Source organism: Actinoplanes sp. NPDC049548, from assembly GCF_040676695.1.
In the GTDB taxonomy this organism is placed as follows: Bacteria; Actinomycetota; Actinomycetes; order Mycobacteriales; family Micromonosporaceae; genus Actinoplanes.
The window spans coordinates 1-177,074 of the sequence record NZ_JBFAPM010000019.1 but is presented as its reverse complement, the minus strand read 5'-3'; the positions used below and the strand labels follow the sequence as shown (position 1 = coordinate 177,074).

Sequence of the window (177,074 nt, the reverse complement as noted above, 5' to 3'; positions counted from 1 at the left end):
CGGGAACACCGTGCGCAACGACTCATGCCGAGCCACCACGTCCTGCACCGCCGCCCGCAACGCCTCCCGATCCAGACGCCCGGACAGACGCAGCGTCCACGGGGAGTTGTAGGTCGCGGACGGACCCTCCAGCTTGTACAGGAACCACAGCCGGCGCTGCGCATACGACAACGGAACCATTAATGGTCACCCTTCTCGCCGTCCGGGCGGCAACCACTGATTTCCATTTTGGAAATGAGGGCATCGGAAGGCCCGAGTCAACACGTGCACGGCCGCGGCCGTCAAGGTGATCGACCGGTGTGCAACTGGCCGAAACGGCCGGTTGCACACCTGCGCACACCGCGTCTTGACGAGTAAAAAGCCCTGTGTTCTGCTGGCCGCCGGGTCGACCCGTAACGCCGGTCACCTCCGCGACTTTCCCTTTTATTTCTCGTGTGCCCGCCGGGTGAATGACGTCCGAGGAGAAAAGCATCCATGACGAACCAGCATCACGACACCGTCATCGTCGGAGCGGGGCCCGCCGGGCTTCAGCTCGCATACTTCCTGGAGAAGAGTGGTCGCGACTACCTTGTGGTGGATGCGGGCGAGCGGTCGGGAACGTACTTCGAGCAGTACCCTCGCCACCGCAAGCTGCTGTCGATCAACAAACAGTACACCGGGCGCGAAGCGACCGACTTCAATCTCCGGCACGACTGGAACTGCCTGCTCACCCATCCCGGCGAGGAGATGCCCTTCAAGGACTTCTCCACGGAATACTTCCCGTCCGCCGACGACCTGGTCGATTACCTGAACGCTTTCCGGGAGCGGTTCGACCTGAAGGTGCGCCACGGGTTCCGCGTGGCCCGCATTAGCAAGGACGCCGACGTCGACCAGTTCCAGCTCACGGGGGCGGACGGCGAAATGCTGACCTGCCGGCGGCTCGTCATGGCCGTCGGGGTCAGCACGCCGAACGTACCCGACATCCCCGGGATCGAGCACGCCCAGGGCTACGACTCGATGTCACTCGACCCCGAAGACTACCGCGGCAAGACGGTACTCATCCTGGGCAAGGGGAACTCGGCCCTGGAGACGGCCGAGTACCTCATGCCGTACGCCTCTTACATCCACCTCTCCAGCCGCCGGCCGGTTCAGTTCGCCTGGGACACGCACTTCGCCGGCAACGTCCGCTCGACCAACGCCACCTTCTTCGACAGCTACCTGTTGAAGTCGCAGAACGCCGTCCTGGACGGTCCCACCCAGCAGATCGAGCGGACGCCGTCCGGCCGGCTCCGGGTCCGCTGGGCCGCCACCCACCAGGACGTCGAGGAGGAGGTCGAGCACTTCGAGTACGACCACGTGCTGCACTGCTGCGGCTTCCGCCTGGACACCTCGATCTTCGACGACTCATGCGCCCAGGAGACGATCATCGAGGGCCGCTTCCCCGCGATGACGGGCGCGTGGGAGTCGAGCACGACGAGCGGCCTCTACTTCGCCGGCGTGCTCATGCAGGCCATCGACTACAAGCGCTCGCAGTCCTCCTTCATCCACGGGTTCCGGTACAACGTCCGCACCCTCTTCCATCTCCTGGAGAACCGGTACGAGGGCGTCGATCTGCCGGGCGAGGAGGTCAAGCTGACGCCGGCGGACATCGCGTCCAAGGTCATCGACCGCGCCAACAACTGCTCGGCGCTGTGGCAGATGGTCGGCTTCCTGTGCGACGTATTCGTCCTCCCCACGGACCGTTCCCAGCCCGGACGCTGGTACCACGACCTCAACGTCCGCTACGTGGCGGAGGAGTTCGGCGCCAAGCACCCCGAGCTCGAGTTCTACGTGTCCATGCTGACCTACGGGCCGGGCCCGACGAGCAAGGACTTCCCCGGAACGGCCTTCGACCACCCGCACGTGCACCCGCACACCTCCGAGCGCGCCTACGGCGACCTGACCACGGAGATCCACCCCGTCCTGCGCCGCTACCGCGGGTCGGAGCTGCAGGCCGAATACCACGTGAAGTCGGACGTCCTGACGGACTGGGACAGCCCGTACTACCGCGAGCCGCTGCAGGAGTTTCTCGACTGGGACCTGATGGACGGCCCGCGCCCGGAGTGGGCCAAGCCGCGCCGCCGGGATCTGATCCGGAACTCGGCCATGCGTCTGGTTGACTACCGGGCCACCGGCGAACTCGAGCCGGACAAGACGACTGCCACAACATCCGGGAAAGCTCAGCTCTGACGGTAAGGAGTCGTCATGGGGTCCAACTTCACCCTCACCGTCACCACGTTCGGCGCCCTGCTCGTCGTCCTGGCGGCCACCGCCCTGTGCGGCCGCCTGGCCCTGTCGGTCCGCCAGCCCCGGGTCGTCGGCGAGATGGTCGCGGGCGTGTTACTAGGCCCCACTCTGCTGGGAGCCGTGTGGCCGCACGGTCAGCACCTCCTCTTTCCCGAGTCGGTCAAAAGCGTGCTCTACGTGTTGAGCACCCTGGGACTCACCTTCTACATGTTCCTGGTCGGGGCGGAGATCGACCACAAGCTGATCAACCGGTCGACCGTGCGGCGCTCCAGCACTCTCGCGCTCTCGGGGATCATTCCGTCCTTCCTGATCGGTGCGGCGGTCGCCATCCCGCTGTACGGCACATACTCGACCGGGCACGTCGACCGGATGGGCTTCCTCGTCTTCGTCGGCGGGGCCCTGGCGATCACGGCCTTCCCGATGCTCGCCCGCATCCTGCAGGAGCGTGACATCGCGAGAACCGAGATCGGGACGATCACGTTGGTCGCCGCAGCCGTGGACGACGTGCTGGCCTGGATCCTGCTGGCCGTGATCATCGCCATGTCCCAGGCCGGTGACGCCGGCCACGCGCTGATCACGATCGCCGGCACGGCGGTGTTCGTCGTGGTGATGCTGACCGCCGGACGGCGCCTGCTGCGGGCGGTCGCGACGCGGGTCGAGCGGGTCGGGCGGATGGACCATCAGACGATCGTCGTCGTCCTCATGGTGGTGCTGGCGGCCGGCTGGTTCACCGACTACATCGGGGCATTCTCGGTCTTCGGTGGCTTCGTCACGGGCCTGGCGCTGCCGCACAGCCCGACGTTCCGGGAGCAGCTACGGGTCCGGCTCGCCGACTTCAACTCGATCCTGCTCCTGCCGGTCTTCTTCGCCTTCTCCGGGCTCAACACGGACCTCGGGCGGATTCTGTCGGCGGATCCCCTGCCGTTGATCACGCTTCTTGTGGCGGCCGTGGTCGGCAAGTACAGCGCGTGCACCGTCTCGGCGCGGCTGCAAGGTTTCGACTGGCGGGCGGCGTCCGCGATCGGCGGGCTGATGAACGCCCGGGGTCTGATGATCCTGGTGTTCATCAACGTCGGCCTGGCCTACGACATCATCTCGGTAGAGATCTTCTCCATGCTCGTGGTGGTGGCGATCGTCACGACGGCGCTGGCCATGCCGCTGTACTCGTGGAGTATCCCGGCCGTCCGCGAACGGGCGATGCAAGAGGCCGCCGCGAGATACCGCGACGCCCCGCCGGTGCCGGTCGCGGCTCAGGACGGCGCTGCCAGAGTCTGATGCCGGGTTGGGCCGACCGCTGAGGGTAACCGGCCGGGGCACTGATCGGCTCGCGACCAGTGCCCCGCCGGGTCTCGCCTTGCCGTACCACGGGGAGAATCGTGCTGGACTGCAAGATCTTGGGCACCGTCGAGGTGTCGACCGGCGGCGGGGCGGTTCGGCCCAGCGCCCCCAAGCAGCGCGCCCTGCTCGCTGCGCTGCTGCTCAACGCCAACCGGGTACTCACCATGGATCGCCTGATCGATGCCATGTGGGAGAGCGACCCACCCCGCTCGGCGATCGCCAACGTGCGGACGTACGCGATGTCCCTGCGCCGCGTCCTCACCGACGGTGAGCCCCGCCTGGTGACCTCGAAGGAGGGTTATCTGCTGCGGTTGTCGGCGGACGAGCTGGACGCGTCGCGGTTCGCGCGCCTGGCCAAGCTGGGTCGCACGGCGATCGCAAACGGCGATCCGCGCAGCGCGGTGGGACACCTGAGTGCGGCGCTCGCGCTGTGGCGCCATGACCATGCCGGGGTGGGCATCGCCCGGCACGGCGCGTTCACGCATTGGCTGACCGCACTGGACGAGCAACGCCGCGAGGCCCTCGACGACTACCTGGACGCACGCCTGGCGCTGGGCGTGGACGCGGATCTCATCGCGGAGATCCGCTGCTCGATCATCGAGGACCCGCTTCGCGAGCGGCGATGGGGCCAGTTGATGCTGGCCACCTATCGGGCCGGTGACGTCAGTGGCGCTCTGCGCTGTTACGCGCAGGCACACGAGGCCCTCGCGCGGGGGCTCGCCGTCGAGCCGGGCGCTGAGCTGCGGCGGATGCACCACGGCATCCTGAACCGCGACGCCGCCCTGCAAACCACCGAGGCGGCGCCGCGCGCCACGCCGCATCAGCTGCCGCCGGCACCGGCGGTGCTCGTCGGCCGGCAGGACGAACTGGCAGCGATCACGCGCGCGTTCGAGGACGCCGAATCCCCGCCGGTCGCGGTGATCTGTGGCCCGGTCGGCGCCGGCACTTCGGCCCTCGCCGTCGGCGCCGCCGCCGCGTTGGGGCCGAAGTACCCGGACGGCCAGCTCTACCTGGACCTGGCCGAGGCCCGCGACCCGGCCGCCACGCTGGTGCAGGAGCTCACCGGCCCGGGGCCCCACCGCGCTGCCCGGCTACGCTCGATCCTGGCCGATCGGCGCCTGCTGCTGTTGCTGGACAACGTCTCCAGCGCTGCCGACGTTCGCCATCTACTTCCCGCGACACCCGCGAGCGGTGTCATCATCGCAGCCCGCCGCCCGTTGACCACCCTGGACACGGCGGTGACGGTACGCGTGGCGCCGCTGTCCCACAACGACGCACTGGGCATGCTAGCCGCACTGGTGGGGACGGAGGAGGTGGCGACGTGTCGCGACGACGCCGCCCGCGTGGTCCGCGCCTGCGGCCATCTCCCCCTCGCCATCCGGATCGCCACCGCCCGCCTGCTGCGCCGCGCGGACTGGAATCTGGCGGACCTCGCCAACCAGCTGCTCAGCGGTGGCCTGGACGTGTTCGAGGCGGACGACCTGAGCCTGCGCACGCGCCTGCTGTCGGCCTTCCGTGCGCTGAACCCCCTTTCGGCAGCCACGCTCGAACTGTTCGGACGGCTCGGCAGGGCGGATGTCACCGCGTACGTGGCCGCGCAGGCGCTGGGAATCACGCCGATCGCGGCGGTGAGCGCTCTGGACGAGTTGACCGACATGCATTTCGTGACGGCCGCGCACGGCCGGTACCGGATTCTGCCGTTCCCCGCGGCGCTGGCGTCGGAGCTGGCGAACACGTCGCCCTTCGACTTGGTTAGCCGATGATCCGCGCCGCGGTGGCAGCCGCGCTGCTCACGGTGGCGACGCTGCCTCTGCTGTACCTCAGGCGCCGGATGGTGGTCATCGAAGTGTCCGGCCACAGCATGCACCCGACGTATCGCGACGGCGAGCGCGTCCTCGTGCGCCGGGCCTCGCTCCGCCACGTGCGAGCCGGTGAGGCCGTGGTCTTCGCCCTGCCACCGTCGGCTGGGAACGAGGAAGGGCCACCGCGGCGAGGTCGCCTCGGCGGCCACCGGTGGCTCATCAAGCGCGCTGCCGCGCTGCCCGGCCAGCAAGTTCCGGGACCGGTCCGGGAAGCCGCCAAGGCCGACACGGTTCCGGCCGGCCACCTGGTCGTGCTCGGCGACAACCCCGGCGCCAGCATCGACTCCCGCTCGTGGGGCCTGCTTCCCGAGCCGTACCTGCTGGGAATCGTGCGCCGGCGGATGGTGCGCTAGGGCCTGTCCTGCCCCGACCGCGAGAACCTTCGGTCACACGCCGGCGGGCTCGCGGAACAGGTCGAGCACGTCGTCGAGGACGACGACGACCAGCCCGGCCAGGGCGCCCGCGGCGCCGGCCACGAGGTACGCCGCCACCGTCGCGGTATCATCGTCAGCGCTCGCCGCGAGAGCGGCCACGGCCACCGCCATGAGGAAGACGTTGCGTGCCAGGTGCCGCGGTCCGAGGGGTGTCGTAGCCCGCCCGAAGCACTTGCACGGCGCGGCCGAGCCACGGCGCAGGGCGGCCGCGATGGCTACGCTGAACGCTGCGAGCAGCCCACCGGCGAGGACCGAACCGGCCGCCGCGACGGTCGCCTGGGGTACGGCGAGCAGCACGACGATCACCGCTTCCAGGGACATGACGACGCGCGCCACCACACGTGCGGGAAGCCGGGGCGCCAGCCGACGCACGGAGGTGGTGAAGTCTGGGAAATTCCGTGCCTTGCCGGCCACGGCGACCGCGAACACGACGATCAAGAGCGCCCGGCAGGCGACAGCGAACGTGAACAAGGATCCTCCTCGAGGGACGACGGACCCCGCGTGGGGGTCGCGGGGCCCGTCGAATCGCGGTTACGTCAGCACGCGCCCACGGGGATACACGGGCTGCACACCGTCTGGCCGAGAACCGTGCAACAGTTCTTCGCCGTCTTGATGTGCAGGCTGCTGCAACCACAGCTGAGCGCGATGCAGTCTGCGGCGTCGGCGGTGGCCTTCGGCACCAGCCGGCCGATCATTCGGTCACTTACCTTGTTGATGAGAGAACGCATCGACTGTCCTTCCTGGTTGGGGTTTCGTGCGCTCGACGCTACGGACGACGGCTACAAATCCGGTACTACCGCGGATACGGGCGGCCGATCGCGGTAGCCGTCGGCCTGAGTGGTGAACAGCCGGGCGTAGATGCCGCCTGCGGCCATCAGTTCGTCGTGCGTGCCGACGTCGCTGATCCGCCCGTCTTCCAGCACGGCGATGGTGTCGGCGTCACGGATGGCGCTGAACCGATGGGAGATCAGCAGACTCGTCCGCCCCGTCCGGTGCTGATGCAGTCGGTGGTGGAGCTCGTACTCCGCCTCGGCGTCGAGGCCGGCGGACGGCTCATCCAAGATCAATAGGTCTGGTTCGGCGCGCATGAGCGCACGCGCCAGCGCTACCCGCTGCCACTGCCCACCCGACAGCGGTACGCCCGAAGCCGGGTCCTCGTCGCCGAAGCCGCCCGGGAACGCACGCGTCAGCGGCGTGTCGTACCCGGACGGCAGCTCGCTGACCAACTCGTGGACACCCGCTCGGGCGGCAGCATCGACGACGGCCTGCCGGTCGTCGATGGCGTCCACGTCACCCAGTCCGATGTTGTCCGCCGCGCTCATCTCGTAGTGCACGAAGTCCTGGAAGACCGCGCCCAGCCGGCGACGCAGGTCGGTGACGGGCAGCTGCCGAATGTCGACTCCGTCCCACAGGATCTGTCCGCGCGTCGGGTCGTAGAAGCGGCACAGCAGCTTCACCAGCGTGCTCTTGCCGGCGCCGTTCTGCCCGACCAGCGCGACGGCCTGGCCGGCCGGAATGACGAGGTCGACGCCACGCAGCACCCACGGGTGCTCCTCCGAGTAGCGGAACCACACGTCCCGCAGCTCGATGCCCTCGCGCAACCGGTCCGGCGGCTGCTCGCCGCCCTCCGGGAGGTCCGGCTCGCCGTGCACCACGTCCAGGTAGTGCCGGAAGACGAGCAGTTGCTGATGGTTGAGGGCGAAGGTAGTGGTCAGTGCGCCCAGCGCCGCCTGCACGCCGGCCACGGCTGCGATGAACATCGCGATGTCGCCGACGGAGAGCCGGCCGTCCCGGGCAGCCGACACCGACCACAGCAGTCCGGCGCCGGCCACCGAGGAGGCCAGCAGACCGAGGCCTGCCTGCACGTACACGCTGCGCTGTTCCACGCGCCGGCGCGCCGAGTCGGCGGTGCGCCGGTCCGCCATCATCCGTCCGCGAAGGTAGGGTCCCGTGCCGTACAGGCGGATCTCCTTGGCGGCATCCACGTTGGACAACAGGCCACCGAAGAACATCTCGCGACGCTGGGTCGGCCCGATCTGCCAGATCGTCGCGGCCATCCGGCGCGACAGCGACACCTGCGCGATCAGCGCCGGGACGCCGGCCAGCACCACGATGAGGGCCATGACGGGGCTGATCACCAACAACGACGCGAGGAAGCCGCAGATGGCCAGGATGCTCGCGCCGATCGACAGCATGCCGGTGACCACGCTGCCCGGCGCCGAGCTGGACTGCTGGGCGAGCTGAATCCGGTCCAGGTATGCCGGATCCTCGAAGCGTGCCAGGCCACGGAGGCGCTCCACGGCCGCATACAGGCGGTCGAGCGCCTCGGCACCGACGAAGCGTTCGCAGTCGCTGCCGAGGAACGCGTTGACCTGCGGTAGCACCGCGGTCAGTAGCCCGCACGCCACCAGCCCGGCGACGAGCGGCGCCAGGCCCACCGCACCAGACCCGGCGAGGCGGTCGATGGTCGCCCTGGTCAGCCAGGCGGTGGCCACCGGTACGACCGCGGCACCGATCTGCCCGACCACCAGCAACGCCAGTCGGCCCGGCCCGGAGCCCCAAGCCAAGCCGAGGGCGCCGGCGGCGGCCGGCAGGACCCGCGCGCGACTCACGCCGCCGCGGTCGCCGGGTCGAGCTTGATCGTCGCGCCGGCCGCCGTCAGTACGCCGCCCGCCCCCACCATGGCCACGGCCGGGTAGCCGTTGACCTCGAAGGCCCGTGCCATGGGCCCGTGCTCGGCCTCCACCACCACCTGTGCCACCGGGCTCAGCACGTCGACGAACTTGCCGGCGTTCGATCGGTCGCCGACCACCACGGCGAGCACCTTGGGCCGCCCACCCGGAACCAGCTTGGCCATCGGCACGAACGTCTCGAGCGCGTCCACGCACCCTTCGCAGGAGGTGGAGAAGAAGCCGACCAACGAGTCGTCGATCTGCGTACGGGAAATGATCTTGCTGTCCACCGTGGTGGTGACGAAGTCGCCCACCACGGATCCCGTCGGCATCATCACCTCCCCCATCGCGCCTCGGTAGCCGGCCAGCAGGGTGCTCTGCGCGCGCAGTCGCCGGATGACGCCGACGGTGAGGAGCAGATCGAACAAGCACAGCAGACCGACGAGCACGACGGCGGCGACAAGATAGGGCATGAGCAGCCTCCCCTCAGGAGTATGAGGCCGCAGACGATATGCCGGCGACGTACAGGGTTCATACAAAAGTCCTTACACAACGCACGTCGCCGCAGCTCCACATGCGTGAACTTTTCCTATGCGCGTTGTATCGAGCACCTATGCAGACATTGACCAGAATCGTCACCGGATCTAGAACGGATCCACGGCGACACGGGGAGCAGTCACAATGGAGTTCGAGAAGCAACCGCACGATGTGGGGGAGGCGTTCGGCCTCCCGATCCCGATGAAGGCCGGCAGGCGAGAGGATCCCCACCAGGCACCTGTGGAGATCGTGCCGATCGACGCCCTGGTGGCCGACGGCTCGCCCCGGTCCCGGGGGGAGAGCCCCGAGCACGCGCACATGCTCGCCAGTAGCGGCGCTCAACTGCCACCCATTCTGGTACACCGGCAGACCATGCGGGTCATCGACGGCTTCCACCGACTGAGCGCGGCCCGGATCCGCGGCCGGGACACCATCGAGGCTCGCTTCTTCGACGGCTCGGCGAGCCAGGCGTTCGTGTTGGCGGTCCAGACGAACGTCACGCACGGCCTGCCGCTGTCGCTGTCCGACCGCGAAGCCGCCGCCGCCCGGATGATCACCGACTTCCCGGCCTGGTCGAATCGCGCCGTCGCCGCCGCGACCGGCCTCGCGGCGGGAACCGTCAGCGCCGTCCGGCAGCGCACCGACTCGGTCAAGCGTCCCCCGGTACGGCTGGGCCGGGACGGTCGCCTCCGGCCGGTCAACAGCGAGGAGGGTCGCCGCAAGGCGAGCGAAATCATCCAGGAGTACCCGGACGCCTCCCTGCGGGAGATCGCGCGCCGGGCGGGGATCTCACCCGCGACCGTACGCGACGTGCGTGCCCGGATGACCCGCGGCGACGACCCCATCGCCGTCCGCCGTTCCGCCAAGGGCGTTCATCGGCACGGCCAGAACCGGGACGCCCCGCCGTCCGTGCCCCCGCCGCCCAGGGTCGTGGATCATGGACGCGAGGACATCCAACTGTTCCTGGGCCGCCTGCACAGCGACCCGGCGCTGCGGTTCACCGACGGGGGCAAGGAACTGCTCCGGTGGGCCACCTCGGTGACCGCACCCTTGCCGGACTGGGAGAACATGACGGCGCTCGTGCCACCGCACTCGAGCTACCCGCTGGCCCGGCTGGCCCGCCGATGCGCCGACGAATGGCTGCGCTTCGCCGACCATCTGGAGCAGAACGTCCAGAAGATGGCCTGACCGAGGGCCGCCGACCTCAGGAGCCGGGCCCGGCACGATGCGGCAGGGGAATCCGCTGCGGCATGGCGTGCCGGGCCAGACGGTCCATCGCCGCCGCCCTCACGTGCTCGGGCTCCACCTCCTGCACCAGTTCCGCCGCATAGTCCAGCAGGAGGTCATGAAGGGTGTAGTGACCCAGCGACGGCTCATTGAACAGGTGCGACTCCACCAGTTCCCGCAGGACCATCCGGGCGCGTTCCGGCTTGCACTGCAACAGCTGGGCCGCCGTGTGCACCGAGATGACGCGACTCGACTGAAGCCCCACCAGGCGGAAGAGGCGCGCGGCGCCCTCGCTCAGCGCGTGGTAGGACTCGGCGAAGACCGTCCGTGGATCCGTCGCCGGGTCCTGGCTGGCGAAGGCGTCGAGCGTCACGTCTGACTTGCGCAGCTCGTCGGCGAGGTCGGCCAGCGGGAACTCCGGCCGGGCTGCCGCCCGGCTGGCGACGATCGCCAACGCCAGCGGCAGCCGCCGACACGCACGGACGATCTCCTCGACGGCGCCCGGTTCGGCGCTCGCGCGGGCCGCACCCAGTCGCCGAACCAGCATCTCCCGGGCCTCGTCGGCCGATGGCAGCCCCAGTGTGAGGCTCTCCGCCCCATCCGCGGCGACGAGGCCGGTGAGCTGCACCCGGCTGGTGACCACCACGAGGCTTCCGGCGTCACCGGGCAGGAAGGGCCGCACCTGAGCCGGGTCCGCGACGCTGTCCAGCAGCACCAGTACCCGACGCCCCGCGAGGAGGCTGCGATAGAGAGACGCCCTCCCGGCCAGGTCCGCCGGAATGCGTTCTGAATCCACACCGAGTGCCCGCAGGAATGAATACAGGACAGCGTCGGGCGCACTTCCGCGACCGAATGCCCGCAGATCTGCATACAATTGGCCATCCGGAAAGGATTCGCTCGCCCGGTGCGCCCAATGAGTTGTCAGTGCGGTTTTCCCGATTCCCGGTGCACCCACGACGGCCACCGCGGGAACGGTCGCCACTACGGTGTCGCCATGACGCACGAGAATTCGGTCGAGCATGTCGATGTATTCGGCACGGCCGACAAAGGCACGCAGGCGCGGCGGTAGCTGACGCGGAAGGATGGCCGCGGTCTCCGGCGCCCCGATCACGTCGCGGCCGGACGACAGGTTGCTCTGCCGCCCCAGGATGGCGACCTGCAACTCCTGCAGTTCCGAACCGGGCTCGACGCCGAGCTCGTCGACCATGGTGCGGCGGACCTGGACGTAGGTGTCGAGTGCACCCGCGACATCGCCCGCTTGGTAACGGGCCCGGATGAGGAGGGCCTGGATACGCTCCCGCAAGGGATAGCCGGCCGACAGCTCGGTGGCCTGGCTGACGGCACGGTCGGTGGCGCCGACGGCGAGCAGGCATTCGACCAGGCCTTCCAGGGCGGATATTCGCTCCTCGGCCAGGGCGGCGCACCACGCGGACAGCAGCGGCCCGTGACTCAGGTCACTCAGCGGGCCTCCCCGCCACAGCGCCAGAGCGCGTTCGAGGTGATCTACCGCGTCGGCGTGCTGGAAGGCCTCCATAGCCTCGCGCCCCTTCGCCACCAGGCGCCGGAACCGGGCCACGTCCAGATCGTCGGCCGCGATGCCGAGCCGGTACGCCGAGCCGTGCCGCTCGATCCGGATCGTGCTGTCCGCGGCGACCAGGCGCCGCAGGTTCGCGAGGTACTGCCGTACGTTGGCGCTGGCGGACTTGGGCGTTCGTTCGCCCCACAGCTCGAGAGCTATCTGATCGACCGCGACGGCACTATTCGCTCTGGTCAACAACACAGCGAGAGCCGATCGCTGTTTCGGCGAGCCGAGGACAATTGGCTGGCCGTGCTGTATCAGCTCCAACGTACCGAGCAAAAAGGCGCGCATTTGACCCCCGTCGTGACGCGACGAACATGGCTCCATAGCCCATCCGCACGCCCGACAATACACTCGGGATTGATGATCATCACGTCGGAATATCCGCGGGCCATCCGGGCGGGAAGCGGCCAGTACGCAGCGTCACCGCACCGCGACAAAACTTGCGTACGCCGGAAAGCGCGCGACCAGGTCCGCCACCTGGTCGGCCACCTCAGCCAGACGCACGGCGCCGCGGGCGTCGACCGGATCGGTACGCACGGCCGTCGCGATCAAGCCGGCGATCTGGCGCATCTCCCCCTCGCGCATGCCCTGAGTCGTGACGCACGGCGTGCCGACCCGGATGCCCGACGCGATCGTGGGCTTCTCCGGGTCGTACGGAATCGCATTCTTGTTGAGGGTGATGAGAGCCCGGTCGCAACGCTCCTCCGCGTCCCGCCCCGTGACCCCCGTGTCCCGGAGGTCGACCAGAGCCAGATGGGTGTCGGTACCGCCCGAGACCGGTCGCATACCCTCGGCGGCCAGCCCAGCGGCCAGGGCCTGGCTGTTGCGCACGACCTGGCGGGCGTACCCCTGGAAGTCCGGAGACGACGCCTCCCGCAGCGCGACGGCCTTCGCCGCGACGGCGTGCATCAGCGGCCCGCCCTGGGTGAACGGGAAGACGGCCTTGTCGATGCGCGCGGCGAGATCCTCACGGCACAGAATCATGCCGCCCCGCGGTCCGCGCAGCACCTTGTGGGTCGTGCACGACACCACGTCCGCATACGGCACGGGCGAGGGCACCGCCCGCCCCGCGACAAGCCCGATGAAGTGCGCCGCGTCGACCATGAGGTAGGCGCCCACCTCGTCCGCGATGTCCCGGAACGCCCGGAAGTCGATCAGCCGGGGGTACGCGGTGGCGCCACAGATGATCAGCTTGGGGCGGTGCGCCTGGGCCAGGTCGCGCACCTCGTCGTAGTCGATCAGCTCGGTGTCCGCGCGTACGCGGTAGCCGATGGTGTGGAACCACTTCCCGGAGAAGTTGACCTTGCTGCCGTGGGTGAGGTGCCCGCCGTGCGGCAGATCCATGGCGAGCACGGTGTCACCGGGCTGCACCAGGGCGGCGTAGGCGGCCATGTTCGCCGAGGCGCCGGAGTGCGGCTGCAGGTTGGCGTGGTCGGCGCCGAACAGCTCCCGGGCCCGGGCGATGCCCAGCTCCTCGGCGCGGTCCACCTCGGCACACCCGCCGTAGTAGCGCCGCCCGGGGTAGCCCTCCGCATACTTGTTGGTCAGCGTCGAGCCCAGCGCGGCGAGCACCGCCGGCGAGGTGAAATTCTCGCTCGCGATGAGCTGCAGGCCACCGCGCTGGCGGTCCAGCTCGCCCACGACAACCTCGGCGATCTCGGGATCCTCGCGCTGCAGGGCGGCGAAGTCCGGACCCCAGAACGTGTCCATGGCGCGCTCCTCACGTCGGCTACGGCGCCGGAATACGAGCATATGGCTTATCGGGCCCCACCTGCGGGCACAGTGTGAGTTATGCGCTGTCTGGTCACCGGTGCCACGGGCTACATCGGCGGGCGCCTCGCGCCCCGGCTCATGGCCGCCGGCCACGAGGTACGGGCCCTGTCGCGCAGCGCGGCCCGGCTCCGGGACGTGCCGTGGGCGGCTCAGGTGGAGATCGTCGAGGGCGACCTGAACGATGCCGCGTCGCTCGGCCCGGCCCTCGAGGGCGTGGACGTGGCGTACTTCCTGGTGCACTCGCTCGGCCAGGGGGACTTCGAGCGCCGGGACCGGGAGGCGGCGCAGAACTTCGCGCGGGCGGCGTACGAGAAAGGGGTCCGCAGGATCGTCTATCTGGGCGGTCCCGAACCACCGGCGAGCGAGAAGCCGTCGGCCCACCTGCGCTCGCGGACCGAGGTGGGCCGGATCCTGCTGGACAGCGGCGTGCCGACCGCGGTGCTGCGCGCGCCGGTGATCATCGGTTCCGGCTCCGCGTCCTTCGAGATGTTGCGCTATCTGACCGAGCGGCTGCCGGTCATGGTCACCCCGCGCTGGGTGCGCAACCGGATCCAGCCGATCGCCGTACGCGACGTGCTCCGCTACCTGATCGCGGCGGCCGGCCTGCCGCCCGAGGTGAACCGGGGCTTCGACATCGGCGGCCCGGACGTGCTCACCTACGCCGAGATGATGCAGCGCTACGCCCGGGTCGCGGGCCTGCGCCGCCGCATCATCGTGCCCTTGCGCCCCCTCAGCCCCTGGCTCTCCGCGCACTGGGTCGGCGCCATCACCCCGGTGCCCAACGCCATCGCCCGCCCGCTGGTCGGCAGCCTCATCCACGAGGCCGTCGCGCACGAGAACGACATCGCCCGCTACGCGCCGGACGAGCACCCGCTCAGCTTCGACGAGGCGGTGCGGCTCGCGCTCGGCAAGATCCGCGACGCCGAGGTGGAGACGCGCTGGTCCACCGCCTCGGGCGGGGACGCGGACGCCGAGCCGCTGCCCAGCGACCCGAAGTGGTCCGGCGGCACCATCTACACCGACGTCCGCTGCCGCGAGGTGAACGCGCCCGTGGACGCCCTGTGGCGGATCATCGAGGGCGTCGGCGGCGAGAACGGCTGGTACTCGTTCCCGCTGGCCTGGTCGGTCCGCGGCTGGCTGGACCGGCTGGTCGGCGGGGTGGGCCTGCGCCGCGGCCGGCGCGACCAGCACCGCCTGTACGTCGGCGAGGCGCTGGACTGGTGGCGGGTCGAGGAGATCAAGCCGGGTGAGCTGCTGCGCCTGCGCGCCGAGATGAAGGTGCCGGGGCGGGCCTGGCTGGAGATGTGCGCGTCGCCGGGACCGGACGGCACCAGCGTCTACCGCCAGCGCGCCCTCTTCGTGCCGCGCGGGCTGGCCGGGCACGCGTACTGGGCGAGCGTGGTGCCGTTCCACGGGATCGTCTTCAGCGGGATGGCCCGCAACATCGCCCGCGGCGCGGAGGCTAGGCCGCAGCGCGGGTGAGGCGGTCGCGGATCGCGAGCCATTCCTCGGTGTCCGGCGGCGACTTCACCAGGATCGTGGCGACCCCGGCGTCGTCCAGGCGGTGCAGGGCGGCGTACAGGTCGGCCGCGTACTCCCGGGGGTCGGCGCTGAGGATCTCCGCTCCGGGTACGTCGGCCGTCTCGTAGGTCAGCACCCCCACCGACTCGTCGAGAGCGGACGGGTCCACCTCGTCGGTCAGCACCACCTTGGCGCGGGGCGCGTAGTGGCGCCGGCTCATCCCCGGGGAGGGCCGCGCCGAACCGTCGGCCACGTCATCGGGCAGGGCGATCGCGCCGGTCACCTCGCGGATCTCGCGCAGGCCGAGCGCCCCGGGCCGCAGCAGCCGCGGCACCGCGCCCGTCACGTCCAGCACCGTCGACTCGATTCCCCACGACGCCGGACCACCGTCGAGGACCATCGGTACGTCCGGGAGGCTGCGCATGACATGCTCGGCGGTCGTCGGCGAGATGCTCTCCGAGCGGTTGGCGCTCGGCGCCGCCAGCGGCAGCTCTGTGGCCTCCAGCAGCCGCAGGGCGACCTCGTGCGCCGGCACCCGGACGGCGATCGTCCCGGTGTCGGCGCCGACCTCGGCCAGGTGCTCCGCACGCCGCACGACCAGCGTCAGCGGGCCCGGCCAGAACGCCGCGGCCAGCTCGTTGGCCACGTCCGGCCAATCGGTGGCCAGCGCCCGGGCCGCCGCCACGTTCGCGACGTGCACGATGAGGGGGTTCCACGACGGGCGGTTCTTCAGCCTGTACACCTCGGCGACCGCCTGCTGTGAGAACGCGTCGGCGCCCAGGCCGTACACGGTCTCGGTGGGGAAGGCGACCACCGACCCGGCGCGCAGCAGCTCGGCCGCGCGGCGGATCCCGGCGGCATCCGCGGTGACGATCACGCCGGCCTCGGTCCTCCCGGAAGCAGCGCGTCGACCAGCGCGTACATCATCTCGTCGATGTCGTCGGCGATCCGCTGGAACGTCTGGTCGCCGCGGCCCCACGGGTCGTCGAGGTCGTCGCCGGGCAGCGACTCATCGGCCCCGCGCCGCCGGCCGGCGGCTTCGACCAGCGCGGCGGCCCGGGCCGCGAACGCCTGTGGCTCCGTACCGGCCGGGGGAAGCGCCGTGACGTCGAGCTCGCGCAGCAGCCGCCCGAAGTGGCCGAGGACGAACGTGCGCGCCGCAGCGTCGGGAACCAGGGCGTGGACGTAGTCGCTCTGGTCCGCGGTCGCGGTGAGGATGAGGTCGGCGTCGGTCAGGTGCCCGCTCGTCAGCTTCCGGGCGGTGAACCCCTCGACGCTGCCGCCCCGCAGGCGGATCTGGCGGGCCGCCGGCGGGTTCATCTCCTCGCCCTCGTGCCAGCCGCCCGTGCCCGCGCTCGCGCTGCGCAGCAGGTCGCCGAGGCGGGCGTCGGGGTCGAGCTTGGCCAGCCGCTGCCGCGCCGCCAGCACCAGCAGGCGCTCGGCCATCGGTGACCGGCAGATGTTGCCCATGCACACGTGCAGGACGGTGAACGGCATGGTCAGGACCCCGCGGCGAGGATGTCCGGCACCACGTCCCGCAGCTTCTCGAAGGGCACGGCGCCGTCGCGCAGCACCCGGGGCACGTCCCCGGTGACGTCCACGATCGTGCTCGGCGCCGGGTCGTGGGCCACACCCGCCTCGAGGTAGATGCGGACCGCGTACTCCAGCTGGTCGCGGGCCTCCTCGGCGGTGACCGGCGCCGGCTGACCGACCTTGTTGGCGGTGGTCACGGCCATGGGCCCCACCTCGCGCAGCACCTCCAGCGCGACCGGGTGCAGCGGCATGCGCACGGCGACCCGTCCCCCGGTCTCCCCGAGGTCCCACTGCAGGCTGGGCGAGTGCTCGACCAGGATGGTGAGAGCGCCCGGCCAGAACGCGTCGGCCAGCTCACGGGCGGCCTTCGGCAGGGAGTAGACCAGGCCGTCGAGGGTGTGCCGGGAGCCGACCAGCACCGGCGGCGGCACCCGGCGGTCGACGCCGCGGGCGTTCTGCAGCGCGGTGACGGCGTGCGGCGTGAAGGCGTCGGCGCCGACCCCGTAGACGGTGTCGGTGGGCAGCACGGCCAGCTCGCCGCTCTTGACGGCCTCCACAGCGGCGGCGATGCCGCGATCGCGCTCGGCCACGGCCCGGCAGTCGTAGAGCATCACGAGAAGCAGTCTGCCATGGTGGCCCGGGCGCCCGTCAGACCCGCCGGGCCGTCGCGTACCGGGGGCGCCCCGCGAGGTCCTCATGGGCGACGACCTCGGTGAACCGGCCGTCCGCGGCGAGCAACGCCGGTACGGCCTCCGCGTGCACGTCGTCGTGCTCGATGCCCACCACCCCGCCGGGGCGCAGCAGGGCCGCTGCCAGGGCGATCACCGGCGGGATCACGGTCAGGCCGTCCGCGCCGCCGAAGACCGCCTCCGCCGGGTCGTGCTCGGCGACCTCCGGCGGCACGGCGGTGCCCTCCGGCACGTACGGCGGGTTGCACAGCAGCACGTCCACCCGGCCCCGCCACTCGGGAAGCAGCCCGGGGTCGGTCACATCGCCCTCGACCACCCGTACCTTCGGAGCGGTCTCGGTGTTGCGCCGCAGGAACGCCAGCGCTTGCGGGGAGCGCTCGACGGCCAGGACCACGGCCGGCTCGGCCTCGTCCGCGACAGCGAGGGCGATCGCGCCGCTACCACTGCAGAGATCGACCACAGTGGCACCCGGCGCGGTGTGCTCGATCCCCCAGCCGGCGAGCAGCTCGGTCTCCGGCCGCGGCACGAAGACGCCCTCCCCCACGGCCAGCTCCAGGTGCCGGAAGGCGGCCGTGCCCAGCAGGTGCTGCAACGGGACCCGCCGCGCCCGCTGCTCGACCAGCCCCTCGTATCGGCGCAGCTCGTCGCCACGCACGGCGTCCACCAGCAGCAGCCGGCCGCGGCCGATCCCGAGCACGTGCGCGGCGAGCAGCTCCGCATCGACCCGCGGCGATTCCACCCCCGCCTCCGCGAGCCGAGCTGTCCCCTTTGCCAGGGCAGGTGCCAAGCGGTGCCGGTCCGTGCCCTCGGAGGGGTGTTCGTGCGCGAGTGTCACGGCATAATCATGGAACGTCGTTTCGCGACGGTGACCGGCCGGGTCGTCGATCGATGAGCGACGTCGGCAGGGAGGGGCCTGAATGGCCGTGGCGGTTCCATGACGTGGTTGGACCAGCTCCCGGATTGCGTCGACGACCTGCGCCGGGCGGGCGACCTGCAACAGGGTGGCCGGTCCGCCGAGGCGCTGGCCATCCTGGACAAGGTCCTCGAGGTCACCACCGACCCGCTCACCCGCGCGTACGCCCTCGTCCAGCGCTTCGGCGCCCTCATCAACCTGGGCCGGGTCGCCGAGTTCGCCACGGCCATGACGCTGGCCTCGAACGCCGTCCACGAGACCTCCGACCCCTACCTGCGCGGCCAGATGCACGCGTTCGCCGCGCTCGGCGCCCATCTGCAGAGCGCCCTCGACCGCGGCGTCACCCACCTCGTGCAGGCCTCCCGCGCCCTCGCGGCCGTGCCCGACGGCGACGGCGAGACCGCGTGGGGCTGGCACGACCTCGCCATGGCGTACTCGTATCTCGGCTTCCACGGCCACGCGCTCACCGCGATCGAGCAGGCCCGGCAGGTCGGCGCGGCCGCCGGCCTGGCGCCGGAGCTCTTCGCCGCCCCCGGCATCCGGCTTCGCAACGCGGTCGCCCTCGACCACCAGGGCGACTCCGACGGCTGCCTGCGGGTGCTGCGCGACATCGACGCCGAGCTGACCCGTTACGTGGCGACGGGCGCCGACAGCCGGCTGCGGCCCAGCAGCAGGCCGGTCTACGGGTACGCGCTGGCCCGCCGCGCCGCCCTCGGCGAGAGCACCGACTCCGACATCGGCGACCTGTTCACCGGCGGCGGGGACAGCGTCCGCTCCCGGGACCTGCGCCACCTCGGCGCCGTGTGCCTCGACATCGCCGCCGGGCGGCCCGCCGAGGCGCTGCGCAAGCTCGACGCCGTACCGGTGTCCCAGGAGATCCTCGGCCCGGCCGAACCCGCCCGGCTGCGCAGCATCTGCCACGCCGCGGCCGGCGACCACCAGGCCGCCCACGAGGCCGACCGGTACGCCTTCCGCCTCGCCGCCCAGCGCATCGACCGCCTCCGCGACGGCTACCTCGACGGCGTGGCGGCCCGCCTCGACGCGCAGGAGACCCACCGCGACGCCGGCCGCTACGGCGACGAGACCCTCACCGACCCGCTCACCGGCCTGCCCAACCGCCGCCAGCTCGAGCGGTACGTCGCCGCGATGCTGTCCCGCGGCGAGACCGCGGCGATCGGCGTCTGCGACCTGATCGGCTTCACCGCGGTCAACGCCCGGCACGGCCGGCATTGCGGCGACCTGGTGCTGCAGCGCATCGCCGGCGTGCTGCACCGGGTGATGCGCCGCGGCGACTTCGTGGCCCGCTTCGCCGGTGACGAGTTCGTGGTGGTGCTGCCCGGCGCCGGCCCCACCCAGGCCGCCGAGGTGTCCCGCCGGATCAGCGCCGCCGCGGCAGGCGAGAACTGGCAGGTGCTCGTTCCCGGCACACCGATCGGCCTGGCGGCCGGCTGGTCCGAGGTGGGCGCCAACGCCCGCAGCCTCGCGGCCGCCCTGGCCGACGCAGCGGCCCACCGCACGCCCGCGTAACCCGTACGCTCGGCGATATGACCGTCATCGAGCTCGGTCTGGTGACCGGCGACGACAACCCGTCGCCCGAACCGGACCGGCGCCCGCTTCCGCGCCGCGACCTCAAGCGGATGCTGGTGGCGGCGGTCGCGGCCCTCTGCGTCCTGACGGTCACCGGGTCGGCACCGCCCGTGTCGCACGCTCCGCGGCAGCTGTGGAGCGTGCCCTTCCGGGAGGGCAACGGCATCTTCATCGTGTCCGGCGGGGCGGTGTACGTGCTGCTGAGCGTGTCCGGCGCCAGCACTTTGAGCGCCTACTCGCTGCGTACCGGCCAGGAGCTGTGGACCAGTTCCGAGCTCGCCGACGCGGCCTGGGTCAGCTCCGTGCAGGCGGGCGTGATGCTGCTGCCGGCCGCCGACACCACCGTGGAGTTCCAGGACGGGCAGGGCGGTCAGGTCTCCCGCCAGTTCACCCGGGAGACCGCCGCGGTCGACGCCGCCACCGGCAGACAGCTCTGGCGGCGGCCCGGTGAGTTCTCCGCCCTGACCGGCGGGCACGTCCTGATGGTCGAGTGGAACGACGACGGCAGCGCCGCCCGCAACCTCACCGTCGTCAACCTGCACGACGGCGTCCCGGTCTGGTCCCGTCCGGCCGGCGCCCTCGAGACGTGGACGTCCCGGGTGGCGACGACCGGCGACACCGACCGCCTGGTCACCGTCGCCCCCGGCGGCAAGGTGGCGGTGTACGACCTCGCCGACGGCCGTCCCGTCACCACCGGCCGGGTGCCGTGGCAGGGGCAGAACCCGCAGGAGGACTCGTACGCGAACATCTCCGTCGAAGGTCACGCCTTCTACCTGGAGAACGTCGAGCGTGGGCGGGGCACGGTGACCGCGTACGACACCGAGACGCTGCACGAGAAGTGGCGGATCGGCGCTCGCTCGTACGGCGGCTTCTACTCCTGCGGCGCGGTCCTGTGCGTCAACGGCGACCAGGGCGCCACCGGCTACGACCGGGAGACCGGCCAGGTGCGGTGGCGTACGCCGGGCTACACCAACGCGATACCGCTGCGCGACGGCAGGATCGTGATCAGCGACGACGAGGACGACGCCCGGCACTCCCTGATCGACGGCAACACCGGGCGCCGCATCGCCGACCTGGGCCGCGCGACGCTGGTCTGGGACGCCTCCTCGCCGCAGGAAACGCCCTACCTGGTGACCTCGTCCACCCGGCTGGCGGAGCCGACAACCGTCGCGGTGCTCGACCAGCGCACCGGCGAGGTGTGGATGCGCGGCGGCATCGATCCGGTCCTGGACTACAGCTGCCAGAGCAGCGACGACATGCTGGTGTGCGTCACGCCCGAAGGCCGGCTGACCGTCACGGACGTCGGCTGATCTCGCTCTCGCCCGCCAGGCGGGCGGCCCGGTCGGCCTCCGCGAGCGCGTCCAGCACGGCGTCGAGCTCACCGCCCAGGACCAGATCGAGGTTGTACGCGGTGTAGCCGATGCGGTGGTCGGTGATCCGGTTCTGCGGGAAGTTGTACGTGCGGATGCGCTCCGAGCGGTCCACCGTGCGTACCTGGGCCTTGCGCGCGTCGGAGGCGGCGGCGTCGGCCTCCTCCTGCGCGGCCGCCAGCAACCGGGCCCGCAGGATCCGCATCGCCTGCTCGCGGTTCTGCAGCTGGCTCTTCTCGTTCTGGCAGCTCACCACGATGCCGGTGGGCAGGTGGGTGATGCGCACGGCCGAGTCGGTGGTGTTGACCGACTGCCCACCGGGCCCGGACGAGCGGAACACGTCCACCCGGATGTCACCCGGATCGATCTGCACGTCGACGTCCTCGGCCTCGGGCAGCACCAGCACACCGGCGGCCGAGGTGTGGATGCGGCCCTGCGACTCGGTGACGGGTACCCGCTGGACGCGGTGCACCCCGCCCTCCCACTTCATCCGCGACCAGACGCCGTGCCCGCCCTCCGGCACGCCCTTCGTCTTCACCGCGACCGACACGTCCTTGACGCCGCCCAGGTCGGAGTCCTGCGCGTCGATGACCTCGACGGTCCAGCCCCGGCGCTCCGCGTACCGCGTGTACATCCGCAGCAGGTCACCGGCGAACAGCGCCGACTCCTGGCCGCCCTCGCCGGCCTTGATCTCGACGATGACGTCCTTGGCGTCGTGCGGGTCCCGCGGGATGAGCATCTCGCCGAGCTTCTCCTCCAGCGGCGGCAGCAGCGCGGCGACCGCCTCCACCTCGCCGGCGAACGACGGGTCCTCCGCGGCCAGCTCCTTGGCGGCGGCCAGGTCGGCACGCGCCGCCTCGAGCTCGGTGTGGGCGGCGTACAGCGGCGCCAGCTCGGCGAAGCGGCGCCCGACCCGGCGCACCAGGGCCTGGTCGGAGTGGATGGAGGGGTCCTCCATCTGCTTCTCGAGCTGCGCGTACTCGTCCAGCAGCGTGGTCAGCCGGTCGTTGCTCACAAGGTCTCCCTACATACCAACGGCGCCCGGCCCCGCCGTGCGGGAACCGGGCGCCGTCGAGGCAGTTACTTCTTCTTGCCGGCGTTGACCTTCGCGTACTTCGCCTGGAACTTGGCGACCCGGCCCGCGGTGTCCAGCACGCGCTGCTTGCCCGTGTAGAACGGGTGGCAGGCGCTGCAGGTCTCGACGCGGATCTCGCCGCCCTTGGCGGTGCTGCGGGTCGTGAACGTGCTGCCGCAGGAGCAGATGACCTCGGTGGTCGTGTACTCCGGGTGGATACCGCTCTTCATGTCGTCTCGGTCTCTCTCGATAAGCGGTCGCCGGGTCGCCGAGTGCTCGTGGCGTGAACCGGAACCTTGTGCTGGCCGATGGACCAGTCTGCCATGTGACGAACCCCCACTGGAAATCAGGAGGCGTTTCCTGGTCCGTGGTCGATAACGTGAGCAGCCCTCGCGGCATTCCCACCCGGAAAGGACCATGCCATGACGCTGCTCGCCGACGTCCTCGACCAGGCCGAACTGGCCTCCGCGGTCGAAGACGGGCACGTCCGGACGCAGCGCCACCCGTCGCGGCCGTACGTGATCTACAACTACACGGAGTCCTGCCAGTACGCCGGCGCCTGGACGCCGGTGACCCTGGCCTGCCGCGGACTGGTGGTCGACGAGACGACCGGCACGGTCCTCGCCCGCCCCCTGCCGAAGTTCTTCAACCACTCTGAGGGAAATGCCCCTTTCCTCTGCCCGGACGCGCCGGTGGCCGTCACGGACAAGGCGGACGGATCGCTCGGCATCATCTACCGCGACGGGGACGAGCTCGCCGTCGCGACCCGGGGGTCGTTCGCGTCGGACCAGGCGCTGCACGCGACCCAGCTGCTGCGCACCCGGTACGCGGACTTCGTGCCGCCGGCCGGCCTGACCGTGCTCGTCGAGATCATCTACCCGGGCAACCGGATCGTCGTGGACTACGGCGGCATGGACGACCTCGTGCTGCTCGGCGCCGTCGACATCGCCACCGGGCGGACGTTCGGGCCGGGCGCGGTGCCGGACTGGCCGGGCCCGGTGGTGGATTCCTTCGCGTACGCCACCCTCGCCGAGGCGCTCGCCGCACCGCCGCGGGACGGCAAGGAGGGGCTGGTGGTGCACTTCCTCGACACCGACGAACGGGTGAAGATCAAGTACGCCGAGTACGTCCGGCTGCACCGGCTCGTCACGGGGCTCTCCGCCCGTACCGTATGGGACGTGCTGGCCTCCGGCGGCGACCTGGACGCGCTGACGGAACCGCTTCCCGACGAGTTCCACGCGTGGGTTCGCCGGGTGGCCGGGGAGCTCGTGGCGACCGTCGAGGAGCTGGCCGAGCAGGTGGAGAAGGAGTTCGCGGCGATCGTGGGCAGCCTTCCCGACGGCTGGGGGCGGCGGGAGTTCGCGGCGCAGGCCGTGCGCAGCGAGCACCGCGGTGCGCTGTTCCTGCGCCTCGACGGCAAGGACTACCGTCCCGGCCTGTGGCAGCTCGCGCGTCCCGCGGGCGACGTGACGCCGGGTGGGAGTGAGGAATGACCAGACTGCTGATCACCCGTGGGCTGCCCGCCTCGGGCAAGACCACGTTCGCGCGCAAGCTGCAGCCGCAGGTCGTCCGGGTCAACCGCGACGACCTGCGGCGGATGCTGCACGGCGAGCGGCTGTTCACCCAGCGGGCCGAGGCCCAGGTGACCCAGGCCCAGCGGGCAGCGGTCGAGGCGCTGCTGCGCGCGCACGGTGACGTGATCGTCGACGACACCAACCTGCGGGCCAAGACGGTACGGGAGTGGGCCGAGCTCGCCGCCCGGTTCCACGCGACGTTCGAGGTGCACGACTTCACCGACGTACCGGTGGAGGAGTGCGTGCGCCGCGACGCCGAGCGGGCGGAGGAGGACCGGGTCGGCGAGGGGGCGATCCGCCGCATGCACGAGCGGTATCTGGCGGGCAAGAACCTTCCGCTGCCGGTCCCGTACGTCGATCCCGGCGGCCCCGGAGTCGTCTACCGGCCGGACCCCGAGCTGCCCGAGGCGGTGCTGGTGGACATCGACGGCACGGTCGCGCTGATGCACGGCCGGAGCCCGTACGACTGGTCGCGGGTCGGCTCGGACCTGCCGAACCCGGCGGTCATCGCGGCGGTCCGAGCGATGCACGCGGCCGGCCACGCCATCGTCTTCTGCTCCGGCCGCGACGCGGTCTGCCGGGCGGAAACCCAGGCCTGGCTGGACCTTTACGTCGATGTGCCGTACGAAGGACTCTTCATGCGGCCCGAGGGCGACTCGCGCAAGGACGCGATCGTGAAGCGGGAGATCTTCGAGCAGGAGATCCGGGACCGGTGGCGCGTCGTCGGCGTGTTCGACGACCGGCAGCAGGTCGTGCGCATGTGGCGGGCGCTGGGACTGACCGTCTTCCAGGTGGCGGAGGGGGACTTCTGATGAGCGGGCAGGCGGGCAAGTATCCGCGTACTTTCCACCTGCCCGACTCCCCCGGTGCCTCCGCCGACGACAAGGTGCAGCACGACCTGTCCTGGTTGGACGGTGAGCTCGTGGTGACCGAGAAGCTCGACGGCGGCAACCTCACCTTCACCCGCGACGCCATGTACGCCCGCTCCCTCGACTCCGGCACGCACCCGTGGGACCGGCCGGCGAAAGCGTTGTGGGCCATGACGGCGTACCGGATCCCGGACGACTGGCGGGTCTGCGGCGAGTCGATGTGGGCTCGCCGCAGCATCGCGTACACGGATCTTCCAGGGGTGTTCATCGTCTTCGGCATCTGGGACGAGACGGACACGTTGCTCGGCTGGGACGACACTGTCGACTGGGCGAAGCGGCTGGAGCTTCCGGTGGTGCCGGTGCTCTACCGCGGCGGCAGTCTCAGCGAGGCGCGCGCGGCGTGGGCGCAGCGGCACACCCCGGAGACCTCGGAGGGTTTCGTGGTGCGAAGCGCCGGTCGCATCCCGGCCGACGAGTTCTCCCTCAAGCTCCTGAAATGGGTCCGCCCCCATCATGTACGCACAGACGCGGCGTGGCGCCACCGCGACGACTTCCCGGTGAACGAGTTCGCTTAGTTCGGATAGAAGTTCGGCCGCAGGTCCAGCTCCTGGTAGTAGCGGTGGAACACGGGCGTGATGCCTCCCGAGATGGGCGGCACGATCCAGGTCCAGTCCGCGGGCACCTGGCGGCCCGCCTTCTCCTCGTTGCGCAGATGGGTCATGAAGCGCTGGGACTCGGTGTGGTGGTCGCTGATCCGCACCCCGGCCTTCTCGAAGGACCAGAGCACCGCGCGGTTCAGCTCGACCAGCGCGCGGTCACGCCACAGCGTCGACTCGCTGCTGGTGTCCAGCCCCATCCGGGCGGCGACCGTCGGCAGCATGTCGTAGCGGTCGGTGTCGGCGAGGTTGCGCGCGCCGATCTCGCTGCCCATGTACCAGCCGTTGAACGGGGCGAGCGGGTACGTGACGCCGCCGATCGTGAGCCGCATGTTCGAGATGGCCGGGACGGCGTGCCACCGAAGGCCCAGCTCGGCGAACCAGCCGAACTCCGGGTGGGTCAGCGGGACCTCGAGGACGGCGCGTTCCGGGAGCTCGTAGAGGCGTACGGGCTCCCCCGGCACCTCGACGGCGAGCGGCAGGATGTCGAAGGCGTCGCCCTTGCCCTGCCAGCCGAAGCCCTGCATCCGGGCGGTGAAGTCGGCGTTGCGCGCGTCGCCGACGACGCTGCCGTCCTCGGTGCGGTACCCGGCGTATCGGATGAGCTGCTCGTTCCACACCTTGGCGTACGGCTGTCCCGGCTGGGCCGCCGCGAAGACGCTGATGACCGGTCGGAGCTTGCCGGCCTGCTGTCCGCCGCCGGCCGCCTGCAAGTGGTGCACGAGCAGGGAGAAGATCTCGTCGGCGGTACGCGCGCGGCGCCGGTCCAGGACGACGAGGCTGCGCCAGTACAGGCGGCCGATGCAGCGGCTCGAGTTGCGCCAGGCCATCTTCGCGCCGTACGTCAGCTCGTCGGTGGTGTGCACGTAGCTGCCGGTGGCGGCGATCTGGGCGCGCACGATGGCGAGCCGCGGCTCGACCGGTCCGAGTCGCGGATTCTCCAGGTAGCACTCGCGAAGGAACTGCTCCGCCTCTGCGGGGTCGACCGGCGCGTCCGGGTCCCACTGCGGAGCCGGTTGGTCCCGGTAGCCAGGCACGATCATCGAGCGCCCCTCCCCCAGATCGAGTAGGTGATACCGGAGGTTCGCACGACCCTGGAGGAGCGGAAACACACTCGATGTGCGACGAAGGGGCGGTCACCTTGCGGTGACCGCCCCTTTTCGGGTGCTTTTGACCCCTACTCAATCGCCGTCGAGAGAATTACTCATTCCCCCGGGGTCGACTTCGCGATCTGCATGAGGAACTCGATGTTCGTCCGGGACTGCTTGAGCCGGTCGAGCAGGAGGTCCAGCGCGGCCGACGACTCCAACGAGCTCAGCACCTTGCGCAGCTTGTGGACGATCGCCAGCTCTTCCTTGCCGAGCAGGATCTCTTCCTTGCGGGTGCCGGACGGGTGGATGTCGATGGCCGGGAACGTACGCCGGTCCGCGATCTTCCGGTCGAGCTTGAGCTCGGCGTTACCCGTGCCCTTGAACTCCTCGAAGATCACCGTGTCCATCATCGAGCCGGTCTCCACCAGCGCGGTGGCGAGAATCGTCAGCGAGCCGCCGTTCTCGATGTTGCGCGCCGCGCCGAGGAACCGCTTCGGCGGGTAGAGAGCCGTCGAGTCGATACCACCGGACATGATGCGGCCGGAGGCCGGCGCCGCCAGGTTGTACGACCGGCCGAGCCGGGTCACCGAGTCGAGCAGCACGACCACGTCGTGGCCCAGCTCGACCAGGCGCTTGGCCCGCTCGATCGCCAGCTCGGCGACCGTGGTGTGGTCCTGCGGCGGCCGGTCGAACGTGGCCGCGATGACCTCGCCCTTGACCGAGCGCTGCATGTCGGTGACCTCTTCGGGCCGCTCGTCGACCAGCACGACCATCAGGTGGCACTCGGGGTTGTTGTGGGTGATCGCGTTGGCGATCGCCTGCAGCACCATCGTCTTACCGGCCTTCGGCGGCGAGACGATCAGGGCCCGCTGGCCCTTGCCGAGCGGCATCACGAGGTCGATGACGCGCGTCGTCAGGATGTGCGCCTCCGTCTCCAGCCGCAGGCGCTCCTGCGGGTAGAGCGGGGTGAGCTTGTAGAACTCGGGGCGGCGCCGGGCCTCCTCGGGCTCCATCCCGTTGATGGTGTCGAGGCGCACCAGGGGGTTGTACTTGTCCCGCCGCTGGTCGCTCCCGCCGTCGCGCGGCGCGGCCCGCACGGCACCGGTCACCGCGTCACCGCGGCGCAGGCCGTGCTTCTTGACCTGCGACATCGACACGTACACGTCGTTGGGACCGGAGAGATAGCCGGTCGTCCGCACGAACGCGTAGTTGTCGAGCACGTCGAGGATGCCGGCCACCGGCACGAGAACGTCGTCCTCGTTGACGTGCGGCTCGCGGCCACCGTCCCGGCCGCCCTCGCGACCGCCGCCCTCGCCGTCACGGTCCCGGCCGCGGCGACGGTCCCGGAAGCGGCTGCGCCGGCTGCGCCGTCCGCCCTCGCCACCGTCGCTGTCGTCATCGTCGTGGCTGTCGTTGCGCGGACCACGGTCGTTGCGATCCCCGCGGTCGTTACGGTCGCCCCGGTCGTTGCGGTCGCCGTTCTCGGCACGCTGCTGGTTGCGCTGGCGGTCCCGGTTGCGCTCACCCCGGTCGGAGCGGTCGCCCCGGTCACGCTCGGTGCGCTCACCGGCGTCGGCACCCTCGGTGCGGGCCTCGCCCTGCTCGCGCGGCTCCCGCTCCTGGCGGTCCTGCCGGTCCTGGCGGTCGCGACGACTGCGGCGGCCCTGCTCCGGCTCGGCCTGCTCGGTGGCGGGCGCCTGCTCGGTCACGGGAGCGCCGGCGGTCTGCACGACGGCCGGCACGGAGGCGGGCTGCTGCTCGGCAACGGGAGCCGGGGCCGGCTCGGAACGCACCGGCTCGGCGGCCGGCGCGGCCTCGGTCCGGGCCGGGGCCTCCGCGCGGGCGGCGGAGTCGCCGCGGTTCGCCGAGCTGCTGGTGCGGCGCGGCCGGGGGGTCGTCTCGGCGGGGGCGGCGGCCGGGGCCCCGCCGTTCTGCCGCTCGGAGATCGCGGTGATCAGCTCACCCTTGCGCATCCGGGCGGTGCCGGAGATGCCGAGGGAGGCGGCGAGACTCTGCAGCTCGGGCAGCAGCATCGCAGACAGCCCAGTGCCGCCGCGGCGGCGCTTGGTGACAGCCGCGGTGGTGGCGCCGTCATCAGCGACGTCAGAAACACCCGACGTCACGTCGGTGGTGTCGCTCAATGGATTCCTTCCGTCGAAAAAGCCAAGACCACCCGGGTCTGCAGCAGCCTGGTGGCCGGGTGCCCTCGGAACCCGCTTCGCACATGCGGCGCGGGAGTTTTGCAGCACGGCAGCTCGACGGTTTCCCGACCCGTCCGACAGTGACGAGTAGGTCTCGGCGAGTGCAGCGATCTGATGACCTGCTGCCCGGCGTGTGCCTCGAAAAGAAATGAGACGAGCCCAGATCGGCATATGTCTCGGGGGTGCGCGCCGAACCGCAGAGATCGCTTGCTTCGCGGCTGTGCTAGGTCTTGAGCGTAGTCAACTCTTACGACCTGCGGCAACAGGGTCCCGCTCGGCGTGTTCCACCATACTCCCTCTGACAAGAGCTCCGGTGGCATCCACGCCCAACACCTCGGCGCGCCACGCTGTTCCCGCATGGAAATCCGCAGGTACCGGGCTCAGAGCGAGCACGGTCGGCCCGGCACCGCTGACCACGGCGGCTACACCCAGCGACCGCAGCGACGCGACCAGTGACGCCGTCCCCGGCATAGCCTGAGCCCGGTAACCCTGATGCAGCCGATCCTCGGTAGCCGCGAAGAGCAGCTCCGGCTCGGCACTGAGCGCATGCACGAGAAGAGCCGCCCGCCCGGAGTTGAACGCGGCGTCCGCATGCGGCACGCTCGGCGGCAGCGCAGCCCGCGCCGTCGCCGTCAGGCCCCGTTCCTGCGGAACGAAAAGCGTCGGCCGTACGCCCTCAGCCGGTGCCAGCCGCACCGCCCGAGCACCCGACGCCTCGGTCCAGGCAATGGTGAACCCCCCGAGCAGACAGGGCGCGACATTGTCGGGATGCCCCTCCATCTCGGCCGCGATCCGCAATGCGTCATCGTCGGATATCTGCTCCTGGACCAGCCCTCGGGCCAGCTGGACGCCACCCACGATGGCGGCCGAGGACGACCCCAGACCCCGAGCCTGCGGGATCCGGTTGACGCACTCCACGGCCACCCCGGAGGGCCGCCCGCCCAGCTCGTCGAAGGTCCGCAGCATCGCCCGCACGACCAGATGCGACTCGTCCCCGGGCAGCTCACCGGCGCCCTCCCCGGTCACGGACACCGTGAACCGGTCGCCGATGACCCGCGCGGACAGGTCGTCGTACAGGGTGAGCGCGAGTCCCAGCGAGTCGAAGCCCGGACCGAGATTGGCGCTGGTGGCCGGGGTCCGCACCCGCACCGGCTCAGAGACGAAGGTCAGGCCCATCGCCACATGCTAGGCCTAGATCATCGACGGCGCGTCACCCGGCGGACCCCGGAATGTCGTACCTCTCGGCTACGGTCGCCCCCATGACCGTCAGCTACCTGTTCTCGGGCCTCCTGGGCCACCTGCCGGTGCTGGCCGCCCTGATCGCCGGCCTGGTCCTGGTATCGGCCCGGCAAACCCGCCTGGGCCCCCGAAGCACAACCCTGGCCCGGCTCGGCCTGGCGGCGCTGCTGCTCTCCCAGCTCCTCAACATGGCCTGGCTGTTCGTATTCCCGCAGCTCATCCGCTCCCTCGACTACCGGGCGAGCACCTACGGGATGGTGACGTTCGGGGTGAGCGTCGTGCTCAGCCTGCTGATGGCCGCGGGGCTGGGGCTGCTGATCGCGGCGCTGGTCACGCGGGGCGCGGGCGGCGGCGGGCCGTTCGACGGCTCGCCATACGGGTTCCAGGAGGCGGCACGGGCCGGCGCTCCGGCGGTTGGGCCCGATCAGGGTTCCGGTGGGGCAGCGAGCGGCTACAACCCGACAGGCCCTCCCGGCGGCGTCTAGCCGGTCAGCCCGAGCGGCGTCCAGCCGGTCAGCCCGAGCGGCGTCCAGCCGGTCCGTCACGGCGCGTCGGCATCCGATTGCGGCGCTCCGCCGAGCAGTGCGGGGGCCCACCCGGCCGTTGCGGCGTCCCGCCCGCCATCACTGGCCGAATCGGGCCCCTTGGAGCCTGCCGCCCGCCATCGCAGGGCCTCCACCCCGCCTGCCGCGGCCTGCCGCCCGCGGGCCGCGCCCAACCAACCGGCCACGCCCAGCCAACCCGGCCACGCCCCAGCCAACCCGCCCGCCGGCCGCAGCAAGGCCGCCACATACGCCCACCGGTCCGGCCGCCCCGCCTGGCCCGGACCGATCGCCGCCTACGGAGTCGGGGACGAGGCCCCGTTGGGCCGTTCCTCGCTCGCCTCCCCCGGCCGCTCGGCTTCCTCCAGCGACAAACGCCGCGTCGCGATGCGCCAGCCGATCGCGTAGAGCAACGTGATCAGCCCGCAGGTCGCGAGGATCACCCGCTCGTCGACATGGTCCACGAACAGCGCCGCACCCAGCTGGCTGACCGAGATCGCCAGCGTCGCCAGCATCATGTCCGTGGCGAACACCCGCCCGCGGAGCCGGTCCGGCACCTCGCCCTGCAGGGCATAGTTCGACAGCACCCAGTTCGTGCCGCCCGCGAAATGCGCTACGAAGACCAGCGCGAGCACCAACGGGAACCAGGGCGCGAGCGCCACGCCGACATAGCCGAGGCCGTACAGGCTCATCGACAGGGCCAGGCCGGGGAGCAGCCAGGAGCGGTGGTTCAGGACCGGGCGCATCACGAGGGGGCCGACCAGCGCGCCCGCGCCGCGTACCGCGAAGAGCAGGCCGGCGCCCAGGGCTCCCACTCCGTACAGGCCTGCGAGCAGGGGGAAGACCGTGAGCACGCCGTTGCCCAGCCCGACCGCCGATTTCACCGTCACCAGGGCCCGGATGCGCGGCCGGGCGCCGATGTAGCGCAGGGCTTCCGCGAGGGCGTGCCAGGTGCGGGCCGGTGGGGCGGACGGGTCGCGGGGTGCCTGCAGCGGGCGGCGGATCAGCAGGGTCAGGACGGCCGCGGTCAGGAGGCTCGCGGCGGCTGCGGCGAAGCTGACGTACGGCCCGAAGGCGCTGCTCACGATGCCGCCGAGGGACGCGCCGACGATGGTCATGGTGCCCCAGGCGGAGCCGGCGACGGCGTTGGCCGCGGCGAGGTCGGCGGGGTCGACGACGTTCGGCAGGGCGGCCGATGCGGCCGGGGAGTAGAACGCCTTGGCGACGGCTACCGCGCCGATGGCCACCAGGGCGAGCGGGGCTGTGGCGGCCGAGCGGACGACGAAGAGGAGCAGGGTGGCGACCAGGGCCGCGATGTTGGCGGCGACGAGGATCGTGCGGCGGTCCAGCCGGTCGGCGATCGTGCCGGCGTACGGGAGCAGCACCGCGGTGATGCCGGTGTCGGCGGCGAGGACGAGCGCGCCCCACACGCCGCTGCCGGTGAGCTCGGGCAGGAGGACGAGCAGCGGCACCATGACGAACCAGTCGGAACCGAAGACCACGAGCTCGGCGGCGAACAGGCGCCGGAAGTCGCGGTTGCCGGTAAGGACCGAGAAGGGAGTTGCCACGTACGCAAACAGTACCGGCCGTCCCCACCTGAGCGGGGACGGCCGGCGATCGGCCGATCAGGCGGGGTTGCGCGCCGGCTCGCCCTCCGGGGCCTCGTGGGCGCCGCCGCTCGAGTCGGGCACCGGGACGTCGTCCGGCACCGCGGCATCGGGACCGTCCGCCGCGTGCTTCGGCGTACCGGCCGCCGCCAGGGCCTTGCGGGCGCGCCGGCGTTCCCGGCGCTCGCGGCCCTTGAGCTTGGTGTTCTCCACCATCACGTACAGCGCCGGCACCAGGACCAGCGTCAGCAGGGTGGAACTCACCAGGCCGCCGATCACCACGATGGCCAGCGGCTGCGAGATGAAGCCGCCCTCGCCGGTCAGGCCCAGCGCCATCGGCAGCAGGGCGAAGATGGTGGCGATGGCCGTCATCAGGATCGGGCGCAGGCGGTGCCGGCCGCCCTCGACGACCGCCTCCTGGACGCCCATGCCCGCGATCCGGTAGTGGTTGATCAGGTCCATGAGCACGATGGCGTTCGTGACCACGATGCCGACCAGCATCAGGACACCGATCAGTGCGGGCACGCCGAGCGGGGTGCCGGTGACCAGCAGCAGGGTGATCGCGCCGGTGGCCGCGAACGGGATGGAGACGAGCAGGAGCAGCGGCTGGAGCAGGCTGCGGAACGTCGCCACCATGATGACGAAGACGATCGCGATGGCGGCGAGGACGGCCAGGCGCAGGTCGGCGAACGCATCGCCCTGTTCCTGGCTGACGCCGCGGATCTTGTACGTGGCACCGGCGGGCAGGGTGAGGGCGTCGAGCCGCTTGGTGAGGTCGTCGGTCGTGGCGCCGACGTTGGAGCCGGTGGCGGTGCCGCTGACCGTGACGCTGCGGTTGCCGTCGATCCGGGTGACCTCTTCGGGCCCGGCGACCTCCTTGACGTCGGCCACCGTGTCCAGCGGCACGGGCTGACCGCTCGGGGTGGTCACCGGCAGCTTGCGCAGCGCGGCGGCGTCCGAGGGCGGGGCGCCGAAGGTGACGACGACGTCGCGGGTGGAGCCGTCGACCGTGATCTTCCCGGCCGGCGCCGAGCGGAAGGCGCCGGCGACGGCCTGGCCGACCGCCGCCTCGGTCAGGCCGCGGCGGGCCGCCTCCGCGCGGTTCACCACGACGTCGAGGCGCGGAACGCTGGCCGCCAGCGACGTCTTCACGTCGGTGACGTCCTTGGTGCCGGCCATCGCTTCCTGAACCTGCTTGGTGGCGGCCACCAGGGCGTCCTGGTCGGCCGCCTGCACCACCACCGACAGCTCGTCCGCGGCGAAGCCCGTACCGTTGTCGCCGCCGACCGTGACCTCGCCGACGTCCTTCATGCCCTCGAACTGCTCCCGCAGCTCGTCGGAGAGCTTGGCGGCGTCGGCGTCGTCCTTGAGCGCCACGTTGAAGCTGGCGCCGCTGGAACCGCCGGAGCCGGCGAACGGGTTGAAGTCGCCGTTGCCGACCGTGACCTGGTAGGTCTCGATGTCGTCGCGGGCCGCGAGCACCGCTTCGACCTTCTTCGCGGCCTCGTTCGTCGCCGCGAGGCTGGTGCCGACGGGCAGGTCCTGGGAGACGGTGATGGAGCCCTGGCCGGAATCGTCGAGGAGGTTGGTCTCGAGCCGGCCGGCGAGGCCCAGCGTGCCGATGAGCACCGCGACGCCGATCGCGACGGTGGCCCAGCGGGTGCCGCGGCTGCGGGTCACCCAGCGAATGACCGGCAGGTACGCACGCTGCAGCGGGCTGCGCAGCTCCTTCTCCTCGGCGGCCCGGCGCACGGCCTCCGACTCGCTGCCACCGGCGGCCGGCCGCAGGAACCAGTACGCGAGCACCGGCACGACGGTCAGCGCCACGAACAGCGAGGCGAGCAGCGCGACGGTGACGGTGATGGCGAAGGGGGCGAACAGCTGCCCCACTAGGCCGCCGACGAGCGCGATGGGGGCGAAGACGGCGACCGTGGTCAGCGTCGAGGCGGTCACCGCACCGGCGACCTCCTTCACGCCGGACGTGATGGCGTGCACCTTCGTCTCGCCGTACCCGAGATGCCGTTTGATGTTCTCCAGCACCACGATGGAGTCGTCCACGACGCGGCCTACCGCGATGGTGAGCGCGCCGAGGGTGAGCAGGTTGAGCGAATAGTCGCCGATCCAGAGCCCGATAAGCGCGATCAGCACGGACAGCGGGATGGACACCGCGGTGACGAGCGTGGACCGCACCGACAACAGGAAGACCAGGATGACGATGACCGCCATGACCAGGCCGAGCAGGCCCTCGGTGGTGAGGCTCTTGATGGAGCGCTCGACGAAGGGCGCCTGGTCGGTGATGACGGTGAGCTTGGCGCCGGAGCCGGCCTCCAGGTCGTCGAGCTTGTCGCGGACGGCGTGGGAGATCGCCACCGCGTTCCCGTCCGGTGCGGCGGTGACCGCGATGCCCAGGCTCTCGGCCCCGTCCGTACGCGTGAACGAGGTGGCCGTGGCGAGCTGGCTGGTGACCGAGGCGACGTCGCCGAGCTTGACCGGGCCCTTGCTGCCGGTCAGGTAGAGGTCGCGAAGCTGATCGACGCTGCTGATCGGGCTGCCCACCTGGACGCTCAGCGAGCGGTCGCCCTCGGTGAGCGCGCCGGCGGGCACCGAGATCCCGTTGTTCTGCAGCAGGGTGGCGATCGCGCGCGGGTCGGCGCCGGCGGCCGCCAGCTTGGCGGGGTCGGGCTTGATCAGGACCTGCTCGTCGCGCGTGCCGAGGACGTTCACGTCGCGGACACCGTCGATCTCGGTGAGCTCGGGCACGACGGTGCGCTTGAGGCGCTGCGCGAGGTCGGACTCGCCGGATCCGCCGCTCGCCGCGAGGACGATCGCCGGGATGTCGTCGGTGCCGCCGGCGAAGATGGTCGGCTCGACGTCGTCGGGGAGCGTGGGCTGGATCCGGTTGACCGAGGTGGTCAGCTGGTTGATCGCATTGTCGAGGTCGGTGCCGAACTCGTACTGCACCGTGATCGTGGTGGAACCCTCACGGGTGGTCGACTGGATGCTGTCCAGGCCGTCGGCACCCTTGACGGCGTCCTCGATCGGCTTGGTGACCTGCTCCTCCATGATCTCCGGGCTGGCGCCCGGCAGGACCACGCCGATGAACGCGCCGGGAAACTCCAGCGACGGCAGGAGCTGCTGTTTGAGGGACGGGATGGTGTAGATACCGAAGCCGGCGATCACCACCGCGATGAGGGCCACCAGCCCTCGGTTGGCGAGACTGAGCCTGGTCAGGAATGACATGTGCTCCCCCGGGAAAGTTCGTCCAAGGCATATAGTTTGCCTCACGCGAACAAACGGTTTTCGCCGGGGTCACTGGTACCGTCCGGTCACGAGGCGGACACGCAGCGGCCATCGGCTCGCAAGACAGGAGGTGCGGTGGCCGACAACGAACGACTCATCGCCGACATCATGGGCGCCCAACAGCAACTCCAGCACTTGTTCGCGTACGACCGCTCGGATCCGCTCTTCGCGTCCCAGCTCACCATGTCGCAGCTGAAGATCTTGCTGCTTCTCTTCAGATTGGGCGACACGTCCGGCCGCGAGTTGGCCGGCCTGCTCGGGGTCAGCCTGGCGACGCTCAGCGGCATGGTGGACCGGCTGGTGGCCCACGACCTGGCCACCCGCGCGGAGGATCCGAACGACCGCCGGGTGCGGCGCATCACGCTCAGCCCGAACGGCCGGGAGCTGATCTCCCGGATCATCACGGCGGGCGCGGACAAGCAGCTCAGACTGCTGAAGAAGCTGACGGACGACGAGCTTCAGACGGTACGCGACGCGATGGTGGCGATGGTGCGCGTGGCCACCGAGGATTCGACGGAGAACGCCTCAGGCGAGGTCGAGCGCCCGAGCCGCGGCAAGGACGTCGTTGTGGATGGTGGTCGGTGACGGCGCCGTGGAGATGGCCCACTCCGGGTCCTTGAGGCCATGGCCGGTCACCGTGCAGACCACCGTCGCGCCCGCCGGGATCATGCCCGCCTCCGCCTGCTGGAGCAGGCCCGCCACGCTGGCCGCGCTGCCCAGCTCGACGAAGACGCCGACCTCGCGGGCGAGCAGCCGGTACGCCGTGAGGATCTCGCGGTCGGTGACCGCGGAGATCAGGCCGCCGGAGTGGTCACGGGCGTCCAGCGCCTTGGTCCAGCTGGCCGGGTTGCCGATGCGGATGGCGGTGGCGATGGTGGACGGCTCGGGGACCACCTTGCCGTTGACGATCGGCGCCGCGCCGGAGGCCTGGAAGCCGTACATCTTCGGGACGATCTTGGAGTTGCCCGCCTCGTGGTCCTCCTGGTAGCCCATCCAGTACGCGGAGATGTTGCCCGCGTTGCCGACCGGCAGGCAGTGGATGTCGGGGGCGGTGCCGAGGGCTTCGACGATCTCGAAGGCGGCCGTCTTCTGGCCGTGCAGGCGGAAGATGTTGACCGAGTTGACCAGGGAGACCGGGAAGTCCTGGGAGAGCTTGGAGGCCAGCGCGAGGCAGTCGTCGAAGTTGCCGTTGACCTGCAGGAGCTTGGCGCCGTGGACCAGGGCCTGGGCCAGCTTGCCGAGGGCGATCTTGCCCTGGGGCACCAGCACGGCACAGGTCAGGCCGGCGCGGGCCGCGTACGCCGCCGCAGAGGCGCTGGTGTTGCCCGTGGAGGCGCAGATGATCGCCTTGGAGCCCTCCTCCACCGCCTTGGACACCGCCATGGTCATGCCGCGGTCCTTGAAGGAGCCGGTGGGGTTGGCGCCCTCGACCTTCAGGTAGACGTCGGCGCCGGTGCGGCGGGAGAGCACGGGAGCGGGCACGAGGGGTGTGTTGCCCTCGTGCAGCGTGACCACCGGGGTGGCCTCCGAGACCGGGAGCCGGTCACGGTACGCCTCGATCAGTCCCCGCCACATGGTCTTTCCTCTCCGCTGACTGCGATCAAGGATGCACTAGCCTGCCGAATGGCGAGACTCTGCATCCACTATGCGGGACCGTGGGACACGGCCTCCACGTTGTTGCCGTCCGGGTCGCGGACGAACGCGCCGTAGTAGTTCTCGTGGTACTCCGGGTGGACCGCCGGCTCGTGCAGCACCTCGGCGCCCGCCTCGACCGCGGCCGCGAAGAACGCGTCCACCGCCGCCCGGTCGGCCGCCTTGAACGCGATGTGCGACTCGCGGAAGCCCTCGCCCTCGTTGTGCTCGCCGATCCAGAAGTCGGGGAAGGTGTCGCCGTAGCCCATGGCGACCTTGTGGTCCATCATCCGGCGCAGGCCGAGCGGCGCGAGCACCTTGTCGTAGAAGGCCGCGCTCGCCGCCAGGTCCGAGCATTGGAAACCGACGTGGTCCAGCATGGTCAGGCCCCTCCCTCGACACGGAGGACGCTCGCGATCGACCGTACGATGTCCAGCGAGCGCAGATCCTCCACGGTGGCCGCCAGGTTGGCGTCCGGCGCGCCGTGCGTGACGATGACCAGCGTGGCGTCCTCGTCGCGGCCCGACTGGCGGACTGTGGCGATCGACACCTCGTGCTTGGCGAACACGCCGGCCACGGTCGCGAGCACGCCCTGGCGGTCAGCCACGTCCAGGCTGATGTGGTAGCGCGTCACGGCCTCGCCGATCGGGCGGATCGGCAGGTGGGCGTACGCGCTCTCGCTCGGCGCCCGGGTGCCCGACAGGCGGTTGCGGGCGGCCGCCACGATGTCGCCGAGGACGGCGCTCGCTGTGGGCGTACCCCCGGCTCCCCGGCCGTAGAACATGAGCTGCCCCGCGGCCTCGGCCTCGACGAAGACCGCGTTGAACGCGTCGCCCACGCTCGCCAGCGGGTGGCTGCGCGGGATCATCGCCGGGTGCACGCGCACGCTGACCGACTCCTGCCCGGAGGAGTCCGCGCCGCGCTCGGCCAGGCACAGGAGCTTGATCGTGCAGCCCATCTCCTTGGCGCTGGCCACGTCCGCGGCCGTCACGCCCGTCATGCCCTCGCGGAACACGTCAGCCGCGGTCACCCGGGTGTGGAAGGCCAGGGACGCGAGGATGGCGGCCTTGGCGGCGGCGTCGAAGCCCTCGACGTCGGCGGTCGGGTCGGCCTCCGCGTACCCGAGCTCGGTGGCCTCCTCCAGCGCCTCGCCGAAGCCGGCGCCGCTGGCGTCCATCGACGACAGGATGAAGTTGGTGGTGCCGTTCACGATGCCGGTGACGCGGGTGACCCTGTCCCCGTGCAGTGACTCGCGCAGCGGCCGCAGCAGCGGGATTGCACCGGCGACCGAGGCCTCGTAGTAGAGGTCCGCGTCGCCGTCGGCGGCGGCGTCGTGCAGCGTCGCGCCGTCCTCGGCCAGCAGCGCCTTGTTTGCCGTCACCACGCTCTTGCCCGCGCGCAGCGCCTCGGTCAGCCAGGAACGGGCCGGCTCGATGCCCCCCACGACCTCGATGACGACGTCCACGTCGTCGCGCTTGACCAGCCCCAGCGCGTCGGTCGTGAACAGCGCCGGGTCGACCGGCACGTTGCCCCGTTCGCGGCCGAGCCGGCGCACCGCGATGCCGACCAGCTCCAGCGGCGCCCCGATCCGGGCCGTCAGGTCCTCGGCCTGCTCGTGCAGGAGGCGGACGACCTCGCTGCCCACCGTGCCGCAGCCGAGCAGGGCTAGACGAACCGCAGGCTTACCAGAATTCATCCCACATCCAATGCGAGCAGATCTTCTTCGGTCTCCCGGCGGACGATCACCCGCGAGGCACCGTCACGAACGGCGACCACCGGCGGGCGGGGCACGTGGTTGTAGTTGCTGGCCATGCTCCGGCAGTACGCCCCCGTGCCGGGCACCGCGACAAGATCTCCGGGCTGCACGTCGGCGGGCAGGAATTCATCCTTCACGACGATGTCCCCGGATTCACAATGCTTTCCCACGACGCGGGCGAGCATCGGCGGCGCCTGCGAGGCCCGGCCGGCGAGCGTGGCCGAGTACGACGCGTCGTAGAGCGCCGTCCGGATGTTGTCGCTCATCCCGCCGTCCACACTCACGTAGGTGCGGATGCCGTCGACGTCCTTGACCGTGCCCACCTCGTACAGGGTGAAGACGGCCGGTCCCACGATGGCCCGGCCGGGCTCGATGGAGAGCTTGGGCCGCCGCAGCTTCTCGGCGGCGCACTCGGCGTCGACGATCTTGTTGATCCGCTTGGCGAGATCGGCGGCGGGCGACGGGTCGTCCTGCGTCGTATACGCGATACCGAAGCCGCCGCCGAGGTCCAGCTCGGCGAGCTCCACGCCGCGCGCGTCGCGGATCTGCGCCTGCAGCTGCAGCACCCGCCGCGCGGCGACCTCGAACCCCGAGGTGTCGAAGATCTGCGAGCCGATGTGCGAGTGCAGGCCGCGCAGGTCGAGTACGCCCTCGTCGAGCACCCGGATCGCGGCGTCGAACGCGGCCCCGCCGGCCAGCGAGAAGCCGAACTTCTGGTCCTCGTGCGCCGTCGCGATGAACTCGTGCGTGTGCGCCTCGACGCCGACCGTCACCCGGATCAGCACCGCCGGCCGCTTGCCCGTCTCCTGCGCGAGCGCGGTGAGCCGGTCGATCTCCTGGAACGAGTCCAGGATGATCCGGCCCACACCCGCGTCCAGCGCCCGGCGCAGCTCGGAGACCGACTTGTTGTTGCCGTGGAAGCCGAGGCGCTCCGGCGGGAAGCCGGCAGCCAGGGCCACCGCGAGCTCGCCGCCGGAACAGACGTCGAGGAAGAGGCCCTCCTCCTCGATCACCTTGACGACGGCCTTGCACAGGAACGACTTCCCCGCGTAGTAGACGTCGGCGCCGGCGAAGGCCGCCGCGAAATCGCGGCAGCGCGCCCGCAGGTCGGCCTCGTCCAACAGGTACGCCGGGGTGCCGTGCTCCGCGGCCAGGTCGAGAACGCTCACCCCGCCGATTTCCAGAGCGCCTTCTCCGGTACGGGTGACCGTGCGCGGCCACAGCGCCGGAACCAGCGCGTTCACGTCCTCGGGGGTACGCAGCCACGCCGGCCCCCTGTTGCCGATGTCGCCGTGCAGCGCCCCGGCCTCGTGTGCCCGCATGACCTACATCCTCTCGGGCGCGGAGACGCCCAGCAGTCCCAAACCGTTCGCGATCACCGTTCGAGTGGCGTCGTTCAGCCACAAGCGCGAGCGCTGGAGGTCGGTGATCGGGTCATCGCCCACCGGCAGCACCCGGCACTTGTCGTAGAACCGGTGGTACTCCCCCGCGACCTTCTCCAGGTAGTGGGCCACCCGGTGCGGTTCGCGCAGCTCGGCCGCCGTCGCCACCACGCCCGGATAGTCGCCCAGCGCCTTGAGGAGGCTGTGCTCCTTCTCATGGGTGAGCAGCTCCGGCCGGAAGTCCTCCGGCTCGCCCCGACTGAGCCCGACCTCGGTCGCGTTGCGCGCCACGCTCGCCGTCCTGGCCGCGACATAACGGACATAATGCACGGGATTGTCGTTGCTCGCCCGAGTCCACTGCTCGATGTCGATGTCGATCTGCGAATCGGACGAGAAACGGGCGAGGGCGTAGCGCGCGGCATCCACACCCAGGGCGTCGACGAAGTCCTCCAGGGTCACGACCGTGCCGGCGCGCTTGCTCATCCGCACCGGCTCGCCGTCACGGACCAGGTTGACCAGCTGGCCGATCAGAATCTCGAGGTTGAACGCCGGGTCGTCGCCGAAGCACGCCACCATCGCCTTCATCCGGCCGACATAGCCGTGATGGTCGGCGCCGAGCATCACGACGACCCTGTCGAAGCCCCGCTTGCGCTTGTCCAGGTAGTAGGCGCAGTCCGCGGCGAAGTATGTCCAGTCACCGTCGGACTTGCGCAGCACCCGGTCCTTGTCGTCACCGAAGTCGGTGGTCCGCAGCCAGGTCGCGCCGTCGGACTCGTACACGTGACCCTGCTCCCGCAGCCGGTCCAGGGCCTCCTGCAGCTCGCCCCGGTCGTGCAGGTCCTTCTCGTTGAAGTACGTGTCGAATTGCACGCCGAACTCGTCCAGCGACTGCCGGATCTCGGCGAACATCAGCTTCACGCCCTCGACCCGGAACACCTCCAGCGCCTCCGGCTCGGCCAGCTCCGCCGCACCCGGGTTGCCGGCCTTGACCGCCTCGGCGATCTCGGCGATGTACGCGCCGCCGTACCCGTCCTCCGGCGCCGGCTCCCCCTTCGCGGCGGCGAGCAGCGAACGCGCGAACCGGTCGATCTGCGAACCGGCGTCGTTGAAGTAGTACTCCGTGCCGACGTCGGCGCCGGACGCCCTCAGCAGCCGCGCCAGCGCGTCACCGACAGCGGCCCACCGGACACCACCGATGTGCACGGGGCCCGTGGGGTTCGCGGACACGAACTCGAGGTTGACCCGCTGGCCGGCGAGGCGGTCGGTGTGGCCGTACTCCTCTCCCGCGAGCACCACGTCGCGCGCGAGCACCCCGGCCGCCGCGGCGTCGAGCCGGATGTTGAGGAAGCCGGGACCGGCGATCTCCACCGACTTGATCCCCGGCCGGCTGCTCAGCTCCTCGGCCAGGGCCGACGCCAGCTCCCGCGGTGCCACGCCGGCCTTCTTGCCGAGTTGCAGGGCCATGGTCGAGGCGTAGTCGCCGTGCTCGGGATTGCGGGGACGCTCCACGGTAGTCGTCTCGGGGAGCAAGGTGACGTCGAGGCCACGGGTGACGAATACGGCACGCGCAGCTGTGAGAACGGTGGCAGCGAGGTCAGCGGGAGTCACTGAGCCATGCTATCCGGGTAGACTTTGGCGCCCGGCGGCGTACCGGGGCCTGCGCGCGGACCCGGCCCGACCTTTCCCACGAATTGACGAGGCACGATGAGTATGAGCACACCGGGGCCCGAGCGGGTCCCGTCCACCGTCAAGGTCGACAAGACGTCGGGGCAGGGCAAGCCGCCCGCCGCAGGGAAGAAGCCGCCCGCGTCAGGCAAGTCCGGCGGCCCTCGTCCCGCCGGCAAGGGCGGCAAGGGCACCGGCGGCAAGGGCCGCAAGCCCATCCAGCCCGTCAAGGTCAGCGGCGGCCGCAACTGGGGACCGATCGCCGTGGCCGGCGTCGTGGTGCTCATCGCCGTGGGCATCATCGGGTACGGCGTCTTCGCTTCCATGAAGGGCAGCGAGTCCTGGGAAGACAAGGCGGCCGGCATCGAGGGCATCGTCAACTACCGCGAGCAGAAGAACCCGCAGATCGACGCGCAGGACCACAAGGACGGCCCGCTCACGTACGTGACGAACCCGCCCGTGGGTGGCGCCCACAACCCCGTCTGGCAGAACTGCATGGGCGACGTGTACGCCCAGCCGATCGCCAACGAGCACGCCGTCCACAGCCTCGAGCACGGCGCGGTGTGGGTGACCTACAAGCAGGGCCTCGCGGCCGACCAGGTCAGCAAGCTGCAGGAGAAGGTCCAGGGCAAGGACTACATGCTCATGAGCCCCGTCGCCAACCTCGACAAGAACATCTCGCTGCAGGCGTGGGGCTACCAGCTCAAGGTCGACAACGCCGACGACAAGCGCATCGACGAGTTCATCAAGGACCTGCGCGTGAACGCCACCAAGGAGCCCGACGCGGCCTGCTCCGGCGGAAACACCACCACCGGCCCGGTGCAGGCCGCATCCAACGGCGCCGGCATGGACCAACAGGGCAAGTGATGTCGCTCTCCACCGGCCACGACGCGGCGGCCCCGGCCGACGCGCAGGCCGACGCCACCGCCCCGACCGGCACCCGCCGGTCCGGGGCGGCCTGGCTCGCCCTGGTGCTGGTCATAGGCCTCCTGCTCGGCGCAGCAGGCGGCTTCCTGGGCGCCCGCCACCTGGGCATCCCGGCCGACGACTCCCCCGAAGCAGGCTTCCTGCGCGACATGAGCACCCACCACGCCCAAGCGGTGGAGATGTCCATGATCGAGCACGCCAACTCGGCCAACCCCCAGATCGTCACCCTCGCCGGCGACATCGCCCTCACCCAGCACGGCCAGATCAGCACGATGAAGGCCCAGCTCCGCGACTGGAACCTGAGCCTCACCGGCACCCGCCCACCGATGGCCTGGATGCCCGACTCGCAAGGCGCGGTCCGCAACGGCCTCATGCCCGGCATGGCCACCCCGGAACAGCTGACCGCCCTCCGCAAAGCCACCGGCACCGACCTCGACAGGCAGTACCTCACCCTGATGCGCCAGCACCACCTCGGTGGCATCCACATGGCCCAGGCCATCCTCGACATGTCGGACGACGAGAACGTCACAGGCCTGGCGAAAACCATGGTCGCGGGCCAGCAGAGCGAGATCAACCTGATCGACAACCTCCTCGCGAAGCTCAAGACCGGCTGAGGGGGTAACCCGTTCGGCGGGCGCGAGGAGGTCTGCTAGGCTTCCTCTCGCTGAGCCCCCGTAGCTCAGGGGATAGAGCGTCGCCCTCCGGAGGCGAAAGCGCAGGTTCGAATCCTGCCGGGGGCACGAGCCGGAGCCCTCTGTCCGCTGAGATACGCGGACCGGGGGCTCGTGCATTTTCTTTCTGGGGCCCGAGCCCCAGACCCCACGGTGCGGTGGTCGCCGTTGGCTGGTTCGGTCCATCTTTGCGATCCCCACAATGCCCTGGAGCCGGAACCCCGAAGCCCACCTGACGGTGCTCGCCCTTGGCTGGTCCGGGCCACCTTTGGCGGTGCTCGCCGTTGGCTGGTCCGGGCCACCTTTGCGATCCCCACAGTGCCTTGGAGCCGGAACCCCGAAGCCCACCTGACGGTGCTCACCGCGTGCACCCCTTGCGGCCTTTTTTAAGGTGACTTGACCCGGTCTTGAGGGAGCCATCCGATCGGGGATGCGTTCAGGTTTCCGGATCCGATCGATGGAGCCTCATGTCGCAGCCGCCCCACCCCTACGGCCAGCCTTACGCAGAACCGTACGGTGCCGGTCAGCCCCACCCGCACCACCAGGATTCCGGTCTGCCGGCAGCCGGTTCGCACCCGGGAAGCAGTTTTGTGCCGCCCGGCATGCCCTCGGCACCGGCTGCTCCGCGGTTGGCCGGCGTGGCCGCAGAACCGGGCTTCGCGTCGGGCTCGGGCCTGCCGGCCCATCATGAGGCGGCGCCCGGGTTCGCGCCCGGCTCCGGTCTGCCGGCCAGCCCGGAACGGCCACCCGCGCACGGATATGGACCTCATGGGTACGAAGCGGCACCCCCGATGCCCGGTCCCGAGCAACCACCCGCCCCGCCCTGGTCGGGCCGGCCCGCATACGGCCAGCCGAGCGGATCGACGCCGGACCAGCTCGGATACGGCCAGCAGCCGCCCGCGTCGGGGCAGGGAGGTGCTCCGCACCCGAGTCTCGGCCAGCTGCCGTTCGGGCAGGCGAATTTCCCTCCCCCGGATGTCGGCCAGCCGATATTCGGAGTGCCGAGGAAGTCGAGGAGGCTACCGAAGCTCATCGCCGCGATCGTCGCGGTGGTCGTTCTGATCGTCGCCGGCGGTTTCGCCGCCTACAACGCCATGAAGGAAGACGACGTGCCGGTCGCTGTTGCAAGCAAGTCCGGCAGCGCCGCCAAGACCACCAAACCCGCGAAGACCAACAAACCCGGGAAGACCAACAAACCCGCGAAGACCGCGAAGGACACGACCAAGACTTCGAAGACCACCAAAACTGTGACGGCCGTCAAGATCGTGGAGCCTGCACAGCTCGGCGGCCGCCCGAAAACTAGCGACCTACCGGCTGCTTTCGCCAAGGCGCCCGGGCGGACCAGTGAGGCCAGCGCCCTGTACGGCACTGCCAGCAAGGGCGACATGGTGATGGTCCAGGCGGTCGCGGCGCCGGTCCGCAATCCTTCCTCCGATCTGAGGGCGTTCCTCGCCGGAATGTCGCACAGCGGCCTTGCCCTCGAGAACGTCACCTCGATCGACGCCGGCAAGTTGGGCGGCGTGGCCAAGTGCGGCACCGGGACCGTGCAAGGGAACGGTGTTGCGGTCTGTGCATGGGGCGACAAGGGCAGCATGGGCTTCCTCATCTGGTACTTCACCGAGGTCTCCGAGGCCAAGTCCGAATTCCTCAAGCTGCGCGGACAGATTGAGAAGCGGGGCTGACCCAGGCCTCGGCTACCGGTAGCGGTTGGAACGACGGGTGAACTTCGGGCCGTATCCGGAAGGGGGATGGCCCAAGTGGACAGTTCTGCAAGGCCGTCAGGCCGAAGTCGCGCTGGCGACTCCGTTGGCGGCTGCTTGCGGGCTCCCGGGACCGCCGGGACGAAACCCGCGCTGGCGCCCGTCGACGCGGAGGACATCAGGAAGGAGTTAAGGGATTCTTCCAGGCCTGAGCGCTTGACCCTGACGCTGCGTCAACCCTCCATGCTGGCGGCCATGAGCATTCCTGCCATTGAGGTGCTGCGACTGGAGAAGTCGTACAAAGATCTGCATGTGCTGCGCGGCGTGGATCTCGCCGTCGCGCGAGGCAGCATCTTCGCCCTGCTCGGCTCGAACGGGGCGGGCAAGACCACCGTCGTCAAGATCTTGTCCACGCTGCTGCGGGCGGACGCGGGGAGCGCCCGGGTCAACGGTTTCGACGTCGCTAGCCAGGCCGCCAACGTCCGCAGGTCCATCAGTCTCACGGGGCAGTTCGCGGCGGTCGACGAGATCCTCAGCGGGCGGGAGAACCTCGTCCTGGTCGCCCGGCTGCGGCACCTCAAGGATCCCGGTGCACTGGCGGATGACCTGTTGAGGCGGTTCTCGCTTGCGGAGGCCGGTTCCCGGAGGGTGGCGACGTACTCCGGTGGCATGCGCCGCCGGCTGGACATCGCGATGAGCCTCATCGGGGATCCGCCGGTCGTCTTCCTCGACGAGCCGACGACCGGGCTGGACCCGCAGGCGCGCATCGAGGTGTGGCAGGCCGTCCGGGAGCTCGCCCAGGGCGGCACGACCGTCCTGCTCACGACCCAGTACCTCGACGAGGCGGAGCAGCTCGCCGACCGCATCGCGATCCTGCACGAGGGCCGGATCATCGTGAACGGCACCCTCGAGGAGCTCAAGCAGGTCCTCCCGCCCGCCGAGGTCGAGTACGTCCAGAAGCAGCCGACCCTCGAGGACGTCTTCCTCGCCCTCGTCGGCGCCGGAACCGGAACCGGAACCGAGAGGGGGCAACGATGAACGACACCGTCGCCTTGCTGGGCCGTTCGCTGCGCCACATCCTGCGCAGCCCGGACACGATCATCACCACCGCGATCATGCCGATCGCCTTCATGCTGCTGTTCGTCTACGTCTTCGGCGGCGCGATCCGGACCGGGACCGACTCGTACGTGAACTACCTGCTGCCCGGCATCCTGCTCATCACGATCGCCTCGGGAATCTCCTACACGGCGTACCGGCTCTTCCTGGACCTGCAGAGCGGGATCTTCGAACGGCTCCAGTCCATGCCGATCGCACGGTCGTCGGTGCTGTGGGCGCACGTCCTGACCTCGCTCGTCGCCAACCTGATCTCGCTGGTGGTGGTGGTCCTCGTCGCCCTGGTGGTGGGTTTCCGGTCGGGGGCGGGCGTGCTGGGGTGGCTGGCGGTGGCGGGCATTCTGATGCTGTTCACCCTGGCGCTGACCTGGATCGCCGTGATCCCGGGGCTCAGCGCGAAGTCCGTGGACGGCGCGAGCGCGTTCTCGTACCCGCTCATCCTGCTGCCGTTCATCAGCTCGGCCTTCGTCCCCACCGCATCCATGCCCGGCCCCGTGCGGGCCTTCGCCGAGAACCAGCCGGTGACCTCGATCGTCGACGCGATCCGGGACATCTTCGGCGGGCAGCCGGTCGGCACCGGCATCTGGACGGCTCTCGCCTGGTGCACCGGCATCCTGATCCTGGCGTACCTCTTCGCCACGATGACGTACCGGCGCAGGATCAGAGCATGCTGACGATCGGCCAACTGGCGGCCTACGCGGGTGTCACCGTGCGAGCCGTGCGGCACTACCACCAGGTCGGACTGCTGCCCGAGCCGGAACGGGACGCTTCGGGCTACCGGCGGTACGGCGCGACGGCGGTGGTGCTGCTCATCAAGATCCGCACCTTGGCCAACGCCGGCGTGCCGCTGTCCCAGCTCGGTCCGATGCTCGAGGCGGACGCACCGGACTTCGCCGCCGCCATCCAGCGGATCGACGACCACCTGCGCGACGAGATCGCCCGGCTGGAGACCAGCCGTCACCAGATCGCGCAGCTCACCGCCGGGGACAGCGCGGCCCTGCCGCCCGAGGCGGTCACCTATCTCGACCGGCTGCGGGAGATCGGGGTGTCCGAGCGGATGGTGCAGGCCGAGCGGGACGGGTGGATCCTGATCGCGGCCCGGTGGCCCGACCGCGTCCGGGAGTGGATACCCGCCAAGCTCGCCTCGCTCGGCGACCCGCGGCTCGTCCGGCTCTACCTCCTGCTGTCGAAGCTCTTCGACGGCGAGGCCACCGACGACGGGCTCATGGAGGAGGCCGCCGACATCATGGCCGCGCTGGCCGAGGAGGCGTGGGCCGCCGGCGAGGTCATGGGTACGGAGGAGGCGAGGGACGATCTGCCGTTCGACCTCCTCGACGCGCTGGCCGACGAGTCCGATCCGCGGGCGAAGCGGATGCGGGACCTGATGCGCCGGCGCGGATGGGTGAGCTGGACCCGGATGGAACGGGTGGCGCAGCCGCGCGCTACGGGCGCAGCAGGGCCTTGATGGCACGGCGCTCGTCCATCGCCCGGTAGCCCTCGGGCGCCTGGTCCAGCGGCAGCACCAGGTCGAACACCTTCCCCGGGTCGATCCGCCGGTCGGCGATCAGGTCGATCAGCTCCGGCAGGAAGCGGCGCACGGGCGCGGGGCCTCCGTGCAGGTGCACATGGGAGGAGAACAGCTCCCGTCCGGGCAGCTGGACGCCGTGGTTCACGCCGACGAAACCGACGTGCCCGCCGGGCCGGGTGGAGCGGATCGCCTGCATCATCGCTTCCTGCGTACCGACCGCTTCGATGACGGAATGCGCGCCGAGACCGTTCGTCAGGTCCTTGATCCGGGCCACGCCCTCGTCGCCGCGTTCGGTGACGATGTCCGTGGCTCCGAAGTCGCGGGCCAGCTGCTGGCGGGACTCGTGGCGGCTCATCGCGATGATGCGTTCCGCGCCGAGCTGCCGCGCCGCGAGCACGCCGAGCAGCCCGACCGCGCCGTCGCCGACGACCGCGACGGTCCTGCCCGGGCCGGCTTCGGCGGCCACGGCCGCGAACCAGCCGGTGCCCAGCACGTCGGAAGCGGTCAAGAAGCCGGGGACCAGGTCGTCCGACGGTACGTCCCCAGTGGCCACGAGGGTGCCGTCGGCCAACGGTACGCGCAGGTACTGAGCCTGGGCACCGCCGACGCCCACCCGGTGGACGCACGCGGCCTGGTAACCCGAGCGGCAGATCTCACAGGTGTTGTCCGAGGCGATGAACGAACCGACGACGAACTGCCCCGGCCGCACGGTCCGGACGTCGCCGCCGACCTCCTCGACGATGCCGACGTACTCGTGACCCATGGGGCGTGGCTCGGTCACCTTGTCGATCCCGCGGTAGGGCCACAGGTCCGAACCGCAGACGCACGCGGCCGAGAGCCGGATGATCGCGTCGGTCGGTGCGACGATCCGCGGCTCGTCGCGTTCCTCCACCCGGACGTCGCCCGGGGCATGCAGGACAGCACCAATCATGGTTCCAGCAAACCGCACCGGGCGTCATTGCGCAGGGACGATCTCCAGGTCCGTCGCGGTGGCGTCCGCCGAGCGTACGGCGTCGTCGTGGGCGGCCATCGCCTCCTGCCGGGCGGGCTCCTCCCGCAGGATCGCGCAGTTCAGCCACGCGTCCGGGATGGCGAACGCGTCCACCAGCGTGCGCAGGTGCGGCCGCAGCTCTTGCAGCAGGTCGTTGATCACCGCGGTGACCGCCTTCGAACGGGCCGGGGTCAGGCGGCCGTGCTCCAGGAACCAGCCCCGGTCGGCTTCGATGGTGCTCAGCGCGTACAGGTCGCACATGCGCGAAAGCAGCGCCCGCGCCGCCGGGTCCGTCGCACGTTCGACGCCGGCGACGAACGCCTCCAGCACGACCCTGTCGATGTGCGCCTCGGCGGCCTTGACGACGTGGTCCTGGACGTCGTTGAAGATGTCGAACGGCCGGTCCTTCTTGGTGGCGGCGCCCCGGCGCAGCCGGCGGATCACCCCGTCCAGGACGTGCCGCTCACGGTCCTCGACCATCTTCAGGTGCCAGCCCCGGTCGGTGAGCGCCACCTGCTCGTCGCGCCCCGGTACGGCGTTGACGAGCCGCTCGACGAGCGACCGGGCCGCCGTGCGCTCGAGCACCATCTCCCGGACCTGGTCGGCCACGAACGCCGCCCGGCCCCACCCGTCGAGGGAGCCGAACGCGTCGCGGTAACCGGTGAGCAGTCCCTTGGCGACCAGCTGCAGCAGCACCGTGTTGTCGCCCTCGAAGGTGGTGAAGACATCGGTGTCGGCCTTGAGCGCGGGCAGCCGGTTCTCGGCGAGGTAGCCCGCACCGCCGCAGGCCTCCCGGCACATCTGGATGGTCCGGGTGGCGTGCCACGTCTGCGCCGCCTTGAGCGCCGCGGCCCGCGACTCCAGCTCCCGCTGGCGGTGGTCGTCGACCGGCCCCTCGGCGGTCTGCACGCCGTGCAATGTGGCCACCAGCTCCTCCTGCGCGAAGTGCAGGGCGTACGTGGTGGCCAGTGCGGGAAGCAGCTTGCGCTGGTGGGCGAGGTAGTCGTTGAGCGCCACCTCCCGATCCCGGTCGGGCGCCGTGAACTGGCGGCGGGTGTCGCCGTACCGGATCGCGATCGTGAGGGCGTTCTTCACCGCCGAGGAGGCCGCGCCGCCGATGGTGACCCGGCCGCGCACCAGGGTGCCGACCATGGTGAAGAAGCGACGCGTGTCGTTGCGGATCGGGCTGGTGTAGGTGCCGTCCGGCGCGACCTGGCCGTACCGGTCCAGCAGCATCTCCCGCGGGACCGTAACGTGGTCGAACGTGAGCCGGCCGTTGTCGACGCCCAGGAGGCCGGCTTTCGGACCGGCGTCACCGATGGTGACGCCCGGCATGGGCCGGCCGTCCGCGTCCCGGATGGGCACCAGCCATGCGTGTACGCCGTGCCGGCCGGACGGGGTGACCAGCTGCGCGAAGACGACCGCCATCCGGCCGTCGCGGGCCGCGTTGCCGATGTAGTCCTTGCGGGCCGCCTCGTGCGGCGTGTGCAGGTCGAACGTCTCCGTCCGCGGGTAGTAGGTGCAGGTGGTCCGCAGCTGCTGCACGTCGGAGCCGTGCCCGGTCTCGGTCATGGCGAAGCAGCCCAGCAGGTCGGCCGCCATGATGTCGCGCAGGTAGGCGTCGTGGTGCCGGCGGGTGCCCAGCGCCATGACGGCCCCGCCGAACAGACCCCACTGGACCCCCGCCTTCACCAGGAGGGAGAGGTCGAGGTGGGCCAGCATCTCGCCGGCCACCACCGCGCCGCCGGGGTCGAAGCTGCCGCCGTACTCGGTCGGGAAGGCGAGTGTGACGCCGAGGTCGGCCGGGAGCTCGCCGAGCAGCCGGGTGACCCGCTCGCGGGCCTGCTCACCGGTCTCGCCGTAGACCGCGGTGAACCGGTCGCCCGCCAGCTCGGTGCGCGCCGCGCGCCGGATGTGCGCCCACCGGCCGTCGAGCACGTCCTGCAGCCGGGCGGGGTCGACGGAGCCGGGCACGGAACTGGTCATGGTTCCTCGCTTCGCTGATGACCGGTGCATGGGTACAAGCTGTACCCGCGAGTGGGTACAGACTGTACCAGTAGAGTGGGCCGGGTGGACGGAGCGGCGGTCAAGCGGGACACCATCGCCGCACGCCGGGCCGGCGGGGGCACCGACGACCGGGCGCGCCGGCGGCGGCACATCGTCGAAGCCGCCGTACGCGCCATCGAGCAGCACGGCACCGGCGCCGGCCTCGGCGTGGTGGCGGACCAGGCCGGCCTGCCGCGACCGCACGTCTACCGGCACTTCGCCAGCAAGGACGACCTGGACCAGGAGGTCGCCCGGCTCGCCGCACGGATGCTCAGCGCCTGGATCCGGCCGGCCCTCACCGCGAGCGGCACACCGCCGAGAGTCGTGCACGGCATCATCGGGCGGGTCCTGGAATGGGCCGTCGAGCACCCGAACCTCTACCGCTTCCGCGCCCGGCTGGGCCAGTTCGCGGCCGTGCCGGAGCTCAGCAGGGCCGGGATCGCCTATCTGCGCGCCGCCGGCTACGACGTGCGGCCACCGGCACACGTCGTCGCCGGGGTCATCGGGATGGTCGACGCCAGCATCCTGTGGTGGTTCGACCACCCCGAGGAGATGGACCGCGCCGGACTCACCGACCGGCTCGCCGCCCAGGTCTGGCTGATCCTGGCGGACCTGCTGGAGCACCTCGGCCGCCCCTTGGACCCGGCGGGCGAGCTCACCCCCATCGACTCCTAGTCGTTCAGCTGGGCGCGCTGGATCTCCGCGAGCGTGGCCGTCATGACCTCCGTGATCGGCCGGTTCCCCCTCAGATAAGCGAGCAGGAGGGCGGCGTGCAACGCCAGCGCGTCGGGCTTCGGCGGGGGCGATCCGTCGTCGTCCCACACGCCGAGCGCCGCCGCGAGCAGGTAGAGCATCACCTGCGGATCGACCTCCGGGCACCAGGTGGCCGCCGCGCGCACGCTCTGCTCCAGCACCGCGCGCACGTCGTCGGCATCGAGGCCGTCCGGGTGGGCCGACTCGAGCAGCAGGCGCACCGCCGTACCCGATATCAGGCCGGTCTGGGCCTGGTCCTGGGCGCTGAGCTCGGCCACCGCCGCGCTCAGCGCCTCCCGGTCCTGCTCGTGCGCCGCGCTCACCGCGGCCGCCGTGGCCGCCCCGATCGGGCGGGCCGGGGCGGGCAGGTGGCGCCACTGATCGGTCATGATGCGACGCTAACCCGGGGGTCCGACAGAACCCCCTCGGGGAACCGGTCGACGTTGGCGACGACCCAGCGGCGCAGCATGGCCAGCGGCTCGCACGCGTCGCGGCCGAGCGGCGTCAGCGAATACTCGACGTGCAGGGGTACGGCGGGGTACACCGTACGGTCGATGAGCCCGTGCTCCTCCAGGCGCCGGAGTGTGGCGGTGAGCACTTTCGGGCTGACACCCTCGAGCCTCGCGCGCAGCTCCCCGAAGCGGCGCGGGCCGTCCTCGAGGGCGCCGAGAGCCAGCGCGCTCCACTTGTTGGCGAGCAGGTCGAGCATCCGCCGGCACGGGCAGGACGCGTCGTAGACGTCATGGGTCCGGCCGCAGCTCGAAGTCGTCATCGCGCCATCGTAGTACCCATCGGATACCACTCGTTTTTTGTCGGAGGCACCTGGCAAGGTGGTCGCCATGACGGTGCACGAGGCGATGGCGGCCCGCGTCGAGCGGGGCGAGCTCCCGGGAATCGTCACGCTCGTCGCCCGCGGCGACGACGTGCGTGCCGAGGCGATCGGTTCCACCTCCTTCGACGGGGGTGCGCCCCTGCGCCGCGACAGCATCTTCCGGATCGCCTCGATGACCAAACCGGTTCTGGCCGCGGCCACGATGATGCTCGTCGAGGACGACCTCATCGACCTCGAGGAGCCTGTCCACCGCCTGCTGCCCGAGCTGGCCGGCCAGCGTGTCCTGGCGCGCATCGACGGCCCGCTCGACGACACCGTGCCGCTGCGCCGGCCCGTCACGGTCGAGGATCTGCTGACCTTCCGGATGGGGTTCGGCATGATCACGGAGCCGGAGTTCGACCCGCCGTGGCCGATCAACCGCGCGGCGGACGAGCTGCAGCTCGGGCTGGGCCCGCCCGACCCGCGCATCCCGCACGACCCCGACGAGTGGATCCGCCGGTTCGCCACGTTGCCCCTGATGCTGCAGCCCGGGGAGAAATGGCAGTACAACACCGGCACCCTGGTGCTGGGCGTGCTGCTGGCGCGGGCGGCGGGCAGGCCCCTCGGCGACGTGCTGCGCGAGCGGCTCTTCGACCCGCTCGGCATGCGGGAGACCGGCTTCTGGCTGCCCGGGGCCCGCGCTCGCGAGCTGCCGAGCTACTACATGACCGATCCGGGCACTCAGAAGATGACCGAGGTGACCAACACCGGTCCCGAGGTGTGGAGCGAGCCGCCGGTGTTCCCCTCGGGTTCCGGCGGTCTGGTCTCCACGGTGGACGAGTTCCACACCTTCGCCCGCATGCTGCTCGACCGCGGGGTGCACGGCGGCACCCGGCTGCTCTCCGAGCAGTCCGTCGAGTTGATGACCGGCAACCGGCTCACCCCGGCGCAGGTCGCGTCGGCCGGCACGCTGCTGGGCGGGTCCGGGTGGGGCCTCGGGATGGCCGTGACGGTCGCCGCGGACGAGGTGTCCGGGCCGGGTCGCTACGGCTGGTCCGGCGGGTACGGCACCACGTGGTTCAACGACCCGCACGAAGGCCTCACGGCCATCGCGTTCACCCAGGTCAGCGACTTCCTGTGGAGCGGGGCGCTGACGGAGTTCGGCCAGTCGGCGTACGCGTCGTTCAAGGAGCGAGCATGACCAACCTCGACGCTGTCACCGCGTGGGTGCAGGGCTACCGCGTGGCGTGGGAGTCGAACGACCCGGCGGACATCGCGGGCCTGTTCGCCGAGGACGCCGCGTACTTCACCGAGCCGTGGGCGCCACCGTGGCGGGGCCGGGAAGCGATCGTCGCCGGCTGGCTGGAGCACCGGGACGAGCCGGACACGACCATGTTCGAGTGGCACCCGCTCATCGTCACCGACGACCTGGCCATCGTCGAGGCGACGACGCACTACACGACGCCGCCGGCCCGCACCTACAGCAACATGTGGGTGTTGCGCCTCGACCAGGCAGGTCAGGCACGGCAGTTCACCGAGTGGTGGATGAAGCACCCCACCGAAGAGGCGTAGACCGCTCGATCCGCACATCAGGGAAGGAGCCGTCACCGAACAGCACCCGCGCCGCGGCCGCCCGGCCCATGGGGGTGCGCAACAGACCGAAGGCCGCCTCGGTCAGCGCCCGGGACCGCACCGCGGACAACCCGTGGCGCATCGCCAGCCGCCCCCGGAAGCGTGCCCGCAGCGCTGCTCCGTCATAGTGCCGCAGCACGGCCGGATCCCCGGTGCGCAGATAGTCCGCGGTCACGGCCGCGGCCAGCGACGACAGGCGCAGGCAGGGGTCCAGCCCGCCGGCGGTCAGCGGTGACACCGCGCCCGCCGCGTCGCCGACCAGCAAGCCCGAGGGGCAGGCGATCCGGCGCAGCACGCCACCGACCGGAATCGGCCCACCACGCCGCCGCACCGGCCCAGCCGCCGCCGGCAACCCACCGGAACGGACGCCGCCAACCGGCACCCCACCCTCCACCGGCCGCCCGCCGGAGTTGCCACCGCCGACCGGCACTGCACCGAAAGCCGCATCTCCGCCCAAACCCAAACCCAAACCCGAGCCCGAGCCCGCGTTCGCGCTCGCGTCGAATGCCATGCCGAAGGCTCGCAGCAGCTCCGGCAGCGGTCCGGCGAGCCGCTCCGGCCGCCCGGCCAGCCCGACGTGCGCATGCCGTCCATCGTCGACAACCCAGCCGAGATATCCGGGCGCCAGCCTCGGATCCACCACGCAGTGAAACGTCGGCGGCCCCAGCCCACCAGCCACCGGGTAGACCTCCTCCACCCCCACGATCAGCTCCCGGTTGACGTCCAGCCCGAGCCGGCGCGCAACCGTCGAGCGTGCACCGTCCGCTCCGATCGTGAAGCGCGCCCGTACGCCCGCCACCGGATACGCCACCCCTAGCCGCACCCGTGCCCCGGCGGCCACCGCCAAGGCGAGCGCATGCGCATAGACCCCGGCCATATCGGCGACCCGGAACTCATCCCGCGAGCTGACGAGCTCGACCGGCCGGCGCAGCGACGGCGGATAGAGCACCACCCGGCGGATCGGCGGCCCCAGCAGCTCATCCGGCACCGGGAAGTCCTCGAGCGTCCGCCGGACGAAGATCCCCGTCGTCCGGATGCCGGAGTCGAGCCGGCGCCGGCGGTCGACGACCAGCACGTCATGACCCTGCTGGGCCAGCAGCCGAGCGGTGTGCAGACCGGCGAGGCCGGCGCCGACGACGAGTACGTCCGGGGTGTCCATGGCCGCCGAAGGTAGCGGCGTCCGGGCCGATCACCGGCCGCTCTCACCACACCTTCACGAGCTCACCCCATCACGGGCAGAACCACGGACGAATGCGCGCAGTCGATGGTGCGTACCGACGGCGCCAGTTTCGAGCCGTCCGCCGGGGTGCCGTCGGTGCCGAGGTTCCTGGCGTACCGCGGATGCGCCCCGCCCGAGATCTGCAGCCGGAGCCGGTGACCGGCCGGCACGCGGTGGAAGCACTGGTCCAGGCGGAGCTCCACCGGCCCACCGGGCGCCGCCGGGTCGAGGCGGCGCAGGGCGTCGGTGAAGTTGCGGGAACGGCCGGCGGGGTCGACGTCGCACAGCCGCGCGAAGACGTCCGCGTACGGGTTGTCCAGCGACATCGTCAGGGAGACCGTCGGCGAGCCGGCCACGTCGAGGTCCTCGGTGAGGGGTGCGGTGGTGAAGGTGACGACGTCGGCGCGGGCCTCGAGGGCGCGGTTGTCGCGGACGCCCATCGAGCCCGACAGCACCCGGCCGCCCACCGACGGCGTGGGGTCCGCCGGGTCGTACCGGAAGGACACCGTTCCGGGCCGGACCGCCGGGCCGCTGGTGAGCGTGCCGTCCGCTCCCAGGCCGTACCGGAGCGGGGTGGTGGCCGGCGGCCAGTCCGGGAGGTCGTGCCACTTGTTCTCGCCGGTGCGGAACACGTTCACCGACGCCGCCGGGCCCGGGTCGCCGGCCAGGTGACGGTCGAGCCATGCCAGCGCGGCCGGCTCCGTCCGGGGTGCGCCCTTGGTCGCCACGCCGATGTGGGTCCACGGGCCCACGAGCAGCGATACCTCCAGTCCGCGGGCGCGCAGGGCGGCGTACTGGTCCAGGGTCTGGTCGAGGAACAGGTCCTGCCAGCCGCTGATGAGCATGACCGGCACCGGCACGCGCTCCAGTGCCACGCCCGCGCGCATCGGCTCCCAGAACGGGTCGGTCTCCTCGTGGTGCGCGAGCCACTCGCGGTACCACGGTGCCCGGCCGCGCAGGACCGGGTCGGCGGCGTCGGCGAGGGGCAGACCATGGAGGCCGGGACGGATCCGGCGGGCCGCGGTGGCCATGCCGCGGACCCGGCGCAGGCCGCGTTCCTCCTGCCCGGCGATCTGGTGGCTCCAGCTGAGAAAGTCGCCGAGGGTGAAGGCGCCGGTTCCGTAGACCGCGCTGCGGAAGTCGTGCGGGCCGACCGCGATGATCGCGGTCCGCAGCTCCGGCGGCGGGTCCTGCAGCAGCGTCCACTGCGTCCAGCCCAGGTACGAGCCGCCGAGCGTGGCGAGGCGGCCGTCGAACCAGTCGCACGTGCGCAGCCACGCGACCGTGTCCTGCCCGTCGGCCGCCTCCTGCGCCATCGGGACGAACGTGCCGCCGGAGCCGAACGTGCCTCGGACGCTGCTGACCACCACGTGGTAGCCCCGCGCGGCCAGCATGTGCCCCTGCAGCAGCGAGGCCGGCAGCCCGCGCCCGTAGGGCGTACGCACCAGCACCGTGCCCCGCGCCTTGCCGGCGGGTGCGTAGTGGGCGGCTCGGAGCAGGACGCCGTCGCGCATCGGGATGGCGACGTCGTGGTCGACCGCGTACGCGGTGCGGGGCGGTGGCAGCCGCAGCGCGCGGCCCACGAGGGAGGTCATCGGCCGGCGCATCGCCCCATCCTCGAAGCGCGGGCGGCCGAGTGCAAGCGCAGGTGGTGCGCTGCGGCGCCCGGGAAGGCAGACTGCCTCGGGTGGAGGTGCAGCAGCGCAGGCTCGGTGACCGCTACACCCTGCTCGACCAGCTCGGCAGCGGTGGCATGGCGGTGGTCTGGCGCGCCCGCGACGAGGTCCTCGGCCGCACGGTGGCGATCAAACTGCTGGCCGGACGGTACGCCGGGGACGCCGCGTCCCGGTCCCGTATCCGCGACGAGGCCCGCGCCGCCGCCACGTTCTCCCACCCGCACATCGCCCAGGTGTACGACTACGGCGAGGCTCGGCAGAACGGCCTGCCCGTCCCGTACGTGGTCATGGAGCTGGTCCACGGCCTGACGCTGCAGCAGCGGGCGCGGCACGGCCTGCTGGACCCGCAGGAGATCTGCCGGATCGGAGCGCAGGTCGCGGCGGCGCTGGCCGCGGCTCACGCCCACGGCCTGGTGCACCGCGACATCAAGCCGGCCAACGTCATGGTGACCGCGGACGGCGTCAAAGTCGTCGACTTCGGTCTGGCGGCCGCCGCCGGCCCGGCCGTGCCGGACGAGGAGCTGCTGGGCACGCCGGCCTATCTGGCCCCGGAGCGGCTGACCGGCGACGCCGTCGAGCCGGCCTCGGACGTCTACGCCCTGGGCGTGCTCCTCTACCGGCTGCTGGCGGGCGACTCCCCGTGGAGCGTCGACACCACCACGCAGATGCTGACCGCCCATGTCACGGTGGAACCGGATCCGCTGCCACCGTTGCCCGGGGTGGCGCCGGAGATCGCCGCGCTGGTCGACCGCTGCCTGCGCAAGGAGCCGGCCGAGCGTCCCAGCGCCGCCGAGGTCGCGCGCGTGCTCACCGAGGGTCCGGTCGTCCGCTCCGCGCAGCCGTCAGCCGTCGTTGCGGCACCCCGCCGGAGCCGGCGACTGCTGGTCGCAGGCGTGGCGGGCGCCCTCGTAGCGGCGGGCGCGACCTGGGCGTTCCTCCCGCAGGACGCGCAGGGCGGCAGCGACATACCGACGGCCGCCACCTCGGCCGGGGCGTCCCCCAGTCCGAAGGGGGAGCCGACGACGCCCACGAGGACGACGAGGTCGACGCGTGGCACCACCGCACCGACGTCGCGGGCGACCAGCGTCCCGCCGACGCAGCGCACCACGGCACCGACGTCGGAGCCGCCGGTGAGCCCGAGCCCGTCCGAGCCGGCGGCCACAGCCACGACGTTCCGGTCCAGCGGGGGCACCGTGAAGCCGGGTGACGCTCGTCGCGTGGGCGGCTGTCGACCCGTACGAGCTCGACCGGGTCAACCCGGGGCCCGCACTCGCCGCGGTCGCCGTCTTCCGCCACGGCGCGAGCCGCATCCGGATGCGGGTGACGTGTGTCGCCGGCGTCCCGGTGCTGGTCAGCCCCGTGCCGTGATCAGTCCGTGGCGGGCGGCACGTCGTCGGGGTCGTACGGCTGCAGGCCCGCCTCGACCCGCTCGGCCTCGGTCCGCCGCTGCAACTCGTCGTCGTCCAGGTGCTCGGGCGCGCCGCCGTGGAAGCGACGGTCCCGCTGTCCCTCGGCGGCCTCGGTCTGAACCCGGTCGGTGGTCATCAGCATTCTCCTGTCCGGTACGCACTTATCCTCCGGATTACCCCAGCCCGGCCGGGACAACCCCACGGCCAGAAGTGCTAAGCCCGTGCCGCGCCCGGCCGATGGTGGGGGCCGATCCGGCGGCAGGGAGGCCACATGGACGCATACATCGATCCGGCGTACGACTGGGTGAGCGCGGTGATCGGCCCGCACTCGGTGGTTCCCTGGTGGGCGTGGCTGGCCGCGCTGGCCATGATCTTCTGCGGCCTGCTCACCCCCGGACTGACCGCGGCCCGTGACCGCGAGGCGGAGCGCCGCCGGCTGCTCGGCTAGCAGCGGGAGCGGAACGCGTGCCGGTAGGCGTGCGGGCTCGTTCCCACCACCCGCTTGAACCGGTCGCGGAACGCCGTCGGCGACCCGAACCCGACCCGCGCCCCGATCCGGTCCACCCCGTCCCCCGTCGTCTCCAACAGGTGCTGCGCACGGCGGATCCGAGCCAGGTGCAGCCACTGCAGCGGCGTCGTACCGGTCTGCTCGCGGAAGCGGCGGTTGAGGGTGCGCGTACTCATCCCCGCGTGCGCGGCGATCTGCGCCATGGTCAGCTCCCGGCCGGCGTTCTCCTCGAGCCAGCGCAGCAGCGGTTCCATCGTGGAGCCCCGCGGCGCCGGCGGTTGCTCCGGCACGATGAACTGCGCCTGGCCGCCCTCGCGTTCCAGCGGCATCACCGACAGCCGGGCCGCGTCGGCCGCGACCGCCGAGCCGTGGTCGCGGCGGATCATGTGCAGGCAGAGGTCCAGGCCGGCGGCCGCGCCCGCGGAGGTGAGGAGCTGCCCGTCGTCGACGTACAGGACGGCCGGGTCGACCTGGACCGCCGGGAACCGCTCGGCCAGCCGGTCCGCCGCGATCCAGTGCGTGGTCGCGCGCCGGCCGTCGAGCAGCCCGGCCCCGGCCAGCACGAACGCGCCCGCGCAGATGGACGCGATCCGGGTGCCGCGCGCCGCGGCCGTTCGCAGGCCGGCCACGACCTTGTCCGGTACGGGCGCAGCAACGTCCACGATTCCCGGGACGATGACGGTGTCCGCGACGCCGAGGACGTCCAGCCCGTACCGGGGCCGGAGCACGAAAGCCCCCGCGTCGATCTCCGGTTCGGGGCCGCAGACCCGCACGTCGTACGCCGCGGAGCCGTCGGGGAGCCGGGTCCGGGCGAAGACCTCCAGCGGGGTGGCGAGGTCGAAGGCGACGACCCCGTCGAGCGCGAGTACGGCCACGACGTGCATGGCGGACCAGCGTAGTGCGGGCGCTGGCGGGAATCCGTGGGCATCTGGCATTCCCGCCACTGTTGGCGGATATCCGTGCTCCCTACGGTCGGGAACCGTGACAAAACTGCTCCTGTCCCTGCACGTCCTGGCCGCGATCGTGGCCGTCGGCCCGGTGACCGTCGCCGCCGGCATGTTCCCCCCAGCGACCCGGCGCCTCGGCGCCGACGATCCCGGCGGACGCGGCGTCGCGGTGCTGCGCACCCTGCACCGGATCTGCCGGGTGTACGCAGGCCTCGGCATCCTCGTACCCGTCTTCGGCCTCGCGACTGCGAGCAGCCTCGGCGTGCTGACCGAGGCCTGGTTGGTCGTCGCGATGGTCCTCACCGCGCTCGCCGCGGCGGTGCTCGTCTTCGCGATCCTGCCCGCCCAGGCCGCGACCCTGACCGCCCCGGCCGCGACCACGCCCGGGCGGCTCGGCATGGTCACCGGGATCTTCAACCTGCTGTGGGCGGTGGTCGTGGTGCTGATGATCGTCCGGCCCGGCTCGACGACGGGGGCGTGAGAGATGCCGCTGCGCATCGCCGCCCGGGTGGAGCTCGTCTCGCTGATCCTGCTGCTGGCGAACCTCGCCACCGTGCACTGGGCGGCCGTCGCGTCGCTGCTCGGGCCGGTGCACGGGTGCGCGTACCTGGTGGTCCTGGGAGCCACGCTGCGGGAGTCCCGGGACGGCCGGACGCGGCTGCTGGCCGGGGTGCCCGGAATCGGGGGACTCCTGGTCGTTCGTCGGATCCGGGCCTCGGCCGGTCCGGCGGGAAATGAATCGATGAGCGGTACGGGTCGTTGAGCCTGTCGGTGGCGGCATTTCCGCCGGCGCCGACAGTTGCCCGACAGGAGTCCGCCATGGCCAAGGAACGACCGGTGACCGCCGGTGGCAAGACGGCGAACCACCGGGGCCGGCACCCCGCCGTGCCCCCGGCTCCCCGCACCGCCCCCACGGCCGCCACCCCGGGCCCGCGCCGCCCCATCTCGGCCGGCCCGGCACAGAGTCCCGCCGACCCGCGCCCGATCCCCCCGCCCTTCCTCACCGGCCAGGACCCGGACGACACCGCCGACGTCACCACCGACACGCCGCAGCCGCAAGCCGCAGAGGCCACCCCCGAAGCTCAGATCTCTCGCGGGGATGCCGGGATCTCGTCTTCCGAAGCCGCGAACGCCGGGAAACCCGCTGACGCCAGGGAAACCGCGGACGCCAGGGAAACCGCGCCCAACCGTCCGGGCGCTGCCCGACCCGAGTCGCAGACCGCGACCACCTCCCGACCGCACGACTCCGACGCGGCCCAACCGGTCCCCACGCCCCGCACTGACCTGCCGAAGCGCGGCGTCGCGCGAGTACCCTCTCCGCGCCCGCTACTCCCCGGCCTCCAGCTGCAGCCGATGGTCCACGTCGCCGAGATGGCCGACGCCGTGACCTTCTACGAGCGGCTCGGCGGCGAGCTGATCCACGGCGAGCGGGACGGCGAGTGGGTCCTCATGCAGGTCGGCACCGCCCAGATCGGGCTGGTCACCCGTCCGCCGGACCCCGCTCGCGGCGAGAGCACCGTGGAGCTCAACTTCTCCGCCACCATGCCGCTCGAGCGCCTCGAGAAGATGCTGCGCGACCGGGGCGTCACCGTCGTCCGGCTGGCCGTGGACCCGGACCTCGGCACCCGCCTGCACGTGGAGACGCCCGACGGCATGCCGGTCAAGATCCACCAGGTGGAGCCGGACCTACTGATCTGAGCCGGCGTCCAGGGCCCAGCGGCAGATCGCGGCGAGCGGTTCCTCCAGCGTCCGGCCCAGCGGCGTCAGCTCGTACTCGACGTGCTGCGGTGGTGCCTGTTTGAGCACCTGCCGGGAGATGAGGCCGTCCGCTTCCATGTCGCGCAGCGAGGACGTCAGCACCTTCTGGGTTATCCCCGGCAGCCGCCGGCGCAGGGCGGCCGGGCGGTGCGGCCCGTCCAGCAGCGCGTAGATCAGCAGAACCCGCCACTTCGCGGCGAGCCGCTCCAGCGCCTGCCGCGTCACGCAGCTCTCTTCCAGCACGTCCGGGACGACCAGTGCCACCTTGACCCCCGTCCGACGATGGGCACCCGGAAGTGCCCTCTGGGCAGCGCTTTGCGGTGCAGCCTAGCGTCGGGGTGTGACTGAGATCCGTACCGAAGAAGTGACCTTCACCGCCGACGGCCTGACGCTGGCCGGGACCCTGCGCGGCGACGGCCCCGGGGCGGTGGTGCTGACGGGCCCGTTCAGCGGCGTGAAGGAGCAGGTCGTGGGCCGCTACGCCGAGGAGCTGGCACGGCGCGGCTTCACCACCCTGGCTTTCGACCACCGCGGTTTCGGCGCCAGCGACGGTCGGCGCTCGCATGAGGACAGCCAGGGCAAGCTCTCCGACCTGCGCGCCGCCGTGCGCCTGCTCGACCGCGACCGGGTGGCGGTGGTGGGCGTGTGCCTCGGCGCCGGCTATGCGATGCGCGCGGCAGCGTCAGATCCCCGGGTACGCGCAGTGGCCGGCATCGCGGGCGCGTACAACAGCCCCGCCTGGTTCGCCCGGGACCCCGTCGCCTACCGGGGCGCGCTCCGGAGCTTCATCGACGCGTACGACGAGTTCCTTCCGGCCGTGGCACCCGGGAACGGCCCCGCCGCTATGGGTGGTGACGAGCCATTTGCCTATTACGGCACCGCGCGGGGGTACGCCGACCGCTGGGAGAACCGGGTCACCAAGGGCTCGCTGCACGCCCTCATGACCTTCGACGCGCTGGGCGCCGCGCCGCTGCTGACCGAGACGCCGCTGCTCATCGTGCACGGACGCAAGGATGACTACTGCTCGCCCGACCTGGCCGAGGCGATGTTCGCCGCCGCCCCTGGCGAGAAGGAGATCCACTGGCTGGACGCCCGCGAGCACATCGACTTCTACGACGTGGAGCCGATCGTCACTCGGGCCGCTCAGGTGACCGCGGACTTCCTGCACAGGCACCTGCGCGGTGAGCGGCCGACGGCACCGCCAGTCGCAGGATGAGCAGCCCGGCCAGCGCCCCGGCGGTGTTGGCGATCAGGTCGTTGACGTCGATGGTGCGCCGGCTGCCGAGGGTGAGCCCGAGCACCAGCTGCACCGACTCGATCGCCGCGCTGGCCGCCAGGGCGCGCAGGCCGATCGCTCGCAGCCCGTCCGCGGCCGGCCGGAGCAGCGGCAGCAGCACGCCGAACGGGATGAACATGATGACGTTCAGCGTGAAGCTCGGCCCGTCCACGTCGCCGGGGATCCAGTGCACCATCGTCATGAACGGCTCCCCGGCCCAGTACGACGCCGGATGCACCCGGATCGGGAAGATCGTGATGGCGACGACCGCCGCGGCGTACAGGAGCAGGATTCCGACCGTCACGCGCCGCCACATGACTCTTCAACGCCCGTCCACCGCGAGGATCACGCTGCCCGCGGGGCATACATGATCACGCCGACGCCGAGCAGGCACAGGGCCGCGCCGATCAGGTCCCAGCGGTCCGGCCGGAAGCCGTCGACCACCATCCCCCAGCCGAGCGACCCGGCGACGAACACCCCGCCGTACGCGGCCAGGATCCGGCCGAAGTTGGGGTCCGGCTGCAGCGTGGCCACGAACCCGTAAGCGCCGAGGGCCAGTACGCCGGCACCGGCGAGGAGAAGGCCGCGGTGCTCCCGCACGCCCTGCCAGACCAGCCACGCCCCGCCGATCTCGGCGAGGGCGGCGAGCAGGAACAAGGCGATGGAGCGCAGAACCGGCATCCGCCGATTCTCGCCGACCGGGAGATCGCCGACCGGACCGGTCTCCGCAGGCCGCTGGACCGGCAAATCCAGCGGGTGCGTTCCCGTCCGCGCGGCGACCTGCGGCGGTTCAGCTGGGGCGAAGGCCGACGGACGTCCGCGGGGTGGGGGGCTCGGCGCAGCCGAGCAGCCCGACCAGCCCGGAGATCCAGAGCTGGCGGTAGACGGTGGGGCTGGGGTGGCTCACCACGAGCTTGACCCCGGAGGCGGCCGCGGCGTGGAAGCAGGCGACCAGGATGCCGATGCCGATACTGTCGATCAACATCACCCGTTGGAGGTCGAGGTCTATCCGGCCCGGCGTCTGCGAGGTCAGGACGTCGTTCACGGCGTCCCGCATGACGTGGGCGTTGTCGAGGTCGATCTCGCCGCTCGGGGCGATCTCGACCGTGCCGTCGGCCAACTGGCGAGTGGTGATCGGCAGATACACGGCTGCCCTCTTCCTGGCGTCGTGCGGGCGACGCCGAACGTTCTGCGGGACGCTTCTGGAACCAGCCCGTGCAACCCGGTACCTCACCCCGGCCCGGTCGGACGTCCGCGTCCACGACAACAATCCGCTGGTCTGCAAGTTACGCCAGGTAGGCGCGGAACGCCAGAGTAGTTCATATGGCCGGAATGTGCTGGATCGGTCACCGGCTCGCGGCGGACATTGACGAGTCCCTACCCGGTCCGAATACTCACCGTATGCGCAGGAGTGCCGTACGAGATGAGTGACGCTCACTTCAGGACGGTCACGGCCTCGTCCGCAACCCGCGCCACGGCGAGTTTCTGCAGTGTCGACCTCGACGACACGCGGTCGCTGGTGACCCGCTTCTACTATCCGCTGGCAGTCGGTGCACCGGAGGGCGCCGAGGGGTTCGAGTTCCGCGCCGATGTGATCCAACTCGGACCGCTGACCGTCGGCCACCTGGGTTTCGGCGCCCCGGTGACGCTCGTCGCCACCGAGCTGGACGCGTACCACGTGACCATCCCGACGACCGGCCGGGTGCACGCGCGGCACGCCGGCCAAGAGCTCACCGCCAAGCCCGGGACGGCCGTGGTGTACGGCCCCGGCAAGCCGGTCTACAGCCTGCACACGGCCGGCTCGGCCGAGCTCGACGTACGCATCGAGCGGCCGGCGCTGGAGGCGGAGCTGGCGACGCTGCTCGGGCGCGCGGTCAGCGGCCCCATCGACCTGCCGCCCCTCGTCGACCTGAGCTGCGGGCCCGCGCGCAGCTGGAAGACGCTCGTCCTGATGCTGCGCGGCGAGATCGGCCAGCCGGCGAGCCTGCTCCGGCAGCCGCTCATCGCCGAGCAGATGCGCCGCAGCGTCCTCAGTGGGCTGCTGCTGAGCGTTCCGCACCGGTACACCGCCGAGCTGACCGCTCCGGCGGCCGCCGGGCCGCCGCGCGCCGTGCAACGGGCCATCGACGTGATGCAGGACGAGCCGGAGCGCCCGTTCAGCGTCGCGGACCTCGCTCAGGTCGCCGGCGTCAGCGTGCGGTCGCTACAGGAGGGCTTCCGGCGGTACGTGGGGTGCGCCCCGATGACGTACCTGCTGCAGGTCCGCCTGGCACGGGCGCACGAGGCGCTGCGGCGCGAGGACCCGTCTCGCACGACGGTGGCGGCCGTCGCCCACCGGTGGGGCTTCGCTCATCTGGGCAGGTTCGCCTCGGCGTACCGGGCGCGCTTCGGTGTCGCACCCTCGGAGACGCTGCGCGGCCGGCACTGACCCCTATTCGCCGGGGTCGCGGCGCCGGCGTGGGCGCGGGAACTCCTCGACCCGGGGCACCGGTCCCGCCGGAGCGCCGAAGACGTTGCCGCGTGGCGGCACCCAGTCACGCCACGGGCCCAGCCGGGGCGGCACCGCGGTGGCCACGCCGTCTCCGGAGCCCTGCAACGCGCGCAGATACGCGAGGACCCGGCTCGCCGCCGCACCGCCGTCCTCGGCCAGCAGGGCGATCAGCTCCTGGTCGTCGCCGAGGTCCAGGTCGCGGGCGCGCAGCCGGGCGGCGAGGACCGCCAGCAGGCGGACCACCTCATCGGCGTCCCGCTCGGCGTCGGGGAGCCCGCTCACCTCGTCCGGTCCTGGGCGATCAGATCCGGCCACTGCCGGACGTGCCAGCATTCGCTCATTTCACGTTCCCCTCGCCACGGTGCGCGCGATCCCCGCCGGAACGCGCCCACACATGACACCGCAGAAATGTATTCGTCCCGCTACACACCGTCCATCCGATGCGCGCGGCGGTTGTCCGAATCACGCTCGCTGGGCCGTCCGATGCATCGATAGCCAGTTTTCCACCGGGCGCGGAGGGGGTATGCCGGGAGGGGAACGTTCCGGCAGCCCGCCACCGTGGAGGAGCTATGACCGAGCAGAACCGGACACCGCTCGAGGAGACACCGGAGGTCGCCGAGGCCATCGAGGACGACGTCGCCGTGGACGCGTTCGTCACGGGCGGCGGGCCGGACTCCGAGAACCCGCAGTTCCTGGAGCCGGGTCAGGAGCCGGCGATCCGCACCGGCGCCGACCAGCCGTGGGAACCGGTCGACCTCGCCGTGGCCAAGGGGTGGGATCCGACGCCGGAGAACATCGAGCGGGCTCGGCGAGAGCTCGAACGCGACGGCGCCGCGGCGATCGAGCGTACGGTGCCCTGAGCCGTCCTCACTCCACCGTCGCGGTGATGGTGTGCCAGCCGGTGGCGCCGCTGGGGAAGGGCGTGGCCCGGTCCTCGCTCTGCACCTCGCCGGTGCCGTCGGTGGCGCGTACGGCCAGCGTGTGCGCCCCCGGCGTGGCCGCCCACTCGTAGCGCCACTGCACCCAGGTGTCCGAGGACGTCACGGGCAGCAGCTCCGCCTTCTGCCAGGGCCGGTCGTCGACGCGTACCTCGACGGTGCGGATGCCTCGTCCCTGCGCCCAGGCCACCCCGGCGACGGTCGCCTTCCCCGCCGGCACGCGGGCGAAGGGCCGCGGCTTGTCGATCCGTGAGGCGGTCTTGACCGGGCCGCGGGCCGCCCAGCCACGCCGAACCCAGTACGCGTCGAAGTCGGCGAACGTGGTCAGCTCCAGCTCGGCCACCCACTTGCAGGCACCGGCATAGCCGTACAGACCGGGCGTGAGCATGCGCACCGGGAAACCGTGCTCGATCGGGAGCGGCTCGCCGTTCATGCCGACGCAGAGCATCGCGTCGCGGCCGTCGAGGATCGTGGCGACCGGCGTGCCGATGGTCATGCCTTCCACCGAGCGCGCCACCAGCTGGTCCGCCGCCGGGTCGACGCCCAGCTCCGCGAGCAACGGCGCCAGCGGTACGCCCAGCCACCGGACCGTGCCGACGTACGGGCCGCCGACCTCGTTCGACACGCAGTTGAGGGTGATGTCGCGCTCGATCAGCGGCCGCTCGAGCAGGTCCTCGAAGGACAGGACCGTCTCGCGGCGGACCATGCCGTGGACCCGTAGCGACCAGGTGCCCACGTCCACCCTCGGCAGGCTCAGCGCGGTGTCGACCCGGTACAAATCGTCGGAATAGAAGCCGGGTGCCACCCCGGTGGGCAGTGGCTTCGCCGGGTCGGCCGGTGGCGGGAGGTCGATCCGCGCACGGGACTTCGCGACGGCTCCTCCGCGTACCCTTTCGACGGTTTTCGCCGCACCGCCCGCCAGGATCGCGCCGCCGGTGACCATCAGGGCGATCCGCAGGAAAGCGCGCCGGTCCGCCGAGGCCGGCCGGGATCGGGACCAGGTCCAGAGCGTGCCGCCCGCGATCGCCGCGCCCAGCAGCGACGGCACCGCGTCGTAGCTCATGGAGGCCGGCCGGGACAGGGCGGCGGCCGCCCCGGCCAGGCCGAAGACCGCGGCCCCGGCGAACGCCACCCAGCGGCGGCGGACGGTCAGGACGCCCACCGCGGCGGTGAAGGCGGCGAGGACGAAAACGATGCCGCCCAGGAGCACCGGCTTGTCGGCGGTGCCGAGCGTCCGGACCGCGAGCTCCTTGACCCCGGTGGGCGTCGCGTCGATCACCGCCCCACCGACCGCGACCAGGGGTCCGGCCGCCGGCCGGGTGGCCGCCGCGAGCAGTTCCGCGGCAGCCACCCCGAGGGCGGCGGAGAGGACGCCGGTCAGCGCCGGCCGTCCGGTACGCCTGAGCACGGCTCAGCTCTTCGGCATCAGGACGGAGTCGATGATGTAGACCGTCGCGTTCGCGGTCTGCACGTTGCCGCAGACCACCGAGGCCTCGCCGACCTTGAAGTCCATGCCGCTGCCGGTGACCGTGATCTCGTCACCCTCGAGCGTCTTGTGCGAGCCGGCGAGGTCGGCCGGGGCGAGCTTCTCCGGCACCACGTGGTAGGTCAGGATGCTGGTCAGGGTCTTCTTGTCGGCCAGCACCTTCTTGAGCTGCGCCGACGGGATCTTGTCGAACGCGGAGTCGGCCGGCGCGAACACGGTGATCGCCGGGGCGGTGTTGAGCGAGTCCACCAGGCCGGCCTTCTTGACGGCGCCGACCAGGGTGGACAGCACCGGGTTGCCGGAGGCGGCCGTCGCGACCGGCACCTGCGCCATGGCGGCGAAGCTGCCGGGGTTCGACGAGTCGGTCGGCACCGCGGAACAGCCGGCGCCGAAGTTGGTCATGGTGTCCATGGCCGGCGACGACGTCATGGGCGCCGCGGAGGTGGCCATCGGTGCGGCCGCCGCGGGCGCATCGTCCGAGGTGGAGTCGCCGCCGCAGGCTGCCAGCGAACCGGTGAACAGGATGGCCGCGGCGACGGCGGTGAGCTGCGTGGTGCGCATTTCGTACCCCTCAGTAGTAGTTCGTTCCCTACTACTGATTCGCACCTGTTTGCCCGCCGGATGGGTCTCACACCAACGGAACTTGCGCGACCAACGGCTGCGTCGGCGTGGCCGAGCCACCGGCCGGCTCCAACGTCACGCCCAAACCGCTGTTCCCCGGCAGACCGTCGACGATGTGCACCGCCGAACCCTCTCCCGCGGCCAGGACGCCCGCACTGGTCGGCGTGGTGCCCCGGACGGTCCACAGCTGGAAAGCCTGATCGGGCGCCGGGGGACGGTCCGCGCCCAGCAGCACCACACCGGCGTTGCGGGACGCCGACGACGCGACGGTCACCTTGCCGCCACCGCGCATCGGTGAGGTTCGGACGACCACGTCGGGCGCCGAGAGGATGTCCTGCACGCGAGCCTCGTACCGTTGCGCCGCCGCGACGATCGCGCGCTCGTCCCGTACCCGCTGATCCTGGACGGCATAGACGGTCGCGCCCGTGCCGGCGGCCAGGACGAGGGCCGCCGCGGCGGCCAGCGAATACCGGCGCCACCGCGCCGGCCGCGCCGGGCCCTGCGGCGCGCCGGGCTCGGCCGGCGACACCTGCCGGGTGCGGCCGATCGCCGCCATCACCTCGGTACGCAGCCGCGGCGGCGGCACCGACCACGTGCTGTCCGCCATCCGGGCCGCCGTCTCCCGCAGCTCGGCGGCCTCGGTGCGGCAGGCGGCGCAGTCGGCCATGTGCCGTTCGAAGGCCGCCCGCTCCAGGTCGTCGAGCGCGTCCAGCGCGTAGGCGCCGACCAGTGCATGCACATCCGTCGAGCTCATGCGGTCACCTCCACGCCCAGGCAGTCGCGCAGGCGGATCAGGCCGTCGCGCATCCGGGTCTTGACCGTGGGCAGCGGCGTGCCGAGCAGGTCGGCCACCTCGCGGTACGAGTGGCCCTGGTAGTACGCGAGCGTCACGGCCTGGCGCTGCAGCTCGGTGAGGTCGTCCATGCAGCGCCGCACCTGCTGACGCTCGAGCCGGCCGGACACCTCGTCCACGACCTCGTCGTACGGGGTGTCGACGGACGCGACCCCGACCTTCATGGTGCGGTCGGCGGCGGCCTGCTCGGCCCGGACCCGGTCGACCGCGCGGCGGTGCGCGATGGTGAACACCCACGCCGTGGCGGAACCGCGGGACGCGTCGAAGCGCGCGGCCGTACGCCACACCTCGACCAGCACCTCCTGGGCGACCTCCTCGGCCTGGGCCGGATCGCGCAGCACCCGCCGGATCAGGCCGTACACGCGCGGGGCGACCAGGTCGTAGAGTCGCCCGAAGGCCGTCTCGTCACCGCGGGCGGTCGCGCGTAACAGGTCGCCGACGTCCGTGGGCGGCGGCGGGACCGCCGAGAGGTGGTCCGGCCGCCGGGCAGCGCCGTGCTCGGTCATCGGTTCCGCCTCTCCGTCGTCCCGCGCGTTCAACGCCGATTCGGCGCGGGCGGCTACGCGGATGGGTCCATACAACCGTTCCCCGCGAATCGCCGTCTACTGGGGGACGGGCGGACGGAGAGCTGAGGATGACTGACGGATCGGACACGCAGTACGTGGCGTACGTCCACGGGCGGGCGGCGGCGCTGCGGCGTACCGCCTATCTGCTCTGCGGCGACACGCACGAGGCCGATGACCTGGTGCAGGAGACCATCACCAAGCTCTACGCGAGGTGGCCGCGGATCAGCCGGGTCGACAACCTCGACGGGTACGTGCACTCGATGCTGGTCCGCACCTTCCTCGACGAGAAGCGCCGTGGCTGGTGGAAGGTCCGGCTCGGCGCCCCACCGGACCGGCAGGCACCACCGAGCGCGGCGCACGCGGACGTCGAGGAGCGCACGGTCCTGCGCGCCGCCCTGTCCAAGGTGCCGCCCCGGCAGCAGGCCGTCCTGGTGCTGCGGTTCCTCTGCGACCAGCCGGTGGCGGACGTCGCCCGGGCACTCGGATGCAGCGAGGGCACGGTGAAGAGCCAGACCGCGCGCGGACTCGCGGCCCTGCGCCGCCTCCTCGGCCACCCCCTCGAGATTGGCAGCTCATCGTGAACGAGCACACCGACGACGAGCGGTACGCCGTCGCCCTCCTGCGCCCGCTCGCGGGGGAACCCACCGGCCCGGCCCGGATGGACGTGGCCCGGGCCATGGCCGAGGGCCGCCGCCGACGCCGTACGCGCTGGTGGGCGAGCGCAACGGCGATCGTGGCGCTGACCGCCACCACCGCGGCGGGCGGCACGCTGGCGGTGGCCGCCCTCGACCGCCCGGCACCCGCCCCGCGCACGGTCGCCACCCCGGCGCCGTCGGTCACGGCCGCCGCGCCACCGGCCCGGCCACGGGACTGCCGCGTCACCCGGCTGCCCACCGACGGCGTCAAGAAGGCCCTGGTGACCGGCGGCGACCCGAGCGGGCGCTGGCACGTGGGCCGGACCTATCCGACCCGCGGCGACATGTCCTATCCGCTGGTGGTGTGGCGCGACGGCAAGCTCGCCGCCACGGTGGAGATCGGCGGCAGCGACCAGGAGCTGGCGGACATCAACTCGCACGGCGTGGCGGTCGGCTCCAGCTTCGTCCCGGAGAGCCGGCCCTACGTGTACGCCGACGGCAAGGCGACGCAGCTCAAGGGCGGAGAGGGCGCCGCGTCCGCGATCAACGAGCGAGGCGTGATCGTCGGCAGCCTGGGTCCGGCTCTGGAGGGTATGCCCGCACGCTGGACGTCGCGTACAGCCCAGCCCCAGCAGCTCCCGGTCCCGGCAGGCACCCAGGCGGGCGCCGCGATCGACATCGACGAGACCGGCACCGTCCTGGGCACCGTGGAGGCGAAGGGCAAGGAGGGTACGGGCTACCTCTGGTTCGCCGACGGCAGCTCCCGGAAGATGCCGTTGCCCGACGTCGACGGGACGAAGGCCGACATGTTCTGGCCGGCAGCCATCCGGGACGGCTGGGTCGTGGGCAGCAGCGTCATCGACAGTGCGGGCAGCCGCTCCTTCAAGACGTTCCGCTACCGCATCGCCACCGGCCGGTACGAGCGGCTGCCCGACGACTCGGGCCGGGCCGAGAAGGTCGCAGCGAACGGCTGGGTGCTGGGAACCGCATCGCTTCCGGTCATCACGAGCGAGGGCGGCGTGGCGACGGTGCTGCCGCAGTACCCGAAGGCGGCCGAGAATCCCAACTACCTGGTGAGCAGCTTCAGCGACGACGGGCTAATCGCGGCGGGATACGTCATCGGCGACGACGTGCAGAACCAGCCGCTGCTGTGGCGCTGCCGCTAGCGCGGCGCCTCAGAGGGGCGTGGCGGCCGACCGGCCGCCCGCCCCGACCGCGATAAGCTCGGAGACCGTCACGAAGCGGAAGCCGCGGCGCCGCAGCCCGTCGAACATGGCGGCGAGGCCGTGCACGGTGACGAGGCGGCGGTCGTCGCCCGCGTCGTGAGCCAGGATGATGTCCCCCGGCTTGACGGCGTCGACGATGAAGCGGGCCTGCGCGGCCGGGTCGTTCTTGTACCTGATCTCGTGCATCTCCTCGGACCACAGCACGATGTCGTAGCCGGCGCGGGCCGCGGCGAGCGCGGTCGACCCGCCCAGGTGCCCGAACGGCGGCCGCATCAGCGTGGCGGTACGCCCGGTGTACTGCTTGATCGCCTCGTGCGTGCGGTCGAGCTCGTCGCAGACGTCCTGCAGGTCGAGCGTCGCCAGGTCGGCGTGCGACCACGAGTGGTTGCCCACCTCGTGCCGGGCCAGCCGGCCGCGGACGAGGTCGGCGTGGTCGGCGAGGTTCTGCCCGACCATGAAGAAGGTCGCCGGCACGCCCGCGGCCTCCAGCGCGTCGAGCACCATCGGCGTCCACTGCGGGGCCGGGCCGTCGTCGAACGTGAAGGCCACCACCGGCTCGGTGGTCTCGACCCGGTAGCGGATCGCCACGTCGGCGTGCTTGATCGCGGTGAGGTCGTCGGCGGCGGCCGCGTACCCGCCGCGTACCGGTGGCTGGTCCCAGCCGAACCACGACGGCAGCTCCCGCGTCCCGGCGACCCCGGCGGCGACGCCGGCCGCGCCGGCGAGGGCGGTCCGGAGCAGGGTTCGCCGGTTCATCGGCAGGTCCGGAACCCGGGCGGCCGGAGGACGGCCGAGCGGGTGACGGCGTGCGCTGCCGAGACCATGGACGTCCCCTCGTGACCGCTGTGGCATGGACCCGAGGAGCGTCACCGATCATGTCAAGGGCGAGCCTCGACGAGGAAACGATGCGTGATCTCAGGTTCACCTCCATCGGCACGAAGAACTCTCACATAAGCACCCCAAAGGGACCGATCAGCATCCCGATCGGCTAACGGTGTGATCTTCGTCGCAGGCCGGCGTCAGCCGAGTCTGACGGTGCGTCCCTCGCTGATCGACTCGGCCGCCGCGGCCAGGATCCGCACGACCTCGGCGCCGAACCGGACGTCCAGCGGCGACGCCGAACCGCCCTTCGCGGCGCCGATCAGCGCGTCGATCGCCCGCCCGAACGCCTCCACCGGCAACCACGGCACCGGCGGCACGGTGGCGACGCCGGACTCCCCGAACAGGGCGGCGTCCTCCCGCTCGATCTTGGCCGGCGCGTCGACCGAGAGGGTCATCGAGCTGATCGCGCCGCCGGTGTGCCGCATGAGGATGTGGGTCATGTCCCGGGCGCCGGCCAACGCGGTCACCTCACCGACGGGCCCGAGCACCGGCAGCACCAGGGCGATCGCGTGCGGCCCCACGTCCCACAGCCCGCCGCTCTCCTTGCGCCACGCCGACTCCCCGAACGGGTTCCCCGGCTGGAAGATCGAGCCCAGGTGCTCGATGCGTGCCTCCAGCCAGCCGCCGGTGGCCCGAGCCCGGTCGACGAACTCCTGGATCTGCGGCATGAACCGCCGGGTGAAGAAGACGACGCTCGCGACCTCCTTCTCCGCCGCCGCGGCCACGATCTCGTCGGCCGCCGCCGGTGTGAACGCCACCGGCTTGTCGAGCAGCAGATGCTTGCCCGCCCGGGCCGCCTTCAGCGCGATCTCCGACTGCACGCCGGGCGGCAACGCCACGGCGATCGCATCCACGTCGGCGATCAACGCGTCGACCTCCGCGTACGCCTTGGCGCCGTACTCCTCGGCGAGCGCACCCGCCTTGTCCGCACTGCGGCCCCACACACCGACGAACTCGACGTCGTCATGCGCCGCCAGCGCCGGAGCGTGCGCCTGGTGAGCCCAGGGCCCCGTACCGAAGAGTCCGAACCGCATCGCCGAGCCGCCTTCCGCCGCAGATCACCCGGCCGAAAGCTAACACGCCCGGACTGATCAGTACGCTGTGCCGGTGATGAACGGCCCGCTCTCGATCGCCGTGATCGTGCTGGCCCTCGCGCTGGGGGTCTGGTACCTGGTCCGCACGGCCCTCGACCGCGCCCCGAGCAACGCCGACCTGTGGGCCATGCTCGGCCTCGGCGCCCTGGTAGCGGTCCTCGTCGTCGTCGCGGTCGTCGGCCTCTTCATCGGCGACCGCCCCAGCGAGTGGACCACCTTCGTCGGCTACCTGATCACCACGATCGCCTTCGCCCCCACGGCGGTCTACCTGGCCCGCCTGGAACCGACCCGCTGGGGCACCCTCATCCTCGGCGTCGCCTGCCTGGTGCTGCCGGTCCTGGTGCTGCGCCTGCAGCAGATCGCGGAGGTGACCGGTGGCTGATCAGCCCACCCCCGCCCCGGCCCGCCCCCGCGACGCCGCCATCGGCTCCGGCCTGGGCCGCGTCCTGCTCCTCGTGTACGGCATCTTCGCCCTCTCGGCGAGCGCCCGCGCCCTCGTCCAGATCACGACCCACTTCTCCGAGGCGCCGCTCGCGTACCTGCTGTCGGCCTTCGCCGGCCTGGTCTACCTCGCCGCCACGGTGGGCCTCGCCCGCGGCGGCGCCCGAGGCCGGCTCATCGCCCTGGGGAGCTGCTCGATCGAGCTCCTCGGAGTGCTGATCGTGGGCACCCTGAGCATCGCCGACGCGGTCGCCTTCCCCGACGACACGGTCTGGTCCCGCTATGGCAGCGGCTACGGCTACGTGCCGCTCGTCCTGCCCTTCATCGGCCTCTGGTGGCTCTGGCGGAACCGGCCCCGGCCGTGACCCGCTTCACCGGCCTCGACGACCTGCTCAGCCGGGACGTCCTGGGCACCAGCGGCTGGCATCCGGTCGACCAGGCCCGCATCGACTCGTTCGCCGAGGTCACCGGCGACCACCAATGGATCCACGTCGACCCGGAACGCGCCGCGCGGGAGGGCCCGTTCGGCGGGACGATCGCGCACGGCGCGCTGACGCTCTCGCTGTGCATGACCTTCCTGACCGAGGTCGTCCAGGTCGACGGCGTGAGCTACGTGGCCAACGGCGGCTTCGACAAGGTCCGGTTCAAGGCACCGGTCCGGGCAGGCTCCCGCCTCCGGGGCGTGGTCACTCTGCTCCAGTCGCGCCGCATGCCCTCCGGAGCCCGGATCGTGGCCCGCACGACAGCGGAGATCGAGGGCGAGAGCCGCCCGGCCTGCGTGGCCGACCAGGTTCTCGCCCTCTACACCGGCTAGCGTCCGATCACCCCAGGTAAGGGCTCGTCCGGCGCTCCGCGTAGTGGCGCAGCCGTAGTCGAACACTCTCATGGATCGGCATGTCGTCGAACTCTGCAGGATCGACGAATCGGACATCCGTGGACTCGTCACTCACGGCAACACTGCCGCCGACCACGCGGCCCAGGTACGTCACGTTGAACTCCTGCCGCACCTCGCCGTCGGCGTACGCGATGACATGCCCGGGGTCGGTGTAGATCCCGAGCAGCCCGATGACGGTGATCGCCAGCCCGGTCTCTTCCCGGACCTCCCGAACGATGCACTCGCCGAGTGTCTCGCCGATGTCCATGGTGCCGCCCGGCAGCGCCCAGTTGCCGGAATCCGCGCGGCGCTGCATCAACACACGGCCGTCCCCGTCGACCACGAGCGCCGAACCGCCCGGGACCAGACTGTTCGCCGCGGGCGCGTCGGGGTCATGGTAGTAGTCACGGCGGCCGGTCACCGGAAGTCGCCTCGCTCGTACGGCGTCGTGGTCTGCCAGACCTGCTCGAACTGGTCCGCGAATGAAGCAAAAATGCCGTGCGGAGAGAGATCCCGCAGATGCAAGGCAGGGTGCTGATACCCACGTGCTCGGAAGAGATGCGGCGTGACGATCATCTGCTGGTCGAAGCGAAACACCGAGTTGTACAGGTGAACGGTGTGCAGCCCGATCTCCACTCCGCGTTCCTCGCGCAATGGCTCACAGAAGTTGAGGGCGTTCCGGATGCGCCCCGGAAGGGTGCCGCCGATCTGCTCGAGAGCGTCGCGTTCGGCGACATGCGCACAATCCGGGTCGGCGAAAGCCAACCGGATCCGCGCGCCGGAGGCGGCCTTCTCGGCGAGACGCGTCATGGTGTAGGGCAGAAGCTCCAGGATGAACGGGTAGGCGTACCCCAGAGGTCAATCCTTTCGGTGGCACCCGTGAGCAAGGCAGTCCAAAGGTGCTGAGGAATGTCTGCGCGGTGCGCGTAGGCACCCACGACTTCGGCGGTCGACTCCGATCCGGGCGCGAGATCGGGACGGGCTTGCGGCCAGATTTCGGCTTCCGTTTCGCCGAGCATCTCAGCCACTGCAAGTCGGGTCCGCTGATGAGGAAGCCGGCCGGTGAGCCAACGGTTGACGGTCTTGACGTCCACGCCGACAGCCGCCGCGAGCGCGGCGGGATCGAGTTGGGCGCGCCGCATTGCGGTTCGCAACCGAACGCTCATGGGTTCACGGTAGTGGACGTGAGGGGGACGTTTCGACACCACAGAAGTGCCCCGCTCAGTGGCCCGCGGGACGTTCAGGTGTCCCTTCCCCGCCCGTACGTTTCTTGCGCAGACGCTGTGCGCGACGCTACGGGTGGTGGTGGACTTGTCGGTGCATCAACCGGTGCGACCGAGCTGGATCTGCGGTGGGTGTAGCTTGGCGTGGCCGTGTCCGACACGCCGGCTGGAACTCACCGCGGAATATGCCGGCGCGCGGGTCTCCCTGATGGTCTACCTGACGACCTGCTTCGTCGAAGCGTGCCATGACAACCCGGACGGAACGATCGGCTGCCTCTACGACCGTTTCCTCACCTGGCCGGCGCGGCCGTCCGGCTGCTGAAGACTTTTGCAAAAGACTTCAGCAGCCGGGCCGCGCTTCAGCTGATGATGTGCGGCACGAAGTTGCAGCGGTCCTTCGTGACGAGGCCGTCCTCGCCGAGGCCTTCGCGGATGCCCATGCCGGCCGGCTCGCCGTCGATCAGCCAGGAGCCGATGACCGGGTGCACCACGCCCTCGAGGCCTTCGAACGACGGCAGCTCCAGCAGCTCCTGGACCACGAAACGCCCGTCCGCGCCGTACTCCGTCGGGTTCTCGGAGATCGTGACGCCGTCCTTGACCAGCGTGACCGAGCCGCCCTCGCGGCCCCAGATCGGCTTCTTCGCGTACGAGGTCAGCTTGGCGGCCGACGACGACTCCGCGAAGTACGCCGGGAGCAGGTACTTGCCGCGTTCCGGGTCGTCGCCGAAGAGTTTCCACAGGACCGGCAGGAGGGCCTTGTTGCCGAGCAGGGCCGCCTTGTACGGGGGCTCGATCCAGACCGTGCCGCGTTTCGTGGGGTCGGCCATGTTGCGGAAGAAGGCCTTGCCGCCCTCCTCGTTCCAGAACCACTCCCACGGATACAGCATGAAGATGACGTCGATCGGCTCGGCCTTGTGTTCCTGGCCGGGGGCCGGGACGAAGAGGACGCGGTCGCCGGCCACGTCCCAGCCGATCTGGCTCATGGCGATGAGCTCGACCGGGAAGCCCGCCTCCTCCGCCGTGGCCATCAGGTAGGCCACGTTCATCCGGTCCTCGCCGGTGGTCTCGCTGGTCTCGTACGCGAAGAAGATCTTGGGTTTCTCCGGGAGCCAGGGCCGGGCCTCGCGCAGCTTGCCGATGTTGCGTTTCCAGGCGCCCGGGTTGGCCGGCTCGCCGTCCGCGGCCTCCCAGCCGACGAGGCGGTCATGGATGGAGTTCCACTGCCGCCACGGATGCTGGGTGAGGTTGGTCTGGTCGACCCAGTGCCACTGGATCACCGCCGCCTCGACGAGGGACGTCGGCGTCTGGGCGTTGTACTCCAGCAGGCGCGGCACGCTGCCGGCGCCGTTGTACCAGAGGTCGAAGCGACCGTAGACGCTCGGCGAGTAGTCCGGCGTCTGCATCGGCAGGCGGCCGTCCGGGTCCTTGTCGTAGTGGGTCCAGGTTTCGGCGTCGCCGTCGAACCAGGTACGGATGATCTGCTCGTGGGCGTACTCGGGAATGCCGATCTTCGTCAGGAAGCAGGTCTCCGGGGTGCAGACCGACGCGAAGTAGCCGTCACGACGGCCCTGCGCGGTGTTCCGGGGGCACTGCTTGACCATCCAGTCGCCGGCGTCGAGGCACATGCTGTTGAGGACCGTCGTGGCGGTCTCCAGCTCCTCGATCTCGGCCTCGGTGAAGTCGTAGTACGGCCCCTCCTGCCAGTACGAGATCATCGTCCCGTCGGGCAGCTCGGTGTCGTTGTACGTGAGTCCGAGGCTGTAGTTGGTGAGCCGCCAGCCGTCGCGGACCGGCCCGTACGGAATCCGCCGCAAGCTCAGCCGCCCGACCTGCTGGAGGAACCGCTGCCGCCCTTGCCGACGACGCTGGTCTTCACCGTGCCGTTGCTGATCCGGCCGGACGAGGGCAGACCGAAGGACGACCGGGCGGCCTTGTCGTTGTAGGCGAACTTCGACCCGCCGGCCGGCAGCCTCGAACCGACCGGGTAGCCGGACCGGTAGCTCGTCGAATGCCAGATGAAGAAGCCTCCGCCGAAGCCGCCGCCACCGTCGTCATCGTCGCAGTAGTCCTCGTCGACGATCACGCCGTTCTCGTCGGCGCAGTAGAAGCCCTCGTCCTGGTAGTCGTCGCCGTTGTCGCAGGCCGCCGTGCCCCCCGCGGCCAACAGCAGGAACGTGCTGGTCAGAGCCACGCTCCGAGAGCTCATCCGTCGGTTCACTGTCGGCTTTACCGCCCTTTCACGCTTCGGGGTCGCTCCATCATGTGTAGCGACCCCGATCAAGGCAAGCCGCTACGCCCGTGGTCCGCCCGCCACGTAGATCACCTGGCCGGACACGAACCCGGCTCCCTCACTGACCAGGAAGGATACGGTGTTCGCGACGTCTTCGGGGCGCCCCGCCCGGCCGACGGGAATCTGACTGATGGCCGCCTTCTCGAAGTCCGCGAAGTCCACGCCGACGCGCGCGGCGGTCGCGGCCGTCATGTCGGTCACGATGAAACCCGGCGCGACCGCGTTGGCGGTGATGCCGAAGCGGCCCAGCTCGATGGCGAGCGTCTTGGTGAAGCCCTGCAGCCCGGCCTTGGCGGCGGCATAGTTGGCCTGGCCCCGGTTGCCGAGCGCGGAGGTGCTGGACAGGCTGACGATGCGCCCCCAGCCGGCGTCGACCATGTGCTTCTGCACCGCCCGGCTGAAGAGGAACGCGCCGCGCAGGTGCACCGCCATGACGGTCTCCCAGTCGTCGTCGCTCATCTTGAACAGCAGGTTGTCGCGCAGCACGCCGGCGTTGTTCACCAGCACGGTCGGCGCGCCGAGCTCGTTCACGACCTTCTCGACGGCGGCCGTGACCTGCTCGGAGTTCGACACATCGGCGCCGACGGCGAGGGCGGTGCCGCCCGCGTCGTGGATGGCCGTCACGGCGCTCGCGCACGCACCCTCGTCGAGGTCGACGACCGCGACGGCCATACCGTCGGCGGCGAGCTTGCGCGCGGTCGCCTCGCCGATGCCCCGTGCGGCTCCGGTGACGATGGCTACCCGACTCGGCTGGGTCATTTCGTGGCCTCCCACAGCTGTCGCAGATCTCTCTGGAGGCCGACTCTAGCCCAGAAGTTACCGGCGAGTTACCACTCGGCTCGTGCTCTTTTTCACTCGGAGTGCAGCTAGTTCAAGACGCCGGCCGGCCTCGGCTCAGGGCTTGCGGCACAGGCGGATCCAGCGGTAGCCGTAGCCCTTGACGGCCAGGGCGTCGAGCTTGCCCGGGTCCGGGTACTCGCTGTCGGCCAGCACGTCGTTGGGGAACTCCGCCTCCGGCTCCAGGCTGCGCAGGTCCACGACGCCGTCGTCCGGCCCGAGGTTGTGGATGAAGAGCATGGTTCCCGTACGGTCGTCCGCCCGGTGCACCAGCACACCCGTGGGCACCGGGACGTCGACGTGGGTGCAGGTGCCGCTGCCCACCTCGGGCGCCTCGCGCAGGGTGCGGATCATCCGCTCGAACCACGACAGCAGCGAGGTCCGGTCGTGGCGCTGGAGCGTGACGTTGACCTTGTCGTAGCCGTACTCGGGGTCGGAGACCACCGGGCGGACCAGATCGCCGGGCTGAGCCGTGGAGAAGCCGCCGTTGGGCAGGTTGGACCACTGCATCGGCGTACGGATGGCGTTGCGCCCCTCCTGCGAGAGGTCGTCGCCCATGCCGATCTCCTCGCCGTAGCGCAGCACCGGGGTGCCGCGCAGGCTGAACTGCAGCGCGTACGCCAGCTCGATGCGCCGCCGGTCGCCGCCGAGCATGGGAGCGAGCCGGCGCCGGATGCCGCGGCCGTAGAGCTGCATGGTCTCGTCCGGCCCGAACTCGGCGAAGACGTCGTTGCGCTGCTCGGCGGTGAGCCGGGAGAGGTCGACCTCGTCGTGGTTGCGCAGGAAGGTGGCCCACTGGCCGCCCTCCGGCAGCGCCGGAGTCTCCCGCAACGCCTCGATGATCGGCTCGGGGTTGCGGCGGGCGAGCGCGAGCATGAGCCGCCCGTTGAGCATGAAGTCGAACAGCATGTGGATGCGGTTGGACGAGCCACCGCCGTCGCCGAAGAAGTGTTTCAGCTCGGCCGGCTCGACGTTGGCCTCGGCCAGCAGCACGGCGTCGCCCTTGCGCCACTGGATGTGCTGGCGCAGCTCGCTGAGGAACTCCAGGTCCTTGGGCGAGTTCGGGTTGCCGGGCTCGGTCTCCTCGATGATGAACGGCACCGCGTCCATCCGGAACCCGGCGACGCCCAGCTGCAGCCAGAACGCGCAGATCTTCTTGATCTCCTCGCGGACCCGCGGGTTCTTGATGTTCAGGTCCGGCTGGAACTTGTAGAACCGGTGGTAGTACCACTGCTTGGCGGTGCGGTCGTAGGTCCAGGTCTCACTCTGCTCGCCCGGGAAGACCATGCCCTGGTGGCGGTCCGGCGGCTGGGTCTCGGACCAGACATACCAGTCACGGTACGGCGAGTCGGGCGAGGACCGCGCCGACTGGAACCACGGGTGCCGGTCGGAGGTGTGGTTGACGACCAGGTCGATGATCACCTTGATGCCCCGGTTGCCGGCCTGGTGCAGCAGTTCGGCGAAGTCGCCCAGGCTGCCGAAGCGCGGGTCGACGTTGTAGAAGTCCTCGACGTCGTACCCGTCGTCACGGTTGGGCGAGGGGTGGATGGGGTTGAGCCACAGGCAGGTGATGCCCAGCCGGGCGAGGTAGTCGAGCCGCCCGATCAGCCCGCGGATGTCGCCGACGCCGTCGCCGTCGGAGTCGGCGTACGTGTCGATGTCGAGGCAGTAGATGACGGCCTTCTCGTACCACCGGTCGCTCATGCCGTGCTCTGTAACCCCGTCACCGTCCGGCGAAACGCGGGAGCTTGTCGCGCAGGACGAAGCCACCCAGGACGGTCACGGCGGCCAGCACGGGCACTGCTGCGGCCTCGGCGAACCACGTCTGCGCGAACAGCACCGCCGGCAGGGTCGCCAGCAGCACGAGAACGGGGCGGCGTACGCCGGCATCCAGCCGGCGCAGGCCGGCCGGCAGCACCACCGCGGCCACCGGATATCCGAACAGTGGCAGCCAGGGCGGGCGCGTCTGCCACGGCTCGCCGGCGACGGCGCCGGCCAGCATGATGCCGCCGACAGAGGTCAGCGCGCCCCACCGCCCGAGCAGCAGTACCGGCTTCCGCGCCCGGCGGACCACCACCAGAAGGAGGGCGATCAGGGGCGCGAGCACCAGGAGCCGGCCCATCGCGACCCAGCGCCATTCGTCGGACCAGGATCCGATCATCGCGATCTCGCCCGCGGTGGCGACGACCGCGAGCGCCGCACCGGTACGACGTAGCCCGGCGAAGAGCACGATGACGACGAGGAGCCACCCGAGGGCGCGGATCTGCACGTCCCACAGGAGCGTGCGCGGCTGGTCGGGGGTGTCCGCGGGCCACACCATCCACATGTGGAGGCTCATCCGCCGCAGGGCGATCGCGGCCGGCACCGTCGCCGCCAGCAGTCCGGCCACTCCGGCGGCGTCGCGCCACCGCATGTCGCGCAGGCCGCGGACGCCGGGTCTGAGGTGCGCCACCAGCCCGGACCACAGCAGGTCGGCGGCCTCGGCCGGGGTCGGCCGGCGCTGACCGCTGACGGGTACATACGCGAGACGGTTCGTACCGTCGATGGCGGGTACCAGAAGTCCATGAGCGTGCCGCACGTCCTCGCCGCGGAGACCGATCTGGGCAACCTCGGCGGGCTGACCGGCTGGGTCGCCTCGGTGATCGAGTCCCTGGGCGCCGTGGGCGTGGGCCTGCTCGTCGCTCTCGAGAACCTCATCCCGCCGATTCCGAGCGAGATCGTGCTCTCCATGGCCGGCTATCTCGCGAGCGAGGGCCGGGTCAACCTGATCCTGGTGACGGTGGCGGCGACCGCCGGCTCGGTGCTGGGTGCGCTGGCGCTCTACTGGCTCGGGTACGCGCTCGGCGAGGACCGCCTGCGCCGCTGGCTCGACCGCATCCCGCTGGTGGACGCGGACGACCTGGACACCGCGGACCGGTGGTTCGAGCGGCACGAACGTGGCGCCGTCCTCTTCGGGCGGATGGCGCCGGTGGTGCGCAGCCTGATCTCGATCCCGGCCGGCGCCAACCACATGCCGCTCGGGCAGTTCACGCTCTTCACCACGATCGGCAGCGGCGTCTGGAACTGCATCTTCGTCGGCGCCGGGTACGCGCTCGGCTCACGCTGGCAGAACGTCGAGCAGTACAGCAACTGGATCAACTACGGCGTCTGGGCGTTGATCGTGCTGGCCGTCGGCAACTGGGTCGTCAAGAAGGTCCGCAAACGCCGCCGCGCGGCCGCGGATCGCTGAGATCCACGGCCGCACGGACGTCCCTGAGGAGGGTCAGAAGCCGGCGCTGATCCGGGTGAACTCCCAGTCGGACTGGGCGATGCCGGAGCAGTTGGACACCACGCCGCCGCCGGGGCAGCCACGGTCCCGGTTGACCGCCCAGAACGTGAAGCGGGCGAAGCCCTTGCTCTTGGCGTAGTCGCGGATCTGGGTCCACGTGGCCGGGGTGGTCAGCTCCTGCTGGTCGGAGAGGCCGTTCATGCCGGAGATGCCCATGTGCGAGTACGCCTGCGCGTCGTCGTAGCCGAAGGTGGTCTTGAGCAGGTTCTTCAGGCCCTCGGACGCGTTCACCGTGCTCTGGTACATGTTCGCGCCGCCGCCGAAGTCGAACGGCATCTGGGTGAAGATGTCGATGTTCGCGCCGAGCGCCTTGGCCTGCTGGACGAGCCGGGTGCCGTAGTAGGACGGGCCGGAGGTCGTGGTGCCGAAGGTCAGGATCGTCTTCACGGACGAGTTGCGCTGCTTGACGATCTTCAGGGCGTTGAGGATGCGGTCCTGGACGACCGTGTTCTCGAACTCGTCGGTGTTCTCGATGTCGATGTCGATCGCCTTGAGGCCGAAGGTGTCGATGACCTTCTGGTACGCGCCGGCGAGCGCCTCGGGCGTCGAGCAGTTCGGGCCGAGCTTGTTGCCCTGCCAGCCGCCGATCGACGGGACCACGCTGCCGCCGGCCGACTTGATCGCGTTGATCGTGCTCTCGTGCACGCCGCCGGTGAGGCCACCCTCGCCGTCCCAGACCGGGTTACAGCCGTTGGCCAGGACGAAGGCGATGGTGAACGCCTTGATGCCGGTCGCGTTCATCACCGTCGACGGCGCCGGCGGGTTGCCCCAGCCGGGGTAGATGTACGGCGACGACGCCATCTTGGTGCCGGTGGTGGGCGGCGGGTCGGTCGGGTCGGTGGGAGGAGGCGTGGTGCCGCCACAGGCCCCGTTGTCCGCCCACACGTCCCACTGGCCGCTGTGCGTGGCCGGGCTCTCGTTCTGCGTCCACCACTTCGCGGTGTAGTTGTGGCCGGACTGCGAGGCGGTCATGCCGTTGGTGTAGACGGCGCTCGCGCTCCAGGCGGGGGCACAGGCCACGGCGGCGTTGGACGCGGTCATCGGGATGACCGCGGCGGCGGTTCCGGTCAGGGCCACGGCGAGGGCGGCCAGGTATCTCATCTTCAGTCGCATGGGGATTCTCCGGTCAGGGCAGGGCGTGGACGTGGGGGGAGACGGCGTTGGCCCATCCGTTGCCGGCGGTGACGTCCCAGTTGATGGACCAGGTCATCGCGCCACGGAGGCCGGGGTAGGTGTGCGGCGGCCGGAAGGAGCCGCAGTTGGTGCCACGGGCCAGGCAGTCCAGTGCCTGGTTGACGACCGACGGGGAGACGTAGCCGCCGCCGGCCGCGCTGCTCGTCGCCGGCAGCCCGATCGCGACCTGGTCGGGGCGCAGGCCGGCCTCGAGCTGGATGCAGGTCAGGGCGACGATGAAGTTGACCGTGCCCTGGCCGTACGCGGCGTTGTTGTCGCACCCGAGCATCGCGCCCGAGTTGTAGAACTGCGTGTGGACGACCGTCAGGATGTCCTTGATGTCGAGCGCGAGCTTGAAGTACGAGCCCGCCGGGTTCTGCATGTCGATGGTCTGCGGCGCCATCGTGATGATCAGGCTCGCGCCCACCTTGGCTCGCAGGCTCCGCAGCGCCTGGGCCATGTAGGTCGGGTTGAGGCCGTTCTCGAGGTCGATGTCGACGCCGTCGAAGCCGTACGTCTGGATCAGCGAGTGCACCGAGTTGGCGAAGTTGGTGGCCGCGGCCGAGTCGCTGACCGACACCGAGCCCTTCTCGCCGCCGACCGAGATGACGACCTTCTTGCCGCGCGAGTGCAGCGTCGCCACGTCCGCCTTGAACTGGGCGTCGGTGTAGCCGCCGACGCTGGCCGACAGGCCCGGGTCGATGTGGAAGGAGACCGCGCCGGGGGTGCTCGTGGCGTCGGCGAAGGCCACCGCGATCAGGTCGTAAGTGTTCGGCACCGCGGCGAGCTTGATCTCGTTCGCCGGGTTGTCGAAGTTCTGCCAGTAGCCGGTGACGAAGTGCGACGGCAGCGGGCCGGCGGGCGGCGGTGTGGTCGGGGGCGTGGTGGGCGGTGTGGTCGGGGGCGTGTTGGGAGGGGTCGTCGGGGGCGTCGTGGGCGGAGTGGTCGGGGGCGTGGTGCCTCCGCAGGTGCCATTGTCGGCCCAGACGTCCCACTGACCGCTATGGGTCGCCGGGCTCTCATTCTGGGTCCACCACTTAGCCGTGAAGTTGTGGCCGGACTGCGAAGCGGTCATTCCGTTGGTGTAAACCGCCGTTGAACTCCAAGCGGGGGCGCAGGCGGCTGCGGCGCTGGCCGACGAGCCTATGTAGACGGCGGAGCCGGCGGCAGCCAGCAGGGCTGCCGTGGCGAGGAGGAAGGATCGGCGCATGGGGGTGGGCCTTCCACGGGTGCCAAGGTGGGTTGGCCAATTATTAGGAGTGTTAACAGAGGAAGTAAAGGCATCCGTGAACTTAACTTTCTATTAAGCGCCAGGGCCGGAAGTGCTGGTAGCGCTCCCGGCCCTTCCGCGTACGTATTGAAGAAAGTCGCTACCTGCGGAACTGGAACCAGTTGACGTTCACGAAGTCGGCGGGCTGCCCACTGGTGAAGGTGAGGAAGACGGTGTGCCGTCCGGTCACGTTCGCCGCACCACCCGCAACCGAGCGCCACGACTGCCAGCCGCCGGTGTTCGCGAGCGCGAAGGAGCCGATCGGCGCGTTGCTGCGGCTGTCGATGCGCACCTCGACCAGGCCGCTCACTCCCCCGGCCGCGCCGGATGCCACGCGGCCCACGAAGTCGCGGACGCCGCCCGTACCGAACTCGACGCCGTTGTACTGCAGCCAGTCGCCGTTGCTGAGCCAGCCGACGTCCTCGCCACCCTCGGAGCACGCCTCCTTGCCCACGGCGGACGCGGCGTCGTACGACTCGGCCTGGATCGTGCCGTACGCGTCCCGCGAGCCACCCGTCGGCGGCGGGTCGGTCGGCGGCGGTGTGGTGCCACCGCCGCGGCTGTACACGGCCACGTAGTCCACGAGCATCGGACGGCCCGAGGCGGTCGAGCCGGTCGGGGTCGCCGAGCCGGCCACGCCGTTCGGGAAGGCGCCGCCCATCGCCACGTTGAGGAGGATGAAGTAGCCGGCGTGCCCGGTCATGTTCGTCCAGTGCGGCTCACCGATCTGGCTCTGGCTGACCGAGTGGAACTGCTGGCCGTCGACGTACCAGCGCATCTGGTTGGGGCTGACGCTGCGGTCCCACTCGAAGGCGTACGTGTGGAAGGCCGACTGGCAGCTCGACCCGGGGCACGCCCGGTTGGTGCCGATGCCCAGCGTCTCGTTGCAGGGCCCGCCCGGGTTCACGCCGCAGTGCAGCACGCCCCAGACGGCGTTGATGCCGTTGACGTTCTCCATGACGTCGAACTCGCCGACCGACGGCCAGTTCTGGTAGTTCCCGCGGTACGGCGCGCCGAGGGCCCAGAAGGCGGGCCAGTAGCCGGCGGCCTCGGCACCGGTCACGTTGGGCATCTGGATCCGGCCCTCGATGCGTAGCACCCCGCCGTCCGGCGCCTTGAAGTTGCTGCGCTGGGTCTCGATCCGCGCGGAGGTCCACTGACCGGAGCCGCTGCGGATCGGCGTGATGCGCAGGTTGCCGGCACCGTCCTGCGAGAGGTTGCTGGTGCTGTTCGTGTAGGTCTGGATCTCCCCGGTGCCCCACTGCGCCGGCCCGCCGGGGTAGCTGGTGCCGGTGTCGATGATCCAGTTGGCGGAGCTGGGGAGGGTGTTGGCCGGCCCGGTGAAGTCGTCGGCCCATATCTGCGTCCACCCGGAGGGCACCGGGGGCAGGGCGGCCTGGGCGGACACGGCGGCAGCGGTGGATGCGGTGAGGGCGGCGGTGACCGCCGCGGCGGCGAGGATACGGCGACGAATTCTCATGACGACGCCTCCCAGGGCAGTCGTGACAGACGAGAGAGCGCTCTCAGAAAGTTTCCTGGGTGTTACGGCGAGTTGTCAACATTAAGAACTGTCGATTCGTCACCGGCGCATGACCAGCTGTTCCAGCGCCGTCCAGGCGGCGGATGTGACGAGATACAGACCGCCGGCCAGCGGCAGCCAGGCCACCGCCGCCACGCTCAGGTACGGCAGCTTGGTCATGATCGCGCCGAGCGGGTTGTCCGCCGGCATCAGCCGCCGCGCCCGCCGCGACGACCACCACGCCAGCAGCCCGGCGAGGACGAGCAGCACCGCGAAGACAGGAAGACCCGCCGCAAGGTGCGCGGTCAGCGGTACGCCGAACAACTGCCCCGCGAGGACTCCGGTGGGCGCACCGGCACCGGGCTGCACCACGTGGTACATGAGCATGAAGAACGGCGCCTGGGCGAGCGCGGGCAACAGAGCGGCGAACGGACTGGCCCCGTTCGCACGCTGCAGCGCGAGTGTCTCGGTGGCAAGCCGGACCGGATCGTCGCGGTGCCGCTCGCGCAGGACGGCGAGCTCCGGCGCCAGGGCGGCGCCCCGCTTCGCGGAACGGACCTGCAGCCACGTGAGCGGGCTGATGAGCAGACGGACGGCGACGGTGAACACGACGATGGCCAGGGCGGCGGCGAACGTACCGGTGGCCGGGGCGAGGAAGGCGGCGAGACCCTCGAGGGCGGAATGCGCGACACCGGTGACGGCGTCCAGCGCAGACGACATGGACATGGGCGTACCCCTGCGGTCTGAGAGTGACAAGACGCGGAGGTGGCCGGGCCCTAGCGGAGCGCGACCACCGGGGACGCCGCGGGTGCCCTTGGACGCGGCCGCCCGGCCGCGTCCGGATCGAGCAGGCGGGGCAGGGGCCGGCTCCCGGACCGTCCACGTGGGGCACAGGCGCGGGTGGCGACCCGCGGCGGCGACGCCGGCAGACCGGCCGCCGCGGCCACCACGAGCAGGGCCGCCGCGACCACGGCGAGCCCGAGCAGCAGGTGCGGGGACGAGGTCGCGGGGCCCGGCAGGGCGACAAGAGCCCAGAACCCCAGCAGCAGCACGAATCTCACGCTACGCCTGTAAGGCAACACTCGTTTTCCCGCGATCGACGGAGGGTACTTGCGGCGCATGGCGACACCGGGGACTGCGGCGGAGACAACCACGATCTCCGAGGAGCTGGCCGACGAGGCACAGGCTCAGGGGTTGCTGACCCTTGGCGTGGAAGAGGAATACCTCCTGGTCGACGCGGTGGAACCCCGCGCGGTCGAGGCGGTCGAGGAGGTCTTCGACCACCTCGGCGAGGATGTGCGCGACTCGGTCCAGCACGAGTACATGCGCAGCCAGATCGAGACGGCCAGCCCGCCGCAGCTGGAGCTGGGCAGCCTCTTCGACGCGATGAGGCGGCTGCGCGCCGGCCTCGCCACCGCGGCGCAGGCGGCGGGCGCCCGCATCGTGGCGGTCGGTGCGGCACCGGCCTCCGGTCCGCACACGCGGGTGGTCGACAAGCCGCGCTACCACCGGATGCGGGAACGCTTCGGCGACCTCTCCCCCGGCGCCGGCCTCAACGGCATGCACGTACACGTCAGCGTCCCCGACCCGGAGACCGGCGTGCAGGTCCTCAACCACCTGCGGCCCTGGCTGCCGATCTTGCAGGCGGCGACGGCCAACTCGCCCTTCTTCGGCGGCCGCGACACCGGGTACGCGAGCTGGCGCTCGATGCTGTGGGAACGCTGGCCCACGGTCGGCCCCACGCCGTACCTGGAATCCCACGAGCACTACGAGACGATGATCTCGGACCTCGAGGCGAGCGGCGCGATGCTCGACGAGGGAATGCTCTACTGGTACGCCCGGCTGTCCGCGAACTACCCCACGGTCGAGATCCGTATGGGCGACGTGTGCCCCTCGCTGGACGACACCATCCTGCTGGCCGCCCTCGCCCGCGCGCTGGTGGGCACGATCCTGGGTGACGTCCACGACGGCAAGCAGGCCCCGGACGTGCCGCACCCGCTGTTGCGCGCCGCGCACTGGCGGGCGGCGCACGACGGCCTGGAGGGTCTCAACATCGACATGGCCACCCGGGAGCCGCGCCCGGCCTGGCGGCTGATGCGGCAGCTCTTCGACTACGTCCGCCCCGAGCTCGAGCGCCACGGCGACCTGGAGCTGGCCACGGTGCTGATGGGCCGGCTGCGGGCGCACGGCACCGGCTCGGCCCGCCAGCGTGCCCTGCTGTCCCAGAACGGCACGATCTCCGACGTGGTCGACTGGCTGGCCCGGACCACCGCGGGCGAGCGGTGAGGCTGGTCGTCATCGGCGGGGATGCCGCGGGGATGTCCGCGGCCTCCCAGGCGCGCAAGCGCAAGGGTCCGGACGAGCTCGAGATCGTCGCGTTCGAACGGGGCCACTACACCTCGTACTCCGCCTGCGGGATCCCGTACTGGATCGGCGGGGCGGTGACCGACCGCGACGCCCTGATCGCCCGGGACCCCGCCGCCTTCGCGAAGGCGGGCATCGCCGTACGCCTGCGGCACGAGGTCGTGGCGATCGACCTGGACCGGCGCGAGGTGATCGCCCGGGACCTCGACGGCGGCGGCGAACACCGCGAGGGCTTCGACGAGCTCGTGTACGCGGCCGGCGCCGTCCCGGTCACCCCGGACTGGGCCCGCGTCGACGCCGGCGGGGTCTTCGGCGTGCAGACCCTCGACGACGGCGAGGCCATCCACGCCTGGCTCGACGAGCAACCCCGGCCGCGCCGGGCCGTCGTGATCGGCGGCGGCTACGTGGGCGTCGAGATGGCCGAGGCGATGGTCCGGCGCGGGCTGGCGGTGACCCTGCTGGAGAAGGCACCGCAGCCGATGTCCACGGTGGATCCCGACATGGGCGAACGGGTCGCGGAGGCGATCCGCGGGCTCGGCATCGAAGTGCGCACGGACACCCACGTGCAGGGCCTGGAAAGTGCGCAGGGCAGGGTCACGGCGGTGGTCACCCCGGACGGGACGCTGCCGGCCGACATCGTGGTGCTCGGTCTGGGCGTACGGCCGAACACGGCGCTCGCGGAGTCCTCGGGCATCCCGCTCGGGGTGACCGGCGGGCTGCGTACCGACCTGCAGATGCGCGTGGTGGGTCCGCGGGGGCACGTCGACGGGGTGTGGGCGGCCGGGGACTGCGTGCAGACCGTCCACCGGATCAGCGGCCAGCCCGCGCACGTACCGCTGGGCACCCACGCGAACAAGCAGGGCCGGGTGGCGGGCATCAACATCGGCGGCGGCTACGCGACGTTCCCGGGAGTCATCGGTACGGCGGTGACGAAGGTGTGCGAGCTGGAGGTCGCACGTACCGGCCTCACGGAGAAGGAGGCGACCGCGGCCGGCTTCGAGTTCGTGACCGCCTCGGTGGAGTCGACCAGCCGGGCGGGCTACTACCCCGGCGCCGGCACGATGGTCGTCAAGCTGATCGCGGAGCGGCGCACGGGCATGCTCCTCGGCGGGCAGATCGTCGGGCGCGAGGAGGCCGCCAAGCGCATCGACTCCTTGGCGATAGCGGTCTGGAACCGCATGACGGTGGAGGAGATGACGGCCCTCGATCTCAGCTACGCGCCGCCGTTCTCCCCGGTCTGGGACCCGGTGCTGATCGCGGCGCGCAAGGCGACGGACGAGGTCCACGCGTCGCGCTGACCCCGTTCGGGAGGCACCGTCCGAACTGTCTTCATGATTCAGAACCGATCTCGAGCCTTCTACCTGCGGTGATTACTTTCGGCCACCTAGTGATCACGAATGCGGTCTCGTTTTCGATCTTGCCGCAGGGTAGGCATGACGGATGCCGCCGCAATCCCCCGAAAGTACGGCGCCGCAGCAAGGCTCGCGACACGCGGCCGGACCGGCTTCGCGCGTGCGCGTGGACGCGCTGACCGGCGGCACCGGCGGCTTCCCGCACGTGACCGTGCTCGACGGCGAGACCACCCTGGGCCGGCACCGGCGACCGGAGTCGCTGGCCGACCCGACCGTCCTGCGTGCCCCCTCGACCGAGCGGAGAGCGGGCGGCCGGCGCCCGGCGCTGGGCCTCACGCCGCGCTCGTCCTCCCCTCGCGCGGCCTCCCGCGCCGGCTCTTCCCGCGGCGCCTCTGGCGACCCGGCCCCTTCGCGCGCGGCGCGGCGTCCCCGCGGCCGGCATGCCGCCGCCGACCAGCTCGCCATCACCGTGCGGCCGCTGCCCGCGGTGCGCGTGGCCGCCGGCGCGGTGCGTGACTGGGCCCTCGCCGACAGCGCCAAGCGACCCGCCACCGGCGCCCACCGCGCCCCCGGCACCCTGCCCATCGAGTCCTGGCTGCTCATCGGCCGGCACCGCCAGCAGGCACTGCTCGCCGCCCTCGTCGCGGTCGGTCTCACGCTCGTCGTGCTGCCGATGCGCCAGAGCGGCAACACCGACCTCAACCCGGTGAACGCCGCCGACCATGCCGCCGCGACCGCCACCAAGGCGCCCGGCAAGAAGCCGGGCAAGAACACCCCCGCCGCCCCCGCCAAGCAGGGCACACCGGCGAAGGAGGCGCCCGCCTCGGCGCCGCCCGCCGGCCGGCCGGCCGGGCCCAAACCGCCCGCCGCCACGCCGCCCGGCGGCGCCACCGAAGAGAAGCCGCCGGCCATCGTGGTGCCGGAGGGCACCGGACCGGCCCAGTCGCTGCGGACCACGGGCACGTCCACGGTGGCGCTCACCTTCGACGACGGCCCCGACCCGGTGCAGACCCCGAAGATCCTCGAACTGCTCCGCGAGAACCACGTCAAGGCGACGTTCTGCCTTGTCGGCGTGCAGGCTCAGCGGCATCCCGACATGGTCCGGCAGATCGCCGCGGACGGACACACGCTCTGCAACCACACGTGGAGCCACAGCCTGACGATCGGCAAGGACAAGCCGGAGAAGATCCAGGCGGACCTGGCCCGCACCAACGAGGCCATCCGCGCGGCGGTCCCGGACGCGGACATCCCGTTCTTCCGGGCCCCGGGCGGCAACTTCACCGACCGGCTGGTTCAGAACGCCTACGCCGACGGCATGACGTCCCTCTACTGGGAGGTCGACCCCCGCGACTGGGAACACACCGAGGACGAGGACGACGCCGCCCACGTGGAGAAGGTCGTCAAGGGCGTCCAGGACCACGTCCGGCCCGGTTCGATCGTGCTCTCCCACGACTTCAACCAGCCCGACACGATCACGGCGTACGAGAAGCTGCTGCCGTGGCTGAAGGAGAACTTCACGCTGGGCCTGCCCTCACAGCCGGAGCCGCCGGCCGCGACGCCGCCGGCCTCCGCGCCCGCCTCCGCCCCGGAGGGTCAGGAGCCGGGCTGACAGGTCGGGCACCAGTAGAGGTTGCGCCCGGCCATCGGCCCCCGCTGCACCGCGGTCCCGCAGACCAGGCAGGGCTGGCCGGGGCGGCGGTACACGTACACCTCACCACCGTGGCGGTCGACCCGCGGCGCGCGCTGCATGGCCTCCGGCGTGTGGGCGGTGTGCACCGTGTCGATGCGGCCGCGCACCACGCCCTCCTTCATCAGCGCCCGCAGGTCGTCCCACATCTCCTGCCAGCACACCGCCGAGATCGCGCGCCCCGGCTTGGTGGGGGCGAGCCCGGCCCGGAACAGCACCTCGTTGGCGTAGATCAAGCCACACCCGGCGACCACCGTCTGGTCCAGCAGGAGGGCGAACACCGGCTTGGTGCTGCTCCTGATCCGGGCGTACGCGATGAGCGGGTCCGCGTCGTCCCGCAGCGGGTCCTGTCCCAGCCGCGCCCGCAGCACCGCCACCTCGCCGGGATCGAGCACCTCGCAGGCGGTGGGGCCGCGCAGCTCGAGCCAGTGCCCTCCGCCCGCCATCCGCATCCGCACCTGGCCGACCGGCTCCGGCAGGGGCGGCACGCCGTCGGCGAACTTCCCGTAGAGGCCGAGGTGGATGTGCAGGCTCCGGTCGCCCTCGAAGTGGTGGAGCAGGTGCTTGCCGTACGCCTCGGTGTCGGCCAGCCGGCGACCGGTCAGCAGGGCCGCCCCGGCGGCGAACCGCCCCTGCGGACTGTCGACGGTGACGGCGTGGCCGGCGAACAGCTCGCGGTGACGGGCGGCGAGCCGGTGAATGGTGTGTCCCTCTGGCACGGTCCGCAACGGTAGCCGATGCATCGAGCGATCGGCCCCGCCCATGGTGAAGCCCCCGCCGGGGGCGGGGGCTTCAAGGCTTGCGGCTCAGCCGCCGAGGCTGGTGTAGAGGCTGTCCGGCGCCTCGGTGATCTCCGAGGCCGGCGGGCGCTGGGCGTCGACCGTGGTGCCGTAGTCGGTGTACAGCACCTCGAGCGGCTGGGCCTGCTGCCCGTTCACGGCCGGGAGCTGGACGGTGACGGCGGAGAGGCGGCCCTGCTCGTCCAGGCCCGCGGTGAACGGGACGTCCTGGGCCTGGGCTCCCCACGTACTGATCATCTTCTGGTCCACACCCGCCACGCCGGCGGCCTTGGTGAGGTCCAGCGTGCCCTTGTAGTTGCGGGGGTCGACCTGCTGGACGTCCGTGGTGGAGCTGAGCAGCTGCGCGGTGTTGGCCGGATCGATCTGGCCGGGACGCAGGCCGACGTTCGCGCCCTCGGGCAGGCGGGACACGTCGAGGTGGGTCCACGTGCCGGCCTTGGTGACGCCCGGGACCTGCACGTAGAGGTCCTTGTCGACCAGCAGCGTCTTGACCTGGATCTCGGTGTTGGGCCCGGTGGCCGTCAGCGTCCCGGTGCCGACACCGTGGGGCGCGTCCATGAGCCCGATCAGCTTGAGCCCGGGCCCGTTGGTCACGGTCACCTTGAAGCTGGTCGTCCCCAGCTTGGCCGCGGCGTCGGCGAGAGCCGAGGCAGCGGCCGGGTCGGCCGGACCCACGTCCGCGGACTGGCTGGGCGCGGCCGTCGCCGAGCTGCCGGCGTTCGGGGTCGCGTTCCCGTCGCCGGAACAGCCACCGATGGCGAGAGCCACCGCGGCCATCGAAGCCAGGCCCAGGCTGGCACGAGCCGTACGCATGTCGATCCTCCCTGCATCGCCGGCGTGACGAAGGCTCACCCAATGCCCGATCGTCGGCGGCGCCAAACAGCGATGGCCGGGCGGACGTCGGTCCACCCGGCCATCGACCTGCCTGGATCAGGCGTTGAGGATGCCCGAGAGCTGGCTCGGCGCCTCCTGCACCTCCGACGCCGACGGCGCCTCCACGGAGACCGGCGTACCGAAGTCGAAGTACTTCGTCGTCACCTTGCCGCCGCCCGCACCGAGGCTGCTCATGTCGAGCGTCAGCTCGACGAGGCGTCCCTCAGCGTCCTTCTTCGCCGTGAAGGGGATCTTCGTCGCCTTGTCGCCCAGCGCCTCGAGCCCCTTGTTCTTGCTGTAGCGGGGCGACTTCGTCAGGTCGAGGGTGCCCTTGAAGCCGGTGTCGCCGACGCGCTCGACCTGGGTCATGGCCGCGATCATCGCCTTGGAGCCGGCCGGGTCGTCCTTCGGCAGCTTGAAGTTGCTGCCCTCGGCGAGCTTGGTGGCGTCGATGTGCATCCAGGGCTTCGCCGAGCTGCCGCCGCCGAGCATCTTGCCCATCGAGCCGCCGAACTTCATGTAGAGGTCGTCGCCGATCTTGCGCATCTCGATCCCGGTGCCCTTGCCGAGCGCGCCCATCTCCATCGACATCTTGGCGGTGCCGGCCTTGGGGTCGGCCACACCCGTCATGCTCATGGCGCCGGCCATGTCCATGTCGATCTTCATGCTCTGCTCGCTGAGCTTCTGCGCCGCGGCGGCCAGATCGGCGGCCGCGTCCTGCTTCGCGGCCGCCTGCGTGGCCGCGACGCCCGAGCCGTTCCCGCCGTTCGTGGCCGCGGTGTCCTTCTCGGGCCCGCAGCCGGTCAGGCCGAGTGTCGCGACCAGCGCGAGTCCCGCGATCGCCAGCCGTCGATTGGTCATTGGGTTTCCTCCCCGTCCTGCCGCATGTCGGCGCCCACCGTAGCGGAACCGTGCGACATTCCGCCGGGCCGCCATCGGGCCGCTCCGGGCGCCGCCCCGGCGGAACGTGCGACATTCCGGTCGCGGTCAGCGACGGGCGGGGGCTCGCGACGACTAAGCTCGAGTCATGGGTGACCTGCTCGACGCCGACTCGGTACGCAACGCCGTGGCAGTCCTGGACGGCTGGGAGGGCGGCCCCGACTCGATCGTCCGCACCGTGGGCCTGCGCAGCTTCCCCGCGGCGATCGCGGTGGTCGACCGGGTGGCGGAGGTGGCCGAGGAGATGGACCACCACCCCGACATCGACATCCGCTGGCGCACGCTCACGTTCCGCTGCAGCACCCATTCCGCGGGCGGCGTGACGACCCGGGACATCGCCCTGGCGAACCGCATCGACCGGATCGTCGCCGACGCCTCCTGATCCACCCCTGCTTGGTCGCCGACGCCCCCAGACGGCATGATGGCCGGGGCAGTCGCACGCGTATCCAGGGGGAGGCCACGTGAGGTTCGAGGTCAGCAAGGTCCTCGACGCCATCGAAGCGCGTCTCACCACCGACCCGGCGCTCGCCCGGGCGGTGGTCGACCTCTCGGAGATCGTCCGGTACGCCGACCTCGACGGCGGTCGCCCCGCGAGCATGCTGCGGCTGGGCCTGGTCATCGACGCGCTCGGCCGGCACGTCGCCGAGGAGAACGTCCCGGTGTACGCGGTGGTCCCCCGGGGCCTGCTCTCCGACGCCGACCTGACCTCCAACGAGCGCATGGTGGTGCGCCGCTGGGCCGACGACGGCGTGGTCGAGGTGGTGCCCCAGCTCGACGACCGGGTGTTCGAGGTCGCCGAGCTGCTGGGCCTGCCGGTGCTCACGCGCAGCCGCGCCGAGCAGTTCCGCGACCGTCGCCCCTGGATCGAGGAGCCCGGCCGGCTCCTGGCCGCCGTGCCCGGCGCCGGCGGCCCGGTGCTGGTCGCGCGCATCGGCCGCGGCGAGGTGCCGGCGGTGGCCGAGCCCTCCCCGACGGGTCAGAAGCTGCTCGCCCGCGTCTGGGGCTGTCCCGAGTCGAACTGCAGCGCGTACGGCTCGGGCGGCGACCCGGACAGCCCGTTCGCCGACATGCGCAAGACCACCAGCCCGGTCTCCCAGCCGCCACCGTCGCTGCGCGGCGGCGTACCGACCTGTCCCCGGCACGGCGCCCGGTTGCGCGACGCGGGCCCGCGCCCGGCCGTCGAGGTTCTTTCGGTACGCATCGACGGCATCATCCGTCAGCGTTTCGTGGTCTCGACCGAGAACCCCGTGGTGGTGGGCCGGGCACCGGAGGGCGGCGGCGTCATGCTCGGCCAGTGGCTCAGCGACGACGCCCGCAAATGGATCAGCCGCGGCCACGTCCGGCTGGCGCTGCGCAGCGGCGAGTTGAGCGCGCAGGACGTGAGCACCAACGGCACCGGTATCCGCCCGAACGGCTCGTTCGACGACGACCAGCGGATCACCCTCAACCGCGACGAGACGCGCGCCCTCGGCCCGGACGACGTGGTCGAGCTGTACGCGAACGTGCACGTGGGCCGCGCCAAGCTGTGGAGCTCGGGCGGGGTGACGCAGCCGCACTCGGTGATGGCCGAGGCGCCCACGATGGCGATCCGCAAGTTCGAACGGTAAGAGCGGCGGCCCGAAGGCCGCCGCTCTCCACCGCCCCCCTCTCACAGGACTGCGGCCCGCTCAGCGGGGGTTGCGCTTACAGGATCGCGGCGAGCTGCGCGAGCGCGTGATCCAGGTCGGCCTCGGTGACGACCAGCGGCGGGGCGAGCCGGATCGTCGAGCCGTGGGTGTCCTTGGCCAGCACGCCGCGCTCGGCGAGGCGCTCCACGGCCTGCCGCCCGGTCAACCGCGCCGGGTCGATGTCGACACCGGCCCACAGGCCCCGCCCGCGCACGGCGAGGACACCGCGCCCGATCAGGGCGTTCAGGCCCTCGTGCAGCCGGGCGCCCAGCTCGGCGGAGCGCCGCTGGAACTCGCCGGTCTCGAGGAGCTTGACGACCTCGGTGCCGACCGCGCAGGCCAGCGGGTTGCCGCCGAACGTCGAGCCGTGCTCGCCGGGCTTGAGCACCCCGAGCACGTCCCGGTTCGCGGCGACCGCCGACACCGGCACGATGCCGCCGCCCAGCGCCTTGCCGAGCAGGTACATGTCCGGGACGACACCCTCGTGCTCGATCGCGAAGGTCTTACCCGTACGCCCCAGCCCGGACTGGATCTCGTCCGCGATGAACAGCACGTTGTTGTCGGTGCACAGCTGCCGTACGCCGGCGAGGTAGCCCGGCGGCGGAACGAGCACACCGGCCTCACCCTGGATGGGCTCGAGCAGCACGGCGACGGTGTTCGGGGTGATCGCGGCGGCGAGCGCGTCGCTGTCGCCGTACGGAACGATCGTGAAGCCGGGGGTGTACGGCCCGAAATCGTTCCGCGCGTCCGGGTCCGTCGAGAAGCTGATGATCGTCGTGGTCCGGCCGTGGAAGTTGTCCGCGGCGACGATGATCTCCGCCTGCCCGTCCGGCACGCCCTTGACCTGGTAGCCCCACTTGCGGGCAACCTTGATGCCGGTCTCGACGGCCTCGGCGCCGGTGTTCATCGGCAGCACGAGCTCCTTGCCGCACAGGTCGGCGAGGCGGTGGCAGAACTCGGCGAACTGGTCGTGCACGAACGCGCGGCTGGTCAGCGTGAGCCGGTCTAGCTGCGCGTGCGCGGCCGCGATCAGGCCGGGGTGGCGGTGACCGAAGTTCAGCGCCGAGTAGCCGGCGAGGAAGTCCAGGTAGCGGCGGCCGTCGACGTCGGTGACCCAGGCACCCTCGGCATCGGCGATCACCACGGGCAGCGGGTGGTAGTTGTGCGCCGTCCAGCGCTCGGCGTCCGCGAGCGCTCCGGGCGTACGCATGTCCAGGTCGGTCATGAACGAACCTCCAGGGTGCAGCACTTCGGTCCGCCGCCGGCCTTGCGCAGCTCGCTCACATCGACCCCGACGGTCTGGTAGCCGGCCGCCTGCAGGGCGGCGGTCAGCGCGGTGGCCTGGACCGGAAGGACAACGGTACGGCCATCGCTGACGGCGTTGAGGCCCAGGACCTCCGCGTCGGCCGGCGTGGCGATGACGGCGTTCGGGAAGAGGCGGCGCAGCACGGCCTGCGAACCCGGCGAGAACGCGGACGGCAGGTAGGCGATGTTGTTCTCGTCCAGCACGCACAGCGCGGTGTCGAGGTGGTAGTACGCCGGGTCGACCAGCTGAAGCGTGATGACCGGCCGGCCGAAGACCTCCTGGGTCTGGGCGTGCGCGGCGTGGGCGGTCCGGAAGCCGGTACCCGCGAGCAGCACGTCGCCGGCGAGCAGGATGTCGCCCTCGCCCTCATTGGTGTGCTTCGAGTCGAAGACCTGGAACCCGGCGTTCTCGAACCACGCCTTGTATGCGGGCGCCTCGTCGGCCCGCTCGGCGTCGCGGAACTGCACGGCGAGCACCTTGCCGTCGACCACGGTGGCGCCATTGGCGGCGAACACCATGTCCGGCAGGCCGGGCAGCGGGTCGATCAGGTCGACGGTGTGGCCCAGCCCGAGAAACGTCTGCCGCAGGTTCTCCCACTGACTGACGGCCAGGGCGTTGTCGTACGGCGCGGTCGGGTCCATCCACGGATTGATCCGGTACGTGACCGCGAAGTATGTGGGCCGGCACATCAGGTATCGGCGCGGGGCAGCAGTCGTCATGCGAAAACGGTAAGCGCGAAAGGCCTGCGTAAGCCCCTGACCAGCGTTGCGCACGGCGGTGAATCGTTGCGTCATCCCGCGCGTGCGCGACGATTCGTTGCACACGCGTCGGGGGCGGCGAACCGCCGCCCCCGGCCAACGTTGCGGTCCCGTCCCGAGTCGGTCGACGGTGATCGCCGATCGGCTTGTTCCCGCTCTTTCCGGCGCACCGCCGGATGATTTCGGGGCGGGACGGCTGCTGGCCGCCCCGGTTCCGAGGAGCACCGGCGGCGAATCGCCGCCGGTGAATGTCAGATACCCGTCAGAAGCGGTCCACAAACTGTGTATCAAGCCACTCTCGGAGACTGTTGACCGGCTGCATGTCGGTACCCAGCCAGGACAGCGACCCGGTGAGCGCCAGCACCCCGACGACGATGGCGGCCAATGCCAGCACCATGCCGATCAACGCGTCGGTCTTACCGGCCACGTGCCGCTTGCCGGTGGCGCGGATGCCGGCGATCGAGAGGACCAGGGCGAGCCCGGCGACGCCGATGCCGTAGCCGAGCAGCGGCCCGGAGAGCACGAGCAGGGTGCCGGCCACGCCGGTGATCAGTCCCAGGGTGGCGAGCAGGCTGGCTCGCGGCTTCGGACCGGCTTCGACCGGGCGGTCGGCGTCGCGACCGGTGTACCGCTCAGCGCCTCGGTCGATCTTCCGGTCGGCGTCGCGGTCGGCGTGCCGCGTCTTGTCGTCGTCGACGAGCGGCATGGGTGTCGTGCGGTCCCGGTCTTCGGTCCGGCGCTCCGCCGTCCGGCTCTCCTCCTGCGCGCGCCTCATCTGTGTCTGGGCGGCGCGGCTTTCTTCCGTCCGGGCGGCGGCGCGGTCCGCGGCCCGGTCGGCGGCGGCTCGCTCGGTGGCCGCGCGGTCGGCGGCTCGCTCGGTGGCCGCCCGGTCGCGGTCGGCGTCGGCCAGGTTCTCGGCGCGGCCGGCCTGGACTGCTCCGGACTTGGTGGGGGTATCGGTCTCGGCGCTGGTGTCGGACTGGCGGGAGAACGTCGGAAGCCTCACGTCAGCACCTCCTTCAAACCTTCGGGGGATGCCCTGGCTATACCCCCGCGGCCCCGAAGACACACAAACGGGCGCACGGTCACCCGTACGCCCGTTCGAGGAGAAGCGTCAGACCAGCGCGGACGTGGCGGTCACGTCCGCCGCCTTGGAGATCACGTGGTCGACGATGCCGTAGTCCTTGGCCTCCTGCGCCGTGAACCAGCGGTCCCGGTCCGAGTCGATCTCGATCTCCTCGGGGGTGTGCCCGGTGTGGAAGGCGATCCGCTCGTTCATGACCTTCTTGATGTGCAGCATGCTCTCGGCCTGGATCGCGATGTCGGCCGCGGTGCCACCGATGCCGCCGGAGAGCTGGTGCATCATCACCCGGGCGTGCGGCAGCGCGTACCGCTTGCCGGGCGTCCCGGCGCAGAGCAGGAACTGCCCCATCGACGCCGCCATCCCCATGGCGATCGTGGCCACGTCGTTCTTGATGTACTGCATCGTGTCGTACACGGCCATGCCGGCGCTGATGGACCCACCCGGCGAGTTGATGTACAGGGCGATGTCCTTCTCGCTGTCGGCGGAGGCGAGCAGCAGCATCTGGGCGCAGATGCGGTTGGTCACCTCGTCGTTGACCTCGCTGCCGAGGAAGATGATGCGCTCCCGGAGCAGCCGCTCGAAGACCTGGTCGTCAAAGGATGCGCCACCCGCCCGCATCACGAAGTCGTCAACACTCATGGACCCACCCTCTCGCACCAGCCGGAAGGGTGCGGCACCCACCCGGCATCAGACCCTCCTACCTTCCCCGGTAACGACCGCCACGCCCAGCGATTCCCCTGAGGGCGAAAGGCGAACGACCATGCACTCACTCAGCCGGGCGCCGTCCCGGAGCGGCGGGCACGCCCGTGCCGGTCTCGCCTGTCGTGGCGGGCGGCCCAGTCGGTGCCGAGTGGGCGCGCCAGGGGCCGGTGCTCGTCGATCCAGGCGTCGATGCGGGCCCACCAGTCGTACAGCCAGGTGACCCGCTCCTCCTCGCCGGCCGGGATCTCCTCCGGCGGCACGCTCCAGAATCGCATGATGAGCTGCTTGTCCATGGGCAGCTCCCGCCACACGTCGCCCACGGTGATCAACTTGTCGAGGCCGGTGTGGGCCACGAAGATCACGCCGGCGTCCGGGGCCGCGTCGATGGCCGCGAGCAGGCCGCCCGGCTTCGGCGGGAGGAGGTTGCGCAGGTTCTCCGCCCGTACGGCCATGGTCTCGAGACCGCGGTCACGCAACCGGTCGATCGCACGCAGGCGACGGTGCGGGGTGAAGTTTCCGCCCTCGGGGAAGATGACGAAGGCGTCGTTGTGGTCGAGGCCGGTCGCCAGGCCCCCGACGTGCTGCTCGAGGTCGGCCACGCCGGGACGGCCCGGGCTGATGAACCTGTTGGGCAGGCGGTTCAGCAGGATGTCCACCGCCGGGTCCCACTGGAGGGTGGCCTTGAGCACGATACGCGGCTCGCGTTCGAACCAGTTGACCAGCGCATGGATCAGGACGAAAGAGTCCCCCGGCCCCGCGTGCCGGCTGACCACGATCTCGGGACGGCCGGGCATGCCCGTGTCCGGGTCGGTGCCGACGACGTCGATGCTGAGGTGCAGGGACCACTTCGCCACCCAGAACAGCGCGCGGAGGAACGCACCGGTCAGCACGTAGTGCGCCCGCTGGAACGCCGGCGTACGGATCTTCCATCCGAAGCCGGACGCCACCCACAGCACGGCGAGGCCGACGAGGGCCGCCGCGTCCCAGACGATGTAGACGATGCCGAGGAACGCCAGACGCGGCAGCCGCAGGTGACCCGCGACGAACGGCGAGGCCGCGAGGGCCAGCAGGAGCCACACCGGCAGCGTGGTCAGCAGCACGACCGCAAGGATCACCACCGACGGTGCGATGACCAGCCGACGGACCCACTGCGGCGCGAGCATCAGGCGCCGTCGCTCGGAGCGGGCGAGACGTTCGCGGCCAGATAACGCCGGGAAGCCGTGTACGCCCGGCTGATCCGGCGCCCCGCGGCCGCCATGTCCCGGTATGCCCACGGGGAGTCGTCCCGGCTCTCACCGCCACCGGTAGGTAGGACGTGCACCCGCACATCGTCGGGCAACGACGCAAGCTCGCGCGCGAACCGATGCCGCCGAGCGATCTCGAAGGCCACCTGCGCCACCTCCCACGGCCGCCGGGGCACGGTGAGCGGGCGTTCGATCCGGCCGACCTGCAGCACGAAGATCAGCTTCGCCCCGATCCGGACCGCCTCCCCGATCGGGATGGAGTTGACGATGCCGCCGTCGACGAAATGCTCCCCGCCGATCTCCATCGGAGGCAGCAACCCCGGCACCGACGACGAGGCGAGCACGGCGTCAACCAACGGACCACTGTCGAACCAGTGCTCGGCGGCCCGCTCGATGCTGGCGGCGCAGCACCGGAACGGCACCTTGAGGTCGGCGAACGCGGCCTGCTCACCCAGCTCCGCCCCGAGCAGGCGCCGCAGCGGCAGCGGCGAGTGCAGGTGCGTGCGAGCGGCGAACCTCCTGAGCTGCCGGGCGAGCGAGTCGCCGTACACCTCGGCGGCCTCGGGCGACGACCAGAGCCGCACCAGGCGATCGGTCACGGCCTCGCTCGGATCGGCGGCGACCAGAGCCCCGTTGACGGCGCCGATCGAGGTGCCCACGACGACGTCGGGCCGGTAGCCGGCCCGGAAGAGCGCCCGCAGCATGCCGACCTGGACGGCACCGAGAACCCCGCCACCACCCAGCACGAACGCGACCGGCTTGTCGACCATGCAGCCATCGTTCCACGTCGCGGGGGTGCGGAGACCGTTGTCCACAGGGGCGGAATGATCTCGATTTCCCCTGCCATCATCAGCCCGCAGCCGCAGCGGGCTCATCGGGCGGCCCGACCGAGCGGAAACGCGCCGCCCGGCCGGCCGGGGCCGGTGTGCGGGCGACGCGCGTCCCTTCGGGCTGCAAACTTACGATCGGCCTCCGCACGTGCCGTCGGAGTCGGTGTTGCCGCCCAGGTCCACGATCCGAGCCCACACCGCACGGCAGTTCTGCGACCCATGGCTGGTCGTGTTGCCGCTGACCACTGTCCGCTCCAACGTGACCCGACCGGGACCGAGAGGGTTCTCCGGGCCGGGAACGTAGCCCAGCGTGATGTTGATCCCGCCACCACCGTCCTCGGCGTAGTTGTCGGTGACGGTCGAGTCGATCACCGCCACGGTCTCGGTGCCCCGCACGTCGATGCCGCCGCCCAGGCCGGCCAGCTCCCCGGGCCGGGTCGGGTCGTAAGGGTTGGTCACGCGGTTGCCGGTGATCGTCGATCGCTCGATGCGCCCCCGCCAGTCGAAGCGGAGGCCGCCGGCCTCACCGGCCTCGTTGCCGTCGACGAGGCTGTCCCGGAGGGTGAAGGAGGTGAACGGGATGTTCTGCACCGCACCACCGAAGCGGGCCCGGTTGCCGGTCAGCCGGACCCTCTCCATCGTCAGGTCGGAGGAGTTCAGCGCCGCGCCGCCGCCGTAGTAGTTGTAGAGCGACGCCACCGGAGCCGACACGCCGCCGGTGATAGTGACGTCGGTGATGGACGCCGGGTTCAGGACGGTGAAGACGCGGTCGAGCTGGGCGCCGTCGATGATCGTGCGGTCGCGGCCCGCGCCCGTCACGGTGGTGGGCTTGAAGATCTTCAGGTTGCCGTGCGCCGCGTCGGCCAGGGTGTAGTCGGTGAAGGCCTTGCCGAACAGCGGCGGGATCGAGAGGGCGAACCGGCCCGCCGGGATGACGATGGTCGAGCCCGGGGCGGTGTTCGCCTCCATGATGGCCGCCCGCAGGGTGCAGGCCCCGTCGTCGGCGGCGCATCGCCCGTCGCCCGGCTCGCGGTCGGGCGCGTCGCTCGTGCTGTCCACGTGCAGCTGGAGCGCCGCATCGCGGGGTGCCGCCTCGGCGGGCGACGCCACGGCGACGGCCGCGACCAGGGCGCTCAGGGCGCCGATCACTGTCGATGTCCTCATGACGGGCCAAGTTACCGACGAGTACCGGTCGAAACTCGGAAATGCCCGATCTATTCACATGCCGCCAGCTCCCCCGCCGGCCCTTGCGCCGTTCAAAGTCGACGAAAGAGGCGACGGCCCGCACGCGGCAGACCGTCGCCTCAGGCAGGTTCGTCAGAGGGCGTTGAGGAACAGCTCGTGGCTGTTCCGGAACTCCCACCCGTAGAACTTGTCCCAGTTGATCGACCACGTCATCAGCCCGCGGAAGTTCGGGTTGGTGCCGCTGCGCACCGTGTACCCACCGCAGTTCGAATTCTTGACGAGGCAGTTCACCGCCTGCTGCACTCCGGCCGGGGCCACGTACCCGTTGCCGGCGCTCACCGAGGACGGGGCTCCGAAGGCGACCTGGTCCTCACGCAGGGCCGGGAACATGTTGGCGGTGTTGCCCGCGACGGGGAAGCCCGCGAGGAGCATGTCGGTCATCGCGATGTGGAAGTCCGCCCCGCCCATGCTGTGGTACTGGTTGTCCAGACCCATGATCGAGCCGCTGTTGTAGTCCTGGACGTGCAGCACCGTCAGGTCGTTGCGCATCGCGTAGATCACCGGCAGGTACGAGCCCGCCCGCGGGTCCTGGCCGCCCCACGGGCCCGAGCCGTAGTACTGGTAGCCGAGCTGGACGAAGAAGGTCTCCGGGGCCATGGTCAGCACGAAGCCCGCGCCGTACCGGGCCTTGAGGGACTTGAGGGCCGCGATCAGGTTGACGATCACCGGGGTGGTCGGGTTCTTGAAATCGGTGTCGCCGGTGTTCAGCGACAGCGAGTGGCCCTCGAAGTCGACGTCCACGCCGTCGAGGCCGTACTTGTCGATGATGGCGCTGACCGAGCTGACGAACTTGTCGCGGGCCGCGGTCGTGGTGAGCTGGACCTGGCCGTTGGCGCCGCCGATCGAGAGGAGGACCTTCTTGCCCGCCGTGCGCTTGGCCTTGATGGCGCTGATGAACTCCGCCTCGGTCTCCACGCCGGGGCACTCGGTCGCCGGGCACAGGGTGAAGCGGATGTCGCCGGAGGTCGCCGAGGTCGGCTCACCGAAGGCCAGGTTGATGATGTCCCAGTCGGCCGGCACGTCGGCCATCCGCAGGTAGCCCGAGCCGTTCGCGAAGCTCGCGTGCAGGTAACCGATGAGCGCGTGCTTCGGCAGGCCCGTCACAGGAGGCGGGGTTGTCGGTGGCGTGGTCGGCGGCGTGGTGGGAGGAGTCGTGGGCGGGGTGGTCGGCGGGGTGGTCGGTGACGTGGTGGGCGGGGTGGTCGGCGGTGTGGTGCCGCCGCACGCGCCGTTGTCGATCCACACGTCCCACTGACCGCTGTGGGTAGCCGGGCTCTCGTTCTGGGTCCACCACTTCGCGGTGTAGTTGTGACCGGACTGCGAAGCGGTCATGTCCTTGGTGTAGACGGCCGTGGGGCTCCAGGCCGCCGCGCAGGCGGCCGCGGCATCGGCGGAAGAGGCTATGTAGACGACGGAAGCGGACGCCGCGAGCAGGGCAGAGGCGGCGAGAAGCAGGGATCGGCGCATGGGGGGATGGCCTCCACGTCGGTATATCGACAGTTGGCCAATTATTAGGACTGTTAACTGATTCTGTCCAGAGCCGGTTCCGCAAATCTGATCCGCTGCCCCGAGCGGTCGAACAGCAGGAGATCCTCCACCCGTACGCCGACAGTCAGCTCCTCGCCCGCCGCCACGCGCCCCGGCGCCGGCACGCGGACCATCACCTCGCCCAGAGGTGGCGGCTCGGTCAGGTCGTGCGCCGGATGCAGGCCGTACGGTGACCGGTCGGCGGGCGTCCGTTGCCGGGGCACCGACGGGATCTCCAGGTGCGACGTCTCCACCGGCGTCGGCACGCCACCCACGTCGAGGTGGGCGATCAGTTCGTGCCCCAGGTTCTCCACCGAGCGCACCGTGCCGTTCAAGGTCATCGGGCCCGGCGCGTCCACCGGCAGCGCCCGGATCGCGACCGTCACCCGCGCGGTGTGGTGCCCGCCCAGCGCCGCCGTCCGCGGATCCCCGGCGGGGAACTCCAGCACCTGCGAGCCCAGGTCGAGCAGCACCCGGTCGGCGTCGGCGTACACGGCGGCCTCGAGGAGGCTGGTGCGCGGCGTGCCGACGAAGGCCGCGACGAAGACGGTGTCCGGGTCGGCGTACACCTGGGCCGGCGGACCGACCTGCTGGAGCACGCCGCGGCGCAGCACCGCGACGCGGTCGGCCATGCTCATCGCGTCGACCTGGTCGTGGGTCACGTAGATCGTGGTGACCCCCAGCCTGCGGGCCAGCGCCACGATCTCGCCGCGGAGGGCGGCCCGCGAGGTGGCGTCCACGTTCGACAGCGGTTCGTCCAGCAGGAACACCGACGGGTGCCGGACCAGCGCCCGGGCCATCGCGACCCGCTGCTGCTGGCCGCCCGACAGGTGCTGCGGGTAGCGGCTGAGCAGGTCGTCCACGCCGACGAGCCGCGCCACCTCGGCGACCCGCGCGGCGATGTCCGCGGACGGCATGGGCCCGGCCCGCAGCGGAAAGCCGATGTTCTGCGCGACGGTGAGATGCGGGTACAGCGCGTACGCCTGGAAGATCATGGCGATTTCCCGGTCGCGCGGCTCGATCTCGGTCACCGGTACGCCGTCGAACAGCACTTCGCCGCCGGTGGGCTGTTCGACGCCCGCCAGCAGCCGCAGCAGCGTCGACTTGCCGCAGCCGGTCGGGCCGAGCAGCACCAGGAACTCGCCCGCGGCCACCTCCAGGTCGACGCCGGCCACGGCCACCGTGCCGTCGTCGAAGACCTTCGTGAGGGCCCGGGCCGCGATAGCGACCATGCCTCCCATAGTGGGGGCCGGTCGGTCCTAGTGCCAGACGGAGCGGTCCAGGAAGCCGTCGCCGTCGTCGTCGAACATGCGCTTCTCGAACGTGCCGTCGTGGTCCTTGTCGTAGTCCGCGTAGTCGACGCGGTTGTCGAGGTCCTTGTCGACGCCGACGAAGTCCGTCCGCCCGTCGTCGTTGAGGTCGACGAGAATCTCCGCGCCGCCGCCGCGGTGACCGCGGTAGGTGGACGCGTCGAGCCTGCCGTCCCCGTCCGCGTCGACCCGGTTGTGGTAGCCCTTCGGCGCCCGGAGCTCCTCGGCGTGGCCGTGGCCGCTGTGCGCCTCGCCGAACCCGCTGCGTGGAGCGTCGCCGAAGCCCGAGACCGCCGGCAGGCCGTCCAGGTCCGGGCCTTCCTCCGGCCCGGGTGCGGATCCCAGACCCGTGTGCGCCGGTACGCCGCCACCCCCCGCTCCCCAGGCCCCCGGTGCGTCGCCCAGGCCGTGGGCGGGGTGCTCCACGGCGGCGTTCGCGACGAGTCCTGCGGCCGTACCGAACTCCGACCACTCCCCGAGCCCGGACTGACCCGCGGTGCCCGGACCGATCCCGGCCGCGCCGTCGGCGGGCACCGCCGCGCTCCCCATGGAGGGACCGGAGTGCGCACCGATGCTGTCGGTCACGGAGCCCAGGCCGCCGAAGGAGCCGAACAGCCCGAAGGTGCTGGACTTGGTGACCCGGTCCTCGACCGCGGCCAGCGCCGCCCCGGCATCGGTGCCGATCTGCTGATGCAGGATGTCGACCTCGGCGGCGTCGAGCGCGTAACCGGCCAGTGCCGTCCGAGGGTCGCGGGCCAGGTGCGCCTGGAACGCCGGGTCGGTGAGCAACCGTTCCAGCACGGCGTCGAAATCGCTCATGGCCACCAAGCTAGGCGGCGGCGTCCACCCGGCGGTATCCCACGGTCGTGCCGATCAGTCCAGCTCCGGCATGGCGACCGGCTGCGGCCGCGGCCGGCAGGTGCCGCACTGGACCGCGTCCTCCACCACCAGCGCCTCGGCCCGGTCCCGGCTCGCGGACCGGCTGACCTGGAGAAGGTACGGCCCGAAACGCGCGTGGTCCTCGCACACCCCGCGACCGCAGAACCGGCAGCTGCCGCGCGCCGCCTTGGCGCAGAAGAAACAGAGCACGGCTCATCCAATCACGGGCGGCGTGGACGTCGACGTGGACGGCGACGGGTTGGTGGACGGGGGGTCGGACGGCGGCGTGGACGGGTCGTCCGTGGGCCGGGTCGTGGTGGGTGGCGTCGTGGGCCGCGTCGTCGGCCGCGTGGTGGGCCGGATCGTGGTGGGCGGCACGGTGGTCGGCCGGGTCGTCGGTGGCGTGGTCGTCGGGTCCGGCTGGTCCGGGGTCACCGGGCGGGCCGGGTCGGTGGTCGGCTCCGGCGCGGCGGTCGTCTCGGTCGGGGTCACGGATCCCAGCGACGGCGTCACCGTCGGCAGGTCGGAGGGCTCCTCGGCGGGCGACTCGCTCGGCGATCCGGCGGGCGGTTCCACCGGTACGCCGTCGCCGCAGCTGAGCGTGCTCGCGTCAGCCGTCGCGGGGGCGCCGGCCACGTACACGCGGCCGGTCGCGACGCTGACCGCGCCCGGGTCGACCGCGAACCACGCGGCGTCGTCGTTGGTGACCTCGCCGCCGGACGCCCGGGCCACGCTCAGGTTGAGCGGCTGGTACGCCCCACTCGTGCTGCCCGTGTCGGCCAGGATGCGCCCGCTGCGTACGGTCAGCGCACCGTGCGGCACCCGCCGGCGCCCAGCGTCGGTGTAGAGCCGGCCGATCTCGGTCTGGGTACCCGCACAGAGCAGCGTCGCCGAGCCGCCCTGGAAGGTGAGCCGGCCGGTCGACTTCGCCGGCACCAGGACGACAGCACCCTGGTCGACGTAGCGACGGTCGCCCTCGGCCAGGCGCACGGTCCGGCCATCGATGGTGGCGGTGACCGTGCCGCGGTCGGAGGTCAGCAGCGCCCGGTCGGTGGGCATCTCGGCCCAGGCCGGCCCGGGTGCGAAGTTCATCGCGGTGAGCAGCAGCGACAACAGGAGCAGCAGGAGCACGAGCCACCACATGCGGCGCTCGAACCGGCGGTCCACCTCGGGGTCCTCGGTGCCGTCCGGCGGCCCCGGCGGCACCGCCAGCGGCGGGTAGACGCCGGCGGAGTGCACGCCGGTGGCGGCTGCCGCTCGGTCGGCCATGGCGGGCCGGGCGAGCCGCCCGGGCGCGCCGACCAGCGGCGGCAGGTCGGCGGCGTCCGGGATCACCCAGAGCCGGGTGGGCGTGCGCGTCTGCGCGACCGCACCGGGGCTGCCGTCCCCGACCGGCCCGATGAGCGTGCCGCGGCGCAGCTCCAACCCGTCGGGCATGGCGATCACGCCGGACTCGACGACGACCGCATGGGTGGGTCCCGGCAGCTCGACCGGCGCCCCGGGCTCGAGGTCCACGGGGTGGGCGGAGGCGATCAGCGCGAGCCGTTCGTCCCCGGCGAGCCCGGCCAGCGCCGGCGTGTCGGCGAACAGCGCCTCGGCCTCGGCCCGGTCGACGGGCGGCGGACCGGGCAGCGGACCGACCACGGTCGCCACGGTCGCGGTCGGTACGGCCAGCAGCGTGGTGCCCGCAGTGTGCCAGTCCAGCGAGGTGGGCCGGCCGGTGAGCGCGTTGGCGAGGCCGACGACCCCGCCCGCGCCGACGTGGTGGCGGATCGTGCCGCCCGGGTCGCCGGGCTTGCGGGCCTGCATGGCGCCGTCGACGACGACGTACACGGCCTGCTGGGTGCTGCCCGCCAGCACCATCTGGGTGCCGGACGGTGGGCGTACCCATCGGGCTCGTGCGGCGAGACCGGCCAGCGCGGCCTCGGGCAGGCCGCCCAGGTCGGAGGTGCGCAGGGCGGCGAGCCGGCGCGGCGCGTCCGCTTCCCGCCGCTTCTCGGTGGCGCGCACCCGGGCACGCTGCCACCAGCGCGCCGCCCAGGCGACGGCCAGGTAGACCAGCGGTACGCAGAGGCCGCCCACGACGAGGACCAGCAGGAGCTTTCCGCCGGCCCCGCTGTGCCAGAGCCCGGTGGCCAGCCCGGCCACCCGGTCGGCCCAGATCCGGTACGCGAGGTTGGCCGCGATCGCCAGCCAGAGCACGGCCAGGATGCCGTAGAGGGCGACGATGCGGCCCTCCCGGTCCAGTCCGCCCCACGCGGGCGGGCGTCCCCGTAGCCGCGAAGTGACCCAGGCGAGGCCGCGGCCGCGCAGGTTGGGGATCTCCAGCCAGTCCATCAGCAGGTAGTAGCCGTCGAGTGCCAGCAACGGGTTCAGGTTGAACAGCACGTTGAGGTACCAGACGAAGGCGAGCTTGAAGGCGAGCGGGCCGAGCGCGGGCACGGCCAGCCCGACCAGCTGCACGGAGCCGGCGAGGATGAGCCCTGTCGCCGGCCCGGCCGCGGTGACCAGCATCCGTGCCCGCCGCCCGGCCATCCACACGTCCGTGGTGTCGACGAACACGGAGGGGATGCCGAAGTACACGAGCAGGCCGGCGGCCGGGACCTCGCGTCCGGCGTGTTTGGTGGCCAGGGCGTGGCCGAGCTCGTGGCTGGCGAGGGCGAGCAGGTTCAGCAGCAGCAGGACGACGGCGCCGAGCAGGTACGACCCACCGGTCAGGAACACCGCCTGGCTGCCCCGCCACCACGTCGCGACGAAGAGCCCGACGCCGGCCAGCGCGAGCACCGACAGCACGATCGCGGCCGCCTTGGTGAACAGCAGCTTGCCGCCACCTCGGTAGAGCGCGGTGATGGCCCGGTCGATGTCGAGGACGAGCATGCGCCGCCCGCGCGCGGCGGCGAGCAGTCCCCTGCCGACCCGCTGGGGCAGCGGCTTGCGGTCGAGCTCCTGCAGCGGGCGGAAGGCGTCGACCGGCAGCTCCTCGAGCATGCGGTTGCCGGCGAGGTCGGCGACGACGCGGCGGACCTGGTCCGGCGCGAGCCGTCCGGCGAGACGGGCGAACTCGGCCACGAGGCGGGCCACGGTGTGTGTGCCGTCCATCATCAGCGCGAGCTGCCACTCCTCCGGCGTCAGCCGCAGATAGCAGGCGCGGCCGCCGTCGTCGGGAGAGCGGAGCATCACGTACGTGGCACCGCGGACGCTGGTCAGCTCGGCGGCCTCGACCCCCGCCCGCAGCACCGGCTTGGCCCGTGCGGGGTTGAGCCGGTCGACGACCGCGCCCCACAGGCCGGGGTCGGCGGGTCCGAGTGGCTCACCCGGCGGGCGTCCCGCCAGGGCTTCCCAGACGTTCATCCGGGTTTCGACGTAGGTCACTCGGGTCGGCCTTCCACTCCACGATGGCGAATGGAGAGTAGGCGGTCGGCCGGGCCGAACGCGAGCCCCCGATTTGCCGCTGAACAGGATATATCGCTCAGAGTCGACAAAAAGGTGCGGTGGGTGGTCATGACCAACCCCCTTGGTCATGACCACCCACCGCGTGGGGAGGTGGTGCCGCTCGATGGCCCGGCGGCACCGGGATGCGTCTTCAGGAAGCCTCGGCGAGCGTGGCGTTGACCGTCTGCTCCTGGCCGTTACGGGCGAACGTGATCGAGACCTTGTCGCCGACCTTGGCGGCCTGGATGATCCCCACCAGGTCGTCGGAGTCGTTGACCGCCTTGCCGTTCACCGACTTGATGACGTCGCCCTGCTCGATGCCGGCCTTCGCCGCCGCGCTGTTCGGGCTCACCAGGCTGACCTGGGCGCCGCCGCCCTCGGCCTCGGTGACGCTGACGCCCAGCGCGGGGTGGCTGACCTTCTCGCCCTTCATGAGGGCCTGCACCACCGACTGGACCTTGTCGCTCGGGATCGCGAAGCCGAGGCCGATGTTGCCGTTGCTGGACCCGGAGGTCGCGATGGCGGAGTTGATGCCGATGACCTCGCCGTTGGTGTTGACCAGCGCGCCGCCCGAGTTGCCGGGGTTGATCGGGGCGTCGGTCTGCAGCAGGCCGGACATCGACTGGGTGCCCTGCGACTGCTGCTGCTGACCGCCGAACGGGTTCTGCGGGGTCTGCTGGTCCTCGCCGCCGGACTGGATCGTACGGTCCTTGGCGCTGATGATGCCCTCGGTCACCGAGCCCTCCAGGCCCAGCGGGCTGCCGATGGCCAGCACGGTGTCGCCGACCTGCATGCCCGCGCTGGAGCCGAGCTTGGCGGGCTTGAGGTCGTCGACGCCGTCCACCTTGACCACCGCCAGGTCGGTCCGCGGGTCGGTGCCGGTGATGGTGCCCTCGGCCTTCTTGCCGTTGGCGAAGATGACCGTGACAGTCTTGCCCTGCGCGGTGGCGACCACGTGGTTGTTGGTGACGATGAAGCCCTGGTCGTTGAGGACGACGCCGGAGCCCTCCCCGCTGCCGGTCGTGATCGACACGACGCTGTCCTTGACCGCCGAGACGATCTGAGCCAGCGACGAGCGGTCGACGACCCGGGTGACCGGGGAGTTGGCGGTCTGCAGCGTGGCCGGCCGGCTGTCGTCGTGGAGCGCGAGGGCGGTGGCGGCGCCGACTCCGCCGGCACCGAGGGCGATCAGCAGGGCGAGCGCGCCCGTCACCAGGGTGCGACGGCCCCGGCCGGACCGGGCCGGATCGCGCTCGGGCTCGCTGCCGACAGAGGCCGCCCAGATCGGGGCGTCGGCGCGCGGCGCGCTGTTCCACTGCTCCTGGCCGGGCTGCGGCCCCTGGTAGCCGCCGGCGTAGGCGGGCTGGGGAGCCGTCTGCGGATACTGCTGTGCCGGGTAGGGCTGACCCGGCACGGGCTGCTGGGGGCCCTGCTGCCACGGCGACGCGGGCGGCTGCGGCTGCGCCTGCCAGGACGCCGGCTGGCTCACCACGGGCTGCGGGGCCGTCGCGTCGGACTGTCCCCGCTCCGGGCTGCTACCTGCGGGGAAGGCGTCCGCGGGCCGGTGCGACTGCTCCTCGGAAGAGGAGTTCTCGTGCCGCTGCGGGTTGGTCTCGTGCTCGTTCATGGGGACAACATTGCCCCCGACCGCTCCGACTGACCTGTGCTGACCCTGAAGGTTTTCTGTGAATGGCGAAGCGCCCGGAAGATCATGATTCGTCCGGAACGAGGGCGGGCAGAGAGACCCGGAAAGTCGCTCCCTGACCGGGTTCGCTGATGACCTCCACGGTGCCGTGGTGGGCCCGGACGATGGCCGCCACGATGGCCAGTCCGAGGCCCGTCCCGGTCGCCTCCCGGTCGGTACGCCGGGTCCGCGCCTCGTCCGCCCGATAGAACCGCTCGAAGACGTGTTCCTGCTGCTCAGCCGTCAGCCCGGGGCCGGTGTCCGCGACCTCGACGACGGCCCGGTTGCCCTCCCCGGTGGACAGCGACAGCGTCACGGAGGCGTCCTGCGGGGTGTGCCTGATGGCGTTCGTCATCAGGTTGCCGATCACCTGCCGCAGCCGCGCGTCGTCCCCGTACGCGACGAGTCGCTCGGGCGCGTCACGGATGTCCAGCGTGATCGTCCGATCGGGCGCGATGGCCTGCGCCGCCTGCACCGCGTCCAGCGCGAGCACAGGAAGCTCCACCGGCGCCAGCGTGACCGGCCGTTCCCGGTCGAGCCGGGCGAGCAGCAGCAGGTCCTCGACGAGCAGCCCCATCCGGGCCGCCTCGTCCTCGATCCGGCGCAGGATCTTCGCCGTGTCCTCGGGATCGGCCACCGCGCCCTGACGGTAGAGCTCGGCGAAGCCACGGATGGACGTCAGCGGGGTGCGCAGCTCGTGCGAGGCGTCCGCGACGAACTGCCGCATCTTCTCCTCCGAGCGCACCGCTCGCGCCTCGGAAGCCTGGGCCGCCTCGGCCGCGTCGCGCGCCTGCGACTCCGCCGCGCGGGCTGCCGTCTCCGACAGCGCCCGCGCGGTGAAGGCAGCCTCGATCTGCGCGAGCATGGCGTTCAACGCGCGCGACAGCCGGCCCAGCTCCGTCTGTGGCTCACCCTGGTCGGGTTCGGGATCGGGTACGCGCTGAGTAAGGTCCCCGGCCGCGATGGCAGCGGCGGTGCGCTCGATCTGCACCAGCGGGATGAGGCTCTGGCGCACGATGGCCGCACCGACCGCCGCGAGCGCGAACAGCACCCCCGCCCCCACCAGCGTGTCGACCCAGACCAGCCGCCTGATCGCGTCGTCGATCCCCACGAGCCGCTGCGCCACGTGCAGCACCGACCCGTCGACATAGGTCACCAGCATCCGCCAGTGCACCTGACCGTCCGCCGAATGCGCCGTGTACGGCTTGCCGACGCGCTTGTTGACGTTGTCGACGCCCTTGACGAGCGGGGGCAGCTGCGACGGCTTCAGCCTCTGGTCGTACTTCTCGTTCGCCGGGTTGCCCACCCCGTCGACCGTGGTCAGGTTGACGTAGTAGTCCGTCGGCAGGATGACCCGCTCGTTGTAGTCGAGCACGTCCAGCACGTGGGTGAACTGGTCCAGCTGCTGGTCCATGCGACTGACCAGGTAGGTGTGCAGGGCGTACGTGCTCGCGGCGCTGATCAGGGTCAGCGCCGCGAAGACCAGGGCGAGGACGGAGGCGACGAGCTTGGTGCGCAGCGGCACCCGGCGCAGCCCGGTCTGCAGCGGGACGTGACTGCGGACCCGGTCGGTGAGGGTCACCGGTGCTCAGACGGCGGGTTTGCGGAGCACGTACCCGACGCCGCGGAGCGTGTGGATCAGGCGCGGCTGCACGTTGTCCACCTTGCGGCGCAGGTAGGAGATGTACGACTCCACGATGTTGTCGTCGCCCCGGAAGTCGTACTTCCACACGTGGTCGAGTATCTGCGCCTTGGAGAGCACCCGGTTGGCGTTGAGCATGAGGTAGCGCAGCAGCTTGAACTCCGTCGGCGAGAGCTGCACGCGCTGGCCGGCGCGGTAGACCTCGTGCGTCTCCTCGTCGAGCTCGAGGTCGGCGAAGACCAGGCGCGAGGGCTCCTCGTCACCGGCCGTGGTGCGGCGCAGCACGGCCCGGATGCGGGCGGTGAGCTCCTCCAGGCTGAAGGGCTTGGTCACGTAGTCGTCGCCGCCGAGGGTGAGCCCCCGGATCTTGTCGTCGGTGCCGTCGCGGGCGGTCAGGAACACCACCGGCGTGCGCTGGCCGCCCTCGCGCATCAGCCGGATGACCTCGAAGCCGTCGAGGTCGGGCAGCATGACGTCGAGCACGACGAGATCGGGCGTGGCGTTCTTGGCCGCGCTGACGGCGGCGCTGCCGCTGGTCGCGGTGCTGACGTCGAACCCGGCGAAGCGGAGACTGGCGGAGAGCAGCTCAAGGATGTTGGCGTCGTCCTCGACGACGAGGAGCTTCGCCTCGCTCTGCTTGCCCTGGGTCTGTGTAGCGGCCATGGGCTCCATCTTCACGCAGGTCGCTGCGGTCGCGCTGCACGCTGCCTGAAAGTTTTCTGTGAGCGCGCTAAGCGGCGAGGCCGAAGGTCGCGGTGCGGACCCCCGCGGACGCCTGTGCCGCCCGGGCCAGGGAACGGCGGTCGGCGCCCGGTTCGGGGCGCAGTGCGGCGGATCCCACGAGCGTCACGGTGAGTCCGCGCAGTGCTGCCACGCGGCGTACCGATGCCCACAGCGTGTCGTCACCGATGAAGGAGGCGGACGGGGACGCGTACCGGATGGTGATCGGCATGACGGGGACCTGAGCGTCGACCGCGGCCTGGAACACCGCGGGTCGGAACGCGCCGCCCTCGGCGCCGCAGAACGTCGTGCCCTCCGGGAAGACGGCGACCGAGCGACCGGCCCGCAGCGCCGCAGTGACCTCGCCCACCGTCGCGGGAAGGCGTTTCGGCCGCGCGCGGTCGACGAAGATCACCCCGGCGGCCCGGGCCAGCGCACCGACGGCCGGCCACGTGCCCACCTCGCGCTTGGCGACGAGCGTCATCGGCGCCACCGCGAGCAGGGCGAGCACGTCCAGCCACGAGACGTGGTTCGCCACGAGCAGGCTGCCCGGCCGCGGTGCCGGGCCGCGCCACACCAGCTTCACCCCCAGGGCCGCGAGCAGGGCGCGGGCCACGGTCCGCAGTGCGACGCCACGCAACAGCGGCACCAGCATCAGACCGCTGATCAGTACGGCGGCAGCAGTCACCAACCGCACCACCGTGGCGGCCCCGTTCACGGCATCGTCTCCCCCGGGCCGGCACTGTGGACCGCACGCCGACACGGGCTGCCAGATCATCGCGTGGCTCCCAGGAAGTGCCGCCGGTAGCGGCGGTCCATCCGGTCCATGGAGAACAGCACGTAGAAGTCCGCGCACTCGAAGTCCGGGTCGTACGCGGGCTCGCCGCAGACCCAGCTGCCCAGCCGCAGGTAGCCCTTCAGCAGCGGCGGGGGCTGCACCCTGGGATCGCCGACGAGCGTGGTCCCGGCCAGCCAGTTGTGGCGCGGACGGACCCGCAGCGCGGGCGGTGACATGTGCCGGCTCTGCACCCGGGCCCAGACGCCGGCGGCCGTGTGCCCGCCGTCGGCGAGCGACACCGACGCGCAGCCGCCCAGCCAGCGCAGGTTGTTCAGGTGCAGGTAGCGCGCGATGCCGGCCCACATGAGGTTCACCACGGCGCCCGAGCGGTGGGCGGGGTGCACGCAGGAACGGCCGGTCTCCACGAGCTGGTCGCGCAACGGGCGCAGGCCGCTCAGGTCGAACTCGCCGTCGCCGTAGCGGCGGCCGGCACGCGCGGCGCCCTCAGGGGTCATCATCCGGTAGGTGCCGACCACGTCGCCGGTCGCGTCGTCGCGGACGATCAGGTGGTCGCAGAAGTCGTCGAACTCGTCCACGTCCCGCCCGTCGGCCGTCGCGCCCCGCAGGGTGGCGCCGAGCTCGGCGGCGAAGACGTCGTGGCGCAAGCGCTGCGCAGCCGCGACCTGACCGGCGTCGTCGGCGATGAGGAGCGAGTAGCCGGTGGTCCCGGTGGGTGCGGCAGCGGTCATCAGTACCGTCATGAGAACTGTGTAAGGCTCGCGATTGCCGACGGCGTGGCGCACCGGGTGGTGCCGGGTGACCGCTGAGTGAACGCCTTTGTGTCGCACGCGCGTGAGAGGGTCTCCGGCATGCTGATCCCCGCGCGTTTCCACGGCCCGCCCGCCTCCGGCAACGGCGGATGGTCCGCCGGGGCCTTCGCCGTCGCCTCCGGCGCGGGCGCCGACGGCCGGCCCTTCCAGGTGACGCTGCGTGTCCCACCACCGCTGGACACCGAGCTGACCGTGACGGACGGCAAGGTCGTCGACCCCGCCGGCACGCTCGTCGCCGAGGTGGTGGCCGATGCGGACGCCGGTCCGGGTGTGCCGTCCGCCGACCCTGCCGCGGCCGGTCCCTATCCCGGCCACACCGAGCACCCGTTCCCCACCTGCTACGTCTGCGGCCCCGACCACCCCGACGGCCTGCGGATCTTCCCGGGCCCGCTGCCCGACGGGCGGCTCGCGGCGGCGTGGCGGGTTCCGGCCGACGTCACGGTCGAGACCATGTGGGCCGCCCTCGACTGCCCGGGTGGTTGGTCGGCCCTGCAGACCGGCCGGGTCTACCTCCTCGGCCGGATCGCCGTGGCGGTCGACGCGCTCCCCGCTCCGGGCGACCTCTGCGTGGTCGTCGGCGCCCCGGTCAGCGCCGAAGGACGCAAAGCCATCGTGGATTCCACCGTGTACGCCCCGGACGGCACGCGGATGGGACGAGCACGGGCCACATGGATAGCGCTGAACCGGTAAGTTGATCCATTCATCCGACGGGGAGGAGTGAGCGTTGACGGCCGGGTCAGGGGAGATCGTGGTCTCCCACCTCACGAAGCACTACAAGCAACTGCGAGCGGTCGACGACCTCTCCTTCACCGTGCGCCCGGGGCGGGTGACGGGCTTTCTCGGCCCCAACGGCGCCGGCAAGACCACCACGCTGCGCATGCTGCTCGGCCTCGTCACCCCGACCGCCGGCACCGCGACGCTCGGCGGCCACCGGTATACAGAGCTGCCCGACCCGATCCGCACGGTGGGTGCCGTCCTCGAGGCGTCCAGCGCGCACCGCGGCCGCACCGGGCGCAACCACCTGCGGATGATCTGCCGCGCGGCGGGCCTGCCGGACACCCGGGCCGACGAGGCCCTCGCCATCGTCGGGCTGACGCCGGCGGGGAACCGGAAGTTCAAGGGCTACTCGCTGGGCATGAAGCAGCGGCTGGGCATCGCCGCGGCGATGCTGGGAGACCCGCGCGTGCTGATCCTCGACGAGCCCGCCAACGGGCTCGACCCGGAAGGCATCCGCTGGATGCGCGACCTGCTCAAGGCGCTCGCCGGCGAGGGACGCACGGTGCTGGTCTCCAGCCACCTGCTGGGCGAGATGCAGCAGCTCGCCGACGACGTCGTGATCGTGGCCGCCGGCCGGCTGGTCCGCCAGGGACCGGTCGACGACGTGCTCGGCGCGATGGGCGCGGCCCAGGTCCGGGTCCGGACGCCGCACCCGGAGAAGCTGATCGCCGCGCTGGACGCGCTGAACGCCGTCGCGACGCCGCAGCCCGACGGGTCGCTGCTGGTCAGCGGCGCCGAACCGGCCGCGATCGGGCACGCCGCCTTCACCGCCTCGGTCGAGCTGCACGAGCTGACCGGCGAACGCGGCGACCTCGAGCAGGCGTTCCTGCAGCTGACGGCCGGAAAGGCGGGCATCCGATGAACCTGGTCCGAGCCGAGCTCTTCAAGATCCGCACCACCTCGCTGTGGTGGATCATGGGCCTGATCCTCATCCCGCTGTACGCGGCCAGCCTGCTGCTCAACTGGGCGTCCGCCACGGTGCCCGCCGGGGAGACCGGGGCTCCCGACTCGCAGCAGGCGCAGATCGACGCCGCCCTGCAGCCGATCAACGTGGCGACCAACCTGTACACGAGCGGCCAGTTCATGGGCGTACTGATCGTCCTGCTGCTCTGCGCCATCATCGTGACCAGCGAGTTCTTCCACCTGACGGCCACCACCACGTTCCTGGTGACGCCGCGGCGCGAGGCGGTCATCCTGGCCAAGTTCGCGGCCGCGATCGTCGTCGGCCTGGTGGTCTGGGCGCTCACCACCCTGTTCAACCTGGTGTTCGCCCCGATCATCCTGAGCGCCCTGGACTTCGGCGTCCAGCTCGGCGAGCCGGCGGTGTGGCGGGCGATCGGGCTGAACGCGCTGGCGTTCGTGCTCTGGGCGGTCCTGGGCGTCGGGGCCGGCGTGCTGATCCGCAGCCAGATCGCGGCGACGCTGACCCTCGCCATCCTCTACACGGTGGGCACCTCGGCGGTCGGGCTGGTCTTCTACCTGCTCAGCGAGCACGTCGCCCGGTGGTTCGAGAAACTGCAGGTCCTGATCCCGACGGCGGCGTCGCAGCTGATGATCTCCGGCACCGAGCTGCCGGGTAACCCGCCGCGCTGGGTGGGTGCCGTGGTGCTCATCGGCTACGCGGTGGTGGCGGGCGGCCTCGGGACCTTGATCACGAAGAAACGGGACATCACCTGACGATCCATCAGGTGACACATCTCTCTTGAGCCTCATCCGTTAGTCACAGTCCGGACGTGCGCATGGCTACGCCGATCCCACGGCGTAGCCTTGACGCCGAATCCTTCGTCCCCTGTGACGAACGTCGCGTGCTGACAACATGGTGAAAGAGGCGAACACGGAAGTGTCGACCCAGCAGACTTCGCATGAGAATCCACTCGCGGACTTCGGTCCCAACGAGTGGATCGTCGACGAGATGTACCAGCGCTACCTGGCCGACCCCACCAGCGTCGACCCCGCCTGGCACGACTTCTTCGCCGACTACAAGCCGGCCACGGCCACGGGCTCGATCGTGACGCCCGACGAGGCCACGGCCGCCAACGCGAAGGCCACCGCCGAGAAGGCCGGCACCGATGCTCCCGCCGCCTCGACCGTCGCGCCCGTCAAGCCGACCGTCCCGGCCACGCCCGCTCCGGCGGCCCAGCCGGCCGCCACCCCGGCCCCCGCCGCGCAGCCCGCCCCGGCGCCCGCCAAGGCCGCCGCCAACGGCAAGACCCCGGCCGGCGCGAAGGTCACCACGCTGCGCGGCGTCGCCGCCCGCATCGTGCAGAACATGGACGCCTCGCTCGAGGTGCCGACCGCCACCTCGGTGCGCGCCGTCCCGGCCAAGCTGCTGGTCGACAACCGCATCGTGGTCAACAACCACCTCGCGCGGGGCCGCGGCGGCAAGGTCAGCTTCACCCACCTCATCGGGTGGGCGCTGGTCCGCTCCGTCATGGCGCACCCGGAGATGAACAACTCCTTCGCCGAGATCGACGGCAAGCCCGCGCTGGTGCAGCCCGAGCACATCAACCTCGGCATCGCCATCGACCTCGCGAAGAAGGACGGCTCGCGCTCGCTCGTCGTGCCGTCCATCAAGAACTGCGAGCAGATGGACTTCCGGCAGTTCTGGCAGGCGTACGAGGACGTGGTCCGGCGCGCCCGCCGCAACGAGCTGACCATGGACGACTACGCCGGCACGACGATCTCGCTCACCAACCCGGGCGGCATCGGCACGGTGCACTCGATCCCGCGCCTGATGACCGGCCAGAGCGCCATCATCGGCGTCGGCGCGATGGAGTACCCCGCGCCGTACTCCGGCATGTCCGACGAGACCCTCTCCGACCACGGCGTCAGCAAGGTCACCACGCTGACCAGCACCTACGACCACCGGGTCATCCAGGGCGCGCAGTCTGGCGAGTTCCTCAAGTCCATGCACGAGTTCCTGCTCGGCGAGCACTCGTTCTACGACGACATCTTCACCTCGCTGCGGATCCCGTACGAGCCGGTGCGGTGGGTGCGCGACGTCGCCCGTACCTCCGAGGGGCAGATCGACAAGGCCGCCCGGGTCGTCGAGCTCATCCACGCGTACCGGGTCCGCGGCCACCTGATGGCCGACACCGACCCGCTGGAGTTCAAGATCCGGCGGCACCCGGACCTGGACGTGCTGCAGCACGGCCTGACCCTCTGGGACCTGGACCGGACCTTCCCGGTCGGCGGCTTCGCCGGCAAGCAGAAGATGAAGCTGCGCGACGTGCTCGGCGTGCTGCGCGACACCTACTGCCGCCGGGTCGGCATCGAGTACATGCACATCCAGGGCCCCGAGGAGCGGCGCTGGATCCAGGACCGGATCGAGATCAAGTACACGAAGCCGGACCAGGACGAGCAGAAGCACGTGCTCAACCGGCTCAACGCCGCCGAGGCGTTCGAGACCTTCCTGCAGACCAAGTACGTCGGCCAGAAGCGCTTCTCCCTCGAGGGCGGCGAGTCGCTGATCCCGCTGCTCGACGCCGTCCTGCAGTCCTCGGCCGAGGCCGGCCTCGACGAGATGGTCATCGGCATGGCCCACCGCGGCCGGCTCAACGTGCTCGCGAACATCGTCGGCAAGCCGTACGAGAAGATCTTCAACGAGTTCGAAGGCCAGATGGACCCGCGGTCGGCGCACGGCTCGGGCGACGTGAAGTACCACCTCGGCCAGACGGGCAAGTACACGACGCCCGACGGCGAGAACTCCACGACCGTCAGCGTGGTGGCCAACCCGTCCCATCTCGAGGCCGTCGACCCCGTACTCGAGGGCATCGTCCGCGCCAAGCAGGACCGCCTCGACCTCGGCCTGCACGGCTACACGGTGCTGCCGGTCCTGGTCCACGGCGACGCCGCGTTCGCCGGTCAGGGCGTGGTGGCGGAGACGCTCAACCTGTCGCAGCTGCGTGGCTACCGCACCGGCGGCACCGTCCACGTGGTGGTCAACAACCAGGTCGGCTTCACCACCGCCCCGGAGTACAGCCGCTCGTCCCTCTACTCGACCGACGTGGCGCGCATGATCCAGGCGCCGATCTTCCACGTGAACGGCGACGACCCCGAGGCCGTCGTACGGGTGGCCAAGCTCGCCTTCGAGTACCGCCAGGCGTTCAACAAGGACGTCGTCATCGACCTCGTCTGCTACCGCCGCCGCGGCCACAACGAGGGCGACGACCCGTCGATGACCAACCCGCGGATGTACCAGATCATCGACACCAAGCGCTCCGTCCGCAAGCTGTACACCGAGGAGCTGATCGGCCGCGGCGACATCACCGTGGACGACGCCCAGGAACAGCTGCGCGACTACCAGACGCAGCTCGAGCAGGTCTTCAAGGCGACCCGCGACTCGGCGGGTTCGCCCCCGCGGGTGCGCCCCACCCCGGCCGAGGAGCCGGATCCCCGAGTCGACACCGCGGTCGACGCGGCCGTCGTCAAGTCCGTCGGGCAGGCGCACGTCGACCTGCCGGAGGGCTTCACGCCGCACAAGCGCGTCCAGCAGCTGCTCGAGCGGCGCGCCAAGATGGCCACCGACGGCGGCATCGACTGGGGCTTCGGCGAGCTGATCGCGTTCGGCTCGCTGCTCAGCCAGGGCGTCACCGTCCGGCTGGCCGGCCAGGACTCGCGCCGCGGCACCTTCACGTCGCGGCACGCCTCCATCGTCGACGCCAAGACCGGCGACGACTTCCTGCCGCTGTCCACGCTGGCCACCGGCAACGCCCGCTTCTTCGTCCACGACTCGCTGCTCAGCGAGTACGCGGCGATGGGCTTCGAGTACGGCTACTCGGTGGAGAACCCGGACGCGCTGGTCCTGTGGGAGGCGCAGTTCGGCGACTTCGTCAACGGCGCCCAGTCCATCGTCGACGAGTTCATCTCCTCCGGCGAGGTGAAGTGGGGCCAGCAGTCGTCGCTGGTGCTGCTCCTCCCGCACGGCCAGGAGGGCCAGGGCCCGGACCACTCGTCCGGCCGCCCCGAGCGCTTCCTGCAGCTGTGCGCGCAGGACAACATGCGGGTGGCCAACCCGACCACCCCGGCCAACTACTTCCACCTGCTGCGCCGCCAGGCCCTGTCGAGCAAGCGCAAGCCGCTGGTCGTCTTCTCCCCCAAGTCCCTGCTGCGCCACAAGCTCGCCGTGTCGTCGGTCGCCGACTTCACCAGCGGCACGTTCCAGCCGGTCCTGGGCGACGCGGGCATCAACGGCACGCCGCTGGAGGCGTCGGGCGTCAAGCGCGTCCTGCTCTGCTCCGGCAAGGTCTACTACGACCTCCTGCAGGCCCGCGCCGAGCGCGGCAACACCGACACGGCGATCATCCGGATGGAGCAGATCTACCCGCTGCCGGTCGACGAGCTCAAGGCCGTCCTCAACCAGTTCCCCGAGGCCGAGGACTTCGCCTGGGTGCAGGAGGAGCCGGCCAACCAGGGTGCCTGGTCGTTCGTCGCCCTCAACCTGCTGGAGCACCTCGAGGGCGTCCGGCTGCGCCGCATCTCCCGCCCGGCGGCGGCCGCCCCCGCGGTCGGCTCGGCCAAGCTGCACGAGGCCGAGCAGTCCGCCCTGATCGAGGCGGCGCTTCCCCGCCCCTGATCGTGAACTGACGCAGCGCCCCGTCGGTCTCCGGCGGGGCGCTGCTGCATAGGATCCAGCCATGTACTTCACCGATCGAGGCATCGAAGAGCTGGTCGAGCGGCGCGGCGGGGAGACCGTGACGCTGGAGTGGGTGGCCGAACAGCTGCGCACGTTCGTGGACGTCAACCCCGAGTTCGAGACCCCGATCGAGCGCTTCGCGACCTGGCTCGCCCGCGACGACGAGGACGATGAGGAGTGAAGCGCGTCCCATCAGGCGCGTAGAGCTGGATCCGGACGCTCTCATCGACCGGAGCGCGTGGTGGGCCCGGATACCGGCGGTGGCGGCCCTGCTCGAGCACGGCCTGAACATCCCCGCCGGCGTGACCTTCCTCGTCGGCGAGAACGGCTCGGGGAAGTCGACCCTGATCGAGGCGCTCGCCGTCGCCCACGGCCTCAACCCCGAGGGCGGCTCGCGCGACGCCCGGCACAGCAGCCGGGTGACCGAGTCGCCGCTGGGAGAGGCGTTGAAGGTGGTCCGCACACCCGGGCGGCGGGCGAACGCGTACTTCCTGCGGGCCGAGACCATGCACGGGCTCTACACGTACCTGGAGAACCTGCCGGGATCCCCGGACGGTGACCTGCACGACCGCAGCCACGGCGAGGGCTTCCTCGAGCTCCTGGCCCGCAAGTTCCGCGGCTACGGCTTCTACCTGATGGACGAACCCGAGGCGCCGCTGTCCTTCACGTCGACGCTCGGACTGCTCGCCCGCCTGGACGACCTGCGCTCCGACGGCGCCCAGGTCGTCGTGGCGACCCACTCACCCCTGCTCACCGCCCTGCCCGGCGCAACGATCCTCGAGCTGAGCGCGTCCGGGATCCGGCGGACCACCTGGGAGTCGCTGGAGATCGTCGCCCACTGGCGGCGGTTCCTGGAAGGCCCGGAACGGTACCTGCGCTAGGACTTCCGGCCTTGTCCACAGGGTCGGCCGACCCCCGGCACGATCATGGCCAGGCCGGTAGGTTGAGCCTGTGGCTAGCAGCGTCTACGTCGCCGGGCTCGGTCCGGCTGTCGGCAAGGGAACCGTCGCGCTCGGGCTCGTCGAGCTCCTGTCCCGGCAGGTCGCCCGGATCGGCGTGTTCCGGCCGCTGCTGCCGGGCGCCGGCAAGGACCCGCTGCTCACCCTGCTGACCAGCCGTTACCCGCTGGCCGCCGGCTACGACGACTCCTACGGCGTCACGATGACCGAGGCCACCGCCCTGGTCGCCGACGGGCGCCGCGAAGAGCTGATCTCCCGCATCGTCGAGCGCTACCGTGCCGTCGAGCGGCAGTGCGCCTCGGTCGTCGTGGTGGGCAGCGACTTCTCCGACGGGCAGGACGAGACCCACGACGAGCTGCCCCGGGAGCTGGCCTTCAACGCCCGCCTCGCCACCGAGTTCGGCAGCGTGGTGGTGCCGGTGGTCAGCGGGCAGGGGCGGCGGGCGGATCTCGGTGCTGCCGTGCGCTCGGCGTACCACTCGCTCGTCGATCTCAATGCGACGGTGCTGGCCGTGATCGCCAACCGGGTGCCCGACGGGGTTCCCTCCCCGGACGGCCTGCCCGTGCCGGTCTGGACGATCCCCGAGGTGCCGGCCGTGGCGGCGCCGACCGTGGCCGAGGTCGCCGCGGCGCTCGACGCGACCGTCGTGACCGGCGGCGAGGCCGCCCTGGACCGGGACGTGCTCGACTACGTGGTCGGGGCCGCTCACGTGCCCGCGGTGCTCGACCACCTCACCGACGGGGCGCTGGTGATCACCCCCGGCGACCGCGCCGACCTGCTCGTCGCCGCGAGTGCCGCACACGCCGCCGGCAACGTCACCCTGGCCGGCCTGGTGCTGACCATCGGCGAGTTCCCCGACCCGCGCGCCGTCCGCGTGATCGAGCGCCTCAACACCGGCCTCGCGATGCTCGTCGTGCAGACCGACAGCTACCACACGATCAGCGCCGCCGGCCGGATCCAGGCCCGGCTCAGCACCGGCACCCCGCGCAAGGTGGAGGCGGCGCTCGGCGCGTTCGAGGAGCACGTCGACACCGCGGAGCTCAACCGCCTGCTCGACGTCACCCGCTCCAGCCGCGTCACCCCGCTGATGTTCGAGAACGACCTCATCGACCGCGCCCGCGCCGACCGCCGGCACCTCGTCCTGCCGGAGGGCACCGAGGAACGCATCCTGCGCGCCACCGAGACCCTGCTGCGCCGCGGCGTCGCCGACCTCACCTTGCTCGGCGACCCGGCCGAGATCACCCGGCGGGCCCGCGAGCTCGGCGTGGAGATCGGGGCCGCCCGCCTGGTCGACCCGGCCACCAGCACCTGGCGCGACGACTTCGCCGAACGCTACGCGGAGCTGCGCAAACACCGGGCCGTCACCCTCGACCTCGCCTACGACGTGGTCCGCGACGTCAACTACTTCGGCACCATGATGGTCGCTGCGGGCCTCGCCGACGGCATGGTCTCCGGCGCCACCCACACCACCGCCGCCACCATCCGCCCGGCCTTCGAGATCATCAAAACGGTCCCCGAGGTGTCGGTCGCGTCGAGCGTCTTCTTCATGCTCCTCGCCGACCGCGTCCTCGTGTACGGCGACTGCGCCGTCAACCCCGACCCGGACGCCGCCCAGCTGGCCGACATCGCCCTCTCCTCGGCACAGACCGCAGCAGCCTTCGGCATAGAACCCAGAGTCGCGATGCTGTCCTACTCCACCGGCAGCTCAGGCGCGGGCGCCGACGTCGAAAAGGTCGCGGCCGCCACCGCCCTGGTCCGCGACCGCCGTCCCGACCTGCCAGTGGAAGGCCCGATCCAGTACGACGCCGCGATCGACCCGGCCGTAGCGGCCACCAAGCTCCCGGACAGTCCGGTGGCAGGCAAGGCCACGGTCTTCGTCTTCCCGGACCTGAACACCGGCAACAACACGTACAAGGCGGTCCAACGCTCGGCGAACGCGGTCGCCGTGGGCCCGGTCATGCAGGGCCTCCGCCGCCCGGTGAACGACCTCTCCCGCGGTGCGACGGTGAAGGACATCGTGAACACAGTGGCCATCACGGCGATCCAGGCACGGTCATGAAGATCCTGGTCCTGAACTGTGGCTCGTCCTCCGTCAAGTATCGCCTGTTCCAAGGGGCCCCGGACGCCACCTCGACCGGGCCGGCCTCGTGGACGTTCGTGACCTTGGCCAAGGGGTTGATCGAGCGGATCGGCGAGCCGGGCGGCGGCGCTGCGGACCACACCGCGGCGCTGCAGCAGGTGATGGGATCGGTCGACCTGTCCGGCCTGCGGGCGGTCGGCCATCGCGTCGTGCACGGCGGCAGCCTGTTCAGCGCCCCGACCGTGATCGACGACGAGGTGGTAGCGGCGGTCGAAGGCCTGGTGCCACTGGCGCCCCTGCACAACCCCTCCGCGCTGAGCGGCATCGCCGTCGCCCGCAAGCTGCTGCCGGACATCCCCCAGGTCGCGGTCTTCGACACGGCCTTCCACCAGAGCATCGCCCCGGACGGCGTCACCTACGCCATCGACACGGAGCTGGCCGCACGCTGGCAGATCCGGCGCTACGGATTCCACGGCACATCTCACGCGTACGTCGCGCGCCGAACCGCGGAGCTCCTGGGCCTACCCTCCGACCAGGCCAACGTGATCACCCTGCACCTCGGCAACGGCGCCAGCGTATGCGCCGTCCAAGGCGGTCGCAGCGTAGCCACATCCATGGGCATGTCACCCCTGTCCGGCCTGGTCATGGGCACCCGCTGCGGCGACATCGACCCCACGGTGATCTTCCACCTGCACCGAGTTGCCGGCCTGCCGATCGAAGAGATCGAACACTCCCTCACCCGCAACGCCGGCCTCCAAGGCATGGCCGACGCGAACGACATGCGAGAAGTCCAACGCCGGCGCGCGGCCGGCGACCCCGCAGCCACCCTGGCCTTCGACGTGTACTGCCGCCGCCTGAGGGAGTATGTGGGCTCGTACCTCGCCGTCCTGGGCCGCGCAGACGCGATCACCTTCACCGCAGGCGTGGGCGAGAACTCCCCCGCCGTCCGCGCCGAGGCCCTGAAGGGCCTGTCCGCACTGGGCATCGAGATCGACGAGACCCGCAACCAGCGCGGCGACCCCGTCATCTCCGCGGACGGCTCGAAGGTGCGGGTCTGCGTGGTCCCGACGGACGAGGAGCTCGAGATCGCCGAACAGGCCAGAAACGCCCTCGAGCCGGACGGCGCACATCTCTGAGGATGCCCGCTCACGCGGACGCCCGAGGTGAACCGAGCCGCGACTGTGCAGCGCTCGGCCGTGGGCCACCGCGGTCGGGCCCCTACCGCGAGGCTCTCGCGTCAGCCGAGGGCGAGCCAGGCGATGAGCGCGATCAGTACGACCGCGACCACAGCGCCGCCGACGATCAGCGGGGTCTTCGAGGCTGCCGCAGGCTCCTCGGGGGCTTTCTGCGTGAAGGCACGGAAGGCCTCGGTGTTGCCGCTCGGGTCGACGCTGTTGTCAGACATGCGGACGACCATAGCGAAGGCGTAGGCCTCCGATCCAGGCCCAGTGGGCCCTCACCAGGGCGTTCGTGAGGGTAACGCCAGATTCACCCATCCGTGGGAGTGTCCGGCAGCACACATTGACGGTCCCGAGCCGCACCTTCGACGGCCTCGCTAACGCCGTGAAAGCAGATCGTCAACCGAACGTGATCGGCGAGTTCGTCGGCGTCTGCCATCGCACCCGCCCGGCCATCCGACAGTACGGCTACCACCGACCCTCGGCCGGACGGAGCGCTGCGGTCGCCCGGCCTCGTGCAGCGCGCCGAGCGCGTCGCCGACCACCGCTGCAGCCAACCGGGCCCGTGCCAACGGGGTGGCATCGCCGCAAGCTCGGCACCCCATCCGTTCGCGCCGGGCGCGGCTCCGGACGTCGGCGTCAGCGACGATCACCGGACGAGGGTCCGCAAGCGCGGGCACAATGGGCGGGTGAGACGCCGGGCGGTTGCATTCTTGAGCGCCGCCGTGACCGTCGTCGGACTTCTCAGCTCGTGTTCGTCCCACACGGACGACGCCGACGAACCGTCCGCGGCGCCGGGCATCTCGGCACCGATCCGTCCCAAACCGTCCAGCACTTCTGACGCGGCGGCCCCTGATCCGGCGGGTGGGGCGCCGGAGCGGACGTTCGCTGTCGCCGTACGGAAATTGAAGCTCACCCGGGGCAAGGACCGGCCGCTGCCGACGACGGTCTGGTATCCGGCGGACGGCGACGGGCCGTTCCCGGTCATCGTCTTCAGTCATGGCCTGACCAGCCAGCCGAGCGACTACGCCTCCCTCCTGAAGCGCTGGGCCCGAGCCGGCTTCGTCGTCGCCGGCGCCGCCTACCCGCACACTTCCCACGGCGTTTCGGACTTCAACGTGCTCGACCTGGTCAACCAGCCCGCTGACGCCTCGTACGTCCTCACCAAAGTCCTCGCCCTCAACGGCAGGAGCGGCGACCCCCTCGGGAACCGGCTGGACGAGAACCACGTGGCCGCGGCCGGGCACTCGGGCGGCGGCATCACCACGCTCGGCATGCTCTCCGGCAACCGCGACAATCGCCTGAAGGCCGCCGTCGTGCTCGCCGGGCGGCAGGTGCTGCCTTCACCGTTCTCGGGGCCGGAGACGCCGGTGCTGTTCGTGCACGGCAAGCTCGACCGAACAGTGCAGTACGCCGACGGGCTGGCCGCCTTCGAGGCCATACCGTGGCCGAAGGCGATGCTGACACTGCCGCAGGGCGGGCACACCACGCGGGCCGGCAAGGACTTCTCGATCGTGGCCGCGACGACGACTGACTTCTGGCGCTGGTCGCTCTACGACGACGCGGCTGCCGGGAAGCGCCTTGCCGCGACCAGAAACCTGACGGACCGCCTCTGACCTCGGATGCGGATCCGTCCAGCGCTGGCGACCAAGGCCGGCAGACCGGACGGCCGCGCTAAGGGAGGCAGCGGCACTTTGGATGGCCGGCGCCGGCGCCCACCGGAGGCGGCAGCAGGCGAACGTCTGTCGTCGATCACCGTCGGCGACGCCCCTGGGCTCGACCGACAAGCCGCATGATGCTGCGGCCCGGCGCCGGCGTCAGTGCAGGTGATCGATGGCTACCTTGCCGAACACCTCCCCCGAGTTCAGCCGGGCGAACGCGTCCGACACCGCCGAGAAGCCGTACGTCGAGTCGATGACGGGGCGGATGTTCTTGCTGACGCACAGCTCGAGCAGGCCTGCGAGCTCGTCGGCCGTTCCCATCGTGCTGCCCAGAATTTCGAGTTGCATCATGAAGACGCGACGGAGATCGACCTTCGGGAACGGGCCGCCGGTTGCACCGCAGACCACGATGCGGGCGCCCGGGGCGGCGCACTTCAGGGAGTGCTCGAAGGTGGGTGCGCCGACAGACTCGATCACCACTTGGACGCGTTCCGGGAGCCGGGCGCCCGGCTCCACCGCTGTCGCGCCCAGCTCGGCGATCTTGTCCCGCTTGGCGGCGTCTCGGCTGGTCGCGTACACGCGTTTGCCCAGGGCTGTTGCCAGCACGACCGCGGCGGTGGCCACGCCGCCGCCCGCTCCCTGGACCAGGACCGCTTCCGCATCGGCGACGCGGCCGCGGGCGGTGAGCATGTGGTACGCCGTCAGCCACGCTGTCGGCAGGCACGCCGCATCCAGAAACGAGATGCCCGCCGGCTTGGGCACCAGGTTCTCCGCCGGAACGGCCACGCGCTCGGCCAGCGTGCCCGGCCAGCGCTCGGACAGCAACGAGAAGCCGCGGGGATCCTGCGGGTCCTGGATGACGGGGTAGACGACGACCTCGTTGCCCTGAGCGTCCACCCCGGACGCGTCACAGCCCAGGATCATCGGGAGCCGGTCGGCCGGGAGGCCCACCCCTCGCAACGACCAGATCTCATGGTGGTTGAGCGAGCTGGCGCGGACGTCGACCGTCACCCAGCCCTCGGGCGGTGAGGGCTCGGGCAGGTCGCCGACCGTGAGGGCGGCGAGCGGTTCGTCCGGTTTCGTGGCACTGGCGTAGGCGGCGCGCATGCCAGGAACGCTAGTCACCGGCTCGGGGCCACGCCACCCACCACGCTCCCGCTGTGGATAAGCGGCCGAGGCACCGAATGTGGATAGGCGGGCGCAGGTCGAGACCCGGATGGACGTACAACAGCGCCCATTGTGGATAACCGCCGGTCGCCGGCCCGCAGGCGCAAGAATCAATCAGCAACCCGCTCACCACCAACAGCTCGCAGCCGCCCCGACACCAGCGAGGCAGCCAGCCCGACACCAGCGAGGCAGCCAGCCCGACAACAGCGAGGCAGCCAGCCCGACAACAGCGGGGCGGCCGCCCCGAAGGACCGGCCGCCCCGCCCCAAAGCCCACCGGGAAGAGAGAACGAAACCGCAGAAGCCGAGGAGGCGTCAGGAATGAGCCGGAACGGTGGACCCCGTCAAAGTCACCGCAGGCGCCGGCCGGACCGGAGCCGACGACGTCGGGATCGGCGACGTGGGGACCGGCGAGTCGGCCACCCCCGTCATCCGGGCGACCCCGTCACGCTCGGCCGCCCGCGCAACTGCTGCCGCCACCGCCGGCGCGACCCGGGGGTCGAGCGCCGACGGCACGATCTGGTCCGGCCGCAGATCGTCCGAGATCACCTCGGCGATCGCCTCCGCCGCGGCCACCTTCATGCGTTCCGTGATGCGGGTGGCGCGGGCGTCCAGGGCTCCGCGGAAGATGCCCGGGAACGCCAGCACGTTGTTGATCTGGTTGGGGAAGTCGCTGCGGCCGGTGGCCACGATCGACGCGTACTTGTGGGCGATCGCCGGCGGGACCTCGGGCGTGGGGTTGGCCAGTGCGAAGATGATCGCTCCGGGGGCCATGCCGGCCAGCGCCGTCTCGGGGATCGAGCCGCCGGAGACCCCGATGAGGACGTCGGCGCCGATCAGCGCCTCCTTGATGCCTCCCGTACGCCCGGAGTAGTTCGTTCCCTGCGCCAGCGCTTCCTTGACGCCGCTCAGGCCCGGGCGGTCGGCGTGGATGATGCCCTGGGAGTCGCAGACGATCATGTTGGCGCCCTCGATGCCCGCCGCGATCAGCGTGTCGGCGATGGCCACGCCCGCTGCTCCGGCGCCGCTGATGACGACGCGCAGGTCCGCGAAGCGGCGGCCGAGCAGGGCGACGGCGTTGCGCAGGGCGGCGAGCACGACGATCGCGGTGCCGTGCTGGTCGTCGTGGAAGACCGGGATGTCCAGGGCCTCGTCGAGGCGGCGTTCGATCTCGAAGCAGCGCGGGGCGCTGATGTCCTCGAGGTTGATGCCGCCGAACGACGGGCCGAGGGCCTTCACCACGGCGATGATGCCCTCGACGTCCTGGGTGTCGAGGCAGATCGGCACCGCGTCGACGCCGCCGAACTGCTTGAACAGCACCGCCTTGCCCTCCATGACCGGCATCGCGGCCTTCGGGCCGATGTTGCCCAGGCCCAGGACCGCGGAGCCGTCCGTCACCACCGCGACGGTGTTGCCCGTCCACGTGTAGTCGTAGTGCAGGTCCTCGTCGGCGGCGATCGCCTCGCAGACCCGGGCCACCCCCGGCGTGTACGCCAGGGACAGGTCGTCGCGGCTCGCCAGGGGGACGGTGGCGGCAACGGCCATCTTGCCCCGCTTGTGCAGGTCGAAGACGGGGTCAGCGGCCAGCGCGGGATCGATCTCGAAACTGAAGAAAGACACAGGGACTCCAGACAACGCATCGGAACGTCGGTGTGCCAGCCGGTCCTGATGCGCGAGTCTGCGCGAACCGACGTGCGATGCGGGGGTCACCCGGTGAAGCAACCACAAGACTTCGGTGTGCTGTGGTTACTGGACATTAACTTAGCCGACCCGGGCGAGGCCAGTAGCGAAACATCACACGTCCGATGACATCCGCCACCCCGTACGCTCGCGAGTCGTCCGTGACGAAGTCGTTGTCACCTCGTAGCCACCATCCCTGGTCCTGGGCACGGACCGCGCGTTTCACGACGAGCAGGTCGGGCCGGGAGCGGAAGCGCGCCACCACGACGTCGCCCTCCCGGACGCGCCGCGTCCGCCTGACGATCAGGGCGTCTCCCGAGCGCAGGGTGGGTGCCATGGAGGGCCCTTGCACCAGTACGGCGAAGAGCGGCAGTTGCAACCTCATGGCATCAATCCCGCGTGGAGTATGCGTGTACGTGTAAGGGGTAGTGTCAGATCGGATCATCGCAAACTCATGGAGGGGTCCCGATGCGACTTCCGCGTATCTTCACGCCGCGCACTGTGGTCAGCGCGCACTGCGACCTGCCCTGTGGGGTCTACGACCCCGCTCAGGCTCGCATCGAGGCGGAGTCGGTGAAGGCCATCGCCGAGAAGTACCAGGCGAACACCGACCCCGAGTTCCGCACTCGCGCCATCATGATCAAGGAGCAGCGGGCCGACCTGGTCAAGCACCACCTGTGGGTGCTCTGGACGGACTACTTCAAGGCGCCGCACTTCGAGAAGTACCCGAACCTGAACCAGCTGTTCAACGAGGCCACCAAGCTCGCCGGCGCCTCCGGGGCCAAGGGCTCCATGGACCCGGCCGTGGGCGAGCAGCTGCTGGCGAAGATCGAGGAGATCTCGAAGATCTTCTGGGAGACCAAGCAGGCGTGAGCGAAACGACGGAGCCACTCGCACCTTCGGAGCGGCCGGGCGGACATGCCGATCATCTCGGCGACGGACGCCCGATGATCCGCGAGGCGGCTCCACGAGGTCGACGGGACGCCCACGGCGTCCCGTCGGCGTCACGGATCCGGCCGGCGCGCCCCCCGGACGTGCCGGCCATGGTCTCCATGGTTCACGAGCTGGCCGAGTTCGAGCGTGAACCGCAGTCGTGCCACCTGACCGAAGCTCAGCTGGCAGCAGCGTTGTTCGGGCCGCAGCCGGCCCTGTTCGCTCACGTGGCTGTCGACCAGGACGACGCTCCTTACGGCATGGCCCTGTGGTTCCTCAACTTCTCCACCTGGGAAGGGGTCCACGGGATCTACCTCGAGGACCTGTACGTCCGGCCGGGCCACCGCGGCTCCGGGGCGGGCGCCGCGCTCCTCGCCGAACTCGCCCGGATCTGCGTCGAGCGGGGATACCGGCGCCTCGACTGGGTGATGCTCGACTGGAATCCCGCAGCCGACTTCTATGCCGCCATCGGGGCCTCTGCCTCCGAAAACTGGCTTCCCTACCGGCTGACCGGCGCCGCGCTGCACCGACTCGCCGAGCGGGCGTCGCCCGTCAGGCGCTAGAGTCTCGACCATCGGGAGGATGGGGTCGGTGACTCAGCTTCAGACAACGCATTCGGAGCCGGCGTTCGGTGACGACGTCGTTCTGCTCACCGTGCCCGCCGACGGCGGCTACCTCGGTGTGCTGCGAACGGCCACCGCAGGCCTCGCGGCCCGCCTGCACTTCGCGCTCGACGAGATCGAGGACCTGCGCATCGCCGTCGACGAGGCGTGCGCGATGCTGCTGGCGATCGCCACCCGCGGCGCCGACCTCGAGTGCCGCTTCGCGGTCACCGACGACGCCCTCACGGTCGAGGTCACGGTCGCGACGGTGCGGGGCGCCCGGCTGCCGTCGGAGTCGTCGTTCGCATGGAAGGTGCTGACAGCGCTGACGACGTCCGCCTCCGCCGAAGCGACCGGCCGGCACGCCACGATCAGGCTCCTGACCCGCCGCACCGAAAACTGAACTGCCCAGCGCTCAGAAAACCTGAACGGCCCAGCGCTCAGCGCGCCGTGGCCTCGGTGATGTAGTCCAGGTGTCGCCGCCCGACCTCCATCGCCGCGGCCGCGTCCCGGTTCCGCACGCACACCAGCAGATCCCGGTGATCAGCGTCGATCCGCGCCCAGTACCCCTCCGGCAGCGTCTCCACGACGTCTTCCCCGTACGTGACGTGGTACAGCGGCCGGGTCACCAGCTCGAACAGCGGGTTGCACGTGGCCGACACCACCGCCGCGTGGAACGCGGCATGCGCGGCCAGCATCGTCTCGAGCTCGTCCAGGTCGGGGTCGAACATCGCGCCGCGCATCTCGACCAGGTGTGCATCCGTGCGTCGCTGTGCCGCCAGGCCCGCCGCGGGGATCTCCACCGCTCGGCGGAGCTCGAGCAGGTCGGTGAGGCCTACCTCGGCTGAGTTGGTGAGCAGCGTCAGGCCTGTGGACAGCGCCTCGGAGAGTTGTTCGGCATCGGGGTGGGCGACGAAGCTGCCGCCCGTCACGCCGCGCGTGGTGACGATCAGGTGCTGGCTGGCGAGCAGGCGCAGGGCTTCGCGTACGGTGCTGCGGCTCACACCCGAGCGCACGCACAGCTCCGGCTCCGGTGGCAGGCGCTCGCCGGGCTGGAGCCGACCCGACGTGATCTCCTCGCGGAGCTCGTCGGCCAGTAGCTGGTATGCCGGCGGGCGCACCGTCGATCCGGTCACTCGCTCACCCCCTTGTGATCCGCCCCACTCAGCGTAGGCCTTTCCGCGCTGGTGGGAAGGGCTGATGGCATCAGTCGAGCCCCAGCGCGGTAGTCGTCGGCGGCAGCAGGCACAGCACCGCGACGCCCACCCCGAGCACCATCATCGCCACCCCCGCCCACGCCGGCCCTGTCTGCAGCAGGAACCCGCCGGTCGCGATGACGAAGAGCTGGACCACGATCGCCGGGCCCCGGGCTCGCGCGGACCGCCGCGCCAGCGCGCGGGCGACCAGGAAGACGGTGCCGGCGCCGATGGCGGCCAGCACCGTGAGCGAGATGGCCACCGCGATGCTGCCGGCTTCTGCCGTCAGATCCAGATAGACAAGGTACGCCGTGAGCACCGCAAGCCCCGCACTCTCGGCGAAGAGCAGGCGCACCGCCCAGGCCAGAGTCGCGGGAGATCGAACATCCGGAGGGGTCACCGCTGTACGATACCGGCCAGCTCGCCGGGGATTCGGGAGGTACAGTGCCGCCCATGCGAGCGTTACTGGTGGTTAACCCCAAGGCCACCACGACGAGTGAGCGCAGCCGGGACGTGCTGGTCCGGGCGCTGCGCAGCCAGGTCGAGTTGTCGGTGGAGTACACCCTCAAGCGCGGTCACGCGACGGCGCTGGCGCGCAAGGCGGCGGAGAGCGGCGTCGACGTGGTGGTCACGCTGGGCGGCGACGGCACGATCAACGAGGCCGTCAACGGGCTGATGACCGCCGATCCCGGCCTCACCTCCCGCGGTACGTCGCCGGCCTACCGGTTACCCGCGCTCGCGGTCGTGCCCGGCGGCTCCACGAACGTCTTCGCGCGGGCGCTCGGTCTGCCGCGCGACTGGGTCGAGGGCACCGGCGTGATCCTGGACGGGTTGCGGTCCGGGCGGCACCGGGTGATCGGCCTCGGCCGGGCCGACGACCGTTACTTCACCTTCACGGCCGGAGTGGGTCTGGACGCCGCGGTGACCCGGCGGGTGGAACAGGCGCGTTTGCGCGGCCGTACGTCCACTCCTGCCCTTTATCTCCGCTCGCTCATCAGTCAGGTGATCTCGGGTGAGGATCGCAAGGCGCCGCCCTTGTCGATCGAACGCCCGGGCGAGGAACCGGAAACGAACCTGGGGACGGTCATCATCCAGAACACGGCCCCCTGGACCTATGTCGGGGACCGTCCGATCAACCCCAACCCGCAGGCATCGTTCGACCGGGGACTTGACGTACTGGCCCTTCGTAGCCTAGGAGTGGCCAGTACAACACGGACAGTTACCCAGATGACCTCGCGACGCGCCGATCCGCATGGCCGCAATGTTCTCCGGCTGCACGACCAGGACGAGTTCACCGTCGTCGCCGCGCGCCCGCAGGCGTTCCAGCTCGATGGGGACTACCTGGGCGAGCGCCAGAAAGTGCACTTCCTGTCCGTCCCCGAGGCGCTACGTGTGATCTGCTGAGGATGGGGTAGGCCCACGGGGAGCAGCCCTCACGATCCGTTACAGATTCGCGAGCAAAAGCTCGGCAATGCGGCGGGTACCGTACTACATTGATGGGAGCGTTCATGCGCCGGTCCCGGGGGAAGCCGCGGAACCGGACAAAAGGGTCGTGAGCTAGCTCACCCGCCCGGAGATTTTCCGAGCGCTACCCTTGACATCGCGGGAGTTCGTGAAAGCATTCACAAGCAATAAGAAGTAACCGGATGCCGCTCGCCCGCGTTCCTAATCCAGAAGGCGCGAAACGGCCTCCTGCACAAAGCTTGCTCACGCACTGGTGATCGTACGAACGCTGTCCGTCGGTCGTCACGGCGTATGCAGATAAAAGTAAGTCAGTAAGTCCGCACCATTTTCACTACCCCATCCGAAACAAGGAGTGTTGCCGCCATGGACTGGCGCCACGATGCGATCTGCCGCGACGAGGACCCGGAGCTGTTCTTCCCGATCGGGACGTCCGGCCCCGCGCTCCTGCAGGTCGAGCAGGCCAAGGCCGTGTGCCGCCGGTGCCCCGTGACCGAGTCGTGCCTTCAGTGGGCCCTCGAGTCGGGTCAGGACGCCGGCGTATGGGGCGGTATGAGCGAGGACGAGCGGCGCGCCGTCAAGCGTCGCGGCGGCCTTCGGGTCGGCGCTCCCACCGCCTGAACAATCCCTCACAGCATTCGCGCCCCGGGCCCATGACGGTGCCGGGGCGTCGTGCTGTCCAGGGTCATCCACCGTTTCCATCCGATTACCCCAAGCAATGGCGACGCGGGGCGCGAATGAGATCACGCGGCCTTTGCGAAATGATCTCGAAATCGTCGCCATCGTTGACACCATTAGTCTTCAACCGCTCACTCTCCGATGTGGAGCACCAGTCGGCCACGACACGCGTTTCCGGCTCCGACAACCCGGGAACCGAGTGATCATCGACACCACGCACTGTCACCCACGTCATAGAGCACCGAACAGACCCGTCGCGACAGCTACGCCGACCGCACAGCGCCCACCGCTGAAGGACCTGCTGAGGCAAGCCGCCAGGCCGGACGAAGCCGAGCGAACGGCGCCACCACCAAAAGACGCTGCCCGAAGGCAAGCCACCAGGCCGAACGAAGCCGAGCGAACGGCGCCACCCTGCCCAAGGCAGGCCGCCAGGCGGAATCAGGCCGCGTGCAAGGCCTCCGCCCGAGCCACGACCCCCGCGACCCGGTCCGAGACCAGCGCCGCGAGCTCGGCCACGTCGGTCAGCGGCTGGGTCACGACATCGACCCCCGCCTCTCGCGCCGACCCCACCGTGGCATCCCACAGCAGCCCGGGCGCCAGGAAGTACGACACGAGCCCGATCCGCTCATGCCCGGCCGCTCGCAGCTCCCGCACGACGTCGCCCGACAGCGGTGGCGCCGCGGAGGCATAGGCGACCGAGCACGGAAGCCCCAGCCGATCACCGAGCGCCGCCGCGGCCTGTTCCACGGTCGCCCGAGCCTCGGCACTACGCGTCCCAGCAGCCGCCAGCACCAACGCGTCAAGGCCGCCGGCCGCCACCGCGGCCGTCGAAACGCCGGCGGTCGAAAAGCCGGCCGAACGAGAGCCCGCCGACGACGATCCGGCCGACGAACATGCCGACTCCAGTCTGCTCACCAAGGCAGCCAGCAACAGCTCCGGCACCCGTCCGCCGGCCACCCCGAGCACATCGGTCAGCTCGACGTCCAGCCGTACCCCCTCCGCCCGCGCAGCGGTGATCTCACCCGGCACATCGACCCGGCCGTGATAGGCCGACGTCAGCAGCAGCGGCACCATGACGGCCCGCTGATGCCCGGCCGCCTCGAACGATGCCAGGACCTGGCGCGGCCGCGGCACGCTGTGGTCGAGGTACGAGGCTCGGATGTCCCACTGCGGGTGCCGGGCACGCACCGCCGACGCCAGCGCTTCCGTTGCCTGGCCGGCGCGGGGGTCGCGGCTGCCGTGGGCGACGAGGACGACGCCAGTCACAGGTGCAGGCCGCACTCGGTCTTCTCGAACATCGCCCAGCGGCCCGCTCTCGGGTCCTCGCCGGCCTTGGTACGCCGGGTGCAGGGCCAGCAGCCGATCGAGCCGTACCCCTTCTTGAAGAGCTCGTTGACCGGGACGTTCCAGCGGGAGATGTACCGGTCGACGTCGGCCTGGGTCCACGCCGCGATCGGGTTGACCTTGACCTTGCCCTTCTTCGCGTCGAAGGCCACGACCGGGGTGTTCGCGCGGGTCGGGGACTCGTCGCGGCGCAGGCCGGTGGCCCAGGAGTCGTAGTCGGCGAGGGCGCGCTCGAGCGGCTCGACCTTGCGCAGGTAGCAGCACTCGTCGGGGCTGCGGGCGAAGAGCCGGGGGCCGAACTCGCCGTCCTGCTGGCCGACGGTCATCCGGGGCCGGATGGAGCGGACGTTGACGTCCATCGTGCGGGCCACGATGTCGCGGATCTTCAGCGTCTCGGGGAAGTGCAGGCCTGTGTCGAGGAAGACCACGTCGACGCCGGGCGCGACGCGCGAGAAGAGGTGCGCAACGACCGCGTCGGCCATCGAGCTGGTCACGCAGAACCGGTCCCCGAAGGTGGACGTGGCCCAGCGCGCGATCTCCTCGGCCGGCGCGTCCGCGAGAAGCGCGGCGCCCTCCGCGGCAAGCGCCTGGAGGGAGGCGCGGGACCGGCGGGTCGGATCCGTAGAAGAGGGCGCGGGAGAGCCCAGGTTGACCAGGCCGAGGTTGGCGGCGGTCACGACAGTCATCGGTTCACTCCCTTGGAAAGCAGCCCGTTGAACTTGACCGTGAAGACTCGGGCGCAGGAGTGGCACTCCCACGCCCCGTGCGAGGCCTCGTTGGGATAGAGGTCCTCTTCGCCGCAGTAGGGGCAGTACAGCGGGGTACTCCTGGCGTCACTCATTTGAGCAACTCCTCGTCGGCCCGGACGACCCAGTCGGCGAACGTCTCGCCGTCGGTGCGCCCCTCCAGGTAGCGACGAGCGAGCCTCTCGACGTACTCGGGAAGCTCTTCGGCGGTGGCCTTGAGCCCCCGCAGCTTGCGGCCGAAGCCGGCCGTCTGGCCCTGCGCCATGCCCAGCCCACCGCCGAGGTGGATCTGGAAGCCCTCGACCTGCTCCCCGTGGGCGTTCATGACCAGCTGGCCCTTGAGCCCGATGTCGGCGACCTGGGTCCGGGCGCACGCGTTCGGGCAGCCGTTGATGTGGATCGAGATGTCGGCGTCGAAGTCCTTGATCCGGTCCTCGAGGCGGGCCACCAGCTCCTCGCCGCGGGCCTTGGTCTCGACGATCGCGAGCTTGCAGTACTCGATGCCGGTGCAGGCCATGGTGCCGCGCCGCCAGGCCGAGGGCCGGGCCTCCAGCCCGATGCCGCGCAGGCCCGCGACCAACGGTTCCACCTGGTCGTCGGCGATGTCGAGAACCAACAGCTTCTGGTACGGGGTGAGGCGTACCCGGTCCGATCCGTGCGCCGCCACCAGGTCGGCCAGCCGGCTGAGCTGCGTTCCGGAGGTGCGCCCGACGACCGGCGCCGCGCCGACGTAGTTACGCCCGTCGACCTGCTTGTGCACGCCGATGTGATCGATCGGCTTCTCGGGCAGCGCCGGCGGCGGCCCGTCGATGAGGGCGCGGCCGAGGTATTCCTTCTCGAGGACTTCGCGGAACTTCGCCACGCCCCAGTCGGCGAGCAGGAACTTCAGCCGGGCGCGGTTGCGCAGGCGCCGGTAGCCGTAGTCGCGGAAGATGCCGACGACGCCTTCCCACACCTCGGGGATCTCCTCCAGCGGCACCCAGACGCCGAGCCGCTCGGCGAGGCGCGGGTTGGTGGAGAGGCCGCCGCCGACCCAGAGGTCGAAACCGGGCCCGTGCTGCGGGTGCACGACGCCGAGCAGGGAGATGTCGTTCACCTCGTGCGGCGTGTCGGCCAGCCACGAGATCGACGTCTTGAACTTGCGGGGCAGGTTGGAGTAGCGGGTGTCGCCGAGGTAGCGCTCGACGATGGCGTCGATCGCGGGCGTGGCGTCGACGACCTCTTCGGTCGAGATGCCGGCGACCGGGCTGCCCAGCACGACGCGGGGGCAGTCGCCGCACGCCTCGGTGGTCTCCAGGCCGACCGCCTCGAGCCGGCGCCAGATCTCCGGCACGTCCTCGATGCGGATCCAGTGCAGCTGGATGTTCTGCCGGTCGGTGATGTCGGCGGAGTCGCGGCCGAACTCGGTGGAGATCTCGGCGATGGTGCGCAGCTGGGCGAGGTTGAGCGCGCCGCCGTCGATGCGGACGCGGAGCATGAAGTACTCGTCCTCGAGCTCGTGCGGCTCGAGCACGGCCGTCCGGCCGCCGTCGATGCCCGCCTTGCGCTGGGTGTAGAGGCCCCACCAGCGGAAACGTCCGCGGAGGTCCTGCGGGTCGATGCCCGCGAAGCCGGTGTGGGCGTAGATGTTCTCGATCCGGGCCCGGACGTTGAGCGGGTTGTCGTCCTTCTTCATCCGCTCGTTCGGGTTCAGCGGCTCGCGGTGTCCGAGCGCCCACTGGCCCTCGCCGCGCGCCTTGCGGGGGCGGGCGGCGGCGGGCGCTGCGGGGGTGTTGCTGGGCGCCATGTCGGCGATCCTCCGGGACTCGTGGGCACGCGAGGACGCTCACGGCAGATCCCGCGACATCAGTGTCTGGAGGAAGCCGGCGCGTCGTGCGCGCCCGATAAATCAGTCGGGCGGCGTCAGGAAGCCGGACACATCGCGCTGCGGACACGGCCGTAGTCGACGTGGCGCCGGGCCACGAAGCGGCGGTCAACTGCAGCGGTCATGCCGGTAAGCCTCTCACGCGCGGCCATTCTCGGCCAGTGCGGTCCAGATTTCGGGAGTGTGTCGGCGCCCACCCTTCGACCGCCTACCCCATCGAACGCCCCCGATTCCCCGGGAACGGAGCGGCACACAGCCTGACCTGCGAGCCTGAGGTGGTGCAGACGACGCTGACGCGCGAGGCACCGCCGCTGCCGGCACCCGTGGCCGGCACGGACGTCCGCGTGTCGCGCCTGGCGCAGCTGCTCTGCTGGCTCGCACCGACGGTCGTGACCGGGCTCGTGGTGGCGTACCGGGCGGCGGAGCCTCAGCTGTGGCGGGACGAGCTCGCCACCTGGAGTGCGGCGACGCGTACGGTGCCACAGATCTTCGCGCTGGGCCGGCACATCGACGGCGTGACGCTGCCGTACTACCTGCTCGAGCACGTCACGGTGCGGGTGGCCGGCGACTCGGCGCTCGCCCTGCGGCTACCGTCGCTGCTCGCCGCCACGGCCACGGCCGCGGTCACCGCTCTGCTCGCTCGGCGGTTGTGGGGCACGCAGGCCGCGCTCCTCGCCGGGCTCATGGTCGCCGTGGTGCCGGTGGTGTCCCGTTATGCGCAGGAGGCTCGCGGGTACGCCTTCGCGGGCCTCTTCGCCGCCCTGTCGACCCTGCTGCTGATCCGGGCGCTCGACGGTGCGCGGTGGCGGCGCTGGCTCGCGTACGGAATCGGGATCTTGCTCTTGGGGTGGTCCCACGAGGTCGCGTTGCTGCTGGTCCTAGGCCATGCGGTGACGGTGGCGACGATGAACCGCCGGCTGCTGCTGCGATGGCTGACGGCGGTCGTGGTGGCGGCCGGTGGGATGCTGCCATTCACCCTGCTCGGCCTCGGACAGCGCGGGCTGCAGCTGAGCTGGCTGTTCGCGGCCGAACCCGCCGACCTGGCGACCATCGCGCAGACGGTCTTCCTGTCCGGGGTGATCGGCGGCGCGGTGTGCGCGCTGGCCGTGACCGCCCTTCGCGAACGCCCGGCGGTGCCGCTGTTCCTCTCGGCGCTGCTCCCGGTCCTCGTCCTGTACGCCGTCGACCAGCTGGTCACGCCGATGTTCGTCGGCCGCTACCTGTTCTTCGTGGTGCCGCTGCTGTGCGCACTGGCCGGGCAGGCATTGACCGGGTTGCACCTGCCGGTGGGCGTGACCGTCGTGGTGGCGCTCGGCCTGATCGGACTCCCGGTGCAGGACGAGATCCGCCGCAGCCACTCGCCCTTCGACTACCGGCGGGCAGCGGCGGTGATCGAGGCGAACGCCCGCCCGGGCGACGGCATCATCTACGCGCCACGGCAGGGCTGGCACTTCACCGACATCGCCCTGCACCGCTACCTCGGCGCGGACGCGCCCCGGGACGTGCTGCTGCAGAGCGACCAGGTGGCCAGCGCGTCCCTGTGGGCGACCGAATGCGCGGACCCGGCCGCCTGCCTTCGCGGCACGGACCGGATCTGGACCGTGAGCGGGGACAATCTGGAGACAGGACGCCGGGCAGGCGTGACGGATCAGCTCACCGACGCGCAACGTGCGGCGCTGACGGCCGGCTACGAGGAAGCACTGCAAACCCGGGTGGACGGCTTCACGATCGTGCTGTTCGTCCGGCGCTAGGAGGGTCAGTCGGGTGGGGTTTCCTGCGCCGCGAAACCGTCCGCGGCCTCGCCCGGGATCCCGGGACCGCCCTCGTCGGCCTGGTGGACCTCGTCGTAGGAAAGGTCGCCGCCGCCGTCCTCGGAGTCGCTCATCGAGCCGGGGTCGGCCACGCTGCTGAGATCGTCATTCGGATCGGTCATGGTCGACGCGTACCCGCCTGCCGGGCGCTCAATCTAGCGTTTGCCCAGGGGTACGACGAGGACGGCCTCGGTGCCGCCGCCCGCGCGGTTGCGCAGCTCGATGCTGCCGCGCAGCTCGCCGGTGGCGAGGGCCCGGACGATCTGCAGGCCGAGGCGCCCGCTCGCGTCCGCCCTGAAGTCCTCCGGCAGCCCCTGGCCGTTGTCCGCGACGGTGACGTGCAGCTGTTTGCGGAAGCGGTGCGCCGACACCACCACCTCACCGACCGGCTCCGGCGGGGTGACCGACGGGCCGCCTTCCTCGGGCGGCGCCGGGAAGCCGTGCTCAACCGCGTTGATGAGCAGCTCGTTGAGGACCATGACCAGCGATGTGGCGATCTCCGCGGGCAGGACGCCGAACGTGCCCTCGCGGCGCATCTTCACGGTCATCTCGGTGGCCGCGACCTCGGTGGCGGCGGTCGCCACCCGGTCCACGATGCCGTCGAACTCGACCGCTTCCTCGCTGGACATGGAGAGGGTCTCGTGCACCAGGGCGATGGAGGCGACCCGGCGTACCGATTCCTCCAGGGCCATCTTGGCCTCGGGCGCGTCGACCCGCCGGGCCTGCAGCCGCAGGAGGGCCGCGACGGTCTGCAGGTTGTTCTTGACCCGGTGGTGGATCTCGCGGATGGTCGCGTCCTTGGTCATCAGCGCGCGGTCCCGGCGGCGGACGTCCGTCACGTCGCGGACCAGCACCAGCGCGCCGATCGGCACCCCCGCGGGCATGAGCGGCAGGGCGCGCATCAGCACCGTGGCGCCGCGGGCCTCGACCTCCTTGCGGGGCGGTGACTCGCCGCGCAGGGAGGTGAGGATGCGCTCGGCGGCGTCCGTACCCTCCAGCGGGTCGGCGGCGAGCCGGCTGGAGAGCACCGACAGCTCCTCGCCGACGAGGTGGGCGTTGAAGCCGAGCCGCCGGTACGCCGACTGGGCGTTCGGGCTGGCGTAGGTGACCTTGCCGCCGGCGTCGAGGCGGATGAGGCCGTCGCCGACCCGCGGCGCCGACGTGGTCTCGCCCTGGTGCCGCTTCGGGGGGAAGGTGCCGTCGGCCACCATCTGGGCCAGGTCGTCGGCGGTGGTCAGGTAGTTCAGCTCGAGCTGGCTGGGCGTACGGGCGGTGGAGAGGTTGGTGTCGCGGCCGATCACCGCGACGACCTCGATGTTCTCGTCCTCGCCGCGCAGCCGGACCGGGATGGCCTCGTGGCGGGCCGGGGTGTCGCCGTACCAGACCGGGTCGCCCTCGCGCCAGATGCGGCCCTGGGCGTACGCGATGTCGAGGTGGGCCACCTCCGGGCCGCCGACGATCTTGCCCACCTGGTCGTCCTGGTACGCCGTCGGCGCGGTGGTCGGGCGCACCTGGGCGACGCAGAGGAAGTCGCGGGGCCGGCCCGGCTCGGTGCGCACGGGCACCCAGAGCAGCAGGTCGGCGAAGGACAGGTCGGACAGCAGCTGCCAGTCGCCGGCGAGCCGGGTCAGGTGGTCGATGTCGGCCGGACCGAGGGCGGTGTGCTCTTCGGCGAGATCGCGCAGCGTGGACACGGACCAAGCCTGCCATGTCCACGCCGCGCGCCGTGTGATCAGAGGGTGGCGGTGACCTTCTTCAGCCCGCGGGGTGCGTCCGGGTCCTCACCGCGGGCCAGCGCCAGGGCGAGGGCCAGCTTCTGCAGGGGGAGGATGTCGAGCAGGGGGGCGTACCGCTCGTCGACCTCGGGGACGGCCAGCCGGCCGGCCGCACCGGGAATGTCGTGGGCGCCGATCGTCACCACGTCGGCGCGGCGTTCGCCGAGCCGGGTGACCACGTCGGCCATCGAGCTGCCGCCGGGGCCGTTGCCCACGACGGCCAGCACGGGCACGTCCGGGTCGGTCATCGCGAGCGGGCCGTGCAGCAGGTCGGCACCGGAGAAGGCGAGCGCCGGCAGGTACGACGTCTCCATCAGCTTGAGCGCCGTCTCGCGGGCCGTCGGGTACGCGTACCCCCGGCCGGTGGTGACCATCCGCGAGGCGAACCGGTAGCGCTGGGCCAGCTCGTCGGCCCCTCGCTCGCCCAGCGTCTGCTCGGCGAGTGCGGGCAGCTTCTCCAGCGCCCCGCGTTCGTCGGCGGGCAGCGTGCCGTCGCCGTTGCGGATGCCCTCGACCAGCAGGAGCAGCGCCAGCAGCTCGGCGGTGTACGTCTTGGTGGCGGCGACCGCGCGCTCGTGCCCGGCGGCCACGTCGACGGACAGCTCCGCGGTGGAGGCCAGCGTGGAGGCCGGGTTGTTGGTCACCGCGAGGGTGAGGGCACCACTCTCCCGGGCGACTTTCAGCACCTCGGTGAGGTCGGGCGAGCCGCCGCTCTGGCTGACCCCGACGACGAGCGCGCCGGTCAGGTCGGGCCGGGCGCCGTAGAGCGTGATGGCGCTGGGCGACGCCAGGCCGACCGGGATGCCGAGGCGGATCTCGGTCAGGTAGGCGCCGTAGAGCGCGGCGTGGTCGGACGTGCCCCGGCCGACGAAAACCACGTGCTTGGGCCGCTGGTCGGCGATCCGGGCGGCCACCGCGGCGATGGCGGATGCCGGCTCGCCCTCGAGCAATCTCGCATAGCCCGCCGGTTGTTCGGCGATGTCGGCCGCCATGCCCTGGCCTCGCTGCGTCACTGATCCTCCCCTGCTGCGCACTCTCGCTCGTACGGTGCTCATTCTTGCACGTTTCGACGCTGTATCGCAACGTATTGAGCACGACTGCGCACATGGACGGGACTGACATATCGAGCGTCGTCGCCTAGGCTCGCGTCGGTGGCATACCGCGTGCCACCAGCTCGCACGAGGCCCGCGCGGTGAGAAGGGCTTGGCCATGGACGACCCCCGGCGCTCCGCCGACCGCGACCTCGAGCAGGCCCGCGCGGCCCTCGAGCGCGGCGAGGTGCATCACGCCGCCGATCACCTGGCCGGCGCGATCGCGCACGCGCCGACACTGCCGGAGATCCACGAGCTGCTGAGCCGCCTGGCCGCCCGCGAGGACGGCGGCCTCGAGCTGTTCCCGCTCGAGCAGCACGCCTTCGTGGGCACGGTGGTTGCCCGGGCACACCTGCTCGCCGCGGCGGGTCGCCCCGAGGACGGTCTGCCGCTGCTGGCGGCGGCGAGCGGGCACACGCCGGGCGTCGACTGGGCCGGCGTGCCCTGGGTCAGCGATCCGGACCTCGGCGCGCGCATGGATCCCGGCCTGCTCGCCCGGATCGTCATGCAGCTGTGCACGGCGGTCGGTGATCCGGCGCCCGAGGCGGGTCAGGCGGCGCTGCGGCCGTACCTGACGCTGGTGCGCCATGCCGTGGAGGCCCACCCCGAGCACGCTCTGCTGCTCGGCGCCGGCTCGGCGCTGGCGCGCCGGCTCGGCGAGGCCCCGCAGGCGGTGCAGTGGGCGGCCCGGGGAGCGCGGCTGCGGCCGTCGAAACTGGCGGAGATCTGGCTCGGGTACGCCTACCGCACCGCGGGCCGCATCCCGGAGTCCCTCGCGGCGCTGCGCCGAGCCGTCATGTACGACCCCGACGACCTCTCCGTGTACGCGGACATCGCCGGCACCCTCGCCGACCACGGGCGGATGGACGACGCCCTGGCCTGGATCGACCGGGCCCTCGCCAAGAACCCCGACGACGACTGCGCGGTCCACACCGGCCACCGCCTGCGCTACCGGGCCGACGGCGACCTCGCCCACCTGGTGCGGCTCGCGGACTTCCAGCGTGACCACATCGACGACACCCACGAGCACACCGACCTGGCCGAATGCTGCGCGGACCAGCCCTGGCTCAGCCGGGTGCCGTCGGCTCCCGACACACCGCCGGACCCGGAGCGCGAGCCGTTCGTGGCCGGCGCGCCGAGCCCCGCGGCGGTGGAGCGGCTCCGCCGGGTGGCACACCCGCTGTGGCCGAGCCCGCCGGCCGCGTACGACGCCGCGCTCGGCCTGGTCCTGGTCGAGCCGGAGGACCTGCTGGCGCTGGTCGCCGCCCCGCCGGAAGCACCGGACGACGAGGTCGGCCGGGCGCTGGCCGCCCACGACCCGGCCCTGTGGAGCCGGTGCGCCCAGGTGTGGGCCTGCCTGGGGCTGCTGCACCACGGCACCGAGGAACCGTGGGCGGAGTCGAGCCGGCGGCGGCTGCTGGTCGAGCTGGCGACGGGCGGCCTCGACCGGATCACCGAGGCGGCACTCTTCGCGCTGGTCACGTACGCCTGGGTCGACCCGTCCGCGCGCACCGACGTGGCCACGCTGGTCGCCGGCCGCCTCGACGAGGCGGCCGCCACGGCAGGGCTGGCCTGGTCGATCGCCCACCTGGCGCTCGCGACTCCGGACATGGCACCCGCGGTCCGGGAGCGCGCGACGGCGATCATCAAGGCGGAGGAGAACTACACCGGCCCGCTGATCCCGCGGCAGCGTCGCCGGGTGGCGGGCCGGCTGCGGCGCTGGCTCTCCGGCCGCTGAACCGCCCTACTCGATGACGGCGATGAGGTCGCCCTCCTGCACCACGTCGCCCTCGTGGACCGCGAGCTGGGAGACCTTCCCGTCCGACTCGGCGATCACCGGGATCTCCATCTTCATGGACTCGAGGATCACCAGCGTGTCGCCCTCGGCCACGTCGGCGCCGGGCGCCGCCACGACCTTCCACACGTTGGCCACCATCTCGGCACGGATCTCGTCGGCCATGGTGCAGTCCTCTCCGTCAACGCTGTCGGGGTGACCGTATCCAATCACGGAGCGCCCGCGGGGGCATATGGGGCGCCCATTACCATCGGCGGGTTGGACTTCACCGGACCACAGGAGAACGACATGGCCAAGAAGGCTCGTAAGAAGAAGGCTCGGAAGAAGAGCTCCGCCAACCACGGCAAGCGTCCCAACTCCTGAGCCGTGGAGTGACGAAGGGCCCGCAGCGCAACGCTGCGGGCCCTTGTCGTGTCGGGCAGCCTTTACGGCAGGTACTCGTGGCTCTCGACCTCGACCACGTACTCGCTCAGCTTGAGCCGGAGCCGGTCGCGCAGCTCCTTCGGCGCCGTCTCGTCGCCGCAGCAGCGGGCGACGAGCGCCTTCACCTCGTGCTCGATACCGTACTCGCGCAGACAGTCGGAGCAGTCGTCCAGGTGCTTCTGGATCAGCTTGCGGCGTTCGTCGCTGCATTCCAGGTCCAGGTAGAGGTAGACCTCGCTGATGACGACGCTGCAGTCGGTCTTGTGGTCCTCGTCGCTCACGTCGCTCACGCCTCCTGTGCGGCAGGCGTGGTGGAGCTGCGGGTGATGCCGCGGTCCACGGCGTACTGCTCGAGCAGCTTGCGCAGGTTGCGGCGCCCGCGGTGCAGGCGGGACATGACGGTTCCGATGGGCGTACCCATGATGTCGGCGATCTCCTTGTACGAGAAACCCTCGACATCGGCGAGGTAGACGGCCAGGCGGAACTCCTCGGGCAGCTGCTGCAGCGCGTCCTTGATGTCGCTGTCGGGCAGCCGGTCCAGCGCCTCGGTCTCGGCCGAGCGCAGGCCCGCGGAGGTGTGCGACTCGCTCGAGGCGAGCTGCCAGTCCGAGATCTCCTCGGTCGGCGCCTGCACGGGCTGGCGCTGCTTGCGCCTGTACGAGTTGATGTAGGTGTTGGTGAGGATCCGGTACAACCACGCCTTGAGGTTGGTGCCCTCCTCGAACTGGTGGAACGCGGAGAACGCCTTCAGGAACGTCTCCTGCACCAGGTCCTCGGCGTCCGCCGGGTTACGCGTCATGCGCAGCCCTGCGGCGTACAACTGGTCGACGAACGGCAGCGCGTCCCGCTCGAAGCGCGCCCTGCGCTCCTCGGTCCGCTCGCCGCGTCCTACCCGCTCTGTTGGCGTCACCCGCACGTCTCCCCTCGACCGCCCCGCCGAGGATACGGGTAGTGCCCCGTCAGCAGACTCAAAAACCGCCGGTGTGCTGACGCTCACCGATGGGGCGACAAGCGCCGGCGACACCGCGGGCCACTCGGGTGAGTGCAGCAGCTGCTGCACCTTGCGCGCCTGCAGGCCGTCGCGCTCGGCGAATCCGGCTCGCACCTCATCAACCCCTTCCGACTTGCATCATCCGGGTGGTGTAACCGCAACTTGCATGTCCGCATTCCGCCTTACCGCGCCCAGCGGTGCCGGCGCAACCATCCGGCCACGATCTCGGCGGTGCCGGGCAGGTCGCGGCGGAGGTCGTGGACGGCTCCGGGGCGTACGGCCACCTCGACGGCCCCGACGGGCTCGGGCACGCCGAACGGGTCACGGTCGCCGTTGACGACCAGGGTCGGCAGCGTGGCGGGCAGCTCGTCCGCCCGGCTGCGGTCGGGCTTGCCGGGCGGGTGCAGCGGGAAGGCGAGCGCGAGGACGCCGGCGGCACCGAGCGCGGACGCCGTACGGCAGGCGACCCGGGCCCCGCTGGAGCGGCCGCCGAGGATCAGCGGAAGCGCCTGGTCCCGGACCTCGCCCACGACGGCGGTCCACGCCTCGTCGAGGTGGCCCGCGGGCGCCGGGGCACGGCGGCCGGCCACGCGGTAGGGCTGGGTCACGAGGACCACCCGCACCCCGCCGGCGACGGCGACGTCCCGCACGGCCGTGATGTCCGGCGCGTCCACGTCTCCCCCGGCGCCGTGGCCGAGCACGAGCAGGCTGACGGGCGGACCGGCGGGATCCACGACCTGGACCCGCGCCGGCCCCCGCGGTGTGTCGATCTCGAAGCTGCGCACAGCTCCTATGGTTACCGGCTGACCGGCTCCAAGGTGAGCAAGCGGCGGTCTTCCTCGTCCGGCCCGTCGTCGACCGGGTCGCCGTTGGGCTGGACCCGTTCGCGCCAGGCGACGAGCATCGCGCGACGCTCCCGCGGCGTGGTGCCGCCCCAGACCCCGTGACAGTCGCCGACCTGCAGCGCCCACGCCAGGCACGGTCCCTGGACGTCGCAGGTGCCGCAGAGCGCTACCGCGCCCTCGGTGGGTTCGTTCGGAGCCGGGAAGAACGTTTCCGGGTCGACGCTGCGGCAGGCGCCGCGTGTGCGCCAGGCCTCGTCGGATCGGCGCTCCTCGATCGCTGCGAGAAGCCTCGGATCACGCCTTGCGATGGCGACTTCGTGTGGACGCGGCATACGAGCACGTGTCATCAGCCCACCTCCCCCGTGGGTACCGGTAGAGCCGTGGCGAGGCGATCCGCACCGTGCGCACCGTCACCACACCGGCGCTGGTTTCTATCGCACGGAGGAAGATCAGAACAAGGGTCTTGTCTATCTCGAAACAAAGTTGGCAGAGAGAAATGCTCGCATTAAGGGCAAAGATCCCTCACCTTTTGCCGAGATGCGGCAATTCGGACAGCCTTTCGATCTAAAAACGTGACCCGTCAGAAGAGGGTCGCCGCTTTCTCGGGAGCGGCCTCCGGAGTCGTCAGTTGCGGACCGTTGTTACGCACATTTCCGACATCCGGGCGGACCGGGCGCACCTCGATCGACTCGAGCGCGGCTTCGGACAGCGGACGCAGCAACTCACCCGGATCACCGCCGCCGGCCAGCCAGGGCTCCCAGCGCTCCCGCGGCAGGATCAGCGGCATGCGGTCGTGCACGGCCTTGAGCCCGCCGAGCGCGGCCGTGGTCAGCACACTGCAGGTCAGCGTCTCGCCCCGCCACATCGTCCAGATGCCGGCGAACGCCAGGACCGACGAGTCCAGCGGGGTCATGAAATACGCCTGGCGCTGCTTGCCCGTGCGCACCCACTCGTACCAGCCGTCGGCGGGCACCAGGCAGCGGCGGCGCTGGAAGGACGCAGCGAACGCCGGGGAGGTCGCCACGGTCTCGGACCGGGCGTTGATCATGCGAGCTCCGGCACGCAGGTCGGTGGCCCACGGCGGCACCAGGCCCCAGCGCGCGGTGTCGACCACCCGGCCGTCCTGGCGCTGCGACATGCGGATCAGCGGAACGGGATCGGTGGGCGCCACGTTCCAGCTGGCGGCGGGCGCCTCGGCCACGGCGACGGCATCGAAGAGCTCGCCGAGGTCGGCCTCGCTCTTCGTCGTCGCGTATCGCCCGCACATGCCCGCAGACCCTACGCCCGCGCCGATGCGCCTGCTGACCCGTCGGGGCCGTACCGAAGCAAACTCCCCGAAAGGGCACGGCAGAATGGGGCCGTGACCGCAGAACCCCGGCCCTGGACCGCGCCCGTCGCCGAAGGACCCGTCGCCGCCACCGTGCGGCTGCCGGGCTCCAAGTCGATGACCGCGCGGGCCCTGGTGCTGAGCGCCCTCGCCGACGGACCCTCGCAGATCCGCCGGCCGCTGCGCGCCCGCGACACCACCCTGATGGCGGCCGGACTGCAGGCGCTCGGCACCGGGATCGACACCTCCGGCACGGAGACCTGGCCGGTCGAGCCACGCCCGTTGCGCGGTCCGGCCACGGTGGACGTCGGGCTGGCCGGCACCATCATGCGCTTCGCCCCGCCGGTGGCCGCGCTCGCCGAGGGCACTGTCACCTTCGACGGCGACCCGCACGCCCGCAACCGTCCGCTGCGGCCGATCGTCGAGGCGCTGCGGTCCCTCGGGGCCGACATCGACGCGTCGCCCACGGGCGGGCTGCCGCTCGTCGTACGCGGCACCGGCACGCTGCCGGGCGGCTCGGCCGTCATCGACGCCTCGGGCTCCAGCCAGTTCGTGTCCGGCCTGCTGCTGTCCGCACCGCGCTTCTCGAAGGGCCTGGTGCTGCGGCACGAGGGCCCGCCCGTACCGTCGGCGCCGCACCTGCGGATGACCACCCACATGCTGCGCGCGGCCGGCGCGAGCGTCGACGAGAGCGTGCCGGACGTCTGGACCGTCGAGCCGGGACCGCTGCGCGGGCGGAGCTGGCAGATCGAGCCGGACCTCTCCGGGGCGGCACCGTTCTTCGCCGCGGCCATGGTGACCGGGGGCACGGTGACGCTGGCGGGCTGGCCGCGCGAGAGCTGGCAGCCGGTCGGGGTGCTCAGCGCCCTGCTCACCGACCTCGGCGCCGAGGTGAGCCAGAGCGACGACGGGCTCACCGTGCGCGGCACCGGCCGGCTGCACGGCATCGACGCCGACCTGTCCGAGGTGAGCGAGCTGACCCCGGTCGTCGCCGCGCTGGCCGCCCTCGCCGACTCGCCGTCGTCGCTGCGCGGCGTCGCGCACATCCGGGGTCACGAGACCGACCGCATCGCCGCGCTCGCCCGCGAGCTCGGCAAGGTGGGCGCCGGGGTGGTCGAGCACCCCGACGGCCTGGAGATCACTCCCGGCCCGCTGCGGGCGGCCACCTTCGAGACGTACGCGGACCACCGCATGGCCCACGCCGCCGCCGTCATCGGCCTGGCCGTGGAGGGGATCGCGCTCACCGACGTAGCGTGTACGTCCAAGACCCTGCCCGAGTTCCCCGAGCTCTGGGCCGGCCTGGTGACGGGGGGCTGACCTGCCGGCGCGCAAGCGGGAGTACGACGAGGACGACGTCCGGATCCGTCCGGGCCGGTCGTCGCGCCCGCGTACCCGGACCCGGCCCAAGCACGAGGATGCCGTCGACGCGCTCGTGATCACGGTCGACCGCGGCCGCTACGGCTGCGTCCGCGAGGACGCCGAGAGCGAGGCCGACATCGTCACGGCGATGCGCGCCCGCGAGCTCGGCCGCAAGTCCGTCGTCGTCGGCGACCGGGTCGCGCTGGTCGGCGACGTCTCCGGGGCACCGGGCGCGCTGGCCCGCATCGTGCGCATCGCGGAACGCACCTCGGTGCTGCGGCGCACGGCGGACGACGACGACACCACGCCCGAGGGCCGGCTGGAACGGGTCGTGGTCGCCAACGCCGACCAGCTCGTCATCGTCAGCGCGCTGGCCGACCCGCCGCCGCGGACCGGCTTCATCGACCGGTGCCTGGTGGCCGCGTACGACGCGGACGTCGAGCCGCTGCTGTGCCTGACCAAGGCCGACCTCGCCGGCCCGGCCGCGGTGCTCGACTACTACGCCGAGCTGGACCTGCCGTACGTGCTGGTCGAGCCGGACAGCGACCTCGGCGAGCTGCGCGAGCACCTCGCCGACCGCATCTCGGTGCTGGTCGGGCACTCCGGCGTCGGCAAGTCCACGCTGGTGAACAGGCTGGTGCCGGACGCGCTGCGGGCGGTCGGCGTGGTCAGCGCGGTGGGCAAGGGCCGGCACACGTCGACCAGCGCGGTCGCGCTGCGCCTGCCGCGGGTCAAGAAGAAGGGCGACCCGGGCTGGATCATCGACACGCCCGGGATCCGCAGCTTCGGCCTGGCGCACGTGAGCGCGGAGAGCCTGCTGCACGGGTTCCCGGACCTGGTCGAGGGCACGGTGGACTGCCCGCCCAACTGTGGGCACGCGGGCACCGACGTCGACTGTGCGCTGGATGCCTGGGTCGCGGCGGGCAAGGCCGACCCGCGCCGGCTGGCGTCGTACCGGAGGCTTCTGAGCAGCCGCGCCGGGGAGCTGGACGTGCGCGACCAGGCCGAGTGACGATCGGCTACCTTGCCCGCATGGCTTCGTACGCCGATGACCTCGCGCTCGCCCACCTGCTGGCCGACACCGCCGACTCGATCTCCATGGCCCGGTTCCGGGCTCTCGACCTGCACGTCGAGTCCAAGCCGGACCTGACCCCGGTCTCCGACGCCGACACCGCCGTCGAGCAGGCGATCCGGGCGACGCTGAGCCGCGCCCGGCCGCGCGACGGCGTGATCGGCGAGGAGTTCGGCAGCTCCACCGCGCCGGCCGGGGCGGGCAACCGGCACTGGGTGATCGACCCGATCGACGGCACCAAGAACTTCATCCGCGGCGTCCCGGTGTGGGGCACGCTCATCGCCCTCATGGAGGGCGAGCGGCCGGTCGCCGGGCTGGTCTCCGCGCCGGCCCTCGGCCGTCGCTGGTGGGGCGCGCTCGGCCACGGGGCGTACGCGGGCAAGCACCAGCGGGCCGCCACCAAGCTGTCGGTGTCCGGGGTGCGCAAGCTCGGCGACGCCAGCTTCTGCTACTCGAGCCTGACCGGCTGGGAGGAGGCCGGCTACCTCGCACCGATGCTCGACCTCATGCGCGCGACCTGGCGCAGCCGCGCCTACGGGGACTTCTACGGCTACATGCTGCTGGCCGAGGGCGCCCTGGACGTCATGGTCGAGCCGGAGCTGTCGCTGTGGGACGTGGCCGCGCTGATCCCCATCGTCGTCGAGGCCGGCGGCGCCTTCACCGATCTGGCCGGACAGCGGGCGCCGGGGGACGGCAGTGCCGTCGCTACCAACGGTCACCTGCACGAGGAGATCCTCGCCCGGCTGGCCCGCGGCCGGGCCTGACGGACCGTTCGTCCTCCGAGCCGCTCCGAAGCTGGTCTATCCTCGCTCAGGTGATGTCCGCAGGCTGGTTGTTCCTCGCAGCGATGATCGCCGCGTACGGGGTGGCGAACCTGCTGCAGTCCGTGGCCGCCACGCGGACCAGCGTCCATCACACCTTCGACCCGCAGCTGCTGGTCCGGCTCGCCTGTCACCGTACGTACCTGCTCGGGTTGGTCTGCCAGGTCCTGGGCTTCGTCCTGGCGTTCCTGGCCCGCCGCGACCTGCCGTTGTTCCTGGTGCAGGCGAGCGTGGCGGCGGGCCTCGGGGTCACGGCCCTGCTCGGCGTCCTGCTGCTGAAGTGGACCCTGCCGGTCGCGGAGGTGGCGCTGCTCGCGCTGCTGCTCGGTGGCATCACCGCGCTGGTCCTGTCGGCTCAGCCGGCGCACTCGCGCCAGCTCGGGGCCTCCGGAGTGATCGGCCTGGCCGTCGCGGTCGCGGTCATCGGGGTGCTGGGCTTCTTCGCGGTACGGCTGCACGGCGCGATGGGCTCCGTCGTGCTCGGTTCCCTGGCGGGCATCGCGTTCTCGGCCGCGGCGATCGCGGCCCGTCCGCTGGCGATGGAACAGTCGGTGGCCGGCTTCTGCACCGACCCGCTGCTCTACCTGCTGATCGCCCACTCGATCGTCGGTCAGCTGCTGCTCGGACTCGCCATGCAGCGGGGCTCGACCACCGCCGCAGTCGCCGCGATGGACGCCGCCGGCGCCGTGCCGGCCGCGATCGTCGGCCTGCTGCTGCTCGGCGACCGCATCCATCCCGGACGCGAGTGGCTCGCGGGGATCGGCTTCGTCGTCACGCTCGCGGCCGTCATCGCTTTGACCAGGTACGCCGAACCGCAGCACCACCACGCGACCGCCCAGCCGGCATCGGGCCGGCGGGCCGAGCGTGCGCGCCTGCACCCGGCCGCCCGCTGAGCCGTGCATGAGCGGCGATCCGCGGGGTACTTCGAGCGCATGACGAGGCTTCGCTTATGCACCGAATACCCCAAACCGTCCTAAACACGTTCGGGTCCGTGCACTGACCAACCCCTCCTGGAGTGATCATGCCGAGCGAGGTTCGACACCTGGTCGACGGCGGGCAGACCTATCTTGTCGTCCGGCTGGCCGGGGTGCTCGACGCCGACTCCGCTCCGGCGGTGCACTCAGCCCTCCTCGACGTCCTCGCCGGCCAGCCCGAGGCGCTCGTCGTCGACGTGCGTGACCTGACCGTGGGCCACCCGGAGGCGGTCGCCGTGCTGCGCGACGTGGCCCGGCTGACGTCCGACTGGCCCAACGCCCATCTGGTGCTGTGCGCCACCGGCGACTCCGGGACGTGGCAGGAGGCGGGCCTGCCGATCTGGCCCAGCCCCGAGGAGGCCTTCGCGGCCCTCGGCTCGCCGGTTCCCGAGCATTTCCTGACCGCCGCCCTGGAGCCGGTCATGGGTGCGGCCCGCCGCTCCCGGGAGCTGGTCACGGAGGCGTGCGCCCGCTGGGAGCTGCCCGCCATGGCCGGTCCGGCGTGCATCGTCGTCACCGAGATGGTCAACAACGTGGTCGCGCACGCCCGTACGGCGATGACGGTGCTGCTGGGCCTGCACGGCGCCGGCTTGACCGTGGCCGTCCGCGACCGTTCGCCGCATCTGCCGCGCTTCACCGGCGGCCCGGTCCCGGTCACCTCGTACGGCGGCCGCGGCCTGCTCCTGATCGACTCGGTCGCGAACCGCTGGGGCAGCCTGGCGGTCCCGGACGGCAAGGTCGTGTGGGCGGCCCTCGACGGCACCGGCGACCACTGACGACGATGTGCCGGCCGCAGGCATGGCAGGCCACACCCGGGGGTAAGCAGCGGGTATGCGAGACGACGACTTCCCGACCGAGGTGTCCGACCCGGAGGCGTCCGGCCTGCCCGAGACCGCGGACGACGACTCGAACGCGTACGACGAGGTGGACAGCCCCCGCTGGTCCGACGGCCCCGACCCGGCGGCGCTTCCCGGCGTCGGCCCGGGCGGCTCGAACCGCTACGGCGACACCGCGGAGGAGCAGCGCGAGGGCGAATCGCTCGACTACCGCCTGAGCCAGGAGGAACCCGACGTGGGCGCCGAGGACCCCCTCCCGCCCCGCCGGGACCCGCTCGACGACACCGTCGACGACCCGGAGCAGCGCCGCCTCGACGCCGACGTCTGGGGCCAGAGCCCCACCTCGGACCCCAACTCGGCAGTCTCCCTCTACGACGACGGCCAACTCGACGACGACGCCCCCACCCCGGTAGGCCGCCTCGTCGAACCGGACGAAGGCTACGGCACCGACACAGAACCCGACAGCATCGCCTACGACGCCGGAGCCGCCGGCGGCGGCGCCTCAGCCGAAGAAGCCGCCATGCACGAAACCAACGCCCCCCACTACCGCTGACAACACCCACAAAGGCAACCCGGGCAGGCCCCCCCAAGGCCAAGCCCGGGTTGTTCCGCGCCCACCACCGGGCCGGTCACGTGCCCACGGTCGTGCCACGACCCGGGTCGGTCACGTGCCTACGGTCGTGCCCACGGGGCCGACCACCGCGGGTAAAAGCCCCACCCCAACGGGCATCCCACCTGATAACGGCCGCCCCAAAGCGCGGTGGCAGCCAAGCCCCACCATGGTCGAACCGCAACCAAAGTCGCACTGCGCCCGCCTGTGTCGAGGGCGCCAAAACGGACGAGGCGAAGCCGTGGTTCGTTTTGGCGCCCTCGACACAGGCTCCCCGGGGCGCAGTGCCCGCCGAGCGAAGCGAAGGCCAGCAAGCACAGCAGCCGCATGCAACCACCCCAGCCACCACCGGGGTGTACGCGACCCACCCAGCCCAGGGTCAAGCGCGACCAACCCAACGCAAGCCAGAACAGAGGCGCAAAAACCCCCTAATCCAAACCTTTCTCAATCGCATACCGGGTCAATTCCACGCGATTATGAAGCTGCAACTTCCCCAACGTGTTCTGCACATGGTTCTGCACGGTCCGATGACTGAGCACCAACCGTTCCGCAATCTGCCGGTACGACAGCCCCTTTGCCACCAACCGAAGCACCTCGGTCTCCCGCTCGGTCAGCTTCGGCGCCATCCCATCGTCCCCCACCGGCTCGACCGCGAGCCGCCGGAACTCCCCCAGCACCAACCCGGCCAGCCCAGGCGTGAAGACCGTGTCCCCCGCAGCCGTCCGCCCCACGGCATCGAGGAACTCTGCCTGTCCCGCGGACTTCAGCAGATACCCGGAGGCCCCGGCCTTCACCGCGTCGAGCACGCTCTGCTGCTCTCCACTGGCCGACAGCATGAGCACCCGCACCCCGGGCACAGCCGCCAACAACCCGTTGATGACCTCGACTCCGGAGATGTCGGGCAGTTGCAGGTCGAGCACGACGACGTCGGGCCGCGCAGCCCCGGCGATCCGGACCGCCTGCCGCCCTTCCCCGGTGGTGGCCACGACCTCGTATCCGGCCGCCGCCAGGTCCCGGGCCACCCCGTCCCGCCACATCGGGTGGTCGTCCACCACCATCACCCTGATCGCCACGTGGCCACCCTACGACGAGCCTCGGGGAGCCCTCACGACGACCGGGGAACGGTCATCTCCACCTCGGTGCCCTGATCAGGAGCGGACGTGATCCGCACCGTCCCGTGGATGTCCGAGATCCGGCCGCGGATCGACTGCGCCACCCCGAGCCGCCCTTGGGACTCCGCTTCGGCCAGCCGGTCGGGCGCGATCCCGCACCCGTCGTCCCGCACACTCACCGTCACCGACGCCGGCTCGTCCTCCACCAGCACCCACACCTTCGTCCCGGGCGCGCAGTGCTTGGTCACGTTGTCCAGCGCAGCCGCGACGGCGGCCGCGATCTCGGAAGCAGCTCGCGAGGGTAGCCGGACCGCCCCGGCCGGCGCCGCGACGGACACCGTGGCTGACGCGTACGGGTCCAGCAACGTCATCAGATCCACGTCGGCCTTCTCGTCGACCGGCTCAGCATTACGCCCCGTGACCAGTGTCCGCAGCGCCGCCTCCTGCTCCCCTGCCAGCCGCGCGAGCTCCCCCGCTTCCCCGTCGAGGCCGGCGCCGCGCCGTTTGACCAGCGCCAGTACCTGCAGGACGGAGTCGTGGATGTCGCGGGCCAGTCGTTCCCGTTCCCGGGTGGCCGCTTCCAGCTGGATGGCGCGTTCGAGGCGCCGCTGGGACACTTCCGCGATGCCGACCAGGTATCCGACGGCGAGCGCGGCGAGCAGCATCAGCACCGTGCCGGTGTACGCGGCCTGGTCGAAGTGGTTGCGCACCACCAGGTCGGTGGCTCCCATGGCGAGCGCGGCGGCGATGCCCCAGCGCCTTCCGCCCGCGACCGCCCAGGCGATCACGGGGGCGACGTGCCACGCCACGGCCAGGGTGGGTTTGCCGTCCTTGAGCGCGTCGGATCCGACGATCCAGGCGCTGGAGGCCATGACGGCCATTGTCACGAGCAGGTCGGCGACGAGCAGCGGCGCCTTGCGGCGTTCCGGTACGGCGTACGCGTAGGTGGTGAAGACGGTCCAGGCGGCGGTGAGGGCGAGCACCGGCCAGGCGAGCATCGGCCGCTCGTAGACCTGGACGTTGCGGACCACGAGGATCGCGACGTACACGAGTGCCGCGATGCGGTAGACGGCGATCGCGCGCCACAGCGGGGTCTGCAGCCCACTTGTTTCCGCCATGGGCCGACCCTACTCACCCAGCGGAATGATCAGGCTTCGCTTACCGTCGGAGGCATCAGTGATTTGCTCGTCTCCGAGGCGTTCGACCGCAGCCGGGTCACCGCGCTGCGGCATGTCGTCGCGGCCCGGGCCGGCGAGTCGGGGCTGGGCGGTGACCGGCTGGGTGATTTCGTCGTCGCCGTCAACGAGCTGCTGACCAATGCCGTACGCCATGGCGGCGGCACCGGGCATGTCGCGGTGTGGTGCGCGGAGGGCTCGGTCTTCTGTGAGGTGCGGGATCACGGTGCCGGTCTGGGGGCGATCCGCCCGGACAAGCCCGCTCCCGACGAGCCGGGCGGGTGGGGTCTTTATCTCGTCCGGGAGCTCACCGACACATTCGAGATCAAAACCGGACCCGACGGTACGGCCGTACGCATCTCCAGCCGTACCGGCAATGAGAAAATCTGAATGTTCTTATGGTTTCTCGAAGGAGTACTTGACCTTTGCTCGGGAATCTTCTTAGGTCTCTCTGACAGCCTCACCGCCCCCGGAGGTCCCCCCGTGCCGCGATACAGCGCGCAGCAGCAGCCTGCCTGGCTGCGTCCTCGTAATGTCGTCACTTTTGCGGTGCTGACCGCCGGTCTGGCCACCGCGATCTGGCTGCCGACCCGTAACGACAGCGCGGACGCCTCGACGCGTAACCGCCCCGGCGGCGGCACCTTCGGCATCGGCGGACTGAACCTGCTCCAGCCGTCGTCGCAGGACTCCTTCTCCGACGACTTCGGCGGCCGCCAGGGCAGCACCGTGGATCCCCGCAAGTGGTCGCTGGAGGAGAGCCGCACGAACGGGCTCATGTTCCGTCAGAGCACCCGCAACGCGGAGCTGGACGGCGACGGCAATCTCGTGATCACGGCCCGGGAGAGCGACCGCAGCGGTCTCACCTCGGCTCGGCTGCTGAGCCGCAGCACCTTCCGCCGCGACTCGGGGCAGGTCGAGGCGAAGGTACGCGTGCCCGACAGCGACGGCCTGCGCCCGGCGTTCGAGCTGGTCGGTGCGGGGCTGCTGAGCGGCGGCTCGCTCAACCTGCTGGCCGACCCGGTCACCGACGGCGAGTTCCACACGTACGCGGTGGCGTGGACGCCCCAGTCGGTCACGCTGTCGGTCGACGGCGAGGAAGTGCAGCAGGTGGCGAGCACAGTCGCCAGGCAGGCCTTCCGGTTGCGACTGAGCCTGGTGGTGACCGACGCCGACGCCGCCGACCTGCCGGCGCGCATGGCCGTGGACTCCGTGGATCTCGGCGCGCTCGAGGAAGGCGCGGAGGAGCCCACCACCCCGCCGACGCAGGAGCCGACAACTCCGCCGACGCAGGAGCCCACGACGCCACCCACCACGCCGCCCACCCAGGAGCCGACGACCCCGCCGACGCAGGAGCCCACCAGCCCGCCGGCGACCACCACCCCGCCGACCAAGGCGCCGACGACCCCACCGGCCAAGGCGGCGAAGGAGTGGAAGCCCTTCACCGACTACGCGAAGGGTGACCTCGTCAAGTTCAAGGGCGACACCTACGAGGTGCTCGAGGCGCACACGTCGCTGCCCGGCTGGGAGCCGAACAAGCTCGCCAACCTCTTCAAGAAGTTGTAACAAGCGGCCTCCGGCGGTTCCGGAACCGGTTTCTATTGACTGTCAGCAGTGGATTTGTAAACACTGCTTAACAAGTTAGAAACCTCTTCCCCCGGAGGCTCATCCCCATGCGCAAAGCGCGAATTCTGCTCGCCGCGGCGGTCGTCGCGGTCACTGTCTCGGGTGGCCTCGTCGCCACCTCCCGTAACGACACCGCCGCGGCCGCGATCGGCGGCATCACCTGGTCCGACGAGTTCAACGGCGCGGCCGGCACTTCCGTCGACCCGGCGAAGTGGAAGTTCGACATCGGCGGCAGCGGCTGGGGCAACAACGAGCAGCAGTACTACACCAACTCGACGAACAACGTGCGCCAGGACGGTCAGGGCCACCTCGCTATCACTGCGCGGCGCGAGAACCCGGCCAACTACCAGTGCCACTACGGCACGTGTCAGTACACGTCCGGCCGCATTCTGACCGCGGACAAGTTCAGCCAGACGTACGGCCGTTTCGAGGCCAGCATCAAGATCCCCAAGGGTCAGGGCATCTGGCCGGCGTTCTGGATGCTCGGCGGCAACAGCTGGCCGAACACGGGCGAGATCGACATCATGGAGAACGTCGGCAACGCGCCCAACACGGTCTACGGCACCGTGCACGGCCCCGGCTACTCCGGCGCCGAGGGCATCGGCGGCAACCGCACGATCGGCGCCCCGCTCGGCGACGCCTTCCACACGTACCGGGTCGACTGGTCCCCCAACCTGATCGTCTGGTACCTCGACGGCACCGAGTACTTCCGGGTCACCCCGTCGAACCTCGGCGGCGACCAGTGGGTCTTCGACCACAACTTCTTCATGATCCTAAACGTGGCGGTCGGTGGTTACTGGCCGGGCTACCCGGACGGGACCACCCAGTTCCCGCAGACGATGCTCGTCGACTACGTCCGCGTCTCGGCGTGGAACAACGACCCGGGCACCCCGTCCGGCGCCACCGCACTCAAGTCGAACTTCAGCGGCCGCTGCATCGACATCCCGGGCGCGAACCCGGTGGACGGTGCCCGGCTGCAGATGTACGACTGCAACGGCAGCGCCGCGCAGAAGTGGGCGCCGCAGAGCGACGGCACGATGCGGGCGTTGAACAAGTGCATGGACCCGGTGGGCGGCGCACTCACCAACGGCACGCCGATACAGCTCGTGACCTGCAACGGCAACCCGGTCCAGAGGTTCACGCTGTCGGCCGCGGGCGACCTGGTGAACGTCTCCGCCAACCGGTGCGTCGACATCAAGGACTGGAACAGCGCCAACGGCGCCCAGCTGCAGCTCTGGGACTGCGGCGGCACGACGAACCAGAAGTGGACGAAGGCTTGATGTGAGAGCCGGGCCGGTTTCCTGCCGGCCCGGCTGTCAGGAGGCGACCGAGTACTTGTCGCCGTAGACGCTCCACGTGAGGGGGGCGTTGAGGTCGAAGTTGCCGGCCTTGAGGAAGGCGCGCTGGGCGGTCTCGACGCGGGTCACGTCGCTGTGTGCCTCCTCGGTGCGCATCTCGGCGACCCGGGCGTTGAGGAAGGCGTTCAGCCACTCGTTCTCGTCGCCGCCCTGCTTGGGGGTCTTCGCGACGCGCATCGCCGCCGCCCGGATCCCGCGCAGTCCCGACATGCCGTGCATGACCGCCGCGTCGTAGTACGCGAACTGGCCCAGCGCCCGCAGCCCGTCCGAGGTCGCCAGCGTGACCGCGGGGTCGAAGTACAGCTGGTCCCGTTCGTCCTCCTGGACCTTCTGAAACAGAAGGTCCGCGGCGGCCGCCTTCCACGCCGCGGTGAAGCCCGGGTCGAGGCCGGCGTGCGAGTCGGAACCGTCCACCGCGCGCAGGGCCGGCAGGTACTTGGCGAGCCGGTTCCCGGGCGAGCGCTGGGTGTACTCCGTGACCACCGCCAGCATGTCCGACGTACCGGAGCAGAAGCCGATGATGCCCGCCGTGTAGCCGCGCCCGTCGCCGATGTCCTCGATGTAGCCGAACTGCGAGCGCCAGTTGAGCGTGGAGTTCTCCGCGCTGGAGACCAGCTGGAACGCCAGCTCCTTCTTGCGGGAGTCGGTCAGCCCGGCCGCCGCTGCGGGCACCGTGACCGGCGCGCTCCGCACGGGTGTGGCCGCGACGGCCGGCCCTGGCCCGTACACCTGCATCTCGCGCAGTGAATAGCCGGACGCCCAGGCGCGTTGGAGGGCCAGCAGCCGCAGGTAACGGCCGGTGCCCTTGAGCCGCCTCTGGTCGTCGACGCCGCCGTCGCCGCCGGTCACCCGCGACAGGTCGGTCCAGCGGGTGCCGTCGGCCGAGAGCTGCAGCCGGTACGCCCGCGCGTACGCCTGATCCCACACGAGCCGCACCCGGGTGACCGCCTGCAGCCGGCCGAGGTCGAGGCGCAGCCACTGCGTCCCGGCCGGCGTCGAGGTGGTCCACCGCGTGGTCGTGTCACCGTCGACCGCCATGGTCCCGGTACGGGCGGCGTCCTTGGCACTGGAGGCGAGAACCGGATGGTTGCGCGAGAGCAGCACGTCGGGGGCGGCGTCCGCGGTCACCGTGATGACCAGCGGGACCGTGCACAGCGCCGCGACCCCCACGCCCAGCGCGACCGCCTTCGCCCGCATCCCCACCCTTCGAAGGTAGGGGCGCAGGCTCAGCGGCGTTTGCGGTTCCGGGAAATCAGGACGACCGCCAGCACGATGCCGCCGACGACCAGCAGGCAGCACAGGCCGCCGAAGATCGGGAAGAAGCCGAAGCCGCTGCGCCGCCGGCGGTACTTCACCGCCTCGACGGCGAGCCCGTCGACGCCCTTGCTCGCCGCCCAGGCGTGCACGGGGACCACGAGCGTGAGAACGGCGCCCGTGACGGCCGCGCTGAGCCGGGCCCACCACTTCACTGCAGGAGACATGCGCCCCAGTCTGGCGGACCTTCGCAAGACCCGCCTCCCGGGACTAGGACTTTCAGGGCAGGGTATGCGGTGAGGACCGACGACGAGGGGGCGTGAGTGGACGCTGAGCTGACCGCACTGGCGGAGGCGCACGGGGTGGCGACCTGGTACGAGGACTGGCATCGCGAGCGCAAGGACGTAGCGGCCGCGTCGGTCGCTGCAGTGCTGGGACTGCTCGGGGTGGACGCTACGACGCCGGAGTCGATAGCCCGGGAGCTGGCCGCCGTCCGCACCGCGCGGGAACAGCAGCGCCTGCCGGGGACGATCGTGGTCAAGGAGGGCGAGACACGGCCGCTGCCGGGTTCCGCGACGATCCTGCTCGAGGACGGTACGTCGCGCGAGGCCGACGAGGTGCCCGGCGACCTTCCGCTCGGCTGGCACACGCTGCGTACCGGCGGGCAGGAGGTGACGCTGGTCGTGGTGCCGGCCCGGCTGCCCGAGCCGCCGGAGACGTGGGGCTGGATGGTGCAGCTCTACGCCCTGCACTCGGACGCGTCCTGGGGCATGGGGGACCTCGGCGACCTGCGTACGTTCGTCGAGGGAAGCCACGGCGCGGGGCTCGTCCTGCTCAACCCGCTGCACGCCGTCACGCCGACGCTGCCCGTACCGTCGTCGCCGTATTCGCCGTCCAGCCGGCGCTTCGCCAACCCGCTGTATCTGCGGGTCTCCGCGACGGACGCGTACGGCCGGGCCGACGCGGCGCTGCGGGCGCGGGTGGACGCGCTGAAGCCCGACCCCACGCCGGACGGGCTGATCGACTACAGCGCCGTGTGGCAGGCGAAGCGGGCCGCCCTCGAGCTGCTGTGGCCGCTGGCCGGCGAGGTCGACCTGGACGCCGATCCCGGCCTCACGGACTTCGCCGTCTTCTGCACCCTGGCCGAGGAGCACGGCGCCAACTGGCAGGAATGGCCGGAGCAGTTCCGCCGGCCCGACACCGCCGAGGTGCGCGCCGCACGCAAGGGTGACCGCGTCGCCTTCCACGTGTGGCTGCAGCAGCTGCTCAACGAACAGCTGGACGCCGCCAACGAGGCGGCCCGGGCGCAGGGCATGCCGGTCGGCGTCGTGCACGACCTGGCCGTGGGCATCGACCCGAGCGGCGCGGACGGCTGGCTGCTGCAGGACGTCCTGGCCGCCGGCGTGCATGCGGGCGCGCCCCCGGACGCCTTCAACCAGCTCGGGCAGGACTGGGGACTGGCGGCCTGGCGGCCCGACCAGCTCATCGAGACCGGCTACGCGGCCTACCGCGACATGCTCCGCCGCATCTTCCGGCACGCCGGCGGCCTGCGGGTGGACCATGTCGCGGGCCTGTGGCGGCTCTGGTGGGTGCCGCCGGGCATGGGGCCGGACGAGGGCACGTACGTGCACTACGACCCGGACGCGATGCTCGGCATCCTGGCGCTGGAGGCCCACCGGGCGGGCGCCGTCGTGATCGGCGAGGACCTGGGCACGGTGCTGCCGGTGATGACCGAGACGCTCGAGAAGATGAACATGCTCGGCTCGGCCGTGCTGTGGTTCACCCGCGACTACAAGGACGACCCGGACGAGGGTTACCTGCCCGCCGCGCGCTACCCCCGCAACGCCCTGGCCAGCATCTCCACTCACGACCTGCCGACCGCGGCCGGCTTCCTGGCCGGCGAGCAGGTGCGGGTCCGCGCCGAGCTGGGCCAGCTCGCCGGTCCGGTCGAGGACGAGCGGGCGTACGCGGAGAAGGACCGCGGCCAGCTCCTCGCCCGCCTCACCGAGGAGGGCCTGATCACGGCGTCGAGCACGCCCGAGGAGATCGTCGTCGCGATGCACGAGTTCCTCGCGCGGACCCCGTGCCGGTTCGTCACCGCGGCCCTCTACGACGTGCTGGGCGAGCTCGACCAGCCGAACCTGCCCGGCACGACGGACGAGTACCCGAACTGGCGCATGCCGCTGCGCACTAGCCTGGAACAGATCGTGGCGGACCCGCGGGTGGCGCGGGTGGCCCAGGTGCTGAGCGCGAGGAAGGGTGGGTCCCGATGAGCTTCCTGGACAAGGCGAAGGAGTTCGCCGACAAGCATGACAAGCAGGTCGACCAGGTGCTCGAGAAGCTCGGCGACGAGGTCGACAAGCGGACCGGGCACAAGTACACCGACCAGATCGACCGGGGTGTCGACGAGGCCCAGAAGCGTACGGGCGACGGCGACACCCGTCCCTGAGGTTTTCGGCGCGCGGTCCCGGGAAGGTCATGGGCGATCGCTCCAGACGAAAGGACGACACCATGGGCTTCATGGACCAGGCCAAGGACTTCGCCGACAAGCACGACGAGCAGGTCGACCAGGGCCTCGAGAAGGCCGGCGACCAGATCGACCAGCGCACCGGCAACAAGTACTCGGACAAGATCGACCAGGGCGTCGACCAGGCGCAGGCCCGGACGGGCGAGGGCGACACCCAGCAGTGACCCCGGCGCCCCCCGCCGCCGTCAGATGGCGAGCGGCGGGGGCGGCGGGTCGTCGTCGAGCGCGAACAGCATCGGGTGGACGGCCAGCCGGTGGTCGCGTTCCCGGCACCGCGCCGGCGGGAGCAGCGACGAGCGGTGCTCCGGATGCTCCGCGCAGTGCCGCATCGCCCGGCTGACCGCGTCGCGGTGGTGCCGTCCACCGCCGTACTCTCCACAGTTGGCGCAGTCCCAGCGCCAGTACGCCGGCCCCTCGTCGGAGTTGTGCCGGCGGATCTTCAGCGGCGGCCCGGCCCGGTGCTGGGCGGCGGCGAGGATGGCCGTCATGTCCCCGGCCGCCGGCGGTTCGGCCGGCCGCCTCGGCCCGTCGCCGATGATCTCGGCCAGCGCGCTGGTCCCCGTACCCGACACCGTTCACCCCCGCAATCGTTGAACGCGCCCAGTGTGGAACGGGCCGCGGCGACGGCAGGGGGTTTTCATGTTTCCGGCTGCCGCTTTCACCCCCAGGCGGTGCTCCCACCTCGCTCAGCGGACAGGCCCGCCCGGGCCGGGTGTTACCGTGGTCGATCGGCGGTGGTCGGAGGTGGCTCGGTGGTGTTCACCCACTCGGCGTTCCTCTATGACACCGATGCGGCGTATGCCGCCACGCTGTGCGGCTTCGTCCGCGACGGCCTGGAACGCGGTGAGGTGGTGGCGGTCGCCGCCGGCCCGGAAGGCATCGGGCTGCTGCGGGACGCCCTCGCCGAGCACGCCGGCTCCGTGCGGTTCCTGCCCGCGCACGAGTGGTACGTCCGTCCGGTCCGGACGATCGCCGGCTGGGCCCAGATCCTGCGCTCCGCCGCGGCGGACGGCAGCCCGTTCGTGCGGCTGGTGGGGCAGATCCCCTTCGCCGACCCGTACGATCCGTGGCTGCGCTTCGAGTCGGCGCTCAACCGCAGCCTCGCCGAGCTGAACGGGCACCTGGTGTGTCCGTACGACCGCCGCGTCCTGCCGACCGCGCTGGTCACCACCGCGATCCGCACCCACCCGCGGCTGCACGACGGCGACTGGCACGACAGCACCGGCTACGAGTCACCCGAGACGTTCCTGGCCGGGCTGCCGGAGGCGCCGTGGCCGGTCGACGGCGAACCGGTGCTGGCGGTGCCGATCGCCGGCGCGGTGGCGGGGCTGCGGGCGCTGGTCCGGCAGCGGGCAACGGCCGAGGACTGGCTCTCCCCGGACCGGGTGGACAGCCTCGTGCTCACGGTCAGCGAGCTCGCCACCAACGGCATCCGGTACGGCGGCACCAGCCGTGAGCTGTGCGTCTGGGTGACCGCCGACGCCGTCGTGGGCGAGGTGACCGACGACGGCGCCGGGCCGGGGCCGCTGGCCGGGTATCTACCGCCGCGCCCCGGCAAGCCCGGCGGCATGGGACTGTGGCTCGTCCAGCAGCTCTGTGACTCGCTGACGATCCACCAGGGCGACGGGCTGAACCGGGTCCGCTTCGCGCTGCGCCGGTCCTAGCGCGAGCGCACCAGTCCCAGCGTGGAGGCTTTCACGCCGGGGAAGACGCCGGTGAGGTTCGAGACGCCGCAGCGGGCGCGCAGGATCTCGCCGATCACGGCCCGGTAGTCGGTGGTGACGGCCAGGTCGCCGTTGACGAGCCGGCTCGCCGCGAGGCCGGGCCAGCGGCCGTACACCTTGCCGCCCTTGACGCCGCCGCCGAGCACGAACATGGCGTTGCCGTACCCGTGGTCCAGTCCGCCGGAGCCGTTCTCCGCGACGCGCCGGCCGAACTCGCTGATCGTGACGAGCGTGACCCGGCCCAGGCCGGCCGGCCCGAGGTCGGTGGCGAACGCCGCCAGGGCCTTGGCGAAGTCGGTGAGGTGGTCGAACATCCGCTTGCCGGTCGTCGCCGTGCCCAGGTTCTCGTGCATGTCCCATTCGCCGGAGTCCACGCAGGCGCTCATCAACCCGACGTCGGCCTTCACCAACCGGGCCACCTCGCGCAACGCCCTGCCGAGCTCGCTGTCCGGATACGCGGCACCGTTCGCCGGCGTGTATCCGGCGGCCTGCAGCTGGGCGGCGGTCGCCAGCGCAGACGTCGCCGTCGCCGCGGTGGCGGCCAGAGCATCGGGTGCGTCCGCGTAGAGCGCCGCGATGGTCTGCGCCATGGGCCGGTTGGTCCACTCGCCGGACAGCACGAACTTGTCGACGGCCTTGAGCCCGAGGTCCGGGGTGGGCCCGGCGAGCACCCGGGCCGGCATGGAGCCGCCGACCGAGACCGCGTCGAAGGAGCCGCTCGCGCCGAGCCCGCCCAGCATCCGGTCGAGCCAGCCGGTCCGCAGGGTGGTGCCCGGAGCGGCCCGCTCCAGCTCCTCCATCGCGGAGAAGTGCGAACGGTTCGGCGCCGGCTGCCCCACGGCCTGGACGGCCGCCAGGCTCCCGCCCTTCCAGAACGGCAGCAGCGGCGCGAGCGCCGGGTTCAGCCCGAAGGCCGCGTCGCCACCGATCAGCCGCGCCTTGGGCACGGCGATCCCGGGCCGGGCCTTGTAGTACGCCGGGTCGCCGTGCGGCACGACGGCGGACAGCCCGTCGAAGCCGCCGCGCAGGGACAGCAGCACGAAGACATCGCCCTGGTAGCCGGGTGACGCGTACGCGAACTGGGTCGCGAGCTGGTCGCCGGCGAAGCCCGCGAAGACCCCGGCCGCGCCGGCCCCGAGCAGCGTGCGCCGGCTGATCGTGCAGCCGCAGTCCTGGTCAGCCATCACGGTCACCTCAGCGCGAAGTAGGGAGAGTCGAGCACCAGAGCCACCAGGTACGGGAACAGCCATCCCGCCGCCCCGTCACCGGCCTTGAGCGGGCTGGCGGGCGTCTTGCCGAAGAATGCGGTGAGCGCCGCGGTGTGCTGAGGCGCGAGGGTGCGCCCGACCAGCCGGGTGGCCAGGACGTCGATCAGGCCGCCGTACGTGGCCGGCAGGGTGCTGCCCACGAGGTCTTTGACCAGCGAGGCCGGCCGTTGCAGCGTGGTGGGCCACCACCCGCCGGTGATGTTCAGGTGGGCGTTCCACCGGGTCACCTGCGCCGACGGCGACGCCCAGGCGGACGCCACGTCCGGATAGCCGTTCGGGGGTTTCCAGGCCATGGGCGCGTGGCCGGCGTCGTTGGCGGTCCAGTAGAGCGCCATGATGCCCTTCGTCCCGGACACCTCCGGCCCGAACCCGAGCGTGCGCACGGTGGCCACGATGTCCTCGTACGGCGTCCGCGTCTTGGCGCCGACCGAGGCGGCGAACTCGTCCGAGGTGAACAGCGCGCGCAGCACCGGCACGATGGCGCTCTTGTTGTCGAGGTAGACCTTCGTCAGCTTGCTGACCAGCGAGGCCGGCGGCTCGTCGGCGACGAACCGGACGCACAGCTTGGTGGCGATCCGCTTCGCGGTGCGCGGGTGCAGGGCCAGGTAGTCGAGCATGGCCAGGACCGCCGCCTGGCCGCCGGACGCGGTCCGGTTGGCGTGCCGGAAGCCGAGCACCTTCACCGCGCCGGTGGCGTGCCGGGCGGCGTCGTACACGTAGCGGCCGGTCTCCCAGCTGACGGTCAGGCCGGTGAGCAGCCGGGCGGCGTTCTTGACGTCGGCCTCCGTGTAGCCCAGCCCGACGGTGTGCAGCTCGAGCAGCTCCCGGCCGTAGTTCTCGTTCGGCGCCTCGCGGGTGGAGAACCGGTTGTCCAGGTACATGAGCATCGCCGGGTGCCGCGCACTGGCCTTGAGCAGGTCGGAGAAGCGGCCCAGCGCGTGCGCGCGGATCACCCTGCGGTCGTAGTCGGGACGGTTGTCCCAGACCTCGCCGGCCGGGCAGGCGATGTGCAGGTGGTTGGACCAGAAGGCGACCATCACCTCGAACAGCTGGCGCTCGCTCCAGATCGCGCGGGCGACGGTGGCGGCGGCCACGTCGTACATGGCCTCCCAGCCGTACTGGCGGAACACGCCCGCCCGCGACCGGGCGCGGACGCTGTCTATGGTCAGGCCGCTCAGCGGGAAGCGGGCGACCAGGCCGTCGGCGAGCTTGTCGTCGATCGCGGCCGGCTTCAGCTGCCGCTCGAGCCACGCCTTGGCCCCGAGGCGGCGGATCTCGGCCGTCGAGGCCACGGTCGGACCGTACGTGGCACGGCGCAGCAGGTGCAGCAACGGGTCGCTGGGAAGGAAGTCCGAGGCCGTCACGTCCTGCTCGTCGGCGGACGGTCGGACCTTTGTCGGGTTCCCGGCCCCGTGCTACCGAACCGCAACCGACATACTGTGCAGCCGTGGCACAGCGCAGGCGAGGCGAGCGACGCGTCGAAACCGTCGGCTCCGGCGTCGCGGAGCTGGTGCCGGACCCGGACCGCCCGGGCGGCTGGACGCTGCTGCTGGACGGCGCGCCGCAGTCACACGTCGACCTGGGCGACCCCACGCATCTCGAGTTCGAGTACATCCGCCGGATGGCGGCGGCCATCGACCTGGTCGCGCCGCCGGGGACGCCGCTACGGGTCCTGCATCTGGGCGGCGGGGCGCTGACGCTGCCCCGCTACGTCGCGGCGACCCGGCCGGGCTCGCCGCAGCGGGTGGTGGAGATCGACGGACCCCTGGTCGACCTTGTTCGCACGGCTCTGCCCTGGGACCCCAAGGCCAAGCTCCGGGTACGGGTGGGAGACGCGCGGGAGGCCGTCACGGGCATGCGCGACGGCGGGTACGACGTGGCGATCGTGGACGTGTTCGCGGGCTCCCGCACCCCCGCCCACCTGGCGTCGGTGGAGTTCGTCCGGGAGGTGGCCCGGGTCCTCGGCCCCGGCGGGCGGCTCATCGCGAACGTGGCGGACGGGCCGCCGCTGGCGTACGCGCGTTCCCAGGTGGCCACGATCCGCGCGGTGCTGCCGCAGGCCTGCCTCGTCGCGGACGCCGCGGTGCTGCGGGGCCGCCGCTTCGGGAACCTCGTCGTCCTGGCCGGGCGCACCCCGCTGCCGGTGGCGGAGCTGAGCCGGCGCGCCGCCGGCGACTGGTTCCCGGGCCGCGTGGAAACCGACCTTGATCGATTCACCGGCGGGCGCGCGGCCGCCACCGACGCCGACGCGGTGCCGTCCCCCGCCCCGCCCGAGGGGCTGTTCACCACGAAGCCCTAGACACGAGTACGGCTCGCGTCGGCCGAAAGTTCAACCGATTCAGCACCGCTGTGCCGTCGTGTCGTCATACGGAAATTTGACAGTGCAACGACTTGTCTCGGCCTTCCGCGTCTGGATCTAATCGAGGGATGCCGGACCAGCACTCGCAGCCGCTGCCCGACGCCTTCGGTCCGCTCCAGGGTGGGGAGCGGGCCCTCTGGCGCGGCCGCTGCGCCGTCGCCGAGTACGCGTTCGACCGCGCGGCCTCGCTCCCCCGCTGGACTCTGCCCGAGACCACCGAGGTGCTCGTCACGGACCGGCGCCTCGGGTACGCGTACACGTCCTCGGAGTCCCCCGACGACCTGGAGATCACCTCGGGCGAGCTGCGCTGGCTGTACCCGCAGCACGTCCGGGTCCAGCCGGGCTCCCGCACGCCCGGCCGAGCCGCGGCCGTCACCCAGATCCAGCTGGTCTGCGGCGGCGCCGACGGTTCGTTCCCGGCGCTCGTCCTGGCCGGCGGCGAGCTGGCCGAGGTGGGCGACGCGGACCGGCTCGCCAACGTCATCCGCCACGCGATCGCCCGCTTCCGGATGGACAACGCGGACAAGCTGGGCCTGTCCATACCGCAGGCCCGGATGCTGTCCCGGCTGCTGATCGGCCCCGAGTTCACCAACTTCCAGGGCGGCGAGGGGCAGACGGTGTCGCTGCTGGGAGCCCTGCCGGTCCCCCGCCAGGAGCCAGGAGCCTACGAGCCCGAGGCGATCCTCGTGGAGTCCGCCACCGCCTCCGAGCCGACCGCCGGCCGCCCTCCGGCGCACCGCGCGGGTCACGCCGAGGTCGCCGCGTGGCGCTCCGACCCGGCCACCCACGAACCCTCCCGCCACGACGTCTCCGCTGCGTGGCGCCCCGACCCTGCCGCTCATGACGCCTTCGTTGCCTACGGCGCTGATGGCGGCGACGCCGGCGCCGCGGCTTCCGTATCGAGCGGCGACGGCATCGGGCGGCTGCCCGGCTATCGGCCCGGGCTGGCCGCCGACGAGGCGCGGGCGCTGCAGGCCGCCGCGGCCGAGGAGGCCACCCAGCGCGCCGAGCCCGACCTGGCGTCCCGCGCCGCCGATCTGGCCTCCCGGGTCGCGCATCTGGTGGCCGGCGACGCCGAACCGGACCGATCGAACGAGCCGACGACGGACCTCACCGCCCGCGCCGAGCGCGTCCGGCGCGCCTCCGCCCGCTTCGCCGCCAACTCGGGCCGGGGCAAGGCGGCAGCCCGTCGCCCGGACCAGGAGCTGGGCGCCACCACCCGCGGCAACCGCAACCGCTGAGCCCTGCCGCGTTCAGGGACGGAAGCAGGCGCCCGCCAGGACCCGCTCGTCGTGCCGCCGGTGCGCCTTGTCCAGCAGCTGCATGAGCTCGTCCTCCTGCCGGATCCGGGCCCGGTACCTCTCCGGCAGCCGCTTCAGGTGCGCCTCCTCGTCGAGCAGCTTGTGGTAGATCTCGTCGCAGTACTTCGGGTCGGTCTCGACGTCGAGGAACTCCGCCGCGTGCCGGCGCGCCGCCGCCGCGTACGTCCGCGCCCGGCCCTTCGGGCTCAGCAGCGACGCGACCACCGTGACCGTCAGCACGCCGATGATGACCGCCAGGGACGTCACGGTGCTGATCTCCACCACGTCGATGTGCTCGCCGCCGTTGATGAACGGCACGTTGTTCTCGTGCAGCGCGTGCAGGATCAGCTTCACGCCGATGAAGGCGAGGATCGCGGCCAGCCCGTACGAGAGGTAGATGAGCCGGTCGAGCAGCCCGTCGAGCAGGAAGTAGAGCTGGCGCAGGCCCAGCAGCGAGAACGCGGTGGCGGTGAAGACCAGGTAGACGCTCTGGGTCAGGCCGAAGATGGCCGGGATCGAGTCCAGGGCGAACAGGACGTCGGTGCCACCGATGGCCACCATGACCAGCAGCATCGGCGTCATGACCCGCTTGCCGTCCTGGACGGTGAAGAGCTTGTCCCCGTCGTACGCCTCGGAGGTGCGCAGGAACCGCCGGGCGATCCGGATCACCACGTTGTCGGCCGAGCGGCCCTCGTCGTCCTCGCCCTTGAGCAGGTTGCCGGCGGTGATCAGCAGGATCAGCCCGAACAGGTAGAAGACCCAGGCGAACGAGTTGATCAGCGCCGCGCCCAGGAAGATGAAGCCGGTACGGGCGACGAGCGAGAAGACGATGCCGAAGAGCAGCACCTTCTGCTGGTCGGCCCGGGGCACCTTGAAGCTGCCCAGCAGCACCAGGAAGACGAACAGGTTGTCGACCGACAGCGCGTACTCGGTGACCCAGCCGGCGAAGTACTCGGCACCCATGTCGCGGCCGCCGAGGGTGAGGACGCCGAGGCCGAAGAGGATCGCCAGGCCGACGTACACGCCGGACCAGACGGCGGCCTCCCGCAGCGACGGGATGTGTGCCCGCCGGGCGTGGAAGGCGAAGTCGAAGAGGACGAGGGCGACGATGCCGACCACGGTCAGCGTCCAGACGAGACCAGGCACCTGCATGGTGATCGATCCTAGGGCCGCGGGTGCGCTCGGGCCGGTTTCGCCGGTACGTCCGGGAAGAAACTCTGCACGGGCCCGGACCCGGCCGTACGCTGCCCCCTGATGCTCCGCCGCCTGCTTCTCGCCCTCGCGCTCGCCGCCCTCGCGGCACTGGCGTGCCCGTCGCCGGTCGACGCGGCACCCTCCGCCGCGCCCGTCAAGTTCTACGTCGTCCGGGACAGCTACGACGGCGAGCCCGAGTTCCTGTTCGAGATCGCCGAACGGTTCCTGGGCTCGGGCGACCGCAACCACGAGATCTTCGAGCTGAACGAGGGCCGGTTGCAGCCGGACGGCCAGCGGACGACCGACCCGGACACCATCCTGCCGGGCTGGGTCCTGCAGCTGCCACCGGACGCCAAGGGCGAGGGCGTACGGACCGGGGCCCTGCCCACTCCGGTGGTCACACCCTCGCTCGGGCCCTCCGTCTCACCCCTGCCGGCTGCCGCCATCCCGGTGCGGCACAGCGGCCCGCAATGGTGGAAGTGGGCACTCCTCGCCACCGGTGGCGTGCTTTTGCTGGGCTGCGCCGTGGCCGCCTGGTGGTGGTGGCTGCGCCGGCCGCCGGAGCGGACGCTCAGCCCCGCGGCGCTCTGGACAGCGGAACCGCAGCCCACCGGCCGCCGTCCCGTGGCGGTCGTCGTCGCGGGTGCCGTGCTCGCCATCGCCGCCCTGGCCGCCGGGGCGGTGTCACTGGTCGCCACCGATCCGCCCTCGGCGGTGGCCGCGCCGCCGCCGGCGTACCCGTCGAGCATCGTGGCGAACGACCCGACCCTCTGCCTCGCGGCGAACACTCCGACCGACGGCGCTCCGTTGGTGCTGAAGCGCTGCGACGGCGGCGCCGCCCAGCAGTGGCAGGCCCCGGGCGACGGCACCCTGCGCGCGGCGGGCCAGTGCATGGACGTCGCGGGCGCCGAGACCGCGCTGGGTACGCCGCTACAGCTCGCGACCTGCAACGATAACCGCGCCCAGCTGTTCCGCCTCGACGACGGCAGACTGGTGAGCCTGCTGACCGGCGAGTGCGTCGACGTCCGGGGTGCCCGGGTCGCCGTCGGCGTCAGCGCGATCGTTCAGCCGTGCGCCTCGGTGGCCGACCGTACCTGGCGCCGCCCCTCCTGACCCGTCCGGCCGATCCGGGTCGTCCCGTCGGTCACCGCGGCCTTCAGCTGCGACTCCGTCAGGAACAACGCATCCGTGAGATCGGCACCCCGCAGATCGGTGCCGCGCAGGTCGGCGCCGGTGAAGTCAGCCGTCCGCAGATCGGCATCGCGCAGATCCGCCCCGATCAGCAGCGCACCGCGCAGGCTGGCGCCCCGCAGGTTAGCGCCCCGCATCCGGCGGCCGATCAGGTGGGCGCCGCGGTGGTCGGCGCGGCGTGTCTTCACCCCGGCACGGGCCAGTTCGCTCGCCTTCTGCAGGAGCGGGTTCACGGTGCGCCGACAGCCGTCCAGATCGAGGGCGAGCAGCTCTTCGGGCGTACCCCTGGTGAGCGCGACGGTCTGCTCCTGCGCTGCCCGCAGTCTCGCGTGCAGGCGGCTCGCCGCCGGAATGGCCAGCGCCTCCGTCACGTACCAGAGAAGTTCGTGGAGCTGGCGCATCACCGGAAGCACCGCGAACATCGTTCCGGCGATGCCGGGCGTGCCGCGCCAGTCGCGGCCGCCGAAGGTCACCTGAGTGACCTGCTGGCCGGCGCCGAAGCAGTCGAAGACGACGCAGCCCGGGAAGCCCTGCTGCGGGAGCCGGTCGTGGATGCCGCAGCGGAAGTCGTCGCGCAGGTTGGGGCAGGCCCGCCCGGCCGGCTTGTCGATCGCGAAGTCGGACGACTTGGCGAAGGCGGGCGCAACGCAGCAGAGTCCAGCGCACCGGCCGCAATCCGCACGCAGCACCAGATCGGTCACGGAGCAACCTTAGCGCCGTCCGATCCGTGGCTTTTTCCCGTTACGTGGCGTCACCGACCCCGATGACGGAAAGTGACTCTCCGTCGCCTCCGCGCTCCACCGACCGGCCAATAACCAGGACCGACAAGACGGGTGACTACGGAAGGTGATGATCCCTAAGCTCCCTGGGGTCCGCCCCCACCTGCAAGGAGATCTCGCTGATGCGTGCACGGAAGACGGCCCTGTTCGCCGCTCTGGGTTGCGCCGCCGCCCTCGGCCTCGCCGCGCCCGCGGCCGCCGCCGACGCGCCCACCATCTCGGCGCCGGCGAGCCGCCAGGGTTACGGCCCCATCACTCTCACGGGAACCGCCCCCGCCGGCTCCACCGTCGCGCTCTACGAGTCGGCGTACGTCTTCAACGACTTCTACCCGTCACCCGACTACGACCGGGGCGGCTACGTCACCACCACCGCTACCAGCTCCGGCAAGTGGTCGCTCAGCCGGATCCTGGACTCGGGCTTCCGCTTCTACGTGAAGGCCGGCGGCGTCGACTCCAACCGGATCTCGGTCGCGATGGGCATCGTGCCGACGATGACGATGACCGCGAACAACGGCACGGTGAACGTCAACGTCTCGGCCAACCCGGCCCAGCCCGGCCTCCGCGTGCACATCCAGCGCGGAGACGGCGGAAGCTGGAGCGACGTCGCCACCGGCGCCACGTCCGAGGGCGCCGCGACCTTCTCCACCTCGATCAGCGGCCAGGGCTCCGGCACGAAGTCCTACCGCGCGGTCATCGACGCCGACCCGGAGAACAACCTGCTCAAGGGACAGACCGAGACCGTCTCGCTCAACGTGGGCAGCGGTTCCGGCAGTGGCGGCGGCACGACCACCCCCACCCCGACGACGCCGGCCCCCACCACGCCGTCGACCCCGGCGGTCAAGGCCGGCGACGTCCAGTTCACCAAGATCCAGTACAACTCGCCGGGTACCGACAGCGGCAGCAACACCAGCCTCAACGCCGAGTGGGTCCGCCTCACCAACAAGACGTCGCGGACCATCAACCTCAAGGGCTGGACGGTGCGCGACGCGGCCAACCACGTCTACACCATCTCGAGCGACTACAAGGTGGCCGCCGGCAAGTACGTGTACGTGCACACCGGCAAGGGCACCAACGGCAAGCCGGACTCGCAGCACCGCTACTGGAACCGCACCGGCTACGTGTGGAACAACGGCGGCGACACGGCTTCCCTGCGCACCAACACCGGCAAGTCGATCGACTCCTGCAAGTGGGGCAAGGGCAGCGGCGTCACGTACTGCTGACGGTCACCCACCACTGCGGCCCCCGGCTCCCCCCGCCGGGGGCCGCAGTGTCTTACGGTGACCGCGTGCCCGATCATGACGCAGGCCACGCCAAGGTGCTCCGCACCCGTACGGACGACGGCCGCTGGACCATCACCCTGAACGACCCGGACCGCCGCAACGCCCTCGACACGGACCTGCGAGACGGCCTTGCCGCGGCCATCGCCGAGGTCGCCGCCGACCCGGACGCGCGCACCCTGGTCATCGCGGGAGCAGGCACGGCCTTCTGCGCGGGAGCCGACCTGCCCGCCCTCTTCGGCGACACCGGCCGCGCGGTAGCCGACATCCGCACCGACCTGCACCGCGTCTACGACAGCTTCCTGCGCGTCCTCGCCCTGCCGATCCCGACCATCGCCGCGATCCAGGGCCCCGCGGTCGGCGCCGGCCTCAACCTCGCGATGGCCTGCGACACCCGCATCGTCGGCCCGCACGCGCAGCTCATCGCCCCGTTCACGAAGATCGGCCTGCACCCCGGCGGCGGCTGCACCTGGTTCCTGACCCGCGCCCTCGGCCCCGAGCGAGCATTGCAGCTCCTCCTGGACGGCGGCAGCGTCGACGGACCGGAAGCGGTCCGCATCGGCCTGGCCGGCACCCTGGCCGACGACCCGCTGGCCGCGGCCCACGACCGGGCCGCACGCTGGGCAGCCCTGGACCCGTCCCTCGCCCGCGACATCAAGACATCGGTACGCACAGCGACGACGGCCGACTTCGCCGCCAGCCTCGAGTTCGAATCCTGGGCACAGGCATCATCGGCAACCGGCCCGGCGATCCAGGAGACGGTGGCCCGCTTCCGCCGCTGAGAACGGGCCGTGCTAACGTTGCCAGGCCGACGCGGGGTGGAGCAGCTCGGTAGCTCGCTGGGCTCATAACCCAGAGGTCGCAGGTTCAAATCCTGTCCCCGCTACGAGTGTGATGTCTCAAGACATCGGAAACCCCTGAACCCACGGTTGTGGGTTCAGGGGTTCTTCGTTTTCGGTGCGGGTCCGGGTGGTCTGCCGGTGGG

General features: G+C 71.3%; 175 protein-coding genes, 2 tRNA genes and 3 pseudogenes. 79 read left to right on the top strand and 101 right to left on the bottom strand.

Translation table 11 applies throughout. From position 1 onward, the window contains the following. Positions 1-180: condensation domain-containing protein (locus tag AB0J80_RS30515; protein WP_364711713.1), on the bottom strand; the 180-nt coding region annotated here is incomplete at its 3' end. Positions 181-474: 294 nt separating this feature from the next. Between AB0J80_RS30515 and AB0J80_RS30510 the strand changes: the two genes are divergently transcribed. From AB0J80_RS30510 to AB0J80_RS30495, 4 genes are all read left to right on the top strand, one after another. After that, the gene (locus AB0J80_RS30510; protein ID WP_364711711.1) at positions 475-2,208 is read left to right on the top strand and encodes an NAD(P)/FAD-dependent oxidoreductase; all 1,734 of its coding nucleotides are present in this window, start codon (positions 475-477) and stop codon (positions 2,206-2,208) included. Positions 2,209-2,223: 15 nt separating this feature from the next. Next, positions 2,224-3,540, top strand: a complete 1,317-nt coding sequence (locus AB0J80_RS30505; protein WP_364711706.1) for a cation:proton antiporter — start codon at positions 2,224-2,226, stop codon at positions 3,538-3,540. 101 nt (positions 3,541-3,641) lie between these two features. Beyond that, positions 3,642-5,366: an AfsR/SARP family transcriptional regulator gene (locus tag AB0J80_RS30500; protein ID WP_364711704.1), complete on the top strand. Its 1,725-nt coding sequence runs from the start codon at positions 3,642-3,644 to the stop codon at positions 5,364-5,366. Then, complete coding sequence (locus AB0J80_RS30495) at positions 5,363-5,818, top strand: S26 family signal peptidase (protein ID WP_364711701.1); 456 nt, start codon at positions 5,363-5,365, stop codon at positions 5,816-5,818. The genes AB0J80_RS30500 and AB0J80_RS30495 overlap by 4 nt, the downstream gene beginning before the upstream one ends. A 33-nt stretch (positions 5,819-5,851) precedes the next feature. Here the strand turns inward: AB0J80_RS30495 and AB0J80_RS30490 are convergent, their stop codons facing one another. The 4 genes from AB0J80_RS30490 to AB0J80_RS30475 form a co-directional block, all read right to left on the bottom strand. Then, on the bottom strand, positions 5,852-6,370 hold the full coding sequence (locus AB0J80_RS30490; protein WP_364711698.1) for a MauE/DoxX family redox-associated membrane protein: 519 nt from the start codon (positions 6,368-6,370) through the stop codon (positions 5,852-5,854). A 65-nt stretch (positions 6,371-6,435) separates the two neighbouring features. After that, complete coding sequence (locus AB0J80_RS30485; protein ID WP_364711697.1) at positions 6,436-6,627, bottom strand: hypothetical protein; 192 nt, start codon at positions 6,625-6,627, stop codon at positions 6,436-6,438. A gap of 51 nt (positions 6,628-6,678) precedes the next feature. Beyond that, positions 6,679-8,511, bottom strand: coding sequence for an ABC transporter ATP-binding protein (locus AB0J80_RS30480; RefSeq protein WP_364711696.1), 1,833 nt, complete (start codon positions 8,509-8,511; stop codon positions 6,679-6,681). After that, positions 8,508-9,044 carry a hypothetical protein gene (locus AB0J80_RS30475; RefSeq protein ID WP_364711693.1) on the bottom strand — a complete coding sequence of 179 codons (537 nt, stop codon included), beginning with the start codon at positions 9,042-9,044 and terminating at the stop codon, positions 8,508-8,510. The genes AB0J80_RS30480 and AB0J80_RS30475 overlap by 4 nt, the downstream gene beginning before the upstream one ends. A 208-nt stretch (positions 9,045-9,252) precedes the next feature. Here AB0J80_RS30475 and AB0J80_RS30470 point away from each other — a divergent pair, with 208 nt between their 5' ends. Then, positions 9,253-10,296: a winged helix-turn-helix transcriptional regulator gene (locus AB0J80_RS30470; protein WP_364711691.1), complete on the top strand. Its 1,044-nt coding sequence runs from the start codon at positions 9,253-9,255 to the stop codon at positions 10,294-10,296. A gap of 16 nt (positions 10,297-10,312) precedes the next feature. Here AB0J80_RS30470 and AB0J80_RS30465 read toward each other — a convergent pair whose 3' ends face one another. Next, positions 10,313-12,205 (bottom strand): BTAD domain-containing putative transcriptional regulator, encoded by a 1,893-nt coding sequence (locus AB0J80_RS30465; RefSeq protein ID WP_364711689.1) that lies wholly within the window; start codon positions 12,203-12,205, stop codon positions 10,313-10,315. A gap of 132 nt (positions 12,206-12,337) precedes the next feature. Beyond that, positions 12,338-13,627 (bottom strand): serine hydroxymethyltransferase, encoded by a 1,290-nt coding sequence (gene glyA, locus AB0J80_RS30460; protein WP_364711686.1) that lies wholly within the window; start codon positions 13,625-13,627, stop codon positions 12,338-12,340. A gap of 81 nt (positions 13,628-13,708) precedes the next feature. Between glyA and AB0J80_RS30455 the strand changes: the two genes are divergently transcribed. Beyond that, complete coding sequence (locus AB0J80_RS30455) at positions 13,709-15,172, top strand: SDR family oxidoreductase (RefSeq protein ID WP_364711683.1); 1,464 nt, start codon at positions 13,709-13,711, stop codon at positions 15,170-15,172. Here AB0J80_RS30455 and AB0J80_RS30450 read toward each other — a convergent pair. The 4 genes from AB0J80_RS30450 to prmC are packed head-to-tail and all read right to left on the bottom strand — an operon-like array spanning position 15,153 to position 18,268. Next, the gene (locus AB0J80_RS30450) at positions 15,153-16,088 is read right to left on the bottom strand and encodes an L-threonylcarbamoyladenylate synthase (protein ID WP_364711682.1); all 936 of its coding nucleotides are present in this window, start codon (positions 16,086-16,088) and stop codon (positions 15,153-15,155) included. The two genes, AB0J80_RS30455 and AB0J80_RS30450, sit on opposite strands and share 20 nt — an antisense overlap. Further along, positions 16,085-16,708 (bottom strand): phosphotyrosine protein phosphatase, encoded by a 624-nt coding sequence (locus tag AB0J80_RS30445; RefSeq protein ID WP_364711680.1) that lies wholly within the window; start codon positions 16,706-16,708, stop codon positions 16,085-16,087. Before AB0J80_RS30445 ends, AB0J80_RS30450 begins: the two co-directional genes overlap by 4 nt. Positions 16,709-16,710: 2 nt before the next feature. Further along, complete coding sequence (locus AB0J80_RS30440) at positions 16,711-17,355, bottom strand: L-threonylcarbamoyladenylate synthase (protein WP_364711746.1); 645 nt, start codon at positions 17,353-17,355, stop codon at positions 16,711-16,713. Positions 17,356-17,392: 37 nt separating this feature from the next. Next, the gene (gene prmC / locus AB0J80_RS30435) at positions 17,393-18,268 is read right to left on the bottom strand and encodes a peptide chain release factor N(5)-glutamine methyltransferase (protein ID WP_364711678.1); all 876 of its coding nucleotides are present in this window, start codon (positions 18,266-18,268) and stop codon (positions 17,393-17,395) included. A gap of 99 nt (positions 18,269-18,367) precedes the next feature. On the opposite strand from prmC, the gene AB0J80_RS30430 reads away from it, so the two are divergent. Together AB0J80_RS30430 and AB0J80_RS30425 are read left to right on the top strand one after the other, a co-directional pair. Beyond that, positions 18,368-19,873, top strand: a complete 1,506-nt coding sequence (locus AB0J80_RS30430) for a GGDEF domain-containing protein (protein WP_364711676.1) — start codon at positions 18,368-18,370, stop codon at positions 19,871-19,873. A 17-nt stretch (positions 19,874-19,890) separates the two neighbouring features. Beyond that, complete coding sequence (locus tag AB0J80_RS30425; RefSeq protein ID WP_364711673.1) at positions 19,891-21,243, top strand: PQQ-binding-like beta-propeller repeat protein; 1,353 nt, start codon at positions 19,891-19,893, stop codon at positions 21,241-21,243. Here the strand turns inward: AB0J80_RS30425 and prfA are convergent. Both prfA and rpmE read right to left on the bottom strand, forming a co-directional pair. Beyond that, entirely contained in the window at positions 21,227-22,318 is a 1,092-nt protein-coding gene (prfA, locus tag AB0J80_RS30420) for a peptide chain release factor 1 (RefSeq protein WP_364711670.1), read from the bottom strand. The two genes, AB0J80_RS30425 and prfA, sit on opposite strands and share 17 nt — an antisense overlap. A gap of 65 nt (positions 22,319-22,383) precedes the next feature. Further along, positions 22,384-22,608: a 50S ribosomal protein L31 gene (rpmE, locus tag AB0J80_RS30415; RefSeq protein ID WP_364711667.1), complete on the bottom strand. Its 225-nt coding sequence runs from the start codon at positions 22,606-22,608 to the stop codon at positions 22,384-22,386. A 192-nt stretch (positions 22,609-22,800) separates the two neighbouring features. Here rpmE and AB0J80_RS30410 point away from each other — a divergent pair, with 192 nt between their 5' ends. Genes AB0J80_RS30410 through AB0J80_RS30400 form a run of 3 tightly spaced genes read left to right on the top strand, consistent with a single transcriptional unit; the run spans position 22,801 to position 25,396 of the window. Further along, positions 22,801-23,871, top strand: coding sequence for an RNA ligase (locus tag AB0J80_RS30410; protein ID WP_364711665.1), 1,071 nt, complete (start codon positions 22,801-22,803; stop codon positions 23,869-23,871). Beyond that, on the top strand, positions 23,868-24,764 hold the full coding sequence (locus AB0J80_RS30405; RefSeq protein ID WP_364711664.1) for an AAA family ATPase: 897 nt from the start codon (positions 23,868-23,870) through the stop codon (positions 24,762-24,764). The genes AB0J80_RS30410 and AB0J80_RS30405 overlap by 4 nt, the downstream gene beginning before the upstream one ends. Continuing rightward, positions 24,764-25,396 carry an RNA ligase family protein gene (locus AB0J80_RS30400; protein ID WP_364711662.1) on the top strand — a complete coding sequence of 211 codons (633 nt, stop codon included), beginning with the start codon at positions 24,764-24,766 and terminating at the stop codon, positions 25,394-25,396. The genes AB0J80_RS30405 and AB0J80_RS30400 overlap by 1 nt, the downstream gene beginning before the upstream one ends. Here the strand turns inward: AB0J80_RS30400 and AB0J80_RS30395 are convergent. From AB0J80_RS30395 to thrB, 3 genes are all read right to left on the bottom strand, one after another. Next, positions 25,393-26,520, bottom strand: coding sequence for a nitric oxide synthase oxygenase (locus AB0J80_RS30395; RefSeq protein WP_364711660.1), 1,128 nt, complete (start codon positions 26,518-26,520; stop codon positions 25,393-25,395). The two genes, AB0J80_RS30400 and AB0J80_RS30395, sit on opposite strands and share 4 nt — an antisense overlap. 161 nt (positions 26,521-26,681) lie before the next feature. Further along, positions 26,682-28,709: a transcription termination factor Rho gene (gene rho, locus AB0J80_RS30390; RefSeq protein WP_364711657.1), complete on the bottom strand. Its 2,028-nt coding sequence runs from the start codon at positions 28,707-28,709 to the stop codon at positions 26,682-26,684. A gap of 300 nt (positions 28,710-29,009) precedes the next feature. Then, positions 29,010-29,945: a homoserine kinase gene (gene thrB / locus AB0J80_RS30385; protein ID WP_364711654.1), complete on the bottom strand. Its 936-nt coding sequence runs from the start codon at positions 29,943-29,945 to the stop codon at positions 29,010-29,012. 83 nt (positions 29,946-30,028) lie between these two features. Here thrB and AB0J80_RS30380 point away from each other — a divergent pair, with 83 nt between their 5' ends. After that, positions 30,029-30,493 (top strand): hypothetical protein, encoded by a 465-nt coding sequence (locus tag AB0J80_RS30380; protein ID WP_364711652.1) that lies wholly within the window; start codon positions 30,029-30,031, stop codon positions 30,491-30,493. Positions 30,494-30,846: 353 nt separating this feature from the next. Here AB0J80_RS30380 and AB0J80_RS30375 read toward each other — a convergent pair whose 3' ends face one another. Together AB0J80_RS30375 and AB0J80_RS30370 are read right to left on the bottom strand one after the other, a co-directional pair. Continuing rightward, positions 30,847-32,118, bottom strand: a complete 1,272-nt coding sequence (locus AB0J80_RS30375) for an MFS transporter (RefSeq protein WP_364711649.1) — start codon at positions 32,116-32,118, stop codon at positions 30,847-30,849. 57 nt (positions 32,119-32,175) lie between these two features. Next, positions 32,176-35,397: an efflux RND transporter permease subunit gene (locus tag AB0J80_RS30370; protein WP_364711646.1), complete on the bottom strand. Its 3,222-nt coding sequence runs from the start codon at positions 35,395-35,397 to the stop codon at positions 32,176-32,178. Between the two features lie 135 nt (positions 35,398-35,532). On the opposite strand from AB0J80_RS30370, the gene AB0J80_RS30365 reads away from it, so the two are divergent. Next, entirely contained in the window at positions 35,533-36,042 is a 510-nt protein-coding gene (locus tag AB0J80_RS30365; protein WP_364711644.1) for a MarR family transcriptional regulator, read from the top strand. Here AB0J80_RS30365 and thrC read toward each other — a convergent pair. The 5 genes from thrC to argS all read right to left on the bottom strand — a co-directional run bounded on the left by thrC (position 35,983) and on the right by argS (position 41,835). After that, positions 35,983-37,032 (bottom strand): threonine synthase, encoded by a 1,050-nt coding sequence (gene thrC, locus AB0J80_RS30360; protein ID WP_364711641.1) that lies wholly within the window; start codon positions 37,030-37,032, stop codon positions 35,983-35,985. The two genes, AB0J80_RS30365 and thrC, sit on opposite strands and share 60 nt — an antisense overlap. A 68-nt stretch (positions 37,033-37,100) precedes the next feature. Then, positions 37,101-37,469 (bottom strand): VOC family protein, encoded by a 369-nt coding sequence (locus AB0J80_RS30355; protein ID WP_364711640.1) that lies wholly within the window; start codon positions 37,467-37,469, stop codon positions 37,101-37,103. A 2-nt stretch (positions 37,470-37,471) separates the two neighbouring features. After that, positions 37,472-38,785 carry a homoserine dehydrogenase gene (locus tag AB0J80_RS30350; protein WP_364711637.1) on the bottom strand — a complete coding sequence of 438 codons (1,314 nt, stop codon included), beginning with the start codon at positions 38,783-38,785 and terminating at the stop codon, positions 37,472-37,474. Beyond that, positions 38,782-40,167, bottom strand: a complete 1,386-nt coding sequence (lysA, locus tag AB0J80_RS30345; protein WP_364711634.1) for a diaminopimelate decarboxylase — start codon at positions 40,165-40,167, stop codon at positions 38,782-38,784. The genes AB0J80_RS30350 and lysA overlap by 4 nt, the downstream gene beginning before the upstream one ends. A gap of 3 nt (positions 40,168-40,170) precedes the next feature. Beyond that, positions 40,171-41,835, bottom strand: a complete 1,665-nt coding sequence (gene argS / locus AB0J80_RS30340) for an arginine--tRNA ligase (RefSeq protein WP_364711632.1) — start codon at positions 41,833-41,835, stop codon at positions 40,171-40,173. A 96-nt stretch (positions 41,836-41,931) separates the two neighbouring features. Here argS and AB0J80_RS30335 point away from each other — a divergent pair, with 96 nt between their 5' ends. The 7 genes from AB0J80_RS30335 to AB0J80_RS30305 all read left to right on the top strand — a co-directional run bounded on the left by AB0J80_RS30335 (position 41,932) and on the right by AB0J80_RS30305 (position 47,768). Further along, positions 41,932-42,759, top strand: coding sequence for a DUF3105 domain-containing protein (locus tag AB0J80_RS30335; protein WP_364711629.1), 828 nt, complete (start codon positions 41,932-41,934; stop codon positions 42,757-42,759). Then, entirely contained in the window at positions 42,759-43,433 is a 675-nt protein-coding gene (locus AB0J80_RS30330) for a DUF305 domain-containing protein (protein ID WP_364711627.1), read from the top strand. Before AB0J80_RS30335 ends, AB0J80_RS30330 begins: the two co-directional genes overlap by 1 nt. Before the next feature lie 54 nt (positions 43,434-43,487). Continuing rightward, a tRNA-Arg gene (locus AB0J80_RS30325) sits at positions 43,488-43,559 on the top strand. 722 nt (positions 43,560-44,281) lie between these two features. Next, positions 44,282-45,172 (top strand): hypothetical protein, encoded by an 891-nt coding sequence (locus AB0J80_RS30320; protein ID WP_364711625.1) that lies wholly within the window; start codon positions 44,282-44,284, stop codon positions 45,170-45,172. 273 nt (positions 45,173-45,445) lie between these two features. Further along, entirely contained in the window at positions 45,446-46,228 is a 783-nt protein-coding gene (locus AB0J80_RS30315; RefSeq protein ID WP_364711623.1) for an ATP-binding cassette domain-containing protein, read from the top strand. Then, on the top strand, positions 46,225-46,977 hold the full coding sequence (locus AB0J80_RS30310; RefSeq protein ID WP_364711621.1) for an ABC transporter permease: 753 nt from the start codon (positions 46,225-46,227) through the stop codon (positions 46,975-46,977). The genes AB0J80_RS30315 and AB0J80_RS30310 overlap by 4 nt, the downstream gene beginning before the upstream one ends. Next, positions 46,971-47,768, top strand: a complete 798-nt coding sequence (locus tag AB0J80_RS30305) for a MerR family transcriptional regulator (protein ID WP_364711618.1) — start codon at positions 46,971-46,973, stop codon at positions 47,766-47,768. The genes AB0J80_RS30310 and AB0J80_RS30305 overlap by 7 nt, the downstream gene beginning before the upstream one ends. Here AB0J80_RS30305 and AB0J80_RS30300 read toward each other — a convergent pair. Further along, positions 47,746-48,762, bottom strand: a complete 1,017-nt coding sequence (locus AB0J80_RS30300; RefSeq protein WP_364711615.1) for a zinc-dependent alcohol dehydrogenase family protein — start codon at positions 48,760-48,762, stop codon at positions 47,746-47,748. The genes AB0J80_RS30305 and AB0J80_RS30300 overlap by 23 nt on opposite strands. A gap of 24 nt (positions 48,763-48,786) precedes the next feature. Beyond that, positions 48,787-50,808, bottom strand: coding sequence for an acyl-CoA dehydrogenase (locus tag AB0J80_RS30295; protein ID WP_364711613.1), 2,022 nt, complete (start codon positions 50,806-50,808; stop codon positions 48,787-48,789). Positions 50,809-50,892: 84 nt separating this feature from the next. On the opposite strand from AB0J80_RS30295, the gene AB0J80_RS30290 reads away from it, so the two are divergent. Continuing rightward, positions 50,893-51,543, top strand: a complete 651-nt coding sequence (locus AB0J80_RS30290) for a TetR/AcrR family transcriptional regulator (RefSeq protein ID WP_364711612.1) — start codon at positions 50,893-50,895, stop codon at positions 51,541-51,543. On the opposite strand, the gene AB0J80_RS30285 is transcribed toward AB0J80_RS30290, so the two are convergent. Together AB0J80_RS30285 and AB0J80_RS30280 are read right to left on the bottom strand one after the other, a co-directional pair. Beyond that, positions 51,540-52,010 (bottom strand): hypothetical protein, encoded by a 471-nt coding sequence (locus tag AB0J80_RS30285; protein ID WP_364711610.1) that lies wholly within the window; start codon positions 52,008-52,010, stop codon positions 51,540-51,542. The genes AB0J80_RS30290 and AB0J80_RS30285 overlap by 4 nt on opposite strands. Beyond that, the gene (locus AB0J80_RS30280; protein ID WP_364711608.1) at positions 52,007-52,393 is read right to left on the bottom strand and encodes a helix-turn-helix domain-containing protein; all 387 of its coding nucleotides are present in this window, start codon (positions 52,391-52,393) and stop codon (positions 52,007-52,009) included. Before AB0J80_RS30280 ends, AB0J80_RS30285 begins: the two co-directional genes overlap by 4 nt. Positions 52,394-52,460: 67 nt before the next feature. Here AB0J80_RS30280 and AB0J80_RS30275 point away from each other — a divergent pair, with 67 nt between their 5' ends. Both AB0J80_RS30275 and AB0J80_RS30270 read left to right on the top strand, forming a co-directional pair. Then, positions 52,461-53,633: a serine hydrolase domain-containing protein gene (locus AB0J80_RS30275; protein ID WP_364711606.1), complete on the top strand. Its 1,173-nt coding sequence runs from the start codon at positions 52,461-52,463 to the stop codon at positions 53,631-53,633. Continuing rightward, on the top strand, positions 53,630-54,004 hold the full coding sequence (locus AB0J80_RS30270; RefSeq protein ID WP_364711603.1) for a nuclear transport factor 2 family protein: 375 nt from the start codon (positions 53,630-53,632) through the stop codon (positions 54,002-54,004). The genes AB0J80_RS30275 and AB0J80_RS30270 overlap by 4 nt, the downstream gene beginning before the upstream one ends. Here the strand turns inward: AB0J80_RS30270 and AB0J80_RS30265 are convergent. Both AB0J80_RS30265 and AB0J80_RS30260 read right to left on the bottom strand, forming a co-directional pair. Further along, positions 53,964-55,223, bottom strand: coding sequence for an NAD(P)/FAD-dependent oxidoreductase (locus AB0J80_RS30265; protein ID WP_364711601.1), 1,260 nt, complete (start codon positions 55,221-55,223; stop codon positions 53,964-53,966). The genes AB0J80_RS30270 and AB0J80_RS30265 overlap by 41 nt on opposite strands. 62 nt (positions 55,224-55,285) lie before the next feature. Beyond that, positions 55,286-56,890: a CocE/NonD family hydrolase gene (locus AB0J80_RS30260; protein WP_364711598.1), complete on the bottom strand. Its 1,605-nt coding sequence runs from the start codon at positions 56,888-56,890 to the stop codon at positions 55,286-55,288. Between the two features lie 146 nt (positions 56,891-57,036). Between AB0J80_RS30260 and AB0J80_RS30255 the strand changes: the two are divergent. Together AB0J80_RS30255 and AB0J80_RS30250 are read left to right on the top strand one after the other, a co-directional pair. Next, positions 57,037-57,705: pseudogene (locus AB0J80_RS30255) on the top strand (serine/threonine-protein kinase); the annotation flags it as partial. Positions 57,706-58,162: 457 nt separating this feature from the next. Then, entirely contained in the window at positions 58,163-58,327 is a 165-nt protein-coding gene (locus AB0J80_RS30250) for a hypothetical protein (RefSeq protein WP_364711754.1), read from the top strand. Here AB0J80_RS30250 and AB0J80_RS30245 read toward each other — a convergent pair whose 3' ends face one another. Then, a complete protein-coding gene (locus tag AB0J80_RS30245) occupies positions 58,328-58,504 on the bottom strand; it encodes a hypothetical protein (RefSeq protein WP_364711752.1) in 177 nt (58 codons plus the stop codon). A gap of 135 nt (positions 58,505-58,639) precedes the next feature. Between AB0J80_RS30245 and AB0J80_RS30240 the strand changes: the two genes are divergently transcribed. Continuing rightward, on the top strand, positions 58,640-58,816 hold the full coding sequence (locus AB0J80_RS30240) for a hypothetical protein (RefSeq protein WP_364711749.1): 177 nt from the start codon (positions 58,640-58,642) through the stop codon (positions 58,814-58,816). On the opposite strand, the gene AB0J80_RS30235 is transcribed toward AB0J80_RS30240, so the two are convergent. Next, on the bottom strand, positions 58,813-59,760 hold the full coding sequence (locus AB0J80_RS30235) for a helix-turn-helix domain-containing protein (RefSeq protein WP_364711596.1): 948 nt from the start codon (positions 59,758-59,760) through the stop codon (positions 58,813-58,815). The genes AB0J80_RS30240 and AB0J80_RS30235 overlap by 4 nt on opposite strands. A gap of 97 nt (positions 59,761-59,857) precedes the next feature. Here AB0J80_RS30235 and AB0J80_RS30230 point away from each other — a divergent pair, with 97 nt between their 5' ends. From AB0J80_RS30230 to AB0J80_RS30220, 3 genes are read left to right on the top strand one after another with little or no spacing between them, the layout of a single operon-like run. Then, the gene (locus AB0J80_RS30230) at positions 59,858-60,304 is read left to right on the top strand and encodes a hypothetical protein (RefSeq protein WP_364711594.1); all 447 of its coding nucleotides are present in this window, start codon (positions 59,858-59,860) and stop codon (positions 60,302-60,304) included. Between the two features lie 3 nt (positions 60,305-60,307). Then, entirely contained in the window at positions 60,308-60,586 is a 279-nt protein-coding gene (locus tag AB0J80_RS30225) for a DUF3817 domain-containing protein (protein ID WP_364711592.1), read from the top strand. A gap of 56 nt (positions 60,587-60,642) precedes the next feature. Next, on the top strand, positions 60,643-61,521 hold the full coding sequence (locus AB0J80_RS30220) for a hypothetical protein (RefSeq protein ID WP_364711589.1): 879 nt from the start codon (positions 60,643-60,645) through the stop codon (positions 61,519-61,521). On the opposite strand, the gene AB0J80_RS30215 is transcribed toward AB0J80_RS30220, so the two are convergent. Then, entirely contained in the window at positions 61,510-61,845 is a 336-nt protein-coding gene (locus AB0J80_RS30215; protein ID WP_364711587.1) for a helix-turn-helix domain-containing protein, read from the bottom strand. The genes AB0J80_RS30220 and AB0J80_RS30215 overlap by 12 nt on opposite strands. A 76-nt stretch (positions 61,846-61,921) precedes the next feature. On the opposite strand from AB0J80_RS30215, the gene AB0J80_RS30210 reads away from it, so the two are divergent. Further along, positions 61,922-62,797, top strand: coding sequence for an alpha/beta hydrolase (locus tag AB0J80_RS30210; protein ID WP_364711584.1), 876 nt, complete (start codon positions 61,922-61,924; stop codon positions 62,795-62,797). Here AB0J80_RS30210 and AB0J80_RS30205 read toward each other — a convergent pair. From AB0J80_RS30205 to AB0J80_RS30195, 3 genes are all read right to left on the bottom strand, one after another. Then, the gene (locus tag AB0J80_RS30205) at positions 62,712-63,161 is read right to left on the bottom strand and encodes a VanZ family protein (RefSeq protein ID WP_364711583.1); all 450 of its coding nucleotides are present in this window, start codon (positions 63,159-63,161) and stop codon (positions 62,712-62,714) included. The two genes, AB0J80_RS30210 and AB0J80_RS30205, sit on opposite strands and share 86 nt — an antisense overlap. Before the next feature lie 41 nt (positions 63,162-63,202). Next, positions 63,203-63,538, bottom strand: a complete 336-nt coding sequence (locus AB0J80_RS30200) for a YnfA family protein (protein ID WP_364711581.1) — start codon at positions 63,536-63,538, stop codon at positions 63,203-63,205. A gap of 109 nt (positions 63,539-63,647) precedes the next feature. Further along, positions 63,648-64,004, bottom strand: a complete 357-nt coding sequence (locus AB0J80_RS30195; protein ID WP_364711578.1) for an STAS domain-containing protein — start codon at positions 64,002-64,004, stop codon at positions 63,648-63,650. A gap of 276 nt (positions 64,005-64,280) precedes the next feature. On the opposite strand from AB0J80_RS30195, the gene AB0J80_RS30190 reads away from it, so the two are divergent. Beyond that, positions 64,281-65,285, top strand: a complete 1,005-nt coding sequence (locus tag AB0J80_RS30190) for an AraC family transcriptional regulator (protein ID WP_364711575.1) — start codon at positions 64,281-64,283, stop codon at positions 65,283-65,285. A 3-nt stretch (positions 65,286-65,288) separates the two neighbouring features. On the opposite strand, the gene AB0J80_RS30185 is transcribed toward AB0J80_RS30190, so the two are convergent. Next, positions 65,289-65,630, bottom strand: coding sequence for a hypothetical protein (locus AB0J80_RS30185; RefSeq protein ID WP_364711572.1), 342 nt, complete (start codon positions 65,628-65,630; stop codon positions 65,289-65,291). Positions 65,631-65,917: 287 nt separating this feature from the next. Between AB0J80_RS30185 and AB0J80_RS30180 the strand changes: the two genes are divergently transcribed. Further along, positions 65,918-66,208: a hypothetical protein gene (locus tag AB0J80_RS30180; RefSeq protein ID WP_364711570.1), complete on the top strand. Its 291-nt coding sequence runs from the start codon at positions 65,918-65,920 to the stop codon at positions 66,206-66,208. A gap of 7 nt (positions 66,209-66,215) precedes the next feature. Here the strand turns inward: AB0J80_RS30180 and AB0J80_RS30175 are convergent, their stop codons facing one another. From AB0J80_RS30175 to sigK, 4 genes are all read right to left on the bottom strand, one after another. After that, positions 66,216-67,694, bottom strand: coding sequence for a molybdopterin-dependent oxidoreductase (locus AB0J80_RS30175; RefSeq protein WP_364711567.1), 1,479 nt, complete (start codon positions 67,692-67,694; stop codon positions 66,216-66,218). Between the two features lie 3 nt (positions 67,695-67,697). Next, the gene (locus AB0J80_RS30170; protein WP_364711564.1) at positions 67,698-68,333 is read right to left on the bottom strand and encodes a fasciclin domain-containing protein; all 636 of its coding nucleotides are present in this window, start codon (positions 68,331-68,333) and stop codon (positions 67,698-67,700) included. A 67-nt stretch (positions 68,334-68,400) separates the two neighbouring features. Further along, positions 68,401-69,147, bottom strand: a complete 747-nt coding sequence (locus AB0J80_RS30165) for an anti-sigma factor (protein ID WP_364711562.1) — start codon at positions 69,145-69,147, stop codon at positions 68,401-68,403. After that, complete coding sequence (gene sigK / locus AB0J80_RS30160) at positions 69,144-69,752, bottom strand: ECF RNA polymerase sigma factor SigK (RefSeq protein ID WP_364711559.1); 609 nt, start codon at positions 69,750-69,752, stop codon at positions 69,144-69,146. Before sigK ends, AB0J80_RS30165 begins: the two co-directional genes overlap by 4 nt. Positions 69,753-69,880: 128 nt before the next feature. Between sigK and AB0J80_RS30155 the strand changes: the two genes are divergently transcribed. Continuing rightward, positions 69,881-70,393 (top strand): SigE family RNA polymerase sigma factor, encoded by a 513-nt coding sequence (locus AB0J80_RS30155; protein ID WP_364711556.1) that lies wholly within the window; start codon positions 69,881-69,883, stop codon positions 70,391-70,393. Continuing rightward, on the top strand, positions 70,390-71,613 hold the full coding sequence (locus AB0J80_RS30150) for a hypothetical protein (RefSeq protein ID WP_364711554.1): 1,224 nt from the start codon (positions 70,390-70,392) through the stop codon (positions 71,611-71,613). The genes AB0J80_RS30155 and AB0J80_RS30150 overlap by 4 nt, the downstream gene beginning before the upstream one ends. Before the next feature lie 9 nt (positions 71,614-71,622). Here the strand turns inward: AB0J80_RS30150 and AB0J80_RS30145 are convergent, their stop codons facing one another. Next, the gene (locus AB0J80_RS30145) at positions 71,623-72,429 is read right to left on the bottom strand and encodes a polysaccharide deacetylase family protein (protein ID WP_364711553.1); all 807 of its coding nucleotides are present in this window, start codon (positions 72,427-72,429) and stop codon (positions 71,623-71,625) included. Between the two features lie 263 nt (positions 72,430-72,692). Continuing rightward, positions 72,693-73,589 (bottom strand): Gfo/Idh/MocA family oxidoreductase, encoded by an 897-nt coding sequence (locus tag AB0J80_RS30140; RefSeq protein ID WP_364711552.1) that lies wholly within the window; start codon positions 73,587-73,589, stop codon positions 72,693-72,695. Positions 73,590-73,665: 76 nt separating this feature from the next. On the opposite strand from AB0J80_RS30140, the gene AB0J80_RS30135 reads away from it, so the two are divergent. The 3 genes from AB0J80_RS30135 to AB0J80_RS30125 are packed head-to-tail and all read left to right on the top strand — an operon-like array spanning position 73,666 to position 74,904. Then, a complete protein-coding gene (locus tag AB0J80_RS30135) occupies positions 73,666-74,031 on the top strand; it encodes a hypothetical protein (protein WP_364711743.1) in 366 nt (121 codons plus the stop codon). After that, positions 74,024-74,455: a hypothetical protein gene (locus AB0J80_RS30130; RefSeq protein ID WP_364711549.1), complete on the top strand. Its 432-nt coding sequence runs from the start codon at positions 74,024-74,026 to the stop codon at positions 74,453-74,455. The genes AB0J80_RS30135 and AB0J80_RS30130 overlap by 8 nt, the downstream gene beginning before the upstream one ends. After that, entirely contained in the window at positions 74,425-74,904 is a 480-nt protein-coding gene (locus tag AB0J80_RS30125) for a MaoC family dehydratase (protein WP_364711548.1), read from the top strand. Before AB0J80_RS30130 ends, AB0J80_RS30125 begins: the two co-directional genes overlap by 31 nt. A gap of 7 nt (positions 74,905-74,911) precedes the next feature. Here the strand turns inward: AB0J80_RS30125 and AB0J80_RS30120 are convergent, their stop codons facing one another. Both AB0J80_RS30120 and AB0J80_RS30115 read right to left on the bottom strand, forming a co-directional pair. Then, on the bottom strand, positions 74,912-75,385 hold the full coding sequence (locus AB0J80_RS30120; protein ID WP_364711546.1) for an NUDIX domain-containing protein: 474 nt from the start codon (positions 75,383-75,385) through the stop codon (positions 74,912-74,914). Continuing rightward, a pseudogene (locus tag AB0J80_RS30115) lies at positions 75,382-76,106 on the bottom strand (XRE family transcriptional regulator). The gene AB0J80_RS30120 and the pseudogene AB0J80_RS30115 overlap by 4 nt, the downstream one beginning before the upstream one ends. Before the next feature lie 169 nt (positions 76,107-76,275). On the opposite strand from AB0J80_RS30115, the gene AB0J80_RS30110 reads away from it, so the two are divergent. Next, positions 76,276-76,509 carry a flavin reductase gene (locus AB0J80_RS30110; protein ID WP_364711741.1) on the top strand — a complete coding sequence of 78 codons (234 nt, stop codon included), beginning with the start codon at positions 76,276-76,278 and terminating at the stop codon, positions 76,507-76,509. A gap of 37 nt (positions 76,510-76,546) precedes the next feature. Here the strand turns inward: AB0J80_RS30110 and AB0J80_RS30105 are convergent, their stop codons facing one another. The 5 genes from AB0J80_RS30105 to AB0J80_RS30085 form a co-directional block, all read right to left on the bottom strand. Continuing rightward, complete coding sequence (locus tag AB0J80_RS30105; protein ID WP_364711543.1) at positions 76,547-78,001, bottom strand: glutathionylspermidine synthase family protein; 1,455 nt, start codon at positions 77,999-78,001, stop codon at positions 76,547-76,549. Positions 78,002-78,003: 2 nt separating this feature from the next. Continuing rightward, positions 78,004-78,393, bottom strand: coding sequence for a hypothetical protein (locus AB0J80_RS30100; RefSeq protein WP_364711541.1), 390 nt, complete (start codon positions 78,391-78,393; stop codon positions 78,004-78,006). 84 nt (positions 78,394-78,477) lie between these two features. Then, entirely contained in the window at positions 78,478-79,236 is a 759-nt protein-coding gene (gene fabG, locus AB0J80_RS30095) for a 3-oxoacyl-ACP reductase FabG (protein WP_364711539.1), read from the bottom strand. A 135-nt stretch (positions 79,237-79,371) separates the two neighbouring features. Then, positions 79,372-81,018, bottom strand: coding sequence for an alpha-amylase family protein (locus AB0J80_RS30090; RefSeq protein ID WP_364711537.1), 1,647 nt, complete (start codon positions 81,016-81,018; stop codon positions 79,372-79,374). A gap of 19 nt (positions 81,019-81,037) precedes the next feature. Next, positions 81,038-81,892: a hypothetical protein gene (locus AB0J80_RS30085; protein WP_364711534.1), complete on the bottom strand. Its 855-nt coding sequence runs from the start codon at positions 81,890-81,892 to the stop codon at positions 81,038-81,040. Between AB0J80_RS30085 and AB0J80_RS30080 the strand changes: the two genes are divergently transcribed. Further along, on the top strand, positions 81,878-82,543 hold the full coding sequence (locus AB0J80_RS30080; RefSeq protein WP_364711532.1) for a DedA family protein: 666 nt from the start codon (positions 81,878-81,880) through the stop codon (positions 82,541-82,543). The two genes, AB0J80_RS30085 and AB0J80_RS30080, sit on opposite strands and share 15 nt — an antisense overlap. A 33-nt stretch (positions 82,544-82,576) precedes the next feature. Here the strand turns inward: AB0J80_RS30080 and AB0J80_RS30075 are convergent, their stop codons facing one another. The 5 genes from AB0J80_RS30075 to AB0J80_RS30055 form a co-directional block, all read right to left on the bottom strand. Then, entirely contained in the window at positions 82,577-83,755 is a 1,179-nt protein-coding gene (locus AB0J80_RS30075; RefSeq protein WP_364711531.1) for a glycosyl hydrolase family 18 protein, read from the bottom strand. Positions 83,756-83,768: 13 nt separating this feature from the next. Beyond that, the gene (locus AB0J80_RS30070) at positions 83,769-85,025 is read right to left on the bottom strand and encodes a glycosyl hydrolase family 18 protein (protein ID WP_364711529.1); all 1,257 of its coding nucleotides are present in this window, start codon (positions 85,023-85,025) and stop codon (positions 83,769-83,771) included. A gap of 160 nt (positions 85,026-85,185) precedes the next feature. Beyond that, positions 85,186-86,565: a carbohydrate-binding protein gene (locus AB0J80_RS30065; protein WP_364711527.1), complete on the bottom strand. Its 1,380-nt coding sequence runs from the start codon at positions 86,563-86,565 to the stop codon at positions 85,186-85,188. Positions 86,566-86,664: 99 nt separating this feature from the next. After that, a complete protein-coding gene (gene yidC, locus AB0J80_RS30060) occupies positions 86,665-87,324 on the bottom strand; it encodes a membrane protein insertase YidC (RefSeq protein WP_364711526.1) in 660 nt (219 codons plus the stop codon). A gap of 56 nt (positions 87,325-87,380) precedes the next feature. Continuing rightward, on the bottom strand, positions 87,381-87,665 hold the full coding sequence (locus AB0J80_RS30055) for a DUF6412 domain-containing protein (RefSeq protein ID WP_364711525.1): 285 nt from the start codon (positions 87,663-87,665) through the stop codon (positions 87,381-87,383). A 58-nt stretch (positions 87,666-87,723) separates the two neighbouring features. On the opposite strand from AB0J80_RS30055, the gene AB0J80_RS30050 reads away from it, so the two are divergent. The 3 genes from AB0J80_RS30050 to AB0J80_RS30040 all read left to right on the top strand — a co-directional run bounded on the left by AB0J80_RS30050 (position 87,724) and on the right by AB0J80_RS30040 (position 91,929). Next, a complete protein-coding gene (locus AB0J80_RS30050; protein WP_364711522.1) occupies positions 87,724-88,890 on the top strand; it encodes a glutamate--cysteine ligase in 1,167 nt (388 codons plus the stop codon). Then, the gene (locus tag AB0J80_RS30045) at positions 88,887-90,266 is read left to right on the top strand and encodes an FAD-dependent oxidoreductase (protein ID WP_364711521.1); all 1,380 of its coding nucleotides are present in this window, start codon (positions 88,887-88,889) and stop codon (positions 90,264-90,266) included. The genes AB0J80_RS30050 and AB0J80_RS30045 overlap by 4 nt, the downstream gene beginning before the upstream one ends. Before the next feature lie 214 nt (positions 90,267-90,480). Beyond that, positions 90,481-91,929, top strand: coding sequence for a polysaccharide deacetylase family protein (locus AB0J80_RS30040; protein WP_364711519.1), 1,449 nt, complete (start codon positions 90,481-90,483; stop codon positions 91,927-91,929). Here AB0J80_RS30040 and AB0J80_RS30035 read toward each other — a convergent pair. From AB0J80_RS30035 to AB0J80_RS30025, 3 genes are all read right to left on the bottom strand, one after another. Beyond that, on the bottom strand, positions 91,914-92,726 hold the full coding sequence (locus tag AB0J80_RS30035) for a DNA-formamidopyrimidine glycosylase family protein (RefSeq protein ID WP_364711516.1): 813 nt from the start codon (positions 92,724-92,726) through the stop codon (positions 91,914-91,916). The two genes, AB0J80_RS30040 and AB0J80_RS30035, sit on opposite strands and share 16 nt — an antisense overlap. Positions 92,727-92,813: 87 nt before the next feature. Beyond that, a complete protein-coding gene (locus AB0J80_RS30030; protein WP_364711513.1) occupies positions 92,814-93,620 on the bottom strand; it encodes a hypothetical protein in 807 nt (268 codons plus the stop codon). A gap of 117 nt (positions 93,621-93,737) precedes the next feature. Next, positions 93,738-94,541, bottom strand: a complete 804-nt coding sequence (locus AB0J80_RS30025; RefSeq protein ID WP_364711510.1) for a hypothetical protein — start codon at positions 94,539-94,541, stop codon at positions 93,738-93,740. A gap of 166 nt (positions 94,542-94,707) precedes the next feature. Between AB0J80_RS30025 and AB0J80_RS30020 the strand changes: the two genes are divergently transcribed. Then, positions 94,708-95,001, top strand: coding sequence for a 4a-hydroxytetrahydrobiopterin dehydratase (locus AB0J80_RS30020; protein ID WP_364711508.1), 294 nt, complete (start codon positions 94,708-94,710; stop codon positions 94,999-95,001). Positions 95,002-95,080: 79 nt separating this feature from the next. Then, the gene (locus tag AB0J80_RS30015) at positions 95,081-96,226 is read left to right on the top strand and encodes an FHA domain-containing protein (RefSeq protein ID WP_364711506.1); all 1,146 of its coding nucleotides are present in this window, start codon (positions 95,081-95,083) and stop codon (positions 96,224-96,226) included. 76 nt (positions 96,227-96,302) lie between these two features. Here the strand turns inward: AB0J80_RS30015 and rocD are convergent, their stop codons facing one another. From rocD to AB0J80_RS29930, 17 genes are all read right to left on the bottom strand, one after another. Further along, positions 96,303-97,511: an ornithine--oxo-acid transaminase gene (gene rocD, locus AB0J80_RS30010; protein WP_364711503.1), complete on the bottom strand. Its 1,209-nt coding sequence runs from the start codon at positions 97,509-97,511 to the stop codon at positions 96,303-96,305. Beyond that, positions 97,508-98,311: a dimethylargininase gene (ddaH, locus tag AB0J80_RS30005; protein WP_364711500.1), complete on the bottom strand. Its 804-nt coding sequence runs from the start codon at positions 98,309-98,311 to the stop codon at positions 97,508-97,510. Before ddaH ends, rocD begins: the two co-directional genes overlap by 4 nt. A 301-nt stretch (positions 98,312-98,612) precedes the next feature. Then, a complete protein-coding gene (locus AB0J80_RS30000) occupies positions 98,613-99,356 on the bottom strand; it encodes a UbiA family prenyltransferase (RefSeq protein WP_364711497.1) in 744 nt (247 codons plus the stop codon). A 108-nt stretch (positions 99,357-99,464) separates the two neighbouring features. Continuing rightward, a complete protein-coding gene (locus AB0J80_RS29995; protein WP_364711495.1) occupies positions 99,465-100,073 on the bottom strand; it encodes an ATP-dependent Clp protease proteolytic subunit in 609 nt (202 codons plus the stop codon). Positions 100,074-100,204: 131 nt separating this feature from the next. Next, on the bottom strand, positions 100,205-101,302 hold the full coding sequence (locus AB0J80_RS29990; RefSeq protein ID WP_364711738.1) for a 1-acyl-sn-glycerol-3-phosphate acyltransferase: 1,098 nt from the start codon (positions 101,300-101,302) through the stop codon (positions 100,205-100,207). Further along, on the bottom strand, positions 101,299-102,150 hold the full coding sequence (locus AB0J80_RS29985; RefSeq protein ID WP_364711492.1) for a patatin-like phospholipase family protein: 852 nt from the start codon (positions 102,148-102,150) through the stop codon (positions 101,299-101,301). Before AB0J80_RS29985 ends, AB0J80_RS29990 begins: the two co-directional genes overlap by 4 nt. Before the next feature lie 189 nt (positions 102,151-102,339). Further along, a complete protein-coding gene (locus tag AB0J80_RS29980) occupies positions 102,340-103,374 on the bottom strand; it encodes a hypothetical protein (protein WP_364711489.1) in 1,035 nt (344 codons plus the stop codon). Positions 103,375-103,527: 153 nt separating this feature from the next. Further along, complete coding sequence (locus AB0J80_RS29975) at positions 103,528-104,922, bottom strand: glycosyl hydrolase family 18 protein (RefSeq protein WP_364711487.1); 1,395 nt, start codon at positions 104,920-104,922, stop codon at positions 103,528-103,530. A 53-nt stretch (positions 104,923-104,975) separates the two neighbouring features. Continuing rightward, the gene (locus tag AB0J80_RS29970) at positions 104,976-106,214 is read right to left on the bottom strand and encodes an ABC transporter ATP-binding protein (RefSeq protein ID WP_364711484.1); all 1,239 of its coding nucleotides are present in this window, start codon (positions 106,212-106,214) and stop codon (positions 104,976-104,978) included. A 27-nt stretch (positions 106,215-106,241) separates the two neighbouring features. Further along, complete coding sequence (locus tag AB0J80_RS29965) at positions 106,242-107,111, bottom strand: hypothetical protein (protein ID WP_364711482.1); 870 nt, start codon at positions 107,109-107,111, stop codon at positions 106,242-106,244. Positions 107,112-107,165: 54 nt separating this feature from the next. Next, positions 107,166-107,381 carry a hypothetical protein gene (locus tag AB0J80_RS29960; RefSeq protein ID WP_364711480.1) on the bottom strand — a complete coding sequence of 72 codons (216 nt, stop codon included), beginning with the start codon at positions 107,379-107,381 and terminating at the stop codon, positions 107,166-107,168. A 3-nt stretch (positions 107,382-107,384) separates the two neighbouring features. Beyond that, positions 107,385-110,543: a M50 family metallopeptidase gene (locus AB0J80_RS29955; protein WP_364711477.1), complete on the bottom strand. Its 3,159-nt coding sequence runs from the start codon at positions 110,541-110,543 to the stop codon at positions 107,385-107,387. A gap of 211 nt (positions 110,544-110,754) precedes the next feature. Beyond that, positions 110,755-112,230, bottom strand: coding sequence for a trypsin-like peptidase domain-containing protein (locus AB0J80_RS29950; protein ID WP_364711474.1), 1,476 nt, complete (start codon positions 112,228-112,230; stop codon positions 110,755-110,757). Positions 112,231-112,312: 82 nt separating this feature from the next. Continuing rightward, entirely contained in the window at positions 112,313-113,869 is a 1,557-nt protein-coding gene (locus tag AB0J80_RS29945; protein WP_364711473.1) for a HAMP domain-containing sensor histidine kinase, read from the bottom strand. Positions 113,870-113,875: 6 nt separating this feature from the next. Continuing rightward, a complete protein-coding gene (locus tag AB0J80_RS29940; protein WP_364711472.1) occupies positions 113,876-114,592 on the bottom strand; it encodes a response regulator transcription factor in 717 nt (238 codons plus the stop codon). 67 nt (positions 114,593-114,659) lie between these two features. Beyond that, positions 114,660-115,337, bottom strand: a complete 678-nt coding sequence (locus AB0J80_RS29935) for a lysophospholipid acyltransferase family protein (RefSeq protein ID WP_364711470.1) — start codon at positions 115,335-115,337, stop codon at positions 114,660-114,662. 86 nt (positions 115,338-115,423) lie between these two features. Further along, positions 115,424-116,188, bottom strand: coding sequence for a GNAT family N-acyltransferase (locus AB0J80_RS29930; RefSeq protein ID WP_364711468.1), 765 nt, complete (start codon positions 116,186-116,188; stop codon positions 115,424-115,426). Positions 116,189-116,296: 108 nt separating this feature from the next. Here AB0J80_RS29930 and AB0J80_RS29925 point away from each other — a divergent pair, with 108 nt between their 5' ends. From AB0J80_RS29925 to AB0J80_RS29890, 8 genes are all read left to right on the top strand, one after another. Next, positions 116,297-116,947, top strand: a complete 651-nt coding sequence (locus AB0J80_RS29925) for a hypothetical protein (RefSeq protein WP_364711466.1) — start codon at positions 116,297-116,299, stop codon at positions 116,945-116,947. A 34-nt stretch (positions 116,948-116,981) separates the two neighbouring features. Beyond that, complete coding sequence (locus tag AB0J80_RS29920) at positions 116,982-117,896, top strand: ATP-binding cassette domain-containing protein (RefSeq protein ID WP_364711463.1); 915 nt, start codon at positions 116,982-116,984, stop codon at positions 117,894-117,896. Beyond that, positions 117,893-118,711 carry an ABC transporter permease gene (locus AB0J80_RS29915; RefSeq protein ID WP_364711460.1) on the top strand — a complete coding sequence of 273 codons (819 nt, stop codon included), beginning with the start codon at positions 117,893-117,895 and terminating at the stop codon, positions 118,709-118,711. The genes AB0J80_RS29920 and AB0J80_RS29915 overlap by 4 nt, the downstream gene beginning before the upstream one ends. Before the next feature lie 163 nt (positions 118,712-118,874). Next, positions 118,875-122,609, top strand: a complete 3,735-nt coding sequence (locus AB0J80_RS29910; protein ID WP_364711735.1) for a multifunctional oxoglutarate decarboxylase/oxoglutarate dehydrogenase thiamine pyrophosphate-binding subunit/dihydrolipoyllysine-residue succinyltransferase subunit — start codon at positions 118,875-118,877, stop codon at positions 122,607-122,609. 61 nt (positions 122,610-122,670) lie between these two features. Next, positions 122,671-122,850 (top strand): DUF6104 family protein, encoded by a 180-nt coding sequence (locus AB0J80_RS29905; RefSeq protein WP_106125947.1) that lies wholly within the window; start codon positions 122,671-122,673, stop codon positions 122,848-122,850. Continuing rightward, the gene (locus tag AB0J80_RS29900; RefSeq protein ID WP_364711457.1) at positions 122,840-123,550 is read left to right on the top strand and encodes an AAA family ATPase; all 711 of its coding nucleotides are present in this window, start codon (positions 122,840-122,842) and stop codon (positions 123,548-123,550) included. Before AB0J80_RS29905 ends, AB0J80_RS29900 begins: the two co-directional genes overlap by 11 nt. A gap of 70 nt (positions 123,551-123,620) precedes the next feature. Beyond that, entirely contained in the window at positions 123,621-125,687 is a 2,067-nt protein-coding gene (gene pta / locus AB0J80_RS29895) for a phosphate acetyltransferase (protein ID WP_364711454.1), read from the top strand. Beyond that, positions 125,684-126,844, top strand: a complete 1,161-nt coding sequence (locus AB0J80_RS29890) for an acetate kinase (RefSeq protein ID WP_364711451.1) — start codon at positions 125,684-125,686, stop codon at positions 126,842-126,844. The genes pta and AB0J80_RS29890 overlap by 4 nt, the downstream gene beginning before the upstream one ends. A gap of 101 nt (positions 126,845-126,945) precedes the next feature. On the opposite strand, the gene AB0J80_RS29885 is transcribed toward AB0J80_RS29890, so the two are convergent. Further along, the gene (locus tag AB0J80_RS29885; protein WP_364711448.1) at positions 126,946-127,113 is read right to left on the bottom strand and encodes a hypothetical protein; all 168 of its coding nucleotides are present in this window, start codon (positions 127,111-127,113) and stop codon (positions 126,946-126,948) included. Between the two features lie 678 nt (positions 127,114-127,791). On the opposite strand from AB0J80_RS29885, the gene AB0J80_RS29880 reads away from it, so the two are divergent. After that, on the top strand, positions 127,792-128,502 hold the full coding sequence (locus AB0J80_RS29880) for a chlorophyllase (RefSeq protein WP_364711446.1): 711 nt from the start codon (positions 127,792-127,794) through the stop codon (positions 128,500-128,502). 201 nt (positions 128,503-128,703) lie between these two features. On the opposite strand, the gene AB0J80_RS29875 is transcribed toward AB0J80_RS29880, so the two are convergent. The 3 genes from AB0J80_RS29875 to AB0J80_RS29865 form a co-directional block, all read right to left on the bottom strand. Then, positions 128,704-129,654: a zinc-binding dehydrogenase gene (locus AB0J80_RS29875; RefSeq protein ID WP_364711443.1), complete on the bottom strand. Its 951-nt coding sequence runs from the start codon at positions 129,652-129,654 to the stop codon at positions 128,704-128,706. A 374-nt stretch (positions 129,655-130,028) separates the two neighbouring features. Further along, positions 130,029-131,258 (bottom strand): NADP-dependent malic enzyme, encoded by a 1,230-nt coding sequence (locus AB0J80_RS29870; RefSeq protein ID WP_364711732.1) that lies wholly within the window; start codon positions 131,256-131,258, stop codon positions 130,029-130,031. A 211-nt stretch (positions 131,259-131,469) separates the two neighbouring features. Continuing rightward, positions 131,470-131,778 carry a S26 family signal peptidase gene (locus tag AB0J80_RS29865; RefSeq protein WP_364711441.1) on the bottom strand — a complete coding sequence of 103 codons (309 nt, stop codon included), beginning with the start codon at positions 131,776-131,778 and terminating at the stop codon, positions 131,470-131,472. An 83-nt stretch (positions 131,779-131,861) separates the two neighbouring features. Here AB0J80_RS29865 and sodN point away from each other — a divergent pair, with 83 nt between their 5' ends. The 3 genes from sodN to AB0J80_RS29850 all read left to right on the top strand — a co-directional run bounded on the left by sodN (position 131,862) and on the right by AB0J80_RS29850 (position 133,331). Beyond that, a complete protein-coding gene (gene sodN / locus AB0J80_RS29860; RefSeq protein WP_364711438.1) occupies positions 131,862-132,266 on the top strand; it encodes a superoxide dismutase, Ni in 405 nt (134 codons plus the stop codon). A gap of 170 nt (positions 132,267-132,436) precedes the next feature. After that, positions 132,437-132,889, top strand: a complete 453-nt coding sequence (locus AB0J80_RS29855; protein ID WP_364711436.1) for a GNAT family N-acetyltransferase — start codon at positions 132,437-132,439, stop codon at positions 132,887-132,889. Positions 132,890-132,917: 28 nt separating this feature from the next. After that, positions 132,918-133,331: an ATP-binding protein gene (locus AB0J80_RS29850; protein WP_364711433.1), complete on the top strand. Its 414-nt coding sequence runs from the start codon at positions 132,918-132,920 to the stop codon at positions 133,329-133,331. A 37-nt stretch (positions 133,332-133,368) separates the two neighbouring features. Here AB0J80_RS29850 and AB0J80_RS29845 read toward each other — a convergent pair whose 3' ends face one another. After that, entirely contained in the window at positions 133,369-134,064 is a 696-nt protein-coding gene (locus AB0J80_RS29845; RefSeq protein ID WP_364711430.1) for a GntR family transcriptional regulator, read from the bottom strand. A 70-nt stretch (positions 134,065-134,134) separates the two neighbouring features. Then, positions 134,135-134,524, bottom strand: coding sequence for a hypothetical protein (locus AB0J80_RS29840; RefSeq protein ID WP_364711427.1), 390 nt, complete (start codon positions 134,522-134,524; stop codon positions 134,135-134,137). A gap of 53 nt (positions 134,525-134,577) precedes the next feature. Here AB0J80_RS29840 and AB0J80_RS29835 point away from each other — a divergent pair, with 53 nt between their 5' ends. Together AB0J80_RS29835 and AB0J80_RS29830 are read left to right on the top strand one after the other, a co-directional pair. Continuing rightward, a complete protein-coding gene (locus AB0J80_RS29835) occupies positions 134,578-135,528 on the top strand; it encodes a diacylglycerol kinase family protein (protein WP_364711731.1) in 951 nt (316 codons plus the stop codon). A 423-nt stretch (positions 135,529-135,951) separates the two neighbouring features. Next, positions 135,952-136,206: a WhiB family transcriptional regulator gene (locus AB0J80_RS29830; protein WP_043524653.1), complete on the top strand. Its 255-nt coding sequence runs from the start codon at positions 135,952-135,954 to the stop codon at positions 136,204-136,206. A gap of 495 nt (positions 136,207-136,701) precedes the next feature. Here the strand turns inward: AB0J80_RS29830 and AB0J80_RS29825 are convergent, their stop codons facing one another. From AB0J80_RS29825 to AB0J80_RS29815, 3 genes are all read right to left on the bottom strand, one after another. Next, the gene (locus AB0J80_RS29825; protein ID WP_364711425.1) at positions 136,702-137,529 is read right to left on the bottom strand and encodes a CbiX/SirB N-terminal domain-containing protein; all 828 of its coding nucleotides are present in this window, start codon (positions 137,527-137,529) and stop codon (positions 136,702-136,704) included. Continuing rightward, positions 137,526-138,293 carry a phosphoadenylyl-sulfate reductase gene (locus AB0J80_RS29820; protein ID WP_364711422.1) on the bottom strand — a complete coding sequence of 256 codons (768 nt, stop codon included), beginning with the start codon at positions 138,291-138,293 and terminating at the stop codon, positions 137,526-137,528. The genes AB0J80_RS29825 and AB0J80_RS29820 overlap by 4 nt, the downstream gene beginning before the upstream one ends. Positions 138,294-138,444: 151 nt before the next feature. Then, on the bottom strand, positions 138,445-140,139 hold the full coding sequence (locus AB0J80_RS29815; RefSeq protein WP_364711419.1) for a nitrite/sulfite reductase: 1,695 nt from the start codon (positions 140,137-140,139) through the stop codon (positions 138,445-138,447). A gap of 356 nt (positions 140,140-140,495) precedes the next feature. Between AB0J80_RS29815 and AB0J80_RS29810 the strand changes: the two genes are divergently transcribed. After that, a complete protein-coding gene (locus tag AB0J80_RS29810) occupies positions 140,496-141,968 on the top strand; it encodes a glycosyltransferase family 39 protein (RefSeq protein WP_364711417.1) in 1,473 nt (490 codons plus the stop codon). Positions 141,969-141,973: 5 nt separating this feature from the next. On the opposite strand, the gene AB0J80_RS29805 is transcribed toward AB0J80_RS29810, so the two are convergent. From AB0J80_RS29805 to AB0J80_RS29795, 3 genes are read right to left on the bottom strand one after another with little or no spacing between them, the layout of a single operon-like run. Beyond that, positions 141,974-142,150, bottom strand: coding sequence for a hypothetical protein (locus AB0J80_RS29805; protein WP_364711414.1), 177 nt, complete (start codon positions 142,148-142,150; stop codon positions 141,974-141,976). A gap of 33 nt (positions 142,151-142,183) precedes the next feature. Then, positions 142,184-143,722 carry a histidine kinase N-terminal domain-containing protein gene (locus AB0J80_RS29800; protein ID WP_364711411.1) on the bottom strand — a complete coding sequence of 513 codons (1,539 nt, stop codon included), beginning with the start codon at positions 143,720-143,722 and terminating at the stop codon, positions 142,184-142,186. Between the two features lie 38 nt (positions 143,723-143,760). Then, a complete protein-coding gene (locus AB0J80_RS29795) occupies positions 143,761-144,795 on the bottom strand; it encodes an SIS domain-containing protein (protein WP_364711728.1) in 1,035 nt (344 codons plus the stop codon). Between the two features lie 217 nt (positions 144,796-145,012). On the opposite strand from AB0J80_RS29795, the gene AB0J80_RS29790 reads away from it, so the two are divergent. Further along, complete coding sequence (locus AB0J80_RS29790) at positions 145,013-146,632, top strand: tetratricopeptide repeat protein (RefSeq protein ID WP_364711408.1); 1,620 nt, start codon at positions 145,013-145,015, stop codon at positions 146,630-146,632. Positions 146,633-146,638: 6 nt separating this feature from the next. Here the strand turns inward: AB0J80_RS29790 and AB0J80_RS29785 are convergent, their stop codons facing one another. The 6 genes from AB0J80_RS29785 to AB0J80_RS29760 form a co-directional block, all read right to left on the bottom strand. Then, the gene (locus AB0J80_RS29785; protein WP_364711405.1) at positions 146,639-146,854 is read right to left on the bottom strand and encodes a biotin/lipoyl-binding carrier protein; all 216 of its coding nucleotides are present in this window, start codon (positions 146,852-146,854) and stop codon (positions 146,639-146,641) included. 260 nt (positions 146,855-147,114) lie between these two features. Beyond that, positions 147,115-147,393 (bottom strand): mycothiol system anti-sigma-R factor, encoded by a 279-nt coding sequence (rsrA, locus tag AB0J80_RS29780; RefSeq protein ID WP_364711725.1) that lies wholly within the window; start codon positions 147,391-147,393, stop codon positions 147,115-147,117. Between the two features lie 5 nt (positions 147,394-147,398). Continuing rightward, a complete protein-coding gene (locus AB0J80_RS29775) occupies positions 147,399-148,217 on the bottom strand; it encodes a sigma-70 family RNA polymerase sigma factor (protein ID WP_364711402.1) in 819 nt (272 codons plus the stop codon). Positions 148,218-148,285: 68 nt separating this feature from the next. Further along, positions 148,286-148,897, bottom strand: coding sequence for an alpha/beta family hydrolase (locus AB0J80_RS29770; RefSeq protein WP_364711724.1), 612 nt, complete (start codon positions 148,895-148,897; stop codon positions 148,286-148,288). A gap of 2 nt (positions 148,898-148,899) precedes the next feature. Next, positions 148,900-149,295, bottom strand: coding sequence for a WhiB family transcriptional regulator (locus tag AB0J80_RS29765; protein ID WP_364711399.1), 396 nt, complete (start codon positions 149,293-149,295; stop codon positions 148,900-148,902). Positions 149,296-149,528: 233 nt separating this feature from the next. Next, positions 149,529-150,215: an SOS response-associated peptidase gene (locus tag AB0J80_RS29760; RefSeq protein WP_364711397.1), complete on the bottom strand. Its 687-nt coding sequence runs from the start codon at positions 150,213-150,215 to the stop codon at positions 149,529-149,531. Between the two features lie 93 nt (positions 150,216-150,308). Between AB0J80_RS29760 and aroA the strand changes: the two genes are divergently transcribed. The 6 genes from aroA (at position 150,309) to AB0J80_RS29730 (ending at position 155,890) form a co-directional block, all read left to right on the top strand. Beyond that, positions 150,309-151,592 carry a 3-phosphoshikimate 1-carboxyvinyltransferase gene (aroA, locus tag AB0J80_RS29755; RefSeq protein WP_364711395.1) on the top strand — a complete coding sequence of 428 codons (1,284 nt, stop codon included), beginning with the start codon at positions 150,309-150,311 and terminating at the stop codon, positions 151,590-151,592. 1 nt (position 151,593) lies between these two features. Beyond that, complete coding sequence (gene rsgA, locus AB0J80_RS29750; protein WP_364711721.1) at positions 151,594-152,646, top strand: ribosome small subunit-dependent GTPase A; 1,053 nt, start codon at positions 151,594-151,596, stop codon at positions 152,644-152,646. Positions 152,647-152,666: 20 nt separating this feature from the next. Next, entirely contained in the window at positions 152,667-153,470 is an 804-nt protein-coding gene (gene hisN / locus AB0J80_RS29745) for a histidinol-phosphatase (protein WP_364711392.1), read from the top strand. 50 nt (positions 153,471-153,520) lie between these two features. Continuing rightward, on the top strand, positions 153,521-154,420 hold the full coding sequence (locus tag AB0J80_RS29740; RefSeq protein ID WP_364711390.1) for a hypothetical protein: 900 nt from the start codon (positions 153,521-153,523) through the stop codon (positions 154,418-154,420). 128 nt (positions 154,421-154,548) lie between these two features. Next, on the top strand, positions 154,549-155,277 hold the full coding sequence (locus AB0J80_RS29735; protein WP_364711388.1) for an ATP-binding protein: 729 nt from the start codon (positions 154,549-154,551) through the stop codon (positions 155,275-155,277). Positions 155,278-155,332: 55 nt separating this feature from the next. Beyond that, on the top strand, positions 155,333-155,890 hold the full coding sequence (locus tag AB0J80_RS29730) for a DUF5709 domain-containing protein (RefSeq protein WP_364711386.1): 558 nt from the start codon (positions 155,333-155,335) through the stop codon (positions 155,888-155,890). Between the two features lie 485 nt (positions 155,891-156,375). Here the strand turns inward: AB0J80_RS29730 and AB0J80_RS29725 are convergent, their stop codons facing one another. Both AB0J80_RS29725 and AB0J80_RS29720 read right to left on the bottom strand, forming a co-directional pair. After that, entirely contained in the window at positions 156,376-157,005 is a 630-nt protein-coding gene (locus AB0J80_RS29725) for a response regulator transcription factor (protein WP_364711718.1), read from the bottom strand. A 47-nt stretch (positions 157,006-157,052) separates the two neighbouring features. Continuing rightward, positions 157,053-158,177: a DUF5931 domain-containing protein gene (locus AB0J80_RS29720; protein ID WP_364711383.1), complete on the bottom strand. Its 1,125-nt coding sequence runs from the start codon at positions 158,175-158,177 to the stop codon at positions 157,053-157,055. A gap of 63 nt (positions 158,178-158,240) precedes the next feature. On the opposite strand from AB0J80_RS29720, the gene AB0J80_RS29715 reads away from it, so the two are divergent. The 3 genes from AB0J80_RS29715 to AB0J80_RS29705 all read left to right on the top strand — a co-directional run bounded on the left by AB0J80_RS29715 (position 158,241) and on the right by AB0J80_RS29705 (position 161,137). Continuing rightward, entirely contained in the window at positions 158,241-158,624 is a 384-nt protein-coding gene (locus AB0J80_RS29715) for an ATP-binding protein (RefSeq protein ID WP_364711381.1), read from the top strand. 93 nt (positions 158,625-158,717) lie between these two features. Further along, positions 158,718-159,797, top strand: coding sequence for a carbohydrate-binding protein (locus AB0J80_RS29710; protein WP_364711378.1), 1,080 nt, complete (start codon positions 158,718-158,720; stop codon positions 159,795-159,797). Between the two features lie 107 nt (positions 159,798-159,904). Then, entirely contained in the window at positions 159,905-161,137 is a 1,233-nt protein-coding gene (locus AB0J80_RS29705; protein ID WP_364711376.1) for a family 16 glycosylhydrolase, read from the top strand. Positions 161,138-161,173: 36 nt separating this feature from the next. Here AB0J80_RS29705 and AB0J80_RS29700 read toward each other — a convergent pair whose 3' ends face one another. Next, a complete protein-coding gene (locus AB0J80_RS29700; protein WP_364711716.1) occupies positions 161,174-162,412 on the bottom strand; it encodes a chitosanase in 1,239 nt (412 codons plus the stop codon). 29 nt (positions 162,413-162,441) lie between these two features. Then, on the bottom strand, positions 162,442-162,696 hold the full coding sequence (locus AB0J80_RS29695) for a hypothetical protein (RefSeq protein WP_364711373.1): 255 nt from the start codon (positions 162,694-162,696) through the stop codon (positions 162,442-162,444). Positions 162,697-162,792: 96 nt separating this feature from the next. Between AB0J80_RS29695 and malQ the strand changes: the two genes are divergently transcribed. From malQ to AB0J80_RS29680, 3 genes are all read left to right on the top strand, one after another. Beyond that, entirely contained in the window at positions 162,793-164,742 is a 1,950-nt protein-coding gene (gene malQ, locus AB0J80_RS29690; RefSeq protein ID WP_364711370.1) for a 4-alpha-glucanotransferase, read from the top strand. Continuing rightward, on the top strand, positions 164,739-164,918 hold the full coding sequence (locus tag AB0J80_RS29685) for an antitoxin (RefSeq protein WP_364711368.1): 180 nt from the start codon (positions 164,739-164,741) through the stop codon (positions 164,916-164,918). The genes malQ and AB0J80_RS29685 overlap by 4 nt, the downstream gene beginning before the upstream one ends. 62 nt (positions 164,919-164,980) lie before the next feature. Beyond that, positions 164,981-165,160: an antitoxin gene (locus AB0J80_RS29680; protein ID WP_364711365.1), complete on the top strand. Its 180-nt coding sequence runs from the start codon at positions 164,981-164,983 to the stop codon at positions 165,158-165,160. A 21-nt stretch (positions 165,161-165,181) separates the two neighbouring features. On the opposite strand, the gene AB0J80_RS29675 is transcribed toward AB0J80_RS29680, so the two are convergent. After that, positions 165,182-165,568, bottom strand: a complete 387-nt coding sequence (locus AB0J80_RS29675; protein ID WP_364711362.1) for a hypothetical protein — start codon at positions 165,566-165,568, stop codon at positions 165,182-165,184. 180 nt (positions 165,569-165,748) lie between these two features. Between AB0J80_RS29675 and AB0J80_RS29670 the strand changes: the two genes are divergently transcribed. After that, positions 165,749-166,660 carry an anti-sigma factor RsbA family regulatory protein gene (locus AB0J80_RS29670; RefSeq protein WP_364711359.1) on the top strand — a complete coding sequence of 304 codons (912 nt, stop codon included), beginning with the start codon at positions 165,749-165,751 and terminating at the stop codon, positions 166,658-166,660. Here the strand turns inward: AB0J80_RS29670 and AB0J80_RS29665 are convergent. Both AB0J80_RS29665 and AB0J80_RS29660 read right to left on the bottom strand, forming a co-directional pair. After that, positions 166,657-167,904: a DUF1501 domain-containing protein gene (locus AB0J80_RS29665; RefSeq protein WP_364711357.1), complete on the bottom strand. Its 1,248-nt coding sequence runs from the start codon at positions 167,902-167,904 to the stop codon at positions 166,657-166,659. The two genes, AB0J80_RS29670 and AB0J80_RS29665, sit on opposite strands and share 4 nt — an antisense overlap. A gap of 5 nt (positions 167,905-167,909) precedes the next feature. Next, the gene (locus AB0J80_RS29660; protein ID WP_364711355.1) at positions 167,910-169,352 is read right to left on the bottom strand and encodes a DUF1800 domain-containing protein; all 1,443 of its coding nucleotides are present in this window, start codon (positions 169,350-169,352) and stop codon (positions 167,910-167,912) included. A gap of 83 nt (positions 169,353-169,435) precedes the next feature. Here AB0J80_RS29660 and AB0J80_RS29655 point away from each other — a divergent pair, with 83 nt between their 5' ends. Both AB0J80_RS29655 and AB0J80_RS29650 read left to right on the top strand, forming a co-directional pair. Continuing rightward, positions 169,436-170,287, top strand: a complete 852-nt coding sequence (locus AB0J80_RS29655) for a fused MFS/spermidine synthase (protein WP_364711352.1) — start codon at positions 169,436-169,438, stop codon at positions 170,285-170,287. A 128-nt stretch (positions 170,288-170,415) separates the two neighbouring features. Further along, on the top strand, positions 170,416-171,588 hold the full coding sequence (locus AB0J80_RS29650) for a translation initiation factor 2 (protein WP_364711350.1): 1,173 nt from the start codon (positions 170,416-170,418) through the stop codon (positions 171,586-171,588). Between the two features lie 267 nt (positions 171,589-171,855). On the opposite strand, the pseudogene AB0J80_RS29645 reads toward AB0J80_RS29650, so the two are convergent. Next, positions 171,856-172,800 (bottom strand): annotated as a pseudogene (locus tag AB0J80_RS29645) (TerC/Alx family metal homeostasis membrane protein); the annotation flags it as partial. A gap of 102 nt (positions 172,801-172,902) precedes the next feature. Here AB0J80_RS29645 and AB0J80_RS29640 point away from each other — a divergent pair. Beyond that, entirely contained in the window at positions 172,903-173,955 is a 1,053-nt protein-coding gene (locus AB0J80_RS29640; RefSeq protein WP_364711348.1) for a ricin-type beta-trefoil lectin domain protein, read from the top strand. On the opposite strand, the gene AB0J80_RS29635 is transcribed toward AB0J80_RS29640, so the two are convergent. Continuing rightward, a complete protein-coding gene (locus AB0J80_RS29635) occupies positions 173,907-174,734 on the bottom strand; it encodes a pentapeptide repeat-containing protein (protein ID WP_364711346.1) in 828 nt (275 codons plus the stop codon). The two genes, AB0J80_RS29640 and AB0J80_RS29635, sit on opposite strands and share 49 nt — an antisense overlap. A gap of 200 nt (positions 174,735-174,934) precedes the next feature. Between AB0J80_RS29635 and AB0J80_RS29630 the strand changes: the two genes are divergently transcribed. The 3 genes from AB0J80_RS29630 to AB0J80_RS29620 all read left to right on the top strand — a co-directional run bounded on the left by AB0J80_RS29630 (position 174,935) and on the right by AB0J80_RS29620 (position 176,975). Further along, positions 174,935-176,032 (top strand): lamin tail domain-containing protein, encoded by a 1,098-nt coding sequence (locus AB0J80_RS29630; protein ID WP_364711343.1) that lies wholly within the window; start codon positions 174,935-174,937, stop codon positions 176,030-176,032. A 65-nt stretch (positions 176,033-176,097) separates the two neighbouring features. Further along, the gene (locus tag AB0J80_RS29625) at positions 176,098-176,871 is read left to right on the top strand and encodes an enoyl-CoA hydratase (RefSeq protein ID WP_364711341.1); all 774 of its coding nucleotides are present in this window, start codon (positions 176,098-176,100) and stop codon (positions 176,869-176,871) included. Positions 176,872-176,901: 30 nt separating this feature from the next. Next, positions 176,902-176,975 (top strand) — tRNA-Met (locus AB0J80_RS29620). Positions 176,976-177,074: the final 99 nt, after the last annotated feature.

Excerpts from the sequence above, each read along its gene's own strand:
- AB0J80_RS30170 (WP_364711564.1), bottom strand. The coding sequence starts at position 68,333 with ATGCGCACCACGCAGCTCACCGCCGTCGCCGCGGCCATCCTGTTCACC.
- AB0J80_RS29785 (WP_364711405.1), bottom strand. The coding sequence starts at position 146,854 with ATGGCCGACGAGATCCGTGCCGAGATGGTGGCCAACGTGTGGAAGGTC.
- AB0J80_RS29940 (WP_364711472.1), bottom strand. The coding sequence starts at position 114,592 with ATGGCCGCTACACAGACCCAGGGCAAGCAGAGCGAGGCGAAGCTCCTC.
- thrB (WP_364711654.1), bottom strand. The coding sequence starts at position 29,945 with ATGGGCCTGACCTTCGTCTCTGAGCCGGTGCGGGTGCGGACCCCGGCC.
- AB0J80_RS29700 (WP_364711716.1), bottom strand. The coding sequence starts at position 162,412 with ATGCGGGCGAAGGCGGTCGCGCTGGGCGTGGGGGTCGCGGCGCTGTGC.
- AB0J80_RS29995 (WP_364711495.1), bottom strand. The coding sequence starts at position 100,073 with ATGAGTGTTGACGACTTCGTGATGCGGGCGGGTGGCGCATCCTTTGAC.
- AB0J80_RS30455 (WP_364711683.1), top strand. The coding sequence starts at position 13,709 with ATGCGCTGTCTGGTCACCGGTGCCACGGGCTACATCGGCGGGCGCCTC.
- AB0J80_RS29930 (WP_364711468.1), bottom strand. The coding sequence starts at position 116,188 with ATGACGGTACTGATGACCGCTGCCGCACCCACCGGGACCACCGGCTAC.
- AB0J80_RS29665 (WP_364711357.1), bottom strand. The coding sequence starts at position 167,904 with ATGGCTGACCAGGACTGCGGCTGCACGATCAGCCGGCGCACGCTGCTC.
- AB0J80_RS30495 (WP_364711701.1), top strand. The coding sequence starts at position 5,363 with ATGATCCGCGCCGCGGTGGCAGCCGCGCTGCTCACGGTGGCGACGCTG.
- rpmE (WP_364711667.1), bottom strand. The coding sequence starts at position 22,608 with ATGAAGAGCGGTATCCACCCGGAGTACACGACCACCGAGGTCATCTGC.
- AB0J80_RS30225 (WP_364711592.1), top strand. The coding sequence starts at position 60,308 with ATGCCGCTGCGCATCGCCGCCCGGGTGGAGCTCGTCTCGCTGATCCTG.
- AB0J80_RS29830 (WP_043524653.1), top strand. The coding sequence starts at position 135,952 with ATGGACTGGCGCCACGATGCGATCTGCCGCGACGAGGACCCGGAGCTG.
- AB0J80_RS29900 (WP_364711457.1), top strand. The coding sequence starts at position 122,840 with ATGAGGAGTGAAGCGCGTCCCATCAGGCGCGTAGAGCTGGATCCGGAC.
- AB0J80_RS30065 (WP_364711527.1), bottom strand. The coding sequence starts at position 86,565 with ATGAGAATTCGTCGCCGTATCCTCGCCGCCGCGGCGGTCACCGCCGCC.
- AB0J80_RS29790 (WP_364711408.1), top strand. The coding sequence starts at position 145,013 with ATGGACGACCCCCGGCGCTCCGCCGACCGCGACCTCGAGCAGGCCCGC.
- AB0J80_RS30405 (WP_364711664.1), top strand. The coding sequence starts at position 23,868 with ATGACCAGACTGCTGATCACCCGTGGGCTGCCCGCCTCGGGCAAGACC.
- AB0J80_RS29885 (WP_364711448.1), bottom strand. The coding sequence starts at position 127,113 with ATGTCTGACAACAGCGTCGACCCGAGCGGCAACACCGAGGCCTTCCGT.
- hisN (WP_364711392.1), top strand. The coding sequence starts at position 152,667 with ATGGCTTCGTACGCCGATGACCTCGCGCTCGCCCACCTGCTGGCCGAC.
- AB0J80_RS29975 (WP_364711487.1), bottom strand. The coding sequence starts at position 104,922 with ATGCGCCGATCCCTGCTTCTCGCCGCCTCTGCCCTGCTCGCGGCGTCC.
- AB0J80_RS30320 (WP_364711625.1), top strand. The coding sequence starts at position 44,282 with ATGCCCGGTCCCGAGCAACCACCCGCCCCGCCCTGGTCGGGCCGGCCC.
- AB0J80_RS29925 (WP_364711466.1), top strand. The coding sequence starts at position 116,297 with ATGCTGATCCCCGCGCGTTTCCACGGCCCGCCCGCCTCCGGCAACGGC.
- AB0J80_RS29765 (WP_364711399.1), bottom strand. The coding sequence starts at position 149,295 with ATGACACGTGCTCGTATGCCGCGTCCACACGAAGTCGCCATCGCAAGG.
- AB0J80_RS30050 (WP_364711522.1), top strand. The coding sequence starts at position 87,724 with ATGGCGACACCGGGGACTGCGGCGGAGACAACCACGATCTCCGAGGAG.
- AB0J80_RS30285 (WP_364711610.1), bottom strand. The coding sequence starts at position 52,010 with ATGACCGATCAGTGGCGCCACCTGCCCGCCCCGGCCCGCCCGATCGGG.
- glyA (WP_364711686.1), bottom strand. The coding sequence starts at position 13,627 with ATGGACACGTTCTGGGGTCCGGACTTCGCCGCCCTGCAGCGCGAGGAT.
- AB0J80_RS30245 (WP_364711752.1), bottom strand. The coding sequence starts at position 58,504 with ATGACCACCGACCGGGTTCAGACCGAGGCCGCCGAGGGACAGCGGGAC.
- AB0J80_RS29985 (WP_364711492.1), bottom strand. The coding sequence starts at position 102,150 with ATGGTCGACAAGCCGGTCGCGTTCGTGCTGGGTGGTGGCGGGGTTCTC.
- AB0J80_RS29875 (WP_364711443.1), bottom strand. The coding sequence starts at position 129,654 with ATGCGCGCCGCCTACGCCAGTGCCACGAAACCGGACGAACCGCTCGCC.
- AB0J80_RS30270 (WP_364711603.1), top strand. The coding sequence starts at position 53,630 with ATGACCAACCTCGACGCTGTCACCGCGTGGGTGCAGGGCTACCGCGTG.
- AB0J80_RS30485 (WP_364711697.1), bottom strand. The coding sequence starts at position 6,627 with ATGCGTTCTCTCATCAACAAGGTAAGTGACCGAATGATCGGCCGGCTG.
- fabG (WP_364711539.1), bottom strand. The coding sequence starts at position 79,236 with ATGACCCAGCCGAGTCGGGTAGCCATCGTCACCGGAGCCGCACGGGGC.
- AB0J80_RS30300 (WP_364711615.1), bottom strand. The coding sequence starts at position 48,762 with ATGATTGGTGCTGTCCTGCATGCCCCGGGCGACGTCCGGGTGGAGGAA.
- AB0J80_RS29695 (WP_364711373.1), bottom strand. The coding sequence starts at position 162,696 with ATGTCTCCTGCAGTGAAGTGGTGGGCCCGGCTCAGCGCGGCCGTCACG.
- AB0J80_RS30075 (WP_364711531.1), bottom strand. The coding sequence starts at position 83,755 with ATGCGACTGAAGATGAGATACCTGGCCGCCCTCGCCGTGGCCCTGACC.
- AB0J80_RS30465 (WP_364711689.1), bottom strand. The coding sequence starts at position 12,205 with ATGCGCGCCTTTTTGCTCGGTACGTTGGAGCTGATACAGCACGGCCAG.
- AB0J80_RS30280 (WP_364711608.1), bottom strand. The coding sequence starts at position 52,393 with ATGACGACTTCGAGCTGCGGCCGGACCCATGACGTCTACGACGCGTCC.
- AB0J80_RS29685 (WP_364711368.1), top strand. The coding sequence starts at position 164,739 with ATGAGCTTCCTGGACAAGGCGAAGGAGTTCGCCGACAAGCATGACAAG.
- AB0J80_RS30440 (WP_364711746.1), bottom strand. The coding sequence starts at position 17,355 with ATGCTCTACGACTGCCGGGCCGTGGCCGAGCGCGATCGCGGCATCGCC.
- AB0J80_RS29680 (WP_364711365.1), top strand. The coding sequence starts at position 164,981 with ATGGGCTTCATGGACCAGGCCAAGGACTTCGCCGACAAGCACGACGAG.
- AB0J80_RS29705 (WP_364711376.1), top strand. The coding sequence starts at position 159,905 with ATGCGCAAAGCGCGAATTCTGCTCGCCGCGGCGGTCGTCGCGGTCACT.
- AB0J80_RS30380 (WP_364711652.1), top strand. The coding sequence starts at position 30,029 with ATGACCGTCAGCTACCTGTTCTCGGGCCTCCTGGGCCACCTGCCGGTG.
- AB0J80_RS29650 (WP_364711350.1), top strand. The coding sequence starts at position 170,416 with ATGCCGGACCAGCACTCGCAGCCGCTGCCCGACGCCTTCGGTCCGCTC.
- AB0J80_RS30355 (WP_364711640.1), bottom strand. The coding sequence starts at position 37,469 with ATGCTGGACCACGTCGGTTTCCAATGCTCGGACCTGGCGGCGAGCGCG.
- rocD (WP_364711503.1), bottom strand. The coding sequence starts at position 97,511 with ATGACCGACCTGGACATGCGTACGCCCGGAGCGCTCGCGGACGCCGAG.
- AB0J80_RS29820 (WP_364711422.1), bottom strand. The coding sequence starts at position 138,293 with ATGACTGTCGTGACCGCCGCCAACCTCGGCCTGGTCAACCTGGGCTCT.
- AB0J80_RS29870 (WP_364711732.1), bottom strand. The coding sequence starts at position 131,258 with ATGGCCGTTGCCGCCACCGTCCCCCTGGCGAGCCGCGACGACCTGTCC.
- AB0J80_RS29970 (WP_364711484.1), bottom strand. The coding sequence starts at position 106,214 with ATGGTCGCTATCGCGGCCCGGGCCCTCACGAAGGTCTTCGACGACGGC.
- AB0J80_RS30025 (WP_364711510.1), bottom strand. The coding sequence starts at position 94,541 with ATGACCAATCGACGGCTGGCGATCGCGGGACTCGCGCTGGTCGCGACA.
- AB0J80_RS30090 (WP_364711537.1), bottom strand. The coding sequence starts at position 81,018 with ATGAGCGACCGGTGGTACGAGAAGGCCGTCATCTACTGCCTCGACATC.
- AB0J80_RS30020 (WP_364711508.1), top strand. The coding sequence starts at position 94,708 with ATGGGTGACCTGCTCGACGCCGACTCGGTACGCAACGCCGTGGCAGTC.
- AB0J80_RS30370 (WP_364711646.1), bottom strand. The coding sequence starts at position 35,397 with ATGTCATTCCTGACCAGGCTCAGTCTCGCCAACCGAGGGCTGGTGGCC.
- AB0J80_RS30135 (WP_364711743.1), top strand. The coding sequence starts at position 73,666 with ATGAACGGCCCGCTCTCGATCGCCGTGATCGTGCTGGCCCTCGCGCTG.
- AB0J80_RS29905 (WP_106125947.1), top strand. The coding sequence starts at position 122,671 with ATGTACTTCACCGATCGAGGCATCGAAGAGCTGGTCGAGCGGCGCGGC.
- AB0J80_RS30400 (WP_364711662.1), top strand. The coding sequence starts at position 24,764 with ATGAGCGGGCAGGCGGGCAAGTATCCGCGTACTTTCCACCTGCCCGAC.
- lysA (WP_364711634.1), bottom strand. The coding sequence starts at position 40,167 with ATGCGGGCACACGAGGCCGGGGCGCTGCACGGCGACATCGGCAACAGG.
- AB0J80_RS30430 (WP_364711676.1), top strand. The coding sequence starts at position 18,368 with ATGACGTGGTTGGACCAGCTCCCGGATTGCGTCGACGACCTGCGCCGG.
- AB0J80_RS29720 (WP_364711383.1), bottom strand. The coding sequence starts at position 158,177 with ATGGCGGAAACAAGTGGGCTGCAGACCCCGCTGTGGCGCGCGATCGCC.
- AB0J80_RS29865 (WP_364711441.1), bottom strand. The coding sequence starts at position 131,778 with ATGAGGTTGCAACTGCCGCTCTTCGCCGTACTGGTGCAAGGGCCCTCC.
- AB0J80_RS30145 (WP_364711553.1), bottom strand. The coding sequence starts at position 72,429 with ATGAACCGGCGAACCCTGCTCCGGACCGCCCTCGCCGGCGCGGCCGGC.
- AB0J80_RS30200 (WP_364711581.1), bottom strand. The coding sequence starts at position 63,538 with ATGCCGGTTCTGCGCTCCATCGCCTTGTTCCTGCTCGCCGCCCTCGCC.
- AB0J80_RS29890 (WP_364711451.1), top strand. The coding sequence starts at position 125,684 with ATGAAGATCCTGGTCCTGAACTGTGGCTCGTCCTCCGTCAAGTATCGC.
- AB0J80_RS30190 (WP_364711575.1), top strand. The coding sequence starts at position 64,281 with ATGAGTGACGCTCACTTCAGGACGGTCACGGCCTCGTCCGCAACCCGC.
- AB0J80_RS30155 (WP_364711556.1), top strand. The coding sequence starts at position 69,881 with ATGACTGACGGATCGGACACGCAGTACGTGGCGTACGTCCACGGGCGG.
- AB0J80_RS29855 (WP_364711436.1), top strand. The coding sequence starts at position 132,437 with ATGGTCTCCATGGTTCACGAGCTGGCCGAGTTCGAGCGTGAACCGCAG.
- AB0J80_RS29915 (WP_364711460.1), top strand. The coding sequence starts at position 117,893 with ATGAACCTGGTCCGAGCCGAGCTCTTCAAGATCCGCACCACCTCGCTG.
- AB0J80_RS30265 (WP_364711601.1), bottom strand. The coding sequence starts at position 55,223 with ATGGACACCCCGGACGTACTCGTCGTCGGCGCCGGCCTCGCCGGTCTG.
- AB0J80_RS30315 (WP_364711623.1), top strand. The coding sequence starts at position 45,446 with ATGAGCATTCCTGCCATTGAGGTGCTGCGACTGGAGAAGTCGTACAAA.
- AB0J80_RS30140 (WP_364711552.1), bottom strand. The coding sequence starts at position 73,589 with ATGCGGTTCGGACTCTTCGGTACGGGGCCCTGGGCTCACCAGGCGCAC.
- AB0J80_RS30395 (WP_364711660.1), bottom strand. The coding sequence starts at position 26,520 with ATGATCGTGCCTGGCTACCGGGACCAACCGGCTCCGCAGTGGGACCCG.
- AB0J80_RS29795 (WP_364711728.1), bottom strand. The coding sequence starts at position 144,795 with ATGGCGGCCGACATCGCCGAACAACCGGCGGGCTATGCGAGATTGCTC.
- AB0J80_RS29815 (WP_364711419.1), bottom strand. The coding sequence starts at position 140,139 with ATGGCGCCCAGCAACACCCCCGCAGCGCCCGCCGCCGCCCGCCCCCGC.
- AB0J80_RS30080 (WP_364711532.1), top strand. The coding sequence starts at position 81,878 with ATGAGCGTGCCGCACGTCCTCGCCGCGGAGACCGATCTGGGCAACCTC.
- AB0J80_RS29630 (WP_364711343.1), top strand. The coding sequence starts at position 174,935 with ATGCGTGCACGGAAGACGGCCCTGTTCGCCGCTCTGGGTTGCGCCGCC.
- AB0J80_RS30505 (WP_364711706.1), top strand. The coding sequence starts at position 2,224 with ATGGGGTCCAACTTCACCCTCACCGTCACCACGTTCGGCGCCCTGCTC.
- AB0J80_RS30470 (WP_364711691.1), top strand. The coding sequence starts at position 9,253 with ATGGAGTTCGAGAAGCAACCGCACGATGTGGGGGAGGCGTTCGGCCTC.
- AB0J80_RS30275 (WP_364711606.1), top strand. The coding sequence starts at position 52,461 with ATGACGGTGCACGAGGCGATGGCGGCCCGCGTCGAGCGGGGCGAGCTC.
- AB0J80_RS30335 (WP_364711629.1), top strand. The coding sequence starts at position 41,932 with ATGAGTATGAGCACACCGGGGCCCGAGCGGGTCCCGTCCACCGTCAAG.
- AB0J80_RS30475 (WP_364711693.1), bottom strand. The coding sequence starts at position 9,044 with ATGCCCTATCTTGTCGCCGCCGTCGTGCTCGTCGGTCTGCTGTGCTTG.
- AB0J80_RS29760 (WP_364711397.1), bottom strand. The coding sequence starts at position 150,215 with ATGTGCGGGCGATACGCGACGACGAAGAGCGAGGCCGACCTCGGCGAG.
- AB0J80_RS29735 (WP_364711388.1), top strand. The coding sequence starts at position 154,549 with ATGCCGAGCGAGGTTCGACACCTGGTCGACGGCGGGCAGACCTATCTT.
- AB0J80_RS30305 (WP_364711618.1), top strand. The coding sequence starts at position 46,971 with ATGCTGACGATCGGCCAACTGGCGGCCTACGCGGGTGTCACCGTGCGA.
- sigK (WP_364711559.1), bottom strand. The coding sequence starts at position 69,752 with ATGACCGAGCACGGCGCTGCCCGGCGGCCGGACCACCTCTCGGCGGTC.
- AB0J80_RS29980 (WP_364711489.1), bottom strand. The coding sequence starts at position 103,374 with ATGAGGACATCGACAGTGATCGGCGCCCTGAGCGCCCTGGTCGCGGCC.
- AB0J80_RS30240 (WP_364711749.1), top strand. The coding sequence starts at position 58,640 with ATGGACGCATACATCGATCCGGCGTACGACTGGGTGAGCGCGGTGATC.
- thrC (WP_364711641.1), bottom strand. The coding sequence starts at position 37,032 with ATGTGGCGGGGACTGATCGAGGCGTACCGTGACCGGCTCCCGGTCTCG.
- AB0J80_RS29965 (WP_364711482.1), bottom strand. The coding sequence starts at position 107,111 with ATGAGCGATTTCGACGCCGTGCTGGAACGGTTGCTCACCGACCCGGCG.
- AB0J80_RS30220 (WP_364711589.1), top strand. The coding sequence starts at position 60,643 with ATGGCCAAGGAACGACCGGTGACCGCCGGTGGCAAGACGGCGAACCAC.
- AB0J80_RS30510 (WP_364711711.1), top strand. The coding sequence starts at position 475 with ATGACGAACCAGCATCACGACACCGTCATCGTCGGAGCGGGGCCCGCC.
- AB0J80_RS30070 (WP_364711529.1), bottom strand. The coding sequence starts at position 85,025 with ATGCGCCGATCCTTCCTCCTCGCCACGGCAGCCCTGCTGGCTGCCGCC.
- AB0J80_RS29725 (WP_364711718.1), bottom strand. The coding sequence starts at position 157,005 with ATGGTGGTGGACGACCACCCGATGTGGCGGGACGGGGTGGCCCGGGAC.
- AB0J80_RS30330 (WP_364711627.1), top strand. The coding sequence starts at position 42,759 with ATGTCGCTCTCCACCGGCCACGACGCGGCGGCCCCGGCCGACGCGCAG.
- yidC (WP_364711526.1), bottom strand. The coding sequence starts at position 87,324 with ATGTCGTCTGCGCTGGACGCCGTCACCGGTGTCGCGCATTCCGCCCTC.
- AB0J80_RS30260 (WP_364711598.1), bottom strand. The coding sequence starts at position 56,890 with ATGCGCCGGCCGATGACCTCCCTCGTGGGCCGCGCGCTGCGGCTGCCA.
- AB0J80_RS30425 (WP_364711673.1), top strand. The coding sequence starts at position 19,891 with ATGACCGTCATCGAGCTCGGTCTGGTGACCGGCGACGACAACCCGTCG.
- AB0J80_RS30235 (WP_364711596.1), bottom strand. The coding sequence starts at position 59,760 with ATGCACGTCGTGGCCGTACTCGCGCTCGACGGGGTCGTCGCCTTCGAC.
- AB0J80_RS30310 (WP_364711621.1), top strand. The coding sequence starts at position 46,225 with ATGAACGACACCGTCGCCTTGCTGGGCCGTTCGCTGCGCCACATCCTG.
- ddaH (WP_364711500.1), bottom strand. The coding sequence starts at position 98,311 with ATGACGACTGCTGCCCCGCGCCGATACCTGATGTGCCGGCCCACATAC.
- AB0J80_RS29835 (WP_364711731.1), top strand. The coding sequence starts at position 134,578 with ATGCGAGCGTTACTGGTGGTTAACCCCAAGGCCACCACGACGAGTGAG.
- AB0J80_RS30445 (WP_364711680.1), bottom strand. The coding sequence starts at position 16,708 with ATGCCGTTCACCGTCCTGCACGTGTGCATGGGCAACATCTGCCGGTCA.
- AB0J80_RS30410 (WP_364711665.1), top strand. The coding sequence starts at position 22,801 with ATGACGCTGCTCGCCGACGTCCTCGACCAGGCCGAACTGGCCTCCGCG.
- AB0J80_RS30295 (WP_364711613.1), bottom strand. The coding sequence starts at position 50,808 with ATGACCAGTTCCGTGCCCGGCTCCGTCGACCCCGCCCGGCTGCAGGAC.
- AB0J80_RS29805 (WP_364711414.1), bottom strand. The coding sequence starts at position 142,150 with ATGACCGATCCGAATGACGATCTCAGCAGCGTGGCCGACCCCGGCTCG.
- AB0J80_RS30030 (WP_364711513.1), bottom strand. The coding sequence starts at position 93,620 with ATGCGTACGGCTCGTGCCAGCCTGGGCCTGGCTTCGATGGCCGCGGTG.
- AB0J80_RS30180 (WP_364711570.1), top strand. The coding sequence starts at position 65,918 with ATGACCGAGCAGAACCGGACACCGCTCGAGGAGACACCGGAGGTCGCC.
- AB0J80_RS29640 (WP_364711348.1), top strand. The coding sequence starts at position 172,903 with ATGCTCCGCCGCCTGCTTCTCGCCCTCGCGCTCGCCGCCCTCGCGGCA.
- AB0J80_RS30350 (WP_364711637.1), bottom strand. The coding sequence starts at position 38,785 with ATGAATTCTGGTAAGCCTGCGGTTCGTCTAGCCCTGCTCGGCTGCGGC.
- AB0J80_RS30100 (WP_364711541.1), bottom strand. The coding sequence starts at position 78,393 with ATGAGCTCTCGGAGCGTGGCTCTGACCAGCACGTTCCTGCTGTTGGCC.
- AB0J80_RS30165 (WP_364711562.1), bottom strand. The coding sequence starts at position 69,147 with ATGAGCTCGACGGATGTGCATGCACTGGTCGGCGCCTACGCGCTGGAC.
- sodN (WP_364711438.1), top strand. The coding sequence starts at position 131,862 with ATGCGACTTCCGCGTATCTTCACGCCGCGCACTGTGGTCAGCGCGCAC.
- AB0J80_RS29950 (WP_364711474.1), bottom strand. The coding sequence starts at position 112,230 with ATGAACGAGCACGAGACCAACCCGCAGCGGCACGAGAACTCCTCTTCC.
- AB0J80_RS29730 (WP_364711386.1), top strand. The coding sequence starts at position 155,333 with ATGCGAGACGACGACTTCCCGACCGAGGTGTCCGACCCGGAGGCGTCC.